Consider the following 228,403-nt stretch of genomic DNA (forward strand, 5'->3'; position numbering starts at 1 on the left):
CAGGTTTCATCAGTAGAGGCCTGCCCCAGATCACTCACCTGCAAACCGATTTCTTTTTACCCGGTACATCTCGCCGTCCGCATGGCTGAGCAGGGTGTCGGCGTCTTTCCCGTCCGCGGGATAAAACGCCACGCCAATACTGCAGGACGGCATTTTCACCGCGCCAAACTCAGCGCTCAGCGGCTCGGCCATGACGGCGAGTATCTGCGCGACTTTTGCGGAAACGGCGTCCTCCGACTGGATGTCCGTCAGCAACACCGTGAATTCATCGCCGCCCATTCGCGCCACCAGGTCGCTGCCACGCACACAGCCTTCCAGCCGCCGTGCAATCACGCAGAGCACGCGATCGCCCACGGCATGGCCATGCACATCGTTGATGCACTTGAAGTCATTGACGTCCAGAAACAGCAGCGCCAGCGTGCTGTTGTGTCGCTGGGCCGCTTGCAGGGCCGCGTCCAGCCGGTCATTGAACAGCGACCGGTTGGTAAGGGCCGTCAACGAATCATGATGGGCGAGAAAGCGCAGTTCATCCTCAGCCTGCGTGAGCGCGGTGACGTCACGCGCGACACCGATCCGCGCGCCCACTTCTTCAGACCAGAAGGCCGCCCACAAAATGTGCACCACGCTGCCATCCTTGCGCAGGTAACGGTTGCGGAAGTCGACGTGGGGCTTGCCATTCATGACCCGGACAATGGAGGCGCGGGTGCGTGCCAGGTCTTCGGGGTGCATATAGTCGGTGATCAGGCTGCCGGTCAGTTCGTCGGCGCGGTAACCGAGCAGCGCTTCGCAGGCATCACTCACAAAAACTATCTGGTTTTCACTGTCGACCACGAACACCGTATCCAGCATCAAGTGGATCAGTTTGGGATAGAGGGCTTGCAGGTCAACGGGCATAGGTCTGTGAAGCGTCTGGTTCGGATCCGCCGATCATAGCCCGATCATGATGGATGGCAAAAAGGAATCATAGCGGCCCGCAAAATAGCCCCAGGCAATGTTGTTGAACCAGATGCGTCGCCACCAGCAGGCTGCGCCATCCTTCAAGGTCATAGGACAGCGCCCGCCAGAGCACCCACAGCGAATAATAATAGAAGTGGAACACGGCCCCGGTCACGGGGCCTGCCCGCAGTTGGCCTGGACCACCATGACCATGGCGTTCCAGCGCAACAGCGCAACCACCTGGCGCACGCCCCCCAGCCTGGCATCCCTTGTCATGTCGATCTGCTCCGAAAAGGCAAAGTACCGGGGCCGCCAGACCGCTCAGGTCACCAGGCCACCGTCCACGACCATGACCTGGCCGGTGATGTAGGCGGCATCATCCGAGAGCATGAACGCCACCACCTTGGCCACCTCCTGCGGGGTGCCGAAGCGACGCATGGGGATGCGGTTTTCCATCTCGGCTACGCGCCGCTCGTTGAGCTTGCGGGTCATGTCTGTGTCGATGAAGCCCGGCGCCACGGCATTGATCCGCACGCCACGCGCGCCGAACTCGACCGCCATCGAGCGTGTCATGCCGATCAGCCCGGCCTTGCTCGCGCAATAGTTGGCCTGGCCCGCGACGCCGACCAGCCCGGAAATCGAGGCCATGTTCACCACCACACCATGGCCCTGCTCGACGAACAGCGGCAATACCGCCTTGCAGGCGTAGAACGCACTGTCGAGGTTGCCGCCGATCACGTCGTGCCAATGCTCGGCGCTCATCGCCAGTGCACCGCGGTCGCGGGTAATACCGGCGTTATTGACCAATCCGTCGAGGCCGCCAAAATGCGCGACGCACTGCTTGACCGCCTGCGCAATGGCACTCGCGTCACGCCCGTCGGCGCGCACCGGCAACACCTTGTCCGCTCCCAGCGACGCCGCCAACTGTTGCGCCTGCTCGTCGCTATTGAGGTACGTGAAACACACGTTCAGGCCCCGCGCCGCGAGGTCTGCGACCACCGCCGCGCCAAGCCCGCGAGAGCCTCCGGTGACCAATACCGTGCGCATATTGGCGCCGGGTGCGTTAGATGCAGTGTTCATGGGCGTGCCTCCCTGGCAGGTTTGTCGAAGGAAAAGATCTTTCCGGGGTTGAGAATATTGTCCGGGTCCAGCGTGCGCTTGATCGCGCGCATCATCTCCACCGCGCCCTCGCCCGCCTGGTCGAGCAGGTACCCCTGCTTGTGCAGGCCAACACCATGCTCGCCGGTGCAGGTGCCGGCGAGGCGGATGGCGCGGGCCACCAGGCGATCGTTCAGGGACTCGGCCAGCGCCCATTGCTCGGGGTCTTCAGGGTCGACCAGGTAGCCGAAGTGGAAATTCCCGTCACCCACATGCCCCACCAGGAAATACGGCATGCCGGTCGCATCGACTTCGGCAATGGACTCCAGCAGGCACTCGGCGAGGCGGCTGATCGGCACGCAGGTGTCGGTGCTGATCGCCCGGCAACCGGGGCGCGACTGAATCGCCGCAAAATAGGCATGGTGCCGCGCCGTCCAGAGCCGCCGCCGGTCCTCCACGCTGGTGGCCCACTGAAACGCTTGGCCGCCCCAGTCACTGGCGATCGCCTCCACGGCCTGGGCCTGCTCGCGCACACCCAGCTCACTGCCATGGAACTCCATCAGCAACATCGGCGCCTGGGGCAATTCCAGCTTGCTGTGCACATTGACCATGCGCACGGTGTTGGCGTCGATCAATTCGATGCGCGCCACGGCGATCCCGGACTGGATCACCTGGATCGCCACGTTCACCGCCTGGTCGATGCTGTCGAACGAGCACACCGCGGCACAGATCGACTCCGGCACCGGGTGCAGGCGCAAGGTGATTTCACTGATGACGCCCAGGGTGCCTTCGCTGCCGACCATCAGGTGAGTGAGGTCGTAGCCGGCACTGCTTTTCTTCGCCCGGGTACCGGTGCGGATCACCTCGCCGCACGCGGTTACCACCTGCAGCGCCAGCACGTTTTCTTTCATCGTGCCGTAACGCACTGCATTGGTACCGCTGGCGCTGGTGGCGCACATGCCACCGATGGAGGCGTCGGCGCCCGGGTCGATGGGGAAGAACAGCCCGGTGCCCTTCAGGGCTTCTTCGAGTTGGCGACGGGTAACCCCCGGCTGCACGGTGACGGTCATGTCTTCGGCATGGATCGCCAGAATCTGGTTCATCTGACTCAGGTCAAGGCTGATACCGCCCTGCACGGCCAACAGGTGGCCTTCGACCGACGAGCCGGCACCGTAGGCAATCAAGGGCACGCGGTGGGCGGCGACCAGGCGCACCGTGTCAACGATGTCGTCGGTACCCTGGGCGAACACCACGGCCTGGGGCAACGGTGCGTCGACATAGGCCGACTCGTCACGGCCGTGCTGCTCGCGCACAGCGGTGGCGGTGGAAAAGCGTTCGGCGAAGCGTGCGGCAAGGGCCTCGATCAACTCGGCCGGCGCCTCGCGCAACGCCGTGCGGAAAAAAGCCTGGGCGGGAACTGTCATGTCATTTCCTTATTAGCGTGTCAGCGTCCATCGAACCTGCGGCATACCTGGCGCTGGGCACCCAGGCCAACCACTTCGGCCTCCACCACATCGCCCTCCCGCAGAAACGGCTGGTCCGGGCGCCCCAGGGCCATGCCACCCGGGCTGCCGGTGAGGATCACGTCGCCAGGGTGCAGGGTCATGAAGCGGCTGAGGTAGTGAACCAGGTGGTGCACGTCGAAGATCATGTCCTGGCTGTTGTCGTGCTGCATGACCTCGCCATTGACCCGGCAGATCAACTCCAGCTCTTGGGGCGACGGCACCTCTTCGGCCGTCACCAGGTAAGGGCCCAACGGCGCAAAGCCATCGAATGACTTGCCCTTGATCCATTGCCCGCCCCGCTCCAGCAACCAACCGCGCTCAGACAAGTCATTGGCGGTGCAATAACCGAGAATGCAGGCGGCGGCGTCGGCCGGCGTGGGCAGATACTGGACCCGACGCCCAATCACCACACCCAGCTCCACCTCCCAGTCGGTCTTGTCGCCGTCCAGAGGCAGCACCAACTCATCGAAGGGGCCGCCCAACGCGTGCACAGACTTGCTCGACACAATGGGCTCATCCGGCACCGGCATGCCCGCCTCACGGGCATGCCGGTGATAGTTCAGGCCGATCGACAGGATCTGCCCCGGGCGCAGCGCCGGGCCGATGCGTTCATGCTCGGTGTGCACCAGGGGCAGCGACGCCCAGCCCTGGGTGAAACGCCGAGCCAGTTCCGCGACCACCGGAATCGCCAGGGACGCCCCGGCCCAGTCGTCGACCCAGGCGCTCAAGTCACGCACCGAGCCATCGACCGCGACGGCGCAGGGACGCTCGCGCCCCGCTGCACCGACCCTCAGCAGGCGCATGACACGGCCTTGCGCGGGTTGAGGAAGCGCTCGAAAAACGCGCTCTCCTCGTCACTCATGGTCCGTGGGTAACGCCCTTCGTAGTTGAACGGTGCCATGGTGGTCGATGCCAGTGCGCACAAGGTCTCGCCATCGCGCACTTCATACTCGATGGTCACCGCCGCCGCGCGGACCTCCGACACCCACATATGAATCGCCACAGGTTCGTGACGGTGCACCAGCGGGCGCTTGTACTCGATCGCATGCCTGACCACCACCGAGCCGCCACTGAAGAACGCGTCACCCTGCTCGGCACCCAGGCGCCAGATAAAGTCGACCCGCGCCTCCTCCAGCAGGCGCAGGAATGAGACATTGTTGACCACCCCATAAACGTCCATGTCAGACCAGCGGACGGGGCATTGATAAACGTGCACGGACATTGGGCTCTCCGAAGTGGCTGGGCGCGCAGCGAGCGCGCTGGCGTTATCAGTCGACATTGGCATTCACCTGTTTGCAGAACGCCTGGATGTAGTCGTCCTGGGCGATTGGCGCACGCAGCAGTTCAGGCGACAGGCCGAAGCCGTCGATCAGCATCGACACATGCGGGCGCAGGGCCACGCACTGCTGGTCGATCCGCCCCGGCAACGACAGGGCCTGGCCGGCATCGATCAGCTCATGGGCCAGGTACCAGGCCGCATCGCGGCGCAGCAGGTTGAGCCCGTAGAGCGATGCCAGGCAATTGAGCGCCGCCTTGGCCTCGTCCTGTTGTGCATGCAGCGAGGCACTCCAGAGTTGTTCCAGGGCAAGACGCTCACCCCGCAGGCGCGCGAGTTCCAGGCCCGGGTTCATGGCGTCGTTCCACACCTCGAAATAGCCGCGCTCGTCGGTGTTCATCTCCTCGCGAATCGTCAGCCACAGTTGGTGCTCGCGGAAGGCAATCGCCGCGATCAACCACTCCGGCTCCGCCAGGCGCCGTGCACGCACAGGGCGCAACGGCTCCGGCCCTTGCCAGACCTGGGCCAACAACTGGCCAGCCACCGTTGCGAGCAGCACCAGGTTGTCGCCTTCAGCGGTCACCAGGCCTTGCAGCAGCGAACCGTAATCGGCGATGCGGTTGGCGCTGAAAATACCCTGGGCACCGCAGCGTTCGCGGCACTCGGCAATCACGGCGCTGGCATCCCACGTCGCGAGTGCCTTGGTGATATTGATCAGGCTGACGACATCGGCCGCCGGCTCAGCCGTGTTGGCCAGGAAACGTGCCTTGGCCTCGTTGAGCAGCAGGGTCATCGCGTAGGTGCTGGCCAGCGCCGAGAACAGCGGCACCTGGTAGCTACGGTACTCGATGACCGGCATGTCATTGGTGCCCGGCGCGTTGGTCAGGCGCTGCTGGCCGTAGCGCAACGCGATGTACAAGCTGGCACGGCTTGCACCCTGCGCGGCACTGGCCACACACATACGGCCCGGCACGATCCGCGACATCGCCCGCAGGAAACGCGACCGCGCATTGCCCGCGCCGACCACAAAGTGGCCGTCTTCCGCGAAGTGGCCCATGTCACCGTGCAACAAGCTGCTGCGTGGCACCCGCACGTTGTCGAACCAGGTCAGGCCGTTATCCAGCCCTTGCACCGGTTTCTCCGGGCACAGCGCGGCGCGGATACCCGGGCACAGGCCGGCTTCGGTCGACAGCCGGACCAGGAAAGGGAATACGCCGTAGTCCTTGCCCTCGATCTTCAGCCGCGCCATCACCGTGGCGACTTTCGGAATGTCGCCAAACCCGCTGTAAGACATGTACTTCTGCGCACTCACACTCGGCGTATTGAGCGTGAAGGTCTGGCTCTGCCGGTCGTACACGGCCTCGGTCTGCAACGCCGCGACGTTGTTGCCAAAGCCCAGTTCGGTGGCCATGTAGGGCCCGAACGAGGTCAGGCCGTCCAGTGCCTCGGTGAGGTCGGCAATGTCGGAACGGTCCCGGGCATGGTCGAACACCGTGCCCAGGCACAGGTTGTAGTGGACCATCAGCAACGAGAAGCTGGCGACGTCCAGCAGGCTCGGCCATTCGGCCAGGGCAAACAGCCGGCGCGGGTTGGCGAGAATCTCCAGCGGGCGTTCCAGCGCCCCATGCACATGACGGCTGCGGGCATAGGCCAGCCGCCCGGCCTGCTCCATGTTCAGGCCCGACTGCGGGTCGAAGATCGGGTCGAGCAGTACCTCGCGGATACTCTGGTGATGGCTTTCAAACGTGCCAGCGAACAGCACGTCGCGCAGTTCATCGCGCGCTTTCAGGGCGTCAGCGCCCGGGATGCTTGAATCAGTCATGACATGTCCTGTGCAGTGAGCGGCAGCGTCTCAGGCGGCGAACACCAGTGAGACGTTCTGGCCGCCAAATCCGAACGAATTGGAAAGCGCCACCTTGATCGGTTGGGTGCGGGCCTGGCCCTGGACCAGGTCAACCGCGATCAGCGGGTCGGGGTTGCGCAAGTTGGCCGTCGGCGGTACTTGCCCGTGCTCAAGGGCGAGCAAGGTGTAAGCCGCCTCAATGGCACCGGCAGCGCCCAGCAGATGCCCGGTAACGCCCTTGGTCGAGCTGACCAGAATCTGCGGCCCGAACAGCTCGGCGATGGCCTTCGACTCGGTCACGTCGTTACCCGGCGTCGAAGTGCCGTGGGCGTTGACGTAATCCACAGCGCCCGCCTCGATGCCTGCATCACGCAGCGCACCTTGCATCGCCAACCGCGCACCGAGCCCTTGAGGGTGAGGCGTCGTCACGTGGTGAGCGTCGGCGGAAGCACCGTAGCCGAGCAGGCGCCCCCTGCTCCGCGCACCACGGGCCTTGGCATGCGCCTCGGACTCGAGCACGAATATCCCCGCGCCTTCGCCGATGACGAAGCCGTCCCGCGCCACATCGAACGGGCGCGATGCGCCGCCCGCGTCAGTGTTGCGCGACAACGCCCGCATCTTCGCAAACGCCGCGACATACAGCGGAGTAATCGGGGCTTCTGCACCGCCGGCCACTACAATGTCGCAAACCCCACGGTTGATCAGGTCCTTGGCCATGCCCAGCGCCGAAGCGCCGGAAGCACAGGCCGAACACGGCGCCAGGCACGGGCCGCGTGCGCCCAGCTCAATGGCCACCTGGCCGGCAGCCATATTCAGCAGGCCCATGGGCAGGGTCAGCGAGGAAATATCATCGGCACCTTCGGCAAGCAGCACGGCGTGCTGTTGCTCCAGGGTGGCGGTGCCTCCCGCGCCCGAACCGATGATGACGGCCACGCGACTCTCGTCTTTCCAGTTGCCCGCTTCGAGCCCCGCATCCTCCAGGGCCTGGCGCGCCGCCAGCAGCGCGAACTGCGCGTAACGGTCCCACTGCCAGGGGCTTTTCACCCCCAGCAGCGCGCTGTCGATACTCGGTACTCGGCAAGAGATCCCCACCGGCAACGCTTCAAGGGTCTTGTCTGGCGCGGCGGTGGCTTCACCTGCCAACACCCGCCGCCAGTTCGCCTCGATGCCAATGCCGGCCGGCGTGACCAGGCCGATGCCGGTCACCACCACAGCCTCGGCGCCCATCACGCCTTACCGTTGGCCAGCGCCAGAACGTCACCGACCGTGGCGACGTCCGAGAGCTGTGCATCACTGATTTGCACGCCGAGTTTCTTTCTCAGCAACTGGGCCAGGTCGACCTGCGACAGCGAGTCGAAACCCAGGTCTTCGAGGGAGGCCTCGGGAACGATACGGCTTTCTTCGATGTTGAAACGCGCGGAAATGGCTTGGGCGATTGCTTCGTTACTTACGGTCATCACATGACTCCTGTTGTGTGGAACTGTAGGTTGGGAAAAATCTGAATCAGTCTTGCCACTCACTGTTGCGGGTGGTCAGTTGCGGCCAGCGCAGCACGGTAGAACCCCACGAAAGCCCCGCACCGAATGCACTCACCAGTACCCGCTGGCCGGCCTGCAGGTCGCCGCTCAGGGCGAGGTCATTGAGCAGCAGCGGAATGGAGGCGGTCAGGGTGTTGCCCAGGCGCTGGATATTCGCCGCGACCTTTTCGGCAGGCAGGCCCAGCTCGAAGGCCACGGATTGCAGGATGCGCACATTGGCCTGGTGACCGACGAACCAGTCCACCTGGTCCATCGACCATTGCGTACGGTCCAGCACGCTTTGGGCCGAGGTAGACATGCGGGCGACGGCTTGTTCGTAGACCGCGCGGCCGTCCATGTGCAGGTAGAACTCGCTCGGCGCTACCGTGCCATGGCCCAGCCCGACGCTGGCTGAACGCTGGCGCGAGCCGCCCGCCGGAATCGCCAGCAAGTCCGAACGCGCGCCGTCACTGCCCAGGTCGAAGCAACCCAGTGCGCCGTCCTCGTCCGGTTCGCCACGGCGCAGCACTACCGCCCCGGCACCGTCACCGAAGATCGGCCGGGTGGCGCGGTCCTCCGGGTTGACGAAGGTGGTGAACGCTTCCGCGCCGATCAACAACACACTGTCGGCAATGCCCGCGGCGATCAGCCCGGAAGCGGTCGCCAGCCCGTAGACGAAACCGCTGCAGGCGGAGGTCATGTCATAGGCGGCGATATCACCCAGGCCCAGTGCCGACGCCACTTCCGGCGCCACCGCCGGGCAGATGCGGTCTGGGGAGGTGGTCGCGACCACCACGGCTTGCACCGCCCGCCCACCCGCCGAAGCGAGCGCCCGGGCACCGGCTTTGATCGCCAGGTCGCGTACGCTCAAACCGTCACTGACCATCCTTCGTTCACGGATCCCTGTGCGCGATTCGATCCACTCGGGAGTGGTATCGAGCCCGTCGGAAATCTGCTGATTGTCAATTATCTGAGGCGGAAGACAGCCTCCCAGGCCACACAGGATCACAGTCACGATCAACTCCCTTGATTCAACGATGGTTCAGACGGCCTGCGATGTCGCGCCAGGCCCTAAGTCACTTCCTGGCACCTCGCCTTGCCCAGCGACCAGCCGAAGTTCATGCCGGCCGCCGCCAGCAGGATGGCGGCCGCGCCCACCACCTGCAGCACGCCGAGTGGATGGGCGAAGGCCACCCAATCGACCACGATGGCAACGATCGGATAGATGAACGACAGCGCCCCCACCAATGCCGTGGGAATTTTTTGAATGGCGCTGTACAGCAGGGTCGACATGAGCCCCGTGTGAACCACGCCAATGATGATCAGGTACGTCCAGGCCCCATCGATCGCGTCCACCGTGGAGAAATCCACGAACGGCGCCAGCACCAGGACGCCCACCACCATCTGGATCAGCACGATCAGATGCGCGGGCAAATCCTTGAGTCGCTTGGTGATCGCCGCGGCCACGGCGTAGAAGAAGGCCGAAGCCAGGGCCAGGCAAACACCCAGCAGGTAATCGGCGCCGGTGGCCTGGCCGCTGCCCTTGGCGGACACGATCAGCATCAGGCCGGCGAAGGCCACCAGCAGCCAGCCAACCTTGGCGGCATTCAGGCGTTCGGCAAAGAACAGCACACCCAGGCCCACCAGCATGAAAGGCTGAATGTGGTAGACCACCGTCGCGATGGCGATGGAGGAATAACGGTAAGCGCTGAACAGCAACACCCAGTTGAGGATCAACGCCACCCCGCCCAGGCACACCAGGATGAATTGCCGCGCAGTGATCCGGGAACGCCGCAGCACGCCGAGCGCCAGGCACGCCACCAGCATCGCCATGGCGCCGAACAGGCAGCGCCAGAACACGACGGCCTCGGGACTCTGGCCCGACATGATGACAAACCAGCCCACCGTGCCGGAGATCACCATGGCCGAAATCATTTCGAGCGTTCCACGGGCTTGCGACTTCATCACACACTGCTTCCTTGCGGCAGGCATTGCCGTAACCTAAGCCACCTGTTTGCTGGCCAGGGTTCGGCAATACGAACTTTATAATGAACTAATGACCACTATACTGAACAAGGTGTAACAGAGCGTCAACCCATTTTAGGATGATCTATAAAACAAATGAACGACATAACGAACAACCTGTTCAGCAACAATCCGAGTCGAATTGATCTGCTGGCCCTGTCTATCAAGCGCGAACGTCTGGCTGCCGGGCTCTCGTTGACCGAATTGGCGAAACGCGCGAGCGTGGCGAAGTCGACCTTGTCCCAACTGGAATCCGGCATTGGCAATCCCAGCATCGAAACCTTGTGGTCACTGGCCATGGCGATGGGGTTGCAAGTCACCCGGTTCTTCGAACAGCCCCAGCAAAACCTGCGGGTGATTCGTGCCAACGAAGGCATGACCACCTATGCCGAAACCGCCAACTATGCGGCGACACTGCTTGCCGATTGCCCGGCGGGGGTGCGGCGCGATATCTACCGGCTGAAGGTCCAGCCTGGTGAGGTGCGCCTGTCACAGCCGCACCCGGCCGGCACCGTCGAGCATGTGGTGCTGTGCAGCGGCAGCGCGAATATCGGCCCGGCCAATGAACCCGTGCTGCTCTACGCTGGCGACTACATCAGCTACCTGGCGAATGCGCCCCATGTGTTTGAAGCGCTTGAAGCGGATACCACCGCGGTGATGGTGATCGAGCACCCTTGATGGGGTGGGCATGTGCCCTCAGGCATGGATAGGCAGGGCCAGCCCAAACAGTACGAAGAACCCGCCACAGACTTTATTGAACCGACGCCCGGTTCGAGCCAGCCAAGGCCGGACCCGGTGCGCAGCGCTCGCCACCAGGTATTCAACGATGAACTCCACCACGGCGTAAGTCAGCGCGATGGTGATCGTCTGCGCGATGATGCTGCGGTGGGAATCCAGGAAAGGTGGAATAAACGCCGTAAACAGCAACAAGGCCTTGGGGTTTGAAATCGCCGATACCAGCCCCTGACGGAACAGCGACCAGCTCCGCGAGCTGGTTGCGCCGGTCGCCTCAAGGCTGACCGGTGCCGCCCGCCACAGCCCGAAGCCCAGCCAGATCAGGTACAGCCCGCCGGCCACCTTCAACGCAAAAAACCAACTGGCCGACGCCTGGATCAGCGCCCCCAACCCCAAGGCGCAAAGCGACAGCACGATGGCAAAACCGAGCACGCCACCGGTGATGGTGAACAGCGTCTTCCGATTGCCGTGAAGCGCGCCGTGGGTCAGCGCCAACAACGCATTGGGCCCCGGCACCACCGCGATGCCGAAGCAGGTAGCCAGGTAAAGCAGCCAGGTATCAAAGGGCATGATCCGATCCAGTAGGTGTGAGCCAGGCCAGAATCTTGCGGGTGAACAAACAGTCATGAAAAGCGCATAATTCACGTCACAGACATTCGATTAACGAATAAAGGTAAGCGCAATGCCGGCCAGTGACTTGCAACTCGATTGGCTCAAATGCTTTGTGGCCGTGGTGGATGCCGGCTCCTTGTCGGGCGCCGCCCATGAGGTCAACCGCTCGCAGTCCGCCGTCAGCATGCAGATGAAAAAACTCGAGGCCGCCCTTGGACGGCAATTGTTGAGTCGAGGCCCCCGGCACCTGCAACTGACCGCCGACGGCCAGACACTGCTGGGCTACGCCCGCCGCATGCTCGCCCTGCACGCTGAAACCCAGGCGGCGTTCCACGGTGAAGAGCTGACCGGGCGCATCCGCCTTGGCGTCGCGGAAGACTACGCGGCCAGGTACCTCACACCGCTGCTCAAGCGTTATTCGCCGCGCTACGCAGGCGTGGAAATCGAACTGACCTGTGAACAGTCGACCACGCTGATCCCGCAGTTGCGCAGCGGCGACCTTGACCTGGCGCTGGTGTCCAGGGACTCGCCCCAGAGCGGTACCTTTCTGTTCAAGGAACCCATGGTCTGGGTCGGCTCCCCGCAGTTCGAACTGTGGCGACGCGACCCGCTCCCCATCGCCGTCTATGAAAGCGCAAGCCTGGCGCGGCGGTATGCGGTGAACTCACTGACCCAACAGGGCCGCGAATTCAAGGTGGTCTACAACAGCTCCAGCCTTGCCGGCCAGGTGGCTGCTGTCGAAGGTGGCCTCGCAATTGCCGCGATCACCCAATGCACCGTGCAGCCATCGCTACAAGTCTTGGGTGAGGAGCACGGTTTGGCAGCCATTGAACCCATGGACGTTTCGATTTTGCGCAGCCGGGCCTCTCGAAGCTCCAAAGCGGTGAACAGCCTGCATGCGTTCATCATCCGGGCGCTAAGGGTTCAGCCTTAGTGGAGAAAGCATTACCCTAAACCCACGCCTGAACACCAACGCGAGAGGGTCACCCAATAACCTGTGGCGAGGGAGCTTGCTCCCGTCGGACTGCGCAGCAGTCCCCTCACTGGCCCACTGGGAACTCGCGGTCGACACAGAAGCGACCGCTCTACTCAGGCCGTCTTATCAACGAGACTGATGATTACTATCGAACCGGTCGCCTATTGGCTTACCAAAACCCATTCCTATAATCGCCTCCACTTTCTCCCTCCCGTCTGTCCTCAGGCGAAATATCCTCCCGGAACCCGACACCATGCCAAGCGCAAGCCGGGCCCCTAGCGGCCTCCCCGAACATAATCAACAAACCGTCCTGCAGCAGTGGCTGGCGATTCTCTCGGTTGCCGTGGGCGCCTTCGCCCTGGTCACCAGCGAATTCCTGCCAGTAGGCGTACTCAACGACGTCGCCGCCGACCTCGGCATCAGCGCCGGCCACGCCGGCCTGATGGTCACCCTGCCCGGCATCATGGCCGCCCTCGCCGCCCCGTTGCTGTCGGTGGGCATTGGCGCCATGGACCGCCGCTACCTGCTGATCGGCCTGACCCTGATCATGATCATCGCCAACATGGTGGTGGCCTACGCCAGCGACTTCAGCCTGCTGCTGTTCGGCCGCGTACTGCTGGGCATCAGCATTGGCGGCTTCTGGGCCACGGCCATCGCCCTCAGCGGCCGCCTGGCGCCCAAGGGTGTAGGCGTAGCGAAGGCCACCTCGATCATCATGATGGGCGTGACCCTGGCCACCGTCCTAGGCGTGCCCGTCGGCACCTGGCTGAGCGGCCTGATGGGCTGGCGCATGACCTTCCTCGTCACCGCGCTGGTGGGCATCCCAGTACTGTTGGCACAGATGTTCCTGCTGCCGCGCCTCGAACCGGAAAAAGCCATCCGCATCGCCGACCTGCCGGCCCTGTTCATCAACCCACAAGCCCGGGTCGGCTTGATCGCCGTGCTGCTGATCGGCCTGGCGCACTTTGCCGCCTACACCTACGTCGCCCCGTTCTTCAAAAACAGCTCCGGCTTCGACGGCCCGACCATTGGCTCCCTGCTGCTGCTCTACGGCGTGGCCGGCGTAATGGGCAACGTCTTCGCCGGCTTCGCCGCCAACCGCAGCGTGCGCCACACCCTGCTGCTGGTGGCCCTGATGATCGGCACCAGCACCGCCCTGTTCCCCTACTTCGCCACCGGCATGAGCGGCGCCGTGATGCTGATCGCACTGTGGGGCTTCGCCTTCGGCGCCTTCCCGGCCTGCGCAAGCATCTGGATGTTCGTGGTGGCGCCCAAGGATGTGGAACGTGGCATGCCGCTGTTCGTCGCGTTGTTCCAGGTGATCATTGCCGTGGGCTCGTTCTTTGGCGGGCAGATTGTCGACAAGATGGGGACGTCGGTGCTGTTGAGTTTGGCGACCGCGTTGGTGGGCGCTGGGTTTGTGACGGTGCTGGTGTTGGGGCGCAAGGTGAGTAATAGCCTGGCGGCGCAACCGGCCTGAGAAAGAAAAACGGGACTGATGGATTTCAGTCCCGTGGCTTGGGGCAGTGAGCACGGCGCCTTGCTCCATTGCCTACAGTTGCGTCAGAATCCGCCGGCTTGTGCACCTGGGTGGGCGTCTCTAAGGTTGCTCGGTCGCTGAAAACTCAGTGATCGGGTTTAGTAGCCCGAGGTTTAACCTAACGTGTGCATGAGCTTCATCTGTCGGACGTCCTTGTCTGTGTTTGATGGTGGCTGTGCGTAGGGCGCCCTCGGGCGCGCCGGTTTTTGTTAGGTTCCCCCGGTCTACTAACCTGCGTACAGCTGCCACCCCCTCGTTTAGTAGCAAAGGGGTGGAAGCCCGAGCAAGGAACTTAACGATGTTCAAGGTAACGCCGAATCCTCCGGGAACTCCCGATTTGAAACTCAACCAAGCCGCGCACCGTGCCTTGGATCACTATCTCAATCCCTCCTCCGCCAAAACCGCCCCGCCGTCAGGTGCGCTGTTCAGTGTGGCTGCAGATGCCAGCAGTGAAAGTTTGATCACCAATAGCTATGAAACCTTTGCCTCGGTCAGCGCGTTGCTGCTTGATCTGTCGGAGGATTTGAGCGGGAAAGACCGTGATGTGGCGTTGGCTATTCACCAGCTCAGTGAGTTGGGGGTGCTGTTGATGGGGAAACTGATGGATCGGGAGGTGCCGTGTAGCTGAAATCAGACGTAGTCCAATAGCACTTACCGTTCAGTGCACGCAATCGATTAGCCGCTGGGGTGTTGTAGGCATCTACAGCGGCTCAGCGACGGCACACGTGCCAAGGCACTGCTTTTCTCCGGCTATGCTGAATGCCGGCTTTTGGCCAGAAGCCGACATTCCTTTTTGCCTCAAGTGTTACCCTCCACGGACTTTACTCAAGGCCAAAATAGGACATACCGCCTCGCCTCATCATTCATGAATCCCCTCTTGCCCCCGTTGCGGATCCAGGTTCCAAGATCACCTCAACGCAGTCATCCTCCTACTTGCCGAACACCCGGTAGCCCGTACAGTCTTTTAAAGCGCCACTCAGAAGGCCTACTAATACGGTCAAACTATAGACCCGACTTACGCGGCGGTCGGGGAGCGAAACTTTGCGTCCGCCAAGTGAGATGGAGCATTAGGGTTGCGCATAGTGCGAAGGGCAATCCCACCAAAAGCGATATTTTATAGGTCAGCAATACTCCCGATGCGCCACCAACAAAAGCAGCTAGAGCGAGAAAACCCGCGTCTCGCATTTCCATTCCCGGTCGAAAAATGAGCATCATTAAGCGATGCATTCGTCATTTATCTGCAAGAGGTTTTATGCTGCTCCGTGATTCCCCGAGTAGTTTTTTCTCGGTTTCATTGGGAATAAGCCCTGTAGTTTCCGCGAGCAATACGGCCTGACCTGAGCTGTCGTTTATGATCACCTCGGCTTGCGCTCGATTTCGGTCGTCGATCGCCACAATTTTCCACACGCAGGTCAACTCGTCCCCCGCATAAACGGGGCGCTTAAAGCTAAAGCTCATTGTGGTGGCTAGCCAGCCCAACTGCCCTCCGATCTCGGTGACCAATGTTGCAGTCAACAAGCCATGAGCGATGACGCTATTAAAACCTTTGGCTTCTGCGTACAAAGTGTCGGAATGCACTGGGTTGTGGTCGCGGGATAGCGCTTCAAATTGAACGATTTCAGCATCCGAAAAAGTGCGTCTGATTTCAAAAGTATCGCCTTCCTCAAGTCCTTCAATTGCCTTCTGGCGTAGTGCGTTCATTGCTATCTCCGATGATCTAGAAAGTATGATCTGGCCCTGGGAATAAGCCCGATTCGACGTCTTTGGCAAAGGCGTGAGCGGCGTCACTCATCACCGTCCTCATATCCGCATATTGTTTGACGAATCGCGGCAGCTGACCATTGCGTAGTCCCACCATGTCCTGCCAGACAAGCACCTGAGCGTCGCAACCACTACCAGCACCTATTCCGACGGTAGGAATGGAGACTGTGTCGGTTATCCTCGTTGCTACATCGCCTGGCACCATCTCGATCAGCAGGCCAAACGCGCCAGCACGCTCGAAGGCCACGCTCAAGTCGATCAACTGCTGCGCATCTCGGCCTTTGCCCTGAATGCGGTATCCGCCTAGTTGATGTTCTGCCTGTGGGGTGAAACCGATATGGGCCATAACCGGTATGCCTGCGGCTACCAACTTCTCCACCTGCGCAAGCATCTCGGTCCCACCTTCGAGCTTTACGGCATGAGCGCCGCCTTCCTTCATGAAGCGCACTGCGGTCTGGAAACATTGCTCAGGCGATCCCTGATAAGAGCCAAAAGGTAAATCCGCAATGACCAACACCCGTTCGGTAGCACTCGAAACCGCCCTGACAAGAGGAAGCATCTCGTCAACTGTTACTGCTAACGTCGAGTTATGTCCAAACACGTTGTTGGCTGCGGAGTCGCCTACGAGCAACACCGGAATTCCTGCCGCCTCAAAGACTGACGCGGCGTACATGTCATAAGCAGTCAACATGGCCCATTTCTGACCTCGTGCCTTCATATCCCGTAAGTGTGGAATTCGTACCCTGCTGCGACGAGGACTGGTGTACGGAGCGTTATTTTGGTCAGACATATCGTTTCCTCACTTCAAATGAACAGCCGTTCGGCAGCAAGAACCACAGCGATTACGATCATCGCGGCGCCAGATATCCGGCTTACGTTGATAGCCGCTGCTGGACGTGAAGCAAGCACCTCTCCAGCGCCATAACCGACCGCGAGATAGACGACGCCGCAACTGAAACCGTGAATCAGACCTAACGCGACAATCTGAGCCCATACTGGCCATGCAGCTGAGACATCAGTGAACTGGGGTAGCAGCGCCAGGAACAACAAGAGAACTTTCGGGTTGAGACCGCTGACACACAATCCTTTTATTGCCCAGGCCATCCAGCCACTGTCATCATGGGATTTTCCTTGAGCAGGCAACGAAGGCTTGAGCAACATATTGAAGCCGAGCCATAAGAGATAGGCCGCCCCCATCAGCGTTAATGTCAGCAATGCATAGGGTATTTTTACCAGCACCCCGCCCACGCCTGCAGCGACGATCAGCGTGGCTACACAGTGCCCGGAAAGCATGCCGGCTACGGCGGGTAGGACACGGCCTCGTAAACCTGCCGATATCGCGTAGGCCCAGTCGACCCCAGGCGTGATAACAAACAAAAATGATACGGCCCAAAACGCCATAACCAGAGAAATAGCCACGGTCAAATCCTCCTTTTCCATCAATCCAGAGCGAAGCTCGACCCTGAAAAACTGTGATAGAAGGATAATGAAAGCGAAGTGGTATTATCTTTCGAAGTTGCCTACAGAAGCTGACTAGATTAGGAGGTTTTTCTTGATGGACCGTATTGACAGGAAGATTCTTGCGCAGCTGCAGCAGGATGGTCGTCAGTCGCTGACAGAGCTGGCCGACCGCGTGGGTCTCAGTTTGTCTCCATGCCATCGACGCGTTAGGGCGATGGAAGATGCGGGAGTGATCAAGGGTTATCGAGCTCAACTGTCCGCAACTGAGATAGGACTCAATTTCTCTTCCTTGGTATTCGTGACGCTTCGAGAGGGACACCAAAAGGCTGTAGCGGATTTTGAAGATGCTTTACCGCGTATTCCTCATATCACCCAAGCGCAGAGACTCTTTGGCGATCCTGATTACCTGCTGATGGTGGTAACAGCAGATCTTCCTGCATTTCAAAAACTATACGACGAAGAACTGTCGAGGTTACCGAACGTACAGCGTTTGACATCGACATTGGTGATGAAGCACGTCATCACTGATCGCCCCCTGCCGCTGGAGTGAGGTTTCAGCGTTGCGGATGACACCAGGAAGCCATCAAGTTTGACTGCCGCATCGGGCCGCTTTTGCGCCGACAGTAGCCCCTCGTGACAGCCCGCCGGCCAGCCAGTGAGCCACTCCAACCCTATCGGCGAACAAAACCAAAACACCCCGCACTTCAACCAAAGGCGGGGCGTTCTCTCCAGCATCACTTCACATCAATCACATCGCCGTATGAAAAATCTGCTCGATCTCATCCTGATTGGCAGGACGTGGATTGGTAAAGCCGCAGGCGTCTTTCATGGCGTTGGTTGCCAGGGTCGGAATATCGTCAGCCTTCACACCCAATTCGACGAGCCCGCTCGGAATCCCCACATCCGCAGACAGTTTACGGATGGCCGTGATAGCCGCCGCAGCCCCCTTCTCCGCATCCAGCTGCTGAGTCTCAACCCCCATCGCATGGGCGATATCCTTAAACCGGGCCGGGCATACGCTGGCGTTGAAGCTCGACACATGGGGCAGCAGGATCGCGTTGCACACGCCGTGAGGCAGGTCGTAGAACCCGCCCAGTTGGTGCGCCATGGCGTGTACATACCCCAGCGAAGCATTGTTGAAGGCCATGCCGGCAAGGAATTGCGCGTAGGCCATGTTTTCCCGGGCGGTCATGTTGTCACCCTGGGCAACGGCGGTGCGCAGGTTGGCCGAGATCAGTTCGATGGCTTTGAGTGCGCAGGCATCGGTGATGGGCGTGGCCGCGGTCGACACGTAGGCTTCGACGGCGTGGGTCAGTGCGTCCATGCCGGTGGCGGCGGTCAGGCCTTTGGGCATGGCGGCCATCAGCGAAGGGTCGTTGACGGATAACAGGGGTGTGACGTTGCGGTCGACGATGGCCATTTTCACATGGCGGACTTCGTCGGTGATGATGCAGAAACGGGTCATTTCACTCGCCGTGCCGGCGGTGGTGTTGATGGCGATCAGGGGCATTTGTGGCTTGGCGGATTGGTCCACGCCTTCGTAATCACTGATGTGCCCGCCGTTGGCGGCGCACAGGGCAATGCCCTTGGCGCAGTCGTGGGGTGAACCGCCGCCCAGGGAAATAATGAAATCACAGTCGCTGCGGGCCAGCAGTTCAAGGCCCTTCTCCACGTTGCTGACGGTAGGATTCGGTTTGGCGCCGTCAAACAGGGTGGAGTCGATGTCTTGCTGGGCCAACAGGCCGGCAACCTTGGCCGCCACGCCGGCTTTGGCCAGGCCGGCATCGGTGACGATCAAGGCTTTGCGGAACCCGTACTTGCGGATTGCGAGCATCGCCTCGTCGAGGCTGCCAATGCCCATCATGTTCACGGAAGGAATGAAGAAGGTGCTACTCATGATAAATCCTCTTTTTATTATGGAGACACGGGAGTCAGTGAGGTTTTCTACTCATCTCGCAGGTGATGCGGCGCGTCTTGTTGTCATCGTTGACGATCACAAGGCTGAGCCTAAACCTATGGCGTCAGACCGAAATGGTCCTTTAGCGGGCATTGACACCTCCTTTAGTACTGGAAGCAGGGCGTCACCATTCCATGGGGGGCGGCAGCAAAATCTGACTTGCACAGACCCAGACCCGCGCGGATGGTTATGATGCTTCGCTGATCAACAGCCCTCACCCACTCTCCTGTGCAGGAACTGCAAAATGAGCATTGATTGGATCAACTTCACGCCTTGGGCTTCATCAGGCGGAGGCGCCTTGATCGGGCTGTCCGTCAGCGTGTTTGTTCTCGCAAATGGCCGAGTCGCAGGTATCAGCGGCTTGCTGGGTAGCGTGATGCGGTTTGGCAGTGAGGGCTGGGGCGAGAAAGCGTTGTTTCTGCTTGGCCTGGTGATTGCGCCATTGCTGTGGGGGCTGTTTAGCGTCTTGCCACAGATCGAGATCACGGCACAGTGGCCGGCCTTGGTGATGGCGGGGTTGCTCGTTGGCTTGGGAACTCGGTACGGCTCCGGCTGTACCAGTGGTCACGGTGTGTGTGGGATCTCTCGATTGTCACCCCGCTCCCTGGTGGCGACCGTGTGCTTTATGACCGCGGGCTTTGCAACGGTGTACCTCATCCGCCATGTGCTGGGGGTTTGAAGATGATGACCAAGCTGAGCGCATTTCTCGCCGGGCTGATCTTTGGCCTGGGCCTGCTCCTGGCCGGCATGGCCAACCCCGCCAAGGTGTTGGCGTTTCTCGACGTGGCGGGGGCCTGGGACCCGTCACTCGCCTTGGTGATGGTCGGGGCCATCGCCGTGGCAGTGATCCCTATGAATTGGGCGCGCAAGCACAAACAATCCTTGCTCGCGGCCCCCATGCAGTTGCCTGTGAGCAGGGCGTTGGACATACGCTTGATAGGGGGCAGCGTGGTGTTCGGTATTGGCTGGGGAATTGCCGGCATCTGCCCTGGGCCTGCGGTCGCCATTCTGTTTACCGGGCACTGGCAAATTCTCATCTTTGTAGTGGCGATGCTGGCGGGTATGTATGTGTTTTCCAGCCTGGAAGGCCGGCGCACGTCTTGATGGGGGTTGACCCCGATTTTTACTGAGCACCACTCACGGACGGCTTCATGGAACGACTCCAACCTCGTGGCACTGATGCGGACGGTTATATCCTCACCGTGTCCAACGTCGAGACGCAGCCACAGTTTCAGGCTTTGCTGACGGACGTTTGCATGACGCTCGCGCGGCCGGAACCTTTGCTGGATGGGATTTATCTTTATGGCAGTGTCGCGAGAGGCGACGCCGTGCCGGGGGTTTCTGACCTTGACCTAACCCTTATTCTGCATAGCCCTCCTACCTCGCAGGATCTGGAAATGCTGGAGTCGAAAAGGCGCACGCTGGAAAGTCGGCATGCCGAAGTCACCAAGATCGATTTCGATATCGGTAGTCGTGCTGAAGTATTGACACCTGACAATCGATTGAGCTGGGGGTATTGGCTCAAGCATCACTGTCGTTGCTTATGGGGCAATGATCTGACCCAACGCTTCGACCGGTTCAAGCCGTCGCGCGATATCGCCATTGCCGTGAATGGTGACTTTGAATCCGTACTGACCCGGTATGCCGACCTTATCGACCAGGCGACCACACCGACGCAATCGCTGCGCTTGCAGCGAGAAGCTTCGCGCAAACTCATCCGGTCAACTCAACTGCTTCGCTCTGAACAGGACCTGATGTGGCCGCAAACACTGGAAGAGCTTGTCGAGCAGTTTGTTCAGCATTACCCGAGTATGAAAATGCAGATCTCTTTTTTCTTGTCCCAGGCAAGGAACCCGGATGCCAAGCCAAAGAAATTTACGACTCAGCTCCATGATTTTTTGACCTGGATGGCTACACAAACCGATTGAATCCATAATGCGCCTATGAAATCAGGGGCGATTCATGTACCCACAGACGGGTTATCACGCATGCCACTACCGCGAAATTCGATATCCATAACCCGTTGGCTGCTCCATGGGGTTACTGAATTGAGTGAGTCACTCTAAGCGTTCCAGGATCCTCATCGAAAGATACGCCTCCAAGCGACAACAGGCCTTGGACCAACTCCCCCTGAATGACCGATACCCCTCTTCTTATTGATGAGTATCAGCCTCCTCTGCGGGGTAAAACTCGCCCTCCTTCCCCATTTTTTTCAGCCGTTCGCGCACAATTACCTCAACGCTGGCTACGGCGGTTTGATCGTCAGGGTTGACCAACTGCAAGCACAGGCGTTGGACATTCTGATCGTGGGTGCCCTCGCTCATCATCTCGTGGGTGAAGACCTGTTCGCCACGCCATAGGCATAGCTGGGTATGCGTCTCGCCAAGCCATATTTCGTTGATTGATCCAAGGTCGGTTGTCTCTAGTTGATCGACGGTGATTGTCTTATCCATTGCGCTGTACCTTACCCATGAGTAGATACAGGTAGACTTACCGGCACAGCGGGTCGTTCCACACGTTGGCAGTTCAACCGGGCTAATGGTGGTTAAGCACGTCCCGGTTGGAACCAGGCCAATTGACGATTGAAGGCGGGCAGTACGAGCCGATAAGGGCAATCACATGACTGATCCTGCTGTTTCACATGCAAAATGGCCGCGTCTGGATCAACCTTGATCTCCCCTCCTTGGGGCTGATACTGCCAGCTTCGCCAGCTCCTCTCTTTCGGGACTGATGAGCAAATCTCATGAAGCCTTGCCGATTTACCCGTCTAGTCCTCAGTCGTTAGCGCGCTTACTGTCCTCCCCACGCCCAACGGGAGATCAACATGCACAAACGCACACTCGGCAACAGTTCACTTGAAGTATCCGCCCTCGGCCTCGGCTGCATGGGTCTGAGCCATGGCTATGGCCCGGCCACGGATACCGAACAAGCCATCGCACTGATCCGCTCAGCCGTTGAACGAGGCGTCACGTTCTTCGATACCGCCGAATTCTACGGCCCCTATATCAATGAGCAAGTAGTCGGCGAGGCGCTGGCGCCAGTTCGCGACCAGGTCGTGATCGCGACAAAATTCGGCTTCGCCGTCGGCGCCGACAATACAAAGCAGACTCTGGACAGCCGGCCCGAACGTATTCGAATAGCCGTCGAGGGTTCGTTGCGTCGACTGAAGACCGATTACATCGATTTGCTCTACCAACACCGCGTTGATCCGGACGTGCCGATCGAAGACGTCGCCGGCGTAGTGAAGGACTTGATTGGCGAAGGCAAGGTCAAGCACTTCGGCCTGTCGGAGGCAGGCGCGCAAACCATTCGTCGCGCCCATGCGGTACAGCCGGTCACGGCGCTGCAAAGCGAATACTCGCTGTGGTGGCGCGAGCCTGAGCTGGAAATCTTGCCGACCCTTTGGGAGCTGGGCATCGGCTTTGTACCGTTCAGTCCATTGGGCAAAGGCTTTCTCACCGGCACGGTGTCGGCCGAGGCCACTTATGGCAGTGACGACTTCCGCAGCATCGTCCCGCGTTTCAGCCAGTCGGCGCTGCAGGCAAATCAGGGTCTGGTGGTGTTGATCCGCCAGATTGCTGCGCAGAAACAAGCGACACCGGCCCAGATCGCGCTGGCCTGGCTGCTCGCGCAGGCACCGTGGATTGTGCCGATTCCGGGCACGACCAAACTGCATCGCCTGGAAGAAAACCTCGGCGGCGCGGACATCACCCTCGACGCCGCCGAACTCAAGGCCATTGATACGGCGTTGGCGCAGATCCGCATCGAAGGCGAGCGCTATCCCGAGGCCCTCAAGGCGCGCGTCGGCCGATGAGTAACGATCACGATCCGCTGCGGCGCATGGTGATCACCGCACTGGCCAGCGCTCCGCTGCTGTCGCTCGCTGACACGCAAGGCGCCAGTGAAATACCGCGTTCGGGCTCGCGGATTCTGGTCGCGTATTTCTCGCGCTCGGGCAATACCCGCGTGGTCGCTGGGCTGATCCAGCGTGGACTGGGTGCCGATCTGTTCGAGATTCGCCCCGCCCACGCCTATCCCGAGGACTATCTGCAAACCGTGGAACAGGCGCGCCAGGAACGTGACAGTGGCTTCGAACCCGAGCTGCAAAACACGGTTCACGCCCTCAGCGACTACGACACGATCTATCTCGGCTTTCCGATCTGGGGTGAAACCGCCCCGCCGATCGTGCGCGCATTCCTCAGCGCCCACGATCTGACCGGCAAGACCCTCATCCCCTTCAACACCCATGGTGGATATGGCCTGGGCAACAGCCGCAGTGTGCTGGTCAAGCACGCGCCGAAGGCCAAAGTGCTGGAAGGTTTTGTGATGGAGGGTGAGCAGGAGCGCAAGACCATGGAACGCGTGAACGGCTGGCTTAACGATCACCCTCTCACGTATTAATCGAATTCTGTACGGAGTAACTTCATGAAAATCCGCACGTTGGGCAATGGCCTGGAAGTGTCCGCCTTGGGTCTTGGCTGCATGAGCATGACGTCGGCCTACGGGCCGGCAGCCGACCAAGCCAGCATGATCAAGCTGATTCGTTCGGCCCACGAGCAAGGCGTCACCTTGTTCGACACCGCTGAAGCGTATGGCCCGTTCGCCAATGAAGAGCTGCTGGGCGAGGCCTTGCAGCCGATCCGCGAGCAGGTCGTCATCGCCACCAAGTTCGGCTTCGATATCGACCTGATCACCGGCGCACGTGGCGGCGGCACCAACAGCCGCCCGGAGCATATACGCGCCGTGGCCGAAACGGCGTTGAAGCGTCTGCGTACCGATTGCATCGACCTGTTTTATCAGCACCGGGTTGATCCTCAGGTGCCCATCGAAGACGTGGCAGGCACCGTCAAGGATCTGATCGCCGAGGGCAAGGTCAAGCATTTCGGCCTTTCTGAGGCGGGTGTGGAAACCATTCGCCGGGCCCACAAGGTGCAACCGGTCACGGCAGTGCAAAGCGAATATTCGCTCTTCTGGCGTGGCCCGGAGCTGGAACTGCTAGCCGTGCTGGAAGAACTGGGGATCGGCTTCGTACCGTTCAGCCCGCTGGGCGCCGGTTTCCTCACCGGTCAGATCGACGAGAACACGCAGTTCGACGCGAGCGATTTCCGCAATTTCGTCCCGCGCTTTTCCCCTGAAGCGCGCAGGGCCAATCTGGCGTTGGTCGATGTGGTGAAAGCCGTCGCGCAACGCAAACACGCCACGCCGGCGCAAGTGGCACTGGCCTGGTTGCTTGCACAGAAACCGTGGATTGTGCCGATACCGGGCACGACCAAACAGCATCGCCTGAAAGAAAACCTGGGCGCGGTCGAGCTGCAATTGACCGGCGACGATCTGCGCGTGATCAACGAACAGATGGCGCAGATTCGCGTGCACGGCGAACGTCTGCCGGAGTCGGCACTGAAAATGACCGGACTCTGAGTCTGCCCTATGCGACGCCATGTGCGGCGTCGCTTTCCCTGTCTGACCGGAGAACTAATCCGATGAACCGATTGATTGCGCCACTCGTTGCTTTGTCACTGATGGCGGCAGAGTCCCAGGCCGCCAGCGAAATCCGCATTACGCCGAACGGCTCGCAACCCTCGGTCAAAGGCGCGGCGCAAAACTTTACCGGCACGGTACGCGTTGATGGCCTTTTCAAAGGTGAACCGCCGGCGCGCATCGGCGGCGGCACAGTGACCTTCGAGCCGGGCGCACGCACGGCGTGGCACACCCATCCGCTGGGGCAAACGCTGATCGTCACTGCCGGCGTCGGCTATGTGCAGCAAGAGGGTGGCGCGCGTCAGGAAATCCGTCCGGGCGACAGTGTCTGGATTCCACCGAACACCCGTCACTGGCACGGCGCCACGGCCAGCAACGGCATGACCCACATCGCCATCGCTGAAGCCGAGGACGGCAAGACCGTCACTTGGGCGGAGCAGGTCTCGGAGGCGCAATACGCCGGCCAATAAAGTTACGGAATGTGTCGAAGCTGCTCGACCGGCACGTTCGCGGCACCCCCCCACGCAACCTCAAGGCCCCGTAACAAAAGGCCAGCACCGGGATTCCAGCAGTTATTGCAACGTCGACTCATGAGTTCTGCTCAGGAGTCCATGCGCTATTTCGGGGTTAATCGCCACAACCATCCTCCTTACGATCCAGCGACACCGCAGCGTCCCGCAATGGATGGAGCCTTCACGATGATCACTGACACTCGCAACAGCACTGCCCTCCCCACACTCATGGCGCTCTGCCTGAGCGTCGGGGCGATGTTCAGCGTCACCACTCAAGCAGCCGAGGCTTCGCCCACCATGACCAGCACACCCGACAGCGCAGCCAGCTTGTCGAGCCAGCAACAAGCCATTCCACTGATCGCGGCGTTCATGGCGACCAGCGACATGCCCAACCTCAACACGGCGCTCAACCAAGGGCTTGATGCCGGCCTGACCATTAGCGAAACCCGCGAGGTTCTCGTGCAGCTCTACGCCTACGTCGGCTTCCCGCGCAGCCTCAACGCCTTGAATGAATTGATGGCCGTGGTGCAGGCGCGCAAACAACGCGGCCTTGACGATGCGCCGGGGCGTGAGCCGAGCCGGGCGATTCCGGTCGGGGATGAGCTGCTGGCCGCGGGCACGGCGAATCAAACCAAGATCTCCGGCGCCCCGGTCAAAGGCCCGGTGTTCGAGTTCGCCCCAGTGATCAACCGCTTCCTGCAAACCCACCTGTTCGGCGACATCTTCGAGCGCGACAACCTCGACTGGCAAAGTCGCGAACTGGCGACTGTCGGTGCGCTGGCAGCGACGCCGGGGGTCGAGCCTCAGTTGCGCTCGCACATGGCGGCGAGCCTGCGCGTCGGTCTCAGCGCGGCACAGTTGCACCAAGTCACCGAGCTGCTGAAAAAGCATGGCGATGCACAGACTGCCGAGCGGGCCAACGCAGCGCTGGCCCAAGCCCTCACGTCGTCGAGGAAATGATATGAGAACTGCAAAACATTTGCTGAGCGTCACGCTGTTGAGCCTGTTGGCGGCCTGCGCGAACCACTCCGAAGGCCCGCTGCTGATCCAGAAACAAGGCAGCTTCGCCGCCGGCGGAACGATGACCACGGCACCGGGCACCTTCAACCCGCGCCAACCGATGACGCTCAACGGCCAGACATACCACGGTGACCACGCCTACGCCTTCTATCAAATCCCGGTAGACGCGCGAAAACTGCCCATCGTCATGTGGCACGGCGCAGGTCAGTTTTCCAAGACCTGGGAAACCACCGCCGATGGTCGCGAGGGTTTTCAGAACATCTTTCTGCGCCGCCACTACGGCGTCTATCTGATCGATCAGCCCCGGCGTGGTGATGCCGGGCGCAGCATGGTCGAGACCACCATCAAGCCAGTGCCGGACGAACAACTGTGGTTCAACCAGTTCCGCATCGGTCTTTGGCCCCGCTACTTCAACGGCGTGCAAGTGGCACAGGACGCCCAGACTCGTGAGCAGTTTTTCAGGGCAATGACGCCGAACACCGGGCCGTTTGACATGGGCGTGGTCTCCGATGGTGTGTCGGCGCTGTTCGACAAAATCGGCCCCGGCATCCTGTTTACGCATTCTCAGGGTGGCGGGCCGGGCTGGTTGACGGCGATCAAGAACGACAAGGTCAAAGCCATCGTGGCGTTCGAGCCGGGCAGCAGTTTCGTGTTTGCTGACGGTGAAGTGCCGGCGCCGATCCCCAGCGCGTTCGACACGGTGCAAGGCGCAGCGGTGCCGATGGAGCAATTCATGGCATTGACGCGCATTCCAATTCTGATCCTGTACGGCGACAACATCCCGGAACAGGCAGTCGATCTGCCCGCTCAGGACAGTTGGCGCGCACGTCTGAAAATGGCCCGGCTCTGGCGTGACGCGGTCAATCGCCATGGCGGTGATGTGCGACTGATACACCTGCCGGAAATTGGCATTCACGGCAATACCCATTTCCCCATGTCGGATCTGAACAACGTGCAGATCGCTGACCTGGTCGCGCAGTTCCTCAAAGAAAAACAGCTGGACTGACCCAAACACTTTTGCAACTGCTGCCCTTTTTTGCTCAGGAGCTTCACGTGAAGAACACCCTCAAAGCCACGTTCATGTCGGCATTGGTCGGCCTCTCGGCAGGCGAAGCCTTGGCCGCTGACTACAAAAAGAACCCGTTCACCCTCGCCTACGACGGCGCGATCACCCGCAACGAACCGGGCAAGGTCAACATCCACCCGGTCAGCTATAAGCTCAACGGTCTGGACATCGCCGCCAACGTCTACACTCCTGCCAACTACGACGCGAAGAAGACCTACCCGACCGTGGTGATTGCGCATCCGAATGGCGGCGTAAAAGAGCAAGTCGCCGGTCTGTATGCCCAGCGCCTCGCCGAACAGGGCTACATCACCATCACGGCCGATGCGGCCTATCAGGGCGCCAGCGGTGGTCAGCCGCGCAGCATCGATAAACCGGCGTATCGCATCGAAGACATTCACGGCATGGCCGATTTCATCAGCCAGTTCGCTGGCGTGGATGACAATCGTCTGGGCCTGCTCGGCATTTGTGGCGGCGGTGGTTATTCGTTGGCGGCGGCGCAAACCGACAAACGCTTCAAATCCCTGGCGACGGTGAGCATGTTCAACTCGGGTCGAGTACGCCGCAACGGTTACAACGACTCGCAAATGGACAGCATCCAGCAACGTTTGCAACAGGCATCAGCAGCCCGCGCGCAAGAAGCAGCGCGGGGCGCGGTGCTGTATTCGGGGGATGCCAACCTCACCGATGAGCAGATTGCCAAACTGCCTTTCGAACTGTATCGCCAAGGTTATGAGTACTACTGGAAAACCCACGCGCACCCGAACTCGACCTTCAAATACACCACCAGCAGCCTTATTGACCTGATGCGTTTCGACGCCACCGACCATATCGAGTTGATCAATCAACCGTTGCTGATGATCGCCGGCAGCAAGGCCGACAGCCTGTACATGACTCAGGATGCGTTCCCCAAAGCCACCGGCACCACCGACAAGGAAGTGCTCATCCTCGATGGCGCCACCCACATTGAAACCTACTGGGTGCCGCGTTATGTCGATGCGGCGATCGGCAAACTGACGGATTTTTACTCACGCACCTTGTGATCAGCGCACCAAGGGTCGCGCATCCGTGCGCGACCTGCTTTCATGGAATAATCACGCGCTCCTCATGAGAGGTTTTCATCAAATGTCCCGCCCCAATCTCAACGACCTGCAAGCCTTCGTGGTCATCACCCGCGAAGGCAGTTTTACCCGTGCTGCCGCGCAACTGGGCGTTTCGCAGTCAGCGCTGAGCCACACTCTGCGGGCACTGGAAACCCGGCTGGGCGTGCGCTTGCTGACGCGGACTACACGCAGTGTTTCACCAACGGAGGCGGGCCAACGCCTGTATCAAGCGATGGCGCCGCGCTTTGAAGAAATTGAACTGGAACTGGCGGCAGTCAGCGAGTTTCGCGACCCCCCCGCCGGCAATGTGCGGATTCAGGCGTCCGAGCATGCGGCGAACAATATTCTCTGGCCGAAGCTGCTGAAGGTGCTGCCCGACTACCCGGACATCAAGGTCGAAATCACCGTCGATTACGCCCTCGCCGACATCGTCGCGCAGCGCTATGACGCTGGTGTTCGACTGGGTGATCAGGTGGCCAAGGACATGATCGCCGTGCCGATCGGGCCATCGTTACGCATTGCCGTTGTCGGCTCACCGCAGTATTTCCAGCAGCGGCCTTACCCGATGGAACCGAGAGATCTGGCGGCGCACAACTGCATCAACCTGCGCCTGCCGACTCACGGCAGCCTGATGCAATGGGATTTCGAAAAGGATGGCCACGAACTCAAGGCCCGCGTCGAAGGCCAATGGACATTCAACAGCAGCGTGCCAGTTTTGCGTGCGGCCGTGGCGGGATGTGGCTTGGCCTTCCTGCCAGAGGACATGGTGGCGAAGGAGCTTGCCGACGGTAGCCTTGTGCGGGTGTTGGAAGATTGGTGCCAACCCTTTGCCGGTTACCATCTCTACTACCCCAATCGCCGTGAACATTCGTCAGCGTTTGGCGTTGTAGTTGAAGCGTTACTCTGCAAGAGCTGAGTCATCGACCTTCTATGAATCGATTTTCGCGACTGATAAACCGTTCCAGGTCAGTGATTTCTTGTGAATGCGTTGTGCAGCGTGAGCAACGAAAAGCTGTCGATGACCACTTTCGGCCAGCAGCGGACAGTCGAATCCCTTGGGCATCGCGCGCGGCTGGCTTTCATCTGACTACCAGGGCTGTCTACCGTGACTTCCAAAAAAGCCACCGGTTGGACCATCGGGACCCAGCAGCGACATCTTGATGACTATTTGTGCCCCTTCTTCCGGCGTCAATACGCCCGAGTTGCCATTAAGATCGGTCCGCACATGCCCAGGCTCGACGGCATTCACTTTGATTCCCAGCGGCTCAAGCTCTTTCGCAAAGGAGACCGTTACGGCATTCAGTGCCACTTTTGACGAGGTGTAATCGAGAAGGTTGACGGTCGAATAGATCGATGTCGGATCTGTTATCAACGTGAGCGAACCGACGCCGCTGCTCATCATGACGATCCGGGCGTGGGCGGCATTTTTCAGCAAGGGCAGGAAAGCTTGGGTGACGCGCACCGGACCAAACAGATTGACCTCGTAAACAGCTTTCATGTCCTGCATTCGCACCTCACTGGGTGCCTTGGTCATGTCGACCGCAATCCCGGCATTGTTGATCAGGACATCAAGTGCACCTATTTGCTCAGACAGCATCGCTGCGGCTCGGTACACACTGTCTTCGACCGCAACGTCCAGTTCCAAGAGGCCTGCATCGAGCCCGGCATCACGTAACTGGGCGACGGCCTGCTCGCCTCGGTGCTGATCGCGTGCACCGATCCAAACAAAGAACCCTGCCTCGGCAAGTCCCTTGGCAATCGCCAGCCCAATGCCTTTATTGGCGCCGGTGATGAGCGCCTGTCGTTTGATAGTCATCGTGGTAGTCCTTGGAATTTCAAGATGCTCTTTCTTTAGTTTGCAAGGCTGCGGGGTGCCAACTCGAAGAGTCAGAGCCCCACACCCGAACCCTCTCGCGAGTTGAGCGTAGAGCCTGTTTGTTCTGTCAGGCGGTTTGGGCGACCGCATCACTTTGAACACCTTTAACGTGGTGCTGAAGGTCGCCTGCAAAACGCAAAGTCACCTCACGACGAGTGAAACGCCACGCCCCATCCTGCAGCTCGAATTGGTCGAGGTACTTGCCGGCGCAGATAGGTTGCAATGGGAATCCGTCGAGCTGCTGATGCACGGTGTAGTAACTCTCAGAACTCGCTTTATCGCCCGAAGGCGCGACGTCAATCAGTACGTTGGTGATCGAATGCCAAGTGCGCGGCGTACCGTCGGCGTGTACCTGAAGACCCGCCTCGAAAAAACCCAGCAACCCCTCAACCGTGGAGGCCTCAGTGCCTAGCACATGAATCACCGCATGCTGAAGCACTTCGGCCACACCCGCGAAATCTCCGCTGTCAAGACGATGGATGTAGGTAGCGTGAAGACGATGAATGGCGCTCTCGGCGTCAAGACGTGCGAGGATTTCTGGTGAGTTAGTCATGACTCTCTCCTAGGCTTCAGCCCACAAAGGAAGGATGTATAGCGGCGGCCATACATTTGATGCGCTCGGCAAACGACCTTGGCGATAATCCAATTTGGCGTCTGACGAGCAATGATTTTGATAAGCGAGTTGTCAGTCTTGTGGCTGGCGCCGAAACGGAATCAACACTTGCGGTAAACCTCAGGCTCCGCAGCCATCCAGTGATCTAACACTGCGAAGCCCCGCCATCCGCGAACAGTTCGACGCCGTTGACGTAGCTGGCTGCATCACTGGCCAGGAAGGCCACGGCAGCGCCAATCTCATGGGCCTGACCGATACGTCCGATGGTGCTCTTCTCACTCAGGGACTCAATCACGGCCTCAGCGTGTTCCGCTAGCATATGACGTAGTGACGGGGTATCCACAGGGCCCGGGCTCAGGAGGTTGATGCGCACCCCTCTGCCTTTGATATCGAGCGTCCAGCTTCTGACCAGCGTGCGCAATGCTGCTTTGGTGGCGCCGTACACGCTGAGGCCGGGGCCGGGATCAATGGAGGCAGTAGAACCAATGATAACAATGCTGCTGCCTTCGCCCATGAGAGGCAGTGCGCCCTGAACGGTGAAGGTCACACCCTTGACGTTGGTGCTGAATACTCGGTCGAAATAGGCCTCGGTGATGCTGCCAAGCGGAGCGATTTCACCCATACCGGCGTTGGCGACCAGCACATCGATTCGACCATGACGAGTCTTGATTACGTCAAATAGCACAGCGAGATCGGCTATCACCGAGACGTCCGCGACCACCGCGCTGGCCTGGTCCCCGAGCTTCGATAAAGCCTCCTCCAATTGCTCCTGCCGACGCCCGGTAATCACCACCGTGGCCCCTTGCCCTGCCAGCTCTTGGGCGATGGAAAGGCCCAATCCCGAGGACCCTCCGGTGACGAGAACGACTTTGTCTTGAAACTGCATGCTGATACTCCCGTATGTGTTGAGGGCGAATGAATTTATATAGCGCACACTACATAGCGTTCGCGAAGGCCGCAAGCTATTTAGTAGTTGCTATATAATCCCGCCGTTCAGCTCAGCGCAGTTGCCCCAGGATATAGCGGTCGCTACAATCACGAGCACACCAACGAGATCATCATGACTGACAAAATTCGCCAACGCCGCCCTGCTTTCGATAGAGAGGCTGGTGTCGCCATTGCCCAAGCCATGTTCCACGAACACGGCTTCGACGCGGTGAGCCTCACGGATCTCGTCGAGGCCATGGATATCAAGCCGCCCAGCTTTTACGCCGCGTATGGCAGCAAGGCTGAGTTATTCGAGAAGGCCATGCTGCGCTACATCCGCGAGCATGCTTTGCCGCTGGACAAACTGCTGGCGCCGGACCGACCAGTGCCTGAAGCACTCGCCGCCTTGTTGGTCGCGGCAGCGAAGCAGTATGGAAACGACAGTGTGTTGCGCGGTTGCATGGTCACCGAGGGCACGCGTGCGGACGACGAAGTAGCCCGCCAGATGGCGCAAACTCTGGCGGACGGAGGCGTCAAGGCGATTCGGAATTATCTTGATCTGACACTGCCCGAAAAAGCCCAATGCCTCACTGACTACCTTTCGATTACCCTGCGCGGGCTATCGTCCGCGGCGTGTAACGGCATGCCCCGCAAACGGCTAATCGACGCCGCACAGACGGCGGGCCGGTTCATTGCTCACGAGTTGGGTAAAGAACAGCGAACGGCACGCTAAGCCATGCGTCCACCACCGAGCTGTCAGTCTCGACATATACGCTGACCTGGCCGCACACGGCTGAAGGGACTTTCTGCGACCGCCAGAGGCCGCTTCTGGCCGATTGCAGCCAGTCACCAATGGCAGCAATCGGACAAAAGCAGCGAACAACGCCAACCCATCCGGCGTTACTGCACTTTGCATAGCCCTTCTCCAAACACATCCGTAGCCGATGTATTGGGCCAGCCTGGAAAATGTTGCGCCAAGCAACACTGGCCGATTTACAAATGTTCACGCCTTCACGTGGCTATTAGCTTTAGGCTTTGACTCACAAAGTCCGATCGGACCCAATCAGCTTTAAGACGGCCCTACAACCATGAATCTGCATGCCATCGCCGCAACGTTTTTTGCGTTTTTCACGCTGTTTCCTTACTCGATGCAAGCCGCAACCCCCATCACCCATGTCGCGATCTACCGAGGCCCCGCCGGCTGCGAGGAATGTTCAGAGAAGGTTAAAACAGCCCTGCTGCGCGTCCGCCCGAATGCGCAGATCGACTTTGTTGGTGCAGATGAATCGATCGACATCACGCCGCAAAGCCTCGCTCGTTACGACCTCTACGTTCAACCCGGCGGCGGCCAGGACATCCCTGCGGCGCTTGATAGTTTGGGGGATGCGCGGGTGCAAGCCATTCGTGACTTTGTCGCCCAGGGTGGGCGCTACCTGGGGCTGTGTATGGGCGCTTATCTGGCCGATGACAGCAATTTTGGCCTGATACCCTACGACCTTGATTCAGAGGCGGGCAGGCCTGGGTTTGAGGTCGCGGGCATTGCGGACGCGGCGGTGAACGTTGTGTGGGATGGGAAAGCCGATAGCGTCTTTTATCAGGATGGGCCTTACTTTCCCAAGCCTGACGCGACCTTGCCTTCTTCAACCATTGCGACCTACCGGAATGGTGATGTGGCGGCAGCGCGTTACACCTATGAAAAGGGTGTAGTGGTTCTGAGTGGCCCGCATCCTGAGGCGGATCGGGAGTGGTTCGAGAAGGCGAATATTCCCATGAGCGAGATGCCGCGGGGTGAGCTTTTTGGGGCGTTGGTGCGCAGCATTGAGGGGCGCAGGTAGGGGGCGATGATGACTTCCGGATTCCAGCTGGATGCTCCAGCCAACTGAAAAAGTCATATGGCATCTAGCTATTTACCCAGGTTTTGATTCATCAAATTGTCCAGTACGGGAAATTTGGTGGCCGCCTGCCATTCGCGTAAATGCTTGCAGCCTTCATCATTGAGCTCGGCAAGGTTGCTGCGAGCGTCGCATATCGTGAACCACTTCTGTCGGAGAGATGGATACTTTACAAACTCTTCCCGGGTTGGGGGTTGGTTAGTGGATAAACGCAGAACTGACAGCACTAAAAGTGCAGCCACCCCGATACTGATAGAGCCGTTTTTATAATTCATATCAACTTCCGCAAATGAGAAACCTAACCCCACAGCTGAACTAATGACCGCTGTTAACTGCTTGGGGCGTTGGCCGACTATAAGAAGAGAAATGGATCGATAAAAGATCCATTTTCGACGCATCTCATAGGGCCATTTATTCACAAGATGGGGAAATCAGAAAAAATCGGGGCAGTCTACCGAACGCTCGGGCAATCACGAAGCTGCCGGCGAACATGGCCCACGTCGAGCAAAACTCAGCCCAACTCGCGCCCCAAAAACGGCGCCGTCCGGCTGCTCTTGCTCTTCGCCACCTTCTGCGGCGTGCCACTCACCACCACCTTCCCGCCTCGATCCCCGGCCCCCGGCCCAATATCAATCACCCAATCACTCTGCGCCACCACACGCATTTCATGCTCCACCACAATCACCGTATGCCCCGCCTCTACCAGGTGGTTCAACTGGCTCAACAACCGATCCACATCCCGCGGATGCAGCCCGGTCGTCGGCTCATCCAGCACATACAACGTCGCGCCCCGCGCATTACGCTGCAGCTCGGTCGCCAGCTTGATCCGCTGCGCCTCCCCGCCCGACAACTCGGTCGCCGGCTGGCCAAGGCGCAAATAACCCAAGCCAATATCCCGCAGCACTTGCAGCGAGCGCAGCACACCCGGCTCTTCGGCAAATACCTCTACCGCCTGTTCAACCGTCAGCCCAAGCACCTGGGCGATGGTCAGGCCTTCCCACTTGATCGCTAACGTTTCCGGGTTGTACCGCGCGCCGTGGCACGTCGGGCACGGCGCGTACACGCTGGGCATGAACAGCAACTCAACGCTGACAAAACCCTCGCCTTCGCAGTTCGGGCAGCGGCCTTTGGCGACGTTGAAAGAGAATTGCCCGGCATCGAAATGGCGCTTTTTCGCTGCGGGTGTGGCGGCGAACAGTTTGCGCACGTTGTCGAACAGCCCGGTGTAGGTCGCGAGGTTGGAACGCGGTGTGCGGCCGATGGGTTTTTGGTCCACCTGGACCAGGCGGCGGATGTGTTCCAGCCCGCCACTGATGCGGCCGCCGCTGGTTTGTGGGGCGTCGTCTTCGAGGCTGGGTTCGTCTTCGGTTTCCACGACGCGGCCCAGGCCTGCGCCTACCAGTTCCAATAGCGCCTGGCTGACGAGGCTGGATTTGCCCGAGCCGGAGATGCCGGTGACGGCGGTGAAGCACCCGAGTGGAAAGTCCACGCTGAGGTCGTTGAGGTTGTTGCGCGTGACGCCTTCCAGGCTCAGCCAGCCGGTGGGTTGGCGCGGTGGTTGGCTGACGGGGCGCTTTTCGGCGAACAGGTATTCGCGGGTTTGCGAGGCTTCGATCTGTGCGAGGCCGGCGGGTGGGCCGCTGTACAAGACCTGGCCGCCGTGTTCGCCGGCAGCCGGGCCGACGTCGATCAGCCAGTCGGCGCGGCGCATGGTTTCCAGGTCGTGTTCCACCACGAACAGCGAGTTGCCGGCGGCCTTCAGGCGGTCGAGGGCGGCGAACAGGGCTTCGCCGTCGGCAGGGTGCAGGCCGGCGGAGGGTTCGTCGAGTACGTAGATCACGCCGAACAGTTGCGAGCCCAGCTGGGTGGCCAGGCGCAGGCGTTGCAGTTCACCGGAGGACAGGGTTGGTGTGCTGCGCTCAAGGGCCAGGTAGCCGAGGCCGAGGTCGGTCAGGGTGCTGACGCGTTCGAGCAGGTCCTGGGCGATGCGTTGGGCGGCCAGGCGTTTTTCCACGGAGAGCTTTTTATCGCCCTGCCCTTCAGCCACCGGGCGCAGGAGCTCGGCGAGTTGCAGCAGGGACATTTGCGACAGCTCGCCAATGTCCACGCCGGCAAATTTCACCGACAGCGCGGCCTTGTTCAGGCGCTTGCCTTCGCACTGCGGGCATGGGCTGCCTTGCATGAATTGCGAAACACGCTTTTTCATCAGGGCGCTTTGGGAGTGGGTGAACGTGTGCAGGATGTAGCGTCGGGCACCGGTGAAGGTGCCCTGGTAGCTGGGTTCGAGTTTGCGTTTGAGGGCGTCGCGGGTTTGGGCAGGTGTGAAGCCGGCGTACACCGGGACGGTGGGGGTTTCTTCGGTGAAGAGGATCCAGTCGCGCTGCTTTTTCGGCAGGTCGCGCCACGGGATGTCGACGTCGTAGCCGAGGGTGACGAGGATGTCGCGCTGGTTCTGCCCTTGCCACGCCAGCGGCCAGGACGCCACGGCGCGTTGGCGAATGGTGAGGGACGGATCGGGCACCATCAGCGCTTCGGTCACTTCGTACTCCCGGCCCAGGCCGTGGCATTGCGGGCACGCGCCTTGGGGCAGGTTGGGGGAAAAGTCTTCGGCGTAGAGCATCGGTTGCCCTGCCGGGTAGCTGCCGGCGCGGGAGTAGAGCATACGGATCAGGCTGGACAAGGTGGTGACGCTGCCCACTGAGGACCGTGTGCTGGGGGTGCCGCGCTGCTGTTGCAGGGCCACGGCGGGTGGCAGGCCTTCGATGGAGTCGACGTCGGGCACGCCGACCTGGTCGATCAGGCGACGGGCATAGGGCGCGACGGATTCGAAGTAGCGGCGCTGGGCTTCGGCGTAGACGGTGGAGAATGCCAGCGAGGACTTGCCGGAGCCTGACACGCCGGTGAACACCACCAGGGCATCACGGGGGATGTCCACGTCGACGTTGCGCAGGTTGTGTTCCCGGGCACCCCGCACCCGCACGAAGCCTGGGCGTTGGGTGGTGAGTGAGGTGTCTGGGGGAAGATTGCGCTGGGAAGTCATGGGTAACCTTATCGGTGTGTTCAAGGCAGTGAAGATCCACTGTGGGAGCCGGGCTTGCCCGCGATGGCGGTGTGTCCGTTGCCAGATGGGGGTCTGATAGACCGCCATCGCAGGCAAGCCAGCTCCTACAGTGGATTGGCTTTGCGGGTTAGATCTCCATCCGTCACATCATTCGGGAGGTCAGCACCGAGCGCACCCGTTGCGCCAATTCATCCGGGCCATAGGGTTTGCTCAGCAGGTGGATGTCGTTGCCCAGCAGGTGGTTGCTGGAAAGGATGTCGCGGGTATGCCCGGAGGTAAACAGCACCGCTATCGCCGGCACTTGCTCTCGCGCCCACTTGGCCAGGTCGGTGCTTTTGACCCGGCCCGGCATCACGACGTCGGTAAAAATCAGGTCCGGTTGCAGGCCGGCCTGGAGCATCAGCATGGCCCGGTCGCCGTCTTCGGCGGTGAGCACGGTGTAGCCGGATTGTTCGAGCAGTTCCACCGCGGCCGCACGTACGCCTTCGTTGTCTTCCACCACCAGGATGGTCTCCTGGCCGCCGCTGTGTTGTGCAGGCTCGAGGGGCGTATCGTGGTTTTCCGGCTCTCCAAGGTTGCGCGGGAAATACATCTGCACCACGGTGCCACTGCCCTCCTCGCTCTCGACCTCCACATGCCCGCCACTCTGGCGCACGAACCCGAACACCATGCTCAGGCCCAGGCCGGTACCGTGCCCATTCGGCTTGGTGGTGAAAAACGGTTCGAAGGCCCGTGCCAGGATCGTCGGTGACATGCCGACGCCGCTGTCGGCGACGGCCAGGCGCACATATTCACCGGGGTTGATGCTTTTGCCGGCGCAGTCCGGGGGTTGAGGATGATGTTTTCGCCGGTGATCCGAATCACGCCCTCGCCTTTCATGGCATCCCGGGCGTTGATCGCCAGGTTGAGCAGTGCGTTTTCCAGTTGGTTGCGGTCGACGTTAATGCACCACGGATTCTGGGGCAGTTGCACATCAATGTGGATGGTTTCTCCCAACGCCCGCTGCAGCAACTCACCCAGGCCTTCATAGATGCGCAGTGGGTTGTACACCGCTGGTGACAGCGGCTGGCGACGGGCGAACGCCAGCAGTTGCGAGGTCAGTTTGGCCCCGCGCTCCACGGCCGCGATGGCGGCGCTGACGCGGCGCTGCACCTGGAGGTTGTCCGGTTCATGCCGGGCCAGCAGGTGCAGATTGCCGGAGACCACTTGCAGCAGATTATTGAAGTCGTGGGCCACGCCCCCGGTCAGGCCGCCAATGGCTTCCAGCTTCTGTGATTGACGCAGCTGTTCTTCGGCGGCAGAACGGGCCTGCACTTCGGCGGCGACACGCTGCTCCAGGTTGTGGGTAAGTTCCTGGCGCAAGCGCTCGGAGATCATGTGTTCAGTGGTCTCCACCACAATCGCCAGGACCCCGGCCGGTTGCTGATCGTCACCGGCCACGGGGCTGTAATACAGGTCCATCCACACTTGTTCCGGGCGGCCGTCGCGCAACAGCTCCAGGGGCAAGTTGCGATAGGACAAGGTGCCGCCGGCCAGGCAGGTGTCGACCACATTGCGGTTGAAGTCGGCGACTTCCGGCCAGCCCAGTTCTACCGGCGCCCCCAACAGATACGGGTGGCGACCGCCGGCAAACACCGAATAGCTGTCGTTGTAGATCATGTAACCCGCCCGTCCCCACAGCATGACCATAGGGATGGGCGATGCCAGCATCAGTTGCACGGCACTGGTCAGGCTGGAGGGCCAGGCGCCAATGGGGCCGAGGTCGGTAGTGGACCAGTCGAATGCGCGAATCCTCTGGGCCATTTCCCCAGCCCAGCCATCACAGCCATGGGTATCGGATAAAAACTGCATCAGTCGGCTCGGCAAAAAGATAAAGGTGGGCGGCGATGAACACTTTGAGCCCGACAGCGGCGGTTGGTTTCATCGCATATTGCTTATGCCGGTATCAAGGAGCAAGAGCCGGCTCAGCGAAAATCCCGGCTGCGCACACTGATGCCCGACAGCAATGGGGTCAGGTCGGTCAGGCGCCCGGCGATCAGGTGCCGAACCTCCCCCACTGCCTCCCAGCGCCCATCCACTTTAAGCAACCGCGAACCCACCAACGCCTGGCGCTGCCGCTCGGCCAAATCGCGCCAGACCACCACGTTGATATTGCCGAACTCATCTTCCAGGGTGACGAAGGTAACGCCACTGGCCGTGCCCGGGCGCTGTCGACCGGTGACCAGGCCGGCGACGCTGACGTTGCGCCCATGCTCAACCAGCAGCAACTCTTTGGAGCTGCGGCAGCGTCGTGCGCGCAGTTCATCGCGCAACAGTGCCAGGGGATGTGGACCCAGGGTAGTACCGACGCTGGCGTAGTCGGCATACAGGTCTTCGCCCACTGTCGGTTGCGGCAGTTCCACCACCGCTTCTTCGGGGCTGGCCACACCGGCAAACAGGCCCAGTTGCTTCTGCACCCCGGCCACCTCCCAGCGCGCCCGGTGCCGATGCCCGGCCAGGCCGCGCAAGGCACCGGCATCCGCCAGCAGTTCCTGGGCACGGGTGTCCAAATGGGCACGTTCGCCCAGGTCGGCAATATCGAAAAACGCCCGTGCCTGACGCGCGGTTTCGATGCGTCGGCCATCTTCTTCGCGAAACCCGGAGATCATGCGCAAGCCCATACGAATCGCCGGTTGCTGGCCTTCGATCGGCTCAAGGCTGCAATCCCAGTCACTGGCTTGCACATCCACCGGGCGGATCTGCAAATGATGGCGGCGGGCGTCCTGCAGGATCTGGTCCGGGCTGTAGAAACCCATGGGCCAGCTGTTGATCAGCGCGCAGGCAAACGCTGCCGGTTCATGGCATTTGAGCCAGCAACTGGCGTAGGTCAGCAAGGCGAAACTGGCGGCGTGGGACTCGGGAAAACCGTAGCTGCCAAAGCCCTTGATCTGCTCGAAGATCTGCGCGGCGAAGGCTTCGGTGTAGCCGTTTTTCAGCATGCCGGTGCGCAGGCGCTGCTGGTGAGGTTCGAGGCCGCCGTGGCGTTTCCAGGCGGCCATGGAGCGGCGCAGTTGGTCGGCTTCGCCGGGGGTGTAATCGGCGGCGACCATGGCGATCTGCATGACTTGTTCCTGGAACAGCGGGATGCCCAGGGTGCGTTTGAGCACGCTTTCCAGTTTCGGCGACGGGTAGGTTTCGGGCTCTTCCTTGTTACGTCGCCGCAAGTACGGATGCACCATACCGCCCTGAATCGGCCCGGGCCGCACGATGGCGACCTCGATCACCAGGTCGTAGAACGCTTTCGGCCGCAGACGGGGCAACATCGACATCTGCGCCCGCGATTCAATCTGGAACACACCAATGGTGTCGGCCTTGCTGATCATCGCGTAGGTCGCCGCGTCTTCCTTGGGCACCGTGGCCAGGCTCAGGTCCAGGTTGCGATGGCGGCGCAGCAGGTCGAAGCAGCGGCGAATCGCACTGAGCATGCCCAGCGCGAGGATATCCACCTTGAGCAGGCCCACGGCGTCGAGGTCGTCCTTGTCCCACTGGATAATGGTGCGATCGGCCATGGCGGCATTTTCTACCGGCACCAGAGTGTCCAGCGGGTGTTCGGAAATCACGAAGCCGCCGGGGTGTTGGGACAGGTGCCGGGGGAAGCCGATCAGTTGTTGGGTCAAGGTCAGCACCCGGCGCAGCACCGGGCTGTCGGGGTCGAAGCCACCTTCGCGCAGGCGTTCCAGGGGCGGCGCCTCATCACTCCAGCGCCCGCAACAGTCGGCCAGGGCGTTGACCTGATCCGGCGGCAGCCCGAGGGCCTTGGCCACGTCCCGCACCGCGCCGGCGCCGTGGTAACTGCTGACCACCGCCGTCAATGCGGCGCGGGTGCGGCCGTAGCGTTGGAACACGTATTGCAGCACTTCTTCGCGGCGTTCGTGTTCGAAGTCCACGTCGATGTCCGGCGGCTCGTTGCGTTCCCGGGACAGGAAGCGCTCGAACAACATGTTCATCAGGCTCGGGTTGATCTCGGTGATGCCCAGGGCAAAACACACCGCCGAGTTGGCCGCCGAACCGCGGCCCTGGCACAGGATCGAACGGCTGCGGGCGAAGCGCACAATGTCGTGCACGGTGAGGAAGTAGCTTTCGTAGCCCAGCTCGGTGATCAGCTTCAGCTCATCGTTGATCTGCCCAAGGGTCTTGGCGTCCACGCCGTGCGGCCAACGCTGGGCAATGCCCTCTTCGGTCAAGGTGCGCAACCAGCTCTCAGGCGTTTGCCCTTCGGGCACCAGTTCCCTCGGGTATTGATAGCGCAGTTGGCCGAGGTCGAAGGTGCAACGCCGGGCGATATTCAGGGACTCTTCCAGCAAGTGCGCCGGGTACAGCGCGGCCAGTGCATCGAGGCTGCGCAAGTGCCGTTCGCCATTGGGATGCAGGCGCGCACCGGCTTCGGCCACCGGGACGTGATGACGGATTGCGGTCATGGTGTCTTGCAGGGCACGGCGGCCACGCACATGCATATGCACATCGCCGCAGGCCACGGCCGGCAGGTGCAGGCTGGCGGCCAGGTTCAAACGTTGCTCAAGGTGGCGGGCATCGTTCTGGCCGCAATGCAGCTCCACCGCCAGCCACAGGCGATCGGTAAATGTGCTGCGCAGCCATTGGATATGGGCTTGGGTGTCGGTGTCTTCGACCATCCATAACGCCAGCAAACCTTGCACGGATGCGAAGTCTTCCTGCAGCAGGCGGTAGTGACCTTTTTCCGCACGGCGGCGGGCGATGGTGATCAGCCGGCACAGGTGCTGATAGCCCTCCAGGTTCTCCACCAGCAGTACCAGCTTCGGGCCATTTTCCAGGCGCATCTCGCTGCCGATAATCAGCGGCAACTCGACTGCCTTGGCCGCCTGCCAGGCACGCACGATACCCGACAAGGTGCATTCATCGGTGATCGCCAGCGCTGCGTAGCCCTGCTGCTTGGCCCGTTCGAACAGTTCGCGGGCACTGGAGGCGCCACGCTGGAAACTGAAGTTGGACAGGCAATGCAGCTCCGCGTACTTCATGCGAACCAGCCTTGCAGCCACAGCGTGCCGCTTTCGCCCACGGTGCGGTAGGCCCAGCCTTGCTGGCCGGCACGAGTGCGCACCAGGTAATAATCGCGGCGCACATCGGCGCCATCCCACCAGCCGGATTCGATGCGCTCCGGGCCCATCAGGATGTGCAGACCTTGCTCGGCCAGGGGCGTCGGTTCATGCAACAACCAGCCCGGGCGTTGCACGTTGTTTGAGGGTGAGCACGGGCGAAGATCAGCACCGGGTTGCCAGGCGCATTCGGGGCGGTGGTCGGCGTGAAAGCGCAGGCCTTGCACCGCTTCGTCCCCCAACCGCGCCCGCAGGCGTTCGCGCAGTTGTTCCCACGGCAGGGTTTGTTGCGGGCGCTCGTCGAACAGGTCCTGGCGCTGGGGCACAAACACCGGCAGGTCCTGGGCCACCAGGCGAAAGCCACGCACCGGCGAGGTGACTTGCACCTGCTCCAGGCGGCCGCGGGCCAGTTCGAACAGCATCGCTGCGTCACGCTCGGCGCTGAGCAGGCCGACTTTGATGACGGTGTCGGGTTCTGCGGCGTGCTCCAGGTGCAGGTCAAAGCGCTGCACGCCACTGTCGCGGCCACACAGGAACGCCGATAAATCGCCGGTCAAACGGCGCAAGGGAAACAGCAAAGCCTGGTGGGACAGCACATCAAAATTCAGCTCGATGCGCACATCGAACTGGTCCGGCGGTTGGTAGAACGCCAGGGCCAAGGGCCGTTGCCCGCACAATGCATCGAGGTGCTTGAGTAGCGCCGCGTCGAAACGCCGGGCCAGGGTATGCCGGGGCAATGCCTGCACCTGGGCCAGGGTGCGCAGGCCCATACGCGACAACGCGGTGGCGGCGTGTGGGTCGAGGCCGGCGCGATCGATGGGGATCGGCGCCAGGGCTTGTTGCAGGCTGTGCTCATCGGCCACGGCCAGGCCGTCGTAGGCATTCGCCAGAATCCGCGCCGCCGCCGGGTTCGGCGCGGCGATGATGCGATGACGAAACCCCAGGTCAGTCAGTTCCTTGCGCAAGCGCGCTTCGAGCAACGGCCAGGGCCCGAACAGGCCCAGGCTCGACTCGATCTCGAACAACAACGCTCGTGGGTAATACAGGCTGACCTGGGAGCTGAAACGGTAGGCCCAGGCGGCGAGAAATTGCTGCCAGTATTCGATCTGTGCCGGCTCGTATTCGGCGCAGGCAAAGGCCTTGGTCAAGGCATGGGCTGCCGTCAGGGATTGGCCCGGGCGCAGGCCGAGTTTGCGCGCGGCCTCATTGACGGTTTGCAGCACCCGCCGCTGCGGCGTGCCGGCCAACAGGGCCAACGCCTGATCCGGTTCGGGGCGCAGACGCAGCACCCCGTCCAGCGCCAATTGCGGGAAGACAATACACACCCAGCGCATGCCAACCTCAGTGCCCAAGCGCAATGGGCGCGGGATGGGCCAGGCCGCCCCGGCACTTGAGCACCCGCACTTGCGCAGGGCTCGCCTCCACCGCCAGGCGCAACGCGGCCGGTGACGGGTTGATAGCCTCGTTCAAGGAGCGCCAGGCAAAGGCCAGGGTCTGGCCGGTTTCCGCCGCCACCTGCAAGCGGCGCAAGGCGCGGTCATCGGCCTTGCGCGGCCAGCACAGCACCGCGCCACAACTGCCGGAGCGCAGGCATTGCTCAACGGCCCACAGGGCGTCACGTTCATCGGCCTGGATCACGGAAAGCTGGCGTACATCCACCCCGGCGTTTTGCCAGGCGTGGGGGTACGGCGTGTAAGGCGGCGCCACCAGTACGATGCGCTCGCCGGCCGCCGACAACCGCGCCAGGGTCGGCCACACCAGTTGCAACTCGCCCACGCCCTCCTTCGCCATCAGGATTTCGCTCAACGCCGCTTCCGGCCAGCCACCGCTGGGCAGCACCGCATCCAGGGCCGCAAGCCCGGTGGGATGGACGCTGGCGGGCGGCGCGGCGGGCCGGCCTTTCCAGACCCGGCCGCCATTGAACAGCGAGTCCAGTGCAACGACGGCGCCCATCAGCCTTGCCTCACCAAACCGCAGAACACCCCTTCGATGGCCAGGTCCTGATCGGGCCGCACCACGATGGGTTGATAAGCGGGGTTGCGCGGCAGCAGGCGCACGCGCTCGCCGACGTGTTCGAAGCGCTTGATGGTGACTTCACCGTCCAGGCGCGCCACCACGATCTGCCCGTTCAAGGCCTCGGCACTGCGACGTACGCCCACCAGGTCGCCATCGAGGATGCCGTCTTCGATCATCGAATCGCCCTGCACCCGCAGCAGGTAATCCGGGGTTTTCGCGAACATGGCCGGGTCGAGTAAGAGGCGGTTGTGCACCTCAGCGTCAGCGCCGATGGGCAAGCCGGCGGCCACCCGGCCGAGTACCGGGATGTCCAGCAGCTCCGGCCGCGCCGGCTGATTGAGCAGGCGAATGCCGCGCGCCTGGTTGGGGTTGACCTCGATAAAACCGCCCTCGGTCAGCGCCAGCACATGCTTGCGCGCCACGCTGCGGGAGGCAAAGCCGAACGCCTCGGCGATCTCGGCGAGGCTGGGAGACTGGCCTTGCTGCGCGATACGGTCGCGGATAAAGGTCAGGATGGCGGTACGGCGGGGCGTTAGAGTCGTCATGGAGTACATTTGTACTCCTGTGGGAATTTTCTGGCAATATCCGTCAGTCGCTTCCCATGCAGCCACCGGAAAAGTCCCCGCCAAGTTGACGAACGGTCTTTCGAATGTTCAGATGCCGGCCTGTTTCAGGTGCCCCCTGCCGCCGTGCTTGGGGTGAAACGGGAAACCGGTGCCGCTCTTTTTTTGAGCCAGTCCGGTGCTGCCCCCGCAACGGTAGACGCGTGACCCCTTCGACACACCACTGTGGCCTGCGCGCCATGGGAAGGTGAAGGCGTCCATACGCGTGAGCCCGGAGACCGGCCTGGAATTCTGTTTGGCAAAATCCTGCGGTGGGCGGGCATGGGCCGGTATTGGCGTGTGCTCGGTGCCTACTCGTGCGTGCTTTTCGCGAAAGATACTTTTCCGAGAAGACTATGATTCGACCTTTCAAGACTCCTGTGCCCGGCCTGTTGTTCGGCTGCCTGTTCAGCCCCCTGCTGCTGGCCGACGACAACACCCTGGAACTCAAGCAACTCAACGTTTCCGCACCGTCGGTGGAGTCTACCACCGTGGCCGATATGGCCCAGTACGGCAGCAAGGTTGAGATCGTCACCCGCGAACAGATTGAACGCGCCGGCCCCGCCGCCGATGTGTCGCGCGTGATGCAGATGTTCATCCCCGGCCTGTACGTGGCACCCAAGAATGGCCCGTTCGACTACGGCACTTATTCCCTGCTGGGTGGGCGCAACGACGACACGCTGATCCTGCTGGACGGCGTGCGCCTGAACAACCGCCTGTACGGCGGCCTGTACCTGGACACCCTGCCCGCCAACGCCATCGAGCGCATCGAAGTGCTCAAGGGTGGCCAGAGCCTGCTGTTCGGCACCCAGGCGGTGTCGGGGGTGATCAACATCGTCACCCGCAGCCCGCAAACCCGCGAGGCGTCCGGCGAGGTGAACCTGGGTGCCGACACCTTCGGCGGCACCACCGGCGACGCCCGGGTCGAGAAGATTTTCAATAACGGATTTGGCGACCTCGGCTTGCTGGCCTACGTCAGCCGCAACGCCTCCGAGGGCTACCAGCCGTTTCGCAACCGCGACATGAAAAATGTCACCGACAAGAAGCGCTCCTACGAAGTCACCACCTTCGGCACCAAGGCGATCCAGTCGTTTGGCGATGACACGCGCCTGGAACTGTTTTACCAATACGCCGACGCCAACCTCGATTTCGCCCGCCCGGTGGACAACCACAAGACCACCAACGACCGCGTACAACAAATCGCTACGGCGACCTTCGAGCAAACCATCAACGAGCGCCTGAGCTACTTCGTCAAAGGGCATATCAACGATTGGGACACGCGCTTCACCCGTCTCAACAATGTCGAAGGCGGCGGCACCAAGGTCATCAACCACAACGACTACTGGGGCTTCACCGACTGGGGCGTGCAGGCCGAAGGCAAGGCCGTGTTGCCCGGTGAGCATGTGCTGGTATTCGGTTCCGACAACCAGTGGTTCAAGGGCCAGGACGATGTATTGATCATCGACGACAACAAGGCCCAGGCCCACGCGCTGTACACCCAACTGCGCCCGACTATCGAGGCGTTGCCGAACTGGCACCCGAGCATCGGCGTACGCCACGAAGCCATGAGCGGCGGCGACAGCGCCACCGTCGGCATGCTTACTTCGCTCTACGACCTCAACGACAACTGGGCCCTGCGCGGCCAATACGGCACCGCCTACAAACTGCCGAATGCCGAGCAACTGTTCGTCAACGAAGACGATGAGAAAGGCAACCGCAACCTCAAGCCGGAGAAGAGCCGCAACGCCGAACTGGGCATCGACTATAAGGGCAGCCTGCTGGCGCGGGACTTCAGCGCCAGCGTGACGCTGTTCAAGCGCAAGATCACCGACCTGATCACCCTGGACGATATCCAGTGGGTCAACGGCCAGGGGCAGATCCAGATGCGCGGTTTCGAGGCCGACGCCAAGCTGCAACTAAACGAGCAATGGAGCGTGCAGGCCGACATGACCCGCAACCTCACCGAGTCCCGCGCGGGTGTCACCCTCAACGATATTCCCGGCTTCTTCGCCCGCTCGCGGGTCGGCTATGAATCGGTGGACCGCCTATGGGGCGTCGGTACTGCCGTGCGTTACATCGGCGATATTGTCAGCTCGAAAAAGGTCGAGTACGGCAACTACACCGTGGTCGACGCCGACGCCTATCGCTACCTCGACAACGCCCACCAACACCGCGTCAGCCTGCTGGTAGAGAACCTGTTCGACCGCGATTACGTCACCAGCCGCGCCAGCAACGTCGACAACCTCGGGCGGCCGTTCACCTCCGAAGTACGCTACACGTATCGCTTCTGATGAGTACGCCCGTGGAAACTCATCCGGACTGGTCCCATGTGCCTGACCACGCCCGTCACGTGTTCCTGTGCACCGGCCCGCGCTGCACCCAGCGTGGCGCGCTGCAATTATGGAAAACCCTGCGCCGCCACCTGCTGGCACACGATCGCATCGAAAAACCTGGCGGCGTGCTGTTGACCCGCACCCACTGCCAGTTCCCGTGCAACCTGGGCCCGATTGTGACGGTGTACCCGGACACGTGCTGGTACGGCGTGCACAGCAACGCAGATGTGCAACGGCTGGTGGAAGTGCACCTGGTGGGCGGCGAAGTCGTCGAGGATTTGCTGATCAAGGAGCGCCCATGAAAGCGTCGTGGTTGCTGTTGGGCGCCCTGCTCTGCCCATCGTTGGCGCTGGCGGACCGTTATCGCAACTGCAACCAGGACTGGACGGCCACCCACTCACCGCCCTCGCGCATCGTGGCCCTCAACCAGCATGCGGCCGACCTGTTATTGGCGCTGGATGTCGGTACGGCATTGGTGGGCGTGGCGTATCTGGATGACAACGGTGTGGCCCACCGACACGGCGAGTATTTCGGCGTGCCGGTGATTGCGTCCAAGTACCCGTCCAGCGAAGTGCTCTATGCGCAGAAACCGGATCTGGTGGTCGGTGGATTCGCCACTGCCTTTGGCGCCGGCATTACTTCCCGCACAGGGTTGGCAGGCAACGGGGTTGGGTCGTACTTGCTGGAGTCGGCGTGCGACGGGCACTCGCTGGATTACTTCGGGCATATTCGCAACGACCTGTTTACCCTCGGCGCCCTGGTGCACAAACAGCAACGGGCACGGGCGTTGAGCGATGCCATGGACGCCGACCTGGCCAGTGCCCAGGCCCTGGCGGGCGAAGGTAAACCGCTGTCGGTGTTCTACCTGGACAGTGAGGTCAACGGGCTGGACAGCGAAGGCCGGCGTGGGTTCGTCACCACGTTGGTGGCGGCTGCTGGTGCGCGCAATTTATTCGCCGGGATCAACCAATACCGCGTCACCGTGAGCAGCGAAACCCTGCTGATGAGTGATCCGGATGTAATTTTGCTGGCGGATGCGCTGTGGTCACCGGCCAGCCGCAAACGTCAGTTGCTGACCACCGACCCGGTGCTGTCGCGTTTGCGGGCGGTGCGGGAGAACCGGATGATCGATATTCCGTTTACCCATTTGGTGCCCACTGCGAATAGCGGCCGAGTCGTGTTGGAGTTGGCGAGGCAATTCAAAAAACTGGCTGAATAATTCACGACCGAAGCGCCTCACCAATTTCCTCAATCGCAAAACCAATGTCGTGGCCAGCACGAATCAACTCCGCGAACCGCAGCATCACTGAGGAGCCGACGTCGTGAGCCAATGCTATGGTCATCAGCTCTCGCACCGGCTCGTGAAGCTCTGCTTCGACACTGGCTGAACAGGCCTGTCCGGTGAGCCAGCCAACAAGGGAGGAGACCCTGGCGCCCGAGGTGTTTTCATCAACGCCCAAAATCTCACCCAGCACCATTCCCAAAGTGCCCGCGGGATGTTGCTCCGGTCGGCTCCATGCCTTGAGCTCAATCGACTCTCGCTGCACCTTCTCCAGGTTCCGCCGAATCTTCCCGGGAATGGTCGCCGCCGCTTTAGGACGGTTGTAGTACTCGCGATTGGCTAAACTTGCGGCATCCCTGACGACCTTCCACGCCACCGACCACAGTTGTGAAACGCTGTAGGTTTCCAATGCTGAGCGCATCGTACTTTTGATCTCCTCCAGCTCTTGGCCTGACAGATCATGGTGATAGAGCTCGCACTGGGTATCCAAATAGCGCATGACATCAGCAACCGAGTAGTCAAGCCACAGGTTGAAAAGCCCTTCAGCATCGGTGTACACCCTGTCCGACAGGCTACGAATGATCTCGTCCGCACCCCTGGATGCGGTATCTGGAGCCAAACGATAGACGACTTGCTCCCTCAACATCCAAATCTCATCGCCCTGCCAATAGTAGGTGCCCGGCCTGGCCTTGGCGGGGTCTTCAAGGATCAGTCCCGCCTCACGCAATTGCTGCACAAAATCACCGACGTACCGAGGCGCAAGCCCTCGGCAGTCACCTACGGTGAAGCCGCCATTGGTCAATCTCGGTGTAATGGCCCTGTCGAGTGCCAACAGCAGGAGCGCCTGATTATCCGGTATCTCTGAGTAGTCCACCGTCCGAGTTGACTGCTGGCGGGCATAGTCGGCCAACCGCCGTTCAAGCTCTGCGGCTTTCGCCTTTTCAGCTTTGAGCACCATCGCATCCTGGTCTTCCTGGCAGCGCGTACACAGTTTAGTGCGCCACTGAGGGACCTTCTTGGCCTCGGAGCGGTTTCTGATTTCAATCAGTTCTGCACACTTGGGACAGACCTGGTTTTCATCGAACGCATTGCAACGTTGCCTGATGAAGCTGGCCAGTGTGACGCCCGGCGCCATTTCAATAACGCCCCCCAGAGCACTGACTTTTTCGAGGTATTGCCCTGACTCATCGACTGCCCAGTAACGCTCAATCAACTCAATTTCTTTTGGATCTTCAGTCAACATTTGTAGCTTGATCGCCATGTAAACAGTCCTATCTCACTTGTGGTTACTTCACGTCCAGCACGCGCTGATTCATTGATGCTCATCGTTGAACGCTGTCACGGCGACACCCTCAACCTGGTGAGTGGTTTTCTGTGATCGACGCTCCTCCAGCAACGTCCTGGGCAACACAAACCCTTCAAAACTGCGGTGGGTAATCGGGTTGTTAGCCTTCTGCGCCCCAATCCGATAACGCATCAACCCGTCGGCCACCGCAAAGGTCAGGTCCACGCTGGTGTCCGTCCTGCCATTGAGATGCCCGCGGCTGAGCAGCCGGAACAACGACCATGGCCCGCGATAGCTCATGCTGGCGGTGTTGCCCGTGCTGTGTACCAGGGTCAATTGGCTGCCATTGGTGTTGCCCAGGCTATTGGGCCATACCAGCCCCGTGCGTTGCGGCGCGCCGTGCTGGTAAGGAATCAGTTGGCCGTCGACGCTGAGCATGCTGCTCAGGCGGGTGGCGCTGAGGGCCAGGGGTTCGATGGTCAGCTGCACCGCCAGGTGGCCGCGATGGTTGAAGAAGGTGTCGCGGATACGCTCGGCCTTTTTGAGCTGTTCCAGCACGTCGCTGCGCACCAGGTAGCCGCCAAGGCTGTCGGAGTACAGCGCATCGAGGTTGTCCTTGAGGAACACGTTCAGGTATTGATCGTGAAACTGCTGCAGGCGCCCCTGTGGACCGAAGAAGGCTTCGAAGTCTTCCAACGAGGCGTCCTCGCCGCTGGCCTTGAACGGGTAGCGGCCTGCCAGGCGGTCGCGGTAGAAGCTGTAGATTTCGCTGTCCCAGCGTTTTTCCAGCTCGCGCAAGGCGCCGATCACCAGTACCTGCGAAGTCTGGTCGGCCAGTTTTTTGACCTGCTGGTTCAGTGGTTCAGGCAGGCCCACAGCGACGCGTTGCAGGTTGGCGATGGGGTCAACACCGCCCAGGGAAAAGCGGTTGAGTACGGTTTTCAGCGCTGCCTTGCCGGGGTCGGGATTGTCGTGCACGGCTTTGGCGTAGTCGTAGACGGCGCTGACTGAACGCAGGGTTTCTTCGTAATAGGACGGCTGCTCGCCTCGCGCGGTGACCAGTTCCGCCAGGCTGGAGAACGCGCGCCGGATGCCAGCGGCTTGTCGCTGGCCGTCCGACACCTTGTCCAACGTAAGCGGTGCCTGCCCTTCGGCCAATGGAATCGCCGGGTAGATCACGCTGTTATCACGCAGGGTTTCCAGCAAACGCCGCAATGGCGCGGCGGGGCCAGTGACTTGTTCCAACACGGCCACGCCGTGGCTGAGGTCGTCGAAGTCAGTGACCGCAAACTGATTCAGTGCACGCCGCCAGCTGTCCACATAATCGGCGCTGTACAAGGCACGAATGCGTTGGGTCAACACTTTGCGGTCTTCGTCGGAGTAGTCCAGACGTTGCCGTTCGCCGAGCACCCACTGGTCGATCATCGCCAGTTCAATGATGCCCTCAGTGCCGGGCTCGAAGTAGTCCTTGAAGCCCTTGGCAGTGAGCAGCGGCGCCAGCAACAAGCCGCTGCCCTCTTGATCGGTGCTCAGCGGGCGGTAGACGATATCGAACGCTGGACCTATCTCGTTGCGCAAGTCCAGCGGACGGTGCAATCGCTCCAGAGCGTCCTGTTTCAAGCTCATGTAGACCCGTTCGGCCATGGGCAACTGGCGCAATTGCTGTTGCACCTGAGTAATGCGCTCCCGGTAGTGCGGCAGATCGGCGTCGGCGTATTTCAGCGCGTAGCCCAGGTGCCCCATCAAGTCGGCCTGCAACTGGCCTTGGCCCGGATAGGCCCGCTGCCACTGTTTGGCGACCCACTCTTCGACAATCGCCGGGCGGCGGTTTTGCCGTTCTTCGAGCATGCGGTATACGCGCAAGGCCGTCAGTTGCTGATTGCTGCCGGCGGGCGCGGCGTTGATAGCGTCCAGCACCCCGCTGGCTATCGCCGGCAGGAAGCGTTTGGACAGCAGATTCAGATAGGCTTCATCCACCGTCGGGCCAATCGCCCGCCCCTGATACAGGCCCATGTCCGAGAGCAGCGGCCAGGCTTCGCGGTAGTCGCCGTAGACCAGCACCGCATCGCGGATCTGGTCCAGGGGAACCAGCAGGTTGCGACCAGTAGTGTCGACCCTGGCGTCTATGTCCCGCCCACTGAAGTCCTGGCTCTTGGCCAAGACGCTGGCCGCCTTGTCGCGGTTGATGTTGAAGTAAAACTGCCAGGTCCCGATGACCACCAGGCAGCCCAGGGAGGCGACGCTGAAACCAGCGATCAGCAGCCGCCGCTTGTTGCGAGCGACCTTGATGTTGTCACCCGCCAGGCCCGCTTCGGGGTAGATCACTCGTTGGAACAGTTGCTGTGCAAAGTAGATCACCGTGCCACCGGTCGGCTTGACCTCGGGCGGCGGTGGCGGCAGTTGATAGGCCTGCCCCGCTTCTTTGACGAAGGCATTGCTCAGGGTGCCCTGCTGTAAGACCGAGGAGAAATACAGCCCGCGCACCAGCGCGGGGGTGGTGAAACGATCACTGCCGAGCATTTCACCCAGAAAACCAAAGAGTGCCGGGCGTAGGCCAGCCATCTGGTGCACCAGGGCCTGTAAACGATCGCGTTCGGTCAGTGCAGATGACGTCCTGACGCCGTCGAAAATCTGCTCACTGAGGCAGGCGACAAAGGTTTGGTATTGGTGGGTCAGCTCCGCCAGCCACGCATCGAAATCATCCACCGCGTCAAGGCTGAAGGTGAAGCCCAGCAGGTCTTCACGCCCACTACGCGTCAACCGGGCGAAGAATTCTTCGAAGCCTTCCAGCAGGTCGAACTTGCTCAGCGTCACGTACACCGGCAAGCGCGTACCCAACTGCCGCGTCAGTTCATACAGTCGGGTGCGCAGCAGGTTGGCGTGGGCCTTGCGTTGTTCGGGACGTTGCGCCAGCAAGGCCTGCACATCGATCACCAACACAACCCCATTGAGTGCCCGGCGGCTGCGATTGCGCGCCAGCCAGTCGAGCAGGTGCCGCCATAGGCGTGGGTGGGTGCCAGCGGGCAATACCGGTTTGACCTTGCCCTGCTGCTCAACGCTATCAGCCGTTGGCTCCGGGTGGCTGAGAAACTCCCCCGGCGGGTCGATCAATACCGCCTCATCACCAATCCACCAGTCCACGGGATAAGCCAGTTGCTCTTCCTGGTGCGCCCTGACCCCGGCCTTGGTCACATGGGACAAGGCAAAGCTCTGGTTGGAGCGGGTGATCAGGCTGGTCTTGCCGGCATTCTCCTCACCCAGCACCAGGTACCACGGCAGTTGATAGAGCGAACGGCGGCGCTCCATATTGTTCAGCAAATTGCCCAGGCTGCGGTCCAGAGCGCGTTCCTGCGCCTCGATGTAGGGCAGGCTGGGGTCGGCTTGCACCGCGGCTTCATGTTGGCGCTCGACCTGCAGCCGCTGATAACGATCACGCACCCGCCATGCCCAGATCAGCAACGGCACCACCAGCACCCCGACGCTGGCCGAGATGCGCATCGCCCATTCACTCAGCGGCTGATGCTCGCGCCAAGTCCACTGTGGACCCAGCCACCAGATGGCGATCAATAAAAACACCATGCCCAGCAGCACCAATACAGGCACCGCCTGGTTGAACTGACGCAGTACCGGCAGGCCCCAGCGTTTGAGGTAACTCCAGACCGTCTTCATGAATCGCTCCTAGCGTATTTGTAGAGTCCGTTGCCCACAGACAGGGTGAACATGATTGCCCTCGCTATCGCTCTTTCCATGGTCATGGCTTGCGCTCCGTAAAGCTGGCGATGAACTCATCGAGGATGCGTTTGCTTTCGGCCGCTTCTTCGGGGCTAGGCCCGCGAGGGTTGAACCACGGATCCGGTTTTGCCGCGACCGCGCCGTAGCGGATGCGCACGGATTTGAGGATCGCGTCCCACACGGCCATGGCTTCGTAGTCGGTAAGGGAAGGGTTGACGGGCTCTGGCGTGGCCGGTTGTTGCCAGAGCGGCAGGTCGTAGCCTTTGGTGGCGAACGCCGGCAATGTCCAACGGACAAGATCGACTTCGACATCAGGGTTCTTTGGCCTACTTTTAACCCCCCTGCTGACAGGCTGAAACTCATGAAGGGGCTACTTAATGAGCGCGCTTCACGGTAGTTTTCGGCGAGGAATAGCAGTTGACGATGGGTGTCATCACTGAAGCCAATCAAAAGCTCCTCGGCTCGCATACTCGCAATATTCGTAGTGCCTGCTCGCAAGCTGTCGTAATCGTCGGCAAGAAAAATCCTGGTTGTTTCTTTGGTGCGGGCTAGCAAGCGCTCACTCTCTCCTGGCGAAAGCGCATTGACGTAGACCTCCAGCGATACATCCGAAGCTGGTGGCCGAAAATTAAATGTCGCGATTTCCTGATCGTGATGACTTCTGATTACGATGGGCCCCAAGGCGAAGCCCGCACCTGCGTTCTGCGGTGCAGTAACTTTGAAGATTTCTTTGGAGAGTTTTAAAAGGCGTGCCTCAACCGGGGCGGTTTCACCATCGTAGGAATCAGCGCGGAGCATGACGTAGGTGTCGTCTACCAGCAGGTGAAACTCGTGAACGAAGGTTTGACGGCGTGACGCTTGCTTGAAGTACTGCAGCGTTACAGTTTGCGGTGAGATCCGTACCGCCGAAACCAACATGGATACATCAGACTGCTTATAGTTTTTGAACGCAGCGATTCGATGTGACCGCTCATTTAGCGCGGCATCAAATCGCGCCTGCGTTACGCCTTCGCCCAACACACGCACTTCAACGGACGAGTGATCGGCACCCAGCCCATAGAAAAGCTTCACATCCCCGCCACCGCTCCAGTTCGCGGGCAAGTCGATCAAGCCACGGCCCAACGCCCAGGTGCGCATATGGGTAGTCATATCGCTCACGTTTCGTTTCTCCTGTTCACTGGGTTGTTTGAAGGTGCTACAGGCAGTGAGGGACCCCAGCACCAGGCAGACAAAAAAAATGGTCAGCCGACGCATAGGGGCCTCTTGGCACTTGCCGCAATTTTGATGAGTGAATAGAGGGTGAACTGCTGCGTTAGCGGGTTGGCGTAGGACGCTTCATGATCAAAACCGGGTGCCTTGATTTGCTGGCGGACACCACCATTGCGCGCCTGCTTTATCGGCGCGCTGCCAGAACTGACCGGTACGGTGCCATCGCCAGAGCCGTTCTGCATTTTGCAATGCAGCTCCCAATAGCTGGTCTGCACCGTTTTAACGGGGGCATTAGGATCACCACGCAGGGAGGGTATGGGTTGCTCATGGCCGCCGACATACACAGGGCTGCGACCATCATCCCTGACCTGATGCATCTGCAGATTTGAAACCGTGAAGCTATCCGGGCGTGAACCATGAGGGCCATTGACGTTAGCGCCGCGCGTCATTTGCCAGGTGATGGACTCGAAGCTGGGATGCTTGTCTTCGCTGCCGTAGTAGACATAGGTTTGAGGGTGATATGAGCCAGCGATATCCTGGTGAAACTCCTTTGCACTCCCGATGTTCTCGGCGAAATCTTTCCACGTAATCGCATCACCATCCTTGGGCGCCAGCCATTCTTCGCGCAATAACCCCCACCAACGGTCGCGGCGTAAATAGATCTCTTCATAAGGATCTTTTACGGGTTGGCGCGGCATCGCCGAAACGCCTTTGTCGTCGATCAACCTCAGCCAGCCGGGGGCGTAATCCTGGGTAGGCAGCAATTGCAAGGCACCAGGCGCCTGCGCAAAAACGGCGGTTACTTCCTGGCCAGTCGGGCCAATCACTGCGCCGGCAATCGGATCTTCGTCGCTCATACCGACCTTGCAACGGCGATACGCCACAGGTGCACCCGTGGCGGGCATCACCCCATGCACAACACCGGCGATTTTGGCGGCCATACCGGGCAACTGCGCACACCGCCGGGCCACCAAGCCGCCCATGGAGTGGGTGACCAGAATCACCTGCTGACAGTTGCGACCGTATTGACGCATCAATTCGTCAATGCGCTCAGCCAGCCTTAACGCTGCCTGCTCATTGGAGTCCAACCAGTTATACCCACACGCATGCACCGGCATGCGGTAACCACCTCGCGCTACCAGCTCATCCGACACAATCGACGGCAACTGACTGGCCAGGGTGGCACCCAGCCCTGGCATGGCGATGGGTATTGCGGGTTTTAACCGAGTGATGTGAGTCGGCCCAGGCTCGACCGCGACGGTATGTAAGTGCTCCGGCAGGATGTCGAACTGTGGCCATTGGTGAGGCAGAAATTCGCTGTTCAGGGTATCTTCCAGCCAAAGAAGGAAAGCGTGATAGCTAGTTTCGCTGACTTCGCCCCAACCGCGTTCTATGTAGCGCTTGGTCAGTGCCAGAGTTGATTCTTTCTTGTCCCGCCCGGGCGGCACCAAGACCGTGCCCGCTGATCGTTTGGGCACAGCACCTTGGTTATCAACATCAGTCCGAAGCGGGTGAAGCTTTTTCTGCCTAACACCCGCTGACTTTCGAATCCAGTTTGTGGCCAGCCACATATTTTTACCCAAGAATCCGGCATCCAACCTCCAGACTGGGACGCCTGAAACTTCAAGGTTTTCAGACTTACTCTTTAAATTCGACCCCATAATCCCCGGCACGAATATCACCGGCAAAATTCCATCCGGCGGCAATATGCAGTGCACCGCGTCCGTCATGCTGCTAGGCGTCATCGTCCAGGTATGCACGGGATTACCCCGAGCGTTATAGGTCATGGGCGCCACACGAGGCGCCGATGGGTTGTCGGTCATGCGGGGTCTCCGTTATCCAGCCATTCCAATACAAGCCCTTCCAGCGTCATGCCCTGTTGCAGGGTGACGAAGCCTTGCGCATCAGTGCGGCCTTCGAAACGTGCGCCGTCCTTGCGCACCAAGGCATAGGCGCGGTCGCGGATGGGGTTCCCGTCGGTGAAGAAGGTCTGGAAGCGTTCGTTGAATGAGGTACTGGGCCAACTGTTGAGTTCTGCTGCTGCATGGCCTGGGTCAAGGAAGTACTTGTTGGCAGCCTTGACCGTGAAATCACCAGGCATCCCCAGTTCGATATTGCCGCCCTGCATCTTGATATACGCCCCGCCGCACAACAGGGTGATGTGCTTGTCGGCGGCCACCAGCACGTGTTGCTGGCTGGCGCTGATTTCCACGCTTTGGTCCGCTTGCACATGGATGCTGTTGTGCTGGGCCTGCAACAGCAGTTGGCCGTTGTGGGCGATATGGCGCATGTCGCCGCCCTGGGCAAACAGGCCGATTTCGTCGCCCGCATTGATCACCACTTTTTGGCCGGCGGTGAGTTGCTGGTTGTGTTGGGCCACGCTGTCGATATGCTCACCTGCGCCCATGACGACACTGCGGGACGTGGCGGCAGCGATCCCGGCAGGCCCACTCAGCGCGATGATGGGGAGTGCCCCATGGCCGGTGCCCTCGGCTTGATCATTGCTGCCATGGCCCAACGCATTCACTGCATCGGTCAGGAATTTTTGTGGCTGAGAATCCTGGATAATGCCTTGGGCATCCTCGGCAGCCGTGCCCAGCTGTCTGGCCAATGTCAGGGCGGTTTGCAGCACCTCGATCACTTGCTGGCGATCGAGCTGACCGGCACCGGCCTTCAGTTGAGCTTCAGCGGTCAGCAATAAACCTTTTGCTGCACGCAACGCGCCGTGACCGTCCGTACGCAGTTCAAAACCCTCTCCCCTCGGCCGCCCCCCTCCGTAGTGGCGTGGATGAGTGAGGTAGCCCAGATGCAGCGCACTGTGTTCGTGATCACTCATCAGCGCCGCGCTGATTTGCGCGGTGGTGTCGTCGATGCGCAACTCGTTGGCTCGTGTGCCCTTGAACTCGCGACTTTTGGTCGTCGCTACGGCGTTGAGCTTGGGCAGCTCATAGGGTGGCAGGTTGGTCTGGCGGTACGCGGTCCCCGTGGCGATCGGCTGGTCGGGATCCCCGTCCAGATAGCTGATCACCAACTCCTGCCCCACACGCGGGATGGCCATGGAGCCCCATGTCGCCCCGGCCCAGCCTTGGGTCACGCGGATCCAGCACGAGCTGTAGTCGTTGTTTTTGTCCGAGCGATCCCACGGAAACTGCACCTTGACCCGGCCCCATTCATCGCAATAGATCTCCTCGCCGGGAGGGCCCACCACCGTGGCGATCTGTGGGCCGTCGATGCAGGGTTTTGCGCGAAGTGGCGCTTTCCAGTCAGAGGTCCAACGAATGGCGCTGGCCTTCAGCTCATAAGACGTACCGTGGCTGCTGCCGAACGCTTCTTCCTGCAAGCTGGTGTGCTGCTTGCCTTCGTGCTTGATGGCGATGGTGCGCCAGCGGTCGTTGAAGTCCTCGCGGGGGTGCTCGTTCAGGTCGAAGGCTAACCCCGGTTGCAGGCGTGCATCGTCGCCTTCCAGGTGCGCCAGCTTGGCGTCGTTGCGCAGCGCGGCCAGGCGCGTCTTGGTGAAGGGCTTGCCGGCGATATCACGCTTGTAGCGGCCGGGGTAGTCGTAGCGCTCGTAGTCCTTGTGCTGTTTGTTCAGGTCTTGATCACCCGTCGCAGTGTGCTGCTGGTTGTAGCGCGGATGGGTGAAGGTGTAGTCGCGCTGCACCTGCACGGCGGTGCGTACCTGTTCGGTGTAGTGGAAGCGGTTCAGCGCCGGTTCCGCCGAATCACCGCCGGCCATCGGTTGGTAGACCACCGGGCAGTCGGTGTGGGTGCCGATGGTGCCGAGGCCACCAACGCGGTCTGTGAGCACAAGGGTGTGGCCGTCGGCGCGGTGTTCGAAGGTGTAGAGCAGTCCCTCTTCGGCGGCCAGGCGGGCGATGAAATCGAGGTCGGTTTCGCCGGCCTGTACGCAGTATTCGCGGGGTTGGTGGTCGAAGCAGATTTCGCTGCGCAGGTCGGTCAGCTTTTGTTCGGCCAGCATGCTGGTGATGATGTCGGGTACGGTCTGGCCCTGGAAGATCCGCCAGTTGGAGCGCAGGTCGAAACGCTTCAGCGTCGGCTCGACCACGGCGGTGTAGCGGGTACGGCGAAAGCCGGTGTCACCCTGCTGGAACAGGCTGACCAAACCGTGGACGTAGCGCACAGGCGTGTCGCCCCGCCAAATGGTGAACAGTCCAGCCAGGTCGAGCATGCGGTAGAAGTCGATGGCCGGGTGCTGACTGACCAGCTCCAGTTCAAGTTTGAACGGCCGGGAAAGGCCTTCTTCGAGGGTGAACGAAACCACCTCGAAGGAATCGCCCCGCAGCGGTTCGAAGGTGAAGCGCAAGTCGCTTTGACGGGCCATGCAGGTTAATCCTTACTCTCACTGATAATGGCCGCCACTTTCCGGTACAGCTCCGGCTCCCATCCCTGCGCCGTGGTATCGCGCATCAGCCGTGCAACGCTGGCGTACAGGTCGTCCGCCAGCCACGACAACCCACGCGATGCCAGCAGGTCGGCGGCAATCACCGTGGCGTAGCTGCGCTGGCGCGGGGCGTCGTGGGTGGCGTGCAGGTCCTGCAGACGCAGCAGCACCACCTCCACGCCTTCGGTATTGAGTTGGGTGGTCAGTTCGTCACGCAGGCCGGCGTATTCCTGCACGGGGCTGCCGGTGGCTTGCGCCTGATCAGCGCCGGTGATCCAGGCCTGGGTTTGTGCATCCACGAACGGCGTGCCGTCGCTGAAACACAGTTCCAACAGGGCGGGCAGGCGGCAGACAAACCGCTCACAGGTCTGGCGAATGGCGACAGCCACCTCCTCCATTGCCAGGCGCGCGGCGACCTGGGCGGCCAGGTAGCTGCCGCGCAGCCAGTACGGCGAGGCGCAGACACTTTTTTCGATACGCAGCAGCAGATTCGGCTCAATGGCGTTGTGGTTCAGCGCGTCGTGGTAGCCGTCGACGATATCCTTGGGCACGACGATCAATTCAGTACGGCGGTCGCGGGTGATGGGAGGCGCAGTGCGCAGGTGCGACCACAAGCCGAAGCGTCGCAGTTGGTAGCCAGTGGGATCGTAGGGATCTTGCTGGTTGATCTGCTCCGCCATGTTCAACACGGTGCGGCGTTGTTCGCGCTCATTGCTCGGCGCTTGCGGCTTGGGGCTGGTGAAAAAGGCCGACTCCAGCACGCCGCGGGAGGTGGCCGCACGGGCGGGCTCAGTGGCAGCGACCGGTTCGCTGTATTTGTCCAGTTGGCGTTGCAACGCGTCCAGCGTTGCCGAGTCGAGCTTGGCGCTTTCAGCACACCGTTGCAGATTGGCCAGGGCCAGTTTCGCCGCGGCTTGATAGGCCGGTTCGAAACTGCTGCGTTCCAGGGTTGGCAACACCTGCCCGAGGTCGCCCAGCAGGCGCTGCACTTGCTTGCGCTTGTTCAGGTAGCCGGTGGGGCCGGGCTTGGGGTAGGCACTGTCCCAATACAGTTCAACCATGCCGGCCAACAAACCCAAGGCATCGGCCCAGCGCGCCCATTGCCGGGTGCGCAGCCACACCACGTGCAGATGGCCGAGGATACGCCAGTGCTTGCATTGAATCGCCAGGTATTGGCGAGAGGCTTCGTCGATATACGGCCAGTCGATATCGCCTTCACGCAGGCCGCCGAGCTTGACCATTTCCTGGTCGATGGACTGGTAGGTTTCATCCTCCACATCGAAATACCCAGCGGGCTGCCCAGGGTCGATGGGGGTCAGCAGCTGCTTGACGGCGTCCGCCGGAACGTCGATCACCAACGACATACCTGGCGCTCCTGCTCGATCAGTTCACCCAGCCCTTCAGCGTCGAATACCAGGCCGTGCAACCGGGGATAATCGCTCTCCAGTCGCAAGCGCTGGCCGCCGCCCATGTTGCGCAGCAAGGCGATGGCTTGTAGCCCGCGCCCGGCATCCACCACCAGGCCGGCGTCATCCAGCACCTGCCACTGATAGGCGTCGGAGACCGGGCGCTCGTCCTTGAACAGTTGGATGCGGATTTTGTTCGGCTTGGCCGGTTCATCCAGCACCAGTTGCAGGCGGGAGATTCTTGATTCGCAGCTGATAGCCAGGTAAGGCCGAGGCGGCAGCGCCCCCAAGGCCGGGGCCGAGATCACCAGGCGGTGTTGCTGGTCGTTGTCCGGCTCCGGGAATGACGACAGCAGGAAACGCTGGTCTTCGGGTGGACGCTGGGCTTCATTGCGCTGGACCAGGTCGACAATCGGCAGTACCCGGCCCAGGGCGCGTGGCGGCAAAGGCGGCTGATGAATGGGCGTGCCGGCAGCCGAGTCAAAGCACTCCAAACGCTTCAAGGGCGAGACGATGGAAGGGCAATCTTGTTTCGCTGCTTGCGCGTCCATTACGGCCATCGCCGTCAGGCAGAGCCCCCATTTCCATCCTCGCCATCCGTTGTGCATCAACGCCTCCTGATATGCCTCGCCGAAATCCGAACCGGACATTCCTCAACTTTCGAACTAACGTTGTTTAGACCGATAGTTAAATCAATTAACTTGCAAAGCGTCACCCGCACGCAATGGATAGCGCAAGTAAAAGACGAGCAACACACAACTAAACCACGAATAAAAAGAGGCATCTTTCAGAAGTGTCCACGGCAAATGTAGGAAAATTAGCAACACTAACCGCAACGCAATTTCCTACATCCAAGACCCACGAATCACGTCCATGTCGTCCTACATGACAAACATTGAAACAGCTGTTTCTAATACGCCGACCTTACGAGAGGATTTTCCCCATGTCGAAAACTCAAGGCTCTGTCGCGCCCAAAGAGCGCATCAACATCAAGTACGTCCCCGCCACGGGCGACCAACAAGCCGAAGTAGAGCTTCCCTTGAAACTGTTGGTTACGGGTGACTTCAAAGGCCACGGCGAACTTACCGCACTGGAAGACCGGCAAGCTGTTCGCATCGACAAAGACACGTTCAATGAAGTACTGACCAAAGCCGAAGTTGCTCTGGACATGGCGGTTCCGTCCGTCCTCAACAACGACCACGACACCGATTTGAATGTGCAACTTCAATTCAAAAACATTAACGACTTTGGTCCCGACGCCGTCGCCCGCCAAGTGCCGGAACTGAACAAGTTGCTGGAGCTGCGCGAAGCCTTAGTTGCCCTCAAAGGCCCGATGGGCAATGTCCCGGCCTTTCGCAAACACCTGCAAAACCTGCTGACCGATGAAACCGCCCGTCAACGCCTGGCCAGTGAACTGAACCTGGTGCTCGACGCGCCAAACAACTGATTTGAACGCCCTTCTCAACGGAGTACTCCCCATGCCTATGGAAAGCGCCGTCGCCCAAGTATTGGTGGCTGACGAACCGCCGTCGTTGCTCGACCAACTGCTGGCCAACACCACCATTCGCCCTTCCCAGGAAGGCTATGCCGTCGCCCGCCAAGGTGTGGCTGCGTTCATCAGCGAGATCCTGCAAAGCGGCGATCACCAACAGCCGGTCAACAAGCACCGCGTTGACCAGATGATTGCCGAAATCGACCGCGCCTTGAGCAAGCAGATGGACGTGATCCTGCATCAGCCCCAGTTCCAGCAACTGGAGTCGTCATGGCGTGGGCTGAAGTTGCTGGTGGACCGCACGGATTTTCGCGAGAACATCAAGCTGGAAATGCTGCATGTCACCAAAGAAGAACTGCTGGACGACTTTGACAACGCAGGCGACATCACCCGCAGCGGCTTGTACAAGCACGTCTACACCGCAGGCTACGGCCAATTTGGTGGCGAGCCGGTGGGTGCCATTGTCGGCAACTACACCTTCGGCCCCAGCTCACCGGACATCAAGTTGCTCAGCTATGTGGCCTCCATTGGCGCCATGTCCCATGCCCCGTTTGTCTCCGCAGCTGGCCCGGAGCTATTCAACCTGGAAGGCTTCCATGGCCTGCCTGACCTCAAGGAAATCAGCGACATCTTTGACGGCCCACGCCATACCAAATGGCGCGGCCTGCGCGAATCCGAAGACGCCCGCCATCTGGCCCTGACCCTGCCGCGCTTCCTGCTGCGTACGCCGTACAGTACCGAAGACAATTCCACGCGCAGCTTCGGTTATGACGAAACCGTCGACGGCAACCACGACAACTACCTGTGGGGCAACACCGCGTTCCTGATGGCTTCGCGCATCACCGACAGCTTCGCCCGCTACCGCTGGTGCCCGAATATCATCGGCCCGCAATCCGGCGGCGCGGTGGACGACTTGCCGGTGCACTTGTATGAATCTCTCGGCCAGTTGCAGGCGAAAATCCCTACCGAGGTGCTGATCTCCGACCGCAAGGAATTCGAACTGGCCGAAGCCGGCTTCATTCCCCTGACCATGCGCAAGGACAGCGACAACGCGGCGTTCTTCTCCGCCAATTCGGTGCAAAAACCCAAGAATTTTCCCAAGACCCGCGAGGGCCAGGAAGCCCAGACCAATTACAAGCTCGGCACCCAATTGCCGTACCTGTTTATCGTCAATCGCCTGGCCCACTACATCAAGGTGCTGCAACGCGAACAGATCGGCAGTTGGAAAGAACGCCAGGACCTGGAGCGCGAGCTGAACACCTGGCTCAAGCAGTACATCGCCGACCAGGAAAACCCGTCGACCGACGTACGCAGCCGTCGCCCCTTGCGCGCCGCAACAATTGAAGTTCAGGACGTGGCGGGCAATCCGGGCTGGTACCAGGTGTCGTTGGCAGTGCGCCCGCACTTCAAGTACATGGGCGCCAACTTCGAGATCTCGCTGGTCGGTCGGCTGGACACCCAATAAGTGGGCGGCGCCAGCCTATTCGAACGCCTCAAACCCGATGCACCGCGCTACCACTCAGGCAGCGCGGATGAGCAGGTACGCCGGCGTGTCGAGGCAATCAAACGCCATCTGGAACAGGTGCTCAACTCACGCCAGGGCTGCTCGCAAAGCAGCCCTGAACTGGGCCTGCGTGACTTCAACGGGGTCACCCAGGCCAGCAGTGATTTGGTGGTGGCCATCAGCGCCGATATCCGGCGCTCTGTTGAAGCGTTTGAACCGCGTATCAACGTGACTGGCGTGCGCTATCAGCCCGACCCGGACCTGCCGTTGGAGCTCAATTTTCAGCTCGATTGCCAGGTGCGGGTCAACCACAAGGAAGAACAGGTGCAGATCGCGGTGGCCATGCATGGCCGCGACGGCTACACCCGCGTGAGATGAGGATGCGATGGACTTGAAACAACGCTTTGCCGAGGAGTTGCGCTACCTGCGCGAACTCGGCCGCGAGTTTGCCGAGGACAACCCGCAACTGGCGCAGTTTCTCGGCGATCAGGCTGGCGACCCGGACGTGGAACGCCTGTTGGAGGGCTTTGCCTTCCTCACCGCCAAGCTGGGATTGAAGATCGAGGATGATCTGCCGGAGCTGACCCATCCGCTGTTGCAGATGCTCTGGCCCAACTACCTTCGGCCGTTGCCCAGTGCGACCATCATCCGCTTTACACCCTTGCCCAATGCAATCAGCCAACGCCAGGTGATACCCAAAGGCACGCCGTTGTTCGCCAATTCGGTGAATGGCGTGTCCTGCCAGTTTCGCACCTGCACTGACGTCAACCTGTATCCGCTGGCCTTGCAGGACGTCAGCGACGCCCACAGCCGTGAGGCCTCGGTGATGCGCATCGACCTCAAGGTGTTGACCGAGCAACCGCTCACCAGCATGGCCTGCGATCAGCTGGATTTTCATCTGGGTGGAGATAACGCCACCGCACTGACCTTGTACCTGTGGCTCGCCCATTACCTGGACAGCGTGACGCTGCATATAAATAAACAAAGCTATCGGCTGTCGGCCAAGGATATCGGATTCCCCGGTTTCACCCCCGAAGAGGCCCTGCTGCCCTACCCGCGCAATGTGTTCGATGGCTACCGGATCCTGCAGGAATACTTTGTATTCCCGCAGCGTTTCCACTTTTTCAGCCTGAACCGTCTGGCGCCTGTTTGGCCGCACGTCAGCGCCACCACCCTGCGTTTCGAGTTTCAGTTCACCCGGCCCATGCCGCCTGATATCCGGCTACGCACCAGCGACCTGCACCTGTACTGCGCGCCGGCGGTCAACCTGTTCCGCCACGATGCCAACCCCATCGCGCTGGACGGACGCAGCCTGGAACGGCGTATCAGCCCCAGCGGCAACCGCCCCGACGCCTACGAAATTTTCAGTGTCGACCACGTGGCGGGTTGGGATGCTGCCGACAAGGAACGTAAAGGCGATCCGTTACGGCGCTTTACCCCGTTCGAGTCGTTCCAGCATGAGATCGAACACGCACGGGGCCGAACGGCGCTGTATTTCCGCACGCATATCGAGGAATCCCACGGGCGCGAGGGCTTGCGTCATCGCATCGCCTTTGTACGCGGCGATGAAAGCCTGTACATCGGCGAACATGAGGCGGCGTCCATCGAGTTAACGTGCAGTAACCGCGACCTGCCGCAGTTGCTGGGCGTTGGGGATGTGTCGCTGTCCACTGAGATCACGCCGTCGTTTGCCACCTACACCAATCTGATCGCGCCCACTCGGAGCTACCGGCCCGTGCTGGACAGCAGCCTGCACTGGACGCTGATTTCCAACCTGTCGCTGAACTACCTGTCGTTGCTGTCGGCCGAGCCGCTCAAGGCGGTGATCCGCGCCTATGACTTTGCCGCCTTGCACGACCTGCAACAGGCCCGCGCCACCCGCAAACGCCTGAACGGTATCCACAAGGCCGTGACCACCCCTATCGACTGGCTGATGAAAGGCCAGCCGGTGCGCGGCTTGCAGACCCGTTTGCAGCTGGACCAGAACGCCTTCCTGTGCGAGGGCGAGCTGTACCTGTTCGGCAGTGTGCTTTCGCACTTCTTCGCCCTGTACGCGAGCATCAATTCCTTCCATCGCCTGGAAGTGATCAATACCACCAACAACGAGTGTTACGAATGGCCACTGTTGACCGGCAGACAACCCGTGATCTAGCCGACGTGCTGCTGGCCGACGCGCGGAACTACTCGTTTCACCGTCTGCTGGAGCATCTGCACGCCTTGCATGGCGATGACCTGGAAGCGCAACCCTTGAGCGAGGCAGCGCGCCGCCGCGTACGCCTGCAAAGCCATGCGGGGCTAGGCTTTCCGGCCTCCGACGTGGTGCTGGCCGCGCGCGTGGAAGAGGACCGCGAAGAGGTGCGCTATCGCTTGCAGACCAGCTTCTTTGGCCTGCACGGCACCGACTCGCCCCTGCCCGGCTACTACCTGGATCGCCTGGCCTACGAGCAGGCCCAGGAGCGTGGGATTCGCCCGGCGTTCATGGACTTTTTCAATCATCGCTTGCTGACCCTGCTGCACCACAGCTGGCGCAAGTACCGCTACTACATTCGCTTTCAGGCCGAGGCCAGCGACCGTTTTTCGCGCTATGTGTTTTCCCTGATCGGGTTGAACGACAACGACCTGCGCGGCGCGACACCGCTGCCTTGGGGCCGTCTGTTGAGCTTTGCCGGCTTGATCGCCAGTCGCAGCCGTTCGCCTTCGGTGGTGTCCGGCATTGTCGAACACTGCTTCGACCTGCACGGCGTGCACATCCGCGAATTCGAGGCACGTTCGGTGAGTTTGCCGCAGCGCCAACGGCTGGCGCTGGGCAAGGCCAACGGCACACTGGGCAGCGACTTTGTGGTGGGCGACCGCAGCAAGACCCGCGCCAGCAAGTTCACCCTGGTGATTCCCAACCTGACCCAGGCACGCTTTCGGCAGTTTTTGCCCAGCGGCGAGCAGTTCGGGCGGCTGCGCCAATTGATGGACTTTCTGCTGCGTGACGTCACCGCCTACGACCTGGAATTAGGGCTGCGTGAAGAGGACGTACCGCCGTTCAACCTGCAACGCGACAGCGGCACCCACCTGGGCTGGACCAGCTTCATCGAACATCAGGGACAACGTTATCCCGCCGTGGTGCGGATTCGGGGGCGCGCATGAAGCTGACCTTGGTTATCAACAATCCTGCGCAGTTGCTGCACGGGTATCTGCCCCTTCACCGGTTTGGCCCACAAGGTGGCAGCATCGGCAGTGCCGCGGCGGACTGGCGCCTGGAGGACCGCCACAACAGCGTGCAGCCCAACCACTGCGAAATCCGCGTCGTCGAAGGGCGCTTCTGTGTGATCGATCGCAGTGGCAGCACGTACGCCAATGGTCATGATTTGCCGTTGGGCCGTAACGTTGCGGTGAGCCTGAATGATGGCGACCTATTGCAGATTGGTGCGTATCGGGTCGCGGTGCAACTGGGTGAGCACGCACCGGGTCAGCATTCGCTCGATGAGCTGTTCAGCGGTCACCCCGAAGGTATGCAAGCCTGGCACCTGGAGGATTTGCCGAGTCCGCCCCTGCCCGATCCGCGGCCTGCTACTTGCCCGGAATTCGAACGCCTGTGCCAGCCCGTGGACTTGGCGGAACAAGGTGATCCGCTGCGAGCGATGACTGCAGTGGAGCCACCAAAGCCGCTGGGCGAGATTTGCGCGGCAGCCCCCAAGCGCAGCGTCAGCCTGTTCAGCAGCCTGCGCCTGGGCACCTTGTTGCTGGCCTGCCTGGCCCTCGCCGGCTGCACCATGCTCGGAAAAATCGGCCAGGTGATCTGGACCCCGTCGATCCCGGTCGGCGGCCCCGATGATCAGCCCAGTCGCTACTCCCTGAGCCTGCACGCCAGCGATCACGTCAATCCGCGTCTGATCAGCACCGGCACCGCACCGGATGAAGAGACGAGCCGCTCGCCCTACACCCTCAACGTTCAGGCGACCAGCCCGCAAGCACTGACCGACAAAGTGCAAACCCTGCTCAACCATCTTTATGAAAACGTACCGGCCCAGTCACCGCTGAGCTTGGAGCCCGCGCCCGTAGAGCCGATGTCGCCCCTCGAAGACACGCTGCTGGGCGACTACGACGCCCAGGGGGTCAGCCTGACCACACCTTGGGGCCACCCGACGCTGCAGCACGTCGCCACGCCGATCGCCTTCAAGGTATTGCAGCTGACCGACGATTCGCTGCTGGTCAACGCAAGTCCCCAAGCCATCGCCGAGGACCTGAAAAAGACCTTGGGCAGCACCTACATTCGCGCCGACGACTACCTGCTCCAACCTGGCCAATTCAAGTTCGTCGACCTGCGCGCCCTGGATGAAGACACCCGATTTATCGCGGTGATCGCCAACTACCACAGCGCCGATGTCGGCCAGTGGAAACAGCATCTGCGGGTTGAGCCCAAGGGCCGGCAATACGCCGTGCTGGTGCAGTTGGACGCCGATCAGGTCAGCCTCAAAACAGAAACCCGATGACGTCATTTTCAACCGTTTTTGCACAGAGTAATTACCGATGAGTTCACGCAACCCCGTCATCTGGCATGAAGGTTTGTTCGTCAAACCTCAGCACTTCCAGCAGCAGGCCCGCGCCGCCGAAGCAGCCGTGCATCAGCGTGTGCACAGCCTGAACGATGCCCTCTACGGCTTCAGCGAACTGGTGTTGAACACCGAGTATTTGAGCTTCGGCAAGGTCGCCATTACCCAGGCACGCGGGATCATGCCCGATGGCAGTGTCTTTGACATTCCTCACGATCTGGCACCGCCTGCACCTTTGGAAATTGCCGACAGCAGTGCAGTCAACCAGGTCGTCTATCTGGTCCTGCCGCTGCGGTCCAATGGTGCCCTCGAGGTGCGCTGGGCCGACCAATACGGCAACAGCCGCTACATCGCTCGCCGTGAGGAAATCCGCGACATCCACAGTGATGACGGCGATCAGGTGGGCATGGACCTGGCCGTGCCCAACCTGCAACTGATGCTCGAACGCAGCGACCGCAGCGCCTTTACCGGCATCGCCTTGGGCAGAATCAAAGACAAGCGCCCGGACGGCAGCCTGGTGATGGACGAACACTTCTACCCCACCAGCCTGTCCCTGCAAGCGGTACCGGCATTACATCGCTATCTGGGTGAAGTGGCCGGGCTGATGCGCGAGCGGGCCAAGAACCTGGCTAAGCGTATCGGCTCGCCGGGGCAGTCTGGGGTGGCCGATGTCACCGACTTCAACCTGCTGCAAACCCTCAATCGCTTGTTCCCGCTGTTCCAGCATTTGGCTCGTCAACGCCAGGTTCACCCCGAACGGCTGTACGTCGCATTGGCCCAGGCCTGCGGCGAACTGGTGACCTTTACCGATGAAGGCCACCTGCCCCAGGAATACCCGGCCTACCAGCACGATAACTTGCGCGAGTCCTTCCAGCTCCTGGAACACACCCTGCGCCGTGCCCTGGGCACCGTGCTGCAACCGCGTGCAGTGTCGCTGCCGATCGTCGTGCAGCAATACGGCGTACGCACCGCTGCGTTGGACGACAAGCATCTGCTGGACAACGCCGAATTCATCCTGGCCGTGCGCGCCGAACTGCCAGCGGAGACCCTGCGTCAGCAACTGCCCAAGCAGATCAAGATCAGCTCTGCTGAAGGCCTGGAGCAACTGGTCAGCCTGCAACTGCCGGGCATTCCGCTGCTGCCGCTACCCGTCGCACCGCGGCACCTGCCATTCCATGCCGGCTTCAGCTACTTCGAACTCGACCGTCACCATCCCGCGTGGCCCAGTCTGAGCAGTGGCAGCGGGTTTGGTTTCCATATCGCCGGCGAATTCCCGGAGCTGGAGTTGCAGTTCTGGGCGATCAGGAGTGAAAAAGATGAGTGAGTCCATGCCCACCAACACCACGCCCCCAGCAGATGACAGCAACCTGGTATTCAGCTATCTGCAACAGGCCACCCGCAGCAAAGAGTCCGACCCTGTAGAGGAACAGGCCAAGCCCAAACCTGAACCCTTGCTCGCAGACCCCGAATTCGACATGCGCGGCCTGGCCTGGAACCCGCTATGTGACGCCGCCACGCCGCTGATTGGCCTGGTGATCCGCCTGCGTCGCCTGGACCAGCACGACGATGTGCCCGCGCTGTACCGAAGCGTCAGCAACCAGATCACCACGATCATGGAAGAAGTCAGCCACCTGGACTACGACGCCGGCATGCTCAAGGCCTACTCCTACAGCCTGTGCCTGTTGTTGGACGAGGTGGTCATGGCGACCACCTGGGGCAGGCTCTCCAGTTGGAGTGAACGCTCATTGCTCAGCCAGTTCCATGGGGAAACCCGAGGCGGCGAGAGGTTCTTCACCATCATGAACAACATGATTCCCGAAGCGGCCCGGTACCAGCATGTGCTGGAGTTCATGTACCAGTGCCTGATCTCCGGCCTCAAGGGCAAATACGGCGCTCATACCAAGGGCGATGACGAAATACAGAAGATCATCAACCAGCTGCACGGCCTGTTGCGCCCGCTGCGTGGCGAGACGCCAAAACGCCTGACTGATCCGCTGAAAAACGTCGCGCCGCGCAACTACCGGATCAAACGCGCCTGGCCGTTGTGGACACCATGGGCTCTGGCTGCCGTCGTTCTGACGGCCGCCTACACAATCTACTCGATCCGCCTGAACGCCATGACTCAGGAAGTGCTGGCGTCCCTGGAGCGGATTCTCAACCTGTAACCGATTTTCAGCGTGCTCACCCCGAGCGCCTGCAAAGCCATGGCCATTTGGCCAGAACCCGCGACCTTACGGGGTCGTTCATTTGATCGCGACAAGGAGCTTGTCATGCCAACACCCGCGTACATCAGCATCCACGGCAAAAACCAGGGCCACATCACCAAGGGCGCGTTCACCGCTGACTCGGTGGGCAACGCCTATGTGGAAGGCCATGAAGACGAAATCCTCGCCCAGGAAATCGACCACACGATTTTCACCCCCACCGACCCGCAAAGCGGCCAGCCGTCGGGCCAGCGCGTGCATAAACCGCTGACCTTCACCAGCGCCCTGAACAAAGCCTCGCCCATGCTCTACCAGGCACTGGCACAGGGAGAAATGCTGCCGACCGTTGAGATCAAGTGGTACCGCACTTCGGTGGACGGCAAGCAGGAACACTTCTTCACCACAACCCTGACCGACGCCACTGTCGTGGATATGCACACCGTGTTGCCCCACGCCCAGGACAGCGGCAACGCCAACTACACCCAGTTGATCAAGACCAGCCTGGCCTATCGCAAGATCGAGTGGCTCCACGTCGTAGCAACGACCGAAGGCTCGGATGACTGGCGTAAACCGACTTAACCGCTGACCCACTCGTTCCGCCGCCCAGGCGGCGGAATGTTCACTGACTCAATATTTATCAGGAGGTTCTATGCCCGCCGTCGTTCTGGTCGGACACGACCATGATTGCCCTTTATGTGGCCCTACCACCGTCAAAAGCGGCACGCGCAACGTCACCGTCAACGGCCGCGCGATCGCCCGCGTCGGCGACACACTCGGCTGCGGTGCCGTGATCATCAGCGGCTCGCCCTCAATGGTCATCAACGGCAAAGCCGTGGCCCGCGTTGGTGACACCACCGACCACGAGGGCATCCTGGAAAACGGCGATGCCAGCTGGTTGATCAACTAACCCGGTTTCACCGCAAGGAGGTTTCATGCCCCGTCAAAGCGACCTGCGCTACACCTTCGAACCGCTGCGGGGCGATCCCTTCGAGGTGGTTTCTTTCACTCTCGAAGAAGGCCTGTCCCAGCCTTTCAAACTCACGCTGGAACTGGTCAGCCATCACCCCGCCATCGACTTCTATCGCATGCTCGACCTGGCTGCCGTGTTCACCATTTGGCGCGACGATATGCCTGTGCGCTACGTCCACGGGTTGGTCAGCCTGTTCCAGCAAGGCGACACCGGCTTTCGCCGTACCCGCTACACCGCCGTGGTCGAGCCGACGCTGAAGCGTTTCGAATTGCGTTCCAACTGGCGCATCTTCCAGGGCCAGACCGTACCCGACATCATCACCAGCATGCTGGCCGAGCAAAAGCTGACCGACCTGCGCAGCGAAATCTGCTTCGACCACCAACCCCGCGAATACTGCGTACAAGCCGGCGAAACCGACCTCGACTTCATCGCCCGCCTGGCCGCTGAAGAAGGCCTGCTCTACACCTTCGAACACCGCGCCGACGGCCACACCCTGGTCCTTACCGACCGCGTGGGCGGGCTGGGCACCATCGGCACCCACACCGATTGCCCGGTGATCTACCAACCGATGGCCGGCGGTGATTCGGCGGAACCGGCGCTAAACCGCTTCCACTACACCGAACAGGTACGCACCGCCGTGCAGGTGCAGCGTGACTACACCTTCACCCATCCGCGCTACAACCAGCAGCACACCGCCACCGGCGACCAGGATCTGAACAACCAACACAAGGATTACGAGCGCTATGACTACCCCGGCCGCTACAAGCGCGACATCGCCGGCAAGCCCTTCACCAAGACGCGCCTGACGGCCCTACGCAACGACGCCAAGTTGGCGCACCTGGAAGGCGACGATGCACGCCTGCAACCCGGGTTAGCCTTCGACCTGAACGAGCATCCCCGCGAAGACTTCAACGACCGCTGGCGCACCATCGCCATCAAGCACGAAGGCAAGCAGCACACAAGCTTGCAGGAAGAAGCCTTTGGTAGCGGCCAGGGTACGTCCTATGAAATGAAAGCCAGCGCTATCCGCTGGACCTCCGACTGGAAAGCCCCGCTATGTGACAAACCCTGCATCGATGGCCCGCAGATCGCCACGGTGGTCGGGCCACCGGGCGAGGAGATCTATTGCGATGAATGGGGCCGGGTCAAGGTGCAGTTTCCGTGGGACCGCTCGGACAAAAACAACGACTACAGCTCGTGCTGGATTCGCGTCACCCAGGGCTGGGCCGGGGCGACCTGGGGCTCCATGGCAATCCCCCGTGTGGGGCAGGAGCTGGTGATCAGCTATCTGGACGGTGATCCCGACCAGCCGATCGCCACGGGGACCGCATACCGGCAGACCAACCTGCCGCCCTACCCGCTGCCCAAACACAAGACACGAATGACCATCAAGAGCCGAACCCATAAGGGCGAAGGCTTCAATGAACTGCGTTTTGAGGATGAGCTGGGCCAGGAGGAAGTGTTTATCCATGCCCAGAAAGACCAGAACACCGTGGTCAAGAACAATCAGACCCAATCGATTGGCGCTGACCGAAGCAGCCAGGTCGGCCAGGACGAAACCATCACCGTGGGCCGTACGCGCATGCGGGTGGTGAAGGCCAATGACACGTTGAAAGTGGGCGGCAGCAAACGTGACTCCGTCGCTAACGAATACACCGTCGAAGTGGGCAGCGCGTTACGCCTGAAATGCGGCAAGACAGTGATCGAGTTGCAGGCCAACGGCACGCTGAATATCACGTGCGAGAACTTCAATATCACCGGCCTGAAGTCCGGCCAGATCAACACCCCCGACGGCATGCTGGATCTCAATGTGGAAGGCGGCACCGCGGCCGTTACCGCTGACGGGCAAGATGCCAGTGCGCTCCAAGACGAAGCCGATAGCCACTTTCAGCAGGACTGAGCCCGTTGATGACTGACCTGCATTTCTCCAAACAAGGAACGCCTGAATGGCCGAATACCTGACCCAGGATCTCACCGTCGACCTCGGCGATGAAATGCCTGAAGACACGACATTGAACATGCTGCAATTTCGCGAGCGGCAAACCACCTTGGTCATTGCCCGCAGCGCATTGCCTGCTCAGCAGACGTTAGATGAGGCCTACGCTTTTCAACTTGATCTGCTGCACAAACGGCTCACTGCGTTGACCTGTACTGGTGCCGTGACCGTTTTTATTGGGAAAGACAAACAAGTCGAAGGCCGTGAAGCAGCCCTCCAGTTCACCCACGCAAATCAGCCTATGTACCAGCTCCAGTTGGCCTGCCAACTGCCCGGGCAACAACGCCTGTTGGTCCTGAACTACAGCAAGCACAGCGCACTGACCGAAGCGGATATCAACCATTGGCGCGCGATCAAAGACAGCCTGCTTTTTGCCTGATCAGGCCACTCACCCCATTTGCATATACGCCAGTTCAGCAAGGAGCACACACCAAATGGCGCAGAACGTACACGCCGCCAGGGAAGGAGACGCGATCCTTCACCCACCACTGGCTGCCGAGCTGATGAGTGCATTGGCCGAAGCGGTTGTCTACGCCGCCGCTACCGCTCTGGTTGCAGCGGCTATCGCTGGCACCGTTGTCGCGGTGGTGGGCACGGGCGGTGCGGCAGCGGTGCTTGTCCCTGTGATTGCTGGAGCCCTGGTAGGCGGTGCAAGCATGATTCCCGTAGGCGATAGGAGCATCGGTGAAGCCATCACCGACGGGTGTGATTCTCTCGCCAACTGGGCGTTCCCGGCAGAGCCATTCGGCAAGATTGAAAGCGGTTCACAAAATACCCACGTCAACGGAAAGCCCGCTGCCCGGGCTGCAGGGCGCCGCTCGGGAGGTGACGGTGCGAACGCTTCCGAAGAGGAGGCAGCGCCGTCATTTCTGGAGAATATCGGCGCAATGGCGATGAGCGCCGTTCCCATACTCTTACCTGTGCTCGGACTGGGGATGGCGATCGACGACATCTTCAATCCGCCCGTCACGACACCAGCAGCCCCAGGAACGGAGCCGGCGGAGCAGGATAAGGTCACCTGCGAACGCCATCCGCCCATGCCCGATACCTACATCGCGCAAGGCTCCAGCAAGGTTTTCATCAACGGGCAGCCCGCAGCACGAGCTGGCGACAAGACCACGTGCGATGCTGCCATCGACAGCGATGCCAATGTTTCTCCTAACGTTCGCATAGGTGGCGAGCCACTGACCGTGCGGGATATCCGCAATGGCAAAAGCAAGATTGCGCAGTTCACCGGCATGGTGGCCGGTATGTTGATCTCGCGCAAAATCAAGCTTCGGCCGCGACCGAAAGGTAGCCCCAAACCGTGGTGGCGCATTGGGGGATGCAAGGGCAACCCTGTGTTTGTCTCAACCGGCGGCAAAATTCTTGGAGGCCCCGAAGACCTCGACTTCACCTTGCCGGGCCTGCTTCCCATCGAATGGGCCAGAGGTTACGACAGCAACGACCTGCGCCGCGACGGCCTGTTCGGCATGGGCTGGAGCGTACCCTATGAAGTGGAAATCCTGCGCGTGCCTCATCCCGAGGGTGGCGAATTGTGGATCTATGTCGACGAAGAAGGCACCCGCCTGGAACTGGGTCGGTTACAGGCAGGTGATGCCTTCGTCAGCGTGCTCGATGGGTTGGCGTTCTTTCAATTGGAGGACGGGCAGACCGAGGTCGAGGACATCTACACCGGCCTCTACCAGGTCTTCCAGACCGACCCGCACAACCCGAAACGCTCACGCCTGGCCCGGCTCGGTGATCGCAACCTGAATACGTTGGGGCTTCTCTACGATCAAACAGGCCGGCTGCACTACGTATGCGACGATTTGAGCAAAACCACCGTTCGGCTGAGCTATGACACCCAGCACCCGAAGCGGGTCAGCCAGGTGGACCGACTCTACATCAGGCTTGGCGATAATCCGCAGATCGAACACACCGAAGTCCTTGCCAGTTACCGCTACACCCAAAGCGGCCAGCTGCAAGACGTGCTCAATGCCACCGACCAAGTCCTGCGTAGCTTCACCTACACGGCGCAAGGTTACCTCGACAGCCACACCTTACCCAGCGGTGCGATTCGGCAGTATCAATGGCAACGCTTCGAAGTTCCTGCACAACGTCCTCAATCGGTGCGCGCAGACGGCAGCCTCTGCAAATTTCCGCCCCTGCTCGAACCTCAGCCTGACCACGAATGGCGAGTCATCCGCCATTGGGGCAGTGATGGCGAGGACTATCGCTTCGAGTATGACCTGGAAAAAGGCGAGACCCGGGTCACCGACAGCCTCGGTCGCCAGGACCATTACTACTGGGGGCCCTTCTACGAGATCTACAAACACATCGACCCCATGGGCCACTGTTGGCAGGAAGATGTGCTCAGTGGCCAACTGCTCAAGAGCATCGACCCGCAAGGCGGCGAATGGCAATACGGCTACGACGAACTCGGCCGCCTGATCGAAACCCGCGACCCGTTGGGCCGCTGCGAACGGATCCGCTACACCCGTCACTGGGCGTTACCCCTGAGCGTCACCGATGGCGCCGGGCGCACCCAACGCTTCGGCTATGACAGCCAGGGCAATCTGCTTTGGGAGCAAGACCCCCTCGGTAGAAAGACCCACTACCGGTACAACGCCCAGGGCCAAGCCGATTGCATCACCGACCCGCTGGACAAGCACAAGTACCTGCGCTGGAACGTCCATGGACAGTTACTCAGCTACCGCGACTGCTCCAACGCCGAGACCCACTACCGCTATGACCGGCGAGGCCTGCTCAGCGAAGCCATCAACGCGCGTGGCGAGCACACTCATTACCGCTACGACGCCCGTGGTTATCTGATCGAAAGCCAGCGCCCGGACGGCCGAATCGACCGCTATGACATCGACGCCGCCGGCCAGCTCATCGCCTACACCGACCCGGCCCAGCGCATCACTCGCCTGCGTTACGACCGCAGTGGCCGACTGATCCAGCGGGTTGAGGCCCTCGGCCATAGCGTCGAGTTTGGCTACGACGCCTATGGTCGCCTACAGCACCTGAGCAATGAAAACCACGAACGCTACCGCTTCGAGTGGGACGCGCTGGACCGCCTGTTGGCCCAGCAGGACCTGGATGGCAGCGGACGCATTTACCAGTACAACCCGTTGGGCGACGTCACCGGCATCTGCCATGTGCCCGCGCCGCTCGCGGAGCCTGATCTGGACGGCAAGGACAGCGCCGAACCGCACACCCCGCTGGAGCATCATTTTGAACGCGACGCCGTCGGCCGCTTGGTCCGTAAACGCACCGACGATGGCGTCACCGAATATGCCTATGACAAGGCCGACAACCTGCTGGCGATCAGTTTTATCGACAATCAGGGCGAGGAGCAGCGGCTCAATTACAGCTACGACGCCCTTGGCCAACTGCTCAGCGAGACCAACAGCGCCGGCTTGCTGCAGTACAGCTACAACGAGCTAGGCAATCTTGAAACCCTGACCCTGCCCGATCAGCGCCAGCTCAACCACCTTTACTACGGCAGCGGCCACCTGCACCAGCTCAACCTTGATGGCCGGGTGATCAGCGACTTCGAGCGCGACGCACTGCACGACGAAGTGCTGCGCACTCAGGGCGCTCTGCTTACCCGCACCCGCTACGACCGCAACGGTCGCCTCAGCCAGAAGGCGCTGCACTACCAGCAGGTTGCCCGCGAGGTGCTGCCGTTGTTGCAGAAGGACTACCAGTACGACGCCAGTGACAATCTGGTGGCCGAGATACTGACCCAGACCCAGCGCCCAGGTGCTAACCGCCCGAGCACAGCGGCCAATGACGACAGCCTGATTGGGCGATTTCACAACCAAGCTTCAGGCAAGTCCTATCAAGGTAACGCCAGATACGGCTACAACCCCGTCGAGCAGATCCAGAGTGTGCACAGGGGCCAGCATATCGAGAGCCTCAACTACGACGCGGCCGGCAACCTGTTCGATGGCTACCGGGTCAACGGCCTGATCAAGCACAACCGGGTGCACGTGTATCAGGACAAGCGTTATCGCTATGACCGCTTTGGACGGCTGAGCGAAAAGCGCATTGGCAGCAGCCGCATCCAGCGTTTCGAGTATGACGCCGAGCACAGACTGATCTGTATCCACCAGCAGCAGGGATCAATGGCCCAGCGCATTGTGTTCAACTACGACCCGCTGGGGCGGCGCATCAGCAAACAGGTGTACAACGGCGACGCCAGCGAACCGAACAACCGTACCCTGTTTCATTGGCAAGGCTTGCGAATGCTCGAAGAGGTACAGGATGGCCGGCCAAGCCTGTACGTGTATGCCGATCCGGGCAGCTACGAACCCTTGGCGCGCATTGACGGCAAACCGGGCAGCGAGGCGATCTTCTACTTCCACACCAACCTGGCTGGGCTGCCGGAGCAACTCACCGACAGCGATGGCAACACCGTGTGGCACAGCGAGTACCTGGCCTGGGGTAAGCCGCGGGACGAGTGGCATGATCAGCGGGTTGGAAATGAGCAGAACCTGCGTTTTCAAGGGCAGTACCTTGACCGCGAAACGGGGCTGCACTACAACACCTTCAGGTTTTTTGATCCGGATGTGGGGAGGTTTACCCAGCCGGATCCGATTGGGTTGGCAGGAGGAATCAATCTTTATCAATACGCTCCGAATGCGGCGAAGTGGGTTGATCCGCTTGGCCTCGAAACTATTCGTTTACGGCATTACACCAGCAACCAAGGACTAGAGGGAATACAAAATAGCATGGTGATTAAGGCCGGCGACCAAAATTCAGTATTTGCTACCAGAGCCAAAGGAAAGCCATTAAGCATGGCCGACGCAGCTGAAAAATTCAAAATAAAACCACATCATGCCCGAAACCATATTGACTTCGACATAGATGCTGGAAGAGTAGAATTCAGAAAAAACAACTTAGGCGTTGAAGAATACAAAATAAAAGGCGACATTAAACTAGATAAAAAAACGACCTCCTTCAACAAGCGGTGCCCATAAAATGAACGAACAATGCAAGATAGAAGTTTCAGAACTTAAAAATATCCTAACCCACCTGAATAAGGTAGTGGTCACCATTGATAAAATAGGATCTGGATTCGAAGACAAAGAAACCACCGCACTTGCATTGTTACTATTTTTTAGAGAGGAAGCAATTCTCGACAAACTGGCTGCTGCAAGAAAAACTTTAAACCACAGCCTACTCGAAAAACTTGGCACTGATCGTTATGACAAATGGATCGAAAATGAAATAGTATATTGGAAGCCGCCATACGAGAAAGATAAGAATGAAATTGCCAAACTCCTAGATAGCCTTAACTAATAAGAGCTTACCCTCAAACCAAAACAGCAAGCATTGCAGCTCGTTAAAACTAACAAAAAATTCACCCAACACTCAGGCTAGGTATGAGTCATGAACCTTAACGAGCAAGTGAAACGATGATTGAAAACAAATTCTCAGGCCATAGCTCAGCTATCACTTCAGCAGATTTAGACCACTTGGAGTCTGTTATCGGCAAAAAATTGCCGACGCCCTTCCGAAATCACTACTTTAAGTATAACGGCGGCACCCCCGAACGAACGTATTGGCGAACCAAGGACCTTGATGATCCAGTGGAAGTGTCCACCTTCAAGCCCGTTTCGAATGGCGAATCAACAATACTATCCACTTATCAGTTAATGCTTAAAAAAATGTCATTCCCAAAAACCTCCTACCTTTCGCGAACGATTGGGGCGGCAACTTTTTTTGCCTGAATCTCGATACCGGGGCCATCAGCTATTTCACAACAGATACTTTTGATAGCGCCCTCAGCCCTGAAGAAAACCATGCTAAATCCGAAAAATTTGTATGTTCAAATTTTCTCAGATTTGTTCAAGGCCTTATTGATGAGAACGATGTCGACGAGGAATAAGCGAAACATAGGTACTGTCATACTGATCGCCCCCAGCGCATCACCCGCTTGCACTATACGCCCTCGGCCATAGCGTCGAGTTTGGCTACGACGCCTATGGTCGCCTACAGCACCTGAGCAATGAAAACCACGAACGCTACCGCTTCGAGTGGGACGCGCTGGCCCCCCTGCTGGCCCAGCAGGACCCGGACGGAACCCGCCGACCACTCATGACTTTTAGTAAAGAGTCCTTTTCGGATTCAGCGGTTTTTCTGAAGGAACGAGGAGCCGATACTCGACTCCATTGTTCACATCACTTCAGGAGTCACTCATGTCTATTCCCGCATTCGGCCTCGGTACGTTCCGCCTGCAAGGCCAGGTCGTCATCGACTCCGTCAGCACCGGCCTGGAGCTGGGCTACCGCGTCATCGACACTGCGCAAATCTATGAAAACGAAGCCGACGTCGGCCAGGCCATCGCCGACAGCGGCATCCCGCGGGACGAGCTGTTTATCACCAGCAAGATCTGGATCGCCAACTTCGCCGAAGGCCAGCTGATTCCCAGCCTCAAGGAGAGCCTGCGCAAGCTCCAGACCGATTACCTGGACCTGACCCTGATCCACTGGCCATCGCCACAAGACCAGGTGCCGGTCGCCGAGTTCATGGGCCAGTTGCTGGAAGCCAAGCGTCAGGGCCTGACCCGCCAGATCGGCATCTCCAACTTCACCGTCGACCTGATGAAGCAGGCAATTGCCGCCGTCGGTGCCGAGCACATCGCGACTAACCAGGTGGAGCTGCACCCGTACCTGCAAAACCGTACCGTGGCGGATTTTGCCAAGGCCCATGGCATCCAGGTCACTTCGTACATGACCCTGGCCTACGGTGAAGTGCTGAAGGACCCGGTGATCCAGCAGATCGCCGAACGGCATCAGGCAACCCCGGCGCAAGTGACCCTGGCCTGGGCCATGCAGCTGGGCTATGCGGTGATCCCTTCGTCGACCAAGCGCGCCAATCTGGCCAGCAACCTCAAGGCGCTGGAGCTGACCTTGAGCGACGCCGAGATGGCGCAGATCGCCGGCCTGGAGCGTGGCCATCGGCTGACCAGCCCCAAGGGCATCGCGCCGAACTGGGACTAAGCCACAGGGCTGCGGGATAATTCTCGCAGCCACGGCAACACCCGCAGCCCACTGGTGATTGGCGGTGGGTCGATGATGTCCATGAAGTGTTCGAGGTTGACGCTGTCCGGCGCACCCGGCAGGCGCATCAGCAGTGTCGGTGTGGCGGCCGGCGTGCCCAGGTCGCGGATGTCGTAGACCAGCACATGGCGAATCTGAGGATGCTGTTCCTGGTAGGCCAGTACCCCGCCCTCGCTGGCCGCCAACCCGGCATTGATGATCAGCACGTCGAACGGCGCGGTCGGGATGGCCGTGAGGATCAGCACTTCTTCGAAGGTCTGCACCGGGACGATGCGGTAGTAGCCCAATTGGTTGAGCATTTTTTCGATGTACAGCCGTTGCAGGTGCTGTTCATCGGCGATCAGGAGGGTCAGTGCTTTGTTTGGCATGGCGATCACCTGAGCAAGGAGCGCTCGTGAGGGACTGGGCGGCCTATTTTCCAGACATATTCCGAAGACTAAATAAGGATTGTTCCACCTTCACGTAGGAGTTGTCTCAAACAGCTGGAATGAAGGCCCTCACCAGTCAAGTCTGATTGCAATAAACCGACAACCCGTGATGCAGGTGAGCGAGCGCTTCATCCATGCCGTCGATAGCAGTGGCCAACTCGTTACGCGCTTGCCGTTCACAGACGTTTTCCAATACTTCGCAGCACTCCATCAATGCCTGGGCCTTGACCATGCGCGCGCCGCCTTTGGTTCGATGGGCCAGGTCATGCAGGCCTGCAAAGTCGGCCTTGTGTTGCAGGGCCACCAACTGCCCATGGTCAGCCTCAAGGCTGTCGAGCAATGGCACCAGCAGTTCTTTTACTGCGTCGACATCCCCTCCGGTCAGCTTCTCCAGGTCGCGCAAATCAAAGTCTGGCGACAACTCGTCCACGCTGACCGGGGCCACCGAGGGCGTGGCTGTGCGCGACATCAGGGCCGCATGCAGGTCCTCAAGCCCGGTGGGCTTGAACAGGCAGCCATCCATTCCCGCCTGTCGGCAACGTTCGGCTTCCTCGGGCTGGGCGTTGGCGGTGAACCCCAGCAACAGGCAAGGCGCCAGGCCGCGCTCACGCTCCAGGGTGCGGATATCCCGCGCCAGCTCGTAACCGTCCTTGAATGGCATATTGCAGTCGGTAATCACCCCATCAAAACGTCCGGACAGCCACAGCTCAAGCCCCTGGACGCCATCTTCGGCGGTGGTGATTCGGTGCCCCAGAAAGCTCAATTGCCGGGCCAGCAGCAGCCGGTTGGCCGGGTAGTCATCCACCACCAGAATGCTCAATGCGTGGGCCGGCGAAGTTTCCAGGGCAACGGAGACGGCCGGCACGCGGGTGGCGTCGGCGACGGCCAACGCCAGGGTGACGTCCACCCGGGTGCCCTGCCCCAACAAGCTGCTTAATTGCAGTTGCCCACCCATCATCTCGCAGAGGTTGCGGCTGATGACCAGGCCCAGACCCGAACCGCTGCGCGCCGATTGCTCAGTGTTCGTGCCCTGGATAAACGGGTTGAACAGGCGTTTCTGGTCTTCGACACTGATGCCGATGCCGGTGTCTTCCACCCACAGCCTGAGGTTCAGGTACCCGTTGGCAATCGCCGACGAACCGGACGCTCCAAGCCTTACCTGGCCATGGGGCGTGAACTTGATCGCATTGCTCAGCAGGTTCGACACCACCTGCTTGAAACGCATCGGGTCCACCAGCACCCATCGATCAATCAGCGGGTCGAGCTCCACTTTCAATACCAGGCCCTTGGCCCGCGCCAGCCCATCGAAGACCCGCGCTACGGACGCCAGCAACGCGTGCAGGTTTGACGGCTGCAACGCCAGGGACAGGTGACCCGACTCAATCCGTGCGATGTCCAGGATATCGCCGATCAACTCCAGCATGCCTCGCGACGCATCGGCGGCCACCTCCAACGCATCGCGGTCGGCCCGGTCCTGTTCGGCGGCTTTCAAGGCCAATTCGATCATGCCAATCACGGCGTTCATGGGGGTGCGTATCTCATGGCTCATGGTCGCGAGGAAGGTGGTCTTGGCGCGATTGGCGGCGTCGGCATCCTCCTTGGCCTCCCGCAGCTGGCCGAGCAGGTGCTGCCTTTCACTGACGTCCACCCAGCCGGCGATCATGCCTACTACCCGCTCATCACCGTCGCGGTACGGCAGCATCCAGTGGTAGATCGTCAGCACCGAGCCATCGGGCACTTTGAGTACCCGGTCATGAATCTGCGGCTCGCCCCGCTCCATCAAACGCAGGTAGTCTTCATGGAAAGACTGGGCCTGGGGACGGTTGCCCGTGTCAGTCTCGACCACGGTCTTGCCGACCACCTCCTCCAGCTTGAAACCAAACACATCAAGGTAGGCGCTGTTGCACGCCATCAGCCGGCCCAAGCGATCACGCACGTAAATCGGATGGGGCGTGCCGTCGATCAGCGCACTCATAAAACGCATCTGGTCGCTCAGGGCACGCTCGGCCTGCACCCGTTTGCGTATCAGGCTGCGCAGGTAAATCGCCCAGCCGAGGGTGATCAGCAGCAGCAGCGCCGCCAGGCTGAAGCCTTGAATGATGACGGTGCGGTGCCGCGCCCAGTAGCTGTCTTCAACCAATACCTCACTACGCCAGTGGCCGGCCAATTCATCCATCTCCTGGGGCGTGATACTCAGCAATGCCTTGTCGAGGATCGAATACAACTCCAGTTGGCTGCGGTTGACCCCAAAGGCTATGCGAGCCGGCTCGGACCCGACCGTGCTGGTGACCCGCAAGCGGTCACGGTAATCGCGGGCAATCATGTAGCGCGCACTGATCAACGTATTGACGGCCGCATCGGCGCCGCCGCTGGCCACCAGCGCCATGCCGTGCTCGGGGTTGTCGACGTCCACAAACTTGATGGTGGGATAGGCCTGGGCAATCCACTCTTGCAGGCTATTGCCGCCGATCAGTGCCAGGCGCTTGCCGGCCATGTCTTCCAGGGTGAGGGGGCTGCGGTCATCCATGCGACTGACCAGCACAAACGGATTGGTCAGGTAAGGCCGGGTAATACGCACCTTGTCCGTGCGCTCAACGCTGGGCGTGACCACAGCGATCAGGTCCGCACCGCCGGTGCTGACCTTGTCAATCTGCTGGGGCATCGAGGTGCCCGGGACCACGTCAAATTTCAACCCGGTGCGCAAGCTGATACGGGCCAGCACCTCGGCGCTCAATCCTTCAAACGCGCCCTGCTTGTTGATAAATGAAACCGGCAGGAACTTGTCGAGGATCGCGACCTTTATCCGGGGGTTCTTCTCCAGCCAGCGCTGCTCACTGGCACTCAAGCGCAACCGGTCCGCCCCCAGGAACCCAAGATTTCCGGCACTCCAGCGTCGCAGGATTTCCATCTGCTCACTGACCGGAATCGCGGCGAGCGCCGCATTGATGATCGGCAGCAAGCGCGTGTTGTTGCGAGAAAATGCAAACGCAAACGGATTGACTTCAAGTGACGAGAAATCAGCCATTCGAACGTTGTTCAGGTGGTTCCTGTTGATCAGGTAGTGGGCGCTGATTGCATCGCCGAGGTAAACATCCGCCTGGCCGAATGCAACAGCGCCGATGGCCTCGAAGGTCGAAGGAAAAAGCTGTAACCGGGCATGAGGGTAGAACGCCTGTACCGCCTCAGGCTGCATATAGTGATAGAACATGGCCACCCGCTTGCCGGCCAGGTCGGCACTCAGGGCCTGGCTCTCGCCCGTGCGGGTGACCAGGGTCGGTTGATCCATGGCATAGGAGCGCGACAGCACCAGTTGCGGGTCTGCCGCCTCGTAGCCGTTGGCTGACCCCAAAAAATCCACCTCACCGCGCTTGAGTGCCGTGATGACCTCATCCCGACTGTCGTAGCGACGGACTTCCACCGTGATGTTCAGCGCGTCGGCTATCAGTGCGGCGTAATCTGCCGTAATCCCCTCGAGCTCATCGTTGCTGCTCAACTCAAACGGTGCGTAATCGGGGCTCGAGATCCCCATCAACAAACGGCGGCGCTCCCGCAGCCAGCGCCAGTCCGCCTCGGGCAACCCCACCGCCGGGGTCTCGAGAATGGAGTGCCCCAGCAGGTACAGGGTGCGCGGCTCCCCCAGGGCCGGGGCTTGCGTGTAGAGCACGCCCAGCAGCACCCACGCACTGAGCCACAAGGCCCGGAACCTGGTCATTTCAGATCAGATGGTTGCGCTGGGCGAATTTGGACAAATGCACCACCGACGACATGCGCAGCTTCTCCTTCAAACGGGTTTTGTAGGTACTGATGGTCTTGTGGCTGAGCAACATGTCCTCGGCTATTTCCTTGTTGCCAAGCCCCAGCGCCAACTTCTGCAACACGGTCAATTCACGGTCGGAAAGCTCTGCCACCAAGTCCTGTTCGGTGGACTGCAAATCGTCCCGGCGCACCGAGCTGGTGGGCAGGCTGGGAAAGCAGCTGTAATTGGACATCACGGCCTTGATGGCTTTTTGCAGTTCATCCAGCTCGCCAGTCTTGGCCACAAAGCCCATCGCGCCGGCACGCATGCAGCGGGTAGAAAAGAACACCGCCAGATAGGACGTCAGCACCAGGATCTTGCAAGGCAAGCCCAGTGCCTTGATCCGGCTGATCACCTCCAGGCCACCCAACTTCGGCATCGCCAGGTCGAGGATGATCAGTTCGGGGCGTTCTTCCCGGGCGATCTGCATCGCATCGGCACCGTTGCCGGCCTCGAAGATCGTGTCGAAGCCTTCCTGCTTCAACAGGTACCGGACGGTTGCGCGGATAAATGGGTGGTCATCCACTATTAAAGCTTTGCTCATAAGGCTCCCCTGGGAGGATTCAGTACCGTTGCACATCACACGGGACCTATCTACCTGTGAGAAATGACAGTTCCGACGAGCGGCTCTGAACATTCCTACAAGAAGCAGTCGGGTCCCTCCATTTGAACAGCGCATAGCCATGGGTGGCCGCACCTGCGTGCCTGGCTAGTCGCAAGCGCGCAACCTTACCAATGGAATGACGCGTCACCTGAAGGGATAGTCCCAGCCGCGTGTAGGACTTTTCCTCGCTAGAAGCATAGTAAACAGTGGGGTTCCGGGGAGCGGGGGTCGTCTAGTCGGTGGTACTCGGGCTCCAGAACGCCTGTACCACCAGGGTCGAGGTGGAAATGCGCGCCACCAGGGCGTCCAGTTCATCACCGTCTACCGAGGTCACGGCCAGCATCGCCTCGATTTCCACCTCATCAGGACCAAAGGGGCGTACGTCCACATCACTGGCCGGGTAGTTGCAGCGTGCAAGTTCGGCTTCGAGCAAGGCCAGTACTGCTTTTTGCTGGGTACGACGGGCCACCACATAGAGGATGTTGGTCACCTCGGCCGACACCACGTCCAGTGGCTGGCGGTTGATGTTATTGACGATCGGCCGCAGCAACGTGTTGGCCGCCAGCACAAACAGCGTACCCAGCAACGCTTCGAGGATCAGGTCGGCACCGGCACAGGCGCCCACCGCCGCCGATGCCCAAAGGGTGGCTGCGGTGTTCAAACCGCGCACGTTGCCCTCTTCACGCATGATCACGCCGGCGCCGAGAAAACCGATGCCCGAGACCACATAGGCCACGACCCGCACCGCCCCTTCGGCGCCGCCCAGACGGTTGGCCATGTCGACGAAAATCGCCGCGCCCACCGCCACCAGCACGTTGGTACGCAACCCCGCCGTGCGCTGGCGGTACTGACGTTCGAAGCCGATCAGCCCTCCAAGGATAAAGGCCGCGGTGAGGCTGACTAGTGTGTCGACCAGCGAGTTGAGGTTGATGTTGTTGATTGCTTGCATAGTCAGTCTTCCCTGTTCATTGCCAGCCAAACTTAGGCGAGGAAACCTTCGGGCAGGTACGACCATCCTGGGCCGTGATTGGGTCACGGGCACGACAGGACAGGCCCGCCCGTCGCAAACGACAGGCGCGTCCGTAGTACCGCGATGCAAGGCATCACGTACGGGTCAGCGTCGATGAGAGGGAAATCGGGATCGGGCCAGGACTGGCCGCTACCGGGATGCCGCTTCTCGCTTCCGGGCGAGACAACGGCATCGGAAAAATGCGCGTTACCTTGCCAAGTATGTGCCGGTTATCGAGACCGGCCGACGACTGTCACTCGAACAAGTACCCACTGAGGGTCTCCGCTATTGATGAAAACGCGCAAAGCTTACGCTCCGATTTAAGGAGAGTAAACCGTAGGAAAGCTTACCCGATGGGGTTAGGAATATTCTTCAGGGAGGGTTCAGGTAAGCGCCGCCACCCCCGTAGCAGCTGTCGAGCCCAAGCGAGGCTGCGTCGGCCACACTGCGATCATCAAGCCAGGCACTGCACCGAGTCGCGCCGAACGCAGCCTCGCCCAGGCTCGACAGCTGCTACGCAAAGGACGGTCGATCACGCTCCACCAGCGCCAAATACTCATGGATCGCCCCACCCGCCAACGCCTTCACCTGAATGGAAACCCGATTCACCTGCCGCCCCATCTCGATCCCATCCCGAGTCCGCACCTGAACATACCCAAGGCGGGGCCAGAACCGCTCGGCCTTGACGTTCCCCACCACCACCGTCAGCCGCAACCAACGTGCGCCCAGGCGGACTACCCATTCCTGGAAATCAGCATGCAACTGCCGCGCAAACCCGGTGCCGTGCAACGGCGTGGCCACCAACAGCAACCCGATATGCCACACCCCAACCGCCAGCAGGTCAGACGCCACATTCACCACCGCAACCAGCTGCCCTTCGGCATTGCGATAGCCAATCCAATACATCCGCGTGTAGCTCCAGGTGTCGGGCAGTTGAAGAGTCAACTCATCCCGAGCCTCCGTGGGTGTGGCTGGCTCACCGTTGACTGCGAGAAAATATTCCGGGGCTGCTTCGAAAAAGCGCTGCAGCTCGGCCTCATCCTCAACCGTCAGTTCAACCACCCGGATGCCCGCTATCGAATTGCGGGGCAAGGCCATCGTGCCAACAACATCCATGTTCATCCCTTCTCAATCGTCGCGTGTCAGTACTTCCAACAACTCAATTTCAAAGCGCAGATTACTGTTGGGCGTGATATGCGCGCCCATCGAGCGCTCGCCGTAGGCCAGGTGCGCCGGCACAAACAACGTGCGAATGCCGCCGACTTTCATGCCCATCAGCCCCTGGTCCCAGCCTTTGATCACGCGACCGGTACCGATCACGCATTGAAACGGCTTGCCCCGCTCCCATGAAGAATCGAACACCGTGCCGTCTTCGAGGGTGCCGGTGTATTGCGTGGTGATCAGGGCGCCTTTGACCACGGTTTTACCGTCACCGAGGCGGATGTCGGTGATTTCCAGTTCGTTGTTCATCGTGTTCTCTCGTTGCCACAGCAGCCGGTGTAGGTTGATTGATAATAGCCAGCCACCCTTTGCGATAATTCAGGTAATGGCCAAAAACGGGCGACAGTTTACGTTTTCAGGATAAGGAGTGCCGATATGGATCCGTGACTCCTGGCAACTACAAGTCCATGGAAGACCAAATCAGTGACATTTCCCTTTCCTTTGCAGGAAGCTTCCTAGAAAATTCTTCCCCCTTGTGCCGTCCAAATCACATGGCTAGTCTCAAGCGGTCACTACCAATTCAGTGATCGGGTTTAGTAGCCCGCTATGTGATTAGGCGCAAGGCGCCCCCTTCTGCAAGGCGCTTTTTTTCGGCCCTGCGTTATGGTGGCCGTGCGTAGGGCACCTTCGGGTGCGCCGGGTCCTAATCACCGGTCTACTAACCTGCGTGCGGCCACCACCCCGTTTAGTAGCGATGGTGTTGGCTCTCTAACGTCGATTAGGAGTTTAACCATGAGCAAGATTGTTACAGAAGAACCAGCGCTATTTGCCGTTGATCCCGATACCAGTTTTGAAAGCGCCCTCACCCATACCAGCAGCTTGTTGCACTGTGCATCAGTCACCGCACAACAAGCCGGCGACCAGTTGGATGGCACGTCTCGGGCACTAGTAGTTTCAGTCATGCACTTGGTGGATATGGCACGCGTGATGGTTGACCGGGCGGTGGATTGTTTACAACCGCGTTAAGGATATTGATCGTTCCCGCGCAGAGCGAGGGAACGATCCCCATACGTCCAGCAAACTACTCAACCGGAACTGACCTACAACCCGAGCGGAAGCAACTGACTTAACCTCGTTCATCATTTCACCTCTTATAAAAAAACAACCACCCTTGGTTGCATAAAAATAAGAGGTCACCCGCAATGAGCGATCCAACAAGCCCTGTTCGCATAGCTGTCATTCAGTTCGACCCCCAAGTGGGAATGGAAAACCGGGAGCGTAACCTGCGTCATAGCCTTGAGCTGGCAACGGAAGCGGTGGGCGGCGGAGCCAATCTAATCGTGCTGCCAGAGCTCTCGAACTGCGGCTATTTCTTCTCCAGCCGTCAGGATGCATTTGATCACGCCGAGGCCATTCCGGGCGGGCCGAGTGTGCAAGCCTGGATGGATTTTGCCTGTAAGCATCAGGTGTATCTGGTGGCAGGCCTCAGCGAAATCTCCGGCATGCAGCTGTTCAACACCGCGGTACTGCTGGGACCGGAGGGTTTTATCGGCAAGTACCGCAAGGCCCATTTGTGGAACCTGGAAAAGCTCTGGTTCAGTCCCGGCGATGTAGGGTTCCCCGTATTTGAAACACCCATAGGCCGCATAGGCCTGCTGATCTGCTGGGACATCTGGTTCCCTGAGGTGCCGCGCATCCTCAGCCAGCAAGGCGCCGATATTATTTGCAGTCTCAACAACTGGGTATGGACTCCGCCTCCGTTGTTCGACGACGCGGGGAAGTGCATGGCGTCGTACCTCACGATGACCGCAGCCCACGTCAACAACGTGTTTATCGCCGCCGCCAGCCGTATCGGCGAGGAACGCGATGCGCGTTACCTCGGGTGTTCGCTGATTGCCGGAACCAACGGCTGGCCCATCGGCGCGGTGGCTTCGGCGAATCGGCAGGAGATCCTATTTGCCGATGTTGACCTCACCAGCGCTCGCAGTGCACCTATCTGGAACAGCCTCAACGACTTGCAGCGGGACCGGCGTGTGGATCTTTATGACCAAATGCTCGGGTATACCCAACATCGCGCCCTGCCACGCTAATCGGAGGGCGCATGATGGAAACCCTTTTAGAAAAACCGTGCCTACACCACTCCCGAACCGATAAAACAGTCATCGCCCTGGGCGTTGCCAGTGCATTGCTGATCCTATGGATAGCCCTTACTTACCCTTGGCCGGGCTATGCCGACATGGTGACCAGCCTTCCTCACCCCATCGCCTGGCTGCGCTGGGTGCTGGGTGATATCAGCGAAGTCGCGTTCTACAAACATGAACTGGCCTCAATCGGCCTGCTGGGCGGCGCGTACCTGGCGTGGTGGGCAAGCCGTACCGGCAAGCGCTGGCAAGGCTTTGCCATTTCGTATGGCACCGGGCTGTGGCCGTGGTTGGTGACCAGCTCATTACTCGGTTTATTGCTGAGTAATGCGTTATGGGGATGGACCGTGACCGCTAGCACTTGGCAACCGACGTTTGCAGCATTTGTTTCACTGCCGGCGGCCATGGTGCTGATGTTCGGCGGCGGCTGGAAAGTAACGCTCAATGGCGCAGTGCTGGGGGCGTTGCTGGTTACACCGATGTGTTTGTTGATCGTCAACTACATCTGCCTGCCGCTGGGCTTGCCGGTGGTAATCGGAAACGTACTGGGGATGGCGGTTGGTAGTGTGATTGCGTTTGTGTTGTGCCGTCGTGTGCCGATTTTGGTACGCAGCGACTATATAGCCCCGATAAAGCCTGCGCCCTTGAAGCCACCGACCTATGGCGCGATGTGGAGCGTGCGAAGGGTGTTGGCGGACTTTTCCGAAGCGCCCTTCTTCGGCAATGAGCTGGCCAGCCTTGGCTTATTGGCTGGCGTGTTACTGGCTTATGCGCTGAACCCGATGAGCCCGGCCTATGGATCTGGTCTGATAGTGCATCTGATCGGTGCGCAAGCGCTGACGTCTGCGCTGGGCGTGGTGATCTGGCGACATCAGTGGATCAAACGCGGTTGGTATCCCACGTATGTTCCGCTGGTGTCGGTGGTCCCGGCAGCGGTGTTGACCCATGGCGGCAGCTGGGTGGTGATGGGATCAAGTGCGTTGCTCGGCGCGTTGATCGCGCCGCCACTGGCCTGCGCCATTGCAGGACGGTTACCACCGCACGTCCATCCTTACATCGGCAACGTACTCTCAATGGCGTTGAGCACCTTGATGGTGGTGCCATTGGTGGGATGGTTAGCCGTTTAGCCACGCGCTCTTATGCCGGGCAAAGGAATGCCCGTGCACTCACAGCCAATGCCAAAACCGACTCCAGAACCCCCGTCCCAGATCATTCTTGCAGCCCGCATATTGCGCCGCATACATCTGCGAGCGTGCCTGCACCTTGCCCGCAACCGGCATCAGCCAGGCTTTGCTCGCATAGGTGCGCTGACGATACCCGCCCCAGCCTTCGTGGTAGTTCAGGTATTGGCCGTAGGCGTCGTATTTGTACACGCCGTTGATGGTGTAGGTCTTGTCCATGTACCAGCCGACAAAATCGATGGCGTCGTCAAAGTCCTCGCGACTGGCGCCCGTACGGCCGGTGCTTTTCTGGTAGTCGCTCCACACTTCATCCTTGGCCTGGGCGTAGCCGGAGGCGGTGGACACGCGGCCCCAGGGGATGATCCATAACAGGTATTTGCGCGGGGTCTTGGCGTCCTGGCGGAAGCCGGACTCTTGATACATGATCGCGAACGGCACCTGGATCGGCACGCCCCAGCGCGCCTGGGTCACCTTGGCGGCGTCGTACCAGTCGTCCTTTTCGCGGAAGATACCGCAGATGTCGTTGGGAGTGCGGGGCGGCGAGGTTCCGCATCCCGCCAGTAAGGCGGCGAGTAGCAACAGCCCTGTGGTTTTTACTGCGTTCAAAAGCCCACCGTTTCATCGTGAGGATAAAAAGGCGGGCAGTTTACTCGTTCGGCGGGGTTGATGCAGAGGGGCAAGCTGGACTATTCCTGTGGCGAGGGAGCTTGTGCCCTCGCCACATCCAGCCCCTCACATCATGATCAGGCCAATGGCACCCGACGTGTAGTGATCGCCAGGCGACCTACACCGAAGCTCAACGCCGCACCCAGCAGCAACATCAACAAGGTGCTCCACGCTGCGCGGGACAGTTGCTTGGCCGCCACTTCACCGGCTTCACGGGCTTTCTGTTCAGCCTGTTGCTTCAGCTCGTCAACCTTCTGCACGGCCTGCTGGTAGGCCTGGGCATAGTTGTCAACGATCTGGGTGGCTTCAGCCTGGCTCTTGCCGGTACGCGCAGCAACGATGTTAACCAGCGCCTGCTTGTCTGCTGCATTCAACGCGGGCTCACCGGACGCCTTGACGCGCTCGAACCACTGCTTCAGTTCATCACCCGCCTGGGCTGGGTTGGTCGCCGCATCGTTGGCCGATTGCTTGCCATCCGCAGTGGCTTGATCGGCTTTTTGCTCGACGTTGGCAGGGTCCAGTTCAGGCTTGCCGCTCTGCTTGAGCAACGTGTCGAGCTGGCCTTGCAGGCTGTTCCAGTCCAGCTTGATGCCCTGCTCATTCAGTTGCTGCTTGACGCTGTCGCTGATGCCCGGCGCCACGGCGGCGATACCGCTACCGGCCGCCGACAAGCCTTTACCGACGACGTTACCCGCGGCACCGACAACGCTGGTGGCCAGCGCGGCGAGCAGCCAGGTGGTCAACAAGGTGGTGATGGTCCAGCTCAGCACGCCATGCAGGCCGCCGCGATCCGGTGCGGTGCGCCCGGCCACGAATGCACCGGCACCGATGGCCAGCAACGTCGAGACGAACAGCCAGATCCCGGCACCGGTACCAAAACCGCTCAGCGGGTTACCGGCTGCCATCGGGTTGACTGCACTGGCACCAATCGCGGTACCGAGTACGCTCAACACCAGGTAGGTCACCAGGGCAATTGCACTACCGGCCAACACCGAGCCCCAGGAAACTCGAAACAGCGAACGGTTGGTTTCATAGACAGTGGTCATGTTAAATCCTTTGAACAGTGGGTAGGTGGCCAGTTTGGCGAGGCACCTACCCTTCGGTCTCGGCACAATTGCACTAGGCGCACTGGTGCATTCGCACCCCGCGCTGTGCACTTTCTCTGCACTATCCTGAGCCTCAGGTGTCGTACTTCTCATGCGACCTACCCCAGGAGAAACCATGAGCCAGGCCGTCCTCGCCAAAGAAACCAACCGCCGTCAACTGCAGCAGATCATCTCCGGCTTGTCCGATGGGGTGATCCTCGCCGAGGCCGACCAGACCATCCTCTGGGCCAATGAAGCCGCGCTGCTGATGCATGGCGTGGATAACGTCGAAGACCTGGGTGCCAACACCAAGGAATACGCCGCGCGCTTTGCCTTGCGGTATCGCAACAACCATCCCCTGGCGCTTGAGAATTACCCGTTAAGCCGGGTGGCGGACGGTGAAGAGTTCAGCGATGTGGTGGTGGAAGTCACGTCTGCCGGCGACGAGGAAAAGACCTGGGTGCACCGCCTGCGCAGCCTGGTGCTCGACGACGCGTCCGGCGAGCCGGAGCTGCTGGTGTTGATCCTGAGCGACGCCACCGAATGGGCCAGCGCCGAACAGCGCTTTGAAAAAACCTTTAACGCCAACCCGGCGCCGGCGGTGATTTGCCGCCTGAGCGACCTGCGCTATATCAAGGTCAACCAGGGCTTCCTGGAGATGACCGGCTACAACCGCGACCAGGTGATCGGCCACTCGGTGTATGAACTGGACGTGCTGGAACAAGCCGAAAACAAGGACCTCGCCGTCAAGCGCCTGGGCGAAGGCGCGACCATTCCGCAGATGCAAGCCGAACTGAAACTGCCCGAAGGCGGCAGCAAACTGGTGATCGTGGCCGGTCAGCCGCTGGACATGAATGAGGAAGACTGCATGCTGTTTTCCTTCACCGACCTGGAGCCCCGCCGTAAAGCCGAAACCGCCCTGCGCCAGAGCGAGGAACGCTTCGCCAAGTCGTTCCGACTGACGCCGGTGCCGACCCTGGTGTGCAACGCCGCCAACCGCCAGGTGGTGGATATCAACGAAGCCTTCATGACCATCACCGGCTATACCAGTGAAGAGCTGATCGGCAAATCCATCGAAGACATCGACTTTATCGACAGCCCCCAGGCCTGCACGCAACTGTTCACCACCCTGGAAAAAGCCGGCAACCTCGACGGCCTCGACCTGAAGATCCGCAAGAAAGGCAATGAGCTGATCGACTGCGTGCTGTCTGCCGACACCGTCAGCATCCAGGACGTGCCCTGCTATTTGCTGGTGCTGATGAACATCACCGAACGCAAGCGCTCCGAACTGGAACTGGTGGCCGCTATCGAGGAAGTGATGCAGGACGCCTCATGGTTCAGCCAGACGCTGATTGAAAAACTGGCCAATGCCAAGAGCGTCAACAGCCCCAATGTACCGAACATTTCCTTCACCGACCTGACCGCCCGGGAGCGCGATGTACTGGGGCTGATTTGCGAAGGCCTGGCCGACAAGGAAATCGCCTCGCGCCTGAAACTGGCGCCCAACACCGTGCGTAATCATGTGGCCACGGTGTACTCCAAACTGGGGGTGCATAGCCGTAGTGCAGCCATCGTCTGGGCCCGTGAGCGCGGGCTGTTTGCCGGTGAATTGCGGGTTAAAAAGCCGAAATAGAGTGCAAATGCACTAGTGCGACCGGTGCAAATTCGCCTTATTGCGCGGGGATGCACTGCTTAACCTTGAAGGGTGGGCACAGGGCTTTGGGTCCTGTGCTGTCGAGATGTCATGCCCTTTAAGGAATCCATCATGAAAAGCGAACAAGTCAAAGGCGCCGTCGAGAAAGTGGCCGGCAAGGCTCAAGGTTTTCTGGGTGATCTGACCGGTGACGAACGTCTCCAGGCCGAAGGTGTGGCCCGCCAGGCCGCTGGCCAATTGCAGCAAACCTACGGTGACGCGCTGGACACCGTTGGCGACTTTGCCAAGCAAAAACCCTTGGCTACCGTAGCGATCGTCGCCGGTGTCGGCCTGCTGCTGGGCCTGTTGCTGCGTCGTCGCTGAGGAGCGCCCTAATGTTTACGCTCTCCCAACTGCGCAACTGCATCGAAGAGGCTCTGTCGCCCCTGACCTGCGAGTTCACCCTGTGCCGTGACGCCTCGTTGACCCTCAAAGTCTTCGATGCCGAAAGCGGCCGGGTGGACCTGGTGGTCACCGGGATCAGCGTCAACAAGCTGCAGACCCCGCAGGAAGTGGAAAAGATGGTCGACGAGTTGCGTTACGAATTGCAGAGCAACACCGTTGGCAAACTCAGGCTGGATGACCTGCCGCTACGCCCTTTGTAGGAGCGAGCTTGCTCGCGAAGGTCGTTAACGATAACGCGCCACGCCTGAATGAACGCGGTGCCTGGGCGTTTTTCGCGAGCAAGCTCGCTCCTACAGTAGCTAGCGTGCCTTCAACGACGCACCGACAAAATAGAACACCCCCTCCCCCGACGATAAACGCTGCCAACATGTAGAACATGTAGTGGGCCGGCAGGCTGGCCAGTACCAGCCCGCACAGCACCGGCCCCAGGGCAGCGCCGAGGTTGGACAGGTTTTGCGCGCCGTAATACATCCCCCGCAGATGGTCCGGGGCGATGCGGTCGATAAACATGTACTCGGCCGGGAACACCACGATTTCACCCACGGTGAAAATCGCCATCGCCACTATCCACCACCACACGTTGCTCGCCAGAGCAAAACCCATCACTCCCAGCATGAACATGCCCAGGCCGAAGATCAGCCACTGGCTCAAATGACGGTGGGAAATCCGCCGGCCAATCGCGTATTGCAGCGCGATCACCAACACCGCGTTGGTGGTGAGGACCGCGCTGATGATGGTGTAGGTGTATTCAGCCGTGGTGGTGGTCACCAGGTATTGCGAGAGGTACGCGGTGAACTGGCCGAATACCACGGCACTGAGCAGGCCGCCGAGGGTGAAGCACACCAGCCGATGATCCCGCAGCAACACGCGGCCCACGGCGAGGAATGACACCGGCTTTTGCGTGGTGTCGACGGTGGCCAACGTGCGGTCGCCCCAACGCCAATACAGCAGGAAAAATCCGAGGCCCAGAACAGCCGACAAGATAAACGGCAAGCTGATATCGAGCTTGGCTATCATCGCGCCAAAAAACGGCCCTACGGCATAACCGATATTGGTCAGGGTGTACTTGATGGAAAACGCTTCGCTGCGTTGATCTTCCGGCAACAGGCTGGCAAACCCGGACTTGATCGCGATATCGATCACCGCGTACGCCAGGTTGATCAGGATCAGGCAGCTGTAGAACGACCAGATTTCCGGGGCGAGTACCGTGCCGATAAACCCCAGGGCAAACACTACGCTCAGGCTGAGCAACAGCCGATAGCTGCTGATGCGGTCTACCAGGAAACCGCCGTACACACTCAGCAACGAACCGACGATCAATGAGCTGCCGATCACCAGGCCGACCTGGCTGATATCGAGGGCGAAGTGGTTGGTGAGGTAGATCACGAGGTACGGAAACGTGATGGCTTTGGCCAGCGTAAGGATCAGCGTGGCCGACAGCAGCAGATTCACGGTACGTGGGTAGTTTCTTATTGTGGCAAGCATCCTGCTCTCATTTTGATCAAGGTAACGAGGCCATTGCGACCCGCAAGCGGATGTACCTTAACGCAAGATGAGACGAAATAAAGGCTGATTTATGCATTTATGCAAAAATCAAATGCAGCGGGATGAGGACGCGGTCGCTCATCCCGCTGAACGGTTTATTTTTTAACCGGTGTGATGTCGAGAATCGTACCGTTGGTGGTTTTGAGCAACACGTACTTGTCGTTTACACGGGCCCACTGGCTGTCTTCTTCCGGCTGCTTCAGGCCACGTTTCTTCCAGTCGGCAATGGCCGACTCCTTACGCATCAGAATGTCTGGCGCACGGTCTCCCGTCTTGAGGTCGCGGGTATTGATGTTTGAAGGCTGCACGGTTTTTTGCGGGGTATCTGCGGCCTGGACGGTGAGACTCGCGGCGGACAGGCTCGCGGCAACCAGCAGGCAGGCAACAAGGGATTTGGACTTCATGGGCACTTCCTTCAATGAATGACGCGTAAAGATTCGGACCGCAGCCGTGAAGAATCATTCAGCGCAGTGATTGAAGCGGCGGATGGATGGACGGCCAACGACCGAGGCGGCAATTAATCAGATAAGATTGGTTCTTTTTTCCAGCTGCCCAGGAAGTCCAATGACTGGTACCCACGTCATCATCATTTTCGTGACTATTGTCACCTTGCTCGCGCTTTACGTGTTCGGCACCTACCGGGAACTGGTGGCGCTGCTCGATCGTTGCAAAAAAGCCTTCGGCCAATTCAAAGAAGCCGAGCAACAACTGGCGGCGGCGCAAAACGCCTCGTCACCCGCTGCGGACATTGCCAGCCTGGAAAGCCGCGTCGCGTTCACCCGCCAGCTGTTCCAGGACTCGGTTAACAACTACAACACCTACAAGCACAAGTCGCCGACGTCGGTGGTGGCCGAGCTGCTGGGGCATCGTGATGATGTGAGCCTGTCCGGGTTTTGAATGATCGTTCCCACGCTCTGCGTGGGAACGCCGCTCCGGACGCTCCGCGTCCCCTTCATACACGCTTTCAAGTCCGGCGCCAGGGTGACGCGGAGCGTCACACGATGCATTCCCACGCAGAGCGTGGGAACGATCATGATCCACCAACTCCATACCCATTGCCTCCATGAAATTAATCCTGTAATTTTTCATGAAATTTCCTGATAAGAATTTCATGACGCGCCTATGGACAAGCAAGAAGAACTCGACGCCTTGGCGATCCTGATCCACGACCTGCGCAAGCACAAGAAGCTCACCCTGGCGCAACTCGCGCAAAAGATCGAGCGTTCCGTGGGCTTTCTGTCCCAGGTTGAACGTGGCCTGTCGCGCCCTACCGTGGCCGATCTGACCGCCATCAGCCATGCCCTCGGTGTGCCCACCACCTACTTCTACAGTTTGTCCAAACCGAAGGCCGTGAACTGGGTCACGCGCCCCAATGAACGGCGCACGGTGTATTACGCCAACGGCATCACCGACATCCTGGTGTCGCCGAGCATGCACGGCGCGTTCTCGATGCTCGACAGTCTATTGGCCCCCGGCGCCAACAGTGGCGAACACACCATGAGCGACCGCGCCGAACAGGCCGGTTATGTGCTGGAAGGCGAGTTGACACTATGGGTCGAGGGCGAGGCCGACTCGGTCACCTTGCGCCCGGGTGACAGCTTCCACCTGGCCAGTTTCGCCCACTGCCGCTACGGCAACCTGACAGACCTGCCAGCCCGTGTGCTGTGGGTCTACAACTGAAGGCACACCAAGGAGCGTCACCCGTGAAAAGCCATTCCTCCACGCTGCTGGCCGAAGTCCGGACCTTTCGCCAGAACCATCCCGATGTGCGTTATGTCGACCTGATTGCCCTGGACATTCCCGGGCATTTCTACGGCAAGCGCTACCCGGTGGACATGCTGGAAAAGGTCGCCGCCGGCAGCCCGTTGAAACTGCCGCAGAACGCAGTACTGCTGGGTGCCCAGGGCGGTTTGTTCAAGATCGGCGACTACTGCTTTCACGACGGTGACCCCGACGCCAACCGCCGCCTGGTGCCCGGCACCCTCAAGCCGGTGAGCTGGGAAGCGCAGCCGCTTGGGCAGATGCTGATCACCTCCGACGGCACCGAAGCGCCCATCGAATTCGAACCCCGGGAAGTGCTGGCCAAGGTGCTGGAGCGCCTGCACCACAAAGGCATTCACCCGGTGGTGGCGTTTGAGCTGGAGTTCTACCTGTTCGATAAAAAGCTCAGCGATGGCCTGCCGCAATTCGCCCGTGACCCGCTGAGCGATGACGCCGACGACCAGCCCAACCTACATATCGAGCGCCTGTCGCGTTTCGCCCCGGTACTGGACGACATGGTCGAGACCGCCAAGGCCCAGGGCATCGACATCACGGTGATCACCGCCGAACTCGGCCCCGGCCAGTTCGAAATCAATTTCGGTCATCTGGAAGACGGCCTGCGCGCGGCCGACTGGGCCGCCCTGTTCTGCCGCAGCACCCGAGGCGTGGCCCTCAAGCACGGCTACCGCGCCAGCTTCATGGCCAAGCCCTACCTGCAACATCCCGGCAGCGGCATGCATGTGCATGTCAGCCTGTACGACGCGGCGGGCAATAACCTGCTGGCGGCCCATCAGCAGCAACCGCTGCGCCACGCCGTGGCCGGCTGCCTGGAACTGCTGCCCCATTGCATGCCGATCTTCTCGCCCAACCACAACGCCTTCCGCCGGCTCGGCGGCACGGTCAACGCGGCAACCCGCGCGTGCTGGGGTTACGAGGATCGCGACGCATGTGTGCGAATCCCTGAATCCGACCCGCGCAACCTGCGCATCGAACATCGCCTGGCGAGTGCCGATGCCAATCCGTACCTGGTGCTGGCGGCGATTCTGGTAGGGCTTGAACACGGTCTTGAGGCGGCCAAAGAACCCATCGCCCCGCTGAACGAAGACCGCACCAGCGGCACGGATTTCCCCCTGGAGATGCTCGAAGCAGTGCGCGCCATGCAACATCAGCCGGCATTGCGCGAAGGCCTGGGCGCCGAGTTTGTCGACGTATATTGCGAAAACAAACGTCAGGACCACCTGGCATTCCAGCAGGAAATTCATGCGCGGGAATATCGCTGGTACCTCTAACCCTCAACCTCTCCCCGTAGCAGCTGTCGAGCCCAGGCGAGGCTGCGTCAGCGGTGTATCAGACACACCGCCAACGCAGCCTCGCCTGGGCTCGACAGCTGCTACGACGTGGGGCGTGCGATATGGGGTTTTGCATGTACTCTGATGGCTAACTTCATCTGCGGACGTGCCCATGACCGACCAAAGCGCACCGGCCCTGAAGGAAATCCTCAACGCCGAATGCCGTGATTCCGCTGGAAATTCATGCGCGGGAATATCGCTGGTACCTCTAACCCCTCCACCTCTCCCCGTAGCAGCTGTCGAGCCTTGGCGAGGCTGCGTTCGCGGTCTATCAGACACACCGCCAACGCAGCCTCGCCAAGGCTCGACAGCTGCTACGACGTGGGGCGTGCGATATGGGGTTTTGCATGTACTCTGATGGTCAATTTCATCTGCGGACGTGCCCATGACCGACCAAAGCGCACCGGCCCTAAAGGAAATCCTCAACGCCGAATGCCGTGATTCCGCTGGAAATTCATGCGCGGGAATATCGCTGGTACCTCTAACCCCTCCACCTCTCCCCGTAGCAGCTGTCGAGCCTTGGCGAGGCTGCGTCCGCGGTGTATCAGACACACCGCAGACGCAGCCTCGCCAAGGCTCGACAGCTGCTACGACGTGGGGCCTGTGATATGGGGTTTTGCATGTAATCTGATGGCCAACTTCATCTGCGGACGTGCCCATGACCGACCAAAGCCCCCCGGTCCTGGAGGAAATCTTCAACGCCAAATGCCTGCACGCCGTGATTCCGCTGGAAATTCATGCGCGGGAATATCGCTGGCACCTCTAACCCCTCAACCTCTCCCCGTAGCAGCTGTCGAGCCTTGGCGAGGCTGCGTTCGCGGTGTGTCTGATACACCGCTGACGCAGCCTCGCCAAGGCTCGACAGCTGCTACGATGTGGGGCGTGCGATATGGGGTTTTGCATGTAATCTGATGGCTAAATTCATCTGCGGACGTGCCCATGACCGACCAAAGCGCCCCGGCCCTGAAGGAAATCTTCAACGCCGAACGCCTGCAACACATCGCCACTGAAATGACTGCGGTGTACCCGGCATTCGACGCCAAGGGCTTTCTCAAACACGCCAAGGCCGGGCTCGCGGACTTGTCGGTGATGCAGCGCATGGCGCGGGTCAGCGAAAGCCTGCACGCCTTGATCCCGCTGGATTACCCCCAGACGCTGAAGTTGCTGTATGCCCTCGCGCCCCGCCTGAACAGTGCGTTTGTCAGCCTGTCCCTGCCCCACTACGTTGCCAGCTACGGCGGCGATGATTTCAAGCGCTCCATGGCGGCGCTCAAGTACTTCACCACTTTCGGCTCTGCCGAGTTTGCCGTGCGGTATTTCCTGCTGAAGGATTTCAAGCGCACCCTGGCGGTGATGCAACAGTGGTCGCTGGATGACAACGAACACGTACGACGCCTCGCCAGTGAAGGTTCACGGCCACGGCTGCCATGGTCGTTCCGCCTGGCCGAGGTGCAGGCCGACCCGAACCTGTGCGCCTCGATCCTCGATAACCTCAAGGCCGACAGCAGCCTCTACGTGCGCAAGTCGGTGGTCAACCACCTCAACGACATCACCAAGGACCATCCCGACTGGGTGCTGACCTTGATCGAAGGCTGGTCTCTGGACAATCCCCACACCGCCTGGATCGCCCGCCACGCCTTGCGCAGTTTGATCAAGCAAGGCAACACCCGGGCGCTGACGATCATGGGCGCCGGGGCCAAGGCCGAGGTGAAGCTCCATCAGCTGAAAGTCGAACCGGCGGTGATTAACCTGGGGGACCGGATCAACCTGTCCTTCAGCCTGGAATCCATCGCCAACCACCCACAAAAGTTGGTGGTCGACTACGCCATCGACTATGTGAAAAGCGCCGGTCACAGTGCGTCCAAGGTGTTCAAGCTCAAGGCGTTTACCCTGGGCGCCGGGGAACATCACGCCATCAGCCGTGGCCAACATATTCGTGAATTGACCACGCGCAAGCACTATCCCGGCAAGCACGCGGTGCACGTGCTGGTGAACGGCGAACGACTGGGAAGTGTCGAGTTTGAGCTCACAAAATAATCTTTAAAACATTAACGAAGGCTCTATCTCGGGCCTTTCAGCGAAAATAATTGTCCGACAATGCTAGGCATTCGTGTTGCGATCCATTATCATCCGGCGCCTTCTCGGTACCCCTAGGGTACTTGTGTCAATGTTCCACCTGAGGCGCCCATGCACCGTTTTTCGTTTTACCGTCCCCTGATCTGCATCAGCTGGGGGCTTGCCAGCCACAGCGCGTTTGCCGCCCTGCAACCGATGGCCGAAGCCCCGCTGGCCAGTGACACCGAGCTGCATTGCCACTTCAACCGCGACGCCAGCGTCGACTGCACCACGCGCTACCACTACACCATCCTCAAGCCGAGTGGCCGGGAAATGCTCTCGCGGATCGACTTCAGCTATCAGGAAGAGGACGGCTTTGAACTGGTCAAGGCCGAGTCCACCCAGCCCGGCGGCAAACCGGTGCCGCTGGATCAGGCACAAATCGACACCCGCACCGCCCCCAATCCTGACCAGGGATTCTCCCGGGAAAAACAGACCTCGCTGGCATTCCCCAACCTGCGGGTCGGCACGCAAATCCGCTACACGGTGCGCGAACATTATCCCGCCAAACCGCTGATGACCGAGTTCTACTACGCCTTGCAGTTCGGCCCCAGCGCCGCACGGCGCGACCACTTCAAGGCACGCTTCACCGCCGAGCGGCCCATCGAGTGGCGCAGCGAACTGATGGAGGGTTTCAGCATTACCCCATCGGCCAATCGCAAGACTCTGGACGTGGTGCAAAAGGCTCCGACCTACCTCAGCTACATCAACGAATCCGCCAACGCCTACATTCGCCACGCCCCGCGCATCGAAGTCGGCAGCTCCCTGGACCGCCAGCAGTACTTCGGCAACTTCGCCGAACGCTACAACCAGATCCTCAGCGCCAAGCTGCCGCCCCAGGGCGCCGCCGCCGTGGCCGCCGTTCGCGGCCTGCCGCCGGCGCAGCAAGTGGCCGGCCTGATGCAGCACATCAACGACCACTACCGTTACCTGGGCGATTGGCGCGCCTCGGATCGCGGCTATGTACCCTTCAACCTGGCGGAGATCGAACAGCACGGCTACGGCGACTGCAAAGACCTTTCGACGCTGCTCGCGGCCATGCTCAAGGCCAGCGGAATCAAGGCCGAACCCGCCTGGGTCAGCCGTGGTGATGTGGTCAACCCGCTGCTGATTCCCGGCACCGGCGCGCCGAACCACGCCATTGTCCGCGCCGAAGTCGATGGCCAGGTGTGGTGGCTGGACCCGACCAACCCAGTCTTCGCCCCAGGCCAGACCCTGCCCGATATCCAGGACCGCTGGGTGCTGGTGACCAATGCCGAGGGCCAGGTACGTGAAGAACACATTCCGCTGCAACCTGCCGCCACCACATTGATCCTCGACAAGCAGGAACGCTTCGACGCCCAGGGCACCGCCCGCGTCTCGGCCACCGTTGATTTTCGCGGTATGCCGCTGATGCAACTGAGCCTCGCCGACCGCCAGCAAGGCTCCACCGCCAGCGACCAGAACATCTGCGACAACTTTGGCAAACAGATCACCGACTGCCAGGTCGAGCGCCCCGACACGGCCTTTTTGATCCCGGCCAGCTACAAGGTCAGCGCCACCCTGACGGACATGCGGCCCCTGGAGCCGCTGGGCAACGACCACGTCTACAACGATGCCTTGCTGCAGGAAAAATGGGACGGGCTGCTCAACTATCGCCGCAACGGGCAACTGGCCGACTTGTACATAGGCAACCCCGAGACGCTGGATTACACCATCGCACTGTCGGGTGGCCAGATCGACAAGGACATCAAGGCCTGCCAGGTGCACTCGCCGTGGTACGACCTGGACCTGACGGGTGAACGCGTCAAGGATGAATGGCGTTATCACTACCTCTTGGTGCAGAAGATACGCTGGCTGACCCACGATGAAATTGTCAGCGCGCCGTTTGAAAAGATGATCAATGAGATCCGGGCCTGTGGTGAGCAGGTGCATCAGGTGGTGAAGCTCTAACCCTCCCCCAACAAAACCCCTTGCTCCCGCGCGCACAGTTCCACCAGGTAATCCCACAACACCCGCAACCTTACCGACTTGTGCAACTCGCGCCGGGAGCTGATCCAGTAGCTGCGCTGGATGCTCTCCCCCGGCAGCAGCGGCACCAGGTCCGGGTCGCTCGCGGCCATGAAGCATGGTAATACGGCAATCCCCAACCCCGAGCGCGCGGCCTGGTGTTGGGCGATTACGCTGGTGCTGTGGAACACCACTTTGGGGTTGCGGCAGAAGCTGCTGAGGAATTTCAGTTCCTGGCTGAACAGCAAATCGTCGACGTAATCGATCCAGGCGTGGACGGCCAAATCCTCACGCTTTTCAATCGGTGGCGTACGGTCCAGGTAGCTGCGGCTGGCGTAGAGCGCCAGGCGGTAGTCGGTGAGTTTGCGGGTCACCAGTTGGTCGACGCTGGGGCGTTCGAGGTGGATGCTGATTTCCGCTTCGCGGTTGAGGATGCTGACGAAGCGCGGCACCGCCAGCAGTTCCACTTCCAGGCCGGGGTAGCGTTCGAACAGGCCGCCCATGCGACTGGCGAGAAACATCACCCCCAGACCTTCAGCCACGCCCAGGCGAATCTTGCCCAGGGGCGCGGCGGAATGGGTCAGTTCTTCTTCGGCCAGCAGTGCCACGTTTTCCATGGCTTCGGCGTGTTTGAGCAGGGCTTCGCCGGAAGGCGTGAGTTCGTAGCCCTGTGCGTGCTGCACGAACAGCGCGGTGCCGAGGCTTTTCTCGATGGCCTCGATGTGCCGGGCCACAGTGGCGTGAGTAGTTTTCAAACGTTGCGCCGCCGTGAGCAGGCGTCCGCTACGCTGTAACTCGAGAAAGAACCGCAGATCATTCCAGTCGAACATATCGCCTCCGCTCTCCACCTTGAAAGCATCGCTGTCTAAAAACGCACAGCAGCTGGGTAAAAACTAACATTTTTAAGACGAAAACTAACAACTAGGATGGAGCCAATAAGAAAAACAAGCGAGGTCACAGATGCATTCTGCAGCTGCTGAATACGATTACGTGGTGGTAGGCGCCGGCCCCGCAGGCTGCCTGCTGGCGAATCGACTGTCTGCCAACCCTGCCCATCGCGTGCTGCTGCTTGAAGCCGGCGGTCGCGATAATTATCCCTGGATCCATATTCCCGTCGGCTACCTGTTCTGCATCGGCAACCCACGCACCGACTGGTGCTTCAAGACCGAAGCCCAGGAAGGCTTGCAAGGCCGTGCGCTGAGCTATCCACGGGGCAAGGTGCTGGGCGGTTGTTCGTCGATCAACGGCATGATCTACATGCGCGGCCAGGCCCGGGATTACGACGGCTGGGCCGAGGACAATCCCGGCTGGGCCTGGAAAGATGTGCTGCCACTGTTCAAGCAAAGCGAAAACCATTTTGCCGGCGCCTCGGAATTCCACAGCGATGGCGGAGAGTGGCGGGTAGAACAACAGCGCCTGCACTGGCCGATCCTCGACGCGTTTCGCGATGCAGCGCAGCAGAGTGGTATCGAGAGCATCAGCGACTTCAACCAGGGCGACAACGAAGGCTGCGGCTATTTCCAGGTCAATCAGAAATCCGGGGTGCGCTGGAATGCGGCCAAGGCTTTTCTCAAACCGATCCGCCAGCGGCCCAACCTGACGGTGATGACGGAGGTTGAAGTCGACCGCGTGTTGCTGGAGAACGGTCGCGCCACCTCAGTGGTTGCTCGCCAGCAAGGCCAGGCCGTCACATGGCGGGCGCGCAAGGAAATCATCCTGTGCGCGGGATCCGTCGGTTCGCCCGGCATCCTGCAACGCTCCGGCATCGGCCCTTCCAGCGTGCTCAAGCCCTTGGGTATCGAGGTGCTGCACGAGTTGTCCGGCGTCGGGGGCAACCTGCAGGATCACCTGCAACTGCGCCTGATCTACAAGCTGGAAAACGCCCGCACCCTTAACCAGATTGCGGGCACCGTGCTGGGCAAGATGGGCATGGGCCTGCGCTACCTGTACGACCGCAGCGGCCCGCTGTCCATGGCCCCCAGCCAGTTGGGCGCGTTCGCCCGCTCGGGGCCGGAACAGACGTCGGCCAACCTCGAATACCACGTGCAACCGCTGTCCCTGGAGCGCTTCGGCGAACCGCTGCACGCCTTTCCGGCCTTCACCGCCTCGGTGTGTGACCTGCGCCCGCAAAGCCGTGGCCGCATCGACATTCGCTCGGCCAACCCGGCAGACGCGCCGTTGATCCGCCCCAACTACCTCAGCCACCCGGAAGACCTGCGGGTGGCCGCCGACGCCATTCGCCTGACCCGTCGGATCGTTTCGGCGCCGGCCCTGAAGCAATTCAACCCGGTGGAATACCTGCCCGGCGAAGCACTGCAAACCGACGAACAACTGCAAGAGGCCGCCGCCCGCATCGGCACCACGATTTTCCATCCGGTGGGCACCTGCCGCATGGGCAGCGACAAGGACGCCGTGGTCGACGCGCAACTGCGGGTGCACGGCGTTCCGGGCCTGCGCATCGCCGACGCGTCAGTCATGCCACGCATTACTTCCGGCAACACCTGCTCACCCACGCTGATGATCGCGGAAAAAGCCGCGCAGCTTATCCTTTCGCCGAACACAAGGAGCCTCGCCCCGGAGAAAGAACTGACCTTACCGGCTTGAACTTACCTTACCGGCTAGACCTGTGGGAGCGGGCTTGCTCGCGAAGAACGCAAAGACACCGCGTTAATCCAGAATGCACGCGTTATCGTTGACGTTTTTCGCGAGCAAGCTCGCTCCTACAGTGGAATAGCGGCGCTGAAACTGGCGCCGACAGTGGAACAACAATAAATAATCACTGTGAGGGCTACCCAATGTCAGAACACGCTCAACCCCTGGACCCGGCACTCGGCGCACGCTCGAGCAACGACACGCAGAAAGTCATCTTCGCCTCCTCCCTCGGGACGGTGTTCGAGTGGTATGACTTTTTCCTCTACGGCGCCCTCGCGGCGGTGATCAGCAAGCAGTTCTTTGCCGGGGTCAACGACACCACGGCGTTTATCTTCGCCCTGATGGCCTTCGCGGCCGGCTTTGTGGTGCGCCCGTTCGGCGCCCTGGTGTTCGGTCGGCTGGGGGACATGATCGGCCGCAAGTACACCTTCCTCGCCACCATCGTCCTGATGGGCCTGGCAACCTTCTGCGTGGGCCTGCTACCGACCTATTCAAGCATCGGCATCGCCGCACCGATCATCCTCGTGGCACTGCGCATGCTCCAGGGCCTGGCGCTGGGCGGCGAGTACGGCGGCGCAGCCACTTACGTGGCCGAGCATGCACCGGCGGGCAAACGTGGCTTCCACACCAGCTGGATTCAATCCACCGCTACCCTCGGCCTGTTGCTGTCGCTGCTGGTGGTGCTGGCGTGCCGTTACTTCACCGGCGACCAGTTTGAAGTGTGGGGCTGGCGCCTGCCGTTCCTGCTGTCGATCGTGCTGTTGGGCATCTCCACCTGGATCCGCCTGAGCCTGCACGAGTCGCCGGCGTTCCTGAAAATGAAAGAGGAAGGCAAGGCCAGCAAGGCGCCGATCCGCGAGTCGTTCGGCAAATGGGAAAACCTCAAGATCGTGCTGATTGCGCTGTTCAGCATCAACGCCGGGCAAGCGGTGACGTTCTATGCCGCGCAGTTTTATGTGCTGTTCTTCCTCACGCAGTTTCTGAAGATGGACCCGGCACTGGCCAACATGCTGCTGATCATCAGCGTGGTGATTGGCGCGCCGTTCTTCATCTTCTTCGGCTGGCTCTCGGACAAGCTGGGGCGCAAGCCGGTGTTGATGGTCGGCCTGCTGCTGGCCACCGCGCTGTACTTCCCGATCTTCAAAGGCCTGGCCCACTACACCAACCCGGCGATGGACCATGCGAGCCGCCAGTCACCGATCACGGTGTTGGCGGACCCAGCCACCTGCACCTTCCAGTTCGACCCGGTGGGCAAGGCGCGGTTTGACAGTCCGTGCGACAAGGTCAAGACGTTCCTGGTGAAACAGGGCCTGCCGTACGAAAGCGCGGCCGCCCCGGCCGGCAGTGCGGTGCAGGTGAGCGTGGGTGATGTGCGTATCGATGGTTACGACGAAGCCGCCCTGAAAGGCGCGGTGACGCTGGCGGGTTATCCGCAGTCGGCTGACGTGGCGCAAGTCAACAAAACCATGGTGGTGGTGCTGATCGTCGCGCTGATCCTGATCGCCGCCATGTGCTACGGCCCGCTGGCGGCGCTGATGGTGGAGCTGTTCCCGACGCGTATCCGCTACACCTCGTTGTCGCTGCCTTACCACATTGGTAACGGCTGGTTTGGTGGGTTCCTGCCGACGGTGTCGTTTGCGCTGGTGGTGTACACCGGGGATATCTTCTATGGCTTGTGGTACCCGGTGGTGATTACCGGAGTGAGCCTGATCGTGGGGCTGATTTGCCTGAAAGAAACCAAGAACGTGGATATCGACAATAACTAAACGTCGATCCGGCTGACACTGGAGATTCAGTGTGGGAGCGGGCTTGCTCGCGAAAGCGGAGTGTCAGTCGCCGGATAGGTTGACTGATACACCGCTTTCGCGAGCAAGCCCGCTCCCACATTGGGTTTAGCACCAGACACACAAATTGCTGTATATCCATCCAGATAAAAGTTGCCCAATTCTGATTTATTGCCCATCCTGCTCCCCATTCAATTTCGTAACGAATGTGGTGACCATGCGGCTGTTCCTCTGTGAAAAACCGTCCCAGGCCAAGGATATCGCCGCCGTGCTCGGCGCGACTCGGCGTGGCGACGGTTGTTGGCTGGGTTCAGGCGTTACCGTGACCTGGTGCATCGGCCACCTGCTGGAAACCGCCCCGCCCGACAGCTACGACGCCAAGTACAAGCGCTGGGTGCTGGCCGACCTGCCAATCATTCCCGAGAAGTGGAAGATGCTGGTCAAGCCCAAGACCGCCAGCCAGTTCAAGGCAGTCAAGCGCCTGCTGGGGGAAGCCCAGGAACTGGTGATCGCCACCGATGCCGACCGCGAAGGCGAGATGATCGCCCGGGAGCTGGTGGAGCATTGCCGTTATCGCGGTCCCATCCAGCGGCTGTGGCTCTCGGCACTCGATGACGCATCCATCCGCAAGGCCCTGGCCTCATTGAAGCCCGGTGCTGAAACCTTCAGCCTCTACCATTCGGCCCTCGGCCGCTCCCGCGCCGACTGGCTGATCGGGATGAACATGAGCCGCCTGTTTACCCTGCTGGGCCAACAGTCCGGCTATCAGGGCGTGTTGCCGGTTGGGCGTGTGCAAACCCCGACCCTGCGCCTGGTGGTAGACCGGGACCGCAGCATTGCCGACTTTGTACCTGTTGCCTATTGGGCCATCGATGTGGATTTGCTCCACGACAACATCACCTTTACCGCACAATGGCGTGCGACCGAAGATGCCTGTGACGATCAGGGCCGTTGCCTCAATCCGGAGCTTGCCCGGGACGCGGCCAACGCCATGAGCAACGCCGCCAGTGCGCGACTGGTCAAACTGCGTACCGAGCGGATGCGCGACGTGGCGCCCCTGCCCTTCGACCTCGGCACCTTGCAGGAAATCTGCTCGAAGAAACTCGGCCTCGGCGCCCAGGAAACCCTGGATGTTGCGCAGTCGCTCTACGAAACCCACAAAGTGATTACCTACCCGCGCAGCGATTGCGGCTACCTGCCCCTTAGCCAGCACGGCGACGCGCCGAAAATTCTCGCGGCGCTGGGGCGGGCCGATCCGGCAGTGAACGCATTGATGCCGCACATGGACCCACAACGCCGCTCACGGGCCTGGAACGACGCCAAGGTCAGCGCGCACCACGGCATTATTCCCACCGGCGCCGGCAAGGATGTCGGGCAACTGACCGGCAAGCATCGCGCGGTATACACCCTGATTCGCGCCCGCTATCTCGCGCAGTTCCTGCCCAATCACGAATACGACCGCACCCAGGCAGACTTCGACTGCGCCGGTGAAGCCCTGCGGGCAGTTGGTAAAGTCATCGTCGAGCCTGGCTGGAAACGCGCATTGCCGGAAGCATTGGCGCCGGCCAAGGGCCGTGAAGCACCTGCGCCGCAGTCCTTGCCAAAACTGGTTCAAGGTCAGGATTACGCGGTGGCCAAGGTCAACCTCAAGGACCTGTGGACCCAGCCGCCCAAGCCCTTCACCGAAGGCGACCTGATCAAGGCGATGAAAAACGTCGCCAAGCTGGTGGAAGATCCGCTGCTCAAGCAAAAGCTCAAGGACACCACCGGGATCGGCACCGAAGCCACCCGCGCCGGGATCATCCAGGGCCTGCTGGATCGCGGTTACCTGGTGAAAAACGGCAAGGCGCTGTCGGCAACGCCTGCCGCGTTCAGCCTGATCGATGCAGTGCCACGGGCAATCGCCGACCCCGGCACTACGGCCATCTGGGAGCAGGCACTGGACATGGTGCAAAGCGGAGAGATGAGCCTGGAAGAGTTCGTCGCCAAACAGGCGGCGTGGATGAGCAAGCAAGTCACCCGCTGCACCGGCATGCGCCTGACCATCAGCGGTCCGGCCAGCCCGGCAGGACGTGGCGCTACACCGTGGAAAAACAAACGCAAACCGGCCAAGCGCAAGACGGCCACCAGCCCGAAGCGGGCGGCGAAACCGGCAAACAAAGGCTGAGAAGCACTAAAAAATCGCGACAATGACGTTTTTCGACGGGATGTATGCCGCTTTGGACCTTGCCCTGCTGCAGGCCATCCAGGATTCTGTAGGGCCTGCTAACCTCCCAACAATAACAACACCGGAGTGGCCTCCATGAAAACCGTTGCCCAAGTGCTGAAGTCCAAAGACCAGCAAAACCATCAAGTCCACACCATCCCCCACGACCATACGGTATTTGAGGCCTTGATCGTGATGGCTTCGAAAAACGTCGGGGCCTTGCCAGTGCTCCAGGACGGGAAGGTGGTGGGCATCATCAGTGAACGAGACTATGCCCGTAAGGTCATCCTCCATGGATTGTCTTCGGTGAAGACCAAAGCCCACGAGATCATGAATTCACCGGTGATCACCGTCGACACTCACCAGACTGTCGAGACTTGCATGACGATCATGACTGACCGACATCTGCGGCACCTGCCTGTGGTGGAGAACGGCGAGTTGCTTGGCCTGCTGTCCATCGGCGACCTGGTCAAGGAAGCGATTGCCGAACAGGCCGATCTGATCAAACAGCTGGAGCAATACATTCGCGGCGAATAATCATTGGGGAACCCATGCTCGATACCCTGCAACATCAAGTCGATAACCAGCTCGACAACCTGCACCGGGCCATGGCCGAACGGCGCTTCCTGGTGCTGACCGGTGCGGGTATCAGCACCTCTTCGGGGATTCCCGATTATCGCGACAGCGAAGGCGTGCGCCGGGGCAAGGCGCCGATGATGTACCAGGAGTTCCTCGCAAGCCCGGAGGCACGCCGTCGCTACTGGGCCCGGGCGATGCTCGGCTGGCCGAGAGTGCGTGTCGCGCAGCCGAACGCGGCGCATATCGCCCTGGCCACTCTGCAGCAACGCCAGCGCATTACCGGGCTGATCACCCAGAACGTCGACACCCTGCACGACCAGGCCGGCAGCCATGATGTGATCGAACTCCACGGCAGCCTGCACCGGGTGCTGTGCCTGGATTGCCAGCAGACCAGCGAACGGGATCTGATCCAACGCCAGATGGAAGCCGAGAATCCGTACCTGGCGGGGGTGGACGCGGTTCAGGCACCGGACGGTGACACCCTGCTGGACCCGGCCTTTGAAGGACGCTTCCAGGTGCCCCGCTGCCCCCATTGTGGCGGGCAACGGTTGAAGCCGGATGTGGTGTTTTTCGGTGAGAACGTCGCCCAGGGCACCGCCGCCAAGGCGATGGCAGCCGTGGATGAAGCGGAAGGCTTGCTGGTGGTGGGTTCGTCGTTGATGGCGTATTCAGCGTTTCGGTTGTGCAAGGCGATGGTTGAGCAGGGCAAGCCTGTGATTGCCATCAATCTGGGCAAGACACGGGGCGATGAGTTGCTGCAACTCAAGATCGAAGCCTCCTGCGAGCGCCTGCTGCCGTTGTTGGCAGAACGTCTGGGATAACCCAATCCTGCTTTTCTGTGGCGAGGGAGCTTGCTCCCGCTGGGCTGCGCAGCGGCCCTAAAACCGGCAACCGAATTATTCCTGAAAAACCGCAGTCAGCCTGACGGGGGCGCTTCGCACCCCAGCGGGAGCAAGCTCCCTCGCCACAAAAGCGTTGCCAAACCCTAGACTCACCCGCACAAAAAATGACGCCCAAGTCACGCATTCAGCTCTCATCCCCGTCCCACGGGGATTTATGTAGTGCTCGAAAATAATCACTACATAATCGTTGACGTAACCATTTTGTAATTGCATGATTCAAGCGTCTCCCGGATCGGGAGCGTTGGTAACAAGCGTTTTGAACAAGCTCGTCTGACCGCCGAGCTGTTTTTTCCGGATGTGCACTGCCCACAAGGCAGATTGATGAAGCTGACCGGCCCGAAAGGATCGGTACAAGGAGCTCAAACGCTGCTTGTCTTCGTTATGAAACCATTGCGTAGCAGTTCATCAGCAAGACTACATGCATCGGTTCAAGACCCTGCCCGTATTCGGCAGACAGTCGCTGACGCCCGGTTTTCTGAGCCGGAGACAACTTAGTAGTTTTAATGGATCAACTAAAGATCGCCAACTGGTCAAGGGGCTTACACATGAATCTGAACAACCAACCAACTATCGATGAATTGGCTGAGATGTTCGCAGCGCAGAAAGACACGCTCGACGACCATATCCTCTGGATTGGTAAATCGGGCCAGGTCCATATTGACTGCCTGGCGCCCCATACCGTGGAAGAAGAGTTCGACAGGAATAACCGTGAACTGGCAGCGCGCCTGAAGATGTACCGCCGCGGCCAGGGTTATGTCGGCAAGAAAGCCGCCGCTGATCGCAACTTTATCGAGCAGGTCTTTCATACACTTAATACCGAGTGGCAGAACCTTAAAGGCCATTCGCAAGTTAAGGTAATCGACAGATACTGCTGATAACTACGCACTGATCACTTAAGCCTGCTCGCTTGAACGAGCAGGCTTTTTTATTGCCGGCTGTTATTGCAACAACGCCGGAAAACGCCCCTTCCCCGCTTCATCGCAAAAAATATCAAACATGGCCTGGGCCGCTGCCGAAAGTTCGTGCCCCGGCTTGGTCAATACACCAATCGGCCGTTCAATCACCGGATCGCTCAAGGTGATGCAATGGGCGCCTGCCTCCTGCATTTGTCGCGCGCACAACGCCGGCACCGCACTGACGCCCAAGCCACTGGCAACCATCTTGCCCACCGTCGCCAGTTGATGGCTCTCCAGGGCGACCGGCAGCTTCATGTCCAGCGCTTTCAGGTGTTCTTCCAGCATCACCCGCACCGTGGACGGTCGCTGCAAGGTGATGAAGGGTTGTTCCAGCAGGGTGTGCCAGTCGATATCGGACCGGCGCGCCAACGCCGAGTCACCGGGCACTACCGCGACAAAGCGGTCCACATACAGCGGGGTGAACACCAGCGACGAGCTTTCCGTAGGCTCAAACGCCACGCCAAGCTCCACCTGGCGATCCCGGACCATTTCCAGCACCTGCTCGTTGATCACGTCATTCACCGTCACGTTGACCTGGGGATAGCGCGCCCGAAAAATCTTCAGGATCGGCGGCAGTAGGTTCCCGGCAAACGACGGCATCGCTGCCACCGTCACCCGCCCGCGCTGCAAGGTGAAACGCTGGCGCAACTCATCCTCGGCATTGTCCCAATCGGCGATCAGGCGCCGGGCCAGGGGCAGTAGCGATTCTCCTTCGGGAGTCAGCGCGACATTGCGGGTATTGCGGCTGAACAAGCGCCCGCCGAGGCCTTCCTCCAGACCTTTTATGGTCAGGCTCAAGGCCGACTGGGAAAGATGCAAACGCTCACAGGCCGCCGCAAAGCTTAGGGTCTGGGCCACGGCAAGAAAGGCGCGCATCTGTTTAACTGTCATGAAGCTTCTCCCGATGGCTAGCGACTATGCTGTTTTTTAAATCAATCAACCTTAAAAAACAACTTAACAAATCAATCCGTCGGCGCAACACTCGGTTCATATGGCTGGCCCACAAACAATAAAAGAGGTGCATATGGCAGGTTTTGATAAACGCGTAGCGTCCTATGAAGAGGCGCTGGCAGGCCTGGAAGATGGCATGACGGTGCTGGCCGGAGGCTTTGGCCTGTGCGGCATCCCGGAAAACCTCATTGCCGAAATCAAGCGCAAAGGCACCCGTAACCTGACCGTGGTCTCCAATAACTGCGGCGTCGACGGCTTTGGCCTGGGCCTGCTGCTGGAAGGCAAGCAGATCAGTAAGGTCTTCGCGTCCTACGTCGGTGAAAACGCGCTGTTCGAGAAGCAACTGCTCAGCGGCGAAATCGAAGTGGTCCTGACGCCCCAAGGCACCCTCGCCGAAAAACTGCGCGCAGGCGGTGCCGGCATCCCGGCGTTCTTCACCGCCACCGGCGTCGGCACACCCGTCGCTGAAGGCAAGGAAACCCGCGAATTCAACGGTCGCCCGTACCTGATGGAAGAATCCATCACCGGCGACTTCGCCATCGTCAAAGGCTGGAAAGCCGACCACTTCGGCAACGTGATCTACCGCCACACCGCCCAGAACTTCAACCCGCTGGCCGCCACCGCCGGCAAGATCACCGTGGTCGAAGTCGAAGAAATCGTCGAACCGGGCGAGCTGGACCCGGCGCATATCCATACCCCAGGGATCTACGTCGACCGGATCATTTGCGGCACCTTCGAGAAGCGCATCGAACAGCGCACCCTCCGCAAATAATCCACCAGCCCAAATAATAAGGAGACAAACAATGGCTCTTACCCGCGAACAAATGGCTCAACGCGTCGCCCGCGAAATGCAGGACGGTTTCTACGTCAACCTCGGCATCGGCATCCCGACCCTGGTGGCCAACTATATCCCCGAGGGCATGGAAGTGATGCTGCAGTCGGAAAACGGCCTGCTGGGCATGGGCCCGTTTCCGACAGAAGAAACCATCGATGCCGACATGATCAACGCCGGCAAACAGACCGTCACCGCGCGCATTGGCGCATCGATATTCTCCTCGGCCGAATCCTTCGCGATGATTCGCGGCGGCCACGTCGACCTGACCGTGCTTGGCGCGTTTGAAGTCGACGTGCAAGGCAACATCGCCTCGTGGATGATCCCCGGCAAGCTGGTCAAGGGCATGGGCGGCGCAATGGACCTGGTGGCCGGGGCGGAGAACATCATCGTGATCATGACCCACGCGTCCAAGGACGGTGAATCCAAGTTGCTGAGCCAATGCAGCCTGCCGCTGACCGGCGCCAACTGCATCAAGCGTGTGCTGACGGACCTGGCTTACCTGGAAATCGAAAATGGCGCTTTTGTCCTCAAGGAACGCGCACCTGGCGTCAGTGTTGAAGAGATCGTCAGCAAGACAGCCGGTAAACTGATCGTCCCGGACCACGTTCCAGAAATGCACTTCCAGTGAGGACAGATTCCATGCAAGACGTCGTGATTGTTGCTGCCACCCGCACCGCCGTGGGCAGCTTCCAAGGTTCGCTGGCAAGCATCCCGGCCCCGGAGCTGGGGGCTGCGGTGATCCGTCGCCTGCTGGAGCAAACCGGCATCGACCCAGCGCTGGTGGATGAAGTGATCCTTGGCCAGGTGCTCACCGCCGGCAGCGGCCAGAACCCGGCCCGCCAGGCCTCGATCCTTGCCGGCCTGCCCCACGCCGTACCGGCCCTGACCCTGAACAAGGTCTGCGGCTCGGGCCTCAAGGCCCTGCACCTTGGCGCGCAAGCGATCCGTTGCGGTGACGCCGAGGTGATCATCGCCGGCGGCATGGAGAACATGAGCCTGGCCCCGTACGTATTGCCGGCCGCCCGCACCGGCCTGCGCATGGGCCACGCGAAAATGATCGACAGCATGATCACCGACGGCCTGTGGGATGCGTTCAACGACTACCACATGGGCATCACCGCCGAGAACTTGGTGGACAAGTACGGCATCAGCCGTGAAGCCCAGGACGCCTTCGCCGCCGCCTCCCAGCAAAAAGCCACCGCGGCCATTGAAGCCGGGCGTTTCAACGATGAGATCACGCCGATCCTGATTCCCCAGCGCAAGGGCGATCCAGTGGCCTTTGCGGTGGACGAACAGCCACGCGCCGGCACCACCGCCGAATCCCTGGCCAAGCTCAAGCCGGCCTTCAAGAAAGACGGCACCGTCACCGCCGGCAATGCGTCCAGCCTCAACGACGGCGCGGCTGCCGTGCTACTGATGAGCGCAGATAAAGCCAAAGCGCTCGGCTTGCCAGTGCTGGCCCGTATTGCCAGCTACGCCAACGCCGGCGTCGATCCCGCGATCATGGGCATTGGCCCGGTATCGGCCACCCGCCGCTGCCTGGACAAAGCCGGCTGGAGCCTGGGCGACCTGGACCTGATCGAAGCCAACGAAGCCTTCGCCGCGCAGTCACTGGCGGTGGGCAAAGAGCTGGAATGGGACGCGGCGAAGGTCAACGTCAACGGCGGCGCGATTGCCATCGGCCACCCGATTGGTGCATCAGGCTGCCGCGTGCTGGTGACCCTGCTGCATGAAATGATCAAGCGCGACGCCAAGAAAGGTTTGGCCACACTGTGCATTGGTGGCGGTCAGGGTGTAGCACTGGCGCTCGAGCGCAGCTGATTTAACGAGCAACATGGACGAGCCCGGCTGTGGCGAGGGGGCTTGTCCCCCGTTGGCCTGCGCAGCAGCCCCAGTACATTGACCTCGGTGTTTCAGGTAGAACTTCATCGCGGGTTTTAGGGGCCGCTGCGCGGCCCAACGGGGGACAAGCCCCCTCGCCACAGGACTGCGCTCAGTCAGTCCCGCCCCTGGGGCACCGCAAACACCGCACTTGCCCGCACTACCACCTTCTCCCCCACCTGAACGCTGACCGTGGCAAATGCCATCTGCCGCCCACGCTTGTGGTGTTCCAAGCGCACCTCGATCCACTCCCCCACTTGCACTGCTCCCAGGTAGTCGAGGGTCATGCTCGCGGTAATCAACGGTAGCGGTGGCTCGCTGGAAAACGCCATCGCGTAGCCCATCCCCACATCCGCCAGGGTGGCCAACACGCCGCCATGCACGGTGCCGCGCCCATTGGCGTGGCGGTTGTCCGCACGCAGGCCAATCTCCAACTGCACTCCTTCACCACGGCAGTACACCGGGCCCAGCAGGTCTAGCAAAGGGCTGCTGCGAGACAACGGGACAAAACCTTCGGGGACAACATGGGCGGTCATGGCGGATTCTTCCCTGGAATGAGCCTTGAGGTGTACCCCAGCCCTTGGGCGACGACTATCAAGATCAGCGCTGCAAATCCTCCACGATGCTTTGCGTTAATCCGCCGGACCCGGTTTAATCGCCACTTTTGCACACCCCAAGGAACTGTAATGCGCCACCCGGACGGCAAAACCTCTCTCCTGCTGATGCTGCTGGTCTTGACCGGCTGCTCGCCCAAAGACCATTCCGAAGCCACCGTCATCAGCGGCGAACAAGGCAAGGCCGGGGCGCAACTGGCCTACGAGCATGAGCTGAGCCTGTCGCTGCCCGTCGCCCTGCTTGCACCGCGCATGCAGGCCACCCGCGAGGCCTGCGAGTCGGCGCGGTTCGGCCCGTGCAATATTCTCGGTATCAAGCAAGACAGCGACGGCGGCCAGATGGTGCTACGCATTGCACCTGCCGGCGTTGAACCGTTGGTGACCATGGCGGCCGAAGGCGGCAAGCTGGGGCAGCGGATCACTACCGCCGAAGACCTGGCCGATGCCGTCGCCGATGTGCAGCGTCGTCAGGAGCGCTTGCTGGCCCAGCAGCAGCGCCTGGATGAACTGGCCAAGCGCAAGGACATCACCGTGGGCGACCTGATCACCTTGAGCAAGGAGCAGGCGAATATCGAAAACGACCTGCAGGAGCTGGCCCAGGCCGCCGCAGGCCAAAAGCGTCGCCTGGACACCAACCGCGTGACCCTGAATTTCAGCACCTCCGACGGACTGCAACAGCAGTCACGCCTGAGCCGCATGTTCAGCAACCTGGGCGAAAACCTGGTGGACGGCACCGCCGACGCCCTGGAGCGCGCCAGCTACGTATTGCCGTTCGTGATCCTGGCCTTCCCGGTGTTGTGGCTGTGGGTGTGGCTGTGGCGCAAGTTGGTCAAGCGTCGCCCCTAACGCTTCATGCAACGCTGATAACGCTCATCCACGCGCTTGGCGAACCAGGCGGTGGTGAGGTTGCGGGTGATCTTCGGGCTTTTCAGCACGATGCCCGGCAAGATGGCTCGCGGCACCGGTTTGCCGGCGGCCTTGTCGGCCAGGGCGAACACACGCTGGTACAGGGTGGTGTCTTCAAAATCCAGGCGCTCACCCTGCTCCAACTGACTGCGGATGCTCGGGTTGCGCATGTCCAGCGCCTTGCCCAGTGAGCGCACTGCCAGCTCGGTGGTGCCTGGCAGGAACGAGCCGTAGTTGATCAAGTCGCCGTCCAGCGCCAGCGTGGTCCCCGAGACCCGGCTGACCGCCGCCTGGAATGCCGCATTGCGGCTGGCGTACCAACCCGCATTGAAATCGGCGAAGCGGTACAGCATCTGGTCGTAATTCACCGGGTAGCCCAGCAAATGGGTGATGCCAAAGTACATGCCGCCGCGGCGGGTAAACACTTCCCTACGGATGCTGCCGTCCACGGTGTAGGGATAATCCCGGGCCTGCTTCTGTGCGAAGTCGATGCTGACCTGCATCGGGCCGGCGGTATGCACCGGGTTGAAGCCGCCAAACAGGGTGTTGCCCAAGGGCACGACACTGATGAAGTCGTCAAAGATTCCACTCAAGTCCCGCTCGGTGCGCGCAGCGCTCAAGCGCTCGGCGTAGGACTTGCCGGTGGGCGAGCGCAGTTGCAGCGCCGTGCGCACCAGCACCGCCGGCACATGGACTTTAGCGGCGCGGCGCAGGATTTCGTCCTGGGCGATCTTGCCCATGCTCGGTACCGGCGGGTCGACCTGATAGGTGGACTCCTGCTCGGTCACGGCCAATACCGCGCAGATGTTTTCCGTGCTGGGGTAGATTTTCTGCGTGTTGAAGGCGGTGTAGATGTCCTGGGCCCAGCCGCCACGATCCGGCACGCTGGCCGGCATTAGCCGCACGATCTGCGCCTTTACCTCAGCTTCTCTGCGCTCGGGCAATTGCTGGGTGCGCTGGCTGGAGCAGCCGGCCAGCACCAGCAAGGTGGTGAGGCACAGGATCAGGCGGGATGAATGCATGGGGCTTCCTTGGGTGACGATGGGCCAGTCTTGGCAGATATCGACCGGTAAGTCTAACCGGGGTTCGCCGACCTCGTTCAACGGCCTCCTGGCTCCAGCGCGCTATCCAGCATCACGTAGCACATCTGCAAAAAAATATAACCTGTCAACTATCACAGTTGTGGCAGGTTTTTTTTCACGTTTAACTGATATTCGGGCGACGCTGACGTCCCTGTTCGAAGCGCTGACGCAGCCCCTGGATGACCAAAAGGTATTTATCAGTGACGGCGTATTTGTTCAGGTATTGCGACCGCTAACCAATCTTCACTCTCGTAAAAAGGAGATTGTTTATGTCAGTCGAACATTATGCGGAATGGGCGGGACCGCTTCAGGGTTACACCGCCGACGACTATTTATACGGAATGCAGGGCCCATGGCCGAAAGCCAACACCTTGGCCGGTGAGTTGCCGGCCATGATAAAAAGAGTCCCCAAGGCTCAGATCGATGACTTTCGCATCGATGTGGTATCCCACTACCTTAAAACCTTGAAGGTCGGCCGCGTCAAAATACTCTTGAAGATGCTTGCGGGTGATTACAAGCTACGGCCGGTTTCCGACTTACTGTTTGCGCAACAATTATTTTATGGAACCCTGAGCAAATTGCTGACTCCGGTGCACACGGAGGATGCCCGCGAATTCCCAGGACTACTGAATTCCGACGATTTGTTTGATAGTCACGGCGAACCTAAATATCTGAAAATCGACACAGTGAGCATGAACCGCTGGGACCCCCTGCACGGCATTCATTCGGCGCCCAGCCTGACGTTATTCAAGCGTGACAGCAACAACTCCGGCACTGTGCTGGCCATAAAAACAAATGGTCTGGTATTAACGCCAGACGACAAAAACGCCTGGGAACTGGCCAAATATTTTGTACTGCAAGGCGCCCTGTGTTTGACCACCTTGTTGACTCATCCCCGGCTGCACTTCCCGGTGGATACCATCAGCGCCATCAGTTTAACGGCGCTGCCCAAGGAGCATTTGCTCTTTAAGCTGTTGGCTCCCCACACCAGAATTCAACTGGCAATTAATCAAGCCGTGTCGTTACAACCGTACTCCGTCGCTCATAACAATCAGTTCCTGCCCTATACACCGTATCCTGGATGGGGAAATGTTCCGGTTATTGATGAAGGTCGCGGATGGACGGGGCTGATGACCGATGCCTTTTCCGGGATTGAAGGCAATAGTAGCTATCCACCCTACACGTTCCCTCTGGTTCCGGAAAAAATATGGTCAGACTTTGACGACTTCATCAGGGGCTATTACGACGTAATATTTGACTTTGTAAGTGCGGCGACCTCTTACATCGACGTTGACGATCCCGTTATAACTTACTGGAGCGATGCCATCGCCGCTTGGGTGACTGGTTTCCCGGCACACCAGCGCCTGAGAGAAGGCGATACATTCGCCAGGGCAATCGCTTATTTCATCTGGGATGTCACGGTTGCACATTCGGCAGATCATGGAGCAATGGGTCATTACCAGCAGAATATCTTCCCGTTAAGACTTCGCGTGCCTGCGCCGTCCAGCAAAACCATTCCACCGATCAATAGACGAAAGTTGGTGACGTTTGGCGACACGCTGCGCAACCGCCTCTGTTTTAAAATGTACTTTGGCCCACCCCAGGGCACTCAGCATTTGCATGACACGTGGTACGGCTTTGGAATCGCCGAACTGGATGAGCTGAATAAACGTTTTTTGCGCGAACTGAAGCGCTTCGATGAGGGCATTACCGGTCGGCGTTTTATAGCCCTCAAGGATATAGCCAGCAGCATTAACTTCTGACTGGCACGCGCGGCGGCCCAGACATTGGCCGCCGCACACGCCCTTGACCACCAGGCCTTGAGTAACTCAGATCCCGGCGAGTGCCAGGTCCATCGCAAAGTAGGTGAAGATCAAGTCCGCCCCAGCGCGCTTGATCGACCCCAGGGTTTCCCGCACCACGCGGGCTTCATCGATCGCGCCCGCCTGGGCACCGAACTTGATCATCGCGTACTCGCCGCTGACCTGGTACGCCGCCACCGGCAAACGCGAGGCTTCGCGAATGTCGCGGATGATGTCCAGGTACGCGCCGGCCGGCTTGACCATCAGCGCATCCGCGCCCTCCTGTTCATCCAACAACGATTCACGCACCGCTTCGCGGCGGTTCATCGGGTTCATCTGGTAGCTCTTGCGGTCGCCCTTGAGCGCGCTCCCCCCGGCTTCGCGGAACGGGCCGTAGAGGGCCGAGGCAAACTTGGTGGAATAGGCCATGATCGGAATATGGCTGAAGCCTGCTTCATCCAGCGCGCGGCGAATGGCCTGGACCTGTCCGTCCATTGCAGCGGATGGCGCAATCACATCGGCACCGGCGCGGGCGGCGGCCACGGCTTGTTTGCCGAGGTTGACCAGGGTGCGGTCATTGTCGACCTCAGCGCCGTGCATCACGCCGCAATGGCCGTGGTCGGTGTACTCGCAGAAGCAGGTGTCGGACATCACGATCATTTCCGGCACCGCTTCCTTGATGATCGAGGACATGCGCGAGACCAGGCCACGTTCTTGCCAGGTGTCGCTGCCGGAGGCGTCGAGGTGATGGGACACACCGAAGGTCATCACCGACTTGATCCCGGCTTTTGCATAGCGCTCGATCTCACCCGCCAGCTTCGACTCAGGAATGCGCTGCACCCCGGGCATGCTGGTGATCGGCACGAAGTCGTCGATTTCTTCTTCAACGAAGATCGGCAGCACCAGGTCATTGAGGGTGAATTCGCTTTCCTGGAACAAGCCACGCAACTCCGCAGAGCGGCGCAGGCGGCGTGGACGGGCTTCGGGGAACTGGCTGGACATTGATGCTCCTGAAAAAGGCAGGACGAAAAAAACATTGGGGCGAAAGCTTATGCCTCGTACACCGCAGAGTACAAACGCCAAGTGCGGAACAGTTTATTGCAGGCCAGGTAACAATTGCATTGATCTAGAGCTGTACACGCCCGTCAATGCAAACGGCCACCGCACCGCCGACCCAGATTTCCTCGCCGCTCTGTTCGACGCGGATTCGCCCGGCGCGGCCCATGGCGGTGCCCTGGCTGACCACATAGCGGCTGGGCGCCAGGCCTTCGCCGAGCAACCACTGGGCGACACCGGCGTTCAAGCTGCCGGTGGCCGGGTCTTCCGGGGCACCGTCGCCGGCAATGAAGGCCCGCACTTCAAATTGCGCCTCGTCACCGTCCCGCCCGGGGTTCCACGGAGCGATCACGCCCACGGCCAGACCCTGCAACTGCGCGTAATCCGGATGCAGCGCCAGTACCTGCTCGCGATCCTCCAGCATGACCGCCAGCCAACCTGCGCCGTTATCCACCCACTGGCTACGCACAATCGCCCCGGGTTCAAGGCCCAATCCCCGCCGCACGCGCTCAACCAACTCGCACTCCAGCGGTCCGGAGCGCTGCAGTGGTGGCGCAATAAACGCCAGTTCATCTCCCTGGCGGCGGATGCGCACCAGGCCGATCTCACATTCCTGGATGATCTCCTCCCCTGCTGGTTGGCCGCCGGCCTGCAGCCAGGCATGGCAACTGCCGAGGGTCGGATGGCCGGCAAACGGCAGTTCCTGCAGGGTGGTGAAGATTCTTACGCGGTAGTCCGCCCGTGGATCACGGGGCTTGAGCAAAAACGTGGTCTCACTGAGGTTGGTCCAGTTGGCGAAATCCGCCATTTGCTGGTCGCTCAGGCTGTCGGCGCCCAGCACCACCGCCAGCGGGTTGCCCTTTAAGGCCACGTTGCTGAAGACGTCGAGCTGTTTGAAGTCGAAGGAAGGCATGCAGGTCCTTAAGCTGGGATGTTCAAGCCACGGATCACCGCAGGCCGGGCGACGAATCCGTCCAGCGCCCGCAGCACGTTCGGGAAGTCGGTAATGCCGACCAGGTCGCCGGACTCGTAGAAACCAATCAGGTTGCGCACCCACGGAAAGGTGGCGATGTCGGCAATGCTGTACTCGTCGCCCATGATCCAGGTGCGCCCCAGCAGGCGCTTTTCCAGCACTTCCAGCAAGCGGCGCGCCTCGGCGACGTAGCGGTCACGCGGGCGTTTGTCCTCGTAGGCCGCGCCGGCGAATTTGTTGAAGAACCCCACCTGGCCAAACATCGGCCCGATGCCGGCCATCTGGAACATCAGCCACTGGATCGTCTCGTAACGCATTGCCGGGTCTTCGGGCAGCAACTCGCCGCTCTTTTCGGCAAGGTAGATCAGGATCGCGCCCGACTCGAACAAGCCCAGCGCCTGGCCGCCGGGGCCATTGGGGTCGATGATCGCCGGGATCTTGTTGTTGGGGTTCAACGACATGAATTCGGCGCTGAGCTGGTCCTGGGTCTCGAAGCTGACTTTGTGCGCCTCGTAAGGCAACCCGAGCTCCTCCAGCATGATCGACACCTTCACCCCGTTGGGCGTCGGCAAGGAATAGAGCTGCAGGCGCTCAGGATGCCGGGCCGGCCATTTGGCGGTGATGGGAAAGTCTGTCAGTGAGTTCATCGCAAAAGCCCAGTTAAAACCCTGATAATAGTGGCTGAACCGTCGGCGCGCACCCGACTTAAATCCGCAACATCCGCCGGTTAATCTCCTGCACTCGGCAGGGATGCCGCCCCATTGTCCACCTGTAACGAACCAAAGTGCCCGGTTGCACTCTTAAGTGCGACCCCAAGGAAGCCACTTTCACGACACGGAACACCTGGCTTGTCCGCCTTAACCCGCTGCACGAAGACTCGAGCCTCAATGACTATCAAGCCTCTGTGCCTTGCGAAACGCCTGAAACGCTACTCCTACATCCTGCTGCCGGTATTACTGGTAGGCGCCGCAGTCGGCCTGACCCTCGAATCCAGAATCAGCCGCGCCCAGCAGGTCGACGGCGTGCAAACCCTGGTGTTCCTGCGCCATGCCGAAAAACCCGCCGGCGGCCTCGGCCAGCTCAATTGCCAGGGTTTGAACCGCGCGATGAACCTGGCCAGCGTCCTGCCGGAAAAATTCGGCAAGGCTGACTTTGTGTTTGCCGCCAACCCGACCCGCAACGTCGAGGAAGGCGAGAAAGACAACTCCTACAGCTACATTCGCCCACTGATGACCATCAGCCCCAGCGCCATCAAGCTCGGGTTGCCGGTGAACATCAACTTCTCGGCCAATGACACCAGCGCCCTCGCCGATGAGCTGGTGGAAGACAAGTACCACAACGCCGTGATCTACACCGCCTGGTCCCACGGCTACCTGCCGGAGTTGATCAACAAGGTGGCCAGTGAAGCGGTAGGCGAAAAACATGTGATTACCGACGATTGGTCCGGCACTGATTTCGACACCTTGTACGTGCTGACGCTGACCTGGCACAACGGCAAGGCCACGCTGCTGAGCCGCAATTACAAGCAAGGGCTGGATAACGGCGAGCAGAGTTGCCCGGATGCAACGCAGGTTAGCGCCGATATCTGAGTGCCACAGCGTATGATGCTGCGCTATTGACTCAGCTGCGGATCATCCACATGTCCAACCTCTCCTCCACCCAGCCTGCCCGGGGCTGGTCCTTCTGGTGGAAACCAGCGCTGTTCCTGCTGGTAGCCTGCATCGGCCTCTACTACGTGAAGTGGTCGCCCTACTACGCCAAGGCGTTTATTGCGGCAGATAATCACAGCATCGGCGCGTCGATTCTCAACGACCAGCAAAGCGCGCCACTGGCCGCTGCGTTGGCCTACGCCCAGGTGTATTTCCTGGCGATCTGGAAAGCCGCTGTACTGGCGGTCATTCTTGGCTCATTGCTGCAAGTGCTGATCCCGCGAGACTGGCTGTTGCGCCTGTTTGGTCGCGCCGGCCTGGGTTCCACCCTGCGTGGCGGGCTCTTCGCCTTGCCAGGGATGATGTGCAGTTGCTGCGCCGCCCCAGTGACCGCCGGTATGCGTCGGCAGAAGGTGTCGGTGGGCGCGGCGCTGGCGTTCTGGATTGCCAACCCCGTGTTGAACCCGGCGACGCTGGTGTTCATGGGTTTTGTGCTGGGCTGGGGCTTTACCGCCCTGCGGTTGGTGGCCGGGATCGTGCTGGTGGTGGGTGTGTCGCTGGTGGCGCAACGCATCGCGCGGCCGGAGCAGGTGCCGGAAGCGGCGCTGGACGCCGTGGCCCAAGCCAGCCTTACCGAAACCGAACCGTTCCTGAGCCGCTGGCTGCGCACCCTGTGGCAGCTGTTCTGGAGCACGATTCCGGTGTACATCCTGGCCGTGCTGATCCTCGGCGCGGCGCGGGTCTGGCTGTTTCCCCATGTTGACGGCGCCATGGCCAACAGCCTGGTATGGCTGGTGCCGCTGGCGATTGTCGGCACGTTGTTCGTGATTCCGACTGCCGCCGAAATTCCGATTGTGCAGACCATGATGACCCTCGGCATGGGTACCGGCCCGGCCGTGGCCTTGCTGATGACCCTGCCGAGCGTGAGCCTGCCGTCGCTGCTGATGCTGCGCAAGGACTTCGACGCGCGGGTGCTGGTGACTGTGGCCGGGCTGACCATGCTGATGGGGGTGGTGTGTGGGCTGATCGGGGCGTTTATCCTGTAGTGATTGGGTGAGTTTGAGGGCCTCTTCGCGAGCAAGCCCGCTCCCTCATTCGACCGCGTTTATCCTGTAGGAATGCGGTCGAATGTGGGAGCGGGCTTGCTCGCGAAAGGGCCGGCCAACTCAATCAATTACTTACGCCGAGCGAGCCTGTCCCGGAAATACTCCACCACCGCCGCTTGCTCTCCCGCAAACTCGATGCGCGCACCTTTGCTTTCCCGCTGAAAGGCGTACATCGGGTCGTAATACTCACGCAACAACCCCTCAATCCAGCCACGGTGCAACTCCACCGCACCGCTGCGAGCTTGCTCCGCCAAGGCGTCCTGCATGATCGCGTACAACCGCGCAAACCGCTCGCCGCCCAGGCGCTTGTGGATATTGCCCAGGCTCTGGGTCAGGCGTTCGGCAAACAAGTCCTGGCCAGTCTCGCCAAACACCGTGACAAATTCGGCGCAAAGGTCCACCACGTAATCCTTCAGGATGCGCTCCACGCGGCCTTCAACGCTGTCTTCCAGCCAGACCATCGGAAAGCCCTGCATGCCCTTGTGCAAGGGTAATGGCAGGGCGCAACTGCCGATCATCCGGCTCTCATCCTCGACCACGAACTGCTCAATACCGGCGGCACGCTTTTTCAGCAGGTCCACCGCCAGGCGGTTTTCGAAGTCGATGTTGGAGGGTTGCGCCGTGGCGCGCTTGCCGAAGCTGGAACCGCGATGGTTGGCGTGGCCTTCCAGGTCCAGGGCGTTGTTCAACTGGCCGAGCACTTCGGTCTTGCCGGTGCCGGTCATGCCGCCCAGCAACACGAAGTCGCATTGCGCGGTGGCGCTTTCAACGGTGTCGAGCAGGAAGGTTCGCATGGCTTTGTAGCCACCGCCCACTCGCGGATAGTCGATACCCGCCTCGGTTTTCAACCATTGCTGGGCAATCTGCGAACGCATCCCGCCGCGAAAGCAGTACAGCAAGCCATCAGGATTGGCCTGGGCGAAGCGCGCCCAGTGTTCGATACGTTCGGCCTTGATCGCCCCGGACACCAGTTCGTGACCGAGAACAATGGCCGCCTGCTGGCCTTGCTGCTTGTAACAGGTGCCCACCCGTTCGCGCTCGTCGTCGGTCATCAACGGCAGGTTGATCACCCCGGGGAACGCGCCCTTGGTGAACTCGATCGGCGCGCGGGTATCCATCATCGGCCGGTCGTTGAGAAAGATATCGCGGTAATCGGTGATGTCGATGGGCATCAGAACACCTCTACCGCGTTGGTCTGTCGCTCAACCAGTTCGCCGATCGGCTCAAGGTTCAGGCCCAGTTCCGCCGCCACGGCAAGGAATTCGGCATTGCCTTCAGGCGTGACCGCCACCAGCAGGCCGCCGCTGGTTTGCGGGTCGCACAGCACGCGCTTGTGCAGTTCGTTCAGGCGCCCCAGCTTGCTGGCGTAGCTGTCGAAGTTGCGCAAGGTGCCGCCAGGCACGCAGCCCTGCTCCAGGTAGTACTCAACCCCGGGCAGGCGTGGGACTTTTTCGTATTCGATGCGGGCAGTCACATTGCTGCCGTCGGCCATTTCCACCAGGTGGCCCAACAGGCCGAAACCGGTGACGTCGGTCATGGCCGTGACACCGGCCAGCTTGCCAAAACGGCTGCCGGGTTTGTTGAGGGTGCACATCCAGTCACGGGCCAGGCCGATATCAGCCTCGCGCAACTTGCCCTTCTTTTCGGCGGTGGTGAGGATGCCGATACCCAAGGGTTTGGTCAGGTACAGCTGACAACCGGCGGTGGCGGTGTCGTTGCGCTTCATATGGCGTTTTTCCACCAGCCCGGTGACGGCCAGGCCGAAGATCGGCTCGGGGGCGTCGATGGAGTGGCCACCGGCCAGGGGAATCCCGGCAGCGTCACACACGGAGCGACCGCCGCGAATCACTTCCCGGGCAATTTCCGGGGCCAGCACGTTGACCGGCCAGCCGAGAATCGCGATGGCCATCAATGGATCGCCACCCATGGCGTAGATATCGCTGATGGCGTTGGTGGCGGCAATACGGCCGAAGTCGAAGGGATCATCGACAATCGGCATGAAAAAATCGGTGGTAGACACCACGCCGCGCTCGTCGTCGATGGCATACACCGCCGCGTCATCGCGCGAAGCGTTGCCTACCCAGAGCTTGGGGTCGAGGTTCTGTGCGCCACTGCCGGCGAGGATCACTTCCAGTACCTGAGGTGAGATCTTGCAACCGCAACCAGCACCGTGGCTGTATTGGGTCAGGCGAATCGGCTCGTTCATGGGTATCCCTCAAGGCGTCAAGTGGGCGGATTCTAGCAGACAGCAAAAGGCCGACTGCATGCAGTCGGCCTTTATGTTCAGCCCTTAGTGTTTGGCAGCAAGCCGTTTATGCCGGTTGCGTCGCATCATGTTCAGACACTCGATAGCCGCCGAGAACGCCATGGCCGCGTACACATAGCCTTTTGGCACATGGGCGCCGAAACCTTCGGCAATCAACGTCATACCGATCATGATGAGGAAGCCCAAGGCCAACATCACAATCGTCGGGTTCTCGTTGATGAACTTGGCCAACGGCTCGGCCGCCACCAGCATCACGATGACCGAGACCACCACGGCAATGATCATGATCGGCAAGTGCTCGGTCATGCCCACGGCGGTGATGATGCTGTCGATGGAGAACACCAGGTCCAGCAACAGAATCTGGCCAATCGCCGAAGCGAAGCCCAGGCTTACGCTCGGTGTGCCGCTGTCCACATGCTCCTTCTCAGGGTCCATGCTGTGATGGATCTCGGTGGTCGCCTTCCACACCAGGAACAGGCCACCGGCGATCAGGATCATGTCCTTCCAGGAGAACGACTGCCCCAGGATATCGATGACCGGCTCAGTCAACTGCACGATAAAGGCAATGGTGCTCAACAGGCCCAGACGCAGGATCAATGCCATGCTGATGCCGATGCGGCGGGCCTTGGCCCGGTGTTGCACCGGCAACTTGTTGGTGAGGATCGAGATAAAGATCAGGTTATCGATCCCCAGCACGATCTCCATGACGATCAGGGTAGCCAGTGCGATCCACGCGGTCGGGCTGGCGGCCAGTTGTAAGAGGTATTCCATAGTTCAGTCCTGGTGTGATGTGCGGGTATCAGGTTTCTTGGGAGGTGGACTCAGGCGTGTTGTCTTCCTGTCCCTCGTTGTCCTGCTTGCGCTCCGGCGGAGCAATCAAGCCTTTGGTCGCGTCACTCAACGCCTGCTCGGCGGCCTGATGAGTGTCGTCAATCACTTGTTTGGCGGACTCGGAGGCTTTACCCAGCAGTTGTTGCGCGCTTTTTTCCGCTTGGTCACAGCCACTGAGCATGACTAATGAAAGCCCAAGTAACGCCGTTGCGCCCAGAGATTTGAGTTTCATGATGCGTTCCTCGTTAGAACCGTTGGGTCCAAGTAGTGGCCCCTCGATAGCGACGCATTCTATGCAGATGAACACTTCAGTAAAATTCGTATTTTTTTCATTTATACTTCGGTTTTCACGAAGTGTTGGCCGCCATGCTCAATTACCGACAACTGCACTACTTCTGGGTCGTCGCCAAGACCGGCAGCATCGTGCGCGCCTGCGAGCAACTGAACCTCACGCCGCAAACCATCAGCGGGCAGATCAGCCTGCTGGAGCAGACTTTTGGCGTGGCGTTGTTTCAAAAGGTCGGACGCCAGCTGGAACTCACGGAAGCCGGGCGCCAGGCCCTGCCCTATGCCGAGCAGATGTTCCAGCTGGGCAATGAGCTGGAGGCGATGCTGCGCACCCAGCCCAACGAGCAGCAGATTGTGTTCCGGGTCGGCGTGGCGGATGTGGTGCCCAAGTCCATCGTCTACCGGCTGATTGCGCCAACCATGGAATTGAGCGAGCCGATCCGCATTACCTGCCGTGAAGACAAACTCGAACGCTTGCTGGCAGACCTGGCGATCCAGCGCCTGGACCTGGTGATCTCCGACAGCCCGATGCCCCCGCACCTGGACATCAAGGGCTACAGCCAGAAGCTGGGGGAATGCGGGATCAGTTTTTTCGCGACCCAGGCCTTGGCTGACCAGCATCGCGGCGATTTCCCACAATGCCTGCAGGGTGCGCCGCTGTTGATTCCGGGCGCCGAGACAGTAGTGCGCAGCCGTTTGCTGCGCTGGTTTGCCGAGCAGCAGATCCAGCCACGGATTGTCGGGGAGTTTGACGACAGCGCGTTGATGCAGGCCTTTGGCCAATCCGGCAGCGGGATTTTTATCGCGCCCAGCGTGATTGCCGATGAGGTGGAACGCCAATATGGCGTGGTGCTGATCGGCCAGACGGATGCGGTGACCGAGTCGTTTTATGCGATCTCGGTAGAGCGCAAGGTCAAGCACCCCGGCATCGTGGCGATTACCGAAGGTGCAAGACGGGAGCTGTTTACGGCCCTGCCCTGAGGACTCAGGCGCAGACGGCGCGGGTCTTGGCAGTCATCAGCCACAGCGCCAGCAGGATCGACAGCAGAATAAAACCGGCCGCCGCAAAGCCGAGGCTGCCAAGGCCCAGGGTGTCGATCACGTGACCGCCCACCAACGCCCCCAGGCCAATCCCCAGGTTGGCCCCGGCGATGTTCAGCGAGGCGGCAAAGGCCGGTGCATGAGGCGCGGCCTTCATCAGCCGCACATGACTGACCAAAAACAATGCCGCCTGGGTCACGCCCCATACGGCCATCGCCGCCGCCAATCCGATGGTGGAATGAATGGCGGGCACCAGCGCCACCATGCCGGCGATCATGAAGCCGCAGAACAGCATCGACGCAATCAGCGGATGCCGGTCGACCATGCGCCCGCCCAAGGAGTTGCCGATCAGGCCGACCGCGCCAAAGCCCATCAGGCACCAACCCACTACCGTGCCGTCGAAACCCGCCAGGCGCTCAAGGATGTCCGCCAGGTACGTATAGGCGGTGAACATGCCGCTGAACACCAGGATCGACAGCAGGATATGGCCCTGCATCAGCGGGCTGCGCAAGATCTTGAACTGCGAGCGCAAGCTGACCTGGTCGTTCTTTGCGCGGGTCTTCGGCAGGTAGATAAACAGCAGCAAGGCCTTGGCAAACGCCACCACCGCAAGAATGCCGAAGGCGGTGCGCCAGCCGAACATATCGGAAATCAGCGTGCCCACCGGAATCCCGAAGACTGTGGCACATACGATGCCGAAGCCGATCTTTTCAATCGCGCGGCCGGCGAAATCCGGCCCGACGATGTCCACCGCCGTCTCGCTGGCCAGGGCCCAGAACACCGGCAGCCCCAGCGCCGGGATCAACCGGGCCAGGGACATGACCCAGATATTCGAGGCCATAGCCGCCAGAGTGTTGGCCAGGCCGAACATGATCAGGATCGTGATAAACAGCCGCTTGCGCTCGAACCGCGCGAAATACGCGGTCAGGAACGGGCCAAACGCCGCCACGGTGAAGGCGAACAACGTCACCAGCAGCCCGGCCTGGGACACGCTCACGTCGAGGTCCCGGGCAATGGAAGGCAACAGGCCGACGATGATGAACTCTGTGGTCAGTACGGTAAAACCGGCCGCCGACAACAGCAGGATCGGAAACAACATCAAAAACTCCAGAAAACAGCGACATCAACGACAGCCCGGAGGGCCCGCTGATAGAGAAGAGATAAGAGGATGGGCAATGTTAACAGAATGTGTCCCATCGTGGCGACGGAACGCCGCACCCGGATTAGACGTTTCCTACAGATGTTAGACTTCGCCCCTGCCAGATTCATGCTGCCTAGCTGCATCTATTAAAAAAACTAGAGACAACCCTTTTATGACTGCTGCCCCTTCCCTCTTTCAACGCCTGATGTCTATCAGCCTGGTCACCCAAATCATCATCGGCCTGATCGCCGGTATCCTGTTGGCCCTGCTGTTACCCGACGTCGCACAAGCCACCGGGTTTATCGGCAAGGTCTTTGTCTCGGCGCTCAAGGCCGTCGCGCCCATCCTGGTGTTTGTGCTGGTGATGGCTTCGATTGCCAACCACAAGCATGGCCAGGAAACCCATATCAGGCCGATCCTGTTCCTGTACCTGCTGGGCACTTTTGCTGCTGCCGTGGTGGCGGTGATCGCCAGCATGCTGTTCCCCTCCTCGCTGGTACTGGCCACTCACGACCTGACTGTCAGCGCCCCCGGCGGCATCGGCGAGGTGCTGCAAAGCCTGTTGCTCAGCGTGGTGGACAACCCGGTCAGCGCGCTGATGAACGCCAACTTCATCGGCGTCCTCGCCTGGGCCATCGGCATGGGCATAGCGATCCGCCATGCCAGCGACACCACCCGTACCGTGCTGGGGGACCTGTCCAATGGCATTACGCTGATCGTGCGCATGGTGATCCGCTTCGCGCCCCTGGGGATCTTCGGCCTGGTGGCCTCGACCCTCGCCACGTCCGGCTTCGGCGCCCTGTTGGGCTATGCGCACCTGCTGCTGGTGTTGATCGGCTGCATGCTGTTCGTCGCGTTGGTGATCAACCCGGCCATCGTGTTCTGGAAGCTGCGCCGCAACCCGTACCCGCTGGTGCTGATGTGCCTGCGGAAAAGTGGTATCACCGCGTTTTTCACCCGCAGTTCGGCGGCCAACATTCCGGTCAACCTGGCGTTGAGCAAACGCCTGGGCCTGCATGAAGACACCTACTCGGTGTCGATTCCGCTGGGTGCCACCATCAATATGGCCGGCGCGGCCATCACCATCACCGTACTGACCCTGGCCGCCGTGCACACCCTGGGCATTGCCGTGGACATCCCCACCGCCGTGTTGCTCAGTGTGGTCGCTGCGGTGTGTGCCTGCGGCGCGTCGGGGGTTGCCGGGGGTTCGCTGCTGTTGGTCCCGCTGGCGTGCAGCCTGTTCGGCATTCCCAGCGAAATCGCCATGCAGGTGGTGGCCGTGGGCTTCATCATCGGCGTGTTGCAGGACTCGGCGGAAACCGCGCTGAACTCGTCCACCGACGTGCTGTTCACCGCTGCCGCGTGCCTGGGCAAAGAAGAACAGACCGCGTAAACCTCACGCGCACAAAAAAGCCCGGGGCGGTTCGCAAATGAACCGCCCCGGGCTTTTTTATGCCTGAAGGCTTAGAACGCGCCCATGTAGTCGCGCTTGCCCACTTCCACACCGTTGTGACGCAACAAGGCGTAAGCGGTGGTGACGTGGAAGAAGAACTGCGGCAGGCCGTAGCTCAGCAGGTACGACTGGCCGCTGAAGCGCTTCTCTTTCGGCGTGCCAGGGCGGGTGATGATTTCGATGCCTTCTTTACCGTCGACCTGGGCCGGGGTGATGGTGTCGATAAACGCCAGGACCTTGGCGATCAGCGCTTGCAGGTCGGCGAAGGTGACTTCTGTGTCGTCGTATTTCGGAACTTCGATTTCAGCCAGGCGGGCAGAAACGCCTTTGGCGAAGTCGACAGCGATCTGCACCTGACGCACCAGCGGGAACATATCCGGGTACAGGCGCGCTTGCAGGAAGGCGTTCGGGTCGATGTTCTTGGCGGTGGCGTGGGCTTCGGCCTTGTTCAGCACATCGCTCAGGGCGTTGAGCATTTGCTTGAAGACCGGGAGGGAAGCGGCGTACAGGGAAATAGTCATGACAGTCTCGACAGTTGTGGCAGGGTTTGAAACAGCCGCGATTATAGACATGCTGGCCGCCGGCGCCGCTTGTCTTTTATTTTTTCAGGATTAGGCTAGTGGGCTCACTGCATTAGGGAAAGCGCGATGACCACCGAGCACGACACCACTTCCGAAGAGCCGCGCCTGAACAGCACGGAAATCCGCATCCTGGGCTGCCTGATCGAGAAACAGGCCACCAGCCCTGAAACCTACCCGTTGACCCTCAACGCGCTGGTGATCGCCTGCAACCAGAAAACCAGCCGCGAACCGGTGATGAACCTCAGCCAGGGCCAGGTCGGCCAGAGCCTGCGGGCCCTGGAGGGTCGCGGGTTTACCCGGCTGGTGATGGGCAGCCGCGCCGATCGCTGGGAGCATCGGGTGGACAAGGCGCTGGAGCTGGTGCCGGCCCAGGTGATTCTCAGTGGCTTGCTGTTCCTGCGGGGGCCGCAGACGGTCAACGAACTGCTGACCCGCAGCGGGCGCATGCATGAATTTGAAGACACCGAGCAGGTTGTGCACCAACTGGAACGCCTGATTGCCCGAGGGTTGGCGTTGTTGGTACCGCGTCAGTCGGGGCAGCGGGAAGACCGGTACATGCATGCCCTGGGCGACCCGGCGGATATCGAAGCGATCCTGGCGGCCCGTGGCAATCCGGTGGAGCGTGGTGCGGGAAGCGGGGTTTCCCTGGAGCGTATCGAAGAGCTGGAAGCGCGGATTGCGGCGCTGGAAGAGCGCCTTTCACGGCTGGAGTAATGTTTGTGGTGAGTGAGCTTTAGTGGCAAGGAAGCTTGCAGTGGCGAGGGAGCTTGCTGTGGCGAGGGAGCTTGCTCCCGCTGGAGTGCGTAGCGCTCCCATTTTCTTGGGGCTGCTGCGCAACCCAGCGGGAGCAAGCTCCCTCGCCACAAATGTCAGCGGTGATGCTCAGCTTCGGGCAAACGCCACCGCCGCCTGAAACTGCTCATCCGTCGGCCGTACGCCGGTGTACAGCACAAACTGCTCCAAGGCCTGGATGGCGATCACTTCCAAACCGGTGATCACGCGTTTGCCCTGAGCGCGGCCCCGCAGGATCAGTGGCGTTTCCGAGGGAATCGCCACCACATCGAATACCGTCTCGGCCGCATCAATCGCGTCGGCCTCAAAGGCCAACTGCTCCGCTTCCGCCCCGCCCGTCATGCCGACCGGCGTGACGTTGATCAGCATCTGCGGACGTAAAGCCCCCAACTCCGCCTGCCATTCATAACCCAGGCTCCGGGCCAGCGCCGGGCCCGCCACTTCATTACGCGCCACAATCACGCCCTTGGCGTAACCACCATCGCGCAATGCACTGGCCACGGCCTTGGCCATGCCGCCACTGCCGCGCAAGGCAAAGGTCGAGTCCTTGGGCACTGCATGCTTCTTCAGCAGTTGCTCAATAGCGATGTAATCGGTGTTGTAAGCCTTCAGATGGCCGTTGGTGTTGACGATGGTGTTGATCGACGCAATGGCCTGCGCTGAAGCATCCAACTCGTCCACCAAGGCAATGCACGCCTCCTTGAACGGCATCGACACGCCACACCCACGAATGCCCAACGCACGTATGCCACCCACGGCGCCCGGCAAGTCCTGGCTGCTGAAGGCCTTGTAATAGAAATTCAGCCCCAACTGTTCGTACAGATGGTTATGAAAGCGCAGGCCAAAGTTCCCGGGGCGTGCCGACAGTGACATGCACAGCTGGGTGTCCTTGTTGGGGTTCATCTGCATCGGTAACTCCTTGAAGCCATTCCAGAGGCGATTTCGGATAGACGGAATACCCGCGCCGGCGGGTCGTGGTTAATCATACGCACTGTGCCCGGCCGCTCGTGTAAGCCAGCCGATACAGACCTTACACAACCTTTACCTATCGGCTGTGCTGTTTTTCAGAAATACGCTGTCTTAAAAGTATCCCCGCGACAATCCTTGAGTCTATTGATTGCAGACCACAAGCGCAGGGGCTAACCGAGGAATGACCATGATTCGTAAACTCCCCAAGATCGCCTTGCTTATCGGTGCACTCGCTATAGCAGGACAGGCCTCCGCCCACGGTGGTGGTTGGGGTGCCCCGCTTGCACTGGGAGCTGTAGTCGGTGCAGTGGTAGGCGGCTCGATTGTCGCCAGCCAGCAGCAACCGGTGTATGTGCAACAGCCGGTGTACGTCCAGCCGCAGCCGGTGTATGCCGCTCCGCCGCCGGTCTACTACGCACCGCCACCGCCGGTGTATGTGCAGCAACGGGTTTATTACCGCCCGGCACCGGTCTATTACGGCCCACCGCGTGGCTACTACGGCCCTCCACACGGCTATTACGGTCGCGGTTGGTAAGCATGAACTGACACACACACGAACAGGCTCCGCCCTAAAAGCGGGGCCTTTTTTTGGCCTGTTGGTCTGAATAAATCTCGCAAAGGTCGTTATAAGGACAATGGCTGTGGCCAAATCCCACATCATTGATCTCAATAGACGCTTGCCCGAACCGGGTCTGCGCTGTCATGTTTGTGTCTTAAAAGGCCTCCACTATCAACACTGTCCAGTCAATAACAACAAGGACGATTGACCATGCCCACGCAAAACCCCCATCGCACCGCCGGCCTCTGCACCTCCAGCAAGGTCTACAGCGTACTGACCGAACTCAAGGCCCTGGAAGGCCATCGCAACGCCAAGTTCCTGTCCTTGCTGACGGAAAACCTGGTGCGCAAGGGCCTGCTCAGTGAACAGGAAGTGGTGCACATGCTTGACCAGGTTGTCGACTGATTGATCGCTCGATAACAGTGATGTCGACTATCGAGCGGGTTAATTTTCACTTAAGGTCTGCACCCCGTAATGTCACCTCCATAACTTATTGGAGGTCGTCATGCCCACTATTCAAATCATGTCCGTCATCGGCAGTGCCGTTCCCGCCCCTCTTCGGGAGCTGGGTCTGCTCGCCTGCTGGTACCTGGTACGCGATGGCGAACCCGTCAGCGGCCCACTCACCTCGTTGCCAGCCGCCCAGGCCCTGTCGGTCAGAATGGCCCATTGTTTTCATGCCTAAGGCAATTGAATCCGCGGTTTGGTTTCGACAAACAGCGCCCAACTGGACATGAACAACGCAGCAATCAACGGGCCGATGACAAACCCGTTCAGGCCAAAGATCGACAGGCCGCCCAAGGTTGAGATAAGGATCAGGTAATCCGGCATACGGGTGTCCTTGCCCACCAGGATGGGCCTCAGCACATTGTCCACCAGACCGATCACAAACACCCCGAACAGCCCAAGCACCACGCCCTGCCAGATCGCCCCGCTCAGCAGGAAATACGCCGCCACCGGGCCCCACACAATCCCCGCGCCCACCGCTGGCAGCAGCGACAGAAACGCCATCAACACCGCCCAGAGCAACGCGCTGGGAATGTCCAGGAACCAGAAGATCAGGCCACCCAACGCACCTTGCGTGACCGCCACCAGCACGTTGCCTTTCACCGTAGCCCGAACCACCCGGTTGAACTTCAGTTGCAGGCGACGTTTTTGCGGTTCGGCCAGCGGCACCGCGGTGCGCACCTTGCGCACCAGCTCGGGACCATCGCGCAGCAGGAAGAACAGCAAGTACAGCATGATGAAAAAGCTCACCAGGAAATCAAACGTGCCCTGGCCAAAGCTGAACGCCTGGGTCGCAAAAAACTGGCTGCCCTGCATCGCGCTCTTGACGATTTTCTCCCGCAAGCCTTCCAGGTTGCCCATGCCGAAGCGGTCCAGCAGGTGCTGGAAGTACGGCGGCAGGAAGTTCTTGAACTGCTCGATATACCCGGCAACGTCGAGCTTGCCGCTCTCGACGTTCTTGTAAAGCGTGGCGCCCTCCTGCACCAGCAAGGCACTGGTGATAATCACCGGCAGAATCGCGATCACCAGGCACACCATCAGGGTTGCCAGTGAAGTGAAGTTGCGGTTCCAGCCAAATCGTTGCTGGAAGCGCCGTTGCATCGGCGCAAAGATGATCCCCAGGATCACCGCCCAGAACACCGCACCGTAAAACGGCAGCAGAATCCAGATAAACGCGATGGTCACCAGGACGAGCAGTAACAGCAGGGTTTTGAATTGCAGGTTGGTCTGATTCATGGCCGATCCATCTCAAAAAACGCAGGACACTCATGTGCACCCTGATGCTTAGTCCGCTGCAAATCCTGCGAGTGCCCTACTTCTTAGATCTGGATCAATAAACGTTGCGGCAGGCACCGCTACCCTGCCGCCCTTTTGCGACCTGAACCCATGCCCCCCGTTATCGCCCCCGAACTGCTCGCCCCCGCCGGCACCCTGAAAAACATGCGTTATGCCTTTGCCTACGGCGCCGATGCCGTCTACGCCGGGCAACCGCGCTACAGCCTGCGGGTGCGCAATAACGAGTTCGACCACGCCAACCTCGCCCTCGGGATTCAGGAAGCCCAGGCCCAGGGCAAGCGCTTCTACGTGGTGGTGAATATCGCGCCCCACAACGCCAAGCTGAAAACCTTCCTCAAGGACCTCGCCCCGGTGATCGCCATGGGCCCGGATGCGCTGATCATGTCCGACCCTGGCCTGATCATGCTGGTGCGCCGACACTTCCCACACATGCCGATCCACCTGTCGGTACAGGCCAATACGGTGAACTGGGCCAGCGTCGAGTTCTGGCAGGCCCAAGGCATCTGCCGGATCATCCTGTCCCGGGAGCTGTCGCTGGAAGAGATCGAGGAAATCCGTCAGCAAGTCCCCGCCATGGAGCTGGAAGTATTTGTGCACGGCGCGCTGTGCATGGCCTATTCCGGGCGCTGCCTGCTGTCGGGCTACATGAACAAACGCGATGCCAACCAAGGCACCTGCACCAACGCCTGCCGCTGGAAATACCAAGCGACGCCGGCGGTGGAAAACGCCGTCGGCGACATCGTCCAGCAGTACGCACCCGAGCCGACCCTGGGCCTCGGCGCGCCCACCGACCAGGTGTTCCTGTTGCAGGAGGCCAACCGCCCCGACGAGCAGATGCCCGCCTTCGAAGACGAGCACGGCACCTACATCATGAACGCCAAGGACCTGCGGGCGGTGCAGCACGTCGAGCGGCTGACGCGCATGGGCGTGCATTCGCTGAAGATCGAAGGCCGCACCAAATCCCACTTCTACTGCGCCCGCACCACCCAGGTGTATCGCCAAGCCATCGACGATGCCGTGGCCGGGCGCGAGTTTGACCGGGGCTTGATGACCAACCTGGAATCCCTGGCCCAGCGCGGCTACACCGAAGGTTTCCTGCGCCGCCACGTGCACGATGAATACCAGAACTATCAGAACGGCAGCTCGGTGTCTGAACGTCAGCAGTTCGTCGGCGAGCTCACCGGTGAACGGCGCGGCGAACTGGCCGAGGTCAAGGTGAAGAACCGGTTTGCCGTGGGTAATCACCTGGAACTGATGACCCCGGCGGGGAATTTCCACTTTGACCTGGCCACGCTGCACAACGCCAAGGGCGAGGCTATCGAAGTGGCGCCGGGCGACGGCCATACGGTGTATCTGCCGATCCCGGCGGAGATGGATCTGCGCTTCGGCCTTTTGATGCGCGACGTTTAACTTCGCCAGACACCTCAATGAGTGTGAGACCGCTTGCTGTGGCGAAGGAGATTGCTGTGGCGAGGGAGCTTGCTCCCGCTGGGGCGCGAAGCGGCCCTTATCCGGCTGATGCGGTTTTCCAGGAAGAAGCGCATTTGCCTGTTTTGGGGCTGCTTCGCAGCCCAGCGGGAGCAAGCTCCCTCGCCACAGCAAGCTCCTTTCACCAGCAGTCTCCTTCACCACAGCAAGCTCCCTCGCCACAAAAAGCAGGGCGTACGCGCAATAGGTTCATTAGCACAGTAGAATTGGCGGCTCTGCGTACCGCCACCCTGTCTTGAGCGGTCACCCTCTTTTTTACGGAGATCGCCTTGCGTCTGTTTCACACCTCCGACTGGCACCTTGGGCAAAACCTGCACGGCCAGGAACGCGACTTTGAACACGCCTGCTTCCTCGACTGGCTGCTGGGCCAGTTGGGCTTGCACCGCCCGGATGTGCTGCTGATCGCCGGCGATATTTTCGATACGGTCAACCCGCCGCTCAAGGCCCAGGAGCGGCTGTATGACTTCATCATCAGCGCCCACGAGCAAAACCCGGCGCTGACCATCGTGATGATCGCCGGCAACCACGACTCCGGCTCGCGCATCGAACTGCCGGCGCCGTTGATGCGCCGCCTGCGCACCCACGCCCTGGGCCGGGTGCTGTGGCTGGATGATGGGCAGTTAGATGTCGAACGCCTGCTGATTCCATTGCCCGGCGCCGACGGTGAAATCGCCGGCTGGTGCCTGGCCCTGCCGTTCCTGCGCCCGGCCGAAGTGACCGGCGCGCAGTTGGGGGACGATTACCTGCGGGGCATCGGCCAGGTTCATGAGTGGCTCATCGCCGCCGCCAACGCCAAACGCCAGCCGGGCCAGGCGCTGGTTGCCATCAGCCATGCGCACATGGCTGGCGGTTCGGTGTCGGAAGATTCCGAGCGCAGCCTGATCATCGGCAATGCCGAAGCGCTGCCCGCCAGCCTGTTTGATGCCAGCGTCAGCTACGTGGCCCTCGGCCATTTGCACAAACCCCAGCGGGTGAATGGCGAGGAGCGTATTCGCTACTGTGGCTCGCCGATTCCACTGTCGTTTTCGGAAATCGGCTACCAGCACCAGATCCTCGACGTGCAACTGGACGGCGAAACCCTGGTCAGCGTCGAATCCCGCCTGATCCCGCGCTCGGTCAACCTGCAACGCCTGGAAGCCGCGCCCCTGGCCGATATCCTCAAGCAACTGGCCGAGCTGCCCGACATCGACCTGCTGGCCGAAACCCAGCGCCAACCCTGGCTGGAAGTGCGGGTGCGCCTCGACGAGCCGCAACCCGACCTGCGCCAGCAAGTGGAAAACGCCCTGCAAGGCAAGGCCGTGCGCCTGGTGCGCATCGCCGCTGAATACGCAGGCGCGGGCAGCCGCGAAGACAATCAGGAAGACCGCCTGATCGAGCTCGACCAGCTCACACCCCAGGAATTGTTCAGCCGCGCCTGGCAGGAAAGCTACGGCAGTGAAGTGGACGAACAGACTCTGAAGGACTTCGCCGTGCTGCTTCAGGAAGTGCAACAGGAGGGCGAACAGCCATGAAGATCCTCGCGATTCGCCTGAAAAACCTCGCCTCCCTGGCGGGACCGTTTGAAATCGACTTTACCGCCGAGCCCCTGGCCAGCGCCGGGTTGTTCGCGATTACCGGGCCCACGGGTGCCGGTAAAAGTACCTTGCTTGATGCGTTGTGCCTGGCGCTGTTTGGCGCCGTGCCGCGCCTGGGGGATACCGGCCAGGCGAAGATGCCGGATGCCGACACCGATATTTCCATCGGTGACCCACGCACCCTGATACGTCGGGGCACGGGCGGCGGTTATGCCGAAGTGGATTTTGTCGGGGTCAGTGGCCGTCGCTACCGCGCTCGCTGGGAAGCCAACCGCGCCCGGGACAAGGCCAGCGGCAAGCTGCAAGCCAGTCGCCAAAGCCTGATCGACCTCGACAGCGAGCAACTGCTGGCCAGCCAGAAAACCGAATACAAGACCCAGCTGGAACTGGCCCTGGGCTTGAACTTCGAGCAGTTCACCCGCGCCGTGTTGCTGGCGCAAAGTGAGTTCAGTGCGTTCCTCAAGGCCAACGACAACGAGCGCAGCGAACTGCTGGAAAAGCTCACCGACACCGCGCTCTACACCCAACTCGGCCGCCGCGCCTTCGATAAGGCCAAGGACGCCCGGGACGCCCACAAACACCTGCAAGACCAGGCCACCGGCGTCACCCCGCTGGCCCCTGAGGCCCGCGCCGAGCTGGACGCACAGCTGGCTGCCGCCCAGCAGCAGCTCAAGACCCAGCAAGCGCAACTCAAACAGCTTGAGCTGCAGCACACCTGGCTCAAGGAACTGCGGGAATGGCAGGAGCGCCAACAAGGCGCGGTCGAGCAACTGCACCAGGCCCAGCAACACTGGGAAAGCCAGGGCCCGCAACGCCTGGACCTCAGCCGCCTGGAACAACTGGCGCCGCAACGTCATCACTTCGCCCGCCAGGCTGAACTGACCACGCAGTTGCAGCCCCTCGCTGCGCAGATCCAGCAGCACCTTGAGCAACAAACCGCACTGCACACCCGCCAGACCCAACTGCAACAGCAGCAGACTGAGGTGCACGCCGCCCTCGCCCTCGCCCTGAAACAACAAGCCGATGCCGTGCCGCTGCTGCGCCAGGCTTTCGAGGAGCAAACCACCCTCGCCCACTTGACCCGTGAGCTGGCCAAGCGCAGCGAAGAAAAACAGCTGGGCGAAGCCGCCTGTGTGGAAGGTCAGGCTGCGTTGACAGGCTTGCTCGACAAGCAAAAAACTGTCGCCGAGCGCCTGAATCGGTTGGCTGCAGAACTTGAACGCAGCGCCGCCCTCGCGCCGTTGAGTGAGGCATGGACCTACCAGCGCGAGCGTCTGCAGCAGTTGATGGTCATCGGCGGTCGCCTTAAAAAAGGCACTGAAGAACTGCCCCAACTGGAAGAGCGCGCCACCCGCCTCGGCCAGAAGTGGACCGAGCAACGCGAAGCCCTTGACCTGCTGTACCACGAAGCCGGCGCCGAACCCCATGCAGTGGCCGAACAAATCCAGTTGCTCGGCAGCCTGCTCCAGGACAACCGCAAGCAACATCGCGCGTTTGAAGATTTGGCGCGGCTGTGGGACAGCCATCAGCAACTGGACACTCAAAGCCAGGCCCTGACGCAAAAGCAAACCCTCGCCCAGCAACAACGTGAACTGTTGAACCAGAGCGGCCTGCAAGCCAAGGCCGAGCTGGCCGTCGCCGAGCAGACCCTGACCGTCACCAAGCAACTGCTGGAGCGCCAGCGTTTGGCCCGCAGTGCCAGTGTCGAGGAATTGCGCGGCCAGCTTCAGGATGACCAACCATGCCCGGTCTGCGGCAGCGTTGAGCACCCGTATCACCAGCCCGAAGCGATGCTGCAAAGCCTGACCCGCCACGACGAAAGCGAAGAAGCCAACGCGCAGCAAGCCGTGGATGTGCTCAAGGAAAAACTCACTGACCTGCGTGGCGAAGTGGGCGGTTTGATTGCCCAGCAGAAGGAGTTCCTGCAACAGCAGGAGCAACTCGCCAGCCAGTTGCAGGCCTTGCTGCCAAGCATTGAAGCCCATCCTCTGTCCGCCTCGCTGTTCAACCAGGACGTGGCCAAGCGTGATGCCTGGCTCGCCCAGCAACTGAGCCAACTGAGCCAAAGCCTCGCCCAGGATGAACAACGCCAGGGTGCCCTGCTCAATCTGCAACAGAACGCCGGGCGTATGCAGCAACAACTGCAAGCCGCCCAGGACGCCAGCCAACAGGCGCGCCAATTGCTGATAGACCAGCAGCGGGAACTGTCCAACGACCGCGAACGCCTGGACGAAGAACTCAACGCCTTTGCCAGCCTGCTGCCCACCGAGACCCTCGATGGCCTGCGCAGCGAACCGGCGGCGACCTTCATGCTGCTCGACCAGCAGGTCAGCCAACGCCTGGAACAGCTCGATAACCAAAAGGAAGAACTGGCAGAGCAGCTACAGCGCCAGCAAGCCATCGAGAAAGAACAGGACCGCCAGCAGCATCGTCAGCAGCAGTTGGAAACCTTGCAAAAACAGCTCGCCGAACAGAGCGCCCTGCAACACGCCGCCGAGGAAAAACTCGCCGGCCTGCTGGGCGAAAACTCCAGCGCTGAACACTGGCAACAGCAATTGGACCTGGCCGTCGACCAGGCGCGGCAGCATGAAGCCGAGGCCAACCAACAGTTGCAGGACACCCGCAACCAGTTGATCCAACTGGCCGCCGACCTCAAATCGCTGCAAGAACGTCAACAGTCCCTGGAAACCGAACACGCGGCCCTCACTACGCGCCTGAGCGACTGGCGCGCGTTGCACCCGGAACTCGATGACGAAGGCCTGGCCCGCTTGGTGGCCTTCGATGAGCCGCAGGTGGCCGAGCTACGCCAGCAACTGCAACACAGCGAAAAAGCCATCGAGCAGGCCAAGGTGTTGCTGCAAGAGCGCGAACAGCGGCTCAAGGATCACCAGGCACTGCACAACGGCAACCTCGACGCCGAGCAACTGGACAGCGCCCTGGCCGAACTCAATGCCGCGCTGATCATTGGCGAAAAACACTGCGCCGAACTGCGTGCCCAACAAGCCGACGACCAGCGCCGCCAGGATGCCAACCAGGCCCTGGCGGCCGAGATCGCCAAGGCCTACGAAGAATGGCAACGCTGGGCACGCCTGAATGCGCTGATCGGCTCGGCCACCGGCGATACCTTCCGCAAGATCGCCCAGGCCTACAACCTCGACCTGCTGGTGCACCACGCCAACGTGCAACTGCGCCAACTGGTACGCCGTTACCGCCTCAAACGCGGCGGGAGCATGCTCGGCCTGCTGGTGCTCGACACGGAAATGGGCGACGAACTGCGCTCGGTGCATTCGTTGTCGGGAGGCGAGACATTCCTCGTCTCCCTGGCCCTGGCCTTGGGCTTGGCGTCGATGGCGTCGAGTACGTTGAAGATTGAGTCGCTGTTTATCGACGAAGGCTTTGGCAGCCTCGATCCCGAGTCGCTGCAACTGGCAATGGACGCCCTCGACGGCTTGCAGGCCCAGGGCCGCAAGGTGGCGGTGATTTCCCATGTGCAGGAAATGCACGAGCGGATTCCGGTGCAGATTCAGGTCAAGCGCCAGGGCAATGGCTTGAGCACCCTGGAGGTCAAGTGAGCGAAGGGGTGTTGTATTCGTTCCGCCGTTGCCCGTACGCGATGCGGGCGCGGATGGCCTTGCGGTATTCGGGGGTGGCGGTGCAGATCATCGAGGTCAGCCTCAAGGCCAAGCCGGCTGAGATGCTGGCGTTGTCACCCAAGGGCACGGTGCCGGTGCTGAGCGTGGATGGCCGGGTGATCGATGAAAGCCTGGCGATCATGGGCTGGGCCCTGGCGCAAAACGATCCTGAGGGATGGTTGCTTGAGGATGATGGAGCGACGCAGGCGCTGATTGAAGAGAATGATCAGGGCTTCAAATATCAATTGGATCGATACAAGTATGCCGAGCGCTATCCGGAGCAGCCGATGGAGCATTATCGGGCCGAGGGTGAGGTGTTTTTGTCGAAGCTGGAGGGGTTGCTGGCGCAGCGCGAGTATTTGCTGGCCGGGCACTTGAGCCTGGCGGATGTGGCGCTGGCGCCGTTTGTGCGGCAGTTTGCGCATGTGGATCGGGAGTGGTTTGGACGGGCGCCCTATCCGCGGTTGCAGAACTGGTTGCAGCGCTTCCTGGAATCGCCGCTGTTCATCGCCGTAATGGCAAAACCCTGAGACTGTCGCAGAACAAAATGTGGGAGCGGGCTTGCTCGCGAAGGCGGTGTATCAGTCAGCCCATGTATAGCCTGACCCGGCGCTTTCGCGAGCAAGCCCGCTCCCACATTTGATCTTCATCAGCTTCAAGATCAGTTCTGGATTTTGTGGTCCAGCGCTGCGTAGAAGTTGGCGCTTTGTTGCAGGTATTTCTGGGTGTAGGCGCTGGTGCTGGTTTTTTTGCTGCTGATTTCAACACTGGCGCTGGCTGGCAACGCTACGGTGGCGGAAACAGCGGAAGCGGCGATGATCGAGAAAAGATTGAAGTTCATGTCGGTAACCCTTGTGTTCGGTTGGCTTGGTGGCCTGTGTTGGCCTTGGAACCAAACTTACGCCCGAGGGGTTAGCCTTAGAAATTCATTGAAACACTAGCCGCTATTAATAGTATTAATACAACCAGTCAGGCCCCGCACGGCGGGGCCTGTGGCTTATTGTCGCACCAGGAACTTGAGGTCGCTGGGGGCATCAATCGCCAGTTTCTGCACGGTTTTGCCCAAAAGACCGGTTTTGGGGTCGCGCTCGACGACCACAATCTCGTTGCTCTTCTGGTTGGCGATCAGCAGGAACTTGCCGCTGGGGTCCAGGGTGAACTCCCGGGGATGATCACCTTCCACCGAGCGGCGCTGGATCTCTTTCAACTGCGCGGTGGCCGGGTCGATGGCAAGCACCAGCATCTGGTTGGCGGTGCCACGGTTGCTCACGTAGAGGAACTTGCCATCGCTTGAGGCATGCAGCGCGGCGCCGGCCTTGTCGGACACCGGCTGGCCGTCCGCAAAGTTGACCAGTTGCTTCTGGGTCAGCTTGCCATCGTGGTAGTCAAACACCGCCACTTGCGCGCTCATCTCGGTGGTCAGCCAGGCGTGCTTGCCGTCTGCGGTGAACAGCAAGTGCCGCGGGCCACTGCCAGGTGGCAATTGCACGAACGCAGGATCGGCCGGGGTCAGCGGCAATTCATGGTTGGCCTTGGGATCGTAGTGGTAGGCAAAGATCTTGTCCGCCCCCAGGTCTTGCACAAACACGTATTTGCCGTCCGGCGAAGACACCACCGAATGCACGTGATTGGAGGCCTGACGCTCCGGGTTGACCCGGCTGGCCGGGTGCCCGCTCAACTGCACCGGCGGCGACAGCTTGCCTTCAGCGTCTACCGGCAACACCGCGAGGCTGCCGCCCGGATCTTCCAGCACCGAATAGTTGGCCACGAACAGGTAGCGCCCGTCACTGGCCAGGCTGGAATGGGTCGGCTCGTTGCCCAGGCTCTGCACCTGGTTGATCAGGGTCAGTTGATGGTTCTTCGGGTCGATGCTGTAGCTGCTGACGCGCCCCACCGGGTCTTTTTGGCCTGGGCCGTTTTCGTTGACCACAAACAGGTGCTTCTGGTCTTTGGACAGGGTCAGCCACGACGGGTTGGCCGCCTTGGCGGCGAGCACCGGCTGGCCGCTGAACTGCCCGGTACGGCTGTCGAACTGCAAACGGTAGATACCTTCGCTGGTGCCGGCGGTGTAGCTGCCAACGAGCAATTCATAGGTGTCCACCGGCGCGGCCTGGACCGACATCGCGCCTACGCTGCCGGCCATCAGCAGGGGCCAGAATTTACGCATCATCATCCGCTTCATCCTCGTCATTATTGTTGCCGGTGACGCCGCTCATGCAGACCAGGCGGTGTTCGCCCTTGTCATCGGTAAGGGTCCAGCTTTGCAGGGTTTGATCAAAGGTCGCCGCCTTGACTTGCTCCAGGCTGAATCTCCAGAGCTTCTTGTCACGACCGTCCATGCAGATGATCAGTAACTTCTGGTCATCCAGGCTGAAATCGAAGGTGTGCATGCCGTCGATTTCAACCATCTGGCAGTCTTCAAAAGCATTGAGCAAGGTAGCGGTGTCGGCAGTCATAACCATCAATCATCAAGAGGAAAGACCCCATGATAGGTCAAATCGTTGCATCGACCTAAGCCCGCGCAATGCAAAACGCCGTGGCACAGGCCACGGCGTTTTGGCAGACCGCGATGAATCAGTGAGCGAACAACGAATTGCCCTTCTGCCCCGCCAGCTTCTCGGGCTTGATCAGGAAGCGTGCCAGCGCCGGCAGCAGCCACAGCGCGCCGAACATGTTCCACAGCAGCATGAAGGTCAGCATCAGGCCCATGTCGGCCTGGAACTTGATGGCCGAGAAGATCCACGTCGCCACGCCGATCGCCAGGCACAGGCCGGTGAACAGCACGGCTTTACCGGTGGACTTGAGCGTCTGGTAATAGGCTTCCTGCAACGGCAAACCGGCCCGCAGGAAACTCTCCAGGCGGCTGTAGATGTAGATGCCGTAGTCCACGCCAATCCCCACGCCCAGGGCCACCACTGGCAAGGTCGCAACCTTGACGCCGATGCCCATGAACGCCATCAGCGCGTTGCCCAGCACCGAAGTCAGCACCAGCGGCAGCACGATGCACAGGGTCGCCGCCCAGGAGCGGAAGGTGATCATGCACATGGTGGCCACGCACAGGTACACCAGGATCAGGATGGTCAGCTCGGACTCCTTGATCACCTCGTTGGTGGCCGCCTCGATCCCGGCGTTACCGGCGGCGAGGATGAATTCCAGGCCCTCCTTGTTGTTCTCCTTGGCGAAGTCCTGCACCGCATGCACTGCGCGGTCGAGGGTTTCGGCCTTGTGGTCGTTGAGGAACACCAGCACCGGCGCCAGGGAGCAATTGTTGTTGTACAGGCCATCGGCACGGGCGATGGAGTTGTTCAGCACATCCGGGTTACGCGACAGGGTTTCCCATTTCAGGTTGCCCTCGTTCATGCCCTTGATCATCTGCTTGGACACGGTCACCAACGAGATGGCCGACTGCACGCCTTCGGTGTTCTGCATCTTCCACATCAACTGGTCGATGGGCGCCATGGCTTCATAACGCGAGCAGCCTTCCGGCGGCGTCTTGACCATCACCACCAGCACATCGGAGCTGGTGGAGTAGTTGTTGATGATGAAGTTGTTGTCCTTGTTGTAGCGCGAGTCCGGGCGCAGTTCCGGCGCGCCCTGGTCGAGGTCGCCGATCTTCAGGTTCTGGCTGTACCAGAGGCCGCCACCGAAGGCGACCAATGCCAACGCAATCGATACCGGCGCGACTTTGGGGCTGGCGAATTTCGACAGCAGGCGCCAGAACGGGTGTTCGCGGTGTGCATCTTTCTTGCTGCGCTCGATGGCGCGTTTGCTGATGCCGACGTAGGAGATCGCCACCGGCAGCAGGATCAGGTTGGTGAACACGATCACCGCTACACCCACCGAGGCGCCGATGGCCAGTTCGCGGATCACGCCGATGTCGATGATCAGCAGGGTGATAAAGCCGACCGCATCGGCGAGGATCGCGATCATTCCCGGCAGGAACAACTGGCGAAACGTCCGCCGGGCGGCGGTCAGGGCGTTGTCGGCGTCACTGGATTGCAGAGCGATGCCGTTGATCTTCTGTACACCGTGAGAAATACCAATGGCGAAGATCAGGAACGGCACCAGCATCGAGTAGGGATCCAGCCCAAAACCCAGGGCATGCATCAATCCAAGTTGCCAGATAACCGCCACCAGCGTGGTGCTCAACACCGCGACGGTACTGCGCAGGCAGTTGGTAAACCACAGCAGCAGCACCAGAGTGATGACGAAGGCGATACCGAAGAACATCACCACCATCACCAGGCCGTCGATCAGGTCGCCGACCTTCTTGGCAAACCCGACGATGTGGATCTTGACGTTGGGGTTCTGGGCTTCGAACTTGTCGCGGATCTTGTCTTCGAGTTCATGGGAGAACTTGCGATAGTCCAGGGCCAGCAGCTTGCCCTGGTCTTGCGGGTCCGGGTAGGACTCCAGCAGTGGGATATCGACGATGCTCGATTTGAAATCGTTGGCCACCAGCCGCCCGACCTGCCCGGACTTGAGCACGTTGTTGCGCAACTGATCGAGGCTTTCCGGTGAGCCGTTGTAGCTCTGCGGGATCACTTCACCGCCGGCAAAACCTTCCTCGGTGACCTCGGTCCAGCGCACGCTGGGACTCCACAGGGACTTGAGCCCGGAGCGGTCGACGCCGGAGATGTAGAACACCTCGTCGTTGATCTGGCGCAGGGTCTCCATGTACTCCTTCGTGAAGATGTCGCCGTCCTTGGCTTCCACCGAGATGCGCACCGTGTTGCCCAGGTTCGCCAGGTCGTTGCGGTGCTCCATCATCTTCTCGATGAAGGGGTGCTTGAGGGGGATCATTTTTTCGAAGCTGGTGGACGGGCGAATCAACGTCGCCTGCCAGAACAGGAAAATACTCACCAGCAGGCAGATCGTGATCACTGCCGGGCGGTTGTTGAAAATCAGGCGCTCGAGAAACGTGGCCTTGTCGTTGTGATGACTGCTCATGGTGTCCCCGCCTTCTTATTGTTTTGTCGGCTCGGCGCCGGTTGGACTGGCCACGCGAACGCCGCCCTGCCCCGCCAGAATCAAGTTGCCGTTGCCCGCCGCCGTGACCGCCGACAGCGAAATGCGGTCCGGGCGATTGAATACGCTGAAGGTCAGGCCGTCATCGTGGCTGACCACCACGCTGCCGCCATTGCCCACCACCACGATGGAACCGTCGTCCAGCAGGGTCGCGCCCGATAAACCGAACTCCAGCGCGCCACGGGTGGCGTTCAGCTCCACCGGTTCCCAGGTGCTGCCAAAATCCGTGGAGCGAAACAGGTTGCCGCGCAGGCCGTAAGCCAACAGGGTCTGCGCCTGGGCGGTGCCGATCACGCCGAACAGCGAGCCCTCGTAGGGGCCTTCGAGCTTTTCCCAGGTTTGCCCCTCGTCATGGGAGCGGAACATGCTGCCCTGCTCACCGACGATAAACAGCCCGGCGTCTTTCACCTGGGCGATGGCGTTGAGGTGGAACTGGTCTTCGTTGTCGAGGCGGTCGCTGACGTCGTCCCAGGTCTTGCCGCCGTCGGTGGTTTCGATCAGCGCACCGTAGGCGCCCACGGCAAAGCCATTGCTGGCGTCCTTGAACCACACGTCGAGCAGCGGCGCTTCGCGCTTCAAGTCCTGGAATTGTTGAGTCCAGGTCACGCCGCCATCGGTGGTGGCGAGGATCTGTGCGTCATGGCCCACCGCCCAGCCGTGTTGGTCGTCGGCGAAAAATACGGCGGTCAGCAGTTGCCGGGTGGGGACTTTGGCTTGAGTCCAGGTGGCGCCCTGGTCGTCGGAATAGAGGATGTGCCCGCGATCACCGACCGCGACCAGGCGTTTGCCTGCGTGCACCACGTCGATCATCAGGCTTTTGGCAGCCTTGGGGGAATCAATGGCAAACACCGCTGCGGCGGTGGTTTCAGTGGCGGCGTGGGCCGGTGTCGACAACGCGACACCCCCCAGCAACGAGAGCGCTGTGGCCAGCAATGCGACCCTGCGCGTGGCCTTCGGGCGGAAAAACACCACACCCATGACAGGCTCACTCATAGACCTTTCTCCCATTTATTATTGTTAGGTCGTCTTGCCGTGGGGAGCCCTGAAACCTGCAATCTAGAGCGCCTTGGGCAAGCTGGGCCATCCTAGCGGGCTTTGGAATCGTCTGACAATCGGCGCTACGTTATGTTTTGTTAACTGGAGAGGGGTTTGAGCCAGTGCTGAATGTAGCGCTATCAGCAGCGGTGATCGTGGAGGGAGGCTGTTGTGGCGAGGGAGCTTGCTCCCGCTGGAGTGCGCAGCGCTCCCACGCTTTTTGGGGGCCGCTGCGCAGCCCAGCGGGAGCAAGCTCCCTCGCCACGGGGTGAAGTGTGGTCGTCGAGAATGAATTTTTATTCTATGTATTGAGTTTTGGGAATATTTATTCCATAAATAGCCTTCTCAAAACAATAATTCGAAGGAACCCGGCTATGCGCGAACTCGGAATCGGCCTGATTGGCACAGGCTTTATGGGGCGTGCCCACGCTCTGGCATTCAATAACGCACGGGCGGTGTTTGAACTGCCGGTGAAGCTCAGACTGGCCGCCCTGGCCGATGCCGATACCGAACGCGCGACACGCTGCGCCGCGGACTGGGGGTTTGCCCAGGCCCATGGCGACTGGCAGCAGTTGATCGACGATCCCAAGGTCGATGTCGTCGCCATTACTACCCCTAACCATTTGCACTTCCCGATGGCCATGGCTGCGCTGGCGGCGGGCAAGGCGGTGTATTGCGAGAAGCCGCTGGCGGTGAGCCTGGAGCAGGCGGCCGCGATGCGTGATGCGGCGAGCAAGGCCGGGGTGGTGACGCGGGTCGGCTACAACTATCAGCACAACCCGATGATTGGCCTGGCCCGGCAGTTGATCGCCAGTGGGGAGTTGGGAGAGATCATCAGTTTTCAGGGGGAATTCAGCGAGGATTTCATGGCTGACGCGGCATCGCCTTGGTCTTGGCGCTGTGACGTGGGGCATGCCGGCGGCGCGTTGGCGGATTTGGGCAGTCACTTGCTGTCCATGGCGCGGTACCTGGTGGGGGATGTGCTGAGTGTGTGCGCCGATACGCAAACGGTGCATGGGCAACGGCCTGCTACGGCGGGGAGTGAAGCACTGCGGGAGATTGCGGTGGATGATCAGGTGCATGCGTTATTGCGGTTTGCCAATGGTGCGCGGGGGACGGTGAGCAGCAGTTGGCTGAAGCATGGGTATAAGAATCACCTGAGCTTTGAGATCAGTGGCACGCGGGGCACGTTGTTGTTTGATCAGGAACGGTTGAATGAATTGCAGCTGTTTCGGGTTGGGCAGGAGGGGTTTCAGCGGTTGCTGGCGGGGCCTTCGCTGCCGGGGTATGCGGCGTTCAGCCCGGCGCCGGGGCATCAGTTGGGGTACAACGAGTTGAAGACACTGGAGGTGCATGAGTTGGTGATGGCGTTGGCCGGCAAGGGCAGCGACGGGACGGATTTTGCAGCGGCTTGGGAGGTTGAGAGGTTGGCCACGGCGATTCGGGTGGCGGCTCGGGAAGAGCGGTGGGTCAGGCTGAATGAGGTCTAAATGTGGGAGCGGGCTTGCTCGCGAAGGCAGTGTGTCAGCCAGTATATCTGGCGACTGACACACCGCTTTCGCGAGCAAGCCCGCTCCCACATTAGATTTTTGTCAGCTTTGAGTTTTGCGCATGAGGCGGTAGGCCACCGGCGATGATCACTGACGCTATCGCCCTCAACCTGGGCGACCGCAACCTGCTGGCTCGATTTAAATAGTGAATACCGCACTTCTGCGCGGGTCATTGCCTGATTTATCAAATATAAACTCCACCTCCACTTTAAGAGAGCCGGAATACGGCATCTCCGTCCAATTTATCCACTCATGCCATTGACCATCTTGCCGCGCTTTGTCTATTTCCCAATACTTTGTTCCATTGAAATAGACAATAACGTTCGCATTATTACCACCTTCTACATTTTTTCTTGTAATTCCGTACCATACTGTTTGAATTCTGATTTTCCCGCCTGCAATAGTCCATTGCAAACGTGCGCCACCATAAAACTCCGGATTGGTAGTTTCTTCCCCGCGGTAATGGACGACGACGTCTTTCAAGCCCTCCGAATCCGTCGAAAAGCTATTGTCTTCCGCACCAAGCATCGTGTCTTTCGTCATGAAATTAATCCTCAATCTACGCAGCGGCAAGGCGATACAACTATTGTAAAGTCCGAACTTACATAGCTGATAGAACCATTCTCTGCACCAACCTGTAACTGTCATAAATACCAGCAACTTAGTTAATTTAGAAATAAAAAAACGACTCATAAAACAAAACGACGTACCGGCCCAACTTTTCCTGTAGTTGACACCCCCACCAAGCGTGCAGGTGACTTTCACCTCCAATTCGCTAGCGTGGCTACCTCACTGAAGGCAACAAAAAGCCGCGCCTGCTGGAGCAGGCGCGGCTTGGATCAAACAGGCAACAGGATCAGTGCATGAAGATCGCGATCAGGATGATGACCGGGATAGGCACACCGAGGAAAAACAGCAGTAATGAGCGCATGAGGTTCTCCTTGAATTAACGAACGGAAGTGGTGTGGGGAGTGGTTTCCAGGTACACCACGGCATCCCGGCGACGACCGCCGAAGGTTGCAGCGAGGCTGGCAAAAAACGCACCGATCAACAGCGCCACGAACGTCCACAGCGAGGTGTAGGCCGCTACTTTCGCAGCCGTGTCCGCAGCCTGCTTGGCTTTCAACTTGGCGTCATCCAGGGCTTTTTGAGCCTGGCCGTAGACCTGGTCAACACGCGCCTCGGCGTCGGCCTGGCTGAGGTTGGTACGCTGGCTGATCAACTGTGCAAGGTACGCACGATCTTCAGGTGCCAGCTGACCATTGTTGCTCACGGTGCGAGCGAAGATGCGGGCGACCACACCGTGCACCGCGTCATCACTGACGGCTGCCGGGCGATCATCACGGAACAGACTGTCGACGTAGTAGCCGAAGTCTTCACCCTTGGAGGCAGCGCCAGCCACCTGGCTCATGCCACTGACGGCACCCGATGCCACACTGGCACCGGCCTTCACACCACCGCTGACCACACTGCTGACCGAACCGACGATCAGCACCGCCGTCACCAGTGTCGCCACGGCCCAGGCCAGGAAGCCATGGGCGGTGTCGCGAAAGTACACCTCATCGCCGTGCATATTGGCCCATTTCACCCGCAGGCGACCGGCGATGTAACCGCCCATCCCCGACGCGATGATTTGCGTAACCGCCAGCCAGACAATGGTGGAAATGCCAAGCCCTTTGGCGCTGATCCCACTGTCGGCCCACGGCGACACCGCCGAAAAGCCCAGGCCGAAGCCCAGCAGTACCAGGATCAAGGACAGTGCAGCCGCAGCAGCGGCCCCGGCAAAGATCGCGCCCCAGGAAACCCCGGAGAGCGTGCTCGACTCTTGCAGCGTGGATGAGGATGTAATCATTGTTGTTTTGCTCCAGGCATGAAAAATAGTGTTACAAGTCTCAAAAGGGACAGTGCAGGCAACGTGCCAGATGTATTGAAATTAAAAGCCTATATATTTCAATGAGTTAAGTAATTTGAACTAATTTGAACCATGCAACTTGCAAGAAATAGCCTGGAGCGGCGGGCGTTATGCATTCCTCGTAGGAAATAACCCATGCACGCGCCATGGACCGCAAAAATTCCTACACACACAGCATTCGTTCAGATTCAGCGGGGTAAGGTGAATTGTGTCGTTTGTGCCTACATAAATTTTTATTTAGGAAGCGGGCTATCATTTCTTGGCAAAATGCCCGCACTTCAGTGTGAATCGCTCACCAGGTAATCCTTATGACCCGCATTTTGACCATCGAGGACGACGCCGTAACGGCCCGGGAGATCGTTGCCGAGCTGAGTAGCCATGGACTGGACGTAGATTGGGTAGACAATGGCCGCGAAGGCCTGGTCCGTGCCGTCAGCGGTGATTACGACTTGATCACCCTCGACCGCATGCTCCCGGAACTGGATGGCCTGGCCATCGTCACCACCCTGCGCACCATCGGCGTATCCACACCGATCCTGATGATCAGCGCCCTCTCCGACGTGGATGAACGGGTACGCGGCCTGCGTGCCGGTGGTGATGACTACCTGACCAAGCCGTTCGCCTCCGACGAAATGGCCGCCCGCGTCGAAGTGCTGCTGCGGCGCAAAAGCACGGTCAAGGAGTTCGAAACTGCCTTGCGCGTAGCGGATCTGGAACTGAACCTGATCAGCCGCGAGGCCAGCCGCGCCGACCAGCCCCTGAGCCTGTTGCCGACGGAATACAAACTGCTGGAATTCCTGATGCGCAACACCGGGCAAATCCTCTCGCGGATGATGATCTTCGAGGAAGTCTGGGGTTATCACTTCGACCCGGGCACCAACCTGATCGATGTGCACATCGGTCGCCTGCGCAAAAAAATCGACCCGCCGGGCCTCACGCCGCTGATCCGCACGGTACGAGGTTCCGGGTATGTCATTGCTGAACCCCTCTAAAGGCTGGCGCTCTTCCAGCAGCCGACTGCTGGCGCTCTACAGTTCGTTGTTCGTGGCCTGGAGCTGCATCCTCATGGGTGTGCTCTACTACGAGGTCTCCGGTTACCTGGGCGACCTCTCGCGCCACTCCCTGATGCAGCGCCAGCATTTGTTCCAGCGGTTTGACGGCGAAGAACTGGTGGAAGCCCTGACCACCAGCATGACCTTCGACATGAAAGGCGTTGATGCATACGGGCTGTTCGACAACCAGTTCAACCCCATCAGCGGCCCGATCCGTGTGATACCGCCGGACCTGCCGATGGACGGGCACATCCATGCCCTGGCCAACTGCATCAATTCCGATGACCCGAAACTGCCCCGCGACAGCTGCGACGCCGTGGCCACCCACACCGAAGATGGCCGCTGGCTGATTCTGGTTCGCGCCAACGGCTCGCTGTTCGGCGTGACGCGGATCATCCTGCACGCCTTGCTGTGGGGCATCACCCTGACGATCATTCCCGGCGCGGCTGGCTGGCACCTGCTGCGACGGCGCCCGCTGCGGCGGATTCGCGGGATCCAGGCGAGCGCCGAAGCCATCGTGGCCGGCGACCTGACCCACCGCTTGCCGTTGTCTGACCGACGCGACGAACTGGACATGCTGGCGGCCATCGTCAACGCGATGCTCGACCGCATCGAGAAGCTGATGAACGAGGTCAAGGGCGTGTGCGACAACATCGCCCACGACCTGCGCACCCCGCTGACCCGCCTGCGGGCGCAGCTGTACCGGATCCAGCAGCAGGCCGATGAGGACGCGCCCCACGCCCTGCAACTGGACGCGGCCATCGCCGAAACCGACACCTTGATGGCGCGCTTCCGTGGCTTGCTGCGGATTTCCGAACTGGAGGACCATCAGCGCCGCTCGGGCTTCCTGGTGCTTGATCCCCTGCCCTTGCTGCAGGAACTCCACGACTTCTACCTGCCCCTGGCAGAAGAAGGCCAGATGGAACTGCTGCTGCAAGTGCCGGCCTCGTTACCGTGGATCACCGGCGATCGCGCCTTGCTGTTCGAAGCCCTGGCCAACCTGCTGAGCAACTCGATCAAATTCACCCCGCCGGGCGGCGAAGTGATCCTGCGAGGCGTGAACGATGCCGGCAGCACCCGCATCGAAGTGCTCGACTCCGGGCCCGGGATTCCGGCGGCGGAACGTGCGGCAGTGTTCCAGCGTTTTTATCGAGTGGACGAAGGCAATCAACAGCAAGGCGGGTTTGGGTTGGGGCTGTCGATTGTGGCGGCGATCATCAACCTGCACGGGTTCAAACTGGAAGTGGGCAGCAGCGAAAGTGGCGGCGCGAAGCTGATCCTCGAATGCCGCCAGCAGCTGATGCCTGAAGCCTGAGCCTGAAGAACACCACAAAACCAATGTGGGAGCGGGCTTGCTCGCGAATGCGGAGTGTCAGTCAACCCATCTGGCACTGATCCACCGCATTCGCGAGCAAGCCCGCTCCCACATTTGATCTTCATTCAGCCTGGGAAATTGCCACGCAATGCTTCCAGCCCGCCGCTGTAGACACCGGTAAACAACTCCTCCACCGCTGCATCCGTCACACCCGCCACCGGGGTAAACACACCCGACCAGGTGACCTTGGCGGTGCTGTCCGTCAACGCCTCAACCTTCAACGTCGCCAGATACTCACTCACCGGAAACGGCGACTCGCTGATGGAGTAACTATAAGTACGCGCCGCGTTATCAAAGCGTTGCAGCCGCTCCACCACCACACCACCATCGGCCGTTTGCAGATGACGCACACGCCCGCCTTCACTCGGCTCGCTCTTGACGATAAAGGGCAGCCAGTCCGGCAGCGAGTTGAAGCCTCCGACCAATTGCCAAACCTGTTCGGCCGAAACCGGGATTTCAATAACAGCAGATGCTTTTGCCACGACTAACACTCCAAACCATTCAAGAAAAAATCAGATCGCCATGCTGTCGACAACACCGCCGTCGACCCGCAACGCGGCACCGGTGGTTGCAGACGATAACGGTGAAGCAATGTACGCCACCAGATTCGCCACTTCATCCACATTCGCTGCGCGCTGGATGATCGACGTTGGCCGCGCATTGCGCACAAACACATCCGCCTCGTCCCGTGCACTGCGCCCGGACTTGGCCACGGCGTCCTTGAGCATGTTCTCCAGGCCATCGGTAAAGGTCGGCCCCGGCAGGATTGCATTGACCGTTACCCCGGTGCCCGCCAGGCGTTTGGCCAGGCCATGGGACACTGCCAGGTTGGCGCTTTTGGTGACGCCGTAGTTGATCATGTCGGCCGGCGTCGCCACGCCCGATTCCGACGACACAAAGATCACCCGTCCCCAGCCCTTCTCGACCATGCCCGGCGTGTAGTGCCGCGACAAACGCACGCCGGAGATCACATTGACCTCGTAGAAACGCGTCCACTCACTGTCGGGGGCGTCGAAGAAATCGACGTCGTTGAAGATCCCGAGGTTGTTCACCAGGATGTCGGCCCGCGGCTCGGCGGCGAACAGTTTTTCCGCGCCCTCGGCCGTGCCCAGGTCTGCCACCAGGCCACGCAGCTCAGCGCCGGGGACTGCCTGGCGAATCGTCGCCAGCGCCTCGTCGACCTTGCTCGATTCACGCCCGATCACCACCACCGTGGCGCCGGATTGCGCCAGGGCCTGGCTGATGCCCAGGCCGATCCCGGCGGTGCTGCCACTGACGATTGCGACTTTGCCACTGATATCAATTTTCATGTTCGCGTTCCTGTGGTTAGAGCGGCAGCGGTGCACGGGCCGAAATCAATCGGGCGTCGCGCAGGGCCTGCCAAAAGGCTGCGGGAATCTTCTCTGACAACGCCGCGACGTCTTCAGCCATTCGACCCGGACGACTGGCACCCGGAATCACTGCCGCTACTGCCGGATGGGCCAGGGAGAATTGCAGTGCAGCGGCTTTCACACTGACGCCATGAGCAGCGGCAATCGCCTTGATCTGCTCGACTTTGCTGATGATCGTCGGGCTGGCTTTCTGGTACTCAAAATGCGCACCGCCCGCCAGGATGCCGGAGCTGTACGGGCCGCCGACCACGATTTCGACGTTCTGCGCCAGGGCCGCGTCCATCAGGCGCTGCAAGGCACGTTCGTGGTCGAGCAAGGTGTAGCGACCGGCGAGCAGGAAGCCGTCGGGCTGGGCTTCGGTCAGGTCCAGGGTCAACTCGCAAGGCTCGACACGGTTGACGCCCAGGCCCCAGGCCTTGATCACACCTTCTTCACGCAGGCGGGTCAGCACTTTGAAGGCACCGGTGCGCGCCTGGTTGAAATAATCCAGCCATTGGTCACCGTAGAAGTCCTGGGCAATGTCGTGAATCCACACGATATCCAGGCGGTCGGTTTGCAGGCGATTGAGGCTGTCTTCGATGGAACGCAGGGTGGCGTCGGCGCTGTAGTCGTTGACCATCTTGTTCGGCCGGCCGTGTTCGAACACACCGCTTTTCTCGCCGAGGTCGCGGGCGCTTTCTTCCACTTCATCGAGAATCAGGCGGCCGACCTTGGTGCTGAGTACATAGTCGTCACGGTTGTACTTCGACAGGGCCTGGCCCAGGCGGATTTCCGAGAGGCCCGAACCGTAGAACGGTGCAGTGTCGAAGTAGCGCACGCCCTGGTTCCAGGCCGCTTCAACGGTGGCTTGCGCCTCTTCTTCCGGGATGGCGCGGAACATGTTGCCCAATGGGGCGGTGCCAAAACCCAGCACGCCGGGGAGTTTGTCTTTCAAGCTCATGGGGTAAATCCTCAAGATTGTTCAAGGTCGCTGTGTTGACCGTTGAGCAGATCCTAGATTGCAGAGATCGGACCGTCCAAGACATACTGCGACCAACTTGAGTCCCTTAAGGTCTGACATGATCGACTTCCGTCAATTGCGTTACTTCGTTGTAGTCGCTGAAGAAGAACACGTGGGGCGTGCTGCCGAACGGTTGCACATCTCCCAATCGCCCCTGAGCCGGCAGATCGCGCAACTGGAAGAACGCCTGGGCCTGACCTTGTTCGAGCGCAGCCAACAGCGCATCCGCCTGACCCGCGACGGCCAGACGTTCCTCGCAGAAACCAAGGCCCTGCTGACCCACGCCAACCGCCTGGAATCCCTGGGCCGGCGCTTGGGCAAAGGCGAAGAAGGCGGGCTGTGCATCGGCTACATCGAAAACGCGATGCACGCGGGCGTGCTGCCGAATGCCTTGAAAGTCTTGCGCGACGCACGGCCCAACGTGCATATCGCGCTGTACAACCTGCCCTCTGCCGAACAGCTGGAAGGCCTGCGCCAACGCAGCCTCGATATCGCCCTGGTGGGCGAGCCACCGGCGGCGGATGACCCGGACCTGATCGCCCTGCAAGTGCTGGACGACCCGATGCTGCTGGCGCTACCCGAGCAGCATCCGCTGGCCAGCGTCAGCGAATTGCTGCCTGAGCATCTGGCCGACCAGCAATGGATTGGCGTGCAACGCAAACCCGGGGCAAACCCGGCGGATGACTTTGTTGCCGCGTGCATTCGCGCAGGTTTCACCCCGCAGATTCCGATGGAAGCCAGCGAGCCGTTTACCGCGTTGGGGTTGGTGGCGTCGGGGTTAGGTGTCGCGATGGTGCAAAAGGGCTTGAGCCGCAATGCACCGCCGGGCGTGGTGCTGCGGGAACTGCCGTGGCTGACCTACACCACGCCGCTGTGGGCGGCGTGGCATCGGATCAATTTGCGGCCGTTGGTGGAGACGTTCAGGAAAGTCCTGACAGAGCCCCTGGCATGACGCTTGCCAATAACAGGACATGCCGCTCACGGGCGAGCAGACTATCCGTCAGTAGTTGATCTGAGGTCGCCCAGTCGTTTCAGCGGATTCGGCGTTGGGCCGTTTCGCTCGGACCTGCTCCTGCTGGTCATCATCCTGACCGCCCCCGAAAGCAGCGATCGCGTCGAAAGAATTGGACTGGGCCATACCGGCTTGTGAAGGTTGAGCGTTGTTAATACTGGACAAAATATTCACCTTGATTTTGCTCATGGGAGTTTGAAGCAAAACCTTTGTGGTACTCCGATACATTCAGTTCCGCAGGGAGCTCATGTGGGAGCCGGGCGTGCCCGCGATGCAGGCGCCTCGGTCCGTCAGTCAGAACCAGGCGATGCCATCCGGTGATTAATGCTCGTTCCCACGCTCTGCGTGGGAACGCATCCTGTGACGCTCCGCGTCACCACTGCGCAAGACTTGAACCTTGCATCGCCAACTGGACGCAGAGCGTCCGGGGCGGCATTCCTACGCAGAGCGTGGGAACGATCTTCATACATTCAGTTCCGCAGGGAGCTCATGTGGGAGCCGGGCTTGCCCGCGATGCAGGCGCCTCGGTCTGTCAGTCAGACCCAGGCGATGCCATCCGGTGATTAATGCTCGTTCCCACGCTCTGCGTGGGAACGCATCCCGTGACGCTCCGCGTCACCACTGCGCAAGACTTGAACCTTGCATCGCCAACTGGACGCAGAGCGTCCGGAGCGGCATTCCCACGCAGAGCGTGGGAACGATCTTCATACATTCAGTTCCGCAGGGAGCTCATGTGGGAGCCGGGCTTGCCCGCGATGCAGGCGCCTCGGTCTGTCAGTCAGACCCAGGCGATGCCATCCGGTGATTAATGCTCGTTCCCACGCTCTGCGTGGGAACGCATCCCGTGACGCTCCGCGTCACCACTGCGCAAGACTTGAACCTTGCATCGCCAACTGGACGCAGAGCGTCCGGAGCGGCATTCCCACGCAGAGCGTGGGAACGATCTTCATACATTCAGTTCCGCAGGGAGCTCATGTGGGAGCCGGGCGTGCCCGCGATGCAGGCGCCTCGGTCTGTCAGTCAGACCAAGGCGATACCATCCGGTGATTAATGCTCGTTCCCACGCTCTGCGTGGGAACGCATCCTGTGACGCTCCGCGTCACCACTGCGCAAGACTTGAACCTTGCTTCGCCAACTGGACGCAGAGCGTCCGGAGCGGCATTCCCACGCAGAGCGTGGGAACGATCTTCATACATTCAGTTCCGCAGGGAGCTCATGTGGGAGCCGGGCTTGCCCGCGATGCAGGCGCCTCGGTCTGTCGGTCAGACCAAGGCGATGCCATCGCAGGCAATCCAGCTCCCACAGGGTTTCGGTGTCGCCGTTGAACGTGTGGTGGATCAGTAGCGCCAATGCCCCGGCACCCACAGCCACTGCCCGTTCCCCCAGCGATAGTGCCCCCGCACCCACTGATACCCTGGCGCAGGTGCTACCGGCACGACCTCAACCAACGGCGGCGGGCGCCGCGGATGAGCAGGTTCAACAATACAACCGGACAACGCCGCCGCCATCAACGTGGCGGCCAGCGTGGCCTTGAATATGCGGGACATGGCACGGTTCCCCAATGAGACTAGCCGTCGCCTGAGTGGCGGGCTTACCCGGGTTAAACGCGGCCAACCGGGAAAATCCGTCGCTCGTCTCAGTTATTTCTGGCCGCCTTGCCCTGTGTCTGTCCCTTCAAATACAACCTCTCCATCCGTCGTTGTCGCCCATACCTGGGCAAAATACCGCCGGGAAAACCACTCTAAGAGAGGTTCACTGGATAAGTAGACACCTGTCAACTATGACAGTAGATACATAGGGACTGATGGCCTATTTTCGTCAGTGATGAATATCAAAGCCTGATCCGATAACAAGGAGTTCCCATGAAAAACAGACAACTTTATGAGTTCAGAGACACCGATGGCGCCGGGGCTCCAGAAGTCGTTATGTCACGCTATAAAGAAGGCAACGACGACCTCTATTCGCCCACGTACGATGTGATTATTTCGTCCTCTACACTGGGCTGGGACTATGACACTGCTACTTGGCCAGAAGATGTCACCGAAGATAACATTCAGGATGATGACGACAGGTCCTATTACATTTTGGCGGCCAATATTATCAAGCAGATCAAAAGCTTAAAGCCCTCCAATTACCGTGAAAATCACGTTCAAAAGTTCACTCGAATTTTGATAATGTTTTCTGACACCGCCCCAACCGATGTCCTCATGTATCACTTCAAGGACAACAATATCGACTTTAACAATCCCGACGCAATCGTCACCGCTACCGACCGTGACCCCCAAGGGCGCTATCGCAAAATTTTAGCTGCGCAAGATGCAAATGACGACACATTCATTGATAGCAGTGATGAGCTCATTTACAGAACTCTGGCGACGTCGTTCGCTTCAATGAAATACTCACTGCCTTAAACTTATGCCGGGAAGTTGAGGAGCGGTGTCCGCTCCTTCGTCTCAGTTACTTCTGCCCGGCCTTGCCCTTCGCCTGCCCTTTCAAATACAGCGCTTCCACCAACCGCTGACGCTCATCCCGGGGCAAGGTGCTGGCGAACTGCGCCAGGGTGTTGTCCACCAGCGCCCGGAGCGCCATGTCCGCCTCCCGGGCCTTGCTCAGATCCGTCACCAACGCCGCACGGTCCAGGGTCGGCGCCTCCAGTTGTTTGATCACGTCCAGTCGCGCCTCGCGCCCGGCAAGTACCAGCGGCTGGCTGTCGGCGCGGTTCTGGCGCAACAACTGGCGCAGTTCCTTGCGCCGTTCCGGCGGCAGCTTGACCATCGCCTGGCGCAGGCCATGCTGGTTCACCACCGCTTCGGCGGGCTTGGTATTCGCCAGCCAGTGGTACAGGCCACCGCCGACACCGCCGATCAAAAACACGTTGAACAACACCGACACAACCAGCAGCGGCTTCAGGTACTTGGGTGACGGGGTCATTGCTCGCTTTCCTCGGCGTTGACGGTGAAGACGACGTCGGCGTCGCCCTGGTCGAAGACACTGGGCAGTACTTCAGGACCGAGTGTGGGCAACGGTACGCTCAAGGACGCTACCAGGATGCCGGCGGCAATCCCGGCGATGCCCACGCCGACGAAGCCGGCGGGCGATAGCCAGCCGGCGTAGCGTGCCCAAAAGGATTGGCGCTGGGGGAACGACTGGCGAATCTGCCGCGCCAGCGCCGGGTCGACGGGCGCCAGTTGGTAGGCATCCAACTGGCCATCGAGCCATCGCGCCTGGTGCAGCACCTCGAGTGCGCCGGCATCGCCTGCGTCCAGCAGTGCCTGGGCCTGCGCCTGTTCGGCACGGGGCCAACGGTGCAGGTGGCCGCCGTAAGCCTCGGCCAGTTGGGCAAATCGTTCAGGCGTCATGGTTTCCCCCTTCCTGGGCGGGCGGGCCCGGGTGTGTCGTCAAGGTAACTGCGCAGGTTGCGCCGGGCCCGTGACAGCAAGCTCTCCAGTGCCTCGACGCTGATGTTCATCAGCGCCGCGGCGTCGATATTCGACAGCTCTTGGTAGTACTGCAACACAATCGCCTCGCGCTGGCGATCAGGCAGTGACGCCAGCGCCGCCGCCATGTGCTCACTGCGGGCGGCGGCTTCCAGCTGTTCATCGGCCGCAGGCGCCGTGTCGATCACTTCGCTCATGGCCGCCTCGTCGTGCAACGGGCGCTCCTTGCGCCGACGCAAATGGTCATGGCACAGGTTGAGCGCCACGCGGTGCAACCAGGTGTCGAAACGCGCTTCGCCACTGCGCCAGCTCGCAGCCTGGCGCCAGATCCGCAGAAAGCTTTCCTGGGCCACGTCCCTGGCCTCGTCGGCATCCCCGAGGATCCGACTGGCGAGCGCGAGCAAACGCGGGAGTTTGCGCGTCACCATTTCGTTGATGGCCGCCGGTTCGTTGTTACCGATGCGGGCCAACAGCTCAACGTCCGGATCAGTGTCTTTCAATAGGGCAAGTCTCGGTCCGGTGGCTAAGGGTCAGGGTGACGGGAGGGTCAGCGGATCCAATGCCCTTCTCTCCAGTACCAGTTGGGGCCGCGCGACTCCCAATGACCCGGTTCCCAACGAGCGTTGCGCATCACCGGCTGCCAGTGGCCCGGCACCCAGGCATATCCGCGCCCTTCGTAACGCCAGTGCCCGCGGTCCCACACATAACCCGGGCGCTCGACGGGAACGGCCTCGACGCGCATCGGCGGTGGCGCTTCACGGATGATCACTTCGGTCTGGGCAAAGGTCGGCGTGCTGACCAGGGCGGCCAGCGCCAGTGGGATCAACAGGGCGTAACGTAATTTGGCCAGCGGTCGTGCAAGTCTCATGACAACTCCTTCATCGGCGATCGCCAGTGATCGCAGCTGTAGGGTTGAACGGCGAGTGTCTGAATAATCCGTCGCGTCAACATCAACTTTTTTCGCGACCGTTCAGGACGGTAGACAGGGCCAGTATTGCCCAGGGTTTGCGGGGGTTTGATGAAATATGCAAAAAGCGCCGACGGATTTGGCCAGGCGGACGCGTTCAAGGACTAACCGTTGGCAATCAGCAGGCATGCCTGTTGATTTTCAACGTTCACTACCTTGAGGAAATCACCATGTCTCGTCGAATTTCACTGCTGGTTGCCGCTGTCCTGCTCTTGAACCTTGGCGGCTGCGTATTCCTGCCGGGGCACCGAGATCATTGCTGCTGGCGCGGTTACGGGGTGGTGACCGCACCCTCGGCACAAGCGGTCTCTTGAGCCTCTAACCGAATGCCGCAAACCCTCTGCGCCCGGCCTTGATCTCGGTGCGCAGTTCGCCAATCAGGTTTGAGATGGAACGGATGCTGTCCAGACCCTGGGGAGACACGCGGGTCAGCAGCAGGTCGACGCGCCCGGACGCCGGGTCGAAGATATTGATGCGCAGAGAACCATCGCTGTTCAATGAACAGTCACAGGCGAGCGGCAGGAAACCGGACTCCATGATGTGGCGAAACTCGGCTATCGAGACCATGCGGGCACCCTTCGCTGGACCAGACTCGGTGGACGTGATCCGTCCAGGGTAGATGAGCTTTTTCAACCTGCCGGGGAATTCAGTCAAAAGTGATACTTGGTGCTCAATTTGCCTGAAATCGCTGGCCGGCTGACGCCAGAAAAACCACACCGACACCTCTCATCCGATGCTGCGCGAAGCGCTTGATTCCTGGCGATGATGGCCAGATGCTATGGTTTTTTTACCGCCCTCAAGAGCCTCCTCCATGAGCATCGAACCTCTGATCGAACCCGACAGTGCCGTGTACAAGACGTTGCTCGAATCCACCAATGCCATCCCCTGGCGTATCGACTGGGCAACCATGACCTTCAGCTACATCGGCCCGCAAATCGAGGCGCTGCTGGGCTGGACCCCGAAGAGCTGGGCCACCGTGGACGACTGGGTGGAACGCATGCACCCGGATGACCGCGAATACGTGGTCAACTTCTGCGTCTCCCAGTCCCGCGCCGGGGTCGATCATGAAGCCGATTACCGCGCGCTGACTGCCAGCGGTGAGTACGTGTGGATACGCGACGTGGTGCACGTGGAGCGCAAGGACGGCGAAGTGCAGGCGCTGATCGGCTTCATGTTCGATATCAGCGAGCGCAAGAAGACCGAAGAACACCTGATCCGCCTGCAAAAACAGCTGGAGGAATATTCGTTCCAGGACGGCCTGACCGGCATCGCCAACCGGCGCATGTTCGACACCGTGCTGGCACGGGAATGGGCCAGTGCCCAACGCAGCCAATTGCCGCTGTCGTTGATCCTGCTGGATATCGACTATTTCAAGCAGTACAACGACCTCTACGGGCATATCAAGGGTGATGAATGCCTTAAACAAGTGGCGAGCACGCTCTCCCGGGCGGCCAATCGGCCACGGGACTTCATTGCGCGCTTCGGCGGCGAGGAGTTTGTGTGGTTGCTGCCGGAAACCGATGCCGAGTCCGCCCGGCGCGTGGCCGAACGCTGCCTGCACCTGATCCGCCAGCAGCAGATTGAGCACGGGCACTCGGCGGTGTCGAACTTGCTGACGTTGAGCCTGGGCGTAGGCACTTGCACGGTAAAGCCGGGCAGCGCAGCGTTGGCTTTTGTCGAAGCTGTCGACAAATTGCTGTACCAGGCCAAGCGCAATGGGCGGATGCGCGCAGAGTTTGCCGACGTAGAGGATTGATACAACGCTCAAATCGCGGGCAAAAAAAATCCCAAGTAGCTGATGGAAACTTGGGATTTAAAAATGCATAAACCGTGGGAGGTGAACGCCCGGCTATATTACCCAGCGGCAAAACTTGTAACAAGATAATTTTCAACCTTTCGTCGGATTAAAACAGCGCTAAGTCATTCAATAACCACACATTTTTAATGGATCCGATTATTGAAAGTGCCACTTTTTGGTGCAAAGACGATATGAATTAAACACACTTGCTCGGTTTAATTCCGCGATAAAAATAAGGTTATTGATTAAAAATGCGTGGGCTTTTTCAAGTAATGTTCCATCAAGTGTTTGCAGGGATCCACCAGCACAAGGTCGTCCTGGGGCGTAGGGCGCGAAACGCTGGCCGCCTGACGGCATAACGCCAGGCGCTCCGCCGCTTCTTCCCGCTGTCGGTCAACCTGGGCATTGAGCCGAACGAAATAGGTCCCCAACATCACCGCCAAGCACACAATCCCGATGAAAAAATAGCGGAAGGCGTGGGATTGAGGGGGTTCCGGATGACTCATACACTCATTGCACCTTGTGTTTCTGATAGCGAACGTCGTCGCCTTCGGCCGTGTCGACCATCGACCAGCCAAGCCGCTGGTAAAAGCCATTAGCCCTGATGTGATCCCGCCCATCGGTGATCAGGAACAGCGTGTCGTGGCGTTCGAACAGCGCCGCCTCGGCCACCGCCATCAATTGGCGACCCAACCCGAGGTTCTCGTGGGAGGGCATCACAAACAGCGCGAACACCTCGCCTTCGGCCACATCCACCATTGAAAACGCCACAGGCGTGCCGTCCATTTCGGCAAGCCACACACAGGGCGCTTCACGCATGCTCTCGGCGACCACCTGCGGGGTAATGCCCAGCTCAGCCATCTGTTCGCGGCTCAGGTGGTTCTGCACCACAGCGGTGCGAATGTCGAAAATCGCATTGATATCGTCCGGGGTTGCCAACCGTAAAACCGTAGCCATGTGCACCGCCTCCCAATGAGACGCTCAATTGTATGTAAATTGAAACACATCGATTGTGGTGGATTTGTAAAACACGCACCCGGTTTGCGCGTCAATCCTGCTCACGCCGCCTGAACTGCCCCGGCGCCAGCCCGTGGGCCTTGCGGAAACACCGGGAAAAATACGCCTCGTCGGTAAACCCGCAACGGTGCGCAATCGCGCCGATCATCTGCGGGCTGTTGAGCAGCAGCGTGCGCGCCAGTTGCATGCGCCGGTCGAGCACCAGTTGGGAGAAGGGTTTACCGGTTTCCTTGCGCAGCAGGTGGGTCAGGTAATTGGGCGACAGGAACGCAGCCGCCGCGGCATCGGTCAGGTTCAGCGATGGCTCGTGCAAATGCTCACGAATGTAGGCTTGCACACGGGCCAGTGCGTCCTTGCGACCACGCCGGGTGGCGTTGTTGGCGGCGAATGCCTGGAGCGGTTCGGCGTACTGTTGGCACACCAACCCGATCAGTTGGAACAGGTAACCCTTGAGCCGCTCCCGTGCGCCGAAGCTGCGGTGGGCGTCCAGAGTGCGCATGTGTTCCAGCCAGGTTTTGACTTCGTCGAATGCCGCGTCTTCAAGAATGAAATCCAGCTGTTCCTGGAAGCGGAACGGCGACAGTTCCGGGGCCTGGCTGATGGGAATGTCTTCGAGGTCCAGCGGGTCGCAGGTCAGTTGCGGCAGGAAAAAGCCCTGGCTGAAATTGATCAGCATGAAGTCGCCGTCTTCGGGATGGGGAATCACATGCAGGCGATGGGGCAGGATAAAGGCCAGGGCCTTTTTCGGGAACGGGCGCACCGCGCCGCCGATGTGCTGCACGGTGTCGCCGCCCAGGTTGATCTGGATCTGGAAATATTCGTGGCGATGGGGACTGGTCAGCGCCGCCCTGCCCCGCTTGTCGCGGATGTAGAAGTCGGAGCGGTCGCTGCGTTGTTCCATGCCATAGGTGGTGATGCGGGTGCCTGGCATACGTATTTCCCGGAGAGCCTGGGCACCACTGTAGCGTCAACCCTGGCTGAGGGTGAAGCTCAGCTCGGCCAGGCCGTCGATCCCGGCGGTCACCACATCGCCCGGTTGCAAGGCGCCAACGCCCGCCGGGGTGCCGGTGAAAATCAGGTCGCCGGCTTTCAGCGCCACGGATTTGGACGCATGGCTGATCACCTCGCTGACTGACCAGATCTGGTCAGCCAGGTCGCCCACTTGGCGTTGCTCGCCATTGACCTTGAGCCAGATACGCCCGCTGCCCGGATGGCCAACGGCGCTCACCGGCTGCAACGCAGTGCAGGGTGCCGATTCATCGAAGGCCTTGGCCCATTCCCAAGGCCGCGACAGCTTTTTCGCCTGGGCCTGGAGGTCGCGGCGGGTCAGGTCGATGCCCAAACCGTAACCCCAGATATGCGCAAACGCGTCTTCCGGGGCGATGTCCACGCCGCCCTTGCCGATGGCCACCACCAACTCGACTTCATGGTGCAGGTCGGCGGTCAATGGTGGATAGGCGATAACGCCCTCGGCAGGCACCACGGCATCCGCCGGTTTCATGAAAAAGAACGGCGGCTCGCGGTCGGGGTCGTGGCCCATTTCGCGGGCATGTTCGCTGTAGTTGCGCCCGACACAGAACACCCGGCGCAGCGGGAAGCGAGCGTCGTCGCCGTGGATGGCGAGGGAGGGGATTTCGTTGGGAGTGATGACGTAGCGGGTCATGGCATGTGCCTCTTCGGTTACCTGGGGCCAGTATGCGGACTGGCTCCGGGGCGAAGTTGGACAGGCTTACGCAGATTTTGTACTGGGCGGTGCATCGGTCACTTTGCCGAGCGAACCCAACACTGCTAGCCTCATCGCGCTTTCAACCACTGATCCCGCAGAAAGGACTCTGATGAACATCATTCGCGCCGTCGCCCTCTTCGCCGCCTCATTGTTCTCGATGAACACTTCAGCCAAGGCCCCGCTTCCGGGATTCCAGTTGCCCAAGGCAGATTCGGAATATGACGAGAAGGTGTTGGCGGATATCAAGAAGATCGGCTGGCACCATGTGCATGTGCGGGCCGAAGACGGTGAGCCGTCGTTCGCCTACTCCCTGGGGTTCTACGCCAACTTCGGCCAACCGGAAATCATCGTATTCGGGCTGCCCCCGCAGGTTGCCCAGCAGTTGCTGAACATCGCCGCGATCCGCTTTGCCGGTGCAAAAACCGCCTATGAAACCTACAAGCCCTATGACGATATTGCCGAAGGCATGCGCATCGCCTTCATTCCTGTAGACCGCAGGCATTACCGCGAGTACCTCGGTTATGCCGGCTGGTTCTACGCCTCGATCAAAGCTGATTTCCCTGCGTTGCAAATGGTCTGGCCGGACAAACAAGGGCGCTTTCCGTGGGAGCCCAACTACGATCAGTCGTTCTCAAGGCTCCAATTGCTGCTGAATAAATAGGGGTTATTTACGCGCCAGCTTGTAGCGCAAACAGTCCTGATAAAAACTCTGGCGAATCACCTCGGGCTTGACCCGCGAGCGGCTGTCGTAGGTCTGCTCGGTGATGCCCATGGCCATCATGTGCATCCAGGGTTTCTTGAACTGGTAGGTCTTCAGCTTCTGCCGCGCGGCGTACAACGAGACGCCCGACAGCTTCAATTCCTGGGCCCGGGCGGCGGTGCCAGCACCCCAACTGCACATGTACTTGTCGTTGTCCCGCAACTCCCGTGCCTCAACCGAAACCGCCCCACCCGCCAGGGAGCAGGCGATCAGCATGATTCCAATATTGCGCATTTGCATCCCGCCTAACCACCTGAAAATAAAAGTGATTTTGGCGAGAATTTTGTTACAAAGGGGCCAGCAAATTGCCTTCTCGATGATTTTTCCGGCAGGTAACGGAGCCAAGAAGCCACGCATGCCTTAAGGCCTTTTGCCACTATTTGTTGCCGATAGGCCAGCGTCTGACGATAATCCCCGCGCTCTCCCACACTCACGCAAGGAAACGCCGTGAAAAAGCTTCTACTGTTGACCCCATTGCTCGCGCTGCTGTTGCAAGGTTGCGGCGTCACCATGACGCAATACGAGCCGAACTTCGATAACGTCCAGGTCCTCAAGCAAGCAGCGCCGCTGCAACCCGTCAGCAATGCCCAGGTGACGGCCGCATCGGGCGAAGGCTCGTTGTCCGTACGTGCCAACCCGATCCGCTCGCCCAGTGGCAGCATCCCGGCGCATATCCAGGCTGCAATCACCCAGGAACTGCAATTGGCAGGCCTGCTGAACCCGCAAGCAGAACGACATCTGCAAGTGTTGGTGGTGAAGAATTCGCTGTCGGCAGGTATGGGCTCCGGCAACGGCACGCTGGCCGCGCGGTTTACGCTGCTCAAGGGCAATGACGTGGTGTACGACGCGACCAAGGAAGTGAATCACACCTGGTCCAGTTCGTTCTTCGGGTTCATTGCGATCCCGAATGCCGCCAACGCCTACAACCCGATGGTGCGGGATTTGCTCAAGTCGTTGTACAGCGACCCGCTGTTCATCAAGGCGCTTAAGTAAGGCCCAGGCTGCGAGGGCGGGTCACCCTGCCCTCGCAGCTGTTTCAAACCTTCAGTTACGTGTCACGCCCGTGGCACGCCGGCATCCAGTGCCGAATACTTCAGGTTATTGCCGTCGACCATTTGCTTGAGCAGGGCATTGACCTGACGGGTGAAGGTATCGGTCACCGCCTCTTTCGGCGTGTTGGCCATCAACGGGATAAACCAGATGCCCATCCAGGTATTGATCGAGTCGTGGTTGGTGCCGGTGCTCAGCGCCTGGCCTTGCGGGTCCACCGACTCCAGCTTCATGGTGTACTGATCAGTCCCCAGCGCCGGGATGATGGTGAAGGTAAAGCCGCTGATAAACGCCAGTGCCAGTTGGCCGCCACCCGGTGGATGGTTGTAGACCTTCAGGCGCAGGCTGTAATCGCCGGGCTGTTTCTGGAACTCATCCAGGGTCACACGGCCAAACAGACCGGAGTCGGTCAGGACTTTCTGCAGCTGTGGCTTGAGCATGTCCCGCGCTTGTGGAAATTCCGTAGCGGCGGCGTTTGTCGGCTCGCCCTGGTAGAACTTGAAGTCTACGTAGACGTTCGGTTTGTTGGCGTAGCTGGCCTTCGATGGCAGCGTGACAGGTGCGACTTCGTCCTTCGTGAAGCTGGCGCAGCCGCCCATCGACAACATGATCAGGGCCAACCCCAGCATTTTTCCAATGTGCATTACGACTTCCTTAGTGAATGGAGCGTCTCCATGGCCGGAGTTGCTGGGGGCGGATGATAAAGAGTGGGCCGCAATGTTAAAAGGCCATCCTCCTAAAAATAACGACGATCACTGTAGGAGCGAGCTTGCTCGCGAAAATCGTTAACGATAACGCAGCGTGCCTGGCTTAGCGCGCTGCTCTCAGGTTCTTCGCGAGCAAGCTCGCTCCTACAGTAGGTGGGTGTTTACCACTGGTAGGTCGCGCTGGCCTGCACGGTGCGCTGTGAGCCATACCAGCACCACGAGTAGGAATAGCAGGACGCGACGTACTCTTTATTCGCCAGGTTGGTGGCATTCACTGCCAGGCGCAGGTTGTCACCCTGGCGATTGATGTGCGGGATGTCGTAGTGCACCGCTGCATCGAACAAGGTGTAGCCCGGCACCTTCAAGGTGTTGGCGGTATCGCCCCATGACGAACCGACATACCGCGCACCGGCCCCCACGCCGAAGCCCTTCAGCGTGCCGTCGTGCAGGGTGTAATCCGCCCAGGCCGACGCGGTATGACGTGGTACGGCGTAGGTAGTAGTGCCTTCGGCAGCCACCGCCGGACCGACACCGATGTCACTGATGGGCGCATAACGCACGGTGTTGTTGGACTTGCTGATGCGGTTATCCAGGTAGGCGTAGGCCGCCGTGATATCCAGGTTGTCGTTCAGGCTGGCCTTGCCTTCGAGTTCAAACCCACGGGATTGCACTTCACCGTCCTGGATCTGGCAGCGCGAGCCGTTGCACAGGTGGGAAGCGTCCGGATCCAGTGTCGGCACGTTGGTCTGGCGCAGGTCGAAAATAGCGGCGGTGATGAAGCTGTTGCTGCCCGGTGGCTGGTACTTGATGCCGATTTCGGTCTGCTTGCCTTCAGTCGGTTGGAACGTTGAGCCGCCATAGCCCGTGCCGGATTGCGGCTGGAAGGATTCCGAATAGCTGACATACGGCGCCAAGCCATTATCGAACAGGTAGACCAGGCCCAGGCGGCCAGTGAAGGCTTTGCTGTCCTGGCTGGATTTGGTCTTCTTCTGAGTCGTCATGGCCAGGGTGCTGTTGTCGGTGCTGGCCCAGTCATAACGCCCGCCCATCAACAACACCCACTTGTCCCACTTCATCTGCTCTTGCAGGTACACGCCAGTTTGCTCGCTGCGCGAGGTGGCGTCGCTGGTGAAGGCCGGTACCGGCACGGCCGCGCCGTAGACCGGGTCGAAAATATCCAGCGTAGGGCCTGCGGTGTACACGCCGCTGCCCGATTTGGTGTCGGTGCTGGTGTTCTGGTAATCGGCGCCCATCAGCACGGTGTGCTGCAGCGGGCCGGTGTCGAATTTGGCCTGCAACTGGTTGTCGAGGGCGTAGGCGTCGATGTTCACGTCGCTGGCGGTGGTCGAGCGCCGGATGGTGCGGTAATCGCTCTCCAGGTAGTTGCTGTAGAGGCTGCGGTACTGCCCTTCGCTGCGCAGGTAGCGCGCGTTCTGGCGCACGGTCCAGACATCGTTGAAGTGATGCTCGAAGGCGTAGCCGATGGAGTAATACTCACGGTCGCTCTTCTCGAAGCTTTTCTCGCCGTCGTAGAAATCCACGTCGATCTTGCGCCCGGTTGGGCTGTGCAGCACCGAGCCCCAGGCCGGCATCGAACCGTAGGACGCGCCCTTGGGATCCTTCTGGAAATGCCCGAGCAAGGTCAGCGACGTGTTGTCGTCCGGGCGCCAGGTGAAGGCGGTGGACAGGGATTGGCGACGGGTTTCGGTGTGGTCGATCTGGCCGTCGGCATCGTCGAACAGGCCGGCGACACGGTAGGAATACACGCCTTGATCGTCCAGCGGGCCGCTCAGGTCAAAGGTGGTGCGCTTCTTGTTGAAGGTGCCGTACTCGACGCCGACTTCATGGAATGGCGTGTCCAGCGGGCGCTTGCTGACCATATTGATCACACCGCTGGGGGTGCCCTGCCCGTACAGCACCGACGCCGGCCCGCGCAGCACTTCGACGCGCTCCAGGTCAAAGGCGTCTTTTTGCGGCAAGGCATCCCGGCTCGAAGGCATGCGCAGGCCGTCGAGGTAGGTCGCCGGGGCGAAGCCACGGATGGTCAACTGGTCGAGGCGTGAGGCAGTGGAACCTCGGGTTTCCGGGATCACGGCGGCGCTGTAGCGCAGGATCTGGTTGAGGCTCTCGGCGTTCTGCGCGCGCATCTGGTCTTTGGTGACCACGGAGATCGACTGCGGGGTTTCGATCAGCGCGGTGTCGGTCTTGGTGCCCGACAGGCTGCGGGTGGCCACATAGCCAGACACCGGGCCGGTGGGGCTTTCCGACTGGTACGCGCCGCTGATGGTGGTGGCCTGCAACTCCATGGCGCCGTCGGCTTGCGGGATGGCTTCAAGGCGGTAGCGGTCGTCGGCAATCTTCAGGGCTTGCAGGCCGCTGCCGGCCAACAATTGGGCCAGGGCGGCGTCGGTGCTGTACTGCCCGTTCAGGCCATTGCTGCGTTTGCCGCGGGTCAGGCTCGAATCAAAGGCCAATACCAAGCCCGCCTGTTCGGCGAGGCTGTTGAGGGCCTGGCTCAGGTCACCGGCCGGAATGGAAAACGCGGCGCTTTCAGCCGCGAAGGACGCTTGAACGGTCAGCAGGGGTACGGCGGCAAAAGCCATCGCCACTGAAAGGGCCAGTGGCTGTAAGGGACGAGCAAGGCGCGACATGAGAAGTCCTGGGAAATGGGGGTTCTATTAGTCATGACGGCCATGTCGGAAAATCGGGTATGAATGAGAGCAGTTTTTATTCAGACTTTTTACCGAGGCTTGATCACCACCACCAAATCGGTGAAGTACTCGACCTTGATCGGCAGGTTATCTGCCAGTGAAGCCAGGGCCGCGCCGGTGTCGTCGAGCTTGAATACTCCCGACACGCGCATCCCTTGCAGCGCCTGCGGATCAAAGCGCACCAGCCCGTGCCGATAACCGGCGAGGGTTTGCAGCACCTCGCTCAGGGGTTGGTCGTCGACCTTGAGCAGGCCGCGGGTCCAGGCGTCCGGGTCGGCATTGCCGATGGGTTGCGGGTCGCTGGCGTGTCCGTCCTTGAGTGTGGACTTCTGCCCTGCCGGCACTTTCACGTCGCCTGCACTATCGCCTTTGACGGCCACGGTGGATTCGATCACGGTGACTACGGTCGAGCCGTTCTCGGCCTTGCGCACCAGGAACCGCGTGCCCAACGCCGTGGCCGTGCCCTGGTCGGTATGCACCACGAACGGCCGTTGCGCGTCCTTGGCCACCTCGACCCACATCTCGCCCTGTAACAGTTCGATCACCCGTTGGTGGCCGTCGAACTTCACGTCCAGCGCCGAGTTGCTGTTGAGCTGCACCTGGCTGCCGTCGGTCAGTGCCACCTGACGCCGTTCGCCGATGCTGGTGCGCTGGTCGGCCATCCACACCGGCATCCGCTCCATTCCCGCCCAGCCGCACAGCAACACACCCAACAGCGCGACGGCCTGAGTACCACGGGCGGCAAACCTTGGTTTTTGCGGGGCAAACGCGCGGTTCAGGGCAAGGCGCGCCGGGGCGGCGGGCAATGCGTCGAGGCTGCCCCACAGGCTGCGCATGCGCTCGATGGCGACGGCATGCCGTGGGTCGGCCTGGCACCAAACATCGAATGCGGCGCGGTCGGCCTCGGTCACGTGATCGTCGTGCAACAACGTCAGCCAGCGGGCGGCCTCAATGATGATCTGCTCGGCACTCACGACAGCGGGTCCGCCCCGTGCAGGGTGTGATAGCAGTGCACCAGCGCGCTGGAGATGTAGTTCTTCACGGTGCTGGGGGACACCTGCAATTGTGCGGCGATTTCGCTGTAGGTCAGCCCGTCGAGGCGGCTGAGCAGGAACGCCTCGCGAGCCTTGGCAGGCAAGCCGGTGAGCATTTCGGCGATCCGTTCCAGAGCCTGGAGTGCCACATGAATCGCCGCCGGATCCGGCATACCGGCGTCCTCGCTCTGAATCGCCAGGGCTTCCATGTAGGCCTTCTCGATCCGCCGCCGACGCGCGCCGTCAATCATCAAGCGCCCGGCCGTCGTCGCCAGGAAAGCCCTTGGTTCCTTGATGGTATGGGGTTCGGCCAGCAGCAGAATGCGGATAAAGGCGTCGTGGGCCAGGTCGGCGGCATGTTGGGAGCAGCCGAGTTTCTTGCGCAGCCAACCGTGCAACCAAGAATGGTGGTCGCTGTAGAGGGTGGCGATGGTCTGCTGGCGACGGGCTGTATCACCCTCAGCTACAGGAAAGTCATGCATGCGCAAAAATTTCTCAAACAAGAAAGATTACCAATTGCGCGAACGATGACAGCAAAACGGAGGGTGAGCAAGGGGCTCACCGACCGAAGCGGTCAAGGGTGATGTGGGGTGAGCGGGATGCAGGTAGATAACAACTACCTTTTAACTGATGGATTAACACCGCACTTAGTTAGAACGCGCAATAGTCGACAGGCACTGGCGTACCTGCCAACTTAATGGACGCATGACAATTGATGACGAACGTCTAGTGTGCGGCGGTTACTTGCAACCAATCCTCTGCGGAAGTTGCCCTTGCTTAGACTTAAGTGCAGTTTGTACCGCTTGGGGCAACTCACTCCAGAATGTCAGCCCGGAACGCTGTTCAATCTGTTCGACTGTCGCACGATAGTCACAGAAGTTCGCACCCTTGGGGGTTTCCTGATTCATGATGAACGAGGCATAAAGTCCGTCTTGCGGCGATTTGCCGACGGAAACAATCTTCCAGTAACCGCTGGGAATCGTGTGGACCTTGTTGGTCCCCGGCAGGGTGCCGATGAATTTCTCATACAGCGGGCCGGTCATCACGTACACCTCATCCACTGCGGCGTCCTGGCTCAGGTTGCGCTCCTGATCCTCCAGACGTGCCCACGGGCCCTGGTTCAAATCGGACTTTTGCGGGGTGATATTGGACAGGTAATTGAGAGTCTGCCAATCGGAAACACCCGCCATCGACGCCAGGTTCGCCTGGTGCCCACGGTCGACCTTCAGCGCCACGTTGGCGCCGTTATAGTCAACAGGGTCAAGGGTTTCACCCGCCGGAATGTCCGGATCCGTCTGCCAGTTTCGCGGGCGCCCGCTGGCCGGTGTGGACTTGGTGATCCGGTAAGCCACCCAATTGGCGAACTTGGTCGACGCATTGTTATTGAGGGTGTAGGCCTGGCGATTCAACGTCAGCGGCCCACCGCCGGACGGGCAACCCTGGGAACAATTATCGACCGTGACGGCCTGTTCGAGCGGCGCCTGGACGGCGCGCTCCGGTGAACGTGAAGGCTGGGTGCTGATACAGCCTGCCATCAGCGGCACCCACAACAATGCCAGGTATTTGAACGGTGCTTTCCTTTGCATGGTAGAACTCCATTTACAACAGATTAATTAAGTTTAAAGGGATAAAACAGGCGCAATGGATCCCGACAGATGGAATAACAACACTATCAAGTCGATTGCTGGCAGTTACCCGGTGAACACTGTGCAGTGCCGGACAACTGTTTTTTTGCGGGTACGGCGACATTCCATGTGCGTACTCGCTTAAGTGCCCCACGCCGGTGGCTCGGGGAACTAACTGCTCTTCAAGCGTTATCTTTCAGTTGAGCAGGCTTTATCTTATACACGCAATTGTTACAAAAAAACCAGCGGTAAAATCAAAAAAATCTGCCCGTAAAATAGAACCCGTGTGGGAGCTGTCGAGCTTTAGCGAGGCTGCGATAGCGGTGTGTCAGGCAACCTGTTGATCGGTTGTGCCACCGCCTTCGCAGCCTCGCTAAAGCTCGACAGCTCCCACAGGTGATCTTCGCTCGGCTTAATTTAACGCCAGCTCCAGGAAACCCCGGTGTACACGCCCATGCCATCTCCCGGCGTGGACCGCGCCACGTCCAGCCCCTTGTCGTCATAACCCGGCGTGACCGTATTGGCGTAGCGCTGGTTGGTCAGGTTGCGCAGGTCGACCCAGGCTTGCCAGTCGTGCTTCGGCGCGTCATACCCGACCGTCGCGCCGAGCAGCGTGTAGGCCGCCGCGTAGTAGGAATTGGCGTAGTCCACCGCCACCCGCGACGAATGCTCGCCGCTGAGGCTGGTGTAGAAACCGCTGGGATGGCTGTAGCGCAACTGCGCCTGGTAGTAGTGCTCGGGGATGCCGGGCAAGGTGTTGTCGCCGAAGCGGTCGTCGTTGCGGTAGTGGAAGTCGCTGTAGGTGTAGGCCTGGCGCAGGGTTAACTGGCCGGTGCGGCCGCCGTCCCACAGCGGGCTGATCAGGCTCAGTTCCACGCCTTGGTGCACCGTGGGGCTGGCGTTGGACTCGGCGATGATTGCAGAGGTGGTGGAGGTCGCGGCCTGGGTTTCGACGCTGAGCAGTTCGTGGCGCACCTCGGAACGGTACAGCGCCAGGTCCCACTGGCCGAACCACTCTTCACCGCGCCCGCCGACTTCCAGGGTGGTTGCGGTCTGGTTTTTCAGCTTCACGCCTTCGCGCTGCAGCCCGCTCGCCGGGCCGCTGTTCGCCGGGAAATACTTGTTGGAACCCCAGATCATCGACCACGCATGAGGCGGCTCAACCGAGCGGCTCAGGTTGCCGTACACCTGCAGTTGCGGGCTGAAGTCATAACGCAAGCCAACCCGTGGCGCGTAATCCCAATCGTGCTGGCTGACCGGCGTGTGGGTTTGCGGGTAGCTGACTTCGGTTTCGCGGCGGGTATAGATTGCCGCCAGACCGGTGGTCAGCCAAAGGTCCGGCACCAGCTCCAGGTCGTTGCCGATATGCAGCACGCTGTCGGACCCCAGGTAGCTGTAGTCGCGGGTCTTGGTGCCGGGCGCGTAGCCCGCCGTATTGCCGACTGGAATCCGTACGAATTCCGAGCCGCCGTTGTTAGGCATCGCCTGAGTCGTGCGCAAACCGATAGTGGTCTTGCTGTCGCGCCCGAACAACGTGTCCTGTCGGATGTAGTTCACGGTGCCGCTGACGTCGGTGTAGGCGACCTTGAGACGGTTGGTGCCCTCGCGCAGGTCCATCGGGTAGTCGTGATACGCCAGCCCGACCTCGACCCGGGCGTTGTCGTCCAGGTGCAGGGTGGTTTTGTTGGCAATCCAGGTCGAGCCCGGTTGCAGGCGCTTGGAATCCCGCGTCAGGTTGAGGCTGGCGGCGGCGCGTGGGTCGTGGCTGATCTGGTCGCGGGTCAGCTTGCCCGGGGAATCGTTGTCGGTTTCGCGGTAGCGGAAGTAGAAGCGGGTTTCCAGGTCGGGGTTGAAGCGGTAGCCAAAGTTGGCGGCCATGCCTTTGCCGCTGCCGGCGCTGTGGTTCTGGAAGCCGTCGTAGTTCGAATCGGTGAGGCTGATGAAGTAGTCGGCATCCCCCAGCACCTGCCCCGAGCTGATTTCCCGTTGGGCGTAGCCATGGCTGCCCGCTTCGTAGCGCACTTGCAATTTTGGGGCGTCGTAGCCGGTGCGGGTGACGTAGTTGACCGCACCGCCCAGGGCCAATGCGCCCTGGTCAAAACCATTGGCGCCGCGCAGCACTTCAACCCGGCTGAGCCACAACGGGTCCTTGAGTTCGTAGGGCGTGCCGCCCGGGCCGGTCAGCGGCAGGCCGTCGAAGGTTTCGTACAGGCCCGACGCGTGGGCACCAGGGCCACGGTTGATGCCCGAGCCACGGATGGAAAGTTTCACCCCTTCGTTGTTCGCGGCCTTGGCGTACACGCCGGCCTGGTACTTGAACACGTCCTCGTTGGTGCTCACGCGCCCCTGGTCGACGCTGCCCATGTCGATGTAGTTGGTGGCGCCGGGTACGCTCTTGAGCTGGACCAGGGCCAGTTCATCGGCGCTGAGTTCGGCGCTGCTGACTTCGACGGGAGCCAGTTGCAGCGTGTCGTCGGCCTGGGTGACCGGGCTGAAACTCAGGGCAGCGCCAAAACCCAGCAAGGGCCAGGCTTTTCGTGCGGGGAACGGAAACGCGGGGGGCATGGGGGCAAATCCTTGGAATTCGTTTTTGCGACGGGCTCGGTCCGGCACAAGGTCTGTGGTGGGAAGCCTGTGAAGCCCGGCGGGTCACCACTGATGGACGTACAGGCGCCAATCGGCGTTAAGTCCAAAATCGAATTACCAAATGCAAACTCAGTATTTATGGAAATAAGCGCCACGGATTACTGTAGGGCCATTGAGTCCCCAGAGATTTACGTCATGCAAACATCCGCCACCGTCATCGATTTCACCCTCCACCGCAAACGCCGCCAGGCTCGCGCAGCGGCTGAACTGATGTGGGCGATGTACGCGGCGCGGGCCGGGATCGCGGTGTTTACCGCACACGTCACCACGTCCAGCGATACCCGCCGGGCGTGAGGCCATGAATTTCCTGCACGCGATTCCCGAAGTGCCCGACCTCCCCTCCAAACCCAAGGATTGCAACAGCGGCGACGATGACGCCATCGGCCAATGCGTCGCGCAGAACCTGCAACGCCTGCGCAGTAAACGCTACCTGTCACTGGACGCCCTGGCGCGCAACTGCGGCGTGAGCCGCGCGATGCTGGCGCAGATTGAATCCGGGCGCAGCGTGCCGTCGATCAAAGTGCTGTGCAAAATTGCCAAGGGCTTGAAAGTCTCGGTGGCCGCCTTCCTGGAAAACCGTGCGTTCGAAGGGGTTGAACTGCTGCCGGCGCAACAGAGCAAACGCTTGGTGAGTGCCGACGGCAGCTTTATCAGCCGTGCGCTGTTTCCCTACGATATGGCGCGCCAGTCGGAGTTCTACGAGATACGCCTGAAGGCACTCGGCGAGGAGATTTCAGAAGGTCACGGGCCAGGCATCCAGGAAAACCTGGTGGTGGCCCAGGGCGTGCTGGAAGTGAGCGTCAACGACGAACGCTACCTGCTGTCCACCGGTGATTCGATCCTGTTCTACGCCGACCAGCCCCACCGCTACCGCAACCCCGCAGACAGTGAGGCGGTGGCGTTCCTGGTAATCACCTACCCGGAACGCCTGGACTGAAACGCAAAAAGCCCCGGCACTCGCCGGGGCTTTTTGATTTCACGCCAAACGAATCAGCAGGTGCAGCACATCATCGGCATGCCGTTGCAGCTCATCATCATCGGCATGGCGCAGTCGCTCATCATCTTCATCATCAGCATGCAGCAGTTGTTCATCATGTCCATGCTCATGCCTGGCATCGGCATCATGGTGCAGGTCATGCAGTCGGCTTCCATCTTGCATTCCATGACGCACTTCATCATCGGCATAGGCATGCCCATCGGCATCATCATCGGCATGTTCATGGTCGACATGCTGTTCATCATCGCCATGCCGTCCTGCGACATGCACATCATCGACATGTTGGCGCACTGCATCATCATCGGCATGCCGCAGTTCATCATCATCGCCATCATTTCGGCGTTGTTCTTGAACATCGCCATGTCCATGCCGGCGGCCGGCTTCATGGTGCACATCATGGCCTCGTCGGTCATCGTGCAGGTCATGGTGGCCATCATCATCGGCATGCCCATCATCGGCATCATTGGCATCGCGTTGTTCATTGGCATCTGCATGGCGTTCATCATGTTCGAAACTCCGTAATCGACAGGAAATGAGTAAGTTCTGGGGCCGATTCTAGAGATGCGGCGCAACGGCGCAAGGCGCTGGCCCAGCAGCAGAAATGGACGTTGCATGGGGGTTTATCGGAGCGAGACAGCCGATAATTCCGTGATGACAGCGTTAATGAAGCGATCACGCCGACCCGCTCCGTTATCAGGGCCGAACCGGCGTGATGGATATGCGATTGGGGAATGGGCTCCAATCAGAAGGAAATAAACGATCTAACCAGCGTGAAAATACCGGTTCGCCGGACGCGGCAATCCGAGGTTTTCCCGCAGGGTAGAGCCTTCATACTCCCGCCGGAAGATCCCGCGCCCCTGCAACTCGGGCACTACCTTGGCGACAAAATCATCAAGCCCGCCGGGCAGCCACGGGAACATTATGTTGAAGCCATCGCTGCCCTCTTCTTCCAGCCACTGCTGCATCTCGTCGGCAATGCTGTGGGCCGTGCCGACAAACGACAGGCCGGCATACCCGCCGAGGCGCTGAGCCAACTGGCGCACCGTCAACTGCTCGCGATCAGCCAGCGCCAGTACTCGCTCGCGAGAGCTTTGACTGGCATTGGTTTGGGGAATCGCCGGGAGGTATTGGTCGGGATCAAACTTCGTCGCGTCGGTACCCAGCGCTATCGACAGCGAGGCAATCGCGCTTTCGTAATGCACCAGGCTGTCGAGGTGCGCACGAATCCGCCGGGCGTCTTCCAGCGTATCGCCGACCACCACAAACGCCCCGGGCAGAATCTTCAGGTGGTCGGGATGCCGACCGACCGCCAGCATTCGGCGCTTGATATCCCCATAGAACTTGCGCCCCTCTTCCAGGGTGCCCGGCGCGACAAAAATCACCTCGGCGGTTTCCGCCGCCAATTGCCGGCCTGGCTCCGAGGCACCGGCCTGCACGATCACCGGCCAACCCTGTACTGGCCGCGCAATGTGCAGCGGGCCGCGCACGTTGAGGTAGCGACCGTGATGGTTGAGGGTGTGCAGCTTGTCGGGGTCGAAGTACACGCCGCTGTCGGCATCGCGGATGAAGGCATCATCGGCCCAACTGTCCCAGAGCCCGGTCACCACATCGTAGAACTCCCGCGCACGGGCGTAGCGCTCGTCGTGAGCATAGGCCTGTTCCAGGCCGAAATTCTGCGCGGCATCCGGGTTGGCGGTGGTGACGATGTTCCAGCCGGCGCGACCGTTGCTCAGGTGATCCAGGGACGCGAAACGACGGGCGATGTGGAACGGTTCGTCGTAGGTGGTCGAGGCCGTGGCCACCAGGCCGATGTGCTCGGTGGCCTGGCTCAGGGCCGACAACAAGGTGAACGGTTCGAATGACGTGGCGGTGTGGCTGCGCTTCAACGCGTCGATGGGCATGTTGAGCAAGGCCAGGTGGTCGGCCATGAAGAAGGCATCGAAACGCGCCTTCTCCAGGGTTTGGGCAAAAGCCTTGAGGTGCGTGAAGTTGAAGTTGGCGTCACGGTAAGCGCCGGGATAGCGCCAGGCGCCGGTGTGGATGCTGACCGGGCGCATGAACGCGCCCAGTTTCAGTTGGCGTGGAGTGGTCATGGAAAGCCCCTGATCGAGAGGGGCTCAGCATCGGATGCGCGAGCGGCGTCTGTCTAATAACGAAAGGATCTGGCTTATACCTGCATCCGCCGGCTCAATCCTCGGTCGAGGATTCGTACGAGATTGTCTGAGGCGCCCGTTGGTTTTATTGAATACCGATGGAAAACCGCCGCACAGTCTGCTCCTCACGGGGCAGGCTGATGTCGCCTTCGTAGGTGCACTCGCGGCCGGTGCAGCTGTTTTCCACGGTCACCGGCGCAACGCTTTTGACCGGGAAGCGCGGCTTGGGCTCAGCCTGCGGCGTGAGGGGGACAGCGCTGAGGATCGGTGCCTCGTAGGTCAAGTCCAGGTTGGACGCGTGAGCCGGAGTAGCCAGAACGGCGAGCAGTGCGCTCGCCATGACAGTCCTTGTAAACAACATCGAAATCTTTCCGGGCAGCAAAAAATGAAGGGGCAATGATAAACCCTTGAGCGGCCGGGTTGAAGTCAGGACGTCTGAATCGCGGGTTCCAGCACCAATACGTTGGAGGGGCCCGCACGGAATGTCGGGTTGTGCTTGGCGGCTTCCAGCATGTGAGGGGTCGCGTGGTGGTCCTTGAGCGCCGCCTTTGAAGCCCACGTTTCGATCAGCACAAAACTGTCGCTGTTGCCCTCAACCGGATGCAGGTCGTACTGGATGCAACCCGCTTCGGCCCGCACGAGCGGCCCCAGTCTGGCAAACGCGGCCAACTGGTCCGCCCCCCGCCCAGGCTGGGTATTGATGATGACGACAAGCCGCACTTCATCGGACATAAACCGCACCGTTATCAATAAGGAAATTGAGGGGCCACAGTAAGGGATGCCATTCTCTGGCGCTATGAAAAATCTATCAGTAAGCTACTTTCACTGAATGGATTGAGTCAGCACTCAACCCCTCCCCTTTTCTGCACCGGCGATAACCACGTGATCGAAGTAACCGAAGTTTCCATTGCCCAGTTGCGCGCTGCGCTCGAATCCGGCCAGACCACGGCGGTTGAACTGGTAGAGGCCTACCTCGCCAGGATCGACGCCTACGACGCCCCCAACACCGCCACCGCCCTCAACGCCGTGGTGGTGCGCAATCCTGAAGCGCTGGAGGAAGCCCGCGCTTGCGATGCACGCCGGGCCAGCGGCAAAACCCTGGGCCCGCTCGACGGCATTCCCTATACCGCCAAGGACAGCTACCTGGTCAAGGGGCTCACGGCCGCCTCCGGCAGCCCGGCTTTTGCCAACCTGACCGCGTATCGCGATGCGTTCACCATTGAGCGGCTACGGGCCGCCGGCGCCATTTGCCTGGGCAAGACCAACATGCCACCCATGGCCAACGGCGGCATGCAGCGCGGTGTGTATGGCCGGGCCGAGAGCCCGTACAACGCCGACTACCTGACCGCACCGTTCGCCTCGGGCTCCTCCAACGGCGCCGGCACGGCCACTGCGGCCAGCTTCGCGGCATTTGGCCTGGCGGAGGAGACCTGGTCCAGCGGGCGCGGCCCGGCGTCCAACAATGGCCTGTGTGCCTACACCCCGTCCCGGGGCGTGATCTCGGTACGCGGCAACTGGCCGCTGACCCCGACCATGGACGTGGTCGTGCCCTACGCGCGAACCATGGCCGACCTGCTTGAAGTGCTCGACGTGGTCGTGGCGCAAGACCCCGACACACGCGGCGACCTGTGGCGGATGCAACCCTGGGTACCGATCCCCAGCGTCGCTTCGGTTCGCCCCGAATCCTACGGCGCCCTGGCCGCGACCGGCGATGCACTCGTCGGCAAACGCTTCGGCGTGCCACGCATGTACATCAATGCCGACCCCGAGGCCGGTACCAGCGACGACCCGGGAATCGGTGGCCCCACCGGCCAGCGCATCAACACCCGCGCCTCGGTGATCGAGCTCTGGGAAGCCGCGCGCAAGGCACTCGAATCGGCCGGTGCAGAAGTGGTGGAGGTGGATTTCCCGCTGGTTTCCAATTGCGAAGGCGATCGCCCGGGCGCACCGAAAGTGTTTACCCGAGGCCTGGTGTCGAAAGAATTCCTCCACGACGAATTGTGGGAACTGTCGGCCTGGGCGTTCGATGATTTTCTGCGCGCCAACAACGACCCTGCGTTGAACCGCCTGGCCGATGTCGACGGCCCGAACATCTTCCCCCACGACCCCGGCACCCTGCCCAACCGCGAAGACGATCTGGCCGCCGGCATGGACGAATACGTGCGCATGGCCGAGCGCGGCATCACGCCGTGGGACAAGATCAGCACCGTGCCCGATGGCCTGCGCGGCCTGGAACAGACACGGCGCATCGACCTTGAAGACTGGATGGATAAGTTGGGGTTGGATGCGGTGATTTTTCCGACCGTCGCCGACGTAGGCCCGGCGGATGCGGATGTGAATCCGGCGTCGGCGGATATCGCGTGGAGCAACGGTGTATGGGTGGCCAACGGCAACCTCGCCATCCGCCATTTGGGCGTGCCGACGGTGACAGTGCCCATGGGTGTCATGGCGGACATCGGCATGCCGGTGGGGCTGACCTTTGCCGGGCGGGCTTATGATGATTCGGCGTTGCTGCGATTGGCGTCGGCGTATGAGTCGACAGGGAGCAAGCGCTTGGTGCCGCCGCGTACGCCGGGCTTGGTGGCTCGTCAGGCCTGATCGGTTTCACTGCTGATTTTGCGCATCAACCGATCGGCTTCCGACCCGGGTTCAAATCGGAAGCCGTTCATCTCATCAAGGAGCAGGCAGTCGCTGATGGCCTCCCACAACTGCTCCTGGGTTGGCTTGTTGCGCAGCAGAATGTACGAAAGCAAAAGTCGCTCAATGGGAACGCCTCGATTGGAGGCGGTTTCAATGATTGCCAGCAGGATAAAGCGCAGTCGAACTTCCCGCTCCGTGGGCCATACCGTTTTTCGCTTACCCAATGCCGGGCCTCAGTTTCAGGAAAAACGTGAGGCTATGGCCGAGGGCGGTGTTGTTTCAAGCACTGCATGGAGAGAAAGCCCTGCTCCTACGGAAAACAGGGAAAGGGCTTACGAAATCTCACAGGGCCTTAGTGGCGCTGTCTCCTGTCACAGCACCAACGTGCGACACCATCTAAACATTCCGTTACTCATCATCTCAACGTTACTGTCCTATTACTGATAAAGCGTTCAGACACACCCCATCGACACGAGCCTTTCTGCCGTGACTCATGACCCTTCCCGTAACTCCCAGTACACCTGGCGTTGGATCGGCAAACTGACACCGCCGCTGACGTTACTCACCTCAACGCCCCGGCAAGACTTGTTGGCATCATTAAAGACGAGGATTGAAGGGCCATTGATTCTCCTTGTGGCGCCCCCCGGATACGGCAAAACAACCCTGTTGATGCAGTGGAGACAGGAACTACTGCGCACCTCTCCACAGGCAACCGTTGCCTGGCTATCGCTGGATGAAGCAGACGCAGAACCCAACCGTTTCCTGGCCTATCTGATTCTGGCGCTTGACCACGCAGGCCTTGATCTCGGGCACCTGCCACGGCTGGCAGAGGCTCAATCCCTGGATGCGCAACCACAACGCACCATCAGTGCCTTGCTTCATGCCATGGCGCGGGAGAACCGCTCCATCACCCTACTGCTCGATGACTACCACACAGCCGCCAACGAGCACCTCGATCCGATTGTACAAGCACTGCTGGAACAAGCTGCCCCCTGGCTGCAATGGGTGGTGGCCAGCCGTACTCGTCCCCAATGGCCCTTGGCGCGCTGGAAAACCATGGGCTGGGTGCACGAGGTGACCGCTCGCGAATTGACACTTTCAACGAGCGAAACCAACGCGATCCTGGGGCCCGATCTCTCATCGTCAGACCTGCGTCACCTGCATGAAACAACCGAAGGCTGGCCCGTGGCTGTGCAACTGGCACGGCTGTGGCGAGCCAGTGGAGACGGCTCGCTGTACCACCTGAACGAGTTTTCCGGGCACGTTACCGATATCGCCGCCTACCTGACGGAACAAGTCGTGGGACGCTTGCCACCAGCGTGTCAATCCTTCCTGATGGATACCGCATTGCTGGAGCGTTTCAACGCAGGGTTCGCTGACGCGATACGCGAGCGCACCGACAGTACGCAGTTGCTTGCACAATTAAGCCACCTTGACGCCCTGTTGGTCCCGCTGGACACCAAGCGTCAGTGGTTCCGCTACCACCGTCTGCTACGGGATTTCCTGAGCAAGCGGTGTGACGCCAAAAACGCCCAGCGCATTCACCGCGCTGCGGCCCAATGGTTGGCGCAGGAAAAGGACTGGACCCAGGCGGTGTCACATGCGTTACGTGCCAGCGACACGGCGCTGGCGGTGAATATGGTGGTGCGTGCAGGGGGATGGGAGTCTGTGCTGAGGCATGGGATCCGCTATGCACAAAGCCTGTTGCAGCAGTTCGATGAGCCAACTCGGCGCAGCGAGCCTGACCTTTTGCTGCTCCAAGCGTACCTGCACGCCAAGCTTGGAGACCACAGGTTAGCCACTCAACTGCTACAGCTGGCGCAAGGCGTCATCCAGGACGACAGGCGCCTGAAGCGAGACTTCCAGGTCATTCAAACGTTGGCCAACGCCTACGTCGATCGCTTTGCAGAAAACCATGCAAGTCCGTTCGACCCAGTACAGTTGCAGGGCGACGAAGTCCTGGCCCAGGCAACCCTTGCCTGTGTAGAGGCCCTGAACGCCATGACTCGCGGCGAACTGCCCCTTGCGCTGCAAATCATCCGCACAGCCCACATCAAGATGCGCCTGGTCGACATTCCGCGCGGTGAAAATTACTGCCGTATTCATGAGGCGCAAGTACTTTCCTTGATGGGCAACATTACTCAGTCGAGTCGCATGGTCGACGAGGCGCTGGCCATTTCAAGCGATCAGTTTGGCCGTGAAAGCTCAGTCAACGCGCTAGTCGGCTGCCTCAAGGCGCAACACTGTTACTGGCAAGGTGCATGGTCCGAGGCAACAACCTGGTGGCGGGACGGCTGGGCATCCCTCGAACAGACGGATGGCTGGTTGGATATCGCCGCCACAACAGCCGAAATCGCGTGGCGCACAACACTGCGCAGTCAAGGCATGCAGGTGGCGCTGCGTGAACTGGAACAGGTGGCACAGTTGGCGGGCACCCGTGAATGGCTGCGGCTGACACGATTGGTCAATGCATGGCGGGTCGATTTGCTGGTGCAGTGCGGCTCCCTGGTCAAGGCTCGCGAGGAGGCATTGCAGGTCGACCTTGAAGGCATTGCAGGTAACCGTGACGACTGGCGCAACCATGAAGCCGCCACCTTGGCACTGGCCCGCCTGCAACTGGCCTCGGGCCGTTCCGTCGCCGCGCTGACCCGCTTGCATCAAGAAGGCAAAGTGCTGCAAGACAAAGGTTTGTGCCTCCCTGCGTGGCGCCTGCAACTGCTGGCGTTAGTCGCCTATGGCAAAGGCCTGTCAACGCTGGAAACCAAGGATCTGACACCGATCCTGGCATCGATACCTCAACAGATCTTGCCGGGCCTGCTGCTGGAAGTGGGGCCAAGTCTGCTGCCGGCGCTCGAAGCCTGCCCTGAAACCCTTCCTGGTCAGGCAGCCATCCTTACGCGGCTGCGAGGCTGGCGGGCACACCCGGTGCGCGCCCGTATGCCATTCAGCGCCAAGGAGACACAAATCCTCACCTTGCTCGTCAGCGGCCAGCCAAACAAGACGATCGCGCAAGCGTTGAACATCTCTGAAAACACCGTGAAATTTCATCTTAAACACATCTTCGCCAAACTCTCGGTAGACAATCGCACGGCCGCCATCAGTGCAGCGTTGCGCCTCGGCGTTCTTGATTCCTCTCTCTGAGCCCACCCGCCTACCCATTCGGGTAGGCGCTGTGAAAATCGCCCCATGAACTACCCGTGCCGCAGGTAGTACCCCCGCTCACCGCCCTCTAGCATCCGTCTAAACAGCGAGCGCCCCAACGCTCTGCCAGCTCCGATAACAACAATCACATCAGGAGATGCCCTGTGGGTATGGACAGTAAAACTGTGCGTGTAGCGACCGATGTCGGTGGGACATTTACCGACCTGGTCTATTTCGAAAGCGACCCGGCCACCGGCCAACACATCATTCGCACCGCCAAGGTCGATACCACACCGCCGAACTTCGCCAAGGGTGTGCTCAATGTCATCCAGAAAGCGGACATTGCACTGGAAACCGTCGACTTCCTCGCCCACGGCACCACGGTGGTCATCAACGCCTTGACCGAGCGTCGAGGCGTGAAGACGGCCTTGATCACCACCCAGGGCTTTCGCGACATCCTCGAGATTGCCCGGGCCAATCGCCCGGACTACTTCAACTTGAAATGGGTCAAGCCAGCGCCCTTCGTGGCTCGCTACCTGAGGCGTGAGGTAGGTGGTCGCCTGCATACCGACGGCAGCGAGCGTGAACCGCTGGATCTTTCAGGCCTGGTGGACATACTCGATGCGTTTCGCGCCGACGGGGTGCAAGCCATTGCCATCTGCCTGTTGCACGCCTACGCCAACCCGGTCCATGAGCAGGCGGTACTGAAAGAAGTACAGCGGCTGTGGCCCGAGGTCTCGGTCGTTGCCTCACACCAGATCACTCGCGAGTGGCGCGAATACGAACGCTCCAGTACCACAGTGCTCTCGGCCTACGTCCAACCCATCGCCGCACGCTACCTCGATAACCTGGAGACCGGCCTGCGCGAAGGTGGCTACAAGGCACCGCTGTACATCATGCAGTCCAACTGCGGCGTCGACAGTGTGACCCATGCCCGGGACATTCCCATCACCATGGTCGAGTCGGGGCCTGCCAGCGGCTTCTGGGCCGCCGCCGAGCTCGGGCGCCTGCTTGACGAGCCGAACCTGCTGGCATTGGACATCGGCGGTACCACCGCAAAATGCTCGCTGGTGCGTAACGGCCAAGTATCGATCAAAACCGACTACTGGATTGAACGCAATCGGCTCAATGCGGGCTACCCGATCATGGTACCGGTGGTAGACCTGGTGGAAATCGGTAATGGCGGTGGTTCCATTGCCTGGGTCGACGAATTCGACAAACTGCACGTCGGCCCAGAGTCTGCCGGAGCCCTGCCCGGCCCTGCGGCCTATGGCAACGGCGGTACGCAGGTCACCACGACGGATGCCAACCTGGCCCTGGGCCGGATCAACCCCGGCTACTTCTGCGGTGGCGAGCTGGCCGCGGATATGGCGGCTGTCGAGCAGGCCTTCGACCCACTGAGCGAACGCCTGAAGCTACCCGCCAATGAGATCGCCCGCGGCATCATTCGGATCGCCAACGACAACATGGTCAACGCATTGAAACTGGTGTCGTTGAGTCGTGGCCACGATCCCCGGGAGTTGACCCTGATCGCCTTTGGCGGCGGCGGAGCCATGCATGCTGTCGCCTTGGCTCAGGAGCTTGGGGTCAAGAAAGTCATTGTGCCCCGAGGTGCATCCGTGTTCTCCGCGTGGGGCATGACCATGTCCGACCTGCGCCGCGACCTGTTCATCAATCGCTTTGTCGAAACCGAACGCGAAGGCGAACTCGCACTTACCCAGCTATTTCTCCAGGACCTGATGCACAACGCCCGGGTGCAGTTTGTCGACGAAGCCATTGCTCCGGATCAGGTCGACTTGCAGGTGTCCTGCAAGCTGCGTTACCAGAACCAGGAGCACGCCGTCGAGGTCGCCTTGGATCATGAAGAATCCCTCTCGGAGCATTGGCCGGCGATAGCCCGACGTTTCCACGATCTCTACGAGCAGCAGTACTCCTACCGCCTACAGGCGCCGTTGGAAATTGTCGGTTTCCATCTGGTGGCCGTCGCGCAGATTGGCAAATTGAACCTGCAAGCCCTGCCCGTCACCGGTCGCACGCTGGCAGAGGCCCACAAAGGCCAACGCCCGGTGGATTTCGCCCTCGAAGGCATCCACGACACGGCCATCTACGACTACGCCCGCCTGGAGCCGCAGATGAGTTTCAGCGGCCCAGCCATCATCGAGGATGCCGGTTCCACCGTCGTGGTCCATCCCGGCAATCAGGTACTCGTCGACCGCCTCGGCAACCTGCATATCACCCTCGGCGCCTGAAGGAGCAGCCCCCATGAGCAAAATCGATATATTTACCCTGGATATCATCCAGAACTCGCTACAGGCGATCGCCGATGAAATGTTCGAGGCGATGCGCAAGGCTGCCATGAGCCCGGTGATCTATGAGGTTCTGGACATGGGCACCGGCATCACCGATGCCCATGGCGAAATCGCCAGCTCGGGCGCGGGTATTCCAGCGTTTGTCGGTGTGCTCGACAAAGCCGTCAAGCAGATTCTGATTCAGCACCCCACCCCCGGGGAGATCGAGGACGGTGACGTATTCATCACCAATGATCCCCACAGTGGCGGCGTCACCCACCTCAACGATGTGGTGCTGGCGATGCCGGTGTTCGCCGAGGGTCGTTTACTGGCCTGGACCGCCAACATCGCCCACTGGAACGACATCAGCGGCATGGTCCCGGGTTCGTTGTCGACGGAGGCAACCGAGATTTTCCAGGAAGGCCTGCGCCTGGCCTCGGTCAAACTCATCAGTCGGGGCCAGCCGATTCGTTCAGTGCTGCAGATCCTGCGCTGCAATACCCGCATGCCGGATTTCATGGAAGGGGATTTATGGGCAGGTGTCGCCGCAGTACGCAGTGGCGCCCTGCGCCTGCAGGCACTGAGCGCGAAGTACGGGATCGAGGTATTCCTCACGGCCATGCAGGAATTTATGAGCCTGGGCGAAAAGATCTCCTTGCGCGCACTGCGCGACTTGCCTGCCACCCACCTTCACCAAGAGGAAGTGCAGGACGACGGCAGCCTCTTCAATGTGTCGATTCAGATATCCGAACGCGAGCTGATCATCGACCTGCGCAACAACCCTGACCAATGTAACGGGCCCACCAACCTTAGCCGAGATGGCGCAGTGGTGGCGGCGCAGATGGCCTTCAAGGCCCTGACCGCGCCACAAGGCGTCACCAATGGAGGCACCTTCCGCCCCCTCCGGGTATTGACCCGGCCCGGGTCGCTGTTTGATGCCCAGCCTCCCGCAGCCGAGGGGTTCTATTTCGAGAACCTGATCCGCGTGCACGACCTGATCCTGCGCTGCCTGGCCCAGCGGTTTCCCGATCGCTTGCCCGCCGGCAATTTTGCCTCGGTGTGCGCCACCATCATCGGCGGTGTGCATCCCGATACCGGGCGCGTATTCACCCTGGTGGAGCCCGAGATTGGCGGCTGGGGGGCCGAACCCGGCCGCGACGGCAACAACGCGGTGTACTCGGGCCTGCACGGAGAAACCTACAACTGCCCGGTTGAGGTGTGCGAAGCCCGCTATGGCCTGTACGTCGAGCGTATGGAACTCAATGACGAGCCCGGTGGCCACGGCCAGTTCCGCGGCGGGCGAGGCCTGCTCATCGACTACCGCATTCGCTCGGATGCCAGCTTCCTGACCTGCGGCTACACCCGTGCCGTCATACCACCGTGGGGGCTTGAGCAAGGCCTGGACGGCACGCCCAACTATGTCGAAGTCACCCGCTGCGACGGCACACAACAGCGTTATGCCATAGCCAGCAGCATCAGCCTCGACGCAGGCGATCTGGTACGCGTGCGCACCGGAGCCGGTGGTGGTTACGGGTCGCCCTTTGAGCGCAACCGACAAGCCGTGCTGGATGACCTGAAGAACGGCTATGTCGATACCGAAACGGCCAGAACGATATACGGCGTGCAGATTTGAACCACAGGAGCTGCTGACGGCGATTACGCCGAGCGCACCAGCCCTCAGTACTTAAGAACAACAACAAAAAAGCGAGAACTGATATGAAACCGTACACCCCATCACGTCCTTGGGTGTTGCCCGCGCTTGCCTTGGTTTTGGGATTCAGCGCATCAGCCAACGCCGAGCAGTTCATTGGTTTTGGCCAGCCGGGCATCCCGGGCAAATGGGCACTGGAGTCATTCCCGGTGTTCAATCGCACGGCAGACGGTAACGTCCGTGCCGGTGGCAATACGGTGCTGGCGTACTTCTCCGAGACGGGCTTTACCGACACCACCCGTGATCAGTTGCAGTTCTGGGTGGGCGCCGTCCCCGGTTACGCCAGCACCAATGGCGCACGGGACACCAGCCCCTGGGGCGTTGCTTCACCCAACCTGGGCTTTGCCTACTACTACAACGTGGTGGAGCCCACCAGCGAACCCGGCTCTGCTGACTACACCACGTTCTGGACCAACCCGACCCTGATGGTCGAGTTCCCCAATGGCAACGACGACATCGCCGGCTACGGCGCCTTTGCCAATCGATACGCAGTGAGTTTCAGCCTCGCCAATTACGTGCGCGTCGGGAACTTTGCCGCGACCTTTACCCCGGCGGGCATCCATTACGCCGCGCGCAATCGCAATACCACCGACCTCGGCACCGACAACCCCAAGCGCCTGCGCGGCGGGGTCAGCTTGTGGCTGGCGAATGTTGCCGCCGGGTACCTCGTCACCGACGACCTGTGGTTGGGCGTGCATCACGTCTATCACATCAACAATAAAGCCGCGTCGGACTTCGCCGAGTCACGCGTTGCAAAGATCGGCCCGTCCATGACCTATACCGGGTTTGCCCAACAGGGGGTCTACCTCTCCGCCAACATGAACTTCGAGTACTACCGCAGCGCCAACCTGACCCGTGCCAATGAACTGACCATGGCACTGGTGAAGTTCTTCTAATCGCGCTTGCGAAGATTTCCGAGGACTATTGCATGCACACTACAACACCCGCTCCCCAGCCACAGGACGTACCCGTAACAGTGCGCTGGCTGAACCCGATTGGCTGCCCCACATTCGACGCCCCCATCGCCGACCTGCTGCACGGCATCAAGCAACCATCGACGCACATCGAAGTCGTGTCCTTTGACATGGCGCACAGCCCGACTCATCTGGAATATCGGGCGTACGAAGCACTCACTTATGAACGCACCCTCCGTATCGCCCGCGACTGCGGACAACAGAACATTGATGCGCTGGTGATCGGCTGCTTCTACGATCCCGCGCTGGAAGATGCCCGGGAAATCTCCGGCGAGACGATCGTTGTCGCCCCTTGCCAGGCAAGCCTGCAAGTGGTCGAGCATCTGGCCAACCGGTTCTCGATCATCGTCGGGCGCAACAAGTGGATAGAGCAGATGCATGAACGGGTCCGCAGCTACGGCGCGGCGGACCGGCTGGCATCGATGAGACCACTGGGCATGGGGGTTGATGAATTCCAGAAGGACCCCGCCCTCACCCGCAGTCGAATCATCGAACAAGCCATGCTGGCCGTCGAAGAGGACGGAGCCGAAGCCATCGTGCTCGGCTGCACCATCGAGTTCGGCTTCTTTGAGCAGGTGCAGCGGGAAGTCGGCGTACCGGTAATCGACCCCGTGGTTGCGGCCTTCAAGATGGCCGAGGCCATGGCCGGCATGAAACGGCGCTTCGGCTGGTCACCCAGCCGGGTCGGCAGTTGTGAACCGCCACCGGAAACCGAGATCAAGGCCTTCGGCCTGTTCCAGGGGCCGGTGCCGATCGGCAATCGGGTCAAGGCATAACCCTCCCTCACTTGGATGATCTTCCATGAGCACGAGCAACGTCACCGAGACGCCCTCGCCGGGCAGCAACGCGTCCATCCAGCAGGTGGGCGATGTGTTCAGAGATGTTCCCTTGACTCGCGAGCACCTCAAATGCTGCCTCGCGTTGTTCTTTGTATTTGCCATCGAGGCGTGGGAGATGATGATCATCGTCTACACCGCGCCGCTGATAGCAGAAGACCTGACCCTCGACGCGCTCGCGGTCGGCAATCTGATCAGTGCCATGTTCATCGGCATGCTGCTGGGGTCATTGGCCTGGGGCAAAGTCGCCGAACGAATTGGACGCAAACGCGCGATTCTCTGGAGCCTGACGATCTACGGCGTGATTTCGCTGGCCAGTGCGTTCGCCCCGAACTACCTCAGCCTTTATGTGCTGCGGCTGCTGTCGGGCGTAGCGGCAGTGGGGATGATGGTCGTCACCTTTGCCCACTATCAGGAACTGCTGCCGGTGCGCCATCGCGGCGCGCTCACGGTGTACCTTGCCTCGGGCTGGCCGATCGGGATGTTGCTGGCGCTGGGAGCCACGGTATGGCTGATGCCCTGGGGCTGGCGCGCGATTATCGTGCTGAGTTCCATGGGAAGCCTCTGGGCGCTGGTGGTGGCGCTCTGGGTTCCGGAATCGCCTTATTGGCTGGCGAGTGTGGGAAGGCAAGCGCAGGCCAAGAGGGTGATCCAGCGACTGAGTCGCGGCGCCGTGCAAATAGCTGAAAGTTGCCAGCTGCAAGTCGACCAGAGCACCCGAGGCTGCCAGCGCGATTTGTTTGCAGGCGCCATGCTCAAAGTCAGCGCCCTGCAAATCCTCGTCAACTTCACGTTCTCATGGGGTTATTGGGGATTGCAGACCTGGCTACCGACCCTATTGCAGCAACGCGGTCTGAGCTTGCCGCAAAGCTACGGCTTCATTGCACTGTCGGCGCTGTGCATGATCCCCAGTTACGTCGCCGCGTCCTTCCTGACCCATCGTTTCGGGCGCAAGAAAATCATCATCGGCTTTATCGGAGCCTCAGTGGTTGCCGGCTACGGCTTTGCCAACGCACACACCCTGGAAATGCTCTACCTGAGCAACTTTGCCCTGGCTTTTTTCAGCCTTGGCGCCTGGGGTGTCTGGGGCACCTGGATCGCCGAACTGTACCCTACGCCACTACGCACCATTGGTTACGGCTGGGCGATTTTCGCCCAGCGGGTAGCCAACGTCCTGGCGCCCTCGCTGATCGGTGCACTGGTGGCTTATGGCGCGTCTTTCAATGTTACGACCACCCTCATCAACGCCTTCATGCTGATTACCGTGATGTTAGTGGCATTTATTCCGGAGACCGAAGGCAGGGCCTTGCAATAAACCGCCAACCGTCGCCGCCGTTTCGGACAAGACAGCAAGAAGCAGCCCGACATCAGCCTCGAGACAAGTCGGTTTGAATGCATGCCGTTGGCATCAGCTTCCCGGACAACCGGGAAGCTTTACTACTGAGTGATGTCGCTGTACATCACCCCAGAAACGGAATTCATCATGGACACACAATCGCCGGCCAATGGGCTGGTATTTCCAATGCAACGGGGCCCCTTCCAGAACAACGGGGCCTCACCATGGTATTCAACAATCGCACTGGGCAGCCCTGGTCAACCGTTGAAGCTGGCAATCGACTCAGGCACCAATATCAGTTGGGTGACTTCAACACTTTGCCCAACTGATAAATGCGTTCATTTTGCCGCAGGCCGGTTTGACCACCGGGCTTCCAGCACCTTTGCATTTACCGACTGCCTGCAACGCCCCTATAGCTTTGGCCCCTGGGGCACGATGCAGGTTGAAAGCGCTTCGGACGTGCTAACCGTCCCTTCAGGAAGTGCACAGCCGATCAAGCTGTTTCTGGCAACCGACTATGACGGTGACTCGTTCAAGCAGCTGGATTGGGATGGCGGTATCGGCCTGCCGTGCAGCAGCGCCTACATTGAAGGACGAAGCTCATTTATGTTCCAGGATCTGATCAGCAGTGGTCGACTCGATCCGACGCATCCCTACGTAGCGTTTGACTGGAACCCCTCAGATCGCAGCGGTACGTGCCAGATGGGTGCTATCGACGCCTCCAAAACCCGGGGCCCGGGGTTGTTTCTTCCTTGGTCCGTCTATAGCAGATTGCCGGGTGTGGAATACATCTGGTCTACCGAACTGAAGTCCTACTCGGTGGGCGGTGAAACGCTGGCGAACAACTTGAGCTTTGCCCTGGACTCAGGATCGTCGCAATTCAAGGGCGATGACGCGATCATGGGACAAACCCTGGCGCTTATCGCTCGCGGCGCACGACCTGATGTTGTGTTGGGATTTGCCGAGGGTGAAATCACCTTGGGTGCTGACCTGTATAGCCTGCTGGTTGAAGAAGGCCCACAAAAGGGGCAGACCGTCCCGCAGTTTGCGCCGCTGGGCCTGCCTGACCTTGTGCTGGTGGGATCACTGGTCATGGAGCACTGCTACACCGTTTATGAATATCAGGTGGTGCAATGCGGGCATGAGGTTTACTCACTCGCCCCCACCGGAATCTGGTTGTTCAATCGCCCAGGTGGGCCGCAGATCATTACCCGCTCGTCGTCACGTCCGTTCAACCCAGGCCCCCGCCCGGTGGCGAACACAAAGGTCATACTTCCTGGCCCGACGATTGAAGTCCCCTCCGCCGAGCATAAATCGGTGGCAGGCACCTGGAAAAATGAATATGGATCAGTCATGACCCTGGCGGTGACGGGCAATCGGATTCGCGGCACCTATCAGTCTTCGACCGGCTCAACAGGCAAGTACGAAGTGACAGGTTTTCAACTGAACGAGCCTGCTACCCCCGCTCTAAGTCAGCCGGTGACATTGGCTATCGAGTGGCACTCCATCGGCGATGATCCGGCGGATCCGAGCTGGAATTGGTGTTCAGGACTAAGCGGGCAGATGAGTGTTACACCCGCAGGAGACAAGCTGCAGCTATCGCACGTGTTGGTAGCAAGCAGTGACTTTCCCGGGCTTGCGGGACAGGGGACTTACGTTGACAAGCTTACTTATCGGCGAGTGGATACGGCATCGCCTGATGATCCGAGTACGCCGCCCCTGGAGACACTACCGATTGAGAACGCGTTGAACGGCACATGGGTGGCTGACAATGGGACGATACTTGAACTGAGTGTGCATGCTTCCAGCCAGCGGCGGTCGGGTCACGTCCGTGGGCGGCTTTCCACATCGGGTAGTCATGTTGAGGTGTCCGGCTTCACCGATATCAACGCACTTGCGAGCAAGCTGGCGCTGCAATCGGTGAGCCTCACCGCCGCACAAACGCAGGAATCAAGCGTAAGCAGCCTTTGTGGTTCATTGGAATTACAAGGTGAAGTGCTAAACCTGTTCTCGGTGACAAGTTCAGCAACGACACCCCAGCGTTCCTATTTGGCAACGCAGGTATTGGCACTCCGTTTCAAGCGTAACGAGACCACGCGCCTATGAACCAAGCCCCTACCCGCGCTTACCCATCAACGGATCACTGATGCTATGCGCCCCCGTCTCGATGCGCCCCGCCACTCGTCGCACCCAGCCATGCTCGTCACGTAGCTTGAAGTCATACCAGCCCCCATTCGGCTGGCAGGAGAACGTGCGTTGCACCGTACTGCCGCCCGCAATCTCCAGCAGCCAAGGCCCCTGTTTGGTGTAAGGGCAACGCTCGATGGTCACCGAGGCAGCACGCTTGCCGGGGTTGGCCAGGGTCAGCAGCAAGGTATCGCCGTGATACGCCAGGGATAACTCCGGCTCGCGACGCTGCAAATGCCCTTTGAACGAACGGTGGAAGCCATTCGGTCCCAACAGCCAAAGCTTGTAGGCGCCCGCGACTTGCCAGGTGTCGCTGAGGTGTTTGCCGGCCTCTACCGTGTAGCGGCGAGGTACCTCGTCCAGGTGCAGGCGGTCGTAGACGTGGAACACCACGCCTTGTTCGCCATTGTTGAAGAAGTCGAGGCTCACTGAGCTGGCGCGACGATCAACCGAGCTTTCGACGTTCAACTGGTACGGCAGCGCTCGGGATGGGCGCGCCATTCGCGCCTGGAACGGTGCCTGTTGCTGACCCACGGTTGGCAGGGCGACCTGGGGCAACTGCTCCTGGCGTTGACGCAGGGAGTCGGCGGCCTGGCGGCTGATGGTGTGCAGCGGCGGCAGGGTCTCGGTGTTGGGGTTGACGAAGTTGAAGGCTGAGGTGAGGTCGCCGCAGACGGCACGGCGCCAGGCGCTGATATTGGGCTCGCGTACGTGGAAACGCTTTTCCAGGAATTGCAGCACGGAGGTGTGATCAAACGCCTGGGAGTTGACCCAACCACCACGGCTCCACGGTGACAGCACCAGCATCGGCACTCGCGGGCCGGGCCCGTACACGCCGCCGTCGGGTGCGGGTTGCTGAGTCGTGCCGGGTGGCGCCGGGTGGGTGAAGATCTCACTGTCGAACTTCACTGTGGACTTGCCGGCAAAGCTGCCGTCCAGACGTTTGGATGGGGCCGATGGCGATGGCACGTGGTCGAAGAAACCGTCGTTTTCATCGTAGTTGACCAGCAACACGGTCTTGCTCCAAACGTCCGGGTTGGCGGTCAACGCCTTGAGGATTTCCTGGGTGAACCAGCCACCCTGCACCGGGCTGGAAGGCCCGGGGTGTTCGGAGTAATCGGCCGGGGCCACCAGCCAGCTGACCTGAGGCAGGCGCCCGTCGTTCACGTCTTTGCGAAAGCCCTGGATGATCGCTTCCAGGTCGCTGCCGCTGACGGCCGGGAGTGTGTTGCCGTTGCCCTTGTACAACGGCACGCGGGCGTTCAGTTGATCGCTGTAGGGCACAAAATCCTTGAAGTCTTTCGGTGGCACGGCGGGGTTGCCGGCCGCGACGCTGGCTGCACGAAACTGGCGAAATCCGGCCAAGGGGTTGTCGCCAAAGTTATCCGGCAGGTACTGGTAAACCTTCCAGCTCACGCCCGCTTCTTCCAGGCGCTCGGGATAGGTTTTCCAGGTGTAGCCCACGCCCACCGCGCCGGGGCCGTCCCATTCATTGACCACCGCCGCCACATTCGCGCCCGTGGGGCCGTTGGTGCCGGTCCAGTGGAACAGCCGATTGGGATTGGTGCCGGCGTGCACCGAACAGTGGTAGGCATCGCACACGGTAAAGGTGTTGGCCAGGGCGAACTGGAACGGCACTTCCTGCTCGCGGTAGTAGCCCATCGAGGTGGGCGTCTTGTACGTCGGCCAGGCATTCATCCGGCCACTGCCCCACGCGGCGTGCTCATCGACCCAGGAATGCGGCGTGCCGCTGACCCGCTGTGCGTTGCCACGGGAACTGTCCAGGTGATAGGGCAAAATCCGCCGCCCGACGCCCTGCTGCTCCCACACCCGATGCCCGCCCGGCAGCGGAATGGTGAAGCGGTCGCTGAACCCGCGCACGCCGGGCAAGGTGCCGAAGTAGTGATCGAATGAGCGGTTTTCCTGCATCAGGATCACCACGTGTTCGACGTCCATGAGGGTGCCGGTGCGGTTGTTGGCGGGGATCGCCAGGGCCTGGCGAATGGAGTCGGGCAACAGGGTGTAGGCGGATCCGATGGCAGCTGCCTGCAGCAACTTTCTGCGTGTAAGAGTCGGCATAAGACGATTCAATCCCTTGAGGTTCTGGAGCAAGGCTCAGGACAAAATAGGCACTCAAGGCGACAAAGAAATGACATCGCTCGAATCGCGTTCGAGCTGCCCCACCTGATACTCCCTCGGCGTACACCCGAACTCGCGCTTGAACACCGTGTGCAGGTACTGCGCCGATTTGAACCCGCAGTCGTAGGCAATATCAGCAATGCCGGCCCCGGTATTTTCCAGGCTCGCAACCGCCGCCGCGAGCTTGAAGCGCAGGATTTCGTCGTGAACGCTGCGGTTCAGTTCGCTGCGAAAATGCGCTTCCAGGGACGACCGCGACACACCGACGTAGTTGGCGACCTGGGCGGTCTTGATGCCCTGGCAGGCGTACTGGCGAATGAAGTGCAGCGCTTGCATCACGTAAGGATGGCCGAGGGGTTGGTGCAGGCTTGAGGTCTGCACGTTGACCGCTTCCGGCGGCACCAGGATCTGGCTGCCTGCCGAGGGCATGCCATGCAACATCTGGTGCAGCAGGCGCGCGGCGGTGCGGCCCATTTTTTCGGTGCCCTGAATCACCGAACTCAGTGGTACGCGGGTCAGGGTGCGGGTCAGCGGGTCGTTGTCGATGCCGATCAATGCCACTTGCTCCGGCACCGGGATGCCGGCGGTGAGGCAGGCTTGCAGCAACTGCCGGGCCCGGGCGTCGCTGACTGCAATGATGCCGATGGGCTTGGGCAAGCTGTGCAACCAGGCGATCTGCTGCTCCACCGCCGAGTCCCACAGCGGTGCGCTGGTGCCCAGCCCGCGATACACCTCCACCGGCAGGCCATCGCGCTCCAGCAAACGGCGGAAGGCTTTTTCGCGCTCCTGGGCCCAACGGTTGATATCGGCTTCAGGCAGGCTGAAACAGGCAAAGCGCGTCAACCCGGCTTCGATCAGGTGTTCATACGCCAGCTTGATCAGGGCGAAATTATCGGTGGCCACGTACGGAATATGCCGTGGGTAAGCCCGCTCATCCTCATAAGACCCGCCCACCGCCACCACCGGCACATGCACACCCGCCAACGCCGGGCCCATCGCCGGGTCGTCGAAGTCGGCAATGATCCCGTCGCCATGCCAGCGCTCGATGCCCTTGAGACGGCAGACGAAGTCCTCCTCCAGAAACAAATCCCACGACACCCGCGTACTGCTCAGGTAGTTGCCGATCCCGGTGATGATGCCGCGGTCGTAGATCTTGTTGCCGTTGAACAGCAGGGCAATCCGGTGCACTGGCGGGACGGTTTTCACAGGGACGGCTCCATGGGAGGTGTCGATCAACTATGCGCCAAAACTACTCAAAATCGAACCCGGCTCTGGTGATTTTCATAATCGCTTGGCCAGGGGCCGTTGCTAGTATCGAGGCAAGGTTAACGTGCACTCATAACAACAAGGATCTGGCGATGCCCTACTTTCCTGCTGTCGAAAAAATCCTCTATGAAGGCCCCAATAGCGACTCTCCCCTGGCCTTCCGGCACTACGATGCAAACAAGCTGATCCTCGGCAAACCGATGCGCGAGCACCTGCGGATGGCCGCATGTTATTGGCACAACTTCGTCTGGCCCGGCAGTGACATGTTCGGCTCCGGCACCTTCCAGCGGCCCTGGCAGCAACCGGGGGAAGCCATGCAGGTGGCGCGCGGGAAAGCCGAGGCGGCGTTCGAGTTTTTCTCCAAGCTGGGCATCGACTACTACAGCTTCCACGACACCGATGTCGCCCCCGAAGGCGCAAGCCTGGCGGAGTACCGCAACCACTTCGAGCAAATGGTCGACGAACTCGAACGCCATCAGGAAGAGACCGGCATCCAGCTGCTGTGGGGCACGGCCAACTGCTTCAGCAACCCGCGCTTTGCCGCTGGTGCCGCGAGCAATCCCAACCCCGAGGTGTTTGCCTATGCGGCGGCCCAGGTGTTCAGCGCGATGAATGCCACCCACCGTCTCAAGGGTTCCAGCTATGTGCTGTGGGGCGGCCGCGAAGGCTACGAGACCCTGCTCAATACCGACCTCAAGCGCGAGCGCGAGCAACTCGGGCGTTTCATGCGCATGGTGGTCGAGCACAAATACAAGATCGGTTTCACCGGCGAGCTGTTTATCGAGCCCAAGCCACAGGAGCCCACCAAGCACCAATATGACTATGACAGCGCCACCGTGTTTGGCTTCCTGCATCAGTTCGGGCTGGAGAAGGAGATCAAGGTCAACATCGAGGCCAACCACGCCACCCTCGCCGGCCACAGCTTTCACCATGAGATCGCCACCGCCGCGTCCCTGGGGATTTTCGGCAGCATCGACGCCAACCGCGGCGACCCACAGAACGGCTGGGACACCGACCAGTTCCCCAACAGCGTCGAAGAGCTGACCCTGGTCACTTACGAGGTACTCAAGGCCGGTGGTTTCAAAGGCGGCGGCTACAACTTCGATTCTAAAGTGCGCCGCCAAAGCCTGGATGAAGTTGACCTGTTCCATGGCCACGTGGCCGCCATGGACGTGCTGGCGCTGTCCCTGGAACGCGCAGCCGCCATGGTCCAGAACGATGCCCTCGAGCAGTTCAAGGCCCAGCGTTATGCCGGCTGGGACCAATCGTTCGGGCGCGCCGTACTCGGCGGTGACTTCAGCCTGGAATCGCTGGCCGAGCATGCCTTCAGCCACCAACTCAACCCTCAAGCGGTAAGCGGCCGCCAGGAGATGCTCGAAGGCGTGGTGAATCGCTTTATCTACCCATGACCGCTACGCTCCAGGTCCAGCAGTGCGTCTAAACAACAATAAAAGGGACTCACCATCATGAAACACCTGAAAACCGTCTTGATCACCAGCGTTCTGGCACTGCTTTCCAACTCGGTCATGGCCGACGCGGCCCATCCGAAAATCGGCTTTTCCATCGACGACCTGCGTCTTGAGCGCTGGGCCCGCGACCGTGATTACTTCACCGCCGCCGCCGAACAACTGGGGGCCAAGGTCTATGTGCAATCGGCGGACGCCAACGAACAGCGGCAGATCTCGCAGATCGAAAACCTGATCTCCCGGGGCGTCGACGTGATTGTGATCGTGCCGTTCAATGCCACGGTGCTGAATAACGTGGTGGCCGAAGCCAAGAAAGCCGGGGTGAAAGTGCTGTCCTATGACCGGCTGATTTTGAATGCCGATATCGACGCCTACATCTCCTTCGATAACGAAAAGGTCGGCGAGATGCAGGCCCAGGGCGTGTTGAACGCGCAGCCTAAAGGCAATTACTTCCTGCTGGGCGGTGCGCCGACCGACAACAACGCGAAGATCCTGCGCCAGGGCCAGATGAAGGTGCTGCAGCCTTCGATCGACAAGGGCGATATCAAGATTGTCGGCCAGCAATGGGTCAAGGAATGGAACCCCACCGAAGCCCTGAGCATTGTCGAAAACGCCCTGACCGCCAACAGCAATAAAATCGACGGCATCGTCGCCTCCAATGACGCCACCGCGGGCGGCGCGATCCAGGCCCTGGCGGCACAAAAACTCGCGGGCAAGGTGCCGGTCTCGGGGCAAGACGCCGACCTCGCCGCGATCAAGCGCGTGATCGCCGGCACCCAGACCATGACCGTCTACAAACCCTTGAAGCTGCTGGCGACAGAGGCGGCCAAGCTCTCGGTGCAACTGGTGCGTGACGAGAAACCGGCCTACAACTCGCAGTACGACAACGGCAGCAAACAGGTGTCGAGCATCCTGCTCAAGCCTACCGCATTGACCAAAGACAACGTCAATGTGCTGGAAGAAGACGGGTTCTACACCAAAGCGCAAATCGCCGGGCAGTAAGCGTACGGCTCACTGCAGGGGCGGTTTGAGGCCGCTCCTGCCTTTTCGCTGTGGAATGAGTGCCCGCCATGTCCGATTACTTGCTGGAAATGAACAACATCGTCAAAACCTTCGGTGGCGTCAAAGCCCTGAATGGCATCGACATCAAGGTGAAACCCGGGGAGTGCGTGGGGTTGTGCGGCGAGAACGGCGCCGGTAAATCGACCCTGATGAAGGTGTTGTCGGCGGTGTATCCCCATGGCACCTGGGACGGTGAAATCATCTGGGACGGCCAGCCGCTGCGCGCCCATTCCATCGCCGAAACCGAAGCCTGCGGCATCGTGATCATCCACCAGGAACTGACCCTGGTGCCCGACCTCTCGGTGGCCGAAAACATCTTCATGGGCCACGAGTTGACACTGCCCGGCGGGCGCATGAACTACCCCGCCATGATGCACCGCGCCGAAGCCCTGATGCGTGAATTGAAAGTGCCGGACATGAACGTCGCCCTGCCGGTTTCGCAGTACGGCGGCGGTTACCAGCAACTGGTGGAAATCGCCAAGGCCCTGAACAAGAAAGCGCGCCTGCTGATCCTCGACGAACCCTCCTCGGCGCTGACCCGCTCGGAAATCGAGGTGCTGCTTGACATCATCCGTGGGCTCAAGGCCAAGGGCGTCGCCTGCGTGTACATCTCCCACAAGCTCGATGAAGTCTCGGCCATCTGCGACACCATCGCGGTGATCCGCGACGGCAAACACATCGCGACCACGGCCATGGCCGACATGGACGTGTCGCGCATCATCACGCAGATGGTCGGCCGTGAGATGAGCAACCTCTACCCCACCGAACCCCACACGGTGGGCGAGGTGCTGTTCGAGGCGCGCCACATCACCTGCTACGACGTCGATAACCCGGGCCGCAAGCGCGTGGATGATGTCTCGTTCAGCCTGCGCCGTGGCGAAATCCTCGGCATCGCCGGGCTGGTGGGCGCGGGCCGTACGGAGCTGGTGTCGGCGCTGTTCGGCAGCTATCCCGGGCGCTACGAAGGCGAGGTGTGGCTGGACGGCAAACCCATTGATACGCGCACGCCACTGAAGTCGATCCGCGCCGGGCTGTGCATGGTCCCGGAAGACCGCAAACGCCAAGGCATCGTGCCGGACCTGGGCGTTGGGCAAAACATCACCCTGGCGGTGCTCGACAGTTTCTCGCACCTGACGCGCATCGATGCCGAGGCGGAACTGGGCAGCGTCGAGCAGGAAATCAAACGCATGCACCTGAAGACAGCGAACCCGTTCCTGCCGATCACCAGCCTTTCCGGTGGCAACCAGCAGAAAGCCGTATTGGCCAAGATGCTGCTGACCAAACCCCGGGTGCTGATTCTCGACGAACCCACCCGTGGCGTGGATGTGGGTGCCAAATATGAGATCTATAAATTGATGGGCGCACTGGCGGCCGAAGGCGTGTCGATTATCATGGTGTCCTCGGAGTTGGCCGAAGTACTGGGCGTGTCTGACCGGGTGCTGGTGATCGGCGAAGGCCAGTTGCGTGGCGACTTCATCAACCAGGGCCTGACCCAGGAACAGGTACTCGCCGCCGCCCTCAGCCAACCAAACGGGCATGACAATAATAATGATCGGAAGTCCGCGTAAATGAACCAGGTCAAACAGCTCTTCACCCGCTACAAAATGCTCGCCCTGTTGATCGCCGTGGTGCTGATCTGGGTGTTTTTCAGCTGGCAGACCGAAGGCGGTTTCCTGACCCCGCGCAACCTGTCGAACCTGCTGCGGCAGATGTCCATCACCGGCATTCTGGCGTGCGGCATGGTGCTGGTGATCATCAGCGGCGAGATCGACCTGTCGGTGGGCTCGATGCTCGGTTTGCTCGGCGGCGTCGCGGCGATTCTGGATGTGGTTTATCACATTCCCCTGCCGCTGAACCTGGCCATTGTCGCCCTCTGCGGCTTGTTGATTGGCCTGGGCAACGGCTACATGACCGCGTACCTGCGCATCCCCTCGTTCATTGTCGGGCTGGGCGGCATGCTCGCGTTTCGCGGGGTGCTGCTGGGCATTACCGGCGGTACCACGATTGCGCCGGTGTCACCGGAACTGGTGTACATCGGCCAGGGCTATCTGCCGACGGTGGTCGGGGTGATTCTCGGCGTATTGCTGTTCGGGCTGACGGTGTTCCTGACCTGGCGCCAACGCCACAACCGCGCCCTGCACGGGTTGGCACTGCCGTCGATGCTGCGGGACAGCGTGCGCGTGATGCTGATCGGTTTCGTGCTGGCCGGTTTCGTCTACACCCTCAACAGTTACGACGGGATTCCCGTGCCGGTGCTGCTTCTGCTGGTGCTGCTGGGGGTGTTCAGTTACGTCACCAGCCAGACCGTGTTCGGGCGCCGCATCTATTCGGTGGGCAGCAACATGGAAGCCACGCGCCTGTCGGGGATCAATGTGCAGGCGGTCAAGCTGTGGATCTTCGGGATCATGGGCGTGATGTGCGCCCTCGCCGGGCTGGTCAACACCGCGCGCCTGGCGGCGGGTTCACCCTCGGCAGGCAACATGGGGGAACTGGATGCCATCGCGGCGTGCTTTATCGGCGGTACGTCGATGCGCGGCGGTTCGGGCACGGTGTACGGCGCCCTGCTCGGTGCGCTGGTGATCAGCAGCCTGGACAACGGCATGTCGATGCTGGATGTGGACAGCTACTGGCAGATGATCGTCAAGGGCAGCATCCTGGTGCTGGCGGTGTGGGTGGATGTGAGCACACGGACGGGGCGGCGCTGAGGGCGCCAGCCGGTTACTGCACCGGCAGGAAATTCATCAGCAGCAGGCTTTGCGCATAGTTGAGACCGATGCGCCGGTAGCGTTCGTCGAGCATCTGGGTCAACAGGTCGAGGCGCGCGACGATCTTGCCGAATTCGACGGCGAAACTCAGGTTGCTACCCGCCTCCGAGATCTCGTTGGAGAACAGCAACAGCGAGCCATTGGCATCCTGGCGCTGACTGAGCAGCCAGGTGGCCTTCTCGATATTGCGCGCGGCATTGCTGACGAATTGGGGGTTGATCGAGTCCGTTATATAAAACTCGGTGCGCCCGCCGTGGGCCGTCACCAGCATGCTGCCGATCGCGTAGATGAAGGCGCCCACCCGGTCGCCGCGAAACTCCGGGCTCAGGGAGTAGCTCAATGCGGCCAGGTCGCGGCGATCCCCCAGGGCGGGCAGCGGTTGGCGAAGTTCGATGGCCTGGCGGATTTGCCGGGCGGCGGTCACAGCGTCTGTGTAACCCGATTGACGCCACTGGTTAGGGTTGCGCAGGTAGAGTTTGCTCATCAGCAAATACAGGCTTTGCAGGTTATCGCGCATGCTCAGGGTGGCCATGCGATCAACGCTGGTCTGGAAGAACTCGTCGGGCTTGCCGTTGCTGAACTGCTGGGCAATATCGCGCCCCTGCTGCTGGCTGCAACCGTTGGCGCAAAGCATCAAAACCGCAGCCAGCCACAGCGGCTGGCGCATCCATCGAGTGATAACAACAGGTAACGTGCAATCCATCGGCACCAGGTCTGGGTCTTCTGTCCACGCCGGAAATTAGTGTGGTCGGGACAGAGATAGAGCAGGAGAACGGGAAAAAGTGCGACGGGACGCCCAAACGAATAATTTTTCGAGACATGCATCCACTTTGCTCCTTGGTACGTAGATTCAATACCCTCAACCGGGGGAACAAGAACCAAGGAGATACATCATGCATGCTTTCTACAAAAAAATTGCTGCCGTCGCCTGCTTCACGATCCTCTCCATCACAACCACCCTCAGCGTTGCAGCCGACACTGTGATGGTGGGCGGTGCGGCGATGTATCCGACGAAAACCATCGTCGAAAATGCCGTCAACTCAAAGGATCACACGACTCTGGTGGCGGCGGTCAAGGCAGCCGGACTGGTTGATACCCTGAACAGCAAAGGCCCGTTCACCGTATTCGCACCGACCAACGAAGCCTTCGCCAAACTCCCCGCAGGCACCGTGGATACGCTGGTGAAACCTGAGCACAAAGCTGACTTGACGAAAATCCTGACCTACCACGTGGTGCCTGGCACCCATACCTCTGCGCAACTGATGGCCGACGCCAAGAAGAACGGCGGCATGGTGATGTTGAAAACCGTGCAGGGGGAATCGCTGACGATCAAGCTGCACGACGGCAAGCTGTGGGTGGTGGATGCCAAGGGTGGCAAGGCCAGCATCAGCATTGCGGATGTGATGCAGTCCAACGGCGTGATTCATGTGGTTGATTCGGTGCTGATGCCGTAATCGCCGCTCGACACCGAAAAGCCCGGCGCAGTGCGCGTCGGGCTTGTTCGGATGCGTCAGTTATCGGGGTGTTCACTCGCAACAGAATCAGCGGCATCCACATCCGACATATCCTCCTCCAGAGGGGCATCATCGTCCGGCGGTAGAGGCGCTTCAGGTTGATCGCGCCGAGGATCATGCCCGGTTTCATTGTCTGTACCGCGCGTTACGCCCTGCTGGGATACGTTTCCAGGGGCCTTCTCGTTAATTTCCATGCTGGCTCTCCGTTCTGGCGCGCGGGATGTCCGTGCTTGAACATGAGAAACGATGCGGTGTCGCGAGTGCCGGCCGATGGACGAACGGTGGGGATCAATTTCATAACGGCCCTAACGCTCCGAGAGACTCTATCCACCGCAGGATCGCGGGTTTCTCTGCTGGTTTTTCGCCAATGCAACACACCTCGGGGTCGGTGAGAGAACACCAGACAGACACCGGGTCTCCCACTCGCAAGCCATACGAGGCTTTACGAAGCGCCGTCGTTGACCAAGCGTCAACCGTCTCGTTGAGAGACTTGTGAAAGTGCTGCCCATTGACGCTATAGCTGAAGCTCATGAACTGGCGTCCGGCCCACGATGCCTCACGCCCGACGAAGGTTACGTAGCCAGGTACCACTTGCCCCGCGTCCATGGCACTCATGAGTTCTCTCCTGAAAATAGCCCGGAAACACGTTTGTTTTTTGTGCTTTTACACTGTTATAGCTCAGAGGCCCGCAGCGCGACAGATCCTTGGTCGCCGCCTACGGTGAGGCCTGAAACTGACTACCCTTTATATCTGACACACATTGACATATCGATAATTCTCGATATGATCGCGCCATGGACTTACTCGAAATATTCAAAGCCCTCTCAAACCAGACACGCCTCGAAATCCTGAAAGGTTTGAAGGACCCCGAAAAGAACTTCCCTGCACAAGATGAAGGGGACGTTCACTCGGTGGGCGTGTGCGTCAGCAGCATCCAAGAAGGCATCGGACTGTCACAGTCGACGGTGTCCGGTTACCTTGCAACCCTGCAACGGGTTGGCCTGGTGGAAGTCCGGCGCATCGGCCAGTGGACCTACTACAAGCGCAATGAAGCCACCATCCGCAGGCTTGCCGAGATCATAGGGCAAGATTTGTAGTTTTTTTGCCACGGGATATCGAGATTTCGCGATATCCCTTTTTATCGAAACGAGGAAATGCAATGAAGGCGTTGATACTCAATTCATTTGGCGGCCCGGAATCATTCGAACTTCGCGACGTTCCCAAGCCCGTTCCGCACACGGGGCAAGTCCTGGTTCGCGTACACGCAACCTCCATCAACCCGCTGGATTACCAGGTCCGGCGTGGCGACTACGCTGACCTGGTGCCGCTACCGGCGATTACCGGGCATGACGTATCGGGTGTTGTTGAGGAAGTCGGGCCGGGGGTGACGTCCTTCGCGCCAGGAGACGAAGTCTGGTACACCCCGCAAATATTTGACGGACCCGGCAGTTATGCCGAGTACCACGTGGCGCACGAAAGCATTATCGGGAAGAAGCCCCCTTCCCTGAGTCATCTTCAAGCAGCAAGCCTGAGCCTGGTCGGCGGGACCGCCTGGGAAGCATTGGTGGTGCGTGCGGCACTCAAAGTGGGAGAAAGCATCCTGGTGCACGGCGGTGCGGGAGGCGTCGGCCACGTGGCGATCCAGTTGGCAAAAGCCATCGGCGCCAACGTATTCACGACCGTGCGCGGAGTCAACGCTGAGTTCGCACAAAGCATGGGGGCTGATGTAATCATCGACTACGAAAAGGAAGATTACGTCGACGCCATCCAGCGAGAAACGGCTGGCCGTGGAGTCGATGTGGTGTTCGATACCATCGGCGGCAACACGTTGTCGCGCAGCCCGGACGCCCTTGCGCAACTGGGTCGCGTGGTCTCGATTGTGGACACAGCACACCCCCAAAACCTGGTTCAGGCCTGGGGCAAAAACGCGAGTTATCACTTCGTTTTCACACGACAGAACCGCGGCAAGCTGGATGAAATGGGCGCACTGATAGCCAACGGTCACCTGCGGCCACACGTTGGCGCGGTCTATTGCCTTGCCGACATCCCACTCGCCCACTCCCGCCTTGAAAGCCCCAACAACGGCATTCAAGGGAAAATCGCGATTGCCGTGTCTTCCGAGTTACAGGAGGATTGGCGCAACAGTGTCTGAGCGGAACGCACTGAACCACTTCTTTGGAGAGCACGGGTAAATGGCAGAACTGATGGAAATGCTCGACGGCCCAAGGACCGCACAGCAGGAACTGTTCTACGACCTCGAAGATGCGACGGCCATCATCGCCTGGTCGGTCAATGAGCTGGCCACTATCGCAGGGGGCGCCAAATCACCCGACGAAGCTGTCGCCCTGATGAAGATGGGTGCACTGCTCGCGGCTCAGCAGGAAAAGCTCAGCGGGTACGCGGATGAGGTGAAGGCGGGAAGGATCGTGCGGGGGGAGGATCAATAGTGATAAACACGCTACGCACCCAACAACCTTTCACATCCCTTTCACAGTCGAGCGCTTATGGTTACCCCAGCTCCTAAGTGAACACCTTTAAGCCCGCACTCCCCATCGCGGGCTTTTCTTTGCCTGGAATTCGGTAAAAGGGGATATCAAAACCTTCATCCAGTTTCATTTGTTGATGGCCTGGGCTGTCGCCTTAATGCTCCCACACGAACTCGTGCACAGGAGCAAAATATAATGAAAAAACGTCAACCGTTACTTCAGCTCAATACTTTGGCCGTGGCGCTGGCTTTTGCCTTGCCGGCCATGAGCTATGCCAGCGATCAGTCCGACTCCAAGGGCTTTGTCGCCGACAGCAGCTTGAATATCCTCAACCGCAACCTGTTCTGGAACCAGAACGGCAACGGCGCCCACACCCGTGACTGGAGCCAGGCGCTGATGGCGACCTACAGCTCGGGTTTCACTCAAGGCACCGTTGGCATCGGCATTGATGCGTTTGCCGACCTGGCGTTGCGCATCGACGGGGACACCGACCGTGCCGGTGGCCCGAACATTCCGTCCGACGCCAATGGCAATCCGGATCATGGCTTCGCGAAGACTGGCGGTGACGTCAAGTTCCGTATTTCCAATACCACGCTCAAGGTCGGCGACCTGCAGCCTACATCGCCGGTGTTCGCCACCGCCGATAACTACCTGATGCCACAGACCGCAACAGGCTTCCAGATCGACAGTCATGAAATCACCGGCCTGAACCTGGAGGCCGGCCATTACACCTCCGGCACCGGTACCACCACCACCTCGCGCAGCGGCGACATTCTCGCCAGCTATGCAGGCGTGGCTGCGTCGTCGGCCAGCTTCGCGGGGGGCAAGTACCAGTTCAGCAAGGAATTCACCGCGTCGCTGTACGGAGCGCACCTGGAAGACGTCTGGAACCAGTACTACGTCAACTTGAACCTTGTTCATCCACTGACCGATGACCAGTCCGTCGCGCTGGACTTCAACCTCTATCGCACACTGGACGACGGCAGCGCCAAGGCCGGGACCATCGACACCACCGCCGCCTCGCTGGCGGCGGCCTACACCCTGGGTGCGCAAACCTTCACCCTGGCCGGACAGAAGGTTCATGGTGACGAGCCGTTCGACTATGTCGGCTTTGGGGAGACCAATGCCGGCGTCGGTGCCGGCCGCTACGGCAACTCGATCAACCTCGCCGACTCCGTGCAGTACTCCGACTTCAACGGCCCGGGCGAGAAGTCCTGGCAGATGCGTTATGACCTGGACATGAGCACCTTTGGCGCCCCCGGCCTGAGCTTCATGGCCCGTCATATTCGCGGTTCCGGCATCGACGGTACGCATACCCCCGGCAATTCGGCCTACACCGGATTCTATGGTGCCAACGACCAGGAACACGAAACCGACGCCGAAGTGAAATACGTGGTGCAGAGTGGCCCGGCCAAGAAACTGTCCTTTCGGCTACGGGAAGCTTGGCACGATGGTGATGCATCCACCGGTGGGCATCTGGTGCAGACGCGGCTGATTACCGAGTATCCGTTGAATATCTTCTAAACAGGCAGGCGTGCCCGGGCGATGGATCGACCGGGTACTCTGCGTGGCCAGGTATTGTTCGGCAGGCATTTTGATTCCACACACACAAAAAAGGCGCTACCAAGAGCGCCTTTTTTGTTACCGCTGACTTATTGCAAACTAACCTGACGCAGTTCGGGCTCTTTCCCGCTGCCAATCGTGATGCGCTTGGGCTTGGCCTCTTCAGGAACCACGCGCAGCAAGTCGATGCTTAACAGCCCGTTGTTCATCGAAGCACCGCGCACCTCGATATGATCGGCCAGCCGGAACGACAGCCGAAATGCTCGTTGCGCGATGCCCTGGTGCAGATAAGTGACTGCTTTCTCGGTTTCGCGCTTGTCGCCAACGACTGTCAAAACGCCCTTCTCGACCTGAATATCCAGATCCGCTTCAGTAAGCCCAGCGACTGCAATGACAATGCGATATTCGTCATCACCGTGCTTTTCCACATTATGAGGCGGATAAGTGTTCGGAGCCTCGCTGCGAAGCGCCGACTCAAACAGGTCATTGAAGCGATCGAAGCCCACGGATTGACGGAACAAAGGGGCCAACGAAAGGGTAGTAGCCATCTCAAAATCTCCTGATTAAATCCAAGTGATTAAGTGCGCGACCCGCATTCGGCGTCGCGTGATGAAAATTTATGTTCGCCGGGAAAATTTTCAAGAGGGCAGATAAAAATTTTTACATTTGAGCCAGCCGGGAACGGCTGGCTCGGTTGGATAAACAGGCCGCCCGCTTACATCAAGCGCCCTTCGTTACGACTTTGTTGTTTTTTTACGCCTTTCCCAGTTATGCGTTCGTATTGGTGGTGAATAAACCACACGACCATGAGCAGGCCAGACAAGCCAATAACGAACAGCAACAGCTCTATTGCGGGACCTTCGTGTGAAAACATTTTTCGTTCCTCATCCTGAAGTAGTGTGACCTGAAAACGGTCACCACCGAAATTGTTCGTAACAATTCATACATTCTCAGGGTAGTCGCCAAAATCACAGGTGGCAACCCTGGATGACTCTAAAACCCTTGATCTAGACGCTTCTCTCGGCCACGACCCCTGTGTGCGCTGCGTTTGGGGATGTCGACCAGCGGCACCCATCAGTGCTGACGCCGGACCGGGCTCGTGGCTTGCCGTAGTCAGGCACACCCTCAATCAATAAGCCAAGCGCGCAATTATTTAGCGCGCCTATTATCTTGATTCATTTTTTTGTATTCCTTAACCCACACCCAACCACCAAGCTGCGATCGAGATCAAAGGCTTCCCATGCACGCGATCAACAAATTGACGTAACGGGCTCCCTCCCCTGACACCTCGGCCCTCGGAGGCCTATATGAAATTAAGATCCATGAATATCGCACGCAGAGCCTTCATCTGTTTTGGTCTAATCACCCTGTTGCTGATCAGCCTGGCAGGCTTTTCTTATTTACAAATCGGCCACTTACGTACTTCAGAGCAGGATATCGAGCAAAACTCCCTGCCCAGCATCCAGGTAATTGACGACATTCAAATCGCCCTTCTTCATGCCCGCCTGGAGAGCATCCGCATGCTCTCAAGTACCACCAAAGATGTGCATGATGCATCCCTGTCAAAAGTTGAAGAGGCCATACGGACACTTCAGTCAAAGACAGAGTTTTATCGTGAAAAATTGATATCTGGCGAGCAAGATCAAATTCAATTTGAAAAGGCAAGCCAAGTGATGAACACCTATATTGAGGGGCTCAAAAAAGTACTTGCATTGGATTTATCTGATCATGAGCAAGCGGTGGCTTTTGCCAATACGGAACAGGCGCAACGAGCAAGCGCCTATCAAGAGCAACTGACAATCCTGCGTGAGCAAAATGCACGCCAGGCAGTGGTGTCTGGTCAGGAGGCGGCGGACGTATATGCCCATAGCGTAAACGTACTCATAGCCGTACTGGTGGTTGCATTTGCGCTCACCCTTCTCCTGGCTACTTTATTTACCAAGAGCATTGTGAGTCCTATCAGCTCATCTCTGAAATTGGCAGAGGGTATAGCGGCAGGCGACCTTACCCATGATCTTGATGTCACTGGCTCAGATGAGGCATCACGCTTAATGCACGCGCTTAATTTGATGCAGAAGAACCTCAGGAACACGATATTGGAAATCTCAGGCGCGTCAGCTCAACTGAGTACTGCAGCCGTCGAAATGACCTCTATCACAGAAAGTGCTGATCGCACATTACAACAGCAAAACAGCGAGATAGAGCAAGCTGCCACAGCGGTCACCGAGATGAGCACTGCTGTTGAAGAGGTAGCCCGGAATGCCAACTCCACCTCTGAAGCAGCCATGCAGTCGAGCTTGGCAGCAGATCTCGGCAACAAAAAAGTAACTGAAACGCTTAACGCCATGCGAGGCCTTACTGGACTAGTCGAGGTTTCCTCAGATCAAGTAAAAGAGCTCGCGGGCCAGGCTCAAGACATTAGCAAAGTTCTAAGCGTCATCAGGGCGATTGCCGAACAAACCAACCTGTTGGCTTTGAACGCTGCCATTGAAGCCGCGCGTGCAGGAGAACAAGGCCGTGGCTTTGCGGTGGTCGCAGATGAAGTTCGAGCGTTGGCGCACCGGACCCAAACTTCGACTCAAGAAATTGAACAGATGATTTCGACGATTCAAGCCGGTTCGTCTGCCGCAGTAGCATCGATGCAGAAGAGCACGTCTGAGGTTTACAGCACGCGAGATACGGCAGAGCAGGCAGGCCAATCGCTTCGACAAATCATAGATTCAGTGCTCGAAATCAATGACCGCAATATCCAGATTGCAACTGCCTCCGAAGAACAAGCTCACGTAGCACGTGACGTTGACCGGAGCTTGATTAGCATTCGCGACCTGGCCATTCAGAGCAGTGAGGGTACTCGACAGACGCTGACTGCGAGCAATGAACTGTCACGATTGGCAGTCAACTTGAACGACTTGGTTCTCCGATTCAAGACGTAGATGCTGGATCAAGCGCCCTGCCAGATTCATCACACAAATTCATAAAGCCCGATCACCCGCTCAGTTACAGATAGCAGAGGATAAAAATGGACGCTCATGAGATCGCCTTGCACTCTGTGCTGAGCACAGATGAACGCTCAGCAATAGCAGAACTCGAGGCCACAAGCGCTATCTTGCAGCTTATTACGCGCCTGACAGGGATGCGATTTGCCGGAATTGCTAAATTCACCGAAACGGACTGGATAGTTTGCTCAGCTTACGACCCCATCCACCTGGGTATAGAGTGTGGAGATACTTTAGAGTTGGAGATCACGCTTTGCAGCGAACTCCGAAAGGACCCCAAAACACTCTTTATTCCAAAAATCAGTGAAGACGGCAGGTACTCAAATCGCCCCGTAGTCAAGCGATACGCAATAGAAAGCTATGCAGGTACCCCTATCTTCCTTCCTGACGGACGGCTTTACGGTGCTCTTTGCGCGCTGGACTCAAGACCCATGCTGTTTGACGATCCGTGCCTCGAAGGCACTTTGACCTTGTTTGCTCGGTTAATTGGCTGCATCTTCTTTGCAAGTCTAAGTTCGGACGAAAGCTAACTAAGCAATATTGTCTGTCGCTGTTACTTCAGATGCCCTGAATCGTACCGGGCTTCAATGCGCAATAGCCCTGACATAGGCCTGGCAAGCCCGCAGTGCGATAACTCTTTGAGCATGCGCGGGGTCAAGTTGGGCTCGATGAGTGCCATGAACCACGCCGACGGCGCCAGAGGCGGCAGGCACGTAGCAGCCCCTGACTGAATCCGTGGCATCGAGAAGGACTGACAGCCGCACACCAGCAATAGCAAGGCTTGCTCTGCAATCTCAGGTTGCAGATGAAGCCAGGTTCAGGTTCAGCAAGCGATGGTTTCTTGGAACTCTCTGGCATGTTCGCCATTACTCGCAGTATGTCTTAAAATATCCGGTTGCCGAAGAACCGCCATGACATATCCATGAAGGGCTTCAATCCTTTACAAATAAGTGTGGTTAAGATGAACAAGCCTTTCATTTCGCTGTGCCCTGAAATTACTCGGGCGCACGCGCTAAAGTTGGTGGATTGGTTAGAGGATGAGCGCATCACCTGCTATCTGAGCGATTCGCGTCATGTCTCCCGCTCCATTGAGCAAGTCATTGATCGGACTCAGCTGCCGATCCTGACTCATCTATTCAACCGGGGCGGCAGATTCTTTATGGCCTATGACCGGCATGACGCCCCGGTGGGCTTTGTCCGTCTCATCAAGACAGGCTCAAATTGCGAGATAGTCCTGGTCATCGGAGACAGCGACAAATGGGGTCGAAACCTTGGCGCCAGCACGATCCGCGAAGGCATGAAACTGGCCTTCCTCGACATGCGGGCCGAGAAGCTCATCGCCAAGATTCACCCGGACAACTCGCGCTCGCTGAAAGCCTTTCTGCGCAGCGGCTTCATGCTTGAGAGCGAAACGCCGACATTGAAGTCATTTTCCATGACCGCGGCGCGCTACCTCCAGTTCTTGCGCGAAGGCGCCGGTGGCGACTCCACCAGGATCTACATCACTGAAATCGACAAGGCCAGGCTAGAGGATCTAATCGCGTTCGAGCAAGGCCCGGCGGTTGTTGAACTTGAACATGAGCTCGAGCGAGCCATTGTCGTCAAGCCGCAGGAGGTGGCGTGCAATGTCATCACGATGAATTCCAGGGCGTTGCTGCAACTGGACGATGAAGAGTTCGAAGTGGCCTTGGTCTACCCTGAAGACGCGGACAGCAACGCAGGAAAGCATTCCGTGTATTCCGACCTAGGCGCCGCCATCCTTGGCTATCAGGAGGGAGACGCCATCGACTGGCGAATTGCTGATCGGACCCGCCGGATTGAGATCAAGAAAGTGCTTTACCAGCCGGAGGCTGCGGGCGACTTCCACCTGTAATTACGCCCTTTTCTCAGTAACGAATCACGCCAGTCAGCGCGCCCGGCTTGGGCGCCTGACTTCTCCAGCGTGAACTGATAACCGAGACGGTTATCGGCGCGGGGGTGAGATCGTGAAACCTACCCGTTGACTCCCACTTTTTGCAGAGTTGCGGAAACTGCCTGAAATGATGGGAAAACGATCAGATGTTTCACTGCCAATATTCCTGAATCCCAGAAACGCAAAAGCCCCGCATTAGCGGGGCTTTTGAGTCAATCTTGGCGGGAAACCAGGGATTCGAACCCTGGGAACGCTATTAACGTTCGCCGGTTTTCAAGACCGGTGCATTCAACCACTCTGCCAATTTCCCTTATGCAACACAGGATTAGCATAGCCCATCCTGTCTCAGCGGGCGCCATAATACCCGAATGAAACACACTGTCAAACTCTCGCCATCGCTTGTTACAGAGCGTCTGTTATGATCCTTGCGACTGAATGTTTCAAAACTGAAGGAGTGTCGCCATGCGCGAACAAAATTACGCAGTGAATGGAAACGCGCAGGCTGAGCAGCTAGAAGTTAGCCGCGTCCTGCGCAATACGTACGGCTTGCTTGCTCTCACCCTCGCGTTCAGCGGCGTGATGGCCTTCGTGGCCCAGCAAATGCGGGTCGGCTACCCGAATATCTTCGTCGTGTTGATCGGCTTCTATGGTCTGTTCTTCCTGACCAACAAGCTGCGCGACTCGGCCTGGGGCCTGGTGTCGGCGTTTGCCTTGACCGGTTTCATGGGCTTCATCCTCGGCCCGATCCTTAACCGTTACCTCGGCATGGCCGGCGGCGCGGAAGTGGTCAGCTCGGCATTTGCCATGACTGCCCTGGTATTTGGCGGTCTGTCGGCTTACGTGCTGATCTCCCGCAAGGACATGAGCTTCCTGGGTGGTTTCATCACCGCCGGTTTCTTCGTGTTGCTGGCTGCCGTACTGGCGGGCATGTTCTTCCAGATCAGCGGCCTGCAATTGGCGATCAGCGCCGGTTTCGTGCTGTTCTCCTCGGCCTGCATCCTGTTCCAGACCAGCGCGATCATCCAGGGTGGCGAGCGTAACTACATCATGGCCACCATCAGCCTGTATGTATCGATCTACAACCTGTTTATCAGCCTGTTGCAGATCTTCGGCATCATGAGCCGCGACGACTGATCGTAGCCCCATGTAAAAAGCCCGCTTCGGCGGGCTTTTTGTTGCCTGCGGCTTTATCATTGCCACAGGTTTTGCCTTCAGAGTGTTCCATGAAGTTCGCGATTGCGCTTTTTTCCGCCGCCCATGCGCCCTCCTCGCGCCGTGCCTTGCTGTTCGCTCAGGCGGCGCTGGCCGGCGGGCATGAAATTGTGCGGCTGTTTTTTTATCAGGATGGCGTCTACAGCGCGTCCACCAACATTGTTGCGCCGCAGGACGAGCAGGATATCGCCCGTCAGTGGCGCGAGTTTGTCAGCGAGTATCAGCTTGATGGCGTGGTGTGCATCGCCGCGGCCCTGCGCCGTGGGGTGCTGAATGCCGAAGAGGCCACCCGCTATCAACGCAGCGCGGTGAACCTGGAGGCGCCTTGGGCATTGTCCGGGCTTGGGCAACTGCATGACGCCGCCCAGGCCGCTGACCGTTTGATCTGCTTCGGAGGGCCGTGACATGTCGAAATCCTTGCTGGTGATCAGCCGACAGGCGCCATGGTCCGGCCCCAGTGCCCGCGAAGCGCTGGATATCGTGTTGGCTGGCGGCGCGTTTGATTTGCCGATTGGCCTGTTGTTTCTGGACGACGGCGTGTTTCAACTGGCCGCAAGCCAGGACGCCAAGGCCGTGCAACAGAAAGACCTCAGCGCCAACCTCCAGGCGTTGGAGTTGTTTGGGGTTGAGGATGTGTTTGCCTGCAGCCATAGCCTCACCGAGCGTGGCCTGACCGCCTCCGGCAACGCGCAGCCGCTGAGCAGTGAACAGATCTCACTAATGATTGACCGTTACGACCAGGTGATTACCCTCTGATGTCGACTTTGCATGTGGTATCCCACTCCCCGTTTACCGATAGCCGGCTGGACAGCTGCCTGCGCCTCTGTGGCGCCCAGGATGCGATCCTGCTGTGTGGCGACGGCGCCTACGCCCTGCAAGCCGCCAGTACGCCCTTCCAGGCCCTGCAAGCCAAGGGTTTGAAGGTGTTTGTGCTGGCCGAAGACGGCCAGGCGCGCAATCTTGCGGTGCCTGCCTGGGTCGCCAGTGTCGATTACCCGGCCTTCGTCCAGCTGTCGCTCGATTACGACAAGGTCAACACCTGGCTATGAACACCCTGACCGTAGGCGAACGCACTCTCGAACTGGACAAGGACGGCTACCTCGTCGACCTGAACGCGTGGTCCAGCGACGTGGCCAACGCCCTCGCCACCGCAGAAGACCTGGCGCTGACCCCGGAACACTGGGAGATCCTCGAACTGCTGCGGGGTTTCTACAGCGAATTCCAGCTGTCGCCCGCCACTCGCCCGCTGATCAAATACACCGCCTTGAAGCTGGGCCCGGAAAAGGGCAACAGCCTGCACCTCAACCGACTGTTCAAAGGCACTCCCGCCAAACTCGCCGCCAAGCTGGCGGGCCTGCCCAGGCCGACGAATTGCTTATGACTGATTTTGCCCCGTTGATCACTGAAACCCCTGCCGAGCACCCGTTCGCACCGTTCGTGCGCATCCTTGGCAAAGGCAAGCGCGGCGCCCGCAACCTCACCCGTGAGGAAGCCCGGGAAGCCATGGGCATGCTGCTGGACGAGAAGGTCGAAGACACCCAGCTCGGCGCCTTCCTGATGCTGTTGCGGCACAAGGAAGAAAGCCCGGAAGAACTCGCTGGCTTCACCGAAGCGGTGCGCGAACGCTTGAATGCACCGTCACTCGATGTGGATGTCGACTGGCCTACCTATGCCGGTAAAAAACGCCACCTGCCGTGGTACTTGTTGGCGGCCAAGTGCCTGGCGCAGAACGGTGTGCGCATCTTGATGCACGGCGGCGGCGCGCATACGGCGGGCCGGCTCTATACCGAGCAATTGCTGGAAGGCTTGCAGATTCCGTTGTGCCGCAACTGGCAACAGGTCGAGGCCGCCCTTGAGCAGGGCAACCTGGCATTTATTCCCCTGGGGGATTGGGCGCCGCAACTGCAGCGCATGATCGACCTGCGCAACACCCTGGGTCTGCGTTCGCCGATCCACTCCCTGGCGCGCATCCTCAATCCGTTGAGCGCCCGCTGCGGCTTGCAAAGCATCTTCCACCCCGGCTACCAGGGCGTGCACCGCGATGCCAGCGGCTTGCTCGGCGACAACACCATTGTGGTCAAGGGCGACGGCGGCGAGATCGAGATCAACCCGGACACCATCAGCCACCTGTACGGCACCACCGGCGGCGAAAGCTGGGATGAGGAGTGGCCAGCCCTCTCCGCCCAGCGCCACGTCAAACCGGCGGCCCTGGAGCCCGAGCACCTCAAGGCGTTATGGCGCGGCGACGTGCAGGACAGCTACCCGCAACTGGCATTGATCGCCACCATGGCGCTGGCCTTGCGCGGCCTCGGCCACCCGCGGGAGCAAGCGTTTGAATTGGCCCAGCAGTACTGGGACGCCCGGGACAAATCGATTTAGTCGATCATTAACCCCCAGCCTTTGCGCTTTTTGTTCGAACTCAGACCTTTAGACTGCACTCCTACGCTTATTAGCCAAGGAGTCAGTCATGGGTTTGCTGATCGAAGGACGCTGGCATGACCAGTGGTACGAAAGTAGCGCAGACGGCGCCTTCCAACGGGAGCAGGCGCAACGCCGTCACTGGGTGACCGCCGATGGCGAGCCCGGCCCGACCGGCGAAGGCGGTTTCGCGGCCGAAGCCGGCCGCTACCATCTGTACGTCTCCCTCGCCTGCCCTTGGGCACATCGCACATTGATCCTGCGCAAGCTGAAAGGCCTGGAAAGCCTGATTGATGTGTCCGTGGTCAGTTGGTTAATGCTCGAGAACGGCTGGACATTCGACAAGGCCCACGGCTCCAGCGGCGACAAACTCGACGACTTCACCTACATGCACCAACGCTACACCGCCGACACCGCCAACTACACCGGGCGCGTCACGGTACCGGTGTTGTGGGACAAGAAGCTCAAGCGGATTGTCAGCAATGAATCGGCGGAGATTATTCGCATGTTCAACAGTGCGTTTAATGAACTGACCGGCAATCAACTGGATTTCTATCCCGAGGCCCAGCGCTCGACCATCGATGCACTGAACGACCGGATCTATCCCGCCGTGAACAACGGTGTATACCGCGCAGGCTTTGCCACGTCGCAAAAGGCCTATGAAGCCGCATTTGATGATGTGTTTGCCGAACTGGATCACCTTGAACAGCACTTGGGTAAGCATCGTTACTTGGCGGGGGAATACCTGACCGAAGCCGATGTAAGGCTTTTCACCACAGCGATTCGCTTTGATGCGGTGTATTACAGCCACTTCAAATGCAACCTGCGACGGATTGCGGATTATCCGAATTTGTCGAACTGGCTAAGGGAGCTGTATCAGTGGCCGGGGATTGCCGAGACGGTGGATTTTGCCCACATCAAGGGGCATTACTACGCCAGTCACCGCACGATTAATCCGACGGGGATTGTGCCGAAGGGGCCGTTGCAGACGTTTGAGGCGGAGCACGACCGGGAGCGGTTGAGCGGGAAAGGGATTTGGAGTTGATCCAAGCCCTGTAGGAGCAAGCTTGCTCGCGAAGGTCGTCAACGATAACGCGCTCATGCTGAATGAACGCGGTGACCTTGAGTTTTTCGCGAGCAAGCTCGCTCCTACAGTTGAACATCTGTCGCGGTTATCAGACTTGCGACTGAGCGCCTTCAAACCACTTCAGCTTCTCACGCAACAGCACCACTTCTCCCACAATCACCAGTGTCGGCGCATGAACTTCATGCTCCGCCACCATGCGTGGCAGGTCAGCCAGGGTGCCGGTAAACACCCGCTGGTTGGACGTAGTGCCTTGCTGGATCAACGCCGCCGGCGTATCCGCCGAGCGGCCATGCTGGATCAGTTGTTCGCAGATGATCGGCAACCCGATCAACCCCATGTAGAACACCAGGGTTTGCGAAGGCCCCACCAGGTCACTCCATGGCAGGTCCGACGTCCCGTCCTTCAAGTGCCCGGTAATGAAACGAACCGATTGCGCATAGTCGCGGTGGGTCAGCGGAATACCGGCATACGCCGCGCAACCACTGGCCGCCGTAATACCTGGCACCACCTGGAAAGGGATGCCATGGGCCGCCAGCTCTTCAATCTCTTCACCACCACGCCCGAAGATGAACGGATCGCCACCCTTGAGCCGCAGCACGCGCTTGCCTTGCTTGGCCAGGTCCACCAGCTGCTGGTTGATCTGGTCTTGCGGCACCGCATGGTCGGCGCGACGCTTGCCGACGTAGACCCGCTCGGCATCGCGACGGCACAGCTCAAGAATCGCCGGCGCCACCAAACGGTCGTACAGCACCACATCGGCCTGTTGCATCAAGCGCAGCGCGCGGAAGGTCAGCAGGTCAGGATCACCCGGGCCGGCGCCCACCAGGTAGACTTCGCCCGGTGCGTGCGGCGGCGCGCCGTTGATTTTCGCCACCAGCAAACGCTCGGCTTCATCGCCCTGCCCGGCCAGTTGCCGATCAGCAATCGGGCCCTGAAAGACCTCTTCCCAGAACGCGCGACGTTGCTGCACATCCGGAAACAAACCTTTGACCTGGCTACGAAACCGCGCCGCCAACCCGGCCAATTGGCCATAAGTCGACGGAATCCAGGTTTCCAGCTTGGCGCGAATCAAGCGTGCCAGCACCGGCGCATCGCCGCCGCTGGACACTGCGATCACCAAGGGCGAACGGTCGACAATCGCCGGGAAGATCACGCTGCACAAGGCTGGCGCATCCACCACATTGACCGGTACGCAACGGCGCCGGGCATCGCTGGACACTTGCGCGTTCAGCGGCTCGTCGTCGGTCGCGGCGATGATCAGTGTGCAGCCGTCGAGGTCGGCCTCCTGATAACCGCGCAAAATCAGTTCACCGCCACTGCCCTGCACCAGTTCACGCAACTGGTCTTCAATCTGGGGAGCAACCACCCGCAACAACGCGCCGGCGTCGGCCAGCAGCCGGGATTTGCGCAAGGCAATCTCCCCGCCACCGACGACCAACACACGACTGCCGCGCAGGTTATGAAACAGCGGCAGAAATTCCATTTAGCCGATGACCTCAACGCCCGCCATGTAAGGCTTGAGCACCTCAGGTACGCGGATCGAACCGTCAGCCTGCTGGTAGTTTTCCAGCACCGCCACCAAGGTACGGCCTACCGCCAGGCCCGAGCCGTTGAGGGTGTGGACCAGCTCAGGCTTGCCGGTTTCCGGGTTACGGAAACGCGCCTGCATGCGACGGGCCTGGAAATCACCGCAGTTGGAGCACGACGAAATCTCGCGGTATTTGTCCTGGCTCGGCACCCACACTTCCAGGTCGTAAGTCTTCACGGCGCTGAAACCCATGTCGCCGGTGCACAGGGCCAGAACGCGGTACGGCAGTTCCAGCAGTTGCAAGACGCGTTCGGCGTTGGCGGTCAGGCCTTCCAAGGCTTCCATGGAGGTCGACGGCTCGACAACCTGCACCATCTCGACCTTGTCGAACTGGTGCTGGCGGATCATGCCGCGGGTGTCGCGGCCCGATGCACCGGCTTCGCTGCGGAAGCACGGCGAGTGGGCGACAAACTTGAGCGGCAGTTGCTTGGCGTCGAGGATTTCCCCGGCCACGATGTTGGTCAGCGACACTTCGGCGGTCGGGATCAGGTACAGATCGGCTTCGCCATCGCGGCTGATCTTGAACAGGTCTTCCTCGAACTTCGGCAGCTGGCTGGTGCCCATCAGCGCCGGCGCCTGAACCAGGTACGGGGTGTAAGCCTCTTCGTAGCCGTGTTCGCCGGTGTGCAGGTTGATCATGAACTGCGCCAGGGCACGGTGCATGCGCGCGATCGGGCCGCGCAGCAAGGCAAAGCGCGCGCCGGACATTTTGGCCGCTGTCTCGAAGTCCAGGCCACCGGTCAATTCGCCCAGGGCGACGTGGTCCTTGATCTCGAAATCGAAGGTTTTTGGCGTGCCCCAGCGACGGACTTCGACGTTGCCGTCTTCGTCTTCGCCAATCGGCACGGATTCGTGTGGCAGGTTCGGGATACCCAGCAGGATCGAGTCCAGTTCAGTCTGGATCGCGTCCAGTTCGACTTTGCCGGAAGCCAACTCGCCAGCCATACGCTCGACGTCCGCCATCAACGGCGCGATGTCTTCGCCGCGTTGCTTGGCCTGACCGATGGATTTGGAACGCGCATTACGCTCAGCCTGCAGTGCTTCGGTGCGGGTCTGGACGGTCTTGCGCTGTTCTTCCAGCGCTTCGATGCGCGCAACATCCAGGCTGAAGCCACGGGATGCCAGGCGGTCCGCTACGTCCTGAAGGTTGCTACGTAACAGTTTGGAATCGAGCATGTCGGTCTCTCGTTTATCAAAGTTTGGTCAAGGACAGGCCAGCCCAGGTGGCGAGCAGCCCGCCGAACACGCTGATGGCCAGGTACCCGAAGGCGACCGGTGCCTGCCCGCTTTCCAGCAGGCGCAGCGTGTCCAGTGAAAAGGATGAAAAGGTCGTCAGACCGCCTACAAAGCCGACAATCAAGCCGGCCCGAATCTCAATCGGCACTTCCGGACGAATCAGAAACCACCCGTACAACAAGCCGATGATCAAACAGCCCACCAGATTGACCGCCAGGGTCGCCGCATAAAAATGCTTCGGCCAATTGGCGCTGACCCAGGTGCTGGTGGCGAAACGCAATAATGTACCAGCGATGCCGGCCACGGACACGGCAAGAATCGTTCTAAGCACTACTTTCTCCGCTGTTTCGGGCTAAGCCGGTCAAGTTGGGCGAGGTGATTGAGCTTTTCGCCGATCTTCAGTTCCAGGCCGCGGGGCACCGGCTGGTAGAACGGCTGCGGCGCAAGGTCATCCGGGAAGTAATCTTCGCCAGCCGCATAGGCGTCCGGCTCATCATGGGCGTAACGGTATTCATCGCCATAACCCAGCTGCTTCATCAGCTTGGTCGGCGCATTGCGCAGGTGCAGCGGCACTTCCAGGGAACCATGCTCGGCGGCAGCACGCAGGGCGGACTTGAAGCCCATGTACACCGCGTTGCTTTTCGGCGCACAGGCCAGATAGGTGATGGCCTGGGCCACCGCCAACTCGCCTTCCGGGCTGCCCAGGCGTTCCTGCACTTCCCAGGCGGCCAGGCACAGGCTCAGCGCGCGCGGGTCGGCATTGCCGATGTCTTCACTGGCCATGCGCACCACGCGCCGGGCCAGGTACAGCGGGTCGCAACCGCCGTCGATCATCCGCGCAAACCAATACAGCGCGCCGTCGGGATTGGAGCCACGCACTGACTTGTGCAACGCGGAAATCTGGTCGTAGAACGCCTCCCCACCCTTGTCGAAACGCCGACGGGTGTCGCCCAGCAGGCTTTGCAGCAAGTCGACACCGATTTCGCTGCCATCCTCGGCCAGGTCGGACGCGTTCTCCAGCAGATTGAGAAAACGTCGACCATCGCCGTCAGCCGCAGTCAGCAGAATCTTGAAGCCTTCCTCGCTGACACTCAGTTGGCGCTTGCCCAGGCCCTTGTCTTCATTCAGCGCGCGCTGCAACAGCTTCTGCATCGCGGCTTCATCGAGGCTCTTAAGCACATAGACACGCGCCCGGGACAGCAAAGCGTTGTTCAGTTCAAAGGACGGGTTTTCAGTGGTGGCGCCAATAAAGATCAGCGTGCCGTCTTCGACATACGGCAAGAACGCATCCTGCTGCGACTTGTTGAAGCGATGCACTTCGTCGACGAACAGGATGGTGCGCTTGCCGTATTGCCCGGCCTGCTGCTTGGCGACTTCCACCGCCTGGCGGATTTCCTTGACCCCGGCCAGCACCGCCGAAACCGTTTCGAAGTGGGCATCCGAGACTTTCGCCAGGAGCCGCGCCAGGGTGGTTTTACCCACGCCCGGCGGCCCCCAGAAAATCATCGAGTGCAGCGCACCCTGCTCCAGGGCTTCGCGCAAAGGCTTGCCGCGAGCGAGCAGGTGTTCCTGCCCGACGTACTCGTCCAGGTTGGTCGAACGCAGGCGCGCCGCCAGAGGCTGAGCAATCGGGTCACTTCGAAACAGGTCCATGGGCAGCGTTTGAAACCTCTGGGCAGTTTATTCCTGGATCACGTCGGCACCCTTCGGGATGTCGAACTTGAACTTGGATGCCGGTACCGGCTGGTTGGCCTTGACCCCGGAGAACAGGATATCGGTGCGCTGGCCGACGCTGTCAACCAGGCGCATGTTGTTGATCACGCCGTTGCCAAACGACAGGGACAGCGTGTCAAAGAGCGTGTCCTTGGATTTCGGCCTAAGGGTGAACTCAATCACGTTGCTGGTCTGCTTGGAGGTAATGTCGAAGCTGTCGTTGATTTTCGACACATCGCCTGACAGCAACAGCGCTGGCGTCTGGTTCAGGCGCGGGTCGAGCTTCTTGATGGTCGCCTGCTCCAGGTCCGGGTCCCACAGGGTGACTTTTTGGCCGTCCGAGACGATGGTCTGCTCGGCTTTGCCTTCCGTGTGCCAGTAGAACAGTCCTGGGCGCTGCACAGCCATCTCGCCGGCGGTTTCCTGCAATTGGGTGCCACCGGCATCCAGCGTGAGCTGGGAGAAGCGCGCGGTCAGGGTCTGGGATTTGTCCAACAGGTTTTTCAGGCTGGCGACGGAAGCCGGGTCAGCATGAGCCGAAACAGCAGTCAGGGCCAATGCAGGCAACAACAGCATGCGGATAAGACGCATGGGAGTCCTCTTAGATTCGTTTGCAAGGCGTGCCGCGTGTTGCCACGCGGCACGTAATCAGTCACGCATCTGCGCTGGCGCAATCACTTCGCGCGAGCCGTTGGTGTTCATCGAGGTGACCACGCCGGCCATTTCCATGGCTTCGATCATGCGGGCAGCGCGGTTGTAGCCAATCTTCAGCTTGCGCTGTACGGCAGAGATGGAGGCGCGGCGGCTCTCAAGCACGAACTGCACCGCTTCGTCGTAAAGCGCATCGGTCTCGGCATCGTCGTCGCCACCACTGCTGCCACCGTCGAAGCCGCTGCCGGCCTCTTCGACGCCCGCAAGGATGTCGTCGTTGTATTCCGGCGCACCGCGCAGCTTCCAGGCTTCCACCACACGGTGCACTTCATCGTCGGAGACGAAGGCGCCGTGAACGCGGATCGGCAGGCTGGTGCCCGGCGGCATGTAGAGCATGTCACCGTGGCCCAGCAGCTGCTCGGCGCCGCCTTGGTCGATGATGGTCCGGGAGTCGATCTTGCTCGATACCTGGAACGCCATGCGAGTCGGGATGTTGGCCTTGATCAGACCGGTGATCACGTCCACCGACGGACGCTGGGTCGCCAGGATCAAGTGGATACCGGCGGCCCGCGCCTTCTGGGCGATACGGGCGATCAGCTCTTCGACCTTCTTGCCGACGATCATCATCATGTCGGCAAATTCGTCGACCACCACCACGATGGTCGGCAGCTTGGTCAACAGCGGCGCTTCGTCGTGAATGCTTTCGCGCTTGTACAGCGGGTCGGTCAGCGGCGTGCCGGCGTCCTGGGCTTCCTTGACCTTGGCGTTGAAGCCCGACAGGTTACGTACGCCCATCTTCGCCATCAGCTTGTAGCGGCGCTCCATCTCGGCGACGCTCCAGCGCAGGGCGTTGGCGGCGTCCTTCATGTCGGTCACTACCGGGCACAGCAGGTGCGGAATGCCTTCGTAGATCGACAGCTCGAGCATTTTCGGGTCGATCATGATCAGCTTGGCGTCTTCCGGGCCAGACTTGAACAGGATCGACAGGATCATCGCGTTCACACCCACCGACTTACCGGAACCGGTGGTACCGGCGACCAGCAAGTGCGGCATTTTAGCCAGGTCGGTGATCACCGGCTTGCCGCCGATGTCGTGGCCCAGGGCCAATGTCACCGGCGATTTGAAGTTGTCGTATTCCGGGGTCGACAGCACTTCGGAGAAGCGCACGATCTGCCGGTCTTCGTTGGGAATCTCGATACCGACGGTGGTCTTGCCCGGAATCACTTCCACCACCCGCACGCTGGTCACCGCCAGCGAACGCGCCAGATCCTTGGCCAGGTTGGAAATGCGGCTGACCTTCACGCCGGCAGCCGGCTGGATTTCGTAGCGGGTAATCACCGGGCCCGGGTGGATCGAATCCACCGAGACTTCGACGCCGAATTCCTTGAGCTTGATTTCCAGCAGGTGGCCGACGGCCGCCAGGGATTCAGGGGAATAGTTGAGCTGTTTCTTTTCCGCCGGGTCGAGAATAGAGATCGGCGGCAAGGTGCCTTCCACGGCGCTGTCGACAAACAACGGCGCCTGTTTCTCTTTCTGCACGCGATGGCTTGGCTCGGGGGCCTTCGGCGGCGCAGGTGCAATCACCGGCGGTACCTGCTTCTCGCGGTCCGACATGTGCTTGGTCAGGGCCTGTTCGCGTTCGATCAGGCGTTCCTTGACCTTGGCTTGCTCACGCCGGTCCGGCGTGCTCGGAGCCACCACCTCGTTGACGCGGGTATCGACCTCACGCAGTTGCGCAACCATGCGCTTGCGGTCAACTCGGGCCGACCACCAGCGATTGGCGGCGCCCTGGAACAGTTCCAGCAGGTCGAGGGTGATCTTGCCGGTAACGTCCATGACCTTGAACCAGGACAGGTCAGTAAACACGGTGAGGCCAAACAGGAACAACGCGATGAACATCAGGGTGCTGCCCTGGATGTTCAGGGTCCTGCGGGCCAGGTCGCCGAGGCTTTCGCCCAGTGCGCCGCCGGCACCGGCCGGCAAGCCGGTAGGTGCGTGAAAATGGATATGGGCCAGGGCCGCGCCCGAGAGGACCAGGAACACCAGGCCGATCAGGCGCCAGGAGAACAGCCAGCCACTCCACTGCCACGGTTCATGACGCTGGCGGAAGATCTGCCAGGTCTTGATGGCCAGCAGCAACGGGAAGATATAGGCGAAATAACCCAGCACCATGAACAGGATATCGGCACTGTAGGAACCGGCAGGACCACCGAAGTTCTGCACGTCTTCGATCTTGCTGTTGTGGCTCCAGCCTGGATCATCCTTGCCATAAGTGAGCAAGGCCATCATCAGGAACAGGCACAAAGCGCCGATGGCGATCAGTGCACCTTCCTTGAGTCGATAGTGCAGGTGCTGGCGCCAGGCGGGCACGACTGCGGCTTTAGGTGTTGCGGCGGATTTCTTCAAAACGGGTCTTTTCCTGCGCCTTTAGCGCGTCCATCTATTGAATGACTGCAATACTGCTCAATCCGAGCAGGTAAAAAATGAACGAGTGTCAGTGAAGCTACTTTTAACACTCTGCAACTGATTCATGAAACGGCGATAACGCCTGAATGGCCGCATTGTACGGGTTTGTGTGCGCTATGCCACGCACTTGGCCCTACGTTACACAGCATAGCCAGTCTCCGGTTTCATAACGTTCAATTTGAGCATGCATTGTCTTTGCTGACAAAGGCTTATGAGCTGTTTTTGCCAATCCAGGCTAGCTTGCCGACCGACGTACGCGATTACGACCACGCCCCCGGCATAGAGTTGCAGCAACACCCGTTCATGCTTATCTGCACCGATCCCATGTTCGGGGTAGCCCCAGAGCGTTTCGTCGACAATAATCACAGCTCTTGCAACGGGCAACATCGCCGTTACCGCCCTCCCCTTCCGTAAGCCTGGATGCCATGCTGACCTGGTTACAACGCAACACCCTGACGTTTCCACCGCTGGCCAAGGCCATGCGCGAACCCAATGGCCTGCTCGCCGCCGGTGGCGACCTGTCGGCCGACCGCTTGATCCAGGCCTATCGCCACGGC

General features: G+C 60.3%; 211 protein-coding genes, 1 tRNA gene, 6 pseudogenes and 1 riboswitch (2 of these 219 running past the window's edge). Of the genes and pseudogenes, 113 read left to right on the top strand and 105 right to left on the bottom strand.

Annotation, left to right across the window (positions count from 1 at the left end; genetic code table 11):
* Positions 1-16, top strand: the end of a protein-coding gene (locus NVB75_RS06710; RefSeq protein ID WP_258346562.1) for a methyl-accepting chemotaxis protein. It extends 1,481 nt beyond the left edge of the window; the window shows 16 of its 1,497 coding nt (coding positions 1,482-1,497); its start codon lies beyond the left edge, outside the window; its stop codon occupies positions 14-16.
* Between the two features lie 14 nt (positions 17-30).
* On the opposite strand, the gene NVB75_RS06715 is transcribed toward NVB75_RS06710, so the two are convergent.
* The 10 genes from NVB75_RS06715 to NVB75_RS06760 form a co-directional block, all read right to left on the bottom strand.
* A complete protein-coding gene (locus NVB75_RS06715) occupies positions 31-894 on the bottom strand; it encodes a sensor domain-containing diguanylate cyclase (protein ID WP_258346563.1) in 864 nt (287 codons plus the stop codon).
* Between the two features lie 363 nt (positions 895-1,257).
* A complete protein-coding gene (gene fabG / locus NVB75_RS06720) occupies positions 1,258-2,016 on the bottom strand; it encodes a 3-oxoacyl-ACP reductase FabG (RefSeq protein ID WP_258346564.1) in 759 nt (252 codons plus the stop codon).
* Positions 2,013-3,458: an FAD-binding oxidoreductase gene (locus tag NVB75_RS06725; protein ID WP_258346565.1), complete on the bottom strand. Its 1,446-nt coding sequence runs from the start codon at positions 3,456-3,458 to the stop codon at positions 2,013-2,015. Before NVB75_RS06725 ends, fabG begins: the two co-directional genes overlap by 4 nt.
* A 20-nt stretch (positions 3,459-3,478) precedes the next feature.
* Positions 3,479-4,342 (bottom strand): fumarylacetoacetate hydrolase family protein, encoded by an 864-nt coding sequence (locus NVB75_RS06730; protein ID WP_258346566.1) that lies wholly within the window; start codon positions 4,340-4,342, stop codon positions 3,479-3,481.
* The gene (locus tag NVB75_RS06735; protein ID WP_076016944.1) at positions 4,330-4,761 is read right to left on the bottom strand and encodes a thioesterase family protein; all 432 of its coding nucleotides are present in this window, start codon (positions 4,759-4,761) and stop codon (positions 4,330-4,332) included. The genes NVB75_RS06730 and NVB75_RS06735 overlap by 13 nt, the downstream gene beginning before the upstream one ends.
* A 46-nt stretch (positions 4,762-4,807) precedes the next feature.
* Complete coding sequence (locus NVB75_RS06740) at positions 4,808-6,637, bottom strand: acyl-CoA dehydrogenase (protein WP_258346567.1); 1,830 nt, start codon at positions 6,635-6,637, stop codon at positions 4,808-4,810.
* A 30-nt stretch (positions 6,638-6,667) separates the two neighbouring features.
* A complete protein-coding gene (locus NVB75_RS06745; RefSeq protein WP_258346568.1) occupies positions 6,668-7,885 on the bottom strand; it encodes a beta-ketoacyl synthase in 1,218 nt (405 codons plus the stop codon).
* Complete coding sequence (locus NVB75_RS06750; RefSeq protein WP_226477312.1) at positions 7,885-8,115, bottom strand: acyl carrier protein; 231 nt, start codon at positions 8,113-8,115, stop codon at positions 7,885-7,887. The genes NVB75_RS06745 and NVB75_RS06750 overlap by 1 nt, the downstream gene beginning before the upstream one ends.
* A 46-nt stretch (positions 8,116-8,161) precedes the next feature.
* Positions 8,162-9,190, bottom strand: coding sequence for a beta-ketoacyl-ACP synthase III (locus NVB75_RS06755; protein ID WP_258346569.1), 1,029 nt, complete (start codon positions 9,188-9,190; stop codon positions 8,162-8,164).
* A gap of 56 nt (positions 9,191-9,246) precedes the next feature.
* Positions 9,247-10,140, bottom strand: coding sequence for a DMT family transporter (locus NVB75_RS06760; RefSeq protein WP_258346570.1), 894 nt, complete (start codon positions 10,138-10,140; stop codon positions 9,247-9,249).
* A gap of 156 nt (positions 10,141-10,296) precedes the next feature.
* Between NVB75_RS06760 and NVB75_RS06765 the strand changes: the two genes are divergently transcribed.
* Complete coding sequence (locus NVB75_RS06765; RefSeq protein WP_258346571.1) at positions 10,297-10,878, top strand: helix-turn-helix domain-containing protein; 582 nt, start codon at positions 10,297-10,299, stop codon at positions 10,876-10,878.
* A gap of 18 nt (positions 10,879-10,896) precedes the next feature.
* On the opposite strand, the gene NVB75_RS06770 is transcribed toward NVB75_RS06765, so the two are convergent.
* Entirely contained in the window at positions 10,897-11,505 is a 609-nt protein-coding gene (locus tag NVB75_RS06770) for a LysE family translocator (protein ID WP_017475278.1), read from the bottom strand.
* Positions 11,506-11,617: 112 nt separating this feature from the next.
* Between NVB75_RS06770 and NVB75_RS06775 the strand changes: the two genes are divergently transcribed.
* From NVB75_RS06775 to NVB75_RS06785, 3 genes are all read left to right on the top strand, one after another.
* On the top strand, positions 11,618-12,481 hold the full coding sequence (locus NVB75_RS06775; RefSeq protein WP_017475279.1) for a LysR family transcriptional regulator: 864 nt from the start codon (positions 11,618-11,620) through the stop codon (positions 12,479-12,481).
* A 295-nt stretch (positions 12,482-12,776) separates the two neighbouring features.
* The gene (locus NVB75_RS06780; protein ID WP_003209751.1) at positions 12,777-14,003 is read left to right on the top strand and encodes an MFS transporter; all 1,227 of its coding nucleotides are present in this window, start codon (positions 12,777-12,779) and stop codon (positions 14,001-14,003) included.
* 358 nt (positions 14,004-14,361) lie between these two features.
* Complete coding sequence (locus NVB75_RS06785) at positions 14,362-14,691, top strand: DUF6124 family protein (protein WP_258346572.1); 330 nt, start codon at positions 14,362-14,364, stop codon at positions 14,689-14,691.
* Between the two features lie 602 nt (positions 14,692-15,293).
* Here the strand turns inward: NVB75_RS06785 and NVB75_RS06790 are convergent.
* Genes NVB75_RS06790 through NVB75_RS06800 form a run of 3 tightly spaced genes read right to left on the bottom strand, consistent with a single transcriptional unit; the run spans position 15,294 to position 17,249 of the window.
* A complete protein-coding gene (locus NVB75_RS06790; protein ID WP_063031147.1) occupies positions 15,294-15,764 on the bottom strand; it encodes a MaoC family dehydratase in 471 nt (156 codons plus the stop codon).
* 16 nt (positions 15,765-15,780) lie between these two features.
* Positions 15,781-16,614, bottom strand: coding sequence for a 3-methyl-2-oxobutanoate hydroxymethyltransferase (gene panB, locus NVB75_RS06795; protein ID WP_063031149.1), 834 nt, complete (start codon positions 16,612-16,614; stop codon positions 15,781-15,783).
* A 14-nt stretch (positions 16,615-16,628) separates the two neighbouring features.
* Positions 16,629-17,249: a LysE family translocator gene (locus NVB75_RS06800; RefSeq protein ID WP_081253258.1), complete on the bottom strand. Its 621-nt coding sequence runs from the start codon at positions 17,247-17,249 to the stop codon at positions 16,629-16,631.
* A gap of 130 nt (positions 17,250-17,379) precedes the next feature.
* Here NVB75_RS06800 and NVB75_RS06805 point away from each other — a divergent pair, with 130 nt between their 5' ends.
* Positions 17,380-17,835: an Lrp/AsnC family transcriptional regulator gene (locus NVB75_RS06805; RefSeq protein ID WP_063031151.1), complete on the top strand. Its 456-nt coding sequence runs from the start codon at positions 17,380-17,382 to the stop codon at positions 17,833-17,835.
* 198 nt (positions 17,836-18,033) lie between these two features.
* Here NVB75_RS06805 and yiaY read toward each other — a convergent pair whose 3' ends face one another.
* Positions 18,034-19,182, bottom strand: a complete 1,149-nt coding sequence (yiaY, locus tag NVB75_RS06810) for an L-threonine dehydrogenase (RefSeq protein WP_076016933.1) — start codon at positions 19,180-19,182, stop codon at positions 18,034-18,036.
* A 304-nt stretch (positions 19,183-19,486) separates the two neighbouring features.
* Between yiaY and NVB75_RS06815 the strand changes: the two genes are divergently transcribed.
* From NVB75_RS06815 to NVB75_RS06825, 3 genes are read left to right on the top strand one after another with little or no spacing between them, the layout of a single operon-like run.
* Positions 19,487-19,921, top strand: coding sequence for a YeeE/YedE family protein (locus NVB75_RS06815; protein ID WP_258346574.1), 435 nt, complete (start codon positions 19,487-19,489; stop codon positions 19,919-19,921).
* A gap of 5 nt (positions 19,922-19,926) precedes the next feature.
* Positions 19,927-20,346, top strand: coding sequence for a DUF6691 family protein (locus NVB75_RS06820; protein WP_258348547.1), 420 nt, complete (start codon positions 19,927-19,929; stop codon positions 20,344-20,346).
* A 47-nt stretch (positions 20,347-20,393) separates the two neighbouring features.
* Positions 20,394-21,170, top strand: coding sequence for a nucleotidyltransferase domain-containing protein (locus NVB75_RS06825; RefSeq protein ID WP_258346575.1), 777 nt, complete (start codon positions 20,394-20,396; stop codon positions 21,168-21,170).
* A 225-nt stretch (positions 21,171-21,395) separates the two neighbouring features.
* On the opposite strand, the gene NVB75_RS06830 is transcribed toward NVB75_RS06825, so the two are convergent.
* Positions 21,396-21,695, bottom strand: a complete 300-nt coding sequence (locus NVB75_RS06830; protein WP_017475289.1) for a hypothetical protein — start codon at positions 21,693-21,695, stop codon at positions 21,396-21,398.
* 371 nt (positions 21,696-22,066) lie between these two features.
* Between NVB75_RS06830 and NVB75_RS06835 the strand changes: the two genes are divergently transcribed.
* From NVB75_RS06835 to NVB75_RS06870, 8 genes are all read left to right on the top strand, one after another.
* Complete coding sequence (locus NVB75_RS06835) at positions 22,067-23,056, top strand: aldo/keto reductase (RefSeq protein WP_258346576.1); 990 nt, start codon at positions 22,067-22,069, stop codon at positions 23,054-23,056.
* Entirely contained in the window at positions 23,053-23,643 is a 591-nt protein-coding gene (locus NVB75_RS06840; protein ID WP_258346577.1) for a flavodoxin, read from the top strand. The genes NVB75_RS06835 and NVB75_RS06840 overlap by 4 nt, the downstream gene beginning before the upstream one ends.
* A gap of 24 nt (positions 23,644-23,667) precedes the next feature.
* Positions 23,668-24,660 (top strand): aldo/keto reductase, encoded by a 993-nt coding sequence (locus tag NVB75_RS06845; RefSeq protein ID WP_258346578.1) that lies wholly within the window; start codon positions 23,668-23,670, stop codon positions 24,658-24,660.
* Between the two features lie 62 nt (positions 24,661-24,722).
* The gene (locus NVB75_RS06850; protein ID WP_258346579.1) at positions 24,723-25,190 is read left to right on the top strand and encodes a cupin domain-containing protein; all 468 of its coding nucleotides are present in this window, start codon (positions 24,723-24,725) and stop codon (positions 25,188-25,190) included.
* A gap of 228 nt (positions 25,191-25,418) precedes the next feature.
* Entirely contained in the window at positions 25,419-26,192 is a 774-nt protein-coding gene (locus NVB75_RS06855) for a carboxymuconolactone decarboxylase family protein (RefSeq protein WP_177019868.1), read from the top strand.
* 121 nt (positions 26,193-26,313) lie between these two features.
* Complete coding sequence (locus tag NVB75_RS06860; protein WP_258348549.1) at positions 26,314-27,258, top strand: alpha/beta fold hydrolase; 945 nt, start codon at positions 26,314-26,316, stop codon at positions 27,256-27,258.
* A gap of 47 nt (positions 27,259-27,305) precedes the next feature.
* Positions 27,306-28,358 carry an alpha/beta hydrolase gene (locus NVB75_RS06865; RefSeq protein WP_258346580.1) on the top strand — a complete coding sequence of 351 codons (1,053 nt, stop codon included), beginning with the start codon at positions 27,306-27,308 and terminating at the stop codon, positions 28,356-28,358.
* Between the two features lie 82 nt (positions 28,359-28,440).
* Positions 28,441-29,334, top strand: coding sequence for a LysR family transcriptional regulator (locus NVB75_RS06870; RefSeq protein ID WP_258346581.1), 894 nt, complete (start codon positions 28,441-28,443; stop codon positions 29,332-29,334).
* 171 nt (positions 29,335-29,505) lie between these two features.
* Here the strand turns inward: NVB75_RS06870 and NVB75_RS06875 are convergent, their stop codons facing one another.
* The 3 genes from NVB75_RS06875 to NVB75_RS06885 all read right to left on the bottom strand — a co-directional run bounded on the left by NVB75_RS06875 (position 29,506) and on the right by NVB75_RS06885 (position 31,793).
* Complete coding sequence (locus NVB75_RS06875; RefSeq protein WP_258346582.1) at positions 29,506-30,234, bottom strand: SDR family oxidoreductase; 729 nt, start codon at positions 30,232-30,234, stop codon at positions 29,506-29,508.
* 127 nt (positions 30,235-30,361) lie between these two features.
* A complete protein-coding gene (locus tag NVB75_RS06880; RefSeq protein ID WP_177008677.1) occupies positions 30,362-30,847 on the bottom strand; it encodes a nuclear transport factor 2 family protein in 486 nt (161 codons plus the stop codon).
* A 205-nt stretch (positions 30,848-31,052) separates the two neighbouring features.
* Entirely contained in the window at positions 31,053-31,793 is a 741-nt protein-coding gene (locus NVB75_RS06885) for an SDR family NAD(P)-dependent oxidoreductase (RefSeq protein ID WP_258346583.1), read from the bottom strand.
* A 174-nt stretch (positions 31,794-31,967) separates the two neighbouring features.
* Here NVB75_RS06885 and NVB75_RS06890 point away from each other — a divergent pair, with 174 nt between their 5' ends.
* Positions 31,968-32,567, top strand: coding sequence for a TetR/AcrR family transcriptional regulator (locus NVB75_RS06890; RefSeq protein WP_258346584.1), 600 nt, complete (start codon positions 31,968-31,970; stop codon positions 32,565-32,567).
* 355 nt (positions 32,568-32,922) lie between these two features.
* On the top strand, positions 32,923-33,669 hold the full coding sequence (locus NVB75_RS06895) for a BPL-N domain-containing protein (protein WP_258346585.1): 747 nt from the start codon (positions 32,923-32,925) through the stop codon (positions 33,667-33,669).
* A 68-nt stretch (positions 33,670-33,737) separates the two neighbouring features.
* On the opposite strand, the gene NVB75_RS06900 is transcribed toward NVB75_RS06895, so the two are convergent.
* The 7 genes and pseudogenes from NVB75_RS06900 to lexA form a co-directional block, all read right to left on the bottom strand.
* Positions 33,738-34,001 (bottom strand): hypothetical protein, encoded by a 264-nt coding sequence (locus tag NVB75_RS06900; RefSeq protein WP_258346586.1) that lies wholly within the window; start codon positions 33,999-34,001, stop codon positions 33,738-33,740.
* A 236-nt stretch (positions 34,002-34,237) separates the two neighbouring features.
* A complete protein-coding gene (gene uvrA, locus NVB75_RS06905) occupies positions 34,238-36,766 on the bottom strand; it encodes an excinuclease ABC subunit UvrA (protein ID WP_258346587.1) in 2,529 nt (842 codons plus the stop codon).
* Between the two features lie 163 nt (positions 36,767-36,929).
* Positions 36,930-38,638, bottom strand: a pseudogene (locus tag NVB75_RS06910) (ATP-binding protein).
* A gap of 113 nt (positions 38,639-38,751) precedes the next feature.
* The gene (locus NVB75_RS06915) at positions 38,752-41,841 is read right to left on the bottom strand and encodes an error-prone DNA polymerase (protein ID WP_258346588.1); all 3,090 of its coding nucleotides are present in this window, start codon (positions 41,839-41,841) and stop codon (positions 38,752-38,754) included.
* On the bottom strand, positions 41,817-43,232 hold the full coding sequence (locus tag NVB75_RS06920; RefSeq protein WP_258346589.1) for a DNA polymerase Y family protein: 1,416 nt from the start codon (positions 43,230-43,232) through the stop codon (positions 41,817-41,819). The genes NVB75_RS06915 and NVB75_RS06920 overlap by 25 nt, the downstream gene beginning before the upstream one ends.
* Before the next feature lie 7 nt (positions 43,233-43,239).
* Entirely contained in the window at positions 43,240-43,851 is a 612-nt protein-coding gene (gene imuA / locus NVB75_RS06925) for a translesion DNA synthesis-associated protein ImuA (protein ID WP_017475309.1), read from the bottom strand.
* Positions 43,851-44,468 carry a transcriptional repressor LexA gene (gene lexA, locus NVB75_RS06930; protein WP_258346590.1) on the bottom strand — a complete coding sequence of 206 codons (618 nt, stop codon included), beginning with the start codon at positions 44,466-44,468 and terminating at the stop codon, positions 43,851-43,853. The genes imuA and lexA overlap by 1 nt, the downstream gene beginning before the upstream one ends.
* Positions 44,469-44,569: 101 nt before the next feature.
* Positions 44,570-44,779: riboswitch (cobalamin riboswitch) on the top strand.
* A gap of 93 nt (positions 44,780-44,872) precedes the next feature.
* On the opposite strand from lexA, the gene NVB75_RS06935 reads away from it, so the two are divergent.
* The 3 genes from NVB75_RS06935 to NVB75_RS06945 are packed head-to-tail and all read left to right on the top strand — an operon-like array spanning position 44,873 to position 48,068.
* Positions 44,873-46,807 carry a TonB-dependent siderophore receptor gene (locus NVB75_RS06935; protein WP_258346591.1) on the top strand — a complete coding sequence of 645 codons (1,935 nt, stop codon included), beginning with the start codon at positions 44,873-44,875 and terminating at the stop codon, positions 46,805-46,807.
* Between the two features lie 11 nt (positions 46,808-46,818).
* Positions 46,819-47,151 carry a ferredoxin gene (locus NVB75_RS06940; protein ID WP_177070174.1) on the top strand — a complete coding sequence of 111 codons (333 nt, stop codon included), beginning with the start codon at positions 46,819-46,821 and terminating at the stop codon, positions 47,149-47,151.
* The gene (locus tag NVB75_RS06945) at positions 47,148-48,068 is read left to right on the top strand and encodes an ABC transporter substrate-binding protein (RefSeq protein WP_258346592.1); all 921 of its coding nucleotides are present in this window, start codon (positions 47,148-47,150) and stop codon (positions 48,066-48,068) included. Before NVB75_RS06940 ends, NVB75_RS06945 begins: the two co-directional genes overlap by 4 nt.
* Before the next feature lies 1 nt (position 48,069).
* Here the strand turns inward: NVB75_RS06945 and NVB75_RS06950 are convergent, their stop codons facing one another.
* The 8 genes and pseudogenes from NVB75_RS06950 to vasI form a co-directional block, all read right to left on the bottom strand.
* Positions 48,070-49,392: a hypothetical protein gene (locus NVB75_RS06950; RefSeq protein ID WP_258346593.1), complete on the bottom strand. Its 1,323-nt coding sequence runs from the start codon at positions 49,390-49,392 to the stop codon at positions 48,070-48,072.
* A gap of 51 nt (positions 49,393-49,443) precedes the next feature.
* Positions 49,444-53,085, bottom strand: a complete 3,642-nt coding sequence (gene tssM, locus NVB75_RS06955) for a type VI secretion system membrane subunit TssM (protein ID WP_258346594.1) — start codon at positions 53,083-53,085, stop codon at positions 49,444-49,446.
* Between the two features lie 82 nt (positions 53,086-53,167).
* A complete protein-coding gene (locus NVB75_RS06960; RefSeq protein ID WP_375378936.1) occupies positions 53,168-53,431 on the bottom strand; it encodes a T6SS immunity protein Tli4 family protein in 264 nt (87 codons plus the stop codon).
* Between the two features lie 116 nt (positions 53,432-53,547).
* Positions 53,548-54,402 (bottom strand): annotated as a pseudogene (locus NVB75_RS33125) (T6SS immunity protein Tli4 family protein); the annotation flags it as partial.
* The gene (locus tag NVB75_RS06970) at positions 54,390-56,180 is read right to left on the bottom strand and encodes a triacylglycerol lipase (protein ID WP_258346596.1); all 1,791 of its coding nucleotides are present in this window, start codon (positions 56,178-56,180) and stop codon (positions 54,390-54,392) included. The gene NVB75_RS06970 and the pseudogene NVB75_RS33125, both read right to left, overlap by 13 nt.
* The gene (locus NVB75_RS06975) at positions 56,177-58,699 is read right to left on the bottom strand and encodes a type VI secretion system Vgr family protein (protein WP_258346597.1); all 2,523 of its coding nucleotides are present in this window, start codon (positions 58,697-58,699) and stop codon (positions 56,177-56,179) included. The genes NVB75_RS06970 and NVB75_RS06975 overlap by 4 nt, the downstream gene beginning before the upstream one ends.
* A gap of 5 nt (positions 58,700-58,704) precedes the next feature.
* Positions 58,705-60,123 (bottom strand): type VI secretion system protein TssA, encoded by a 1,419-nt coding sequence (tssA, locus tag NVB75_RS06980; RefSeq protein WP_258346598.1) that lies wholly within the window; start codon positions 60,121-60,123, stop codon positions 58,705-58,707.
* Complete coding sequence (gene vasI, locus NVB75_RS06985) at positions 60,111-60,773, bottom strand: type VI secretion system-associated protein VasI (protein ID WP_258346599.1); 663 nt, start codon at positions 60,771-60,773, stop codon at positions 60,111-60,113. The genes tssA and vasI overlap by 13 nt, the downstream gene beginning before the upstream one ends.
* A 335-nt stretch (positions 60,774-61,108) precedes the next feature.
* Here vasI and tssB point away from each other — a divergent pair, with 335 nt between their 5' ends.
* From tssB to dkgB, 18 genes and pseudogenes are all read left to right on the top strand, one after another.
* Positions 61,109-61,612 carry a type VI secretion system contractile sheath small subunit gene (gene tssB / locus NVB75_RS06990; protein WP_258346600.1) on the top strand — a complete coding sequence of 168 codons (504 nt, stop codon included), beginning with the start codon at positions 61,109-61,111 and terminating at the stop codon, positions 61,610-61,612.
* A gap of 37 nt (positions 61,613-61,649) precedes the next feature.
* Positions 61,650-63,122 (top strand): type VI secretion system contractile sheath large subunit, encoded by a 1,473-nt coding sequence (gene tssC, locus NVB75_RS06995; RefSeq protein WP_258348550.1) that lies wholly within the window; start codon positions 61,650-61,652, stop codon positions 63,120-63,122.
* Positions 63,123-63,539: a type VI secretion system baseplate subunit TssE gene (gene tssE / locus NVB75_RS07000; RefSeq protein WP_258346601.1), complete on the top strand. Its 417-nt coding sequence runs from the start codon at positions 63,123-63,125 to the stop codon at positions 63,537-63,539.
* Positions 63,540-63,546: 7 nt separating this feature from the next.
* Positions 63,547-65,313: a type VI secretion system baseplate subunit TssF gene (gene tssF / locus NVB75_RS07005; RefSeq protein ID WP_258346602.1), complete on the top strand. Its 1,767-nt coding sequence runs from the start codon at positions 63,547-63,549 to the stop codon at positions 65,311-65,313.
* Positions 65,277-66,299, top strand: a complete 1,023-nt coding sequence (tssG, locus tag NVB75_RS07010) for a type VI secretion system baseplate subunit TssG (protein WP_258346603.1) — start codon at positions 65,277-65,279, stop codon at positions 66,297-66,299. The genes tssF and tssG overlap by 37 nt, the downstream gene beginning before the upstream one ends.
* A complete protein-coding gene (tssJ, locus tag NVB75_RS07015) occupies positions 66,296-67,645 on the top strand; it encodes a type VI secretion system lipoprotein TssJ (RefSeq protein ID WP_258346604.1) in 1,350 nt (449 codons plus the stop codon). The genes tssG and tssJ overlap by 4 nt, the downstream gene beginning before the upstream one ends.
* A 37-nt stretch (positions 67,646-67,682) precedes the next feature.
* Entirely contained in the window at positions 67,683-69,029 is a 1,347-nt protein-coding gene (tssK, locus tag NVB75_RS07020; RefSeq protein WP_258346605.1) for a type VI secretion system baseplate subunit TssK, read from the top strand.
* Entirely contained in the window at positions 69,022-69,870 is an 849-nt protein-coding gene (gene icmH / locus NVB75_RS07025; RefSeq protein ID WP_258346606.1) for a type IVB secretion system protein IcmH/DotU, read from the top strand. Before tssK ends, icmH begins: the two co-directional genes overlap by 8 nt.
* A gap of 105 nt (positions 69,871-69,975) precedes the next feature.
* The gene (locus NVB75_RS07030; RefSeq protein ID WP_258346607.1) at positions 69,976-70,488 is read left to right on the top strand and encodes an Hcp family type VI secretion system effector; all 513 of its coding nucleotides are present in this window, start codon (positions 69,976-69,978) and stop codon (positions 70,486-70,488) included.
* A gap of 70 nt (positions 70,489-70,558) precedes the next feature.
* Positions 70,559-70,816 carry a PAAR domain-containing protein gene (locus NVB75_RS07035; RefSeq protein WP_258346608.1) on the top strand — a complete coding sequence of 86 codons (258 nt, stop codon included), beginning with the start codon at positions 70,559-70,561 and terminating at the stop codon, positions 70,814-70,816.
* A gap of 25 nt (positions 70,817-70,841) precedes the next feature.
* Complete coding sequence (locus tag NVB75_RS07040; protein ID WP_258346609.1) at positions 70,842-72,779, top strand: type VI secretion system Vgr family protein; 1,938 nt, start codon at positions 70,842-70,844, stop codon at positions 72,777-72,779.
* Between the two features lie 46 nt (positions 72,780-72,825).
* A complete protein-coding gene (locus tag NVB75_RS07045) occupies positions 72,826-73,254 on the top strand; it encodes a DUF1795 domain-containing protein (protein WP_258346610.1) in 429 nt (142 codons plus the stop codon).
* Between the two features lie 55 nt (positions 73,255-73,309).
* On the top strand, positions 73,310-77,845 hold the full coding sequence (locus NVB75_RS07050; RefSeq protein WP_258346611.1) for an RHS repeat-associated core domain-containing protein: 4,536 nt from the start codon (positions 73,310-73,312) through the stop codon (positions 77,843-77,845).
* A 1-nt stretch (position 77,846) separates the two neighbouring features.
* Entirely contained in the window at positions 77,847-78,167 is a 321-nt protein-coding gene (locus NVB75_RS07055) for a hypothetical protein (RefSeq protein ID WP_258346612.1), read from the top strand.
* A gap of 116 nt (positions 78,168-78,283) precedes the next feature.
* Entirely contained in the window at positions 78,284-78,598 is a 315-nt protein-coding gene (locus NVB75_RS07060; RefSeq protein WP_258346613.1) for an SMI1/KNR4 family protein, read from the top strand.
* Positions 78,595-78,756, top strand: a complete 162-nt coding sequence (locus tag NVB75_RS33315) for a hypothetical protein (protein ID WP_330208285.1) — start codon at positions 78,595-78,597, stop codon at positions 78,754-78,756. The genes NVB75_RS07060 and NVB75_RS33315 overlap by 4 nt, the downstream gene beginning before the upstream one ends.
* A gap of 98 nt (positions 78,757-78,854) precedes the next feature.
* Positions 78,855-78,941, top strand: a pseudogene (locus NVB75_RS33320) (hypothetical protein); the annotation flags it as partial.
* 125 nt (positions 78,942-79,066) lie between these two features.
* Positions 79,067-79,870 carry a 2,5-didehydrogluconate reductase DkgB gene (gene dkgB / locus NVB75_RS07065; RefSeq protein WP_258346614.1) on the top strand — a complete coding sequence of 268 codons (804 nt, stop codon included), beginning with the start codon at positions 79,067-79,069 and terminating at the stop codon, positions 79,868-79,870.
* Here the strand turns inward: dkgB and NVB75_RS07070 are convergent.
* The 6 genes from NVB75_RS07070 to NVB75_RS07095 all read right to left on the bottom strand — a co-directional run bounded on the left by NVB75_RS07070 (position 79,867) and on the right by NVB75_RS07095 (position 87,237).
* Positions 79,867-80,298 (bottom strand): chemotaxis protein CheY, encoded by a 432-nt coding sequence (locus NVB75_RS07070; protein WP_258346615.1) that lies wholly within the window; start codon positions 80,296-80,298, stop codon positions 79,867-79,869. The genes dkgB and NVB75_RS07070 overlap by 4 nt on opposite strands.
* 136 nt (positions 80,299-80,434) lie before the next feature.
* Positions 80,435-84,070 (bottom strand): transporter substrate-binding domain-containing protein, encoded by a 3,636-nt coding sequence (locus NVB75_RS07075; RefSeq protein WP_258346616.1) that lies wholly within the window; start codon positions 84,068-84,070, stop codon positions 80,435-80,437.
* A 1-nt stretch (position 84,071) separates the two neighbouring features.
* Positions 84,072-84,698, bottom strand: a complete 627-nt coding sequence (locus NVB75_RS07080) for a response regulator transcription factor (protein ID WP_003211560.1) — start codon at positions 84,696-84,698, stop codon at positions 84,072-84,074.
* A gap of 292 nt (positions 84,699-84,990) precedes the next feature.
* Entirely contained in the window at positions 84,991-85,707 is a 717-nt protein-coding gene (locus NVB75_RS07085; RefSeq protein ID WP_258346617.1) for an MgtC/SapB family protein, read from the bottom strand.
* 573 nt (positions 85,708-86,280) lie between these two features.
* Positions 86,281-86,883 carry a GNAT family N-acetyltransferase gene (locus NVB75_RS07090; RefSeq protein WP_258348552.1) on the bottom strand — a complete coding sequence of 201 codons (603 nt, stop codon included), beginning with the start codon at positions 86,881-86,883 and terminating at the stop codon, positions 86,281-86,283.
* A 12-nt stretch (positions 86,884-86,895) separates the two neighbouring features.
* On the bottom strand, positions 86,896-87,237 hold the full coding sequence (locus NVB75_RS07095) for an FKBP-type peptidyl-prolyl cis-trans isomerase (protein ID WP_167410185.1): 342 nt from the start codon (positions 87,235-87,237) through the stop codon (positions 86,896-86,898).
* A 483-nt stretch (positions 87,238-87,720) separates the two neighbouring features.
* Here NVB75_RS07095 and NVB75_RS07100 point away from each other — a divergent pair, with 483 nt between their 5' ends.
* From NVB75_RS07100 to NVB75_RS07110, 3 genes are all read left to right on the top strand, one after another.
* Complete coding sequence (locus tag NVB75_RS07100) at positions 87,721-87,954, top strand: DUF3077 domain-containing protein (protein WP_258346618.1); 234 nt, start codon at positions 87,721-87,723, stop codon at positions 87,952-87,954.
* Between the two features lie 176 nt (positions 87,955-88,130).
* Positions 88,131-89,018: a nitrilase family protein gene (locus NVB75_RS07105; protein ID WP_258346619.1), complete on the top strand. Its 888-nt coding sequence runs from the start codon at positions 88,131-88,133 to the stop codon at positions 89,016-89,018.
* A gap of 14 nt (positions 89,019-89,032) precedes the next feature.
* Positions 89,033-90,196 carry a hypothetical protein gene (locus NVB75_RS07110; protein ID WP_258348553.1) on the top strand — a complete coding sequence of 388 codons (1,164 nt, stop codon included), beginning with the start codon at positions 89,033-89,035 and terminating at the stop codon, positions 90,194-90,196.
* A gap of 39 nt (positions 90,197-90,235) precedes the next feature.
* Here the strand turns inward: NVB75_RS07110 and NVB75_RS07115 are convergent, their stop codons facing one another.
* Both NVB75_RS07115 and NVB75_RS07120 read right to left on the bottom strand, forming a co-directional pair.
* Positions 90,236-90,856 (bottom strand): hypothetical protein, encoded by a 621-nt coding sequence (locus tag NVB75_RS07115; RefSeq protein WP_258346620.1) that lies wholly within the window; start codon positions 90,854-90,856, stop codon positions 90,236-90,238.
* Positions 90,857-90,993: 137 nt separating this feature from the next.
* Positions 90,994-91,962: a hypothetical protein gene (locus NVB75_RS07120; protein ID WP_258346621.1), complete on the bottom strand. Its 969-nt coding sequence runs from the start codon at positions 91,960-91,962 to the stop codon at positions 90,994-90,996.
* Positions 91,963-92,137: 175 nt separating this feature from the next.
* Between NVB75_RS07120 and NVB75_RS07125 the strand changes: the two genes are divergently transcribed.
* The 3 genes from NVB75_RS07125 (at position 92,138) to NVB75_RS07135 (ending at position 94,299) form a co-directional block, all read left to right on the top strand.
* A complete protein-coding gene (locus NVB75_RS07125; protein ID WP_258346622.1) occupies positions 92,138-93,634 on the top strand; it encodes a helix-turn-helix transcriptional regulator in 1,497 nt (498 codons plus the stop codon).
* A 132-nt stretch (positions 93,635-93,766) separates the two neighbouring features.
* Positions 93,767-94,018: a CsbD family protein gene (locus tag NVB75_RS07130; RefSeq protein ID WP_003211583.1), complete on the top strand. Its 252-nt coding sequence runs from the start codon at positions 93,767-93,769 to the stop codon at positions 94,016-94,018.
* An 11-nt stretch (positions 94,019-94,029) separates the two neighbouring features.
* Positions 94,030-94,299 carry a DUF1652 domain-containing protein gene (locus tag NVB75_RS07135; protein ID WP_003211585.1) on the top strand — a complete coding sequence of 90 codons (270 nt, stop codon included), beginning with the start codon at positions 94,030-94,032 and terminating at the stop codon, positions 94,297-94,299.
* A gap of 99 nt (positions 94,300-94,398) precedes the next feature.
* Here the strand turns inward: NVB75_RS07135 and NVB75_RS07140 are convergent.
* Together NVB75_RS07140 and NVB75_RS07145 are read right to left on the bottom strand one after the other, a co-directional pair.
* Positions 94,399-95,584 (bottom strand): annotated as a pseudogene (locus NVB75_RS07140) (MFS transporter).
* Positions 95,585-95,739: 155 nt separating this feature from the next.
* Positions 95,740-96,048, bottom strand: coding sequence for an RcnB family protein (locus tag NVB75_RS07145; RefSeq protein ID WP_003211589.1), 309 nt, complete (start codon positions 96,046-96,048; stop codon positions 95,740-95,742).
* Positions 96,049-96,208: 160 nt separating this feature from the next.
* Between NVB75_RS07145 and NVB75_RS07150 the strand changes: the two genes are divergently transcribed.
* From NVB75_RS07150 to NVB75_RS07170, 5 genes and pseudogenes are all read left to right on the top strand, one after another.
* Entirely contained in the window at positions 96,209-96,541 is a 333-nt protein-coding gene (locus NVB75_RS07150) for a LemA family protein (RefSeq protein WP_258346625.1), read from the top strand.
* A gap of 190 nt (positions 96,542-96,731) precedes the next feature.
* Positions 96,732-97,324, top strand: a pseudogene (locus tag NVB75_RS07155) (helix-turn-helix domain-containing protein).
* 23 nt (positions 97,325-97,347) lie between these two features.
* Positions 97,348-98,694 carry a glutamine synthetase family protein gene (locus NVB75_RS07160; protein WP_258346626.1) on the top strand — a complete coding sequence of 449 codons (1,347 nt, stop codon included), beginning with the start codon at positions 97,348-97,350 and terminating at the stop codon, positions 98,692-98,694.
* A 999-nt stretch (positions 98,695-99,693) separates the two neighbouring features.
* Positions 99,694-100,791, top strand: a complete 1,098-nt coding sequence (locus tag NVB75_RS07165; protein ID WP_258346627.1) for a DNA alkylation repair protein — start codon at positions 99,694-99,696, stop codon at positions 100,789-100,791.
* A gap of 150 nt (positions 100,792-100,941) precedes the next feature.
* Positions 100,942-102,801 carry a DUF3857 domain-containing transglutaminase family protein gene (locus NVB75_RS07170; protein WP_258346628.1) on the top strand — a complete coding sequence of 620 codons (1,860 nt, stop codon included), beginning with the start codon at positions 100,942-100,944 and terminating at the stop codon, positions 102,799-102,801.
* Here NVB75_RS07170 and NVB75_RS07175 read toward each other — a convergent pair.
* Complete coding sequence (locus NVB75_RS07175) at positions 102,798-103,688, bottom strand: LysR family transcriptional regulator (protein ID WP_010172253.1); 891 nt, start codon at positions 103,686-103,688, stop codon at positions 102,798-102,800. The two genes, NVB75_RS07170 and NVB75_RS07175, sit on opposite strands and share 4 nt — an antisense overlap.
* A gap of 130 nt (positions 103,689-103,818) precedes the next feature.
* Here NVB75_RS07175 and NVB75_RS07180 point away from each other — a divergent pair, with 130 nt between their 5' ends.
* The 6 genes from NVB75_RS07180 to NVB75_RS07205 all read left to right on the top strand — a co-directional run bounded on the left by NVB75_RS07180 (position 103,819) and on the right by NVB75_RS07205 (position 111,856).
* Positions 103,819-105,462 (top strand): GMC family oxidoreductase, encoded by a 1,644-nt coding sequence (locus NVB75_RS07180; RefSeq protein ID WP_258346629.1) that lies wholly within the window; start codon positions 103,819-103,821, stop codon positions 105,460-105,462.
* A 191-nt stretch (positions 105,463-105,653) separates the two neighbouring features.
* Positions 105,654-107,276 carry an MFS transporter gene (locus tag NVB75_RS07185; RefSeq protein ID WP_258346630.1) on the top strand — a complete coding sequence of 541 codons (1,623 nt, stop codon included), beginning with the start codon at positions 105,654-105,656 and terminating at the stop codon, positions 107,274-107,276.
* A gap of 235 nt (positions 107,277-107,511) precedes the next feature.
* Positions 107,512-109,461: a DNA topoisomerase III gene (locus tag NVB75_RS07190; protein ID WP_258346631.1), complete on the top strand. Its 1,950-nt coding sequence runs from the start codon at positions 107,512-107,514 to the stop codon at positions 109,459-109,461.
* Positions 109,462-109,596: 135 nt separating this feature from the next.
* Positions 109,597-110,037 carry a CBS domain-containing protein gene (locus NVB75_RS07195; RefSeq protein WP_258346632.1) on the top strand — a complete coding sequence of 147 codons (441 nt, stop codon included), beginning with the start codon at positions 109,597-109,599 and terminating at the stop codon, positions 110,035-110,037.
* A 14-nt stretch (positions 110,038-110,051) separates the two neighbouring features.
* Positions 110,052-110,900 (top strand): NAD-dependent protein deacetylase, encoded by an 849-nt coding sequence (locus NVB75_RS07200; protein ID WP_258346633.1) that lies wholly within the window; start codon positions 110,052-110,054, stop codon positions 110,898-110,900.
* Positions 110,901-111,526: 626 nt separating this feature from the next.
* Positions 111,527-111,856, top strand: coding sequence for a hypothetical protein (locus NVB75_RS07205; RefSeq protein WP_003211618.1), 330 nt, complete (start codon positions 111,527-111,529; stop codon positions 111,854-111,856).
* Positions 111,857-111,919: 63 nt separating this feature from the next.
* On the opposite strand, the gene NVB75_RS07210 is transcribed toward NVB75_RS07205, so the two are convergent.
* Positions 111,920-112,828, bottom strand: a complete 909-nt coding sequence (locus NVB75_RS07210) for a LysR family transcriptional regulator (protein ID WP_093198416.1) — start codon at positions 112,826-112,828, stop codon at positions 111,920-111,922.
* 133 nt (positions 112,829-112,961) lie between these two features.
* Here NVB75_RS07210 and NVB75_RS07215 point away from each other — a divergent pair, with 133 nt between their 5' ends.
* The 3 genes from NVB75_RS07215 to NVB75_RS07225 are packed head-to-tail and all read left to right on the top strand — an operon-like array spanning position 112,962 to position 115,544.
* Positions 112,962-113,660 (top strand): CoA transferase subunit A, encoded by a 699-nt coding sequence (locus NVB75_RS07215; protein ID WP_063031241.1) that lies wholly within the window; start codon positions 112,962-112,964, stop codon positions 113,658-113,660.
* Between the two features lie 31 nt (positions 113,661-113,691).
* Entirely contained in the window at positions 113,692-114,351 is a 660-nt protein-coding gene (locus NVB75_RS07220; protein WP_003211625.1) for a CoA transferase subunit B, read from the top strand.
* Between the two features lie 11 nt (positions 114,352-114,362).
* On the top strand, positions 114,363-115,544 hold the full coding sequence (locus NVB75_RS07225; protein WP_258346634.1) for an acetyl-CoA C-acetyltransferase: 1,182 nt from the start codon (positions 114,363-114,365) through the stop codon (positions 115,542-115,544).
* A gap of 176 nt (positions 115,545-115,720) precedes the next feature.
* On the opposite strand, the gene NVB75_RS07230 is transcribed toward NVB75_RS07225, so the two are convergent.
* Positions 115,721-116,140 (bottom strand): PaaI family thioesterase, encoded by a 420-nt coding sequence (locus tag NVB75_RS07230; RefSeq protein WP_258346635.1) that lies wholly within the window; start codon positions 116,138-116,140, stop codon positions 115,721-115,723.
* A 150-nt stretch (positions 116,141-116,290) separates the two neighbouring features.
* Between NVB75_RS07230 and NVB75_RS07235 the strand changes: the two genes are divergently transcribed.
* Positions 116,291-117,064, top strand: coding sequence for a DUF4349 domain-containing protein (locus NVB75_RS07235; protein WP_258346637.1), 774 nt, complete (start codon positions 116,291-116,293; stop codon positions 117,062-117,064).
* Here the strand turns inward: NVB75_RS07235 and NVB75_RS07240 are convergent.
* Positions 117,061-118,146 (bottom strand): DUF1615 domain-containing protein, encoded by a 1,086-nt coding sequence (locus tag NVB75_RS07240; RefSeq protein WP_258346638.1) that lies wholly within the window; start codon positions 118,144-118,146, stop codon positions 117,061-117,063. The genes NVB75_RS07235 and NVB75_RS07240 overlap by 4 nt on opposite strands.
* Before the next feature lie 329 nt (positions 118,147-118,475).
* Between NVB75_RS07240 and NVB75_RS07245 the strand changes: the two genes are divergently transcribed.
* A complete protein-coding gene (locus NVB75_RS07245) occupies positions 118,476-119,969 on the top strand; it encodes a hypothetical protein (RefSeq protein ID WP_258346639.1) in 1,494 nt (497 codons plus the stop codon).
* Between the two features lie 66 nt (positions 119,970-120,035).
* Here the strand turns inward: NVB75_RS07245 and hemB are convergent, their stop codons facing one another.
* The 3 genes from hemB to NVB75_RS07260 form a co-directional block, all read right to left on the bottom strand.
* On the bottom strand, positions 120,036-121,010 hold the full coding sequence (gene hemB / locus NVB75_RS07250) for a porphobilinogen synthase (protein ID WP_258346640.1): 975 nt from the start codon (positions 121,008-121,010) through the stop codon (positions 120,036-120,038).
* 124 nt (positions 121,011-121,134) lie between these two features.
* A complete protein-coding gene (locus NVB75_RS07255; RefSeq protein ID WP_258346641.1) occupies positions 121,135-121,977 on the bottom strand; it encodes a PhzF family phenazine biosynthesis protein in 843 nt (280 codons plus the stop codon).
* An 8-nt stretch (positions 121,978-121,985) separates the two neighbouring features.
* Positions 121,986-122,684, bottom strand: a complete 699-nt coding sequence (locus NVB75_RS07260; RefSeq protein ID WP_076016880.1) for a glutathione S-transferase N-terminal domain-containing protein — start codon at positions 122,682-122,684, stop codon at positions 121,986-121,988.
* A gap of 240 nt (positions 122,685-122,924) precedes the next feature.
* Between NVB75_RS07260 and NVB75_RS07265 the strand changes: the two genes are divergently transcribed.
* Positions 122,925-123,626 (top strand): histidine phosphatase family protein, encoded by a 702-nt coding sequence (locus NVB75_RS07265; protein WP_258346642.1) that lies wholly within the window; start codon positions 122,925-122,927, stop codon positions 123,624-123,626.
* Positions 123,627-123,676: 50 nt separating this feature from the next.
* Positions 123,677-124,732, top strand: coding sequence for a permease (locus NVB75_RS07270; protein ID WP_258346643.1), 1,056 nt, complete (start codon positions 123,677-123,679; stop codon positions 124,730-124,732).
* 128 nt (positions 124,733-124,860) lie between these two features.
* Here the strand turns inward: NVB75_RS07270 and mnmH are convergent, their stop codons facing one another.
* From mnmH to NVB75_RS07290, 4 genes are all read right to left on the bottom strand, one after another.
* On the bottom strand, positions 124,861-125,964 hold the full coding sequence (mnmH, locus tag NVB75_RS07275) for a tRNA 2-selenouridine(34) synthase MnmH (protein WP_258346645.1): 1,104 nt from the start codon (positions 125,962-125,964) through the stop codon (positions 124,861-124,863).
* The gene (gene selD / locus NVB75_RS07280; RefSeq protein WP_258346646.1) at positions 125,964-126,998 is read right to left on the bottom strand and encodes a selenide, water dikinase SelD; all 1,035 of its coding nucleotides are present in this window, start codon (positions 126,996-126,998) and stop codon (positions 125,964-125,966) included. Before selD ends, mnmH begins: the two co-directional genes overlap by 1 nt.
* Before the next feature lie 84 nt (positions 126,999-127,082).
* A complete protein-coding gene (locus tag NVB75_RS07285; protein WP_258346647.1) occupies positions 127,083-127,829 on the bottom strand; it encodes a TerC family protein in 747 nt (248 codons plus the stop codon).
* Between the two features lie 28 nt (positions 127,830-127,857).
* Positions 127,858-128,121: a hypothetical protein gene (locus NVB75_RS07290; RefSeq protein ID WP_258346648.1), complete on the bottom strand. Its 264-nt coding sequence runs from the start codon at positions 128,119-128,121 to the stop codon at positions 127,858-127,860.
* Between the two features lie 134 nt (positions 128,122-128,255).
* On the opposite strand from NVB75_RS07290, the gene nhaR reads away from it, so the two are divergent.
* Positions 128,256-129,158, top strand: a complete 903-nt coding sequence (gene nhaR, locus NVB75_RS07295; protein WP_258346649.1) for a transcriptional activator NhaR — start codon at positions 128,256-128,258, stop codon at positions 129,156-129,158.
* A gap of 4 nt (positions 129,159-129,162) precedes the next feature.
* On the opposite strand, the gene NVB75_RS07300 is transcribed toward nhaR, so the two are convergent.
* Complete coding sequence (locus NVB75_RS07300; protein ID WP_258346650.1) at positions 129,163-130,317, bottom strand: MFS transporter; 1,155 nt, start codon at positions 130,315-130,317, stop codon at positions 129,163-129,165.
* A gap of 214 nt (positions 130,318-130,531) precedes the next feature.
* Between NVB75_RS07300 and sstT the strand changes: the two genes are divergently transcribed.
* Complete coding sequence (gene sstT / locus NVB75_RS07305) at positions 130,532-131,752, top strand: serine/threonine transporter SstT (protein WP_258346651.1); 1,221 nt, start codon at positions 130,532-130,534, stop codon at positions 131,750-131,752.
* Positions 131,753-131,823: 71 nt separating this feature from the next.
* Here sstT and NVB75_RS07310 read toward each other — a convergent pair whose 3' ends face one another.
* Entirely contained in the window at positions 131,824-132,333 is a 510-nt protein-coding gene (locus NVB75_RS07310) for a DUF1993 family protein (protein WP_003211233.1), read from the bottom strand.
* A gap of 126 nt (positions 132,334-132,459) precedes the next feature.
* Between NVB75_RS07310 and NVB75_RS07315 the strand changes: the two genes are divergently transcribed.
* On the top strand, positions 132,460-133,107 hold the full coding sequence (locus tag NVB75_RS07315) for a YceH family protein (protein WP_017475501.1): 648 nt from the start codon (positions 132,460-132,462) through the stop codon (positions 133,105-133,107).
* Between the two features lie 168 nt (positions 133,108-133,275).
* Here NVB75_RS07315 and NVB75_RS07320 read toward each other — a convergent pair whose 3' ends face one another.
* Positions 133,276-134,094 (bottom strand): shikimate 5-dehydrogenase, encoded by an 819-nt coding sequence (locus NVB75_RS07320; protein WP_258346652.1) that lies wholly within the window; start codon positions 134,092-134,094, stop codon positions 133,276-133,278.
* A gap of 241 nt (positions 134,095-134,335) precedes the next feature.
* Here NVB75_RS07320 and NVB75_RS07325 point away from each other — a divergent pair, with 241 nt between their 5' ends.
* The 3 genes from NVB75_RS07325 to NVB75_RS07335 all read left to right on the top strand — a co-directional run bounded on the left by NVB75_RS07325 (position 134,336) and on the right by NVB75_RS07335 (position 135,398).
* A complete protein-coding gene (locus NVB75_RS07325; protein WP_017475503.1) occupies positions 134,336-134,689 on the top strand; it encodes a hypothetical protein in 354 nt (117 codons plus the stop codon).
* Positions 134,690-134,923: 234 nt separating this feature from the next.
* The gene (locus NVB75_RS07330) at positions 134,924-135,118 is read left to right on the top strand and encodes a hypothetical protein (protein ID WP_003211226.1); all 195 of its coding nucleotides are present in this window, start codon (positions 134,924-134,926) and stop codon (positions 135,116-135,118) included.
* Between the two features lie 100 nt (positions 135,119-135,218).
* Positions 135,219-135,398, top strand: coding sequence for a hypothetical protein (locus NVB75_RS07335; RefSeq protein WP_076016867.1), 180 nt, complete (start codon positions 135,219-135,221; stop codon positions 135,396-135,398).
* Here the strand turns inward: NVB75_RS07335 and NVB75_RS07340 are convergent.
* Positions 135,395-136,456 carry an AI-2E family transporter gene (locus NVB75_RS07340; protein ID WP_258346653.1) on the bottom strand — a complete coding sequence of 354 codons (1,062 nt, stop codon included), beginning with the start codon at positions 136,454-136,456 and terminating at the stop codon, positions 135,395-135,397. The genes NVB75_RS07335 and NVB75_RS07340 overlap by 4 nt on opposite strands.
* Before the next feature lie 150 nt (positions 136,457-136,606).
* Here NVB75_RS07340 and yegQ point away from each other — a divergent pair, with 150 nt between their 5' ends.
* The 4 genes from yegQ (at position 136,607) to NVB75_RS07360 (ending at position 143,740) form a co-directional block, all read left to right on the top strand.
* Positions 136,607-137,926: a tRNA 5-hydroxyuridine modification protein YegQ gene (yegQ, locus tag NVB75_RS07345; RefSeq protein ID WP_258346654.1), complete on the top strand. Its 1,320-nt coding sequence runs from the start codon at positions 136,607-136,609 to the stop codon at positions 137,924-137,926.
* A 347-nt stretch (positions 137,927-138,273) separates the two neighbouring features.
* Positions 138,274-139,515: an exonuclease SbcCD subunit D C-terminal domain-containing protein gene (locus tag NVB75_RS07350; RefSeq protein ID WP_258346655.1), complete on the top strand. Its 1,242-nt coding sequence runs from the start codon at positions 138,274-138,276 to the stop codon at positions 139,513-139,515.
* Positions 139,512-143,150, top strand: a complete 3,639-nt coding sequence (locus tag NVB75_RS07355) for an AAA family ATPase (RefSeq protein WP_258346656.1) — start codon at positions 139,512-139,514, stop codon at positions 143,148-143,150. Before NVB75_RS07350 ends, NVB75_RS07355 begins: the two co-directional genes overlap by 4 nt.
* Positions 143,147-143,740 carry a glutathione S-transferase gene (locus tag NVB75_RS07360; RefSeq protein ID WP_258346657.1) on the top strand — a complete coding sequence of 198 codons (594 nt, stop codon included), beginning with the start codon at positions 143,147-143,149 and terminating at the stop codon, positions 143,738-143,740. Before NVB75_RS07355 ends, NVB75_RS07360 begins: the two co-directional genes overlap by 4 nt.
* 131 nt (positions 143,741-143,871) lie before the next feature.
* Here the strand turns inward: NVB75_RS07360 and NVB75_RS07365 are convergent, their stop codons facing one another.
* The 5 genes from NVB75_RS07365 to NVB75_RS07385 all read right to left on the bottom strand — a co-directional run bounded on the left by NVB75_RS07365 (position 143,872) and on the right by NVB75_RS07385 (position 149,216).
* A complete protein-coding gene (locus NVB75_RS07365; protein ID WP_003211212.1) occupies positions 143,872-144,051 on the bottom strand; it encodes a hypothetical protein in 180 nt (59 codons plus the stop codon).
* A 156-nt stretch (positions 144,052-144,207) separates the two neighbouring features.
* Positions 144,208-145,383 carry a lactonase family protein gene (locus tag NVB75_RS07370; protein WP_258346658.1) on the bottom strand — a complete coding sequence of 392 codons (1,176 nt, stop codon included), beginning with the start codon at positions 145,381-145,383 and terminating at the stop codon, positions 144,208-144,210.
* A complete protein-coding gene (locus NVB75_RS07375; protein ID WP_258346659.1) occupies positions 145,370-145,666 on the bottom strand; it encodes a DUF5629 family protein in 297 nt (98 codons plus the stop codon). The genes NVB75_RS07370 and NVB75_RS07375 overlap by 14 nt, the downstream gene beginning before the upstream one ends.
* Positions 145,667-145,784: 118 nt before the next feature.
* Complete coding sequence (locus tag NVB75_RS07380; RefSeq protein ID WP_258346660.1) at positions 145,785-148,160, bottom strand: RND family transporter; 2,376 nt, start codon at positions 148,158-148,160, stop codon at positions 145,785-145,787.
* 15 nt (positions 148,161-148,175) lie between these two features.
* The gene (locus tag NVB75_RS07385) at positions 148,176-149,216 is read right to left on the bottom strand and encodes a YCF48-related protein (protein ID WP_258348554.1); all 1,041 of its coding nucleotides are present in this window, start codon (positions 149,214-149,216) and stop codon (positions 148,176-148,178) included.
* Positions 149,217-149,647: 431 nt separating this feature from the next.
* Here NVB75_RS07385 and NVB75_RS07390 point away from each other — a divergent pair, with 431 nt between their 5' ends.
* Positions 149,648-150,763, top strand: coding sequence for a Gfo/Idh/MocA family protein (locus tag NVB75_RS07390; RefSeq protein WP_258346661.1), 1,116 nt, complete (start codon positions 149,648-149,650; stop codon positions 150,761-150,763).
* 198 nt (positions 150,764-150,961) lie between these two features.
* Here NVB75_RS07390 and NVB75_RS07395 read toward each other — a convergent pair whose 3' ends face one another.
* A complete protein-coding gene (locus NVB75_RS07395; RefSeq protein ID WP_258346662.1) occupies positions 150,962-151,366 on the bottom strand; it encodes a hypothetical protein in 405 nt (134 codons plus the stop codon).
* Positions 151,367-151,769: 403 nt separating this feature from the next.
* On the bottom strand, positions 151,770-152,675 hold the full coding sequence (locus NVB75_RS07400; protein WP_003219728.1) for a hypothetical protein: 906 nt from the start codon (positions 152,673-152,675) through the stop codon (positions 151,770-151,772).
* Positions 152,676-153,043: 368 nt separating this feature from the next.
* Here NVB75_RS07400 and NVB75_RS07405 point away from each other — a divergent pair, with 368 nt between their 5' ends.
* Together NVB75_RS07405 and NVB75_RS07410 are read left to right on the top strand one after the other, a co-directional pair.
* Entirely contained in the window at positions 153,044-153,727 is a 684-nt protein-coding gene (locus tag NVB75_RS07405) for a response regulator transcription factor (protein ID WP_010564812.1), read from the top strand.
* Positions 153,705-155,102, top strand: a complete 1,398-nt coding sequence (locus NVB75_RS07410) for a cell wall metabolism sensor histidine kinase WalK (protein ID WP_258346663.1) — start codon at positions 153,705-153,707, stop codon at positions 155,100-155,102. Before NVB75_RS07405 ends, NVB75_RS07410 begins: the two co-directional genes overlap by 23 nt.
* Positions 155,103-155,227: 125 nt before the next feature.
* Here the strand turns inward: NVB75_RS07410 and NVB75_RS07415 are convergent, their stop codons facing one another.
* Genes NVB75_RS07415 through NVB75_RS07425 form a run of 3 tightly spaced genes read right to left on the bottom strand, consistent with a single transcriptional unit; the run spans position 155,228 to position 157,493 of the window.
* Entirely contained in the window at positions 155,228-155,644 is a 417-nt protein-coding gene (locus NVB75_RS07415) for an SRPBCC family protein (protein WP_258346664.1), read from the bottom strand.
* A gap of 30 nt (positions 155,645-155,674) precedes the next feature.
* Positions 155,675-156,472: an SDR family NAD(P)-dependent oxidoreductase gene (locus NVB75_RS07420; RefSeq protein ID WP_258346665.1), complete on the bottom strand. Its 798-nt coding sequence runs from the start codon at positions 156,470-156,472 to the stop codon at positions 155,675-155,677.
* A gap of 16 nt (positions 156,473-156,488) precedes the next feature.
* Positions 156,489-157,493, bottom strand: coding sequence for an aldo/keto reductase (locus tag NVB75_RS07425; RefSeq protein WP_258346666.1), 1,005 nt, complete (start codon positions 157,491-157,493; stop codon positions 156,489-156,491).
* 118 nt (positions 157,494-157,611) lie between these two features.
* Between NVB75_RS07425 and NVB75_RS07430 the strand changes: the two genes are divergently transcribed.
* Positions 157,612-158,505 (top strand): LysR substrate-binding domain-containing protein, encoded by an 894-nt coding sequence (locus NVB75_RS07430; RefSeq protein WP_258346667.1) that lies wholly within the window; start codon positions 157,612-157,614, stop codon positions 158,503-158,505.
* Between the two features lie 48 nt (positions 158,506-158,553).
* Here the strand turns inward: NVB75_RS07430 and NVB75_RS07435 are convergent, their stop codons facing one another.
* On the bottom strand, positions 158,554-158,754 hold the full coding sequence (locus tag NVB75_RS07435; RefSeq protein ID WP_258346668.1) for a hypothetical protein: 201 nt from the start codon (positions 158,752-158,754) through the stop codon (positions 158,554-158,556).
* Positions 158,755-159,902: 1,148 nt separating this feature from the next.
* Positions 159,903-160,112, bottom strand: coding sequence for a hypothetical protein (locus NVB75_RS07440; RefSeq protein ID WP_258346669.1), 210 nt, complete (start codon positions 160,110-160,112; stop codon positions 159,903-159,905).
* A gap of 315 nt (positions 160,113-160,427) precedes the next feature.
* On the opposite strand from NVB75_RS07440, the gene NVB75_RS07445 reads away from it, so the two are divergent.
* Entirely contained in the window at positions 160,428-160,976 is a 549-nt protein-coding gene (locus NVB75_RS07445) for a hypothetical protein (RefSeq protein WP_258346670.1), read from the top strand.
* Between the two features lie 46 nt (positions 160,977-161,022).
* On the opposite strand, the gene NVB75_RS07450 is transcribed toward NVB75_RS07445, so the two are convergent.
* From NVB75_RS07450 to NVB75_RS07470, 5 genes are all read right to left on the bottom strand, one after another.
* On the bottom strand, positions 161,023-161,496 hold the full coding sequence (locus NVB75_RS07450) for a periplasmic heavy metal sensor (RefSeq protein ID WP_258346671.1): 474 nt from the start codon (positions 161,494-161,496) through the stop codon (positions 161,023-161,025).
* The gene (locus tag NVB75_RS07455) at positions 161,493-161,924 is read right to left on the bottom strand and encodes a hypothetical protein (RefSeq protein ID WP_017477134.1); all 432 of its coding nucleotides are present in this window, start codon (positions 161,922-161,924) and stop codon (positions 161,493-161,495) included. The genes NVB75_RS07450 and NVB75_RS07455 overlap by 4 nt, the downstream gene beginning before the upstream one ends.
* Positions 161,921-162,502 (bottom strand): RNA polymerase sigma factor, encoded by a 582-nt coding sequence (locus tag NVB75_RS07460; RefSeq protein ID WP_258346672.1) that lies wholly within the window; start codon positions 162,500-162,502, stop codon positions 161,921-161,923. Before NVB75_RS07460 ends, NVB75_RS07455 begins: the two co-directional genes overlap by 4 nt.
* A gap of 47 nt (positions 162,503-162,549) precedes the next feature.
* The gene (locus NVB75_RS07465; RefSeq protein ID WP_003219711.1) at positions 162,550-162,870 is read right to left on the bottom strand and encodes a YXWGXW repeat-containing protein; all 321 of its coding nucleotides are present in this window, start codon (positions 162,868-162,870) and stop codon (positions 162,550-162,552) included.
* Positions 162,871-163,287: 417 nt separating this feature from the next.
* Positions 163,288-163,536: a DUF1652 domain-containing protein gene (locus NVB75_RS07470; protein WP_167663323.1), complete on the bottom strand. Its 249-nt coding sequence runs from the start codon at positions 163,534-163,536 to the stop codon at positions 163,288-163,290.
* Between the two features lie 244 nt (positions 163,537-163,780).
* Between NVB75_RS07470 and NVB75_RS07475 the strand changes: the two genes are divergently transcribed.
* On the top strand, positions 163,781-164,725 hold the full coding sequence (locus tag NVB75_RS07475) for a sensor domain-containing diguanylate cyclase (protein ID WP_258346673.1): 945 nt from the start codon (positions 163,781-163,783) through the stop codon (positions 164,723-164,725).
* Positions 164,726-165,012: 287 nt separating this feature from the next.
* Here the strand turns inward: NVB75_RS07475 and NVB75_RS07480 are convergent, their stop codons facing one another.
* From NVB75_RS07480 to NVB75_RS07495, 4 genes are all read right to left on the bottom strand, one after another.
* On the bottom strand, positions 165,013-165,273 hold the full coding sequence (locus tag NVB75_RS07480) for a hypothetical protein (RefSeq protein WP_076016836.1): 261 nt from the start codon (positions 165,271-165,273) through the stop codon (positions 165,013-165,015).
* Between the two features lie 4 nt (positions 165,274-165,277).
* A complete protein-coding gene (locus tag NVB75_RS07485; RefSeq protein WP_258346674.1) occupies positions 165,278-165,724 on the bottom strand; it encodes a GNAT family N-acetyltransferase in 447 nt (148 codons plus the stop codon).
* Positions 165,725-165,815: 91 nt separating this feature from the next.
* Complete coding sequence (locus NVB75_RS07490) at positions 165,816-166,715, bottom strand: AraC family transcriptional regulator (RefSeq protein WP_258346675.1); 900 nt, start codon at positions 166,713-166,715, stop codon at positions 165,816-165,818.
* Between the two features lie 36 nt (positions 166,716-166,751).
* Complete coding sequence (locus NVB75_RS07495) at positions 166,752-167,447, bottom strand: fumarylacetoacetate hydrolase family protein (protein WP_258346676.1); 696 nt, start codon at positions 167,445-167,447, stop codon at positions 166,752-166,754.
* Between the two features lie 172 nt (positions 167,448-167,619).
* Here NVB75_RS07495 and NVB75_RS07500 point away from each other — a divergent pair, with 172 nt between their 5' ends.
* On the top strand, positions 167,620-168,171 hold the full coding sequence (locus tag NVB75_RS07500) for a DUF4262 domain-containing protein (RefSeq protein WP_258346677.1): 552 nt from the start codon (positions 167,620-167,622) through the stop codon (positions 168,169-168,171).
* Positions 168,172-168,174: 3 nt separating this feature from the next.
* On the opposite strand, the gene NVB75_RS07505 is transcribed toward NVB75_RS07500, so the two are convergent.
* Positions 168,175-168,504, bottom strand: coding sequence for a hypothetical protein (locus NVB75_RS07505; protein ID WP_258346678.1), 330 nt, complete (start codon positions 168,502-168,504; stop codon positions 168,175-168,177).
* Positions 168,505-168,717: 213 nt separating this feature from the next.
* On the opposite strand from NVB75_RS07505, the gene NVB75_RS07510 reads away from it, so the two are divergent.
* On the top strand, positions 168,718-169,263 hold the full coding sequence (locus tag NVB75_RS07510) for a hypothetical protein (protein ID WP_076016832.1): 546 nt from the start codon (positions 168,718-168,720) through the stop codon (positions 169,261-169,263).
* Positions 169,264-169,325: 62 nt separating this feature from the next.
* On the opposite strand, the gene NVB75_RS07515 is transcribed toward NVB75_RS07510, so the two are convergent.
* From NVB75_RS07515 to NVB75_RS07540, 6 genes are all read right to left on the bottom strand, one after another.
* Entirely contained in the window at positions 169,326-169,964 is a 639-nt protein-coding gene (locus NVB75_RS07515) for a hypothetical protein (protein WP_258346679.1), read from the bottom strand.
* A gap of 224 nt (positions 169,965-170,188) precedes the next feature.
* Positions 170,189-172,678, bottom strand: coding sequence for a TonB-dependent siderophore receptor (locus tag NVB75_RS07520; RefSeq protein WP_258346680.1), 2,490 nt, complete (start codon positions 172,676-172,678; stop codon positions 170,189-170,191).
* Positions 172,679-172,767: 89 nt separating this feature from the next.
* On the bottom strand, positions 172,768-173,712 hold the full coding sequence (locus NVB75_RS07525) for a FecR family protein (RefSeq protein ID WP_258346681.1): 945 nt from the start codon (positions 173,710-173,712) through the stop codon (positions 172,768-172,770).
* Positions 173,709-174,254, bottom strand: a complete 546-nt coding sequence (locus tag NVB75_RS07530; RefSeq protein ID WP_010172411.1) for a sigma-70 family RNA polymerase sigma factor — start codon at positions 174,252-174,254, stop codon at positions 173,709-173,711. The genes NVB75_RS07525 and NVB75_RS07530 overlap by 4 nt, the downstream gene beginning before the upstream one ends.
* Positions 174,255-174,512: 258 nt before the next feature.
* The gene (locus NVB75_RS07535; RefSeq protein ID WP_258346682.1) at positions 174,513-175,358 is read right to left on the bottom strand and encodes a DNA/RNA non-specific endonuclease; all 846 of its coding nucleotides are present in this window, start codon (positions 175,356-175,358) and stop codon (positions 174,513-174,515) included.
* A gap of 456 nt (positions 175,359-175,814) precedes the next feature.
* Positions 175,815-177,962, bottom strand: a complete 2,148-nt coding sequence (locus tag NVB75_RS07540; RefSeq protein ID WP_258346683.1) for a TonB-dependent receptor domain-containing protein — start codon at positions 177,960-177,962, stop codon at positions 175,815-175,817.
* A gap of 216 nt (positions 177,963-178,178) precedes the next feature.
* Between NVB75_RS07540 and NVB75_RS07545 the strand changes: the two genes are divergently transcribed.
* Genes NVB75_RS07545 through NVB75_RS07555 form a run of 3 tightly spaced genes read left to right on the top strand, consistent with a single transcriptional unit; the run spans position 178,179 to position 179,562 of the window.
* Positions 178,179-178,337: a hypothetical protein gene (locus tag NVB75_RS07545; RefSeq protein WP_258346684.1), complete on the top strand. Its 159-nt coding sequence runs from the start codon at positions 178,179-178,181 to the stop codon at positions 178,335-178,337.
* Between the two features lie 4 nt (positions 178,338-178,341).
* The gene (locus NVB75_RS07550; protein ID WP_258346685.1) at positions 178,342-178,980 is read left to right on the top strand and encodes a helix-turn-helix domain-containing protein; all 639 of its coding nucleotides are present in this window, start codon (positions 178,342-178,344) and stop codon (positions 178,978-178,980) included.
* Positions 178,981-179,040: 60 nt separating this feature from the next.
* Positions 179,041-179,562 (top strand): hypothetical protein, encoded by a 522-nt coding sequence (locus NVB75_RS07555; protein WP_063031348.1) that lies wholly within the window; start codon positions 179,041-179,043, stop codon positions 179,560-179,562.
* 239 nt (positions 179,563-179,801) lie between these two features.
* Here NVB75_RS07555 and NVB75_RS07560 read toward each other — a convergent pair whose 3' ends face one another.
* The 3 genes from NVB75_RS07560 to NVB75_RS07570 form a co-directional block, all read right to left on the bottom strand.
* A complete protein-coding gene (locus NVB75_RS07560) occupies positions 179,802-181,133 on the bottom strand; it encodes an LLM class flavin-dependent oxidoreductase (protein WP_258346686.1) in 1,332 nt (443 codons plus the stop codon).
* A gap of 145 nt (positions 181,134-181,278) precedes the next feature.
* Positions 181,279-181,533, bottom strand: a complete 255-nt coding sequence (locus NVB75_RS07565) for a hypothetical protein (RefSeq protein WP_017477111.1) — start codon at positions 181,531-181,533, stop codon at positions 181,279-181,281.
* Positions 181,534-181,619: 86 nt separating this feature from the next.
* A complete protein-coding gene (locus NVB75_RS07570) occupies positions 181,620-181,925 on the bottom strand; it encodes a putative quinol monooxygenase (protein WP_258346687.1) in 306 nt (101 codons plus the stop codon).
* Positions 181,926-182,075: 150 nt separating this feature from the next.
* Here NVB75_RS07570 and NVB75_RS07575 point away from each other — a divergent pair, with 150 nt between their 5' ends.
* Positions 182,076-183,791: an amidase gene (locus NVB75_RS07575; protein ID WP_258346688.1), complete on the top strand. Its 1,716-nt coding sequence runs from the start codon at positions 182,076-182,078 to the stop codon at positions 183,789-183,791.
* On the opposite strand, the gene NVB75_RS07580 is transcribed toward NVB75_RS07575, so the two are convergent.
* The gene (locus tag NVB75_RS07580; protein WP_258346689.1) at positions 183,782-184,057 is read right to left on the bottom strand and encodes a hypothetical protein; all 276 of its coding nucleotides are present in this window, start codon (positions 184,055-184,057) and stop codon (positions 183,782-183,784) included. The two genes, NVB75_RS07575 and NVB75_RS07580, sit on opposite strands and share 10 nt — an antisense overlap.
* A 262-nt stretch (positions 184,058-184,319) precedes the next feature.
* Here NVB75_RS07580 and NVB75_RS07585 point away from each other — a divergent pair, with 262 nt between their 5' ends.
* The 7 genes from NVB75_RS07585 to NVB75_RS07615 all read left to right on the top strand — a co-directional run bounded on the left by NVB75_RS07585 (position 184,320) and on the right by NVB75_RS07615 (position 196,225).
* Positions 184,320-186,974 (top strand): LuxR C-terminal-related transcriptional regulator, encoded by a 2,655-nt coding sequence (locus tag NVB75_RS07585; RefSeq protein WP_258346690.1) that lies wholly within the window; start codon positions 184,320-184,322, stop codon positions 186,972-186,974.
* Positions 186,975-187,144: 170 nt separating this feature from the next.
* Positions 187,145-189,223: a hydantoinase/oxoprolinase family protein gene (locus tag NVB75_RS07590; RefSeq protein ID WP_258346691.1), complete on the top strand. Its 2,079-nt coding sequence runs from the start codon at positions 187,145-187,147 to the stop codon at positions 189,221-189,223.
* 13 nt (positions 189,224-189,236) lie between these two features.
* Positions 189,237-190,895 carry a hydantoinase B/oxoprolinase family protein gene (locus NVB75_RS07595; protein ID WP_258346692.1) on the top strand — a complete coding sequence of 553 codons (1,659 nt, stop codon included), beginning with the start codon at positions 189,237-189,239 and terminating at the stop codon, positions 190,893-190,895.
* An 83-nt stretch (positions 190,896-190,978) separates the two neighbouring features.
* A complete protein-coding gene (locus tag NVB75_RS07600) occupies positions 190,979-191,869 on the top strand; it encodes a hypothetical protein (protein WP_258346693.1) in 891 nt (296 codons plus the stop codon).
* A gap of 32 nt (positions 191,870-191,901) precedes the next feature.
* A complete protein-coding gene (locus tag NVB75_RS07605) occupies positions 191,902-192,723 on the top strand; it encodes an aspartate/glutamate racemase family protein (RefSeq protein ID WP_258346694.1) in 822 nt (273 codons plus the stop codon).
* Positions 192,724-192,748: 25 nt separating this feature from the next.
* Positions 192,749-194,098, top strand: a complete 1,350-nt coding sequence (locus NVB75_RS07610) for an MFS transporter (RefSeq protein WP_258346695.1) — start codon at positions 192,749-192,751, stop codon at positions 194,096-194,098.
* Positions 194,099-194,266: 168 nt separating this feature from the next.
* On the top strand, positions 194,267-196,225 hold the full coding sequence (locus NVB75_RS07615; protein ID WP_258346696.1) for an avidin/streptavidin family protein: 1,959 nt from the start codon (positions 194,267-194,269) through the stop codon (positions 196,223-196,225).
* A gap of 9 nt (positions 196,226-196,234) precedes the next feature.
* Here NVB75_RS07615 and NVB75_RS07620 read toward each other — a convergent pair whose 3' ends face one another.
* Both NVB75_RS07620 and NVB75_RS07625 read right to left on the bottom strand, forming a co-directional pair.
* Positions 196,235-198,385 (bottom strand): phosphocholine-specific phospholipase C, encoded by a 2,151-nt coding sequence (locus NVB75_RS07620; protein ID WP_258346697.1) that lies wholly within the window; start codon positions 198,383-198,385, stop codon positions 196,235-196,237.
* Positions 198,386-198,439: 54 nt separating this feature from the next.
* Positions 198,440-199,651 carry a DNA-binding transcriptional regulator gene (locus NVB75_RS07625; protein ID WP_258346698.1) on the bottom strand — a complete coding sequence of 404 codons (1,212 nt, stop codon included), beginning with the start codon at positions 199,649-199,651 and terminating at the stop codon, positions 198,440-198,442.
* A gap of 152 nt (positions 199,652-199,803) precedes the next feature.
* On the opposite strand from NVB75_RS07625, the gene xylA reads away from it, so the two are divergent.
* The 4 genes from xylA to NVB75_RS07645 all read left to right on the top strand — a co-directional run bounded on the left by xylA (position 199,804) and on the right by NVB75_RS07645 (position 204,944).
* The gene (gene xylA / locus NVB75_RS07630) at positions 199,804-201,120 is read left to right on the top strand and encodes a xylose isomerase (protein WP_258346699.1); all 1,317 of its coding nucleotides are present in this window, start codon (positions 199,804-199,806) and stop codon (positions 201,118-201,120) included.
* A 57-nt stretch (positions 201,121-201,177) separates the two neighbouring features.
* Positions 201,178-202,179, top strand: a complete 1,002-nt coding sequence (gene xylF / locus NVB75_RS07635) for a D-xylose ABC transporter substrate-binding protein (RefSeq protein WP_258346700.1) — start codon at positions 201,178-201,180, stop codon at positions 202,177-202,179.
* Positions 202,180-202,247: 68 nt separating this feature from the next.
* Positions 202,248-203,807 (top strand): D-xylose ABC transporter ATP-binding protein, encoded by a 1,560-nt coding sequence (xylG, locus tag NVB75_RS07640; protein WP_258346701.1) that lies wholly within the window; start codon positions 202,248-202,250, stop codon positions 203,805-203,807.
* Positions 203,808-204,944, top strand: coding sequence for a sugar ABC transporter permease (locus NVB75_RS07645; RefSeq protein ID WP_258346702.1), 1,137 nt, complete (start codon positions 203,808-203,810; stop codon positions 204,942-204,944).
* 13 nt (positions 204,945-204,957) lie between these two features.
* Here the strand turns inward: NVB75_RS07645 and NVB75_RS07650 are convergent, their stop codons facing one another.
* Positions 204,958-205,671 (bottom strand): hypothetical protein, encoded by a 714-nt coding sequence (locus tag NVB75_RS07650; protein WP_375378913.1) that lies wholly within the window; start codon positions 205,669-205,671, stop codon positions 204,958-204,960.
* Positions 205,672-205,897: 226 nt separating this feature from the next.
* On the opposite strand from NVB75_RS07650, the gene NVB75_RS07655 reads away from it, so the two are divergent.
* Entirely contained in the window at positions 205,898-206,458 is a 561-nt protein-coding gene (locus tag NVB75_RS07655) for a fasciclin domain-containing protein (RefSeq protein ID WP_258346704.1), read from the top strand.
* 56 nt (positions 206,459-206,514) lie between these two features.
* Here the strand turns inward: NVB75_RS07655 and NVB75_RS07660 are convergent, their stop codons facing one another.
* The gene (locus tag NVB75_RS07660; RefSeq protein WP_023658951.1) at positions 206,515-206,712 is read right to left on the bottom strand and encodes a hypothetical protein; all 198 of its coding nucleotides are present in this window, start codon (positions 206,710-206,712) and stop codon (positions 206,515-206,517) included.
* A 600-nt stretch (positions 206,713-207,312) separates the two neighbouring features.
* Here NVB75_RS07660 and NVB75_RS07665 point away from each other — a divergent pair.
* From NVB75_RS07665 to NVB75_RS07680, 4 genes are all read left to right on the top strand, one after another.
* Entirely contained in the window at positions 207,313-207,615 is a 303-nt protein-coding gene (locus NVB75_RS07665) for a helix-turn-helix transcriptional regulator (RefSeq protein ID WP_258346705.1), read from the top strand.
* Between the two features lie 62 nt (positions 207,616-207,677).
* Complete coding sequence (locus NVB75_RS07670; protein WP_258346706.1) at positions 207,678-208,670, top strand: zinc-dependent alcohol dehydrogenase family protein; 993 nt, start codon at positions 207,678-207,680, stop codon at positions 208,668-208,670.
* A 40-nt stretch (positions 208,671-208,710) separates the two neighbouring features.
* Positions 208,711-208,965, top strand: coding sequence for a hypothetical protein (locus NVB75_RS07675; RefSeq protein ID WP_258346707.1), 255 nt, complete (start codon positions 208,711-208,713; stop codon positions 208,963-208,965).
* Positions 208,966-209,199: 234 nt separating this feature from the next.
* The gene (locus tag NVB75_RS07680; protein WP_258346708.1) at positions 209,200-210,528 is read left to right on the top strand and encodes an OprD family porin; all 1,329 of its coding nucleotides are present in this window, start codon (positions 209,200-209,202) and stop codon (positions 210,526-210,528) included.
* A 128-nt stretch (positions 210,529-210,656) separates the two neighbouring features.
* Here the strand turns inward: NVB75_RS07680 and NVB75_RS07685 are convergent, their stop codons facing one another.
* Together NVB75_RS07685 and NVB75_RS07690 are read right to left on the bottom strand one after the other, a co-directional pair.
* Positions 210,657-211,115, bottom strand: a complete 459-nt coding sequence (locus tag NVB75_RS07685) for an Hsp20 family protein (RefSeq protein ID WP_003219642.1) — start codon at positions 211,113-211,115, stop codon at positions 210,657-210,659.
* Between the two features lie 167 nt (positions 211,116-211,282).
* A complete protein-coding gene (locus NVB75_RS07690) occupies positions 211,283-211,441 on the bottom strand; it encodes a hypothetical protein (protein WP_258346709.1) in 159 nt (52 codons plus the stop codon).
* Positions 211,442-211,874: 433 nt separating this feature from the next.
* Here NVB75_RS07690 and NVB75_RS07695 point away from each other — a divergent pair, with 433 nt between their 5' ends.
* Both NVB75_RS07695 and NVB75_RS07700 read left to right on the top strand, forming a co-directional pair.
* Entirely contained in the window at positions 211,875-213,500 is a 1,626-nt protein-coding gene (locus tag NVB75_RS07695; RefSeq protein WP_258346710.1) for a methyl-accepting chemotaxis protein, read from the top strand.
* An 86-nt stretch (positions 213,501-213,586) separates the two neighbouring features.
* Complete coding sequence (locus NVB75_RS07700; protein ID WP_258346711.1) at positions 213,587-214,093, top strand: GAF domain-containing protein; 507 nt, start codon at positions 213,587-213,589, stop codon at positions 214,091-214,093.
* A 54-nt stretch (positions 214,094-214,147) separates the two neighbouring features.
* Here NVB75_RS07700 and NVB75_RS07705 read toward each other — a convergent pair.
* Positions 214,148-214,351 (bottom strand): annotated as a pseudogene (locus tag NVB75_RS07705) (lysis protein); the annotation flags it as partial.
* Positions 214,352-214,524: 173 nt separating this feature from the next.
* Between NVB75_RS07705 and NVB75_RS07710 the strand changes: the two are divergent.
* On the top strand, positions 214,525-215,436 hold the full coding sequence (locus NVB75_RS07710; RefSeq protein ID WP_258348556.1) for a bifunctional GNAT family N-acetyltransferase/nucleoside diphosphate kinase regulator: 912 nt from the start codon (positions 214,525-214,527) through the stop codon (positions 215,434-215,436).
* Positions 215,437-215,694: 258 nt separating this feature from the next.
* On the opposite strand, the gene NVB75_RS07715 is transcribed toward NVB75_RS07710, so the two are convergent.
* Positions 215,695-215,785: transfer RNA gene (locus tag NVB75_RS07715), tRNA-Ser, on the bottom strand.
* 152 nt (positions 215,786-215,937) lie between these two features.
* On the opposite strand from NVB75_RS07715, the gene NVB75_RS07720 reads away from it, so the two are divergent.
* The 7 genes from NVB75_RS07720 to NVB75_RS07750 all read left to right on the top strand — a co-directional run bounded on the left by NVB75_RS07720 (position 215,938) and on the right by NVB75_RS07750 (position 220,150).
* Entirely contained in the window at positions 215,938-216,609 is a 672-nt protein-coding gene (locus tag NVB75_RS07720) for a Bax inhibitor-1/YccA family protein (RefSeq protein ID WP_076016792.1), read from the top strand.
* A gap of 89 nt (positions 216,610-216,698) precedes the next feature.
* Complete coding sequence (tusD, locus tag NVB75_RS07725) at positions 216,699-217,091, top strand: sulfurtransferase complex subunit TusD (RefSeq protein ID WP_258346712.1); 393 nt, start codon at positions 216,699-216,701, stop codon at positions 217,089-217,091.
* 1 nt (position 217,092) lies between these two features.
* The gene (gene tusC / locus NVB75_RS07730; protein WP_258346713.1) at positions 217,093-217,443 is read left to right on the top strand and encodes a sulfurtransferase complex subunit TusC; all 351 of its coding nucleotides are present in this window, start codon (positions 217,093-217,095) and stop codon (positions 217,441-217,443) included.
* Entirely contained in the window at positions 217,443-217,736 is a 294-nt protein-coding gene (tusB, locus tag NVB75_RS07735) for a sulfurtransferase complex subunit TusB (protein ID WP_258346714.1), read from the top strand. Before tusC ends, tusB begins: the two co-directional genes overlap by 1 nt.
* Positions 217,733-218,068 (top strand): TusE/DsrC/DsvC family sulfur relay protein, encoded by a 336-nt coding sequence (locus NVB75_RS07740; protein WP_167663353.1) that lies wholly within the window; start codon positions 217,733-217,735, stop codon positions 218,066-218,068. Before tusB ends, NVB75_RS07740 begins: the two co-directional genes overlap by 4 nt.
* Positions 218,065-219,066: a glycosyl transferase family protein gene (locus NVB75_RS07745; RefSeq protein WP_258346715.1), complete on the top strand. Its 1,002-nt coding sequence runs from the start codon at positions 218,065-218,067 to the stop codon at positions 219,064-219,066. Before NVB75_RS07740 ends, NVB75_RS07745 begins: the two co-directional genes overlap by 4 nt.
* An 88-nt stretch (positions 219,067-219,154) precedes the next feature.
* Positions 219,155-220,150 carry a glutathione S-transferase family protein gene (locus NVB75_RS07750; RefSeq protein ID WP_258346716.1) on the top strand — a complete coding sequence of 332 codons (996 nt, stop codon included), beginning with the start codon at positions 219,155-219,157 and terminating at the stop codon, positions 220,148-220,150.
* Between the two features lie 130 nt (positions 220,151-220,280).
* Here NVB75_RS07750 and cysG read toward each other — a convergent pair whose 3' ends face one another.
* Genes cysG through NVB75_RS07780 form a run of 6 tightly spaced genes read right to left on the bottom strand, consistent with a single transcriptional unit; the run spans position 220,281 to position 227,786 of the window.
* On the bottom strand, positions 220,281-221,675 hold the full coding sequence (gene cysG, locus NVB75_RS07755) for a siroheme synthase CysG (RefSeq protein ID WP_258346717.1): 1,395 nt from the start codon (positions 221,673-221,675) through the stop codon (positions 220,281-220,283).
* Positions 221,676-222,956, bottom strand: a complete 1,281-nt coding sequence (gene serS / locus NVB75_RS07760) for a serine--tRNA ligase (RefSeq protein ID WP_258346718.1) — start codon at positions 222,954-222,956, stop codon at positions 221,676-221,678.
* 16 nt (positions 222,957-222,972) lie between these two features.
* Positions 222,973-223,347: a fluoride efflux transporter CrcB gene (crcB, locus tag NVB75_RS07765; RefSeq protein ID WP_010172479.1), complete on the bottom strand. Its 375-nt coding sequence runs from the start codon at positions 223,345-223,347 to the stop codon at positions 222,973-222,975.
* Complete coding sequence (locus tag NVB75_RS07770) at positions 223,347-224,669, bottom strand: replication-associated recombination protein A (RefSeq protein WP_177068394.1); 1,323 nt, start codon at positions 224,667-224,669, stop codon at positions 223,347-223,349. The genes crcB and NVB75_RS07770 overlap by 1 nt, the downstream gene beginning before the upstream one ends.
* Positions 224,670-224,696: 27 nt before the next feature.
* Positions 224,697-225,320: an outer membrane lipoprotein chaperone LolA gene (gene lolA / locus NVB75_RS07775; protein ID WP_093198677.1), complete on the bottom strand. Its 624-nt coding sequence runs from the start codon at positions 225,318-225,320 to the stop codon at positions 224,697-224,699.
* 57 nt (positions 225,321-225,377) lie between these two features.
* Entirely contained in the window at positions 225,378-227,786 is a 2,409-nt protein-coding gene (locus NVB75_RS07780) for a DNA translocase FtsK (protein WP_063031405.1), read from the bottom strand.
* Between the two features lie 485 nt (positions 227,787-228,271).
* Between NVB75_RS07780 and aat the strand changes: the two genes are divergently transcribed.
* On the top strand, positions 228,272-228,403 hold the 5' end (the start) of the coding sequence (gene aat, locus NVB75_RS07785; protein WP_258346719.1) for a leucyl/phenylalanyl-tRNA--protein transferase. The gene runs 549 nt beyond the window's last position; only the first 132 of its 681 coding nucleotides appear in the window; it begins with the start codon at positions 228,272-228,274; its stop codon lies beyond the right edge, outside the window.

Source organism: Pseudomonas sp. CBS, from assembly GCF_024734645.1.
Taxonomy (GTDB): Bacteria; Pseudomonadota; Gammaproteobacteria; order Pseudomonadales; family Pseudomonadaceae; genus Aquipseudomonas.

What these genes read in the sequence shown, in the direction of transcription:
- NVB75_RS06715 (WP_258346563.1), bottom strand. Translation starts at nt 894, where the DNA reads ATGCCCGTTGACCTGCAAGCCCTCTATCCCAAACTGATCCACTTGATG.
- fabG (WP_258346564.1), bottom strand. Translation starts at nt 2,016, where the DNA reads ATGAACACTGCATCTAACGCACCCGGCGCCAATATGCGCACGGTATTG.
- NVB75_RS06725 (WP_258346565.1), bottom strand. Translation starts at nt 3,458, where the DNA reads ATGACAGTTCCCGCCCAGGCTTTTTTCCGCACGGCGTTGCGCGAGGCG.
- NVB75_RS06730 (WP_258346566.1), bottom strand. Translation starts at nt 4,342, where the DNA reads ATGCGCCTGCTGAGGGTCGGTGCAGCGGGGCGCGAGCGTCCCTGCGCC.
- NVB75_RS06735 (WP_076016944.1), bottom strand. Translation starts at nt 4,761, where the DNA reads ATGTCCGTGCACGTTTATCAATGCCCCGTCCGCTGGTCTGACATGGAC.
- NVB75_RS06740 (WP_258346567.1), bottom strand. Translation starts at nt 6,637, where the DNA reads ATGACTGATTCAAGCATCCCGGGCGCTGACGCCCTGAAAGCGCGCGAT.
- NVB75_RS06745 (WP_258346568.1), bottom strand. Translation starts at nt 7,885, where the DNA reads ATGGGCGCCGAGGCTGTGGTGGTGACCGGCATCGGCCTGGTCACGCCG.
- NVB75_RS06750 (WP_226477312.1), bottom strand. Translation starts at nt 8,115, where the DNA reads ATGACCGTAAGTAACGAAGCAATCGCCCAAGCCATTTCCGCGCGTTTC.
- NVB75_RS06760 (WP_258346570.1), bottom strand. Translation starts at nt 10,140, where the DNA reads ATGAAGTCGCAAGCCCGTGGAACGCTCGAAATGATTTCGGCCATGGTG.
- NVB75_RS06765 (WP_258346571.1), top strand. Translation starts at nt 10,297, where the DNA reads ATGAACGACATAACGAACAACCTGTTCAGCAACAATCCGAGTCGAATT.
- NVB75_RS06770 (WP_017475278.1), bottom strand. Translation starts at nt 11,505, where the DNA reads ATGCCCTTTGATACCTGGCTGCTTTACCTGGCTACCTGCTTCGGCATC.
- NVB75_RS06775 (WP_017475279.1), top strand. Translation starts at nt 11,618, where the DNA reads ATGCCGGCCAGTGACTTGCAACTCGATTGGCTCAAATGCTTTGTGGCC.
- NVB75_RS06780 (WP_003209751.1), top strand. Translation starts at nt 12,777, where the DNA reads ATGCCAAGCGCAAGCCGGGCCCCTAGCGGCCTCCCCGAACATAATCAA.
- NVB75_RS06785 (WP_258346572.1), top strand. Translation starts at nt 14,362, where the DNA reads ATGTTCAAGGTAACGCCGAATCCTCCGGGAACTCCCGATTTGAAACTC.
- NVB75_RS06790 (WP_063031147.1), bottom strand. Translation starts at nt 15,764, where the DNA reads ATGAACGCACTACGCCAGAAGGCAATTGAAGGACTTGAGGAAGGCGAT.
- panB (WP_063031149.1), bottom strand. Translation starts at nt 16,614, where the DNA reads ATGTCTGACCAAAATAACGCTCCGTACACCAGTCCTCGTCGCAGCAGG.
- NVB75_RS06805 (WP_063031151.1), top strand. Translation starts at nt 17,380, where the DNA reads ATGGACCGTATTGACAGGAAGATTCTTGCGCAGCTGCAGCAGGATGGT.
- yiaY (WP_076016933.1), bottom strand. Translation starts at nt 19,182, where the DNA reads ATGAGTAGCACCTTCTTCATTCCTTCCGTGAACATGATGGGCATTGGC.
- NVB75_RS06815 (WP_258346574.1), top strand. Translation starts at nt 19,487, where the DNA reads ATGAGCATTGATTGGATCAACTTCACGCCTTGGGCTTCATCAGGCGGA.
- NVB75_RS06820 (WP_258348547.1), top strand. Translation starts at nt 19,927, where the DNA reads ATGACCAAGCTGAGCGCATTTCTCGCCGGGCTGATCTTTGGCCTGGGC.
- NVB75_RS06825 (WP_258346575.1), top strand. Translation starts at nt 20,394, where the DNA reads ATGGAACGACTCCAACCTCGTGGCACTGATGCGGACGGTTATATCCTC.
- NVB75_RS06830 (WP_017475289.1), bottom strand. Translation starts at nt 21,695, where the DNA reads ATGGATAAGACAATCACCGTCGATCAACTAGAGACAACCGACCTTGGA.
- NVB75_RS06835 (WP_258346576.1), top strand. Translation starts at nt 22,067, where the DNA reads ATGCACAAACGCACACTCGGCAACAGTTCACTTGAAGTATCCGCCCTC.
- NVB75_RS06840 (WP_258346577.1), top strand. Translation starts at nt 23,053, where the DNA reads ATGAGTAACGATCACGATCCGCTGCGGCGCATGGTGATCACCGCACTG.
- NVB75_RS06845 (WP_258346578.1), top strand. Translation starts at nt 23,668, where the DNA reads ATGAAAATCCGCACGTTGGGCAATGGCCTGGAAGTGTCCGCCTTGGGT.
- NVB75_RS06850 (WP_258346579.1), top strand. Translation starts at nt 24,723, where the DNA reads ATGAACCGATTGATTGCGCCACTCGTTGCTTTGTCACTGATGGCGGCA.
- NVB75_RS06855 (WP_177019868.1), top strand. Translation starts at nt 25,419, where the DNA reads ATGATCACTGACACTCGCAACAGCACTGCCCTCCCCACACTCATGGCG.
- NVB75_RS06860 (WP_258348549.1), top strand. Translation starts at nt 26,314, where the DNA reads ATGACCACGGCACCGGGCACCTTCAACCCGCGCCAACCGATGACGCTC.
- NVB75_RS06870 (WP_258346581.1), top strand. Translation starts at nt 28,441, where the DNA reads ATGTCCCGCCCCAATCTCAACGACCTGCAAGCCTTCGTGGTCATCACC.
- NVB75_RS06875 (WP_258346582.1), bottom strand. Translation starts at nt 30,234, where the DNA reads ATGACTATCAAACGACAGGCGCTCATCACCGGCGCCAATAAAGGCATT.
- NVB75_RS06880 (WP_177008677.1), bottom strand. Translation starts at nt 30,847, where the DNA reads ATGACTAACTCACCAGAAATCCTCGCACGTCTTGACGCCGAGAGCGCC.
- NVB75_RS06885 (WP_258346583.1), bottom strand. Translation starts at nt 31,793, where the DNA reads ATGCAGTTTCAAGACAAAGTCGTTCTCGTCACCGGAGGGTCCTCGGGA.
- NVB75_RS06890 (WP_258346584.1), top strand. Translation starts at nt 31,968, where the DNA reads ATGACTGACAAAATTCGCCAACGCCGCCCTGCTTTCGATAGAGAGGCT.
- NVB75_RS06895 (WP_258346585.1), top strand. Translation starts at nt 32,923, where the DNA reads ATGAATCTGCATGCCATCGCCGCAACGTTTTTTGCGTTTTTCACGCTG.
- NVB75_RS06900 (WP_258346586.1), bottom strand. Translation starts at nt 34,001, where the DNA reads ATGAATTATAAAAACGGCTCTATCAGTATCGGGGTGGCTGCACTTTTA.
- uvrA (WP_258346587.1), bottom strand. Translation starts at nt 36,766, where the DNA reads ATGACTTCCCAGCGCAATCTTCCCCCAGACACCTCACTCACCACCCAA.
- NVB75_RS06920 (WP_258346589.1), bottom strand. Translation starts at nt 43,232, where the DNA reads ATGCGCTGGGTGTGTATTGTCTTCCCGCAATTGGCGCTGGACGGGGTG.
- imuA (WP_017475309.1), bottom strand. Translation starts at nt 43,851, where the DNA reads ATGGGCGCCGTCGTTGCACTGGACTCGCTGTTCAATGGCGGCCGGGTC.
- lexA (WP_258346590.1), bottom strand. Translation starts at nt 44,468, where the DNA reads ATGTACTCCATGACGACTCTAACGCCCCGCCGTACCGCCATCCTGACC.
- NVB75_RS06935 (WP_258346591.1), top strand. Translation starts at nt 44,873, where the DNA reads ATGATTCGACCTTTCAAGACTCCTGTGCCCGGCCTGTTGTTCGGCTGC.
- NVB75_RS06945 (WP_258346592.1), top strand. Translation starts at nt 47,148, where the DNA reads ATGAAAGCGTCGTGGTTGCTGTTGGGCGCCCTGCTCTGCCCATCGTTG.
- NVB75_RS06950 (WP_258346593.1), bottom strand. Translation starts at nt 49,392, where the DNA reads ATGGCGATCAAGCTACAAATGTTGACTGAAGATCCAAAAGAAATTGAG.
- tssM (WP_258346594.1), bottom strand. Translation starts at nt 53,085, where the DNA reads ATGAAGACGGTCTGGAGTTACCTCAAACGCTGGGGCCTGCCGGTACTG.
- NVB75_RS06970 (WP_258346596.1), bottom strand. Translation starts at nt 56,180, where the DNA reads ATGACCGACAACCCATCGGCGCCTCGTGTGGCGCCCATGACCTATAAC.
- NVB75_RS06975 (WP_258346597.1), bottom strand. Translation starts at nt 58,699, where the DNA reads ATGGCCCGTCAAAGCGACTTGCGCTTCACCTTCGAACCGCTGCGGGGC.
- tssA (WP_258346598.1), bottom strand. Translation starts at nt 60,123, where the DNA reads ATGTCGTTGGTGATCGACGTTCCGGCGGACGCCGTCAAGCAGCTGCTG.
- vasI (WP_258346599.1), bottom strand. Translation starts at nt 60,773, where the DNA reads ATGCACAACGGATGGCGAGGATGGAAATGGGGGCTCTGCCTGACGGCG.
- tssB (WP_258346600.1), top strand. Translation starts at nt 61,109, where the DNA reads ATGTCGAAAACTCAAGGCTCTGTCGCGCCCAAAGAGCGCATCAACATC.
- tssC (WP_258348550.1), top strand. Translation starts at nt 61,650, where the DNA reads ATGGAAAGCGCCGTCGCCCAAGTATTGGTGGCTGACGAACCGCCGTCG.
- tssF (WP_258346602.1), top strand. Translation starts at nt 63,547, where the DNA reads ATGGACTTGAAACAACGCTTTGCCGAGGAGTTGCGCTACCTGCGCGAA.
- tssG (WP_258346603.1), top strand. Translation starts at nt 65,277, where the DNA reads ATGGCCACTGTTGACCGGCAGACAACCCGTGATCTAGCCGACGTGCTG.
- tssJ (WP_258346604.1), top strand. Translation starts at nt 66,296, where the DNA reads ATGAAGCTGACCTTGGTTATCAACAATCCTGCGCAGTTGCTGCACGGG.
- tssK (WP_258346605.1), top strand. Translation starts at nt 67,683, where the DNA reads ATGAGTTCACGCAACCCCGTCATCTGGCATGAAGGTTTGTTCGTCAAA.
- icmH (WP_258346606.1), top strand. Translation starts at nt 69,022, where the DNA reads ATGAGTGAGTCCATGCCCACCAACACCACGCCCCCAGCAGATGACAGC.
- NVB75_RS07030 (WP_258346607.1), top strand. Translation starts at nt 69,976, where the DNA reads ATGCCAACACCCGCGTACATCAGCATCCACGGCAAAAACCAGGGCCAC.
- NVB75_RS07035 (WP_258346608.1), top strand. Translation starts at nt 70,559, where the DNA reads ATGCCCGCCGTCGTTCTGGTCGGACACGACCATGATTGCCCTTTATGT.
- NVB75_RS07040 (WP_258346609.1), top strand. Translation starts at nt 70,842, where the DNA reads ATGCCCCGTCAAAGCGACCTGCGCTACACCTTCGAACCGCTGCGGGGC.
- NVB75_RS07045 (WP_258346610.1), top strand. Translation starts at nt 72,826, where the DNA reads ATGGCCGAATACCTGACCCAGGATCTCACCGTCGACCTCGGCGATGAA.
- NVB75_RS07050 (WP_258346611.1), top strand. Translation starts at nt 73,310, where the DNA reads ATGGCGCAGAACGTACACGCCGCCAGGGAAGGAGACGCGATCCTTCAC.
- NVB75_RS07055 (WP_258346612.1), top strand. Translation starts at nt 77,847, where the DNA reads ATGAACGAACAATGCAAGATAGAAGTTTCAGAACTTAAAAATATCCTA.
- NVB75_RS07060 (WP_258346613.1), top strand. Translation starts at nt 78,284, where the DNA reads ATGATTGAAAACAAATTCTCAGGCCATAGCTCAGCTATCACTTCAGCA.
- dkgB (WP_258346614.1), top strand. Translation starts at nt 79,067, where the DNA reads ATGTCTATTCCCGCATTCGGCCTCGGTACGTTCCGCCTGCAAGGCCAG.
- NVB75_RS07070 (WP_258346615.1), bottom strand. Translation starts at nt 80,298, where the DNA reads ATGCCAAACAAAGCACTGACCCTCCTGATCGCCGATGAACAGCACCTG.
- NVB75_RS07075 (WP_258346616.1), bottom strand. Translation starts at nt 84,070, where the DNA reads ATGACCAGGTTCCGGGCCTTGTGGCTCAGTGCGTGGGTGCTGCTGGGC.
- NVB75_RS07080 (WP_003211560.1), bottom strand. Translation starts at nt 84,698, where the DNA reads ATGAGCAAAGCTTTAATAGTGGATGACCACCCATTTATCCGCGCAACC.
- NVB75_RS07085 (WP_258346617.1), bottom strand. Translation starts at nt 85,707, where the DNA reads ATGCAAGCAATCAACAACATCAACCTCAACTCGCTGGTCGACACACTA.
- NVB75_RS07090 (WP_258348552.1), bottom strand. Translation starts at nt 86,883, where the DNA reads ATGGATGTTGTTGGCACGATGGCCTTGCCCCGCAATTCGATAGCGGGC.
- NVB75_RS07095 (WP_167410185.1), bottom strand. Translation starts at nt 87,237, where the DNA reads ATGAACAACGAACTGGAAATCACCGACATCCGCCTCGGTGACGGTAAA.
- NVB75_RS07100 (WP_258346618.1), top strand. Translation starts at nt 87,721, where the DNA reads ATGAGCAAGATTGTTACAGAAGAACCAGCGCTATTTGCCGTTGATCCC.
- NVB75_RS07105 (WP_258346619.1), top strand. Translation starts at nt 88,131, where the DNA reads ATGAGCGATCCAACAAGCCCTGTTCGCATAGCTGTCATTCAGTTCGAC.
- NVB75_RS07110 (WP_258348553.1), top strand. Translation starts at nt 89,033, where the DNA reads ATGGAAACCCTTTTAGAAAAACCGTGCCTACACCACTCCCGAACCGAT.
- NVB75_RS07120 (WP_258346621.1), bottom strand. Translation starts at nt 91,962, where the DNA reads ATGACCACTGTCTATGAAACCAACCGTTCGCTGTTTCGAGTTTCCTGG.
- NVB75_RS07125 (WP_258346622.1), top strand. Translation starts at nt 92,138, where the DNA reads ATGAGCCAGGCCGTCCTCGCCAAAGAAACCAACCGCCGTCAACTGCAG.
- NVB75_RS07130 (WP_003211583.1), top strand. Translation starts at nt 93,767, where the DNA reads ATGAAAAGCGAACAAGTCAAAGGCGCCGTCGAGAAAGTGGCCGGCAAG.
- NVB75_RS07135 (WP_003211585.1), top strand. Translation starts at nt 94,030, where the DNA reads ATGTTTACGCTCTCCCAACTGCGCAACTGCATCGAAGAGGCTCTGTCG.
- NVB75_RS07145 (WP_003211589.1), bottom strand. Translation starts at nt 96,048, where the DNA reads ATGAAGTCCAAATCCCTTGTTGCCTGCCTGCTGGTTGCCGCGAGCCTG.
- NVB75_RS07150 (WP_258346625.1), top strand. Translation starts at nt 96,209, where the DNA reads ATGACTGGTACCCACGTCATCATCATTTTCGTGACTATTGTCACCTTG.
- NVB75_RS07165 (WP_258346627.1), top strand. Translation starts at nt 99,694, where the DNA reads ATGACCGACCAAAGCGCCCCGGCCCTGAAGGAAATCTTCAACGCCGAA.
- NVB75_RS07170 (WP_258346628.1), top strand. Translation starts at nt 100,942, where the DNA reads ATGCACCGTTTTTCGTTTTACCGTCCCCTGATCTGCATCAGCTGGGGG.
- NVB75_RS07175 (WP_010172253.1), bottom strand. Translation starts at nt 103,688, where the DNA reads ATGTTCGACTGGAATGATCTGCGGTTCTTTCTCGAGTTACAGCGTAGC.
- NVB75_RS07180 (WP_258346629.1), top strand. Translation starts at nt 103,819, where the DNA reads ATGCATTCTGCAGCTGCTGAATACGATTACGTGGTGGTAGGCGCCGGC.
- NVB75_RS07185 (WP_258346630.1), top strand. Translation starts at nt 105,654, where the DNA reads ATGTCAGAACACGCTCAACCCCTGGACCCGGCACTCGGCGCACGCTCG.
- NVB75_RS07190 (WP_258346631.1), top strand. Translation starts at nt 107,512, where the DNA reads ATGCGGCTGTTCCTCTGTGAAAAACCGTCCCAGGCCAAGGATATCGCC.
- NVB75_RS07195 (WP_258346632.1), top strand. Translation starts at nt 109,597, where the DNA reads ATGAAAACCGTTGCCCAAGTGCTGAAGTCCAAAGACCAGCAAAACCAT.
- NVB75_RS07200 (WP_258346633.1), top strand. Translation starts at nt 110,052, where the DNA reads ATGCTCGATACCCTGCAACATCAAGTCGATAACCAGCTCGACAACCTG.
- NVB75_RS07205 (WP_003211618.1), top strand. Translation starts at nt 111,527, where the DNA reads ATGAATCTGAACAACCAACCAACTATCGATGAATTGGCTGAGATGTTC.
- NVB75_RS07210 (WP_093198416.1), bottom strand. Translation starts at nt 112,828, where the DNA reads ATGACAGTTAAACAGATGCGCGCCTTTCTTGCCGTGGCCCAGACCCTA.
- NVB75_RS07215 (WP_063031241.1), top strand. Translation starts at nt 112,962, where the DNA reads ATGGCAGGTTTTGATAAACGCGTAGCGTCCTATGAAGAGGCGCTGGCA.
- NVB75_RS07220 (WP_003211625.1), top strand. Translation starts at nt 113,692, where the DNA reads ATGGCTCTTACCCGCGAACAAATGGCTCAACGCGTCGCCCGCGAAATG.
- NVB75_RS07225 (WP_258346634.1), top strand. Translation starts at nt 114,363, where the DNA reads ATGCAAGACGTCGTGATTGTTGCTGCCACCCGCACCGCCGTGGGCAGC.
- NVB75_RS07230 (WP_258346635.1), bottom strand. Translation starts at nt 116,140, where the DNA reads ATGACCGCCCATGTTGTCCCCGAAGGTTTTGTCCCGTTGTCTCGCAGC.
- NVB75_RS07235 (WP_258346637.1), top strand. Translation starts at nt 116,291, where the DNA reads ATGCGCCACCCGGACGGCAAAACCTCTCTCCTGCTGATGCTGCTGGTC.
- NVB75_RS07240 (WP_258346638.1), bottom strand. Translation starts at nt 118,146, where the DNA reads ATGCATTCATCCCGCCTGATCCTGTGCCTCACCACCTTGCTGGTGCTG.
- NVB75_RS07245 (WP_258346639.1), top strand. Translation starts at nt 118,476, where the DNA reads ATGTCAGTCGAACATTATGCGGAATGGGCGGGACCGCTTCAGGGTTAC.
- hemB (WP_258346640.1), bottom strand. Translation starts at nt 121,010, where the DNA reads ATGTCCAGCCAGTTCCCCGAAGCCCGTCCACGCCGCCTGCGCCGCTCT.
- NVB75_RS07255 (WP_258346641.1), bottom strand. Translation starts at nt 121,977, where the DNA reads ATGCCTTCCTTCGACTTCAAACAGCTCGACGTCTTCAGCAACGTGGCC.
- NVB75_RS07260 (WP_076016880.1), bottom strand. Translation starts at nt 122,684, where the DNA reads ATGAACTCACTGACAGACTTTCCCATCACCGCCAAATGGCCGGCCCGG.
- NVB75_RS07265 (WP_258346642.1), top strand. Translation starts at nt 122,925, where the DNA reads ATGACTATCAAGCCTCTGTGCCTTGCGAAACGCCTGAAACGCTACTCC.
- NVB75_RS07270 (WP_258346643.1), top strand. Translation starts at nt 123,677, where the DNA reads ATGTCCAACCTCTCCTCCACCCAGCCTGCCCGGGGCTGGTCCTTCTGG.
- mnmH (WP_258346645.1), bottom strand. Translation starts at nt 125,964, where the DNA reads ATGCCCATCGACATCACCGATTACCGCGATATCTTTCTCAACGACCGG.
- selD (WP_258346646.1), bottom strand. Translation starts at nt 126,998, where the DNA reads ATGAACGAGCCGATTCGCCTGACCCAATACAGCCACGGTGCTGGTTGC.
- NVB75_RS07285 (WP_258346647.1), bottom strand. Translation starts at nt 127,829, where the DNA reads ATGGAATACCTCTTACAACTGGCCGCCAGCCCGACCGCGTGGATCGCA.
- NVB75_RS07290 (WP_258346648.1), bottom strand. Translation starts at nt 128,121, where the DNA reads ATGAAACTCAAATCTCTGGGCGCAACGGCGTTACTTGGGCTTTCATTA.
- nhaR (WP_258346649.1), top strand. Translation starts at nt 128,256, where the DNA reads ATGCTCAATTACCGACAACTGCACTACTTCTGGGTCGTCGCCAAGACC.
- NVB75_RS07300 (WP_258346650.1), bottom strand. Translation starts at nt 130,317, where the DNA reads ATGTTGTTTCCGATCCTGCTGTTGTCGGCGGCCGGTTTTACCGTACTG.
- sstT (WP_258346651.1), top strand. Translation starts at nt 130,532, where the DNA reads ATGACTGCTGCCCCTTCCCTCTTTCAACGCCTGATGTCTATCAGCCTG.
- NVB75_RS07310 (WP_003211233.1), bottom strand. Translation starts at nt 132,333, where the DNA reads ATGACTATTTCCCTGTACGCCGCTTCCCTCCCGGTCTTCAAGCAAATG.
- NVB75_RS07315 (WP_017475501.1), top strand. Translation starts at nt 132,460, where the DNA reads ATGACCACCGAGCACGACACCACTTCCGAAGAGCCGCGCCTGAACAGC.
- NVB75_RS07320 (WP_258346652.1), bottom strand. Translation starts at nt 134,094, where the DNA reads ATGCAGATGAACCCCAACAAGGACACCCAGCTGTGCATGTCACTGTCG.
- NVB75_RS07325 (WP_017475503.1), top strand. Translation starts at nt 134,336, where the DNA reads ATGACCATGATTCGTAAACTCCCCAAGATCGCCTTGCTTATCGGTGCA.
- NVB75_RS07330 (WP_003211226.1), top strand. Translation starts at nt 134,924, where the DNA reads ATGCCCACGCAAAACCCCCATCGCACCGCCGGCCTCTGCACCTCCAGC.
- NVB75_RS07335 (WP_076016867.1), top strand. Translation starts at nt 135,219, where the DNA reads ATGCCCACTATTCAAATCATGTCCGTCATCGGCAGTGCCGTTCCCGCC.
- NVB75_RS07340 (WP_258346653.1), bottom strand. Translation starts at nt 136,456, where the DNA reads ATGAATCAGACCAACCTGCAATTCAAAACCCTGCTGTTACTGCTCGTC.
- yegQ (WP_258346654.1), top strand. Translation starts at nt 136,607, where the DNA reads ATGCCCCCCGTTATCGCCCCCGAACTGCTCGCCCCCGCCGGCACCCTG.
- NVB75_RS07355 (WP_258346656.1), top strand. Translation starts at nt 139,512, where the DNA reads ATGAAGATCCTCGCGATTCGCCTGAAAAACCTCGCCTCCCTGGCGGGA.
- NVB75_RS07365 (WP_003211212.1), bottom strand. Translation starts at nt 144,051, where the DNA reads ATGAACTTCAATCTTTTCTCGATCATCGCCGCTTCCGCTGTTTCCGCC.
- NVB75_RS07370 (WP_258346658.1), bottom strand. Translation starts at nt 145,383, where the DNA reads ATGATGATGCGTAAATTCTGGCCCCTGCTGATGGCCGGCAGCGTAGGC.
- NVB75_RS07375 (WP_258346659.1), bottom strand. Translation starts at nt 145,666, where the DNA reads ATGACTGCCGACACCGCTACCTTGCTCAATGCTTTTGAAGACTGCCAG.
- NVB75_RS07380 (WP_258346660.1), bottom strand. Translation starts at nt 148,160, where the DNA reads ATGAGCAGTCATCACAACGACAAGGCCACGTTTCTCGAGCGCCTGATT.
- NVB75_RS07385 (WP_258348554.1), bottom strand. Translation starts at nt 149,216, where the DNA reads ATGGGTGTGGTGTTTTTCCGCCCGAAGGCCACGCGCAGGGTCGCATTG.
- NVB75_RS07390 (WP_258346661.1), top strand. Translation starts at nt 149,648, where the DNA reads ATGCGCGAACTCGGAATCGGCCTGATTGGCACAGGCTTTATGGGGCGT.
- NVB75_RS07395 (WP_258346662.1), bottom strand. Translation starts at nt 151,366, where the DNA reads ATGACGAAAGACACGATGCTTGGTGCGGAAGACAATAGCTTTTCGACG.
- NVB75_RS07400 (WP_003219728.1), bottom strand. Translation starts at nt 152,675, where the DNA reads ATGATTACATCCTCATCCACGCTGCAAGAGTCGAGCACGCTCTCCGGG.
- NVB75_RS07405 (WP_010564812.1), top strand. Translation starts at nt 153,044, where the DNA reads ATGACCCGCATTTTGACCATCGAGGACGACGCCGTAACGGCCCGGGAG.
- NVB75_RS07410 (WP_258346663.1), top strand. Translation starts at nt 153,705, where the DNA reads ATGTCATTGCTGAACCCCTCTAAAGGCTGGCGCTCTTCCAGCAGCCGA.
- NVB75_RS07420 (WP_258346665.1), bottom strand. Translation starts at nt 156,472, where the DNA reads ATGAAAATTGATATCAGTGGCAAAGTCGCAATCGTCAGTGGCAGCACC.
- NVB75_RS07425 (WP_258346666.1), bottom strand. Translation starts at nt 157,493, where the DNA reads ATGAGCTTGAAAGACAAACTCCCCGGCGTGCTGGGTTTTGGCACCGCC.
- NVB75_RS07430 (WP_258346667.1), top strand. Translation starts at nt 157,612, where the DNA reads ATGATCGACTTCCGTCAATTGCGTTACTTCGTTGTAGTCGCTGAAGAA.
- NVB75_RS07435 (WP_258346668.1), bottom strand. Translation starts at nt 158,754, where the DNA reads ATGAGCAAAATCAAGGTGAATATTTTGTCCAGTATTAACAACGCTCAA.
- NVB75_RS07440 (WP_258346669.1), bottom strand. Translation starts at nt 160,112, where the DNA reads ATGTCCCGCATATTCAAGGCCACGCTGGCCGCCACGTTGATGGCGGCG.
- NVB75_RS07445 (WP_258346670.1), top strand. Translation starts at nt 160,428, where the DNA reads ATGAAAAACAGACAACTTTATGAGTTCAGAGACACCGATGGCGCCGGG.
- NVB75_RS07450 (WP_258346671.1), bottom strand. Translation starts at nt 161,496, where the DNA reads ATGACCCCGTCACCCAAGTACCTGAAGCCGCTGCTGGTTGTGTCGGTG.
- NVB75_RS07455 (WP_017477134.1), bottom strand. Translation starts at nt 161,924, where the DNA reads ATGACGCCTGAACGATTTGCCCAACTGGCCGAGGCTTACGGCGGCCAC.
- NVB75_RS07465 (WP_003219711.1), bottom strand. Translation starts at nt 162,870, where the DNA reads ATGAGACTTGCACGACCGCTGGCCAAATTACGTTACGCCCTGTTGATC.
- NVB75_RS07470 (WP_167663323.1), bottom strand. Translation starts at nt 163,536, where the DNA reads ATGGTCTCGATAGCCGAGTTTCGCCACATCATGGAGTCCGGTTTCCTG.
- NVB75_RS07475 (WP_258346673.1), top strand. Translation starts at nt 163,781, where the DNA reads ATGAGCATCGAACCTCTGATCGAACCCGACAGTGCCGTGTACAAGACG.
- NVB75_RS07480 (WP_076016836.1), bottom strand. Translation starts at nt 165,273, where the DNA reads ATGAGTCATCCGGAACCCCCTCAATCCCACGCCTTCCGCTATTTTTTC.
- NVB75_RS07485 (WP_258346674.1), bottom strand. Translation starts at nt 165,724, where the DNA reads ATGGCTACGGTTTTACGGTTGGCAACCCCGGACGATATCAATGCGATT.
- NVB75_RS07490 (WP_258346675.1), bottom strand. Translation starts at nt 166,715, where the DNA reads ATGCCAGGCACCCGCATCACCACCTATGGCATGGAACAACGCAGCGAC.
- NVB75_RS07495 (WP_258346676.1), bottom strand. Translation starts at nt 167,447, where the DNA reads ATGACCCGCTACGTCATCACTCCCAACGAAATCCCCTCCCTCGCCATC.
- NVB75_RS07500 (WP_258346677.1), top strand. Translation starts at nt 167,620, where the DNA reads ATGAACATCATTCGCGCCGTCGCCCTCTTCGCCGCCTCATTGTTCTCG.
- NVB75_RS07505 (WP_258346678.1), bottom strand. Translation starts at nt 168,504, where the DNA reads ATGCGCAATATTGGAATCATGCTGATCGCCTGCTCCCTGGCGGGTGGG.
- NVB75_RS07515 (WP_258346679.1), bottom strand. Translation starts at nt 169,964, where the DNA reads ATGCACATTGGAAAAATGCTGGGGTTGGCCCTGATCATGTTGTCGATG.
- NVB75_RS07520 (WP_258346680.1), bottom strand. Translation starts at nt 172,678, where the DNA reads ATGTCGCGCCTTGCTCGTCCCTTACAGCCACTGGCCCTTTCAGTGGCG.
- NVB75_RS07530 (WP_010172411.1), bottom strand. Translation starts at nt 174,254, where the DNA reads ATGCATGACTTTCCTGTAGCTGAGGGTGATACAGCCCGTCGCCAGCAG.
- NVB75_RS07535 (WP_258346682.1), bottom strand. Translation starts at nt 175,358, where the DNA reads ATGCAAAGGAAAGCACCGTTCAAATACCTGGCATTGTTGTGGGTGCCG.
- NVB75_RS07540 (WP_258346683.1), bottom strand. Translation starts at nt 177,962, where the DNA reads ATGCCCCCCGCGTTTCCGTTCCCCGCACGAAAAGCCTGGCCCTTGCTG.
- NVB75_RS07545 (WP_258346684.1), top strand. Translation starts at nt 178,179, where the DNA reads ATGCAAACATCCGCCACCGTCATCGATTTCACCCTCCACCGCAAACGC.
- NVB75_RS07550 (WP_258346685.1), top strand. Translation starts at nt 178,342, where the DNA reads ATGAATTTCCTGCACGCGATTCCCGAAGTGCCCGACCTCCCCTCCAAA.
- NVB75_RS07560 (WP_258346686.1), bottom strand. Translation starts at nt 181,133, where the DNA reads ATGACCACTCCACGCCAACTGAAACTGGGCGCGTTCATGCGCCCGGTC.
- NVB75_RS07565 (WP_017477111.1), bottom strand. Translation starts at nt 181,533, where the DNA reads ATGGCGAGCGCACTGCTCGCCGTTCTGGCTACTCCGGCTCACGCGTCC.
- NVB75_RS07570 (WP_258346687.1), bottom strand. Translation starts at nt 181,925, where the DNA reads ATGTCCGATGAAGTGCGGCTTGTCGTCATCATCAATACCCAGCCTGGG.
- NVB75_RS07590 (WP_258346691.1), top strand. Translation starts at nt 187,145, where the DNA reads ATGGACAGTAAAACTGTGCGTGTAGCGACCGATGTCGGTGGGACATTT.
- NVB75_RS07595 (WP_258346692.1), top strand. Translation starts at nt 189,237, where the DNA reads ATGAGCAAAATCGATATATTTACCCTGGATATCATCCAGAACTCGCTA.
- NVB75_RS07600 (WP_258346693.1), top strand. Translation starts at nt 190,979, where the DNA reads ATGAAACCGTACACCCCATCACGTCCTTGGGTGTTGCCCGCGCTTGCC.
- NVB75_RS07605 (WP_258346694.1), top strand. Translation starts at nt 191,902, where the DNA reads ATGCACACTACAACACCCGCTCCCCAGCCACAGGACGTACCCGTAACA.
- NVB75_RS07610 (WP_258346695.1), top strand. Translation starts at nt 192,749, where the DNA reads ATGAGCACGAGCAACGTCACCGAGACGCCCTCGCCGGGCAGCAACGCG.
- NVB75_RS07615 (WP_258346696.1), top strand. Translation starts at nt 194,267, where the DNA reads ATGGACACACAATCGCCGGCCAATGGGCTGGTATTTCCAATGCAACGG.
- NVB75_RS07620 (WP_258346697.1), bottom strand. Translation starts at nt 198,385, where the DNA reads ATGCCGACTCTTACACGCAGAAAGTTGCTGCAGGCAGCTGCCATCGGA.
- xylA (WP_258346699.1), top strand. Translation starts at nt 199,804, where the DNA reads ATGCCCTACTTTCCTGCTGTCGAAAAAATCCTCTATGAAGGCCCCAAT.
- xylF (WP_258346700.1), top strand. Translation starts at nt 201,178, where the DNA reads ATGAAACACCTGAAAACCGTCTTGATCACCAGCGTTCTGGCACTGCTT.
- xylG (WP_258346701.1), top strand. Translation starts at nt 202,248, where the DNA reads ATGTCCGATTACTTGCTGGAAATGAACAACATCGTCAAAACCTTCGGT.
- NVB75_RS07645 (WP_258346702.1), top strand. Translation starts at nt 203,808, where the DNA reads ATGAACCAGGTCAAACAGCTCTTCACCCGCTACAAAATGCTCGCCCTG.
- NVB75_RS07650 (WP_375378913.1), bottom strand. Translation starts at nt 205,671, where the DNA reads ATGCGCCAGCCGCTGTGGCTGGCTGCGGTTTTGATGCTTTGCGCCAAC.
- NVB75_RS07655 (WP_258346704.1), top strand. Translation starts at nt 205,898, where the DNA reads ATGCATGCTTTCTACAAAAAAATTGCTGCCGTCGCCTGCTTCACGATC.
- NVB75_RS07660 (WP_023658951.1), bottom strand. Translation starts at nt 206,712, where the DNA reads ATGGAAATTAACGAGAAGGCCCCTGGAAACGTATCCCAGCAGGGCGTA.
- NVB75_RS07665 (WP_258346705.1), top strand. Translation starts at nt 207,313, where the DNA reads ATGGACTTACTCGAAATATTCAAAGCCCTCTCAAACCAGACACGCCTC.
- NVB75_RS07670 (WP_258346706.1), top strand. Translation starts at nt 207,678, where the DNA reads ATGAAGGCGTTGATACTCAATTCATTTGGCGGCCCGGAATCATTCGAA.
- NVB75_RS07675 (WP_258346707.1), top strand. Translation starts at nt 208,711, where the DNA reads ATGGCAGAACTGATGGAAATGCTCGACGGCCCAAGGACCGCACAGCAG.
- NVB75_RS07680 (WP_258346708.1), top strand. Translation starts at nt 209,200, where the DNA reads ATGAAAAAACGTCAACCGTTACTTCAGCTCAATACTTTGGCCGTGGCG.
- NVB75_RS07685 (WP_003219642.1), bottom strand. Translation starts at nt 211,115, where the DNA reads ATGGCTACTACCCTTTCGTTGGCCCCTTTGTTCCGTCAATCCGTGGGC.
- NVB75_RS07690 (WP_258346709.1), bottom strand. Translation starts at nt 211,441, where the DNA reads ATGTTTTCACACGAAGGTCCCGCAATAGAGCTGTTGCTGTTCGTTATT.
- NVB75_RS07695 (WP_258346710.1), top strand. Translation starts at nt 211,875, where the DNA reads ATGAAATTAAGATCCATGAATATCGCACGCAGAGCCTTCATCTGTTTT.
- NVB75_RS07700 (WP_258346711.1), top strand. Translation starts at nt 213,587, where the DNA reads ATGGACGCTCATGAGATCGCCTTGCACTCTGTGCTGAGCACAGATGAA.
- NVB75_RS07710 (WP_258348556.1), top strand. Translation starts at nt 214,525, where the DNA reads ATGAACAAGCCTTTCATTTCGCTGTGCCCTGAAATTACTCGGGCGCAC.
- NVB75_RS07720 (WP_076016792.1), top strand. Translation starts at nt 215,938, where the DNA reads ATGCGCGAACAAAATTACGCAGTGAATGGAAACGCGCAGGCTGAGCAG.
- tusD (WP_258346712.1), top strand. Translation starts at nt 216,699, where the DNA reads ATGAAGTTCGCGATTGCGCTTTTTTCCGCCGCCCATGCGCCCTCCTCG.
- tusC (WP_258346713.1), top strand. Translation starts at nt 217,093, where the DNA reads ATGTCGAAATCCTTGCTGGTGATCAGCCGACAGGCGCCATGGTCCGGC.
- tusB (WP_258346714.1), top strand. Translation starts at nt 217,443, where the DNA reads ATGTCGACTTTGCATGTGGTATCCCACTCCCCGTTTACCGATAGCCGG.
- NVB75_RS07740 (WP_167663353.1), top strand. Translation starts at nt 217,733, where the DNA reads ATGAACACCCTGACCGTAGGCGAACGCACTCTCGAACTGGACAAGGAC.
- NVB75_RS07745 (WP_258346715.1), top strand. Translation starts at nt 218,065, where the DNA reads ATGACTGATTTTGCCCCGTTGATCACTGAAACCCCTGCCGAGCACCCG.
- NVB75_RS07750 (WP_258346716.1), top strand. Translation starts at nt 219,155, where the DNA reads ATGGGTTTGCTGATCGAAGGACGCTGGCATGACCAGTGGTACGAAAGT.
- cysG (WP_258346717.1), bottom strand. Translation starts at nt 221,675, where the DNA reads ATGGAATTTCTGCCGCTGTTTCATAACCTGCGCGGCAGTCGTGTGTTG.
- serS (WP_258346718.1), bottom strand. Translation starts at nt 222,956, where the DNA reads ATGCTCGATTCCAAACTGTTACGTAGCAACCTTCAGGACGTAGCGGAC.
- NVB75_RS07770 (WP_177068394.1), bottom strand. Translation starts at nt 224,669, where the DNA reads ATGGACCTGTTTCGAAGTGACCCGATTGCTCAGCCTCTGGCGGCGCGC.
- lolA (WP_093198677.1), bottom strand. Translation starts at nt 225,320, where the DNA reads ATGCGTCTTATCCGCATGCTGTTGTTGCCTGCATTGGCCCTGACTGCT.